Origin of the sequence: Microbispora sp. CA-102843 (assembly GCF_050936215.1) — a bacterium.
Taxonomy (GTDB): Bacteria; Actinomycetota; Actinomycetes; order Streptosporangiales; family Streptosporangiaceae; genus Microbispora.
Map to the genome: position 1 here is coordinate 3,041,100 of NZ_JBNJNF010000001.1, position 225,081 is coordinate 3,266,180.

At 71.5% G+C, this 225,081-nt stretch carries 203 protein-coding genes, 8 tRNA genes, 1 pseudogene and 1 riboswitch (2 of these 213 running past the window's edge); of the genes and pseudogenes, 127 read left to right on the plus strand and 85 right to left on the minus strand.

Features of this window, described 5'->3' with window-relative positions:
- The 4 genes from ACQEVJ_RS14310 to ACQEVJ_RS14325 all read right to left on the minus strand — a co-directional run.
- A protein-coding gene (locus tag ACQEVJ_RS14310; RefSeq protein ID WP_433101020.1) for a diol dehydratase small subunit crosses the window boundary here: on the minus strand, positions 1-61 show its beginning. It extends 314 nt beyond the left edge of the window; only the first 61 of its 375 coding nucleotides appear in the window; it begins with the start codon at positions 59-61; its stop codon lies beyond the left edge, outside the window.
- Between the two features lie 70 nt (positions 62-131).
- Positions 132-2,375: a propanediol/glycerol family dehydratase large subunit gene (locus tag ACQEVJ_RS14315; protein WP_433101022.1), complete on the minus strand. Its 2,244-nt coding sequence runs from the start codon at positions 2,373-2,375 to the stop codon at positions 132-134.
- The gene (locus tag ACQEVJ_RS14320; RefSeq protein WP_433101024.1) at positions 2,372-3,382 is read right to left on the minus strand and encodes an acetamidase/formamidase family protein; all 1,011 of its coding nucleotides are present in this window, start codon (positions 3,380-3,382) and stop codon (positions 2,372-2,374) included. Before ACQEVJ_RS14320 ends, ACQEVJ_RS14315 begins: the two co-directional genes overlap by 4 nt.
- Positions 3,383-3,400: 18 nt before the next feature.
- Positions 3,401-4,903 carry an APC family permease gene (locus tag ACQEVJ_RS14325; protein ID WP_433101026.1) on the minus strand — a complete coding sequence of 501 codons (1,503 nt, stop codon included), beginning with the start codon at positions 4,901-4,903 and terminating at the stop codon, positions 3,401-3,403.
- Between the two features lie 223 nt (positions 4,904-5,126).
- Between ACQEVJ_RS14325 and ACQEVJ_RS14330 the strand changes: the two genes are divergently transcribed.
- The 12 genes from ACQEVJ_RS14330 to ACQEVJ_RS14385 all read left to right on the plus strand — a co-directional run bounded on the left by ACQEVJ_RS14330 (position 5,127) and on the right by ACQEVJ_RS14385 (position 16,774).
- Entirely contained in the window at positions 5,127-6,395 is a 1,269-nt protein-coding gene (locus tag ACQEVJ_RS14330) for an aspartate aminotransferase family protein (protein ID WP_433101028.1), read from the plus strand.
- Positions 6,392-7,885 carry an aldehyde dehydrogenase family protein gene (locus tag ACQEVJ_RS14335; RefSeq protein ID WP_433101030.1) on the plus strand — a complete coding sequence of 498 codons (1,494 nt, stop codon included), beginning with the start codon at positions 6,392-6,394 and terminating at the stop codon, positions 7,883-7,885. Before ACQEVJ_RS14330 ends, ACQEVJ_RS14335 begins: the two co-directional genes overlap by 4 nt.
- A 1-nt stretch (position 7,886) precedes the next feature.
- Positions 7,887-8,501 carry a BMC domain-containing protein gene (locus ACQEVJ_RS14340; protein WP_433101032.1) on the plus strand — a complete coding sequence of 205 codons (615 nt, stop codon included), beginning with the start codon at positions 7,887-7,889 and terminating at the stop codon, positions 8,499-8,501.
- On the plus strand, positions 8,498-9,121 hold the full coding sequence (locus ACQEVJ_RS14345) for a hypothetical protein (protein ID WP_433101034.1): 624 nt from the start codon (positions 8,498-8,500) through the stop codon (positions 9,119-9,121). The genes ACQEVJ_RS14340 and ACQEVJ_RS14345 overlap by 4 nt, the downstream gene beginning before the upstream one ends.
- On the plus strand, positions 9,121-9,366 hold the full coding sequence (locus ACQEVJ_RS14350; protein WP_433101036.1) for a EutN/CcmL family microcompartment protein: 246 nt from the start codon (positions 9,121-9,123) through the stop codon (positions 9,364-9,366). Before ACQEVJ_RS14345 ends, ACQEVJ_RS14350 begins: the two co-directional genes overlap by 1 nt.
- A gap of 15 nt (positions 9,367-9,381) precedes the next feature.
- Positions 9,382-9,666 carry a BMC domain-containing protein gene (locus tag ACQEVJ_RS14355; RefSeq protein WP_079317476.1) on the plus strand — a complete coding sequence of 95 codons (285 nt, stop codon included), beginning with the start codon at positions 9,382-9,384 and terminating at the stop codon, positions 9,664-9,666.
- Positions 9,659-10,360 carry a hypothetical protein gene (locus ACQEVJ_RS14360; RefSeq protein ID WP_433101038.1) on the plus strand — a complete coding sequence of 234 codons (702 nt, stop codon included), beginning with the start codon at positions 9,659-9,661 and terminating at the stop codon, positions 10,358-10,360. The genes ACQEVJ_RS14355 and ACQEVJ_RS14360 overlap by 8 nt, the downstream gene beginning before the upstream one ends.
- A gap of 130 nt (positions 10,361-10,490) precedes the next feature.
- Positions 10,491-11,492, plus strand: a complete 1,002-nt coding sequence (locus ACQEVJ_RS14365) for a phosphotransferase enzyme family protein (RefSeq protein WP_433101040.1) — start codon at positions 10,491-10,493, stop codon at positions 11,490-11,492.
- Positions 11,493-11,501: 9 nt separating this feature from the next.
- A complete protein-coding gene (gene fabG / locus ACQEVJ_RS14370) occupies positions 11,502-12,266 on the plus strand; it encodes a 3-oxoacyl-ACP reductase FabG (RefSeq protein ID WP_433101042.1) in 765 nt (254 codons plus the stop codon).
- Positions 12,267-12,325: 59 nt separating this feature from the next.
- Positions 12,326-13,120 (plus strand): GntR family transcriptional regulator, encoded by a 795-nt coding sequence (locus ACQEVJ_RS14375; protein ID WP_139575261.1) that lies wholly within the window; start codon positions 12,326-12,328, stop codon positions 13,118-13,120.
- A complete protein-coding gene (locus ACQEVJ_RS14380) occupies positions 13,117-14,064 on the plus strand; it encodes a sugar phosphate isomerase/epimerase family protein (RefSeq protein WP_433101044.1) in 948 nt (315 codons plus the stop codon). Before ACQEVJ_RS14375 ends, ACQEVJ_RS14380 begins: the two co-directional genes overlap by 4 nt.
- Before the next feature lie 385 nt (positions 14,065-14,449).
- Positions 14,450-16,774, plus strand: coding sequence for a DUF4132 domain-containing protein (locus tag ACQEVJ_RS14385; RefSeq protein WP_433101046.1), 2,325 nt, complete (start codon positions 14,450-14,452; stop codon positions 16,772-16,774).
- Between the two features lies 1 nt (position 16,775).
- On the opposite strand, the gene ACQEVJ_RS14390 is transcribed toward ACQEVJ_RS14385, so the two are convergent.
- Positions 16,776-18,158 (minus strand): cytochrome P450, encoded by a 1,383-nt coding sequence (locus tag ACQEVJ_RS14390; protein WP_433101048.1) that lies wholly within the window; start codon positions 18,156-18,158, stop codon positions 16,776-16,778.
- Between the two features lie 70 nt (positions 18,159-18,228).
- Positions 18,229-18,387, minus strand: a complete 159-nt coding sequence (locus ACQEVJ_RS14395; protein WP_433101050.1) for a hypothetical protein — start codon at positions 18,385-18,387, stop codon at positions 18,229-18,231.
- A gap of 149 nt (positions 18,388-18,536) precedes the next feature.
- On the opposite strand from ACQEVJ_RS14395, the gene ligD reads away from it, so the two are divergent.
- Positions 18,537-19,724, plus strand: a complete 1,188-nt coding sequence (gene ligD, locus ACQEVJ_RS14400) for a non-homologous end-joining DNA ligase (protein WP_433101052.1) — start codon at positions 18,537-18,539, stop codon at positions 19,722-19,724.
- On the opposite strand, the gene ACQEVJ_RS14405 is transcribed toward ligD, so the two are convergent.
- From ACQEVJ_RS14405 to ACQEVJ_RS14415, 3 genes are all read right to left on the minus strand, one after another.
- Positions 19,700-22,252: a GMC oxidoreductase gene (locus tag ACQEVJ_RS14405; protein ID WP_433101054.1), complete on the minus strand. Its 2,553-nt coding sequence runs from the start codon at positions 22,250-22,252 to the stop codon at positions 19,700-19,702. The two genes, ligD and ACQEVJ_RS14405, sit on opposite strands and share 25 nt — an antisense overlap.
- 20 nt (positions 22,253-22,272) lie before the next feature.
- A complete protein-coding gene (locus tag ACQEVJ_RS14410; RefSeq protein ID WP_433101056.1) occupies positions 22,273-23,394 on the minus strand; it encodes an alpha/beta fold hydrolase in 1,122 nt (373 codons plus the stop codon).
- Between the two features lie 80 nt (positions 23,395-23,474).
- The gene (locus tag ACQEVJ_RS14415; RefSeq protein WP_433101058.1) at positions 23,475-26,402 is read right to left on the minus strand and encodes a helix-turn-helix transcriptional regulator; all 2,928 of its coding nucleotides are present in this window, start codon (positions 26,400-26,402) and stop codon (positions 23,475-23,477) included.
- Between the two features lie 228 nt (positions 26,403-26,630).
- On the opposite strand from ACQEVJ_RS14415, the gene ACQEVJ_RS14420 reads away from it, so the two are divergent.
- Both ACQEVJ_RS14420 and ACQEVJ_RS14425 read left to right on the plus strand, forming a co-directional pair.
- Positions 26,631-29,117: a molybdopterin oxidoreductase family protein gene (locus tag ACQEVJ_RS14420; RefSeq protein ID WP_433101060.1), complete on the plus strand. Its 2,487-nt coding sequence runs from the start codon at positions 26,631-26,633 to the stop codon at positions 29,115-29,117.
- A gap of 115 nt (positions 29,118-29,232) precedes the next feature.
- Complete coding sequence (locus ACQEVJ_RS14425) at positions 29,233-29,907, plus strand: hypothetical protein (protein WP_433101062.1); 675 nt, start codon at positions 29,233-29,235, stop codon at positions 29,905-29,907.
- A 362-nt stretch (positions 29,908-30,269) separates the two neighbouring features.
- Here the strand turns inward: ACQEVJ_RS14425 and ACQEVJ_RS14430 are convergent, their stop codons facing one another.
- The 3 genes from ACQEVJ_RS14430 to ACQEVJ_RS14440 all read right to left on the minus strand — a co-directional run bounded on the left by ACQEVJ_RS14430 (position 30,270) and on the right by ACQEVJ_RS14440 (position 30,898).
- Positions 30,270-30,416 carry a hypothetical protein gene (locus ACQEVJ_RS14430; RefSeq protein ID WP_433101064.1) on the minus strand — a complete coding sequence of 49 codons (147 nt, stop codon included), beginning with the start codon at positions 30,414-30,416 and terminating at the stop codon, positions 30,270-30,272.
- 310 nt (positions 30,417-30,726) lie between these two features.
- Positions 30,727-30,801 (minus strand) — tRNA-Val (locus ACQEVJ_RS14435).
- A 25-nt stretch (positions 30,802-30,826) separates the two neighbouring features.
- Positions 30,827-30,898: transfer RNA gene (locus tag ACQEVJ_RS14440), tRNA-Gly, on the minus strand.
- Positions 30,899-31,083: 185 nt separating this feature from the next.
- Between ACQEVJ_RS14440 and ACQEVJ_RS14445 the strand changes: the two genes are divergently transcribed.
- The 6 genes from ACQEVJ_RS14445 (at position 31,084) to ACQEVJ_RS14470 (ending at position 36,372) form a co-directional block, all read left to right on the plus strand.
- Positions 31,084-31,647 (plus strand): DJ-1/PfpI family protein, encoded by a 564-nt coding sequence (locus ACQEVJ_RS14445; RefSeq protein WP_433101066.1) that lies wholly within the window; start codon positions 31,084-31,086, stop codon positions 31,645-31,647.
- A gap of 65 nt (positions 31,648-31,712) precedes the next feature.
- The gene (locus ACQEVJ_RS14450) at positions 31,713-31,976 is read left to right on the plus strand and encodes a hypothetical protein (protein ID WP_433101068.1); all 264 of its coding nucleotides are present in this window, start codon (positions 31,713-31,715) and stop codon (positions 31,974-31,976) included.
- A 32-nt stretch (positions 31,977-32,008) separates the two neighbouring features.
- Complete coding sequence (locus ACQEVJ_RS14455) at positions 32,009-32,284, plus strand: hypothetical protein (RefSeq protein ID WP_079319166.1); 276 nt, start codon at positions 32,009-32,011, stop codon at positions 32,282-32,284.
- An 8-nt stretch (positions 32,285-32,292) separates the two neighbouring features.
- Positions 32,293-34,110: a glutamine--fructose-6-phosphate transaminase (isomerizing) gene (gene glmS, locus ACQEVJ_RS14460; protein WP_433101070.1), complete on the plus strand. Its 1,818-nt coding sequence runs from the start codon at positions 32,293-32,295 to the stop codon at positions 34,108-34,110.
- Between the two features lie 166 nt (positions 34,111-34,276).
- Complete coding sequence (locus ACQEVJ_RS14465; RefSeq protein WP_433101072.1) at positions 34,277-35,215, plus strand: Bug family tripartite tricarboxylate transporter substrate binding protein; 939 nt, start codon at positions 34,277-34,279, stop codon at positions 35,213-35,215.
- 101 nt (positions 35,216-35,316) lie between these two features.
- Complete coding sequence (locus ACQEVJ_RS14470; protein ID WP_433101074.1) at positions 35,317-36,372, plus strand: mechanosensitive ion channel family protein; 1,056 nt, start codon at positions 35,317-35,319, stop codon at positions 36,370-36,372.
- A 43-nt stretch (positions 36,373-36,415) separates the two neighbouring features.
- Here ACQEVJ_RS14470 and ACQEVJ_RS14475 read toward each other — a convergent pair whose 3' ends face one another.
- On the minus strand, positions 36,416-38,008 hold the full coding sequence (locus ACQEVJ_RS14475; protein ID WP_433101076.1) for a hypothetical protein: 1,593 nt from the start codon (positions 38,006-38,008) through the stop codon (positions 36,416-36,418).
- Positions 38,009-38,104: 96 nt separating this feature from the next.
- Here ACQEVJ_RS14475 and ACQEVJ_RS14480 point away from each other — a divergent pair, with 96 nt between their 5' ends.
- Positions 38,105-39,145 carry a P1 family peptidase gene (locus ACQEVJ_RS14480; protein WP_433101078.1) on the plus strand — a complete coding sequence of 347 codons (1,041 nt, stop codon included), beginning with the start codon at positions 38,105-38,107 and terminating at the stop codon, positions 39,143-39,145.
- Positions 39,146-39,158: 13 nt separating this feature from the next.
- Here the strand turns inward: ACQEVJ_RS14480 and ACQEVJ_RS14485 are convergent, their stop codons facing one another.
- Complete coding sequence (locus tag ACQEVJ_RS14485; RefSeq protein ID WP_433101080.1) at positions 39,159-40,394, minus strand: DUF5685 family protein; 1,236 nt, start codon at positions 40,392-40,394, stop codon at positions 39,159-39,161.
- 115 nt (positions 40,395-40,509) lie between these two features.
- Between ACQEVJ_RS14485 and ACQEVJ_RS14490 the strand changes: the two genes are divergently transcribed.
- Together ACQEVJ_RS14490 and ACQEVJ_RS14495 are read left to right on the plus strand one after the other, a co-directional pair.
- Positions 40,510-41,274: an enoyl-CoA hydratase/isomerase family protein gene (locus tag ACQEVJ_RS14490; RefSeq protein WP_433101082.1), complete on the plus strand. Its 765-nt coding sequence runs from the start codon at positions 40,510-40,512 to the stop codon at positions 41,272-41,274.
- A 44-nt stretch (positions 41,275-41,318) separates the two neighbouring features.
- Positions 41,319-41,909: an Rv1733c family protein gene (locus tag ACQEVJ_RS14495; RefSeq protein ID WP_433101084.1), complete on the plus strand. Its 591-nt coding sequence runs from the start codon at positions 41,319-41,321 to the stop codon at positions 41,907-41,909.
- Between the two features lie 17 nt (positions 41,910-41,926).
- Here ACQEVJ_RS14495 and glgC read toward each other — a convergent pair whose 3' ends face one another.
- Positions 41,927-43,300, minus strand: a complete 1,374-nt coding sequence (gene glgC / locus ACQEVJ_RS14500; protein WP_433101086.1) for a glucose-1-phosphate adenylyltransferase — start codon at positions 43,298-43,300, stop codon at positions 41,927-41,929.
- On the opposite strand from glgC, the gene glgA reads away from it, so the two are divergent.
- On the plus strand, positions 43,238-44,413 hold the full coding sequence (glgA, locus tag ACQEVJ_RS14505) for a glycogen synthase (protein WP_433101088.1): 1,176 nt from the start codon (positions 43,238-43,240) through the stop codon (positions 44,411-44,413). The two genes, glgC and glgA, sit on opposite strands and share 63 nt — an antisense overlap.
- A 5-nt stretch (positions 44,414-44,418) precedes the next feature.
- On the opposite strand, the gene ACQEVJ_RS14510 is transcribed toward glgA, so the two are convergent.
- Positions 44,419-45,462 (minus strand): alcohol dehydrogenase catalytic domain-containing protein, encoded by a 1,044-nt coding sequence (locus ACQEVJ_RS14510; RefSeq protein WP_433101090.1) that lies wholly within the window; start codon positions 45,460-45,462, stop codon positions 44,419-44,421.
- 58 nt (positions 45,463-45,520) lie between these two features.
- On the opposite strand from ACQEVJ_RS14510, the gene pgeF reads away from it, so the two are divergent.
- The gene (gene pgeF, locus ACQEVJ_RS14515) at positions 45,521-46,210 is read left to right on the plus strand and encodes a peptidoglycan editing factor PgeF (RefSeq protein ID WP_433112727.1); all 690 of its coding nucleotides are present in this window, start codon (positions 45,521-45,523) and stop codon (positions 46,208-46,210) included.
- Between the two features lie 44 nt (positions 46,211-46,254).
- Here the strand turns inward: pgeF and ACQEVJ_RS14520 are convergent, their stop codons facing one another.
- Positions 46,255-46,713 carry a MarR family winged helix-turn-helix transcriptional regulator gene (locus ACQEVJ_RS14520; protein ID WP_433101092.1) on the minus strand — a complete coding sequence of 153 codons (459 nt, stop codon included), beginning with the start codon at positions 46,711-46,713 and terminating at the stop codon, positions 46,255-46,257.
- A 50-nt stretch (positions 46,714-46,763) separates the two neighbouring features.
- On the opposite strand from ACQEVJ_RS14520, the gene ACQEVJ_RS14525 reads away from it, so the two are divergent.
- Positions 46,764-47,156, plus strand: coding sequence for a VOC family protein (locus tag ACQEVJ_RS14525; protein WP_433101094.1), 393 nt, complete (start codon positions 46,764-46,766; stop codon positions 47,154-47,156).
- Here ACQEVJ_RS14525 and ACQEVJ_RS14530 read toward each other — a convergent pair.
- Complete coding sequence (locus ACQEVJ_RS14530; RefSeq protein WP_433101096.1) at positions 47,150-48,058, minus strand: LLM class F420-dependent oxidoreductase; 909 nt, start codon at positions 48,056-48,058, stop codon at positions 47,150-47,152. The two genes, ACQEVJ_RS14525 and ACQEVJ_RS14530, sit on opposite strands and share 7 nt — an antisense overlap.
- A 364-nt stretch (positions 48,059-48,422) precedes the next feature.
- Between ACQEVJ_RS14530 and ACQEVJ_RS14535 the strand changes: the two genes are divergently transcribed.
- From ACQEVJ_RS14535 to ACQEVJ_RS14550, 4 genes are all read left to right on the plus strand, one after another.
- The gene (locus ACQEVJ_RS14535; protein WP_433101098.1) at positions 48,423-49,145 is read left to right on the plus strand and encodes a hypothetical protein; all 723 of its coding nucleotides are present in this window, start codon (positions 48,423-48,425) and stop codon (positions 49,143-49,145) included.
- Between the two features lie 186 nt (positions 49,146-49,331).
- Positions 49,332-50,294: a YihY/virulence factor BrkB family protein gene (locus ACQEVJ_RS14540; protein WP_433101100.1), complete on the plus strand. Its 963-nt coding sequence runs from the start codon at positions 49,332-49,334 to the stop codon at positions 50,292-50,294.
- Positions 50,291-51,064 (plus strand): phosphatase PAP2 family protein, encoded by a 774-nt coding sequence (locus tag ACQEVJ_RS14545; protein WP_433101102.1) that lies wholly within the window; start codon positions 50,291-50,293, stop codon positions 51,062-51,064. The genes ACQEVJ_RS14540 and ACQEVJ_RS14545 overlap by 4 nt, the downstream gene beginning before the upstream one ends.
- Positions 51,048-51,797: a phosphatase PAP2 family protein gene (locus ACQEVJ_RS14550; protein ID WP_433101104.1), complete on the plus strand. Its 750-nt coding sequence runs from the start codon at positions 51,048-51,050 to the stop codon at positions 51,795-51,797. Before ACQEVJ_RS14545 ends, ACQEVJ_RS14550 begins: the two co-directional genes overlap by 17 nt.
- Before the next feature lie 84 nt (positions 51,798-51,881).
- On the opposite strand, the gene ACQEVJ_RS14555 is transcribed toward ACQEVJ_RS14550, so the two are convergent.
- The 5 genes from ACQEVJ_RS14555 to ACQEVJ_RS14575 all read right to left on the minus strand — a co-directional run bounded on the left by ACQEVJ_RS14555 (position 51,882) and on the right by ACQEVJ_RS14575 (position 55,010).
- A complete protein-coding gene (locus ACQEVJ_RS14555; RefSeq protein WP_433101106.1) occupies positions 51,882-52,559 on the minus strand; it encodes a hypothetical protein in 678 nt (225 codons plus the stop codon).
- A gap of 184 nt (positions 52,560-52,743) precedes the next feature.
- Positions 52,744-53,937, minus strand: coding sequence for a serine hydrolase domain-containing protein (locus ACQEVJ_RS14560; protein ID WP_433101108.1), 1,194 nt, complete (start codon positions 53,935-53,937; stop codon positions 52,744-52,746).
- Positions 53,938-54,120: 183 nt separating this feature from the next.
- Positions 54,121-54,191 (minus strand) — tRNA-Cys (locus tag ACQEVJ_RS14565).
- Between the two features lie 30 nt (positions 54,192-54,221).
- Positions 54,222-54,293, minus strand: a tRNA-Gly gene (locus ACQEVJ_RS14570).
- Between the two features lie 54 nt (positions 54,294-54,347).
- Positions 54,348-55,010, minus strand: coding sequence for an ACT domain-containing protein (locus tag ACQEVJ_RS14575; RefSeq protein WP_433101110.1), 663 nt, complete (start codon positions 55,008-55,010; stop codon positions 54,348-54,350).
- A gap of 103 nt (positions 55,011-55,113) precedes the next feature.
- On the opposite strand from ACQEVJ_RS14575, the gene dusB reads away from it, so the two are divergent.
- From dusB to ACQEVJ_RS14600, 5 genes are all read left to right on the plus strand, one after another.
- Positions 55,114-56,226 (plus strand): tRNA dihydrouridine synthase DusB, encoded by a 1,113-nt coding sequence (gene dusB, locus ACQEVJ_RS14580; protein WP_433101112.1) that lies wholly within the window; start codon positions 55,114-55,116, stop codon positions 56,224-56,226.
- A gap of 55 nt (positions 56,227-56,281) precedes the next feature.
- A complete protein-coding gene (ccmA, locus tag ACQEVJ_RS14585; protein WP_433101114.1) occupies positions 56,282-56,908 on the plus strand; it encodes a heme ABC exporter ATP-binding protein CcmA in 627 nt (208 codons plus the stop codon).
- Positions 56,905-58,425 (plus strand): DUF6297 family protein, encoded by a 1,521-nt coding sequence (locus ACQEVJ_RS14590; protein ID WP_433101116.1) that lies wholly within the window; start codon positions 56,905-56,907, stop codon positions 58,423-58,425. The genes ccmA and ACQEVJ_RS14590 overlap by 4 nt, the downstream gene beginning before the upstream one ends.
- A gap of 164 nt (positions 58,426-58,589) precedes the next feature.
- Positions 58,590-59,075, plus strand: a complete 486-nt coding sequence (locus ACQEVJ_RS14595) for a TRAP transporter large permease subunit (protein WP_433101118.1) — start codon at positions 58,590-58,592, stop codon at positions 59,073-59,075.
- Positions 59,072-60,028, plus strand: coding sequence for a TAXI family TRAP transporter solute-binding subunit (locus ACQEVJ_RS14600; RefSeq protein ID WP_433101120.1), 957 nt, complete (start codon positions 59,072-59,074; stop codon positions 60,026-60,028). The genes ACQEVJ_RS14595 and ACQEVJ_RS14600 overlap by 4 nt, the downstream gene beginning before the upstream one ends.
- A 119-nt stretch (positions 60,029-60,147) precedes the next feature.
- Here ACQEVJ_RS14600 and ACQEVJ_RS14605 read toward each other — a convergent pair whose 3' ends face one another.
- Positions 60,148-62,637, minus strand: coding sequence for a DEAD/DEAH box helicase (locus ACQEVJ_RS14605; RefSeq protein WP_433112730.1), 2,490 nt, complete (start codon positions 62,635-62,637; stop codon positions 60,148-60,150).
- A gap of 137 nt (positions 62,638-62,774) precedes the next feature.
- Between ACQEVJ_RS14605 and ACQEVJ_RS14610 the strand changes: the two genes are divergently transcribed.
- On the plus strand, positions 62,775-63,923 hold the full coding sequence (locus ACQEVJ_RS14610; protein ID WP_433101122.1) for a sensor histidine kinase: 1,149 nt from the start codon (positions 62,775-62,777) through the stop codon (positions 63,921-63,923).
- Between the two features lie 10 nt (positions 63,924-63,933).
- Here ACQEVJ_RS14610 and ACQEVJ_RS14615 read toward each other — a convergent pair whose 3' ends face one another.
- The 3 genes from ACQEVJ_RS14615 to ACQEVJ_RS14625 all read right to left on the minus strand — a co-directional run bounded on the left by ACQEVJ_RS14615 (position 63,934) and on the right by ACQEVJ_RS14625 (position 66,588).
- Positions 63,934-64,614 (minus strand): rhomboid family intramembrane serine protease, encoded by a 681-nt coding sequence (locus ACQEVJ_RS14615; protein WP_433101124.1) that lies wholly within the window; start codon positions 64,612-64,614, stop codon positions 63,934-63,936.
- 106 nt (positions 64,615-64,720) lie between these two features.
- The gene (locus ACQEVJ_RS14620; RefSeq protein WP_433101126.1) at positions 64,721-65,665 is read right to left on the minus strand and encodes an NAD(P)/FAD-dependent oxidoreductase; all 945 of its coding nucleotides are present in this window, start codon (positions 65,663-65,665) and stop codon (positions 64,721-64,723) included.
- Positions 65,666-65,703: 38 nt separating this feature from the next.
- The gene (locus ACQEVJ_RS14625) at positions 65,704-66,588 is read right to left on the minus strand and encodes a methyltransferase domain-containing protein (protein ID WP_433101128.1); all 885 of its coding nucleotides are present in this window, start codon (positions 66,586-66,588) and stop codon (positions 65,704-65,706) included.
- Positions 66,589-66,635: 47 nt separating this feature from the next.
- On the opposite strand from ACQEVJ_RS14625, the gene ACQEVJ_RS14630 reads away from it, so the two are divergent.
- Positions 66,636-67,265 (plus strand): helix-turn-helix domain-containing protein, encoded by a 630-nt coding sequence (locus tag ACQEVJ_RS14630; RefSeq protein ID WP_433101130.1) that lies wholly within the window; start codon positions 66,636-66,638, stop codon positions 67,263-67,265.
- A 40-nt stretch (positions 67,266-67,305) separates the two neighbouring features.
- Here ACQEVJ_RS14630 and ACQEVJ_RS14635 read toward each other — a convergent pair whose 3' ends face one another.
- On the minus strand, positions 67,306-67,707 hold the full coding sequence (locus ACQEVJ_RS14635; RefSeq protein ID WP_433101132.1) for a nitroreductase family deazaflavin-dependent oxidoreductase: 402 nt from the start codon (positions 67,705-67,707) through the stop codon (positions 67,306-67,308).
- Positions 67,708-67,735: 28 nt separating this feature from the next.
- A complete protein-coding gene (locus ACQEVJ_RS14640) occupies positions 67,736-68,296 on the minus strand; it encodes a TetR/AcrR family transcriptional regulator (RefSeq protein ID WP_433101134.1) in 561 nt (186 codons plus the stop codon).
- Between the two features lie 105 nt (positions 68,297-68,401).
- Between ACQEVJ_RS14640 and ACQEVJ_RS14645 the strand changes: the two genes are divergently transcribed.
- Entirely contained in the window at positions 68,402-70,000 is a 1,599-nt protein-coding gene (locus ACQEVJ_RS14645) for an MDR family MFS transporter (protein WP_433101136.1), read from the plus strand.
- Positions 70,001-70,093: 93 nt separating this feature from the next.
- Here the strand turns inward: ACQEVJ_RS14645 and gndA are convergent, their stop codons facing one another.
- Both gndA and ACQEVJ_RS14655 read right to left on the minus strand, forming a co-directional pair.
- Positions 70,094-71,515, minus strand: coding sequence for an NADP-dependent phosphogluconate dehydrogenase (gndA, locus tag ACQEVJ_RS14650; RefSeq protein ID WP_433101138.1), 1,422 nt, complete (start codon positions 71,513-71,515; stop codon positions 70,094-70,096).
- 83 nt (positions 71,516-71,598) lie between these two features.
- Positions 71,599-72,864, minus strand: a complete 1,266-nt coding sequence (locus tag ACQEVJ_RS14655; RefSeq protein WP_433101140.1) for a TIGR03118 family protein — start codon at positions 72,862-72,864, stop codon at positions 71,599-71,601.
- A 290-nt stretch (positions 72,865-73,154) separates the two neighbouring features.
- On the opposite strand from ACQEVJ_RS14655, the gene ACQEVJ_RS14660 reads away from it, so the two are divergent.
- Positions 73,155-74,030 carry a hypothetical protein gene (locus ACQEVJ_RS14660; RefSeq protein WP_433101142.1) on the plus strand — a complete coding sequence of 292 codons (876 nt, stop codon included), beginning with the start codon at positions 73,155-73,157 and terminating at the stop codon, positions 74,028-74,030.
- 76 nt (positions 74,031-74,106) lie between these two features.
- Here the strand turns inward: ACQEVJ_RS14660 and ACQEVJ_RS14665 are convergent, their stop codons facing one another.
- The 4 genes from ACQEVJ_RS14665 to ACQEVJ_RS14680 all read right to left on the minus strand — a co-directional run bounded on the left by ACQEVJ_RS14665 (position 74,107) and on the right by ACQEVJ_RS14680 (position 79,024).
- The gene (locus ACQEVJ_RS14665; RefSeq protein ID WP_433101144.1) at positions 74,107-75,153 is read right to left on the minus strand and encodes a sulfotransferase family protein; all 1,047 of its coding nucleotides are present in this window, start codon (positions 75,151-75,153) and stop codon (positions 74,107-74,109) included.
- A 183-nt stretch (positions 75,154-75,336) separates the two neighbouring features.
- Entirely contained in the window at positions 75,337-75,834 is a 498-nt protein-coding gene (locus ACQEVJ_RS14670; RefSeq protein WP_433101146.1) for an ATP-binding protein, read from the minus strand.
- 287 nt (positions 75,835-76,121) lie between these two features.
- On the minus strand, positions 76,122-77,378 hold the full coding sequence (locus ACQEVJ_RS14675) for a hypothetical protein (RefSeq protein ID WP_433101148.1): 1,257 nt from the start codon (positions 77,376-77,378) through the stop codon (positions 76,122-76,124).
- A 152-nt stretch (positions 77,379-77,530) separates the two neighbouring features.
- On the minus strand, positions 77,531-79,024 hold the full coding sequence (locus ACQEVJ_RS14680) for an LLM class flavin-dependent oxidoreductase (RefSeq protein ID WP_433101150.1): 1,494 nt from the start codon (positions 79,022-79,024) through the stop codon (positions 77,531-77,533).
- 61 nt (positions 79,025-79,085) lie between these two features.
- On the opposite strand from ACQEVJ_RS14680, the gene ACQEVJ_RS14685 reads away from it, so the two are divergent.
- From ACQEVJ_RS14685 to ACQEVJ_RS14700, 4 genes are all read left to right on the plus strand, one after another.
- Positions 79,086-79,763, plus strand: coding sequence for a nucleotidyltransferase domain-containing protein (locus ACQEVJ_RS14685; RefSeq protein ID WP_433101152.1), 678 nt, complete (start codon positions 79,086-79,088; stop codon positions 79,761-79,763).
- Between the two features lie 22 nt (positions 79,764-79,785).
- Positions 79,786-80,544: a nucleotidyltransferase domain-containing protein gene (locus ACQEVJ_RS14690; protein ID WP_433101154.1), complete on the plus strand. Its 759-nt coding sequence runs from the start codon at positions 79,786-79,788 to the stop codon at positions 80,542-80,544.
- A 113-nt stretch (positions 80,545-80,657) separates the two neighbouring features.
- A complete protein-coding gene (locus ACQEVJ_RS14695; protein ID WP_433101156.1) occupies positions 80,658-80,891 on the plus strand; it encodes a hypothetical protein in 234 nt (77 codons plus the stop codon).
- A 122-nt stretch (positions 80,892-81,013) separates the two neighbouring features.
- Positions 81,014-81,577 carry a DUF488 domain-containing protein gene (locus ACQEVJ_RS14700; protein ID WP_433101158.1) on the plus strand — a complete coding sequence of 188 codons (564 nt, stop codon included), beginning with the start codon at positions 81,014-81,016 and terminating at the stop codon, positions 81,575-81,577.
- 113 nt (positions 81,578-81,690) lie between these two features.
- On the opposite strand, the gene ACQEVJ_RS14705 is transcribed toward ACQEVJ_RS14700, so the two are convergent.
- From ACQEVJ_RS14705 to ACQEVJ_RS14715, 3 genes are all read right to left on the minus strand, one after another.
- Positions 81,691-81,765 (minus strand) — tRNA-Val (locus ACQEVJ_RS14705).
- Between the two features lie 13 nt (positions 81,766-81,778).
- Positions 81,779-81,849: transfer RNA gene (locus ACQEVJ_RS14710), tRNA-Cys, on the minus strand.
- Between the two features lie 28 nt (positions 81,850-81,877).
- Positions 81,878-81,949, minus strand: a tRNA-Gly gene (locus ACQEVJ_RS14715).
- 149 nt (positions 81,950-82,098) lie between these two features.
- Here ACQEVJ_RS14715 and ACQEVJ_RS14720 point away from each other — a divergent pair.
- Both ACQEVJ_RS14720 and hutH read left to right on the plus strand, forming a co-directional pair.
- Entirely contained in the window at positions 82,099-82,869 is a 771-nt protein-coding gene (locus ACQEVJ_RS14720; RefSeq protein ID WP_433101160.1) for an ArsR/SmtB family transcription factor, read from the plus strand.
- Positions 82,870-82,930: 61 nt separating this feature from the next.
- Positions 82,931-84,478, plus strand: coding sequence for a histidine ammonia-lyase (gene hutH / locus ACQEVJ_RS14725; protein WP_433101162.1), 1,548 nt, complete (start codon positions 82,931-82,933; stop codon positions 84,476-84,478).
- Positions 84,479-84,508: 30 nt separating this feature from the next.
- Here hutH and ACQEVJ_RS14730 read toward each other — a convergent pair whose 3' ends face one another.
- Positions 84,509-85,729, minus strand: coding sequence for an NAD(P)-binding domain-containing protein (locus tag ACQEVJ_RS14730; RefSeq protein WP_433101164.1), 1,221 nt, complete (start codon positions 85,727-85,729; stop codon positions 84,509-84,511).
- Between the two features lie 114 nt (positions 85,730-85,843).
- On the opposite strand from ACQEVJ_RS14730, the gene ACQEVJ_RS14735 reads away from it, so the two are divergent.
- The 3 genes from ACQEVJ_RS14735 to ACQEVJ_RS14745 are packed head-to-tail and all read left to right on the plus strand — an operon-like array spanning position 85,844 to position 88,659.
- The gene (locus ACQEVJ_RS14735) at positions 85,844-86,731 is read left to right on the plus strand and encodes a LysR family transcriptional regulator (protein ID WP_433101166.1); all 888 of its coding nucleotides are present in this window, start codon (positions 85,844-85,846) and stop codon (positions 86,729-86,731) included.
- Between the two features lie 56 nt (positions 86,732-86,787).
- Entirely contained in the window at positions 86,788-87,813 is a 1,026-nt protein-coding gene (locus ACQEVJ_RS14740; RefSeq protein ID WP_433101168.1) for a chorismate-binding protein, read from the plus strand.
- Positions 87,814-87,828: 15 nt separating this feature from the next.
- Positions 87,829-88,659 (plus strand): aminotransferase class IV, encoded by an 831-nt coding sequence (locus ACQEVJ_RS14745; RefSeq protein WP_433101170.1) that lies wholly within the window; start codon positions 87,829-87,831, stop codon positions 88,657-88,659.
- A 20-nt stretch (positions 88,660-88,679) separates the two neighbouring features.
- Here the strand turns inward: ACQEVJ_RS14745 and ACQEVJ_RS14750 are convergent, their stop codons facing one another.
- Complete coding sequence (locus ACQEVJ_RS14750; RefSeq protein ID WP_433101172.1) at positions 88,680-90,059, minus strand: LVIVD repeat-containing protein; 1,380 nt, start codon at positions 90,057-90,059, stop codon at positions 88,680-88,682.
- An 83-nt stretch (positions 90,060-90,142) separates the two neighbouring features.
- On the opposite strand from ACQEVJ_RS14750, the gene ACQEVJ_RS14755 reads away from it, so the two are divergent.
- Entirely contained in the window at positions 90,143-90,751 is a 609-nt protein-coding gene (locus ACQEVJ_RS14755; protein ID WP_433101174.1) for a DUF305 domain-containing protein, read from the plus strand.
- 3 nt (positions 90,752-90,754) lie between these two features.
- Here the strand turns inward: ACQEVJ_RS14755 and ACQEVJ_RS14760 are convergent, their stop codons facing one another.
- On the minus strand, positions 90,755-91,171 hold the full coding sequence (locus tag ACQEVJ_RS14760) for an SsgA family sporulation/cell division regulator (protein WP_139575157.1): 417 nt from the start codon (positions 91,169-91,171) through the stop codon (positions 90,755-90,757).
- A 465-nt stretch (positions 91,172-91,636) separates the two neighbouring features.
- Here ACQEVJ_RS14760 and ACQEVJ_RS14765 point away from each other — a divergent pair.
- Positions 91,637-91,708: transfer RNA gene (locus ACQEVJ_RS14765), tRNA-Val, on the plus strand.
- 91 nt (positions 91,709-91,799) lie between these two features.
- Here the strand turns inward: ACQEVJ_RS14765 and ACQEVJ_RS14770 are convergent.
- Positions 91,800-92,834, minus strand: coding sequence for a tyrosine-type recombinase/integrase (locus ACQEVJ_RS14770; RefSeq protein WP_433101176.1), 1,035 nt, complete (start codon positions 92,832-92,834; stop codon positions 91,800-91,802).
- Between the two features lie 162 nt (positions 92,835-92,996).
- Between ACQEVJ_RS14770 and ACQEVJ_RS14775 the strand changes: the two genes are divergently transcribed.
- From ACQEVJ_RS14775 to ACQEVJ_RS14785, 3 genes are read left to right on the plus strand one after another with little or no spacing between them, the layout of a single operon-like run.
- Entirely contained in the window at positions 92,997-93,308 is a 312-nt protein-coding gene (locus ACQEVJ_RS14775) for a helix-turn-helix domain-containing protein (protein WP_433101178.1), read from the plus strand.
- Entirely contained in the window at positions 93,308-93,541 is a 234-nt protein-coding gene (locus ACQEVJ_RS14780) for a helix-turn-helix domain-containing protein (protein ID WP_433101180.1), read from the plus strand. Before ACQEVJ_RS14775 ends, ACQEVJ_RS14780 begins: the two co-directional genes overlap by 1 nt.
- Positions 93,451-94,086: a transposase gene (locus tag ACQEVJ_RS14785; RefSeq protein WP_433101182.1), complete on the plus strand. Its 636-nt coding sequence runs from the start codon at positions 93,451-93,453 to the stop codon at positions 94,084-94,086. The genes ACQEVJ_RS14780 and ACQEVJ_RS14785 overlap by 91 nt, the downstream gene beginning before the upstream one ends.
- A 33-nt stretch (positions 94,087-94,119) precedes the next feature.
- On the opposite strand, the gene ACQEVJ_RS14790 is transcribed toward ACQEVJ_RS14785, so the two are convergent.
- From ACQEVJ_RS14790 to ACQEVJ_RS14800, 3 genes are all read right to left on the minus strand, one after another.
- Entirely contained in the window at positions 94,120-97,452 is a 3,333-nt protein-coding gene (locus tag ACQEVJ_RS14790) for an NACHT domain-containing protein (RefSeq protein ID WP_433101184.1), read from the minus strand.
- A gap of 243 nt (positions 97,453-97,695) precedes the next feature.
- Entirely contained in the window at positions 97,696-98,049 is a 354-nt protein-coding gene (locus ACQEVJ_RS14795) for a hypothetical protein (RefSeq protein ID WP_433101186.1), read from the minus strand.
- 315 nt (positions 98,050-98,364) lie between these two features.
- Positions 98,365-98,976, minus strand: a complete 612-nt coding sequence (locus tag ACQEVJ_RS14800; RefSeq protein WP_433101188.1) for a hypothetical protein — start codon at positions 98,974-98,976, stop codon at positions 98,365-98,367.
- Between the two features lie 167 nt (positions 98,977-99,143).
- On the opposite strand from ACQEVJ_RS14800, the gene ACQEVJ_RS14805 reads away from it, so the two are divergent.
- Complete coding sequence (locus ACQEVJ_RS14805; protein WP_433101190.1) at positions 99,144-99,365, plus strand: type II toxin-antitoxin system HicB family antitoxin; 222 nt, start codon at positions 99,144-99,146, stop codon at positions 99,363-99,365.
- A 657-nt stretch (positions 99,366-100,022) separates the two neighbouring features.
- Here ACQEVJ_RS14805 and ACQEVJ_RS14810 read toward each other — a convergent pair.
- The 5 genes from ACQEVJ_RS14810 to ACQEVJ_RS14830 form a co-directional block, all read right to left on the minus strand.
- Complete coding sequence (locus ACQEVJ_RS14810) at positions 100,023-100,763, minus strand: isochorismatase family protein (RefSeq protein WP_433101192.1); 741 nt, start codon at positions 100,761-100,763, stop codon at positions 100,023-100,025.
- A gap of 67 nt (positions 100,764-100,830) precedes the next feature.
- Entirely contained in the window at positions 100,831-102,273 is a 1,443-nt protein-coding gene (locus ACQEVJ_RS14815; protein ID WP_433101194.1) for an MFS transporter, read from the minus strand.
- Entirely contained in the window at positions 102,270-102,455 is a 186-nt protein-coding gene (locus tag ACQEVJ_RS14820; protein ID WP_433101196.1) for a TetR/AcrR family transcriptional regulator, read from the minus strand. The genes ACQEVJ_RS14815 and ACQEVJ_RS14820 overlap by 4 nt, the downstream gene beginning before the upstream one ends.
- 81 nt (positions 102,456-102,536) lie before the next feature.
- Entirely contained in the window at positions 102,537-103,052 is a 516-nt protein-coding gene (locus ACQEVJ_RS14825) for an N-acetyltransferase family protein (protein ID WP_433112733.1), read from the minus strand.
- A gap of 82 nt (positions 103,053-103,134) precedes the next feature.
- Positions 103,135-103,521 (minus strand): winged helix-turn-helix transcriptional regulator, encoded by a 387-nt coding sequence (locus ACQEVJ_RS14830; protein WP_433101198.1) that lies wholly within the window; start codon positions 103,519-103,521, stop codon positions 103,135-103,137.
- A 102-nt stretch (positions 103,522-103,623) separates the two neighbouring features.
- On the opposite strand from ACQEVJ_RS14830, the gene ACQEVJ_RS14835 reads away from it, so the two are divergent.
- On the plus strand, positions 103,624-104,247 hold the full coding sequence (locus ACQEVJ_RS14835) for an NAD(P)-dependent oxidoreductase (protein ID WP_433101200.1): 624 nt from the start codon (positions 103,624-103,626) through the stop codon (positions 104,245-104,247).
- Between the two features lie 147 nt (positions 104,248-104,394).
- Here ACQEVJ_RS14835 and ACQEVJ_RS14840 read toward each other — a convergent pair whose 3' ends face one another.
- Complete coding sequence (locus ACQEVJ_RS14840) at positions 104,395-104,535, minus strand: hypothetical protein (RefSeq protein ID WP_433101202.1); 141 nt, start codon at positions 104,533-104,535, stop codon at positions 104,395-104,397.
- Positions 104,536-104,728: 193 nt separating this feature from the next.
- On the opposite strand from ACQEVJ_RS14840, the gene ACQEVJ_RS14845 reads away from it, so the two are divergent.
- From ACQEVJ_RS14845 to ACQEVJ_RS14870, 6 genes are all read left to right on the plus strand, one after another.
- Positions 104,729-105,460, plus strand: a complete 732-nt coding sequence (locus tag ACQEVJ_RS14845; protein ID WP_433101204.1) for a PIG-L deacetylase family protein — start codon at positions 104,729-104,731, stop codon at positions 105,458-105,460.
- A gap of 25 nt (positions 105,461-105,485) precedes the next feature.
- Positions 105,486-106,184: a 4-carboxy-4-hydroxy-2-oxoadipate aldolase/oxaloacetate decarboxylase gene (locus ACQEVJ_RS14850; RefSeq protein ID WP_433101206.1), complete on the plus strand. Its 699-nt coding sequence runs from the start codon at positions 105,486-105,488 to the stop codon at positions 106,182-106,184.
- Complete coding sequence (locus ACQEVJ_RS14855; protein WP_433101208.1) at positions 106,181-106,987, plus strand: DUF1932 domain-containing protein; 807 nt, start codon at positions 106,181-106,183, stop codon at positions 106,985-106,987. Before ACQEVJ_RS14850 ends, ACQEVJ_RS14855 begins: the two co-directional genes overlap by 4 nt.
- Complete coding sequence (locus tag ACQEVJ_RS14860; RefSeq protein WP_433101210.1) at positions 106,984-108,060, plus strand: 4-oxalomesaconate tautomerase; 1,077 nt, start codon at positions 106,984-106,986, stop codon at positions 108,058-108,060. Before ACQEVJ_RS14855 ends, ACQEVJ_RS14860 begins: the two co-directional genes overlap by 4 nt.
- A gap of 24 nt (positions 108,061-108,084) precedes the next feature.
- Positions 108,085-109,038, plus strand: a complete 954-nt coding sequence (locus ACQEVJ_RS14865; RefSeq protein ID WP_433101212.1) for a VOC family protein — start codon at positions 108,085-108,087, stop codon at positions 109,036-109,038.
- A 78-nt stretch (positions 109,039-109,116) separates the two neighbouring features.
- Complete coding sequence (locus ACQEVJ_RS14870; RefSeq protein WP_433101214.1) at positions 109,117-109,785, plus strand: GntR family transcriptional regulator; 669 nt, start codon at positions 109,117-109,119, stop codon at positions 109,783-109,785.
- Positions 109,786-109,828: 43 nt separating this feature from the next.
- On the opposite strand, the gene ACQEVJ_RS14875 is transcribed toward ACQEVJ_RS14870, so the two are convergent.
- Both ACQEVJ_RS14875 and ACQEVJ_RS14880 read right to left on the minus strand, forming a co-directional pair.
- Positions 109,829-110,449 (minus strand): TetR/AcrR family transcriptional regulator, encoded by a 621-nt coding sequence (locus tag ACQEVJ_RS14875; RefSeq protein ID WP_433101216.1) that lies wholly within the window; start codon positions 110,447-110,449, stop codon positions 109,829-109,831.
- Positions 110,450-110,492: 43 nt separating this feature from the next.
- Complete coding sequence (locus ACQEVJ_RS14880; protein ID WP_433101218.1) at positions 110,493-110,990, minus strand: DUF6653 family protein; 498 nt, start codon at positions 110,988-110,990, stop codon at positions 110,493-110,495.
- 368 nt (positions 110,991-111,358) lie between these two features.
- Between ACQEVJ_RS14880 and ACQEVJ_RS14885 the strand changes: the two genes are divergently transcribed.
- The 7 genes from ACQEVJ_RS14885 to ACQEVJ_RS14915 all read left to right on the plus strand — a co-directional run bounded on the left by ACQEVJ_RS14885 (position 111,359) and on the right by ACQEVJ_RS14915 (position 120,764).
- Positions 111,359-112,330, plus strand: coding sequence for an ABC transporter substrate-binding protein (locus ACQEVJ_RS14885; protein WP_433101220.1), 972 nt, complete (start codon positions 111,359-111,361; stop codon positions 112,328-112,330).
- Positions 112,327-113,151, plus strand: coding sequence for an ABC transporter permease (locus ACQEVJ_RS14890; protein WP_433101222.1), 825 nt, complete (start codon positions 112,327-112,329; stop codon positions 113,149-113,151). The genes ACQEVJ_RS14885 and ACQEVJ_RS14890 overlap by 4 nt, the downstream gene beginning before the upstream one ends.
- Entirely contained in the window at positions 113,148-113,939 is a 792-nt protein-coding gene (locus ACQEVJ_RS14895; protein WP_433101224.1) for an ABC transporter permease, read from the plus strand. Before ACQEVJ_RS14890 ends, ACQEVJ_RS14895 begins: the two co-directional genes overlap by 4 nt.
- A gap of 1 nt (position 113,940) precedes the next feature.
- The gene (locus ACQEVJ_RS14900) at positions 113,941-114,759 is read left to right on the plus strand and encodes an ABC transporter ATP-binding protein (protein WP_433101226.1); all 819 of its coding nucleotides are present in this window, start codon (positions 113,941-113,943) and stop codon (positions 114,757-114,759) included.
- Between the two features lie 99 nt (positions 114,760-114,858).
- Positions 114,859-117,120, plus strand: a complete 2,262-nt coding sequence (locus tag ACQEVJ_RS14905; RefSeq protein WP_433101228.1) for a catalase — start codon at positions 114,859-114,861, stop codon at positions 117,118-117,120.
- Positions 117,121-117,408: 288 nt separating this feature from the next.
- A complete protein-coding gene (locus ACQEVJ_RS14910) occupies positions 117,409-118,245 on the plus strand; it encodes a hypothetical protein (RefSeq protein WP_433101230.1) in 837 nt (278 codons plus the stop codon).
- Positions 118,203-120,764 (plus strand): glycosyl hydrolase family 95 catalytic domain-containing protein, encoded by a 2,562-nt coding sequence (locus ACQEVJ_RS14915; RefSeq protein WP_433101232.1) that lies wholly within the window; start codon positions 118,203-118,205, stop codon positions 120,762-120,764. The genes ACQEVJ_RS14910 and ACQEVJ_RS14915 overlap by 43 nt, the downstream gene beginning before the upstream one ends.
- Positions 120,765-120,883: 119 nt before the next feature.
- Here ACQEVJ_RS14915 and ACQEVJ_RS14920 read toward each other — a convergent pair whose 3' ends face one another.
- On the minus strand, positions 120,884-122,026 hold the full coding sequence (locus ACQEVJ_RS14920; protein WP_433101234.1) for an ROK family protein: 1,143 nt from the start codon (positions 122,024-122,026) through the stop codon (positions 120,884-120,886).
- A gap of 105 nt (positions 122,027-122,131) precedes the next feature.
- Here ACQEVJ_RS14920 and ACQEVJ_RS14925 point away from each other — a divergent pair, with 105 nt between their 5' ends.
- The 5 genes from ACQEVJ_RS14925 to ACQEVJ_RS14945 are packed head-to-tail and all read left to right on the plus strand — an operon-like array spanning position 122,132 to position 127,135.
- Positions 122,132-123,427, plus strand: a complete 1,296-nt coding sequence (locus tag ACQEVJ_RS14925; protein ID WP_433101236.1) for an ABC transporter substrate-binding protein — start codon at positions 122,132-122,134, stop codon at positions 123,425-123,427.
- A gap of 2 nt (positions 123,428-123,429) precedes the next feature.
- Positions 123,430-124,383, plus strand: a complete 954-nt coding sequence (locus ACQEVJ_RS14930) for a carbohydrate ABC transporter permease (protein ID WP_433101238.1) — start codon at positions 123,430-123,432, stop codon at positions 124,381-124,383.
- A complete protein-coding gene (locus tag ACQEVJ_RS14935) occupies positions 124,380-125,225 on the plus strand; it encodes a carbohydrate ABC transporter permease (protein ID WP_433101240.1) in 846 nt (281 codons plus the stop codon). Before ACQEVJ_RS14930 ends, ACQEVJ_RS14935 begins: the two co-directional genes overlap by 4 nt.
- A 24-nt stretch (positions 125,226-125,249) precedes the next feature.
- The gene (locus ACQEVJ_RS14940; RefSeq protein ID WP_433101242.1) at positions 125,250-126,251 is read left to right on the plus strand and encodes an SIS domain-containing protein; all 1,002 of its coding nucleotides are present in this window, start codon (positions 125,250-125,252) and stop codon (positions 126,249-126,251) included.
- Complete coding sequence (locus ACQEVJ_RS14945) at positions 126,248-127,135, plus strand: N-acetylglucosamine kinase (protein WP_433101244.1); 888 nt, start codon at positions 126,248-126,250, stop codon at positions 127,133-127,135. Before ACQEVJ_RS14940 ends, ACQEVJ_RS14945 begins: the two co-directional genes overlap by 4 nt.
- 64 nt (positions 127,136-127,199) lie before the next feature.
- Here ACQEVJ_RS14945 and ACQEVJ_RS14950 read toward each other — a convergent pair whose 3' ends face one another.
- From ACQEVJ_RS14950 to ACQEVJ_RS14970, 5 genes are all read right to left on the minus strand, one after another.
- Positions 127,200-128,474, minus strand: coding sequence for a cellulose-binding domain-containing protein (locus ACQEVJ_RS14950; RefSeq protein WP_433101246.1), 1,275 nt, complete (start codon positions 128,472-128,474; stop codon positions 127,200-127,202).
- Between the two features lie 232 nt (positions 128,475-128,706).
- Positions 128,707-129,861: a cellulose-binding domain-containing protein gene (locus ACQEVJ_RS14955; protein ID WP_433101248.1), complete on the minus strand. Its 1,155-nt coding sequence runs from the start codon at positions 129,859-129,861 to the stop codon at positions 128,707-128,709.
- Positions 129,862-130,300: 439 nt separating this feature from the next.
- Entirely contained in the window at positions 130,301-131,482 is a 1,182-nt protein-coding gene (locus ACQEVJ_RS14960) for a cytochrome P450 (RefSeq protein ID WP_433112736.1), read from the minus strand.
- 128 nt (positions 131,483-131,610) lie between these two features.
- Positions 131,611-132,699, minus strand: coding sequence for a M20 family metallopeptidase (locus tag ACQEVJ_RS14965; protein ID WP_433101250.1), 1,089 nt, complete (start codon positions 132,697-132,699; stop codon positions 131,611-131,613).
- Positions 132,700-132,718: 19 nt separating this feature from the next.
- Positions 132,719-133,741, minus strand: coding sequence for a LacI family DNA-binding transcriptional regulator (locus ACQEVJ_RS14970; RefSeq protein ID WP_433101252.1), 1,023 nt, complete (start codon positions 133,739-133,741; stop codon positions 132,719-132,721).
- A 206-nt stretch (positions 133,742-133,947) separates the two neighbouring features.
- Between ACQEVJ_RS14970 and ACQEVJ_RS14975 the strand changes: the two genes are divergently transcribed.
- The 9 genes from ACQEVJ_RS14975 to ACQEVJ_RS15015 all read left to right on the plus strand — a co-directional run bounded on the left by ACQEVJ_RS14975 (position 133,948) and on the right by ACQEVJ_RS15015 (position 142,776).
- Positions 133,948-134,928, plus strand: coding sequence for a substrate-binding domain-containing protein (locus ACQEVJ_RS14975; protein WP_433101254.1), 981 nt, complete (start codon positions 133,948-133,950; stop codon positions 134,926-134,928).
- A gap of 17 nt (positions 134,929-134,945) precedes the next feature.
- Positions 134,946-135,725: an ATP-binding cassette domain-containing protein gene (locus ACQEVJ_RS14980; RefSeq protein WP_433101256.1), complete on the plus strand. Its 780-nt coding sequence runs from the start codon at positions 134,946-134,948 to the stop codon at positions 135,723-135,725.
- On the plus strand, positions 135,722-136,747 hold the full coding sequence (locus tag ACQEVJ_RS14985) for an ABC transporter permease (protein WP_363640191.1): 1,026 nt from the start codon (positions 135,722-135,724) through the stop codon (positions 136,745-136,747). Before ACQEVJ_RS14980 ends, ACQEVJ_RS14985 begins: the two co-directional genes overlap by 4 nt.
- Complete coding sequence (locus ACQEVJ_RS14990; protein ID WP_433101258.1) at positions 136,744-137,814, plus strand: phosphotriesterase family protein; 1,071 nt, start codon at positions 136,744-136,746, stop codon at positions 137,812-137,814. Before ACQEVJ_RS14985 ends, ACQEVJ_RS14990 begins: the two co-directional genes overlap by 4 nt.
- 34 nt (positions 137,815-137,848) lie before the next feature.
- Positions 137,849-138,598 (plus strand): glutamine amidotransferase, encoded by a 750-nt coding sequence (locus ACQEVJ_RS14995; protein ID WP_433101260.1) that lies wholly within the window; start codon positions 137,849-137,851, stop codon positions 138,596-138,598.
- Between the two features lies 1 nt (position 138,599).
- On the plus strand, positions 138,600-139,541 hold the full coding sequence (locus ACQEVJ_RS15000; RefSeq protein WP_433101262.1) for a nucleoside hydrolase: 942 nt from the start codon (positions 138,600-138,602) through the stop codon (positions 139,539-139,541).
- Positions 139,542-139,582: 41 nt separating this feature from the next.
- Positions 139,583-140,536 (plus strand): ribokinase, encoded by a 954-nt coding sequence (locus ACQEVJ_RS15005; RefSeq protein ID WP_433101264.1) that lies wholly within the window; start codon positions 139,583-139,585, stop codon positions 140,534-140,536.
- A gap of 317 nt (positions 140,537-140,853) precedes the next feature.
- A complete protein-coding gene (locus tag ACQEVJ_RS15010) occupies positions 140,854-142,044 on the plus strand; it encodes a hypothetical protein (protein WP_433101266.1) in 1,191 nt (396 codons plus the stop codon).
- A gap of 249 nt (positions 142,045-142,293) precedes the next feature.
- Positions 142,294-142,776, plus strand: a complete 483-nt coding sequence (locus tag ACQEVJ_RS15015) for a hypothetical protein (RefSeq protein WP_433101268.1) — start codon at positions 142,294-142,296, stop codon at positions 142,774-142,776.
- Between the two features lie 118 nt (positions 142,777-142,894).
- Here ACQEVJ_RS15015 and ACQEVJ_RS15020 read toward each other — a convergent pair whose 3' ends face one another.
- Genes ACQEVJ_RS15020 through ACQEVJ_RS15035 form a run of 4 tightly spaced genes read right to left on the minus strand, consistent with a single transcriptional unit; the run spans position 142,895 to position 148,448 of the window.
- Positions 142,895-144,691, minus strand: coding sequence for an alpha-amylase family glycosyl hydrolase (locus tag ACQEVJ_RS15020; protein WP_433101270.1), 1,797 nt, complete (start codon positions 144,689-144,691; stop codon positions 142,895-142,897).
- A gap of 3 nt (positions 144,692-144,694) precedes the next feature.
- Positions 144,695-145,528, minus strand: coding sequence for a sugar ABC transporter permease (locus tag ACQEVJ_RS15025; protein WP_433101272.1), 834 nt, complete (start codon positions 145,526-145,528; stop codon positions 144,695-144,697).
- A complete protein-coding gene (locus ACQEVJ_RS15030; protein ID WP_433101274.1) occupies positions 145,528-147,171 on the minus strand; it encodes an ABC transporter permease subunit in 1,644 nt (547 codons plus the stop codon). The genes ACQEVJ_RS15025 and ACQEVJ_RS15030 overlap by 1 nt, the downstream gene beginning before the upstream one ends.
- Complete coding sequence (locus ACQEVJ_RS15035) at positions 147,168-148,448, minus strand: sugar ABC transporter substrate-binding protein (RefSeq protein ID WP_433101276.1); 1,281 nt, start codon at positions 148,446-148,448, stop codon at positions 147,168-147,170. The genes ACQEVJ_RS15030 and ACQEVJ_RS15035 overlap by 4 nt, the downstream gene beginning before the upstream one ends.
- A gap of 167 nt (positions 148,449-148,615) precedes the next feature.
- Here ACQEVJ_RS15035 and ACQEVJ_RS15040 point away from each other — a divergent pair, with 167 nt between their 5' ends.
- Both ACQEVJ_RS15040 and ACQEVJ_RS15045 read left to right on the plus strand, forming a co-directional pair.
- Complete coding sequence (locus ACQEVJ_RS15040; protein WP_433101278.1) at positions 148,616-149,632, plus strand: LacI family DNA-binding transcriptional regulator; 1,017 nt, start codon at positions 148,616-148,618, stop codon at positions 149,630-149,632.
- A 203-nt stretch (positions 149,633-149,835) separates the two neighbouring features.
- On the plus strand, positions 149,836-150,864 hold the full coding sequence (locus ACQEVJ_RS15045; protein ID WP_433101280.1) for a LacI family DNA-binding transcriptional regulator: 1,029 nt from the start codon (positions 149,836-149,838) through the stop codon (positions 150,862-150,864).
- A gap of 86 nt (positions 150,865-150,950) precedes the next feature.
- On the opposite strand, the gene ACQEVJ_RS15050 is transcribed toward ACQEVJ_RS15045, so the two are convergent.
- The 3 genes from ACQEVJ_RS15050 to ACQEVJ_RS15060 all read right to left on the minus strand — a co-directional run bounded on the left by ACQEVJ_RS15050 (position 150,951) and on the right by ACQEVJ_RS15060 (position 156,744).
- Positions 150,951-153,905, minus strand: coding sequence for a carbohydrate binding domain-containing protein (locus ACQEVJ_RS15050; protein ID WP_433101282.1), 2,955 nt, complete (start codon positions 153,903-153,905; stop codon positions 150,951-150,953).
- Between the two features lie 68 nt (positions 153,906-153,973).
- Positions 153,974-154,642 (minus strand): carbohydrate binding domain-containing protein, encoded by a 669-nt coding sequence (locus ACQEVJ_RS15055; RefSeq protein WP_433101284.1) that lies wholly within the window; start codon positions 154,640-154,642, stop codon positions 153,974-153,976.
- A gap of 68 nt (positions 154,643-154,710) precedes the next feature.
- Positions 154,711-156,744, minus strand: a complete 2,034-nt coding sequence (locus ACQEVJ_RS15060) for a carbohydrate binding domain-containing protein (protein WP_433101286.1) — start codon at positions 156,742-156,744, stop codon at positions 154,711-154,713.
- 637 nt (positions 156,745-157,381) lie between these two features.
- On the opposite strand from ACQEVJ_RS15060, the gene ACQEVJ_RS15065 reads away from it, so the two are divergent.
- The 9 genes from ACQEVJ_RS15065 (at position 157,382) to ACQEVJ_RS15105 (ending at position 166,817) form a co-directional block, all read left to right on the plus strand.
- On the plus strand, positions 157,382-158,680 hold the full coding sequence (locus tag ACQEVJ_RS15065; protein WP_433101288.1) for an extracellular solute-binding protein: 1,299 nt from the start codon (positions 157,382-157,384) through the stop codon (positions 158,678-158,680).
- 2 nt (positions 158,681-158,682) lie between these two features.
- Positions 158,683-159,693, plus strand: a complete 1,011-nt coding sequence (locus ACQEVJ_RS15070) for a carbohydrate ABC transporter permease (protein WP_433101290.1) — start codon at positions 158,683-158,685, stop codon at positions 159,691-159,693.
- Complete coding sequence (locus ACQEVJ_RS15075; RefSeq protein ID WP_433101292.1) at positions 159,690-160,586, plus strand: sugar ABC transporter permease; 897 nt, start codon at positions 159,690-159,692, stop codon at positions 160,584-160,586. The genes ACQEVJ_RS15070 and ACQEVJ_RS15075 overlap by 4 nt, the downstream gene beginning before the upstream one ends.
- A 17-nt stretch (positions 160,587-160,603) precedes the next feature.
- Positions 160,604-162,238, plus strand: a complete 1,635-nt coding sequence (locus ACQEVJ_RS15080; RefSeq protein ID WP_433101294.1) for a glycoside hydrolase family 13 protein — start codon at positions 160,604-160,606, stop codon at positions 162,236-162,238.
- Complete coding sequence (locus tag ACQEVJ_RS15085; protein ID WP_433101296.1) at positions 162,238-163,281, plus strand: LacI family DNA-binding transcriptional regulator; 1,044 nt, start codon at positions 162,238-162,240, stop codon at positions 163,279-163,281. Before ACQEVJ_RS15080 ends, ACQEVJ_RS15085 begins: the two co-directional genes overlap by 1 nt.
- 281 nt (positions 163,282-163,562) lie before the next feature.
- Positions 163,563-163,976: a YchJ family protein gene (locus ACQEVJ_RS15090; protein WP_433101298.1), complete on the plus strand. Its 414-nt coding sequence runs from the start codon at positions 163,563-163,565 to the stop codon at positions 163,974-163,976.
- Positions 163,977-164,307: 331 nt separating this feature from the next.
- A complete protein-coding gene (locus ACQEVJ_RS15095) occupies positions 164,308-164,637 on the plus strand; it encodes a hypothetical protein (protein ID WP_433101300.1) in 330 nt (109 codons plus the stop codon).
- 211 nt (positions 164,638-164,848) lie between these two features.
- Entirely contained in the window at positions 164,849-165,373 is a 525-nt protein-coding gene (locus ACQEVJ_RS15100; protein WP_433101302.1) for a hypothetical protein, read from the plus strand.
- 196 nt (positions 165,374-165,569) lie between these two features.
- Entirely contained in the window at positions 165,570-166,817 is a 1,248-nt protein-coding gene (locus ACQEVJ_RS15105) for an ROK family transcriptional regulator (RefSeq protein WP_433101304.1), read from the plus strand.
- A gap of 20 nt (positions 166,818-166,837) precedes the next feature.
- Here the strand turns inward: ACQEVJ_RS15105 and ACQEVJ_RS15110 are convergent, their stop codons facing one another.
- Entirely contained in the window at positions 166,838-167,524 is a 687-nt protein-coding gene (locus tag ACQEVJ_RS15110; RefSeq protein ID WP_433101306.1) for an STAS domain-containing protein, read from the minus strand.
- 107 nt (positions 167,525-167,631) lie between these two features.
- Between ACQEVJ_RS15110 and ACQEVJ_RS15115 the strand changes: the two genes are divergently transcribed.
- Both ACQEVJ_RS15115 and ACQEVJ_RS15120 read left to right on the plus strand, forming a co-directional pair.
- Positions 167,632-168,663, plus strand: a complete 1,032-nt coding sequence (locus ACQEVJ_RS15115) for a chemotaxis protein CheB (protein ID WP_433101308.1) — start codon at positions 167,632-167,634, stop codon at positions 168,661-168,663.
- Between the two features lie 9 nt (positions 168,664-168,672).
- On the plus strand, positions 168,673-170,520 hold the full coding sequence (locus tag ACQEVJ_RS15120; protein WP_433101310.1) for a CheR family methyltransferase: 1,848 nt from the start codon (positions 168,673-168,675) through the stop codon (positions 170,518-170,520).
- A gap of 24 nt (positions 170,521-170,544) precedes the next feature.
- Here ACQEVJ_RS15120 and ACQEVJ_RS15125 read toward each other — a convergent pair whose 3' ends face one another.
- The 3 genes from ACQEVJ_RS15125 to ACQEVJ_RS15135 form a co-directional block, all read right to left on the minus strand.
- Positions 170,545-171,108, minus strand: a complete 564-nt coding sequence (locus tag ACQEVJ_RS15125; RefSeq protein ID WP_433101312.1) for an SAM-dependent methyltransferase — start codon at positions 171,106-171,108, stop codon at positions 170,545-170,547.
- A gap of 143 nt (positions 171,109-171,251) precedes the next feature.
- On the minus strand, positions 171,252-172,124 hold the full coding sequence (locus ACQEVJ_RS15130) for a hypothetical protein (protein ID WP_433101314.1): 873 nt from the start codon (positions 172,122-172,124) through the stop codon (positions 171,252-171,254).
- A complete protein-coding gene (locus ACQEVJ_RS15135; protein ID WP_433112739.1) occupies positions 172,121-172,432 on the minus strand; it encodes a PadR family transcriptional regulator in 312 nt (103 codons plus the stop codon). The genes ACQEVJ_RS15130 and ACQEVJ_RS15135 overlap by 4 nt, the downstream gene beginning before the upstream one ends.
- A 133-nt stretch (positions 172,433-172,565) precedes the next feature.
- Here ACQEVJ_RS15135 and ACQEVJ_RS15140 point away from each other — a divergent pair, with 133 nt between their 5' ends.
- From ACQEVJ_RS15140 to ACQEVJ_RS15150, 3 genes are all read left to right on the plus strand, one after another.
- Positions 172,566-172,841, plus strand: a complete 276-nt coding sequence (locus ACQEVJ_RS15140; RefSeq protein ID WP_433101316.1) for a DUF6343 family protein — start codon at positions 172,566-172,568, stop codon at positions 172,839-172,841.
- 55 nt (positions 172,842-172,896) lie between these two features.
- Complete coding sequence (locus tag ACQEVJ_RS15145) at positions 172,897-173,772, plus strand: TIGR03619 family F420-dependent LLM class oxidoreductase (RefSeq protein WP_433101318.1); 876 nt, start codon at positions 172,897-172,899, stop codon at positions 173,770-173,772.
- A 104-nt stretch (positions 173,773-173,876) separates the two neighbouring features.
- On the plus strand, positions 173,877-174,350 hold the full coding sequence (locus ACQEVJ_RS15150; protein WP_285784709.1) for a nuclear transport factor 2 family protein: 474 nt from the start codon (positions 173,877-173,879) through the stop codon (positions 174,348-174,350).
- Here the strand turns inward: ACQEVJ_RS15150 and ACQEVJ_RS15155 are convergent.
- Complete coding sequence (locus ACQEVJ_RS15155) at positions 174,322-175,269, minus strand: IclR family transcriptional regulator (protein ID WP_433101320.1); 948 nt, start codon at positions 175,267-175,269, stop codon at positions 174,322-174,324. The genes ACQEVJ_RS15150 and ACQEVJ_RS15155 overlap by 29 nt on opposite strands.
- An 88-nt stretch (positions 175,270-175,357) precedes the next feature.
- Here ACQEVJ_RS15155 and ACQEVJ_RS15160 point away from each other — a divergent pair, with 88 nt between their 5' ends.
- The 5 genes from ACQEVJ_RS15160 to ACQEVJ_RS15180 all read left to right on the plus strand — a co-directional run bounded on the left by ACQEVJ_RS15160 (position 175,358) and on the right by ACQEVJ_RS15180 (position 179,310).
- Positions 175,358-176,527, plus strand: a complete 1,170-nt coding sequence (locus ACQEVJ_RS15160; RefSeq protein ID WP_433101322.1) for a hypothetical protein — start codon at positions 175,358-175,360, stop codon at positions 176,525-176,527.
- The gene (locus ACQEVJ_RS15165; RefSeq protein WP_433101324.1) at positions 176,527-177,303 is read left to right on the plus strand and encodes an SDR family oxidoreductase; all 777 of its coding nucleotides are present in this window, start codon (positions 176,527-176,529) and stop codon (positions 177,301-177,303) included. Before ACQEVJ_RS15160 ends, ACQEVJ_RS15165 begins: the two co-directional genes overlap by 1 nt.
- 31 nt (positions 177,304-177,334) lie before the next feature.
- A complete protein-coding gene (locus ACQEVJ_RS15170) occupies positions 177,335-178,489 on the plus strand; it encodes a sulfotransferase family protein (protein WP_433101326.1) in 1,155 nt (384 codons plus the stop codon).
- Positions 178,490-178,502: 13 nt separating this feature from the next.
- Positions 178,503-178,634, plus strand: a complete 132-nt coding sequence (locus ACQEVJ_RS15175) for a hypothetical protein (protein ID WP_433101328.1) — start codon at positions 178,503-178,505, stop codon at positions 178,632-178,634.
- A gap of 244 nt (positions 178,635-178,878) precedes the next feature.
- A complete protein-coding gene (locus tag ACQEVJ_RS15180) occupies positions 178,879-179,310 on the plus strand; it encodes a TetR/AcrR family transcriptional regulator C-terminal domain-containing protein (RefSeq protein WP_433112742.1) in 432 nt (143 codons plus the stop codon).
- Positions 179,311-179,332: 22 nt separating this feature from the next.
- Here ACQEVJ_RS15180 and ACQEVJ_RS15185 read toward each other — a convergent pair whose 3' ends face one another.
- Entirely contained in the window at positions 179,333-180,829 is a 1,497-nt protein-coding gene (locus ACQEVJ_RS15185) for a sugar ABC transporter ATP-binding protein (protein ID WP_433101330.1), read from the minus strand.
- A gap of 66 nt (positions 180,830-180,895) precedes the next feature.
- A complete protein-coding gene (locus ACQEVJ_RS15190) occupies positions 180,896-181,696 on the minus strand; it encodes a DeoR/GlpR family DNA-binding transcription regulator (protein WP_433101332.1) in 801 nt (266 codons plus the stop codon).
- A 341-nt stretch (positions 181,697-182,037) separates the two neighbouring features.
- Here ACQEVJ_RS15190 and ACQEVJ_RS15195 point away from each other — a divergent pair, with 341 nt between their 5' ends.
- From ACQEVJ_RS15195 to ACQEVJ_RS15225, 7 genes are all read left to right on the plus strand, one after another.
- Positions 182,038-184,587, plus strand: coding sequence for a PA14 domain-containing protein (locus tag ACQEVJ_RS15195; protein WP_433101334.1), 2,550 nt, complete (start codon positions 182,038-182,040; stop codon positions 184,585-184,587).
- A gap of 154 nt (positions 184,588-184,741) precedes the next feature.
- Positions 184,742-185,812 carry an ABC transporter substrate-binding protein gene (locus ACQEVJ_RS15200; RefSeq protein WP_433101336.1) on the plus strand — a complete coding sequence of 357 codons (1,071 nt, stop codon included), beginning with the start codon at positions 184,742-184,744 and terminating at the stop codon, positions 185,810-185,812.
- Between the two features lie 117 nt (positions 185,813-185,929).
- Positions 185,930-187,459: a sugar ABC transporter ATP-binding protein gene (locus tag ACQEVJ_RS15205; RefSeq protein WP_433101338.1), complete on the plus strand. Its 1,530-nt coding sequence runs from the start codon at positions 185,930-185,932 to the stop codon at positions 187,457-187,459.
- A complete protein-coding gene (locus ACQEVJ_RS15210) occupies positions 187,452-188,402 on the plus strand; it encodes an ABC transporter permease (protein ID WP_433101340.1) in 951 nt (316 codons plus the stop codon). The genes ACQEVJ_RS15205 and ACQEVJ_RS15210 overlap by 8 nt, the downstream gene beginning before the upstream one ends.
- The gene (locus ACQEVJ_RS15215; RefSeq protein WP_433101342.1) at positions 188,399-189,364 is read left to right on the plus strand and encodes an ABC transporter permease; all 966 of its coding nucleotides are present in this window, start codon (positions 188,399-188,401) and stop codon (positions 189,362-189,364) included. Before ACQEVJ_RS15210 ends, ACQEVJ_RS15215 begins: the two co-directional genes overlap by 4 nt.
- 51 nt (positions 189,365-189,415) lie before the next feature.
- Positions 189,416-190,657, plus strand: a complete 1,242-nt coding sequence (locus tag ACQEVJ_RS15220; RefSeq protein ID WP_433101345.1) for a cytochrome P450 — start codon at positions 189,416-189,418, stop codon at positions 190,655-190,657.
- Between the two features lie 31 nt (positions 190,658-190,688).
- Positions 190,689-191,342 (plus strand): TetR/AcrR family transcriptional regulator, encoded by a 654-nt coding sequence (locus tag ACQEVJ_RS15225; protein WP_433101347.1) that lies wholly within the window; start codon positions 190,689-190,691, stop codon positions 191,340-191,342.
- On the opposite strand, the gene sigJ is transcribed toward ACQEVJ_RS15225, so the two are convergent.
- Positions 191,331-192,254, minus strand: a complete 924-nt coding sequence (sigJ, locus tag ACQEVJ_RS15230; protein WP_433101349.1) for an RNA polymerase sigma factor SigJ — start codon at positions 192,252-192,254, stop codon at positions 191,331-191,333. The genes ACQEVJ_RS15225 and sigJ overlap by 12 nt on opposite strands.
- A gap of 105 nt (positions 192,255-192,359) precedes the next feature.
- Between sigJ and ACQEVJ_RS15235 the strand changes: the two genes are divergently transcribed.
- Positions 192,360-192,722 carry a hypothetical protein gene (locus ACQEVJ_RS15235; protein WP_433101351.1) on the plus strand — a complete coding sequence of 121 codons (363 nt, stop codon included), beginning with the start codon at positions 192,360-192,362 and terminating at the stop codon, positions 192,720-192,722.
- A 36-nt stretch (positions 192,723-192,758) separates the two neighbouring features.
- Here the strand turns inward: ACQEVJ_RS15235 and ACQEVJ_RS15240 are convergent, their stop codons facing one another.
- Positions 192,759-195,005 (minus strand): glycoside hydrolase family 3 C-terminal domain-containing protein, encoded by a 2,247-nt coding sequence (locus ACQEVJ_RS15240; RefSeq protein ID WP_433101353.1) that lies wholly within the window; start codon positions 195,003-195,005, stop codon positions 192,759-192,761.
- A gap of 191 nt (positions 195,006-195,196) precedes the next feature.
- Positions 195,197-197,554, minus strand: coding sequence for a glycoside hydrolase family 3 N-terminal domain-containing protein (locus tag ACQEVJ_RS15245; protein WP_433101355.1), 2,358 nt, complete (start codon positions 197,552-197,554; stop codon positions 195,197-195,199).
- A gap of 307 nt (positions 197,555-197,861) precedes the next feature.
- Here ACQEVJ_RS15245 and ACQEVJ_RS15250 point away from each other — a divergent pair, with 307 nt between their 5' ends.
- The 3 genes and pseudogenes from ACQEVJ_RS15250 (at position 197,862) to ACQEVJ_RS15260 (ending at position 201,795) form a co-directional block, all read left to right on the plus strand.
- On the plus strand, positions 197,862-198,905 hold the full coding sequence (locus ACQEVJ_RS15250) for a LacI family DNA-binding transcriptional regulator (protein ID WP_433101357.1): 1,044 nt from the start codon (positions 197,862-197,864) through the stop codon (positions 198,903-198,905).
- A gap of 848 nt (positions 198,906-199,753) precedes the next feature.
- Positions 199,754-200,291 (plus strand): annotated as a pseudogene (locus tag ACQEVJ_RS15255) (SGNH/GDSL hydrolase family protein); the annotation flags it as partial.
- Positions 200,292-200,535: 244 nt separating this feature from the next.
- On the plus strand, positions 200,536-201,795 hold the full coding sequence (locus ACQEVJ_RS15260) for an MFS transporter (RefSeq protein ID WP_433101359.1): 1,260 nt from the start codon (positions 200,536-200,538) through the stop codon (positions 201,793-201,795).
- Positions 201,796-201,804: 9 nt separating this feature from the next.
- Here ACQEVJ_RS15260 and ACQEVJ_RS15265 read toward each other — a convergent pair whose 3' ends face one another.
- Positions 201,805-202,440, minus strand: coding sequence for a class I SAM-dependent methyltransferase (locus tag ACQEVJ_RS15265; protein WP_433101361.1), 636 nt, complete (start codon positions 202,438-202,440; stop codon positions 201,805-201,807).
- Between the two features lie 218 nt (positions 202,441-202,658).
- Here ACQEVJ_RS15265 and ACQEVJ_RS15270 point away from each other — a divergent pair, with 218 nt between their 5' ends.
- The 5 genes from ACQEVJ_RS15270 to ACQEVJ_RS15290 all read left to right on the plus strand — a co-directional run bounded on the left by ACQEVJ_RS15270 (position 202,659) and on the right by ACQEVJ_RS15290 (position 208,912).
- Positions 202,659-203,369, plus strand: a complete 711-nt coding sequence (locus tag ACQEVJ_RS15270) for a peroxiredoxin (RefSeq protein WP_433101363.1) — start codon at positions 202,659-202,661, stop codon at positions 203,367-203,369.
- A 98-nt stretch (positions 203,370-203,467) separates the two neighbouring features.
- Positions 203,468-205,081, plus strand: a complete 1,614-nt coding sequence (locus ACQEVJ_RS15275) for a class I adenylate-forming enzyme family protein (RefSeq protein ID WP_433101365.1) — start codon at positions 203,468-203,470, stop codon at positions 205,079-205,081.
- 37 nt (positions 205,082-205,118) lie between these two features.
- Positions 205,119-206,483 carry a D-arabinono-1,4-lactone oxidase gene (locus ACQEVJ_RS15280; RefSeq protein WP_433101367.1) on the plus strand — a complete coding sequence of 455 codons (1,365 nt, stop codon included), beginning with the start codon at positions 205,119-205,121 and terminating at the stop codon, positions 206,481-206,483.
- Between the two features lie 57 nt (positions 206,484-206,540).
- Positions 206,541-208,316, plus strand: coding sequence for a glycoside hydrolase family 15 protein (locus ACQEVJ_RS15285; protein ID WP_433101369.1), 1,776 nt, complete (start codon positions 206,541-206,543; stop codon positions 208,314-208,316).
- Positions 208,317-208,441: 125 nt separating this feature from the next.
- Complete coding sequence (locus ACQEVJ_RS15290) at positions 208,442-208,912, plus strand: SPW repeat protein (protein WP_433101371.1); 471 nt, start codon at positions 208,442-208,444, stop codon at positions 208,910-208,912.
- 13 nt (positions 208,913-208,925) lie between these two features.
- On the opposite strand, the gene ACQEVJ_RS15295 is transcribed toward ACQEVJ_RS15290, so the two are convergent.
- The 5 genes from ACQEVJ_RS15295 to ACQEVJ_RS15315 are packed head-to-tail and all read right to left on the minus strand — an operon-like array spanning position 208,926 to position 214,487.
- Positions 208,926-210,548 (minus strand): amidohydrolase, encoded by a 1,623-nt coding sequence (locus ACQEVJ_RS15295; protein WP_433101373.1) that lies wholly within the window; start codon positions 210,546-210,548, stop codon positions 208,926-208,928.
- 14 nt (positions 210,549-210,562) lie between these two features.
- Complete coding sequence (locus ACQEVJ_RS15300; RefSeq protein WP_433101375.1) at positions 210,563-211,693, minus strand: extracellular solute-binding protein; 1,131 nt, start codon at positions 211,691-211,693, stop codon at positions 210,563-210,565.
- A gap of 6 nt (positions 211,694-211,699) precedes the next feature.
- Positions 211,700-212,494 (minus strand): ABC transporter permease, encoded by a 795-nt coding sequence (locus ACQEVJ_RS15305; protein ID WP_433101377.1) that lies wholly within the window; start codon positions 212,492-212,494, stop codon positions 211,700-211,702.
- Entirely contained in the window at positions 212,491-213,399 is a 909-nt protein-coding gene (locus tag ACQEVJ_RS15310) for an ABC transporter permease (protein WP_433101379.1), read from the minus strand. Before ACQEVJ_RS15310 ends, ACQEVJ_RS15305 begins: the two co-directional genes overlap by 4 nt.
- Positions 213,396-214,487 carry an ABC transporter ATP-binding protein gene (locus ACQEVJ_RS15315; protein ID WP_433101381.1) on the minus strand — a complete coding sequence of 364 codons (1,092 nt, stop codon included), beginning with the start codon at positions 214,485-214,487 and terminating at the stop codon, positions 213,396-213,398. The genes ACQEVJ_RS15310 and ACQEVJ_RS15315 overlap by 4 nt, the downstream gene beginning before the upstream one ends.
- Before the next feature lie 168 nt (positions 214,488-214,655).
- Here ACQEVJ_RS15315 and ACQEVJ_RS15320 point away from each other — a divergent pair, with 168 nt between their 5' ends.
- The gene (locus ACQEVJ_RS15320) at positions 214,656-215,336 is read left to right on the plus strand and encodes a TetR/AcrR family transcriptional regulator (protein WP_433101383.1); all 681 of its coding nucleotides are present in this window, start codon (positions 214,656-214,658) and stop codon (positions 215,334-215,336) included.
- A 9-nt stretch (positions 215,337-215,345) separates the two neighbouring features.
- On the opposite strand, the gene ACQEVJ_RS15325 is transcribed toward ACQEVJ_RS15320, so the two are convergent.
- Positions 215,346-216,260: a hypothetical protein gene (locus ACQEVJ_RS15325; protein ID WP_433101385.1), complete on the minus strand. Its 915-nt coding sequence runs from the start codon at positions 216,258-216,260 to the stop codon at positions 215,346-215,348.
- Between the two features lie 303 nt (positions 216,261-216,563).
- Between ACQEVJ_RS15325 and ACQEVJ_RS15330 the strand changes: the two genes are divergently transcribed.
- Both ACQEVJ_RS15330 and ACQEVJ_RS15335 read left to right on the plus strand, forming a co-directional pair.
- A complete protein-coding gene (locus ACQEVJ_RS15330) occupies positions 216,564-219,149 on the plus strand; it encodes an MXAN_6230/SCO0854 family RING domain-containing protein (protein ID WP_433101387.1) in 2,586 nt (861 codons plus the stop codon).
- Between the two features lie 334 nt (positions 219,150-219,483).
- Positions 219,484-220,206 (plus strand): GNAT family N-acetyltransferase, encoded by a 723-nt coding sequence (locus tag ACQEVJ_RS15335; protein WP_433101389.1) that lies wholly within the window; start codon positions 219,484-219,486, stop codon positions 220,204-220,206.
- 125 nt (positions 220,207-220,331) lie between these two features.
- On the opposite strand, the gene ACQEVJ_RS15340 is transcribed toward ACQEVJ_RS15335, so the two are convergent.
- Together ACQEVJ_RS15340 and ACQEVJ_RS15345 are read right to left on the minus strand one after the other, a co-directional pair.
- Complete coding sequence (locus tag ACQEVJ_RS15340; protein WP_433101391.1) at positions 220,332-220,619, minus strand: DUF6295 family protein; 288 nt, start codon at positions 220,617-220,619, stop codon at positions 220,332-220,334.
- 11 nt (positions 220,620-220,630) lie between these two features.
- Positions 220,631-221,374, minus strand: coding sequence for a dienelactone hydrolase family protein (locus ACQEVJ_RS15345; protein WP_433101393.1), 744 nt, complete (start codon positions 221,372-221,374; stop codon positions 220,631-220,633).
- A gap of 230 nt (positions 221,375-221,604) precedes the next feature.
- Here ACQEVJ_RS15345 and ACQEVJ_RS15350 point away from each other — a divergent pair, with 230 nt between their 5' ends.
- From ACQEVJ_RS15350 to ACQEVJ_RS15365, 4 genes are all read left to right on the plus strand, one after another.
- On the plus strand, positions 221,605-222,453 hold the full coding sequence (locus ACQEVJ_RS15350) for a fumarylacetoacetate hydrolase family protein (RefSeq protein ID WP_433101395.1): 849 nt from the start codon (positions 221,605-221,607) through the stop codon (positions 222,451-222,453).
- Between the two features lie 147 nt (positions 222,454-222,600).
- Complete coding sequence (locus ACQEVJ_RS15355) at positions 222,601-223,341, plus strand: SDR family NAD(P)-dependent oxidoreductase (protein WP_433101397.1); 741 nt, start codon at positions 222,601-222,603, stop codon at positions 223,339-223,341.
- Complete coding sequence (locus ACQEVJ_RS15360) at positions 223,338-224,252, plus strand: aldo/keto reductase (protein WP_433101399.1); 915 nt, start codon at positions 223,338-223,340, stop codon at positions 224,250-224,252. The genes ACQEVJ_RS15355 and ACQEVJ_RS15360 overlap by 4 nt, the downstream gene beginning before the upstream one ends.
- Before the next feature lie 304 nt (positions 224,253-224,556).
- A riboswitch (cyclic di-AMP (ydaO/yuaA leader) is annotated at positions 224,557-224,699 on the plus strand.
- A 167-nt stretch (positions 224,700-224,866) separates the two neighbouring features.
- A protein-coding gene (locus ACQEVJ_RS15365; protein WP_433101401.1) for a CHAP domain-containing protein crosses the window boundary here: on the plus strand, positions 224,867-225,081 show its 5' portion. It continues 568 nt past the right edge of the window; the window shows 215 of its 783 coding nt (coding positions 1-215); it begins with the start codon at positions 224,867-224,869; its stop codon lies off the right edge, out of view.

Here is a 225,081-nt window from a genome sequence, read left to right on the forward strand (position 1 = left end):
GCGTCACCGCCTCCACCGGCCGCCCGGAGTAGGAGCGGGTGAGCGGGTTCTCGCCGGTCATCGGCCGCCCCTTCCGCCGTGCCCGGCGACCGGCCGGCCCGTGCGGGCGCGGGCGACCGCGTGAGCGTACGTCAAAGAACCAGCTCCTCGGGCAGGGCGCCCGGGCGGCAGTGGGCGCGTTCGATGGCGACGAGCGAGACGACCTTCGTGTGATAGCGGGCCTCGATCGCCTCGTCCGTATAAGGGTTGCGGGCGGGCTCGGGGGCGCCGCCCTTGGCGTGGCGGCCCGCGTTCACACCCATCTGCCGGTAGTCGGCGGCCGACAGCACCGGGGCGATGCTGTACAGCTCCAGGTTGGCCAGCGGCGCGAGGTCGCGGCGGTGGATCAGCGCGGTGCCCTTGGCCTGCAGGCCGATGCCGATGCCCGAGCCCGCGAGCCGGGCCGCCGACAGGCCGATCATGCCGAGGTCGATGGTGTCGCGGAACCGGACGATCCGGGCCGTGCAACCCTCCTCCTCCAGCCCGGCGAGCAGTTCGCGCAGCACGTCCACGACGGGCAGCCCCGAGAGCGTGACCCAGATGTCGCGGCCGGTCGCGGGGGAGACGCCGATGACCACCTCGCGCGGGTCCCCGCCCTGCGCCGCCGGGCCCGCCGGGCGCAGCGCGTCGCGAGCGTGGGCGGCCTGCTCGCGGCGCAGGTCCTCGACCGAGCGTTGCTGCCGGATCGCGTCGATCTCCGCCTGCCGCTCGGGTGAGGGCTCGTATCCGGTGCCCGGGCCGGAGTAGTCGTTGGGGTCGGTGACCAGCGACAGCACGCGCATGTCCGGGGTGAGGATGGCCGCCGTCTGCAGGCAGTCGCCCGCCACGCGGACCTTGAGCATGTCGAGCAGCCGCCCGGCCTCCGGCTCGAACCCCGTCTCGTACAACGCCGTCACCACGTCGGCCATGGTCAGGCCGGTCTCCCGGATGGTGCGGGCGGCGTGGGTGACGGCCACCGGATCGCCGGGGGCGAGGTCCTTCGAGCCGGCCGCGTCCACGGCGGCGGCCACCTGCTCGTCGGTGAAGTCGGCCAGGCCGAACCACTCGTACACCGCGCGCACGGCCAGCGCGGCGCGCTCGCGCAGCGCGGCGATGTCGGCCGGGTCGGCGGTGCGCAGCCCGCCGTCCACCCCCCAGTCGCGCTGCATGGCCAGGTAGTCGTCGACGTCCTCGGCGTTCCAGTTGGACGGGCCGAACATGTTGTCGTAGCGCTGGATCGAGCCGAAGCCGCTGCAGATGAAGTCGGAGCCCGCCAGGAAGATGGGCAGCGTGCGGGAGGTCCTGCGCACGTCCGACTCCGACATCAGCGCGTCGTTGCCGGAGCAGGACTCCAGGTTCCTGGCCATCACCATGACGTTCTCGGCCATCAGCTCGCGCACGCCGCGCGGCACGGCGCCCGCGACGCTCGCGCCGTCGATGCCGCCGTTCTGCACGCCCTGCGCGCCCATCGCGCGGGCGAGCGACACGCAGCGCGACTCCAGGTAGAGCATCGACCGGCGCTCGGCCCCGCCCATCAGCACCTCGGCCCCGGCGCCGGACGAGACCCGCATCTTGATGCCCCGGGAGGCGTATGCGCTGGTCAGGAACGCCTTCGACCACGGCGTGTCGTCGCCGTCGGTGAAGACCTGCTCGGTGCCGTAGAGCGAGACCGTCTCGGCGTACGACACGAAGCCGCGCAGGCCGAGCTCCAGTTCGAGCGCCTCCTCGACCGAGCACTGCACGAGCACGCCCGGCGAGCCGACCGCCGCACCGATCGAGACGGCGACCGCGTTGGACGGCGCGTCGGCCAGCACGGGCACGGTCGTCTCCAGCTCGCGGAAGCCGAAGGCGGCGGCGGTCGCCGCGTCGGCCGCGAGCAGCAGCGGGTCGTCCAGCCGGTTGGTGACGTGGGCCTGGTTCGACGGGGTGCGCCGGGCCCGCAGCTTGGTCATGGCCATCACCAGCTCGGCGGGCCGCAGCAGCGCGAGCACCCGGGCCAGCTTGGCGGGGGTCGTCCCGGCGCACAGCCGTACGACCTCGGCGCGGGGCACGCCGGGATCGACCATCATGCGGGCCAGGGCGACGTCGGGTAGCGCCATCGCCTCGGGGGCCACCGCGAGGTCGAGGCCGTGCGCGGCGATGAACGCGTCGACGGAGTCGAAGTCCTCGGCCCGCACGCCGTCCATCTCCACGACCACACCGTCCTCGACCACCAGGCCGGGCTCGGGGTCGTACGGCGAGGCCAGCGCGACCAGGCCCAGGGACGGGTCCTCGACGGCGAACCCGTCGAGGTTCACCCGCTGGGCGTCCATGAACCGGACCCGCCCGACGGGCCGCTCCTCAAAGGGACCGGTCACAGCGCCGCCGCCATGGCCCGGAGCCGGGCGTGCGCCCCGCCCATGGGGGCGACGCCCTTCAGCACGGCCTTGGGCAGCTTGGCGGTCATCGTGTAGACCGTGTCGACGACGTTGGCGACCGGGGTGAGCGTCGCCTGCGAGACGAGCTGGTAGGCGTCGAGCGTGGAAAGGCCGGTCTCTGCGGCCAGCCACCTGGTCAGCTCCGCGTGGGCGATGCGGAACGCGTCCTCCAGCGGCCTGGCCGAGCCGGTGGTGATGATGAAGCCGTCGTTCTCCAGCCGGGGCCAGGGACAGGGCGTCCCCTTGATCAGGTCGACGATCACGACCGTGTCCATGGCCGCCTCGACCGCGACCCCGCAGGTCTCGCCCTCGCCCTGGCGCGCGTGGCCGTCGCCGAAGGAGAACAGCGCGCCCTCGACGTTGACGCCGAGATAGCAGGTGGTCCCGGCGCGCATCTCCGGGGTGTCCATGTTGCCGCCCCAGTCGCCCGGTGTGAGCGAGCTGCGCACCTCGCCCAGGGCGGGCGCCACGCCGACCGTGCCGTGCATCGGGTCGAGCGGCAGGTCCACCTCGTACGGCGAGTCCAGGGCGCTGTAGCGGACGAGGCGGGCCTGCCTGTCGATCTCGTAGATCCAGGTGCGCTCCGGCAGCGCCTCGTGCAGCAGCGCGGTGGTGCCGGTGCCGGTGAGCGCGCCGAAGAAGGGCACGGTCGTGCTGACGCCGCGCGCCTCCCTCGGCTCGATCGACACGAAATGGACGGCGAGCGTGTCCCCGGGCTCGGCCCCTTCGATGTAGAAGGGGCCCGTCTGGGGGTTGATGAACCGTGGGTCGCAGACCTCCGAGACCCGGTCGCTCGCCGACTTGACCCGGTCGGCGAAGCAGTCGCGGGTCCAGGTGGACAGGACCGTGCCCGGTTTGATCGACATCACGGGCGCGGCGCCGCCGAAGGTATAGGTCAGCCCCGCCGGGTCCGCGTCGGGATCGAGGTCGTACGACACCGTCATCATGTGCTCCTTACTCGCGCTTCAGTCGCGCTCGACCGTGTCCTCGAGGACGATCCGGCCGATGATCTCGTACTTCACCGGATTGCGGGTCTTGAGGTAGAGGGCGAAGCCGCCACCGATCACCGCGACGGCGAGCACGATGTAGGGGATCAGCTTGAAGAACAGGGTCTTGGACGCGTCGCCCGCCGCCGCCTCCTGGTTCTGGAACAGCAGGAAGACGACGTACAGCATGGCCAGGCCGCCGACCAGCGGGGCGAGCAGTGTGCGCCAGAAGCTCTTCGTCTCCGGGTGCTTCTTCCTGAAGTGGAAGTAGCCGATGACGGAGAACGAGCACATCGACTGCACGATGAGGATCGCCAGTGTGCCGAGCACGGCGAGCAGCGTGTAGATGTGGATGTAGGGGTCCATCCCGGCGAAGAAGAACGCCAGCACGATCACGACCGAGACGCCGGTCTGCACGAAGCCGGCGATGTGCGGCGAGCCGTGTTTGGGGTGGGTGGCGCCGATGGTCTTCGCGGTGCCGGGGAACAGGTTCTCCCGGCCGAGGGCGTAGAGGTAGCGCGAGGCGCAGTTGTGGAACGCCATCGAGCAGGCGAACGACCCGGTCAGGATCAGGATCTTGAACAGGTCGACGGCCCAGGTGCCGACCATCTCCCGGGTGGGGTTGAAGAAGATGCCGGCGAACTCCTTGGCGGCGATCTCCGGCGCCTTCACGCCGTTGGCCGCCACCACCATCCAGGACACGAACGTGTAGAACAGGCCGATGCCGACGACGGAGACGAGTGTGGCCCGGGGGACGATGCGCTTGGGGTCGCGCGACTCCTCGCCGTACATGGCGGTGGACTCGAATCCGACCCACGACCAGAAGCACATGAACAGGCCGAGGCCGACCGCGCCGGCCGTCAGGCCGTTGGTCGCGAACGCGTTGATCGGGTTGATGGAGGAGGCCATGAGCCCGTCGGGGCCGCCGCCGTGGAACAGCGTGACGAGCGCGGTCATGCCGAGCATGAAGATCTCGGTGATCAGGAAGACGCCGAGGACCTTGGCGGTCAGGTTGATGTCGAAGTACGTGAGGATCGCGTTGAGGGCCAGGCCGAGGAAGGCGAACCACAGCCAGTGGATGTCGACGCCCGCCATGGTCTTGAAGGTGTCGTTGGCCGAGTAGGCGAAGAACCCGATGATCGAGGCCTCGAACACGACGTACGCCATCGTCGCGAGCATCCCCGCGACCATTCCGGCGACCTGGCCGAGGCCGTGGGAGATGTAGCCGTAGAAGGCCCCGGCCGCGGTGATGTGCTTGGCCATCGCGGTATAGCCCACCGAGAAGATGGTCAGCACGATCGTCGCGAACAGGTAGCCCGCCGGCGCGCCGAGGCCGTTGCCGAAGCCGAGCGCGATGGGCACGTTGCCCGTCATGGCGGTGATGGGGGCGGCGGTGGCGACCGCCATGAAGATGACGCCGACCAATCCGACGGCGTTCTTGCGCAACCGGCTGACGCCCGGGGTCTCGGCGGATGTCGTCACCGCCTGTGTCTCAAAGGTGCTCAAAGCAGTGCCTCCGGGAGACCATGGTGGGGGTGGGGGAGATGTGTGACATGTCACACAAGGTGCGCAAATCGTGCCACCCGATGGTTTGTCCAGGCAAGACCTTTGGTGTTTCGTAGTCCTCACAACGAGAACCGTTGACGTATACGGCATGACCGGTGAACTATTTGGTCCTACCGATTCACGGACCGATGGGACCGGGATGCTGGACTACGGGCTGTTCACCTATGCGGACAAGGACGAGGTTCTCGAGAAGTCCTCGGCGTACTGGAACCCGGGGAAGACCCAGTTCTGGATCGACTCCGGTGTTCCGCTGGTCATCGACCGCAGAGAGGGCTACTTCCTCTACGACGTCTCCGGTAAGCGCCTGATCGACGTCCACCTCAACGGGGGCACCTACAACCTGGGGCACCGGAATCCGGAGGTCGTGGCCGCGCTGAAGCAGGCGATGGACCACTTCGACATCGGCAACCACCACTTCCCCTCGCTCGCCCGCACCGCGCTGGCCGAGGCGCTGATCACGACCGGGCCGGAGGGGCTGAGCAAGGTCATCTACGCGAGCGGCGGCGGCGAGGCCATCGACATCGCGCTCAAGACGGCCAGGCACGCCACGGGCAAGCGCAAGATCGTCTCCATCGTGAAGGCGTACCACGGCCACACCGGCCTCGCGGTCGGCACCGGCGACGAGCGCTTCTCCCGGCTGTTCCTCTCGGAGCGGCCGGAGGAGTTCGTCCACGTGCCGTTCAACGACCTGGCCGGTATGGAGGAGGCCCTGCGGGGCCGGGACGTGGCCGCCGTCATCATGGAGACGATCCCCGCGACGTACGGCTTCCCGCTGCCCGACCCCGGCTACCTGGAGAGCGTCAAGCGGCTCTGCGAGACGTACGACGCGCTCTACATCGCCGACGAGGTGCAGACGGGCCTGATGCGGACCGGCGAGCTGTGGGCCGTCACCAAGCACGGCATCAGGCCCGACATCCTCGTCACCGGCAAGGGCATCTCCGGCGGCCTCTACCCGATCGCGGCGGTGCTGGTCAGCGAGCGCTGCGCCGGCTGGCTGACCGAGGACGGCTTCGCCCACATGGCGACGTTCGGCGGCGGCGAGCTCGGCTGCTTCGCCGCCATGAAGACGCTGGAGATCTGCAACCGGCCCGAGACGCGCTCGATCGTCCACCACGCGTCCGACGTCATCGGCAGGGGATTGGCGCAGATCAGGGACGACAACCCGGGCTGGTTCACCGGCATCCGGCAGAACGGCCTGGTCTTCGGCCTGGAGTTCGACCACCCCGAGGGTGCCAAGTTCGTCATGCGGCAGCTCTACGCCAACGGCGTGTGGGCCATCTTCTCCACCCTCGACCCCCGGGTCCTGCAGTACAAGCCGGGCATCCTCATCGATCCCGTGCTCACCGAGGAGTTGCTCGACCGTACGGCCGTCGCGATCGCACGGGCCGCGAAGGAGGCTGGAAAGTGACGTCCGGGATGCTGGAGCGGGCACGCTGGGCCGCCCGGGCCTTCGCGCGGTACGACAAGGCGAGCGTGGACCGCGTCGTGGCGGCGGTGGCCAGGGCCGGCGCCGAGAACGCGACGCGGTACGCCGAGTGGGCCGTGCGCGAGACGGGCTTCGGCGTCGCCGAGCACAAGGCGCTGAAGAACGTGGCCTGCTCCACGGGCCTGGTCGAGGAGTACGCCGCCCACGACTACGTGTCCCCGCGCGCCGACGCGACCCAGAAGATCGTCTCGATCCCCCGGCCCGCCGGGGTGGTGTTCGCGCTCACCCCGTCGACCAACCCCGTCGCCACCGTCTACTTCAAGATCCTGCTGGCGCTGATGACCAGGAACGCCATCGTCATCAGCCCCCACCCGATGGCCAGGGAGTGCTGCGCCGACGCCGCGCGGACGCTCGCGGCGGCCGCGGTGGAGGCGGGCGCGCCGGACGGCGTGATCCAGGTCATCGAGGAGCCCAAGCTGCCGCTGATCGAGTCGATGCTGGCCGACCCCAGGGTCGACGTGATCGTCGCCACCGGCGGCACGCCGGTCGTCCGGGCCGCCTACCGCTCGGGCAACCCCGCGCTCGGCGTCGGCCCGGGCAACGTCCCGGTGTTCGTGGACCGCACCGCCGACCTGGAGCCGGCCGCGCGGCTGATCGTGGACAGCAAGGCGTTCGACAACTCGATCCTGTGCACCAACGAGTCGGTGCTCATCGTGGAGGACGCGGTCGCCGACCGGCTCGTCTCGCTGATGCGCGGCGCCCACCTGCTGTCGCCCGCCGACCGCGACCGGGTGCGCGAGGCCGTCTTCCCCGGCGGCCGGTTCGACACCCGGTTCGTCGGCAAGGACGCGACCTGGATCGCCCAGCAGGCCGGCGTGCCGGTGCCGCCCGGCACCCGCGTGCTGCTCGCGCCGATCGACCAGCCCATGCCGGAGGAGCCGCTGGCGCACGAGAAGCTGTGCCCGGTGCTCGCCCTGCTGCGCGTGCCGTCCGCGCGGGCCGGGATCGACGCGGCCAGGGCCGTGCTGCGCATCAGCGGCGCCGGCCACTCGGCCGCGATCCACAGCACCGACTCCCGCACGATCATGGAGTACGGCGCGGCCGTGCCGGTGCTGCGCGTCTCGGTCAACTCCGGCAACAGCCTGGGCGGCTCCGGCGTCCACACGAACCTGCCGATCTCCATGACGATCGGCACCGGCTACGTCGGCGGCTCGTCGGCGGGGGAGAACCTCCAGCCGGGCAACCTGGTGAACTGGACGAAGCTCGCCTACCACGTGGACGCGCCGTTCGGCGACTTCGCCGGGCTCGATCCGTGGTCGCCGCCCGACGGTCCGGTGCCGCGCTACCCCGAGCCGTCCAACGCGCGTACGGCTCCCGCCTCTCCGGCGGCCCCGGCTCCTCAGGCCGACGTGCTGCGCGAGGAGATCAGGCGGCTCATCCTCGAAGAGCTCGCGTCGCTGGTGAGGTCGTGACATGGCCGAGTTGCGCTCCTTCATCTTCATCGACCAGCTGCAGCCGCAGACCATGTGCTACCTCGGCACCTGGATGCGCGGCGCGCTGCCCCGGCTGAACCAGGCCGCGCAGATCATCGAGATCGCCCCCGGGCTCGACATCGAGCCGCTGACCGACGTGGCGCTCAAGCACGCCGACGTGAAGGCCGGCGTGCTGGTGGTCGAGCGGCAGTTCGGCTATCTGGAGTTCCACGGGCAGATCGGGGAGGTGCGGGCGGCCGCGGACGCCGTGCTCGACGCGCTCGGCGCGAGCGCCGCCGACGCGGTGCCGCCCCGCATCCTGGCCTCCGAGATTGTCTCCAGCCTGGACGGGCAGCACGCCTTCCTCATCAACCGCAACCGCGTCGGCTCGCTGGCCCTGCCGGGCGAGTCGCTGTTCGTCCTGGAATGCCAGCCCGCGTCGTACGCGATCCTCGCGGTGAACGAAGCCGAGAAGGCCGCCGAGGTCAAGGTCGTGGACTACCGCATGATGGGCGCGACGGGCCGGGTGTACCTGTCCGGCCGCGAGTCCGACGTGCGCCAGGCGGCCGACGCCGCACGCCAGGTGCTGGGCGACAGGGCGGGAGCCGAGCGATGACCGCTCTCCCGGCCGACGAGCTGCGGCTGCTGGTCCGCGAGGTGCTGCGCGACCTCCTTCCCACGATCTCCGCCGCGACCGGGCCGCCCGCGCCCCCGCCGATTGGGGCCGGGCCAGCCATGCCGGGGACACCCGGAAACGGCTCCGCGAGCGGCGGGCGGACCGGGCACGTGTCCATGGCCACCGCGCCGGCCGGACACGTGCCCGGTGTAACCGCCGAGACCCGCGCAACCCCCGAGACCCGTGTAACCGCCGAGACCCCCGGCGGAGCGCCCGCGGCCGAACCTGTTGTGATCGCGAGCGACGACGACCTCAACGCGTTCGCGCTGCGGGTCCTCGACCTCGCGGCGGATCCGGCCCGCGCCGCCGCCCTGCGGTCGGGACGGCTGCGGTTCCGCCTGGCCGCCCCCGCACCCGCACCCGCACCCGCACCCCAGCCCGTCCAGGAGGCCGTAGGGCAGGAGGTCGTGCGGCACGAGAAGGGGGCCGTCACCGAGCGGCACGTGGCGGCGGCCGCCGCCGCGGGCGCCCGGCTGGTCCTCGGCCGCCGCGCGGTGCTCACGCCGCTCGCCAGGGAGCGGGCCCGCGCCTGCGGGCTCGCCGTGGAGAGGGAGGACTGATGCTGCGCGGCACCGTCACGTCGAGCGTGTGGTCCAGCAAGCGGGTCGAGGGCATCCCGGCCGGCGCGTTCCTGGAGGTCGAACTCGACGGGGGAGCCCGGCTGATCGCCTTCGACGTGCTCGGCAGCGGCATCGGCGAGCGGGTCCTGATCGTGCAGGGCTCGGTGGCCGCCTCCTGGTTCCCCGCCCAGAAGTCCCCGCCGATCGACGCACTGATCATCGGCTCCATCGACGAAACCGTCTAACCGAAGGAGAGTCACATGGCCAACAACGCGATCGGCCTGATCGAGACCAAGGGCTACGTGGCGGCGCTCGCCGCCGCCGACGCCATGGTCAAGGCGGCCAACGTCACGATCGTCGGACGCGAGCAGGTCGGGTCAGGACTGGTGGCCGTCACGGTCATCGGCGACGTCGGCGCGGTCAAGGCCGCCACCGAGGCCGGGGCGGAGACCGCCTCGAACGTCGGCGAACTGGTCTCCGTGCACGTCATCCCGCGCCCGCACGCCGACCTCGCCCGCGCGTTCAACCTCTCGACCGGTGAGTAGCGCCGCCCCTGCCCCCCGTTCCCGCGCGCGTGCCGCCGCCAAGGCGGCTCCCGCGGAGCGGCGTACGGCGGAGCTGCGGGTCTACCTGCTGGTGGAGAACCTGCGGCGGCAGTTCACCGCGGCCATGGCCGCGCCCACCCGGGCCCGGGGCTACCCGCCGTACGAGGGGCAGCACGCCCTGATCGTGGAGGTCGCCCCCGGCCTCGCGATCGAGCGGGTCATCGACCTCGCCCTGCGCGCCGTGCCGTCCGTCGAGCCCGGCATCCTGTTCGTCGAGCGGCAGTTCGGCGTGCTGGAGGTGCACGGCTCCTCCCTTGAGGACGTACGGCGGGCCGGGCAGGCGATCCTCGACGGCATCGGCGCCTCGGCGGGCGACCAGCTGCGGCCCCGGATCCTCTACACGGACGTGATCGAGCAGATCACGGACCAGCACGCGGTGCTCATCAACCGCAACCGGCAGGCCTCGATGGTCCTGCCGGGGGAGACGCTGCTGGTCTGCGAGATGACCCCGGCGCTGTTCGCGACCGTGGCGGCCAACGAGGCCGAGACGGCGGCGCCGGACATCACGCTGGTGGACGTGCAGATGATCGGGTCGGCCGGCCGGCTCTACATCAGCGGCCGCTCCTCCTCGGTGCGTACGGCCAGGGACGCCATCGTCCGCGTCCTCGAGTCCGTCGAGGGCCGCGACCACTGACGGCAGCCGGGCTGTGTTCCCGGCGCGCCTCCGGCACGACCGGCGGGTGTGAGCGCCCCGAGGAGCGACGCGGGAAATGCAGCGGGGGAAGATCTGACGGACACTTCCACAGGACCCAATAGGAGAACGCATGCAGGTCCACGACCTGTCCGGCGGCGACGACGTCCTCGCCCGCATCGAGGGGGTCGCCCGCCGCGCCCTTCGACACTACGACGTTTCCCCTGACACCTCGGTAACGCTGCTCAACGTCTCGGAGAACGCGACCTTCACGGTCGGCGACGGCGGGCGCCGGGCGATCCTGCGGGTCCACCGGCTCGGCTACCACTCGCTGGAGGCCATCGCCAGCGAGCTCGCCTGGCTGGACGCGCTGCGCGACGAGGCCGAGATCGTCACGCCGCGCGTGCTGCCCGCCCGCGACGGATCGCGCGTCGTCACCATGCGGGAACCGGGCTCCGAGCCCCGCCACTGCGTGATGTTCGAGTTCCTTCCCGGCACCGAGCCCGCCGAGGAGCGGCTGGTGGAGGAGTTCGAACGGCTGGGCGCGCTGACCGCCCGCATGCACCGCCACGCCCGCGCCTGGGCGAGGCCGGCGTCCTTCACCCGCTTCCACTGGGACCTGGACGCCGCCTTCGGCCCGGAGGCGCGCTGGGGCAGGTGGCAGGACGGCGTCGGCGTGGACCGGGAGGCGCACGCCGTGCTCGCCCGGCTCGAGACCGAGCTGCGCCGCAGGCTGGAGCGGTTCGGCAAGGGCTCCGACCGGTACGGGCTCATCCACGCCGACCTGCGCCTGGCCAACCTCCTGGTGGACGGCCAGGCGGGGACCAGCGTCATCGACTTCGACGACTGCGGCCTCGGCTGGTACCTCTACGACCTCGGCGCCGCCGTCAGCTTCATCGAGCACCGGCCCGAGGTGCCGCACATGGCGGAGTCGTGGGTGCGCGGCTACCGGTCCGTGCTCGACCTCCCGAAGGAGGACGAGGCCGAGATCTGGACGTTCATCATGTTCCGCCGCCTGCTCCTCGTCGCGTGGATCGGCTCCCATTCGGCCGCCGACGTCGCCAGGGAACTCGGCGCCGGCTACACCCAGGGCAGCTGCGAGCTGGCCGAGCGCTATCTCAGCGGATCACTCTAAGGAGTCCATGTGTTCACCCCAGTGGCCGGGCGGTCGGTCGTCGTGACCGGCGGCAGCAAGGGCATCGGCAAGGGCATCGCGCGGGTCTTCGCCCGCGCCGGTGCGAACGTCCTCATCGCGGGCCGCGACGAGGAGGCGCTGAAGGCCGCCGCCGCCGAGATCGGCGCGTCGTACGTGGTCGCCGACGTGTCCAGGGCCGCGGACTGCGAGCGCATCGCCCAGACGGCGGCCGAACGGCACGGCGGCGTCGACGTGCTGTGCGCCAACGCCGGCATCTTCCCCGACAAGAAGCTCTCCGAGATGACCGAGGCCGACATCGACGAGGTCTTCGGCGTCAATCTCAAGGGCAACATGCTCTGCGTCCGCGCGTGCCTGCCGGCGCTGGAGGCGTCCGGCCACGGGCGGGTCATCCTCACCTCCTCCATCACCGGTCCCTTCACCGGCCTGCCGGGCTGGTCGCACTACGGCGCCAGCAAGGCGGGGCAGCTCGGGTTCATGCGCACCGCCGCGGTCGAGCTGGCGCCGAAGGGCATCACGGTCAACGCCGTCCTGCCCGGCAACATCCTGACGGAGGGACTGGCCGACCTGGGGGACGACTACCTGCGCGGGATGGAGGCCGCGATCCCGATGCGCCGCCTCGGCTCGGTCGAGGACATCGGCAACGCCTGCCTGTTCCTCGCCACCGACGAGGCGGCGTTCATCACCGGGCACTCGCTCGTCGTGGACGGCGGCCAGGTCCTGCCCGAATCGCAGGATGCGATGACCGGGTTGTGATTCAATGCCGATCCATGCTCTGTCATGGTTCGTCCATGTGAAACGGAAAAGGTGAGCAGGTGTCCCGCGACCTGGATGGCGAGAGCGCGGTCGAGGCGGTGCGGCGGGAGGTCCTCCGGCTCATCACGAGCGGCGAGCTCCGGCCGGGCCAGCGGCTCGGCTCGGAGCGCGAGCTGTCCACGCGGATGGGAGTCAGCCGTACGACGCTGCGCCAGGCGCTCGGGCTGCTGGAGCAGGCGGGCGCGGTGCGCCGGGTCCCCGGCAGGGGCGGCGGGACGTTCGTCAGCGGCGGCAAGGTGGAGCGCGACCTGTCGAGCGTGGTCGGCGTGCCGGCGCTGCTGCGCGAACAGGGCTTCACCGCGGGGTCGCGGGTGGTCAGGGCCACGATCGCGGGCGCCGACGAGGCGACCGCCGCGGCCCTGGGCATGCAGCCGGGCGACCTGGTGACCGAGATCGTCCGCATCAGGTTCGCCGACGGGGTGCCGCTCTCGCTGGAGCAGGCCCGGTTCCCCGCGCTGCGCTTCCCGGGACTGCTGGAGCAGCCTCTCGGCGGGTCGGTCTACGAGCTGCTCGCCGAACGGTACGGCGTGCGCCCGGCCGACGCGCTCGAACGCATCGAGGCGGTGGCCGCGGGGGAGGAGGAGGCGGCGGTGCTCGGCGTGGAGCCCGGCGTGCCGGTCCTGGCCATCACCCGCACGACCTCCGACGAGCAGGGCCGGGCCTTCGAGTTCTCCCAGGACGTCTTCCGGGGCGACCGCACCCGTGTCCTCGTCCACGTGAGCGGCGCCACCGGCGCCACGCACTCCGCCCGCGAGCAGGGCAGGCTCGTGCGCTTCCCGGAGGTGACGGGGTGACGGCGCACACGGCTCCCTGGGCGGTGCGGGTGGCGAGCGCTCCCGTCAACTTCGGCGTCTACCGCGCCGACAGCGCGCCGCTGGGGCCCGACGAGATGCTCGCGACGATGCGCGAGGCCGGGTACGACGGCACCGACTCCGGGCCGATCGGTTACCTGGGCGCGGCACAAACCCTTCCCGAGTGGCTCGCGGCGCACGGTCTCGGGCTCGCCGGCGGCTGGGTGGACCTGCGCTACGACGACCCGGACGGCTTCCGCGAGGACCTGGCCGCCCTCGACGCCGCCCTCGACGTGTTCACCGCCGTCCGCGACGCCGACCCTCGGTTCGCGCCGCGGCCGACGCTCGCCTGCCCGGACCGGCCCGAGCGGTTCGCCCGTCCCGGCATGCCGGCCGACCCCCGGCTCTCCCTGCCCGACGGCGACTGGCCCGCGTACGCCGGGCGGATCGGGCAGGCGGCGGCCCGCTGCCGCGAGCGGGGCCTGGAACCCGTCTTCCACCACCACCTGGGCACCGACGTGGAGACACCGGAGGAGATCGAGCGGCTGCTCGACCTGACCGACGTCTCGCTGTGCCTGGACACCGGGCACCTGTGGCTGGCCGGGGGCAACCCGGTGGCGGCGATCCGCGACTGGTCCTCGCGCATCCGCCAGGTGCACGTCAAGGACGCCTCCCGGGACGTCCTCGCCCGGATCCGCGCGGGCGGCGGCGACCTGTGGGACCTGGTCGCGGCGGGTGGCTTCCCGCCGCTCGGGCACGGCGACCTGGACCTGCCCGCCGTGCTGGCCGAGCTGCGGCGGTCGGGTTACGAGGGCTGGATCGTGATCGAGCAGGACGTCCCGGCCTTCCGCGCCTCGGACACCGAGGCCCTCGCGCGGGCCGTCGCCGACCAGCGAGCCAACCGCGCCGCCTTCGGCGAGGCGCTCCGCGCCGCCGGCCTCGCCTGATCCCACCTCGGCAGCCGCCCGCCACGGGGCCGCCTATTTGTCGTCCGCTTATTTGTCGTCCGTCACTGCTATGAATTACGCCATCTTCTGATCTTCACGGAAACGAGTCGTCCGATGGCGTCAGTGATGTTTCGCGATGAGACCGCGACAGGCCGCGCTCTGGCCGAGTTCTCCCTTCCGGACCTGCCCGACCGGATCACGGCCCGTGAGCTGGTGCGTCTGCGCGTCCGCGAGGAGGTGGCCCGCCACAACGCCTCTCCCGCGCCGTACTTCCGCGGTCTGGTCACGCCGACGGACGCCGAGGCGGAGCCCGCGACGAGCCGGCGTTCCTGCTCCCCGCCGACACCGAGATCACCGACCCGGCGATCACCAGGCAGGTCCGGCCATGAACCTCCACGGCACACCCCTGTCCTCGCGGGCGCGGTTCCTGCACGACCTGATGACGGGAGCCGCGAGGTATGACCAGCGGGCGCGGCACCCGCGCGATCTGTTTGCGGGCGTCGCCACCGCGCATGCCGCGTACACGCTCGACGCCTCGCAGCTCAGCGCGTACGAGCTGGGAGCGCTGCTCCCCGCGGTGTATCGCGTCGACGTGGAGAACGGTGATGCCGTTTCGGCACGGTGGGAGGTCGAAAAAGAGGTGAGGGAGCGTCAGCCGCTGTTCACGCCGGAGGCGTGCGCCGACCTGTTCGACGCCATGGCAGGGCGATGGGAGAACATTCGGCTCGGGGCAGGCGCGCTGGTCCGGTGTCCCGCGGGCGCGCCGCTCGACCGGCTGACCGATCCGGCCCGTGTCGTGGTGGAGCGCCTGCTCCAGGAGGATCGGCTCGACGAGCCCTTCTCGCTGCTGGCCGTCGCCGGGCTCGCCGGGCTGGACACCGAGGTGGCCGAGCGGCTCACCGCCGGGCGCGGGCCGCTGGCCGTGGCCGAGGTGGAGCTGCTGCTCGGCTGGGACGTGGCACGGCGGGCGCTGTTCGCCGAGTTCGTGCAGGAGATCTCGGAGACCCCGTCTTACCGGAACGTCCCGCCGCCGCTGCCCGACGCCAGGGAGCGGCTGAGCACTCTTCCGGGCTATGTCGCCTTCGTCCGCACCACCGTGGAGGCGGCCGCGGCCCGCGTCGCCGCGATCCATGCCGGGGAGCTGCCCTATCGGGCGGAGAAGGCGTTCGGCGTGGGAGAGAAGCAGACGATCGGCCGTGCCGTACGGATCGCGCTCCTCCGGGACGAGCCCTGGCTCCCCGAGCCGCTGGAACGGCTGGTGCGCGGCGTCGCGGTGGCGCCCACCAAGGCCAAGACCCTGCCCTCACAGGGGGTGCTGTTCGAGATCGCCCGCGCGGCCGAGGATCACCCGACCCCCGAGGCCGTCTCCGCTCTACGCGCCGCCAGGGACGCGACCCGGCACGCGGGGGTGCCCAAGCAGCTCGACCGCATGCTCAAACGCATCGAACCCGCGCTGGCCGACCGGGTGGAGGTCGCCTTCCAGCTGCCGGACGGGCGCGTACGGCGGACGCTGGGCGAGCACACCGCGGTCATCTCCATCGACGGCGAGGTCGAGCTGTCGTGGTGGCACGGCGACAGGAAGCTCAAGACGGTCCCGGCCGCGGTCAAACGGGAGCATCCCGACGAGGTCAAGCGGCTGCGCGAGCTGGCCAAGCAGGTCCGCGGGCAGCAGGCGACCCTGGTCAGGGCGCTGGAGGCCGGGTACGCCCACCAGGTCGCGCCGCCCTACCGGCGACTCGAGGGACATCCGGTCGCCGACCGGTTGATCTGGGACTTCGAGGTGTCGCCCGGGGTGTGGCGCAGCGAGCTCGGGCTGACCGTTCCGGACGTCCCCGTGCGGCTGTGGCATCCGGCCCGTGCCACGCCGGAGGAGGTGCGGGCCTGGCGCGAGATCGTGCAGGACAAGGAGCTGCGCCAGCCGTTCAAGCAGGCCTTCCGTGAGGTGTACCTGCTGACGCCCGCCGAGGAGGCGACCGGGGTCTACTCCAACCGGTTCGCCGGGCATGTGGTCGGCTACCACAAGCTCTACGCGCTGTTCAAGCAGCGTGGGTGGCAGGCCGGCTATCTCGGGCCGTGGGACGGCGGCTCCGGGGGTGAGGCCCGGCGGGTGCTGGCCGGGGGAGGCTGGCGGGCGACGTTCTTCCACGACTACCTCTGGCACGAGGACGGATACGCCACCACCGGCCAGGTCCGCTTCCAGCGGGCGGCCGAGGACGGCTGGCGCGAGGCGCCGCTGGGCGAGGTGCCACCGCTGGTGTTCAGCGAGGCGATGCGGGACGTGGACCTGTTCGTCGCGGTCGCGTCGATCGGGGCGGACCCCGAGTGGCTCGACCGGGGAGTGGACGGGCTGCGGGACTACTGGCAGTCCTATGGCTTCGGGGACCTGTCCGAGAACGCCCGGGTGCGTCGTGACGCGCTGGCCCGGTTGTTGCCGCGGCTGGCGATCGCCGATCGGTGTTCGCTGGCCGATCGTTTCCTGGTGGTGCGGGGTGAGCTGCGCACGTACAAGATCCATCTGGGGTCGGGCAACATCTTGATGGAGCCCAACGACGCCTATCTGTGCATCGTCCCGCGCGGGTCCGGCGACCGGGTCTTCCTGCCGTTCGAGGAGGACGGCGGCCTGTTGTCGGTCATCGTGTCCAAGGCGTTCCTGCTCGCCGCCGACACCGAGATCACCGACCCGACGATCACCAGGCAGATCCGGCCGTGACTCACTGCGCGCGGCGCAGCTTGCGCAGGAACGCGACGAGACCGGACCTCGGACGCCCGTCGCCGCCGTCCTCCACGGCCGGCGCCGACGGCTCGCCGTCGGACTCGGGCCGGGGCGTGGGGGCGAAGCTCGCGCTGACCTCGTAGTGCACGGGCAGGGCTCGCAGCGCGCGTACGAAGGGGGAGGGACGCCAGGGAAGCCGGTCGGCCGGAAGCGCCGGCTTCAGCGTCGAGAACCGGTCGAGCAGGCGGCGCACCGCGATCGTGGACATCTGGATGGCCAGCCGCTGGCTCGGGCACCGGTGCGGGCCCGCGCCCCACGCCAGGTGGGCGCGGGTGCTGCGGACGGTGTCGCGGGTGAGCGCGTCGGCGAACCGCGGGTCGGCGTGCGCGCCCGCGATGGACAGCATCACCGGGTCGCCGGCCGCGATCGTGAAACGGCCGAGCTTCACGTCCGTCCTGGCGTAGCGGAAGGTCAGGTTGGCCAGCGCCGGGTTGGTCAGGGCGACGCGGTTGACCGCCTCCTCGATCGCGCCGACCGACACGGTCTCCCTGAGCCGGGGATTGGTGAGCACCTCGACGATGACGTTGCAGATCAGGCTGCCGGTGAAGTCCAGGAAGCCGGACAGCATGAACAACTCGCGGGCCAGTTCCTCGTCGGTGAGGTCCGGCTTTTCCTCGATCATGTACGACGGCAGGTCGTCGCCGCGCCGCTGCCGTTTGACCGTCGCCAGTTCCAGGAGGGTGGCGTACAAGCGCTGGTACGCACCCGCGGAGTCGGGGCCGTCCAGCAGTCGCCACTGGTCCATCACCATCTCCTCGCCCCGCTCGATGGTGACGCCGAGCAGGTGGTTGGCGACGAGCAACGGGAACGGCCGCCCATACTGGGCGGCGAGGTCGGCCTGCCCGGTGGGCCCGCTTTCCGCCATCACGCCGATGAGGTCGTCGCAGTACCTCACCATGGCGCGTTCCAGCCGCTGCGCCTGCTCGCTCCCGGGATCCTGGAACGGCCGGAGCCCCGCGATCCAGGCGCCGCGCAGAACCCGGTGCCTCTCCCCGTCGTGGAAGCCCGAGTTGTCGGCCTGCAGGAGGGCGAGCAGCGGCCAGTCGGCGGGAACGCGCCCTTCCGCGTACGCCCGCCAGTGGTCCACGCGCTTGCTCCAGATGCCGCGCCCGTTCTGCATGACGTGCAGCACCTCGTCGTAACCGCACACGAACCAGACCGGCACACCGAGGAGTTCGACCGGGGCCACCGGGCCATACCTGGCACGCAGGCGCTCGTGGACGAGCGCGGGATCGGCTTCGTAGTCAGCGGTGAGCAGAGACTCCAGTGGTAACGAGATGAGCCCTTCCACGGCCGACGCGGACCATCTGTCGGAGATCAAGGGCCTGCGCCTGCCTTCCCTGCCGTATGTCGGCTATGGGCGGCGATCTTAGAGCGTCCGTCCGCGAATGTCAGCGCTTGACTCCGGAAGGGCATCGCACGATCTCGTCGTGGATCTCGGCCATGCGGGCGGCGTGCTCGACGGCGTACCTGTTCAGTCCGGAGAATCCGGCGATGTCGTCCGTGATCGTGCCGGCGAACAGGTGCGGCTGCTGGGTGAGCACTCCCACCGTTCGTACCGGGCCGCGATCTACGGCCCACACGAATCGTGGCAATCGGGACTTGCGAACCACGGGCGGTTCCTTGCGGCGCCTTGAGAGATCGCGCATCCGCCGCGCCCTGCCGGGGTGCCGTCGGGGGAGCGACGTAGTGTGGCGGCATGACGCTGGAGCTCGACGGCAGGATCGTGAAGATCACGAATCCGGACCGCGTTGTCTTCCCGCGGACCGGGCACACGAAGCTCGACCTGATCTCCTACTACCAGGTGGTCGCCGAGGGGGCGGTGCGCGGCGTGGCCGACCGGCCGGTGATACTCAAGCGCTTCGTGCACGGCGTCGACCGGGAGGCGTTCTTCCAGAAGCGCGCGCCCGCCAAGCGCCCCGAGTGGGTGGAGGTCGTCGAGCTGAGCTACCCCTCAGGCCGCACGGCGGAGGAGGTGGTGATCCGCGACCTCGCCTGCCTGCTGTGGACGGTGAACCTGGGGTGCGTCGACCTCAACCCCCATCCCGTACGGGCTCATGACCTCGACCATCCGGACGAGCTGCGGATCGACCTCGACCCCGTGCCCGGCGTCGGCTGGGAGCAGATCGTCCGGGTCGCCCTGGTCGCCAGGGACGTGCTGGAGGAGCACGGCCTGACCGCCTGGCCCAAGACGTCGGGCTCACGCGGGTTCCACGTCTACGCCGGCATCGAGCCGCGCTGGACCTTCCGCGAGGTGCGGCGGGCCGCCGAGGCCGTGGCCAGGGAGGTCGAGCGCAGGGAGCCGGACGTCGCCACCAGCCGGTGGTGGAAGGAGGAGCGGCAGGGCGTCTTCGTGGACTACAACCAGAACGCCCGCGACCACACCGTCGCCTCCGCCTACTCCGTGCGGCCGACCGGCCTCGTCTCGGCCCCGCTGGCGTGGGACGAGGTGCCGGGGTGCAGGCCGGAGGACTTCACGCTCGCGTCGATGCCCGACCGGTACGCCGAGGCGGGCGACCCGTGGGCCGGGATGGACGAGCGGGCGGGTTCCCTCGACGCCCTGCTGGAGCTGGCCGAGGCCCAGGGGCCGCGGCCGGACCGGCCCGCGGCGCCGCCGCGTGAGGGCCGGCGCGGGTCCGTCATGCCGCTCGTCGAGATCGCCAGGGCCGCCACGCGGGACGAGGCGATGGCCGGGCTCGAACGATGGAAGGTTCGCCACCCCGAGGTGACCCGCCTCCTGCGGCCGGCCGACGTCCTGGTCGACTCGATGCGCGGGCGCAGTTCGACCTGGACCAGGATCAGGGTCAACCTCCGGCACGTCCCCGAGCCCGACCGGCCCGCCCAGGAACCGCTGGAGGTCGACTACGACCCCTGGGCCGGACCGTAGACCTCCCACAGCTCGCCGAGGAAGAACCGGCAGAAGCGGGTCACGGCCGCCGCGCCGTCCGGCCCGGCCGTGCGGAACGTCGTGAGCATCCGCACGAGGTCGGACGGCAGGATGCGCAGCGTCCCCGTGGCGACCACGGCGGCGTCCTCGTCCCCGTCCTCCTCGACGTGCCCTTCAAGCAGGCGGGCGTGCAGGGTGGAGGTGTCCAGCCACAGGCGGGTCGGCGCGCCCGGCAGGATCTCCTTGCGCCCGGCCAGCGTAAGGGGGCGGTCGTCGGCGTCCCAGAAGTGCAGGCGGTAGCACATGCGCCGCTGCCCGGCCGTCTCCCCGGGGACGAACAGGTTGAACGAACCCCGGGCGATCGGCCGCCTGCCCCCGCACGGGTCGGCCTCGATCCAGCCCTCCGCCCTGGCCTCGTGCTCGGGCTCGGTGAGGAAACGGTCGATGTCGTCGATCGTGATCGTGAGGCGGAAGGAGAACGGGAACCCTCCGGCCGCACCCCCGCGACCCGCACGGCCGGGCGGACCCGGCATCAGGAGTCCCCGCATCTCCTCCACGAACCACAGCGAGGTCCGGCCCTCGAACACGCTCGCCTCGTCGGCAGGCCGGGCCGCGAAGGGACGGCCGCCGGGGACGGCCGGCACCTGCGAGCCGGCCTGCGGTTGCGGCGTTCCCATCGTCTCGGGGGCCACCGGTGCGGCGGTCGGCGCCGCGCCGACCCGCGCCGTCGTCCCCACCGGCACGGCCTCCACTCCCACGGCCTCCACTCCCACGGCCTCCACTCCCACGGCCTCCACTCCCACGGCCTGCACCCCCACGGCCTCGACCTCCATGGCCCTTACCGCGGGCGCGGCGACGGACGCGCGGGTCTCCAGGATCCGGGTGCTCATGCGGTCGGCGAGCGCGGCGATCGTCAGCGACGGATTGGCGCCGACCGGCCCAGGCAGGGCCGCGCCGTCCGCGACGTACAGCCCGGGGAAGCCGAAGACCTCTCCGTACGCGTCGCAGACCCCCTCGCCCGGATGGCGGCCCATCGGCGCGCCGCCCAGCGGATGCACGGTCATGACCCGCCTGCGCCACCACGGCGGGCTGTCGGCGTACTCCGCGCCGAGCACGTCGCCGATCCTGCGCATGATCGCGCGCAGCCGCTCGTAGTAGTCCTCGCTGGTCTCGGCCGTCCAGTCCACGTCGAGGCGGCCGTCGCGCAGGCGCAGCCTCCCGTCGGGGACGTCGCGGCCCATGCCGAGCAGCGGCAGCGAGGTGCCCGACAGCTCGCCCCGGCCGATCAGGTCGGCGAACTCCGCCGACAGGTTGGTGTCGTGGGTCAGGATGTTGCGCAGCCGCCGCAGCAGGAACCGGGCGATCCGGCCCGGCCGCATGTCCGCGCCCTCGACAAGGTAGTCGACGAACTCGGGATAGCCGCCGTCCTCGATGTAGGCGCCGCGCCCGTCCGCGCCGTCGTCGAGCCGGATCGCGCTGGTGATGACCGGTCCGCGGCTCGCCCGGATGGGCCGGGTCCTGCTCCGGTCGGTGGCCCGCAGCAGGAACGCCAGCATGTCCCCGTTGCCGCAGAAGCGGGTGCCGAGCGTCCCGCTCAGGCCGGGGAAGGCCGCCCGGTTCTTCAGCAGCAGGAATGACGTGCCGTAGGTGCCTGCGGCCAGGACGAGCCGGTCGCAGCTGATCGTGTGTGGCCCGGTCGATCGGGGCATCCCGTCGCCGTCCTCGCCCGCCTCGTCGCTGCGCGGCATGTGCTCGACGTACTGCACGTCGTAGCCGCCGCCCACGCGCGGCCTGATGCGCCGCACCTCGTGCAGCGTGCGCAGGTCGGCGCCGTGGTGCCGGGCGGCCGACAGGTAGGTGTGGTCGAGGCTGTTCTTCGCGCCGTCGTTGCAGCCGAGGTCGCACTCGCCGCACAACCGGCACGTACGGCGCGGCACGCCGTGCAGGTTGCCGTACGCAGGGCCGGCGACCGGCGTGCCCTGGCAGGGCTCCGCCCCGGGCGACGGCGCGAAGCTGACGGCCAGCGGCGGAAGCCGCCAGTCGAGTCCCAGCTCGGCCGCCGCGTCCCGCATCGCGAGCGTCTTCAGCGTGTCGTCGAAGCCGGGATGGCTCAGCGGGTAGGGCGAGATGCCGATCATGCGCTCGACCGCGTCGTAGTGCGGCTCGAGGTCGGCCCTGGTCACCGGCCACGACTCGTAGCCGCCGCCGGGCAGCTTCTGCTCGTGGACGAACCAGTCCTCGTCCTTGCGCAGCATGACGTTGGCGTAGATGAGCGAGCCGCCGCCGAGGCCGCTGGCGACCACAGAGTCGCAGTCGGAGAAGCTCCAGATGTCGAACATCCCGTACAGGCCCTCGGCCGGGTCCCAGAAGGCGCGGCCGAGCTGGGCCGGGCCGCGCGGGAATTCCCCCGGCGCGTACGCCCTGCCCCGCTCCAGCACCACCACCGACAGCCCCGCTTCGGCGAGGCGGTAGGCGGCGACCGCGCCGCCGAAACCCGAACCGACCACGACCGCGTCGACGTGTTCCATGAATGATCTCTCAGTTCGCTTCAGCGATCGCTGTGCCGCTTCAGGAAGTCGAGGATGTGCGGGAAGACGTCCCGATGCGCGTTTGCCCCGATCAGGGGGTCGATGTGCCCATATCCGGGCAGGATCCGCAGCTCGTGCCGCCCCGGCGCCGCCTTCGACAGGACACGGTGGCAGACGATGTTGGAGTCGGTGAAGACGTCGTTGTGGTCGCCCGTCATGAACAGGATCGGCGTTTCGACGTCGGCCGCGTCGGCCAGGTAGTCGTCCGGCAGCGCGGCGTGCCGCGGGTCGCCGGTGTCGTACTTCACCGCACGCCCGGCGGCCACCATCTTCCGCACGTGCCGGTAGTAGTGCAGGTCGCAGGCGCCGTTGAGGTCGGCGAGCCGCTCGTGGAGGTGCGTGCCCGGCGCCAGGTTCCGGTGGCGGTACATCGCGGGCCTGCCGCTGCCCCACATGAAGCTCTGCATGTGGCAGGCCGCCTCCCGGCACTCCGGATGGAGGAAGGAGAGGGCGCGGGCCAGCAGCCACCGCCGCGTCAGCGGGGGCGCGTCCCTGAACCGCGGGTCCAGGTAGGACAGGCCCGTGCCGTACTCCAGCAATGCGGGACCGAGGGCGAGCTTGAGGCGGGCCCAGGGGTGCACCCGGGGCGTCAGCGCGACGCTGTTGGCGACCAGGCTGGCGATCCCGCTCACGGCCCCGGAGAACAGGCTCATGTGGAAGGTCACCGACCCCAGGCAGTGGGCCACCACGTGGATCCGCCGCGCCCCCACGTGGCGGCGGATCTCGCGCAGTGCTGCCGGGTGGTCGTACTGGGCGATGTCGTCCAGCGTGTGCCTGCGGGTCTCCATGGTGTACGGAAACCTGTTGCTCATCCGGAAATCCAGCGTCCACACGTCGCCGAACCCGCTGTCGTGCAGGAACCGGACCAGGTTCGTGTGCTCCGGCATGATGAACATGTCGCTCGACGAGGTCAGTCCGTGCACGAGCAGCACGACGTCGTCCGGCGCCCCCTGCGCCGGCGTGTCGTCGCGGCGGAACCGGGTGAGCTGTAACCCCAGCTCGTCCTCGGTGGCGAACGGATGAACCGTGACCTCGGCGTCCCGCACGCCGTCAAGCGTGAACCGGGGTATGCGGTGTTCCATTCGATCGCCTTTCTGCCGGGGCTACCATCCCAGGACCACCCGTATCGGCGGCATCGTGGAAAACCCGTACTTGTCGGCGCTCACCGCTTGAGGGCGGTCGCCACGCCGACCCGGGAGGTGACCTCCAGCTTGGCGAAGATCCGCGACAGGTGCGTCTCCACCGTACGGACGCTGAGGAAGAGCCGCTCGGCGACCTGCTGGTTGGTCAGCCCCTCGGCGACCAGCAGCGCCACCTCCAGCTCGCGGGGCGACAGCCCGAACCTGGCCGCCTCCCCGCCCGTGGCCGTGCTCGCGCCGCCGCCCACCCGTACGCCGAGGCGGCGCAGCTCGCGCTCGGTGCGCGCCTTGAGCGCGCGGGCGCCGCACGCGTCGAAGACCTCGGCCGCGGCGCGCAGGTGCTCCCTGGCGCGGCTCCGGCCGCCCGGCGTGCCGAGACGCGCGAGCCCGGCGGTGAACAGCGCACGGCCCGCGTCGAGCCGCCGCTCGCCCGCGGCCAGCAGCCGGGCCGCCTCCTCCGCGGCCTCGGCCGCGGCGTGCGGGTCCCGGCGGCACAGCGCGTGCGCGCGGGCGAGCGCGGCGAAGCCGCAGTAGGCCGGCAGGCGCGGCTCCTCCAGCCGCAGGGCGAGCTCCGCCCACTGCGCCGCCCGCGCGGCCGCCTCCGCCTCGGTCTTCGTGTCGGTCTTCGCGTCGGCTGCCTGGGCGGCCTCCGCGTAGGCGAGCGTCTCGCACGCCTGGAGCAGCGTCCCCGGGTCCAGGCGCGGCGACTCGAACCGGTTGCACGCGTCCAGCACCGCCTCGATGCCGTCGGCGAACCGGCCCGCGTTGACCAGGGCCTGTCCCCGCGCGTAGCGGGCATTGGCCTCCCAGGTCTCGCCCGCCCCGACGCCGCACCGCACGGCCTCGTCGCCGGCGCGCAGGGCCGCCTCGTCGTCGCCGCTCCACGACTCGGCCAGGCAGACCTGGGTGAGCGCGAAGACGAGCTGCTGGCCGGAGTCGAGCAGCCGGGCGCCCTCGACGGACTCCTCCGTGGTGGCCCTGGCCTCCGCCAGGCGGCCCGTCGCCACCAGCGTCTTGGCCCGGCCCGCGAGCAGATTGGTCAGGATGTAGGTCTGCCCGGTCGACCGCGCGACGGCCGCCGCCCGGTCGAAGTGCCGCAGCGCCTCGCCGTACCGGCCGAGGTAGGACTCGGCCCAGCACAGCCAGGCGATGGCGTCCAGCCACTCGGACAGGTGATCGTCCGGCGCGTCGGCGAGCAGCTTGCCGGCGATCTCGGCGTAGCGCAGCGCGTCGTCCGTACGGCGGGCGGCCAGGGCGGGCATCGGGCGCAGGGCCGCCACCGCGACCGCCAGCCCGGGCTCCCAGTCGTCGGCGTTGTCGGGCATCAGGTCGAGCACGGCCTGGGCGGCCCGGAAGTCCACCCGCATCATGCTCTCGGCGACCAGGCGCATCCGCATCGGCACGGCGGCGGCCGCCCGCGGATTGGGCATGCGGCTCAGCTCGTCGAGCAACAGCGCCCTGGCCTCCTGCGGGCGGTCGAGCTGGCGCTCCATCAGCGCGCAGACGCGGGCCGCGCGGCCCCGGCGGGGGTGGTCGTCCTCGGGCAGCGTGCGCAGCAGCTCGCGGGCGGTGTCGCGGCCCTCGGCCAGCCTGCCGCTGATCCCCTGGGCCCAGCTCAGCTCCATCATCAGGGCGAGCCGGTCCTCCCGGGTCGCGGCGTCGTCCGGCATGAGCCGCAGCGCCGCCTGCAGCCAGTGCGCCGAGGTGGCCGGCGCGTGCGCGGTGACCGCGCGGGCCGCGGCCACCAGCACCTCCACGGCCCGCTGGTCGCCGAACGACCCGGAATGCTCGACGTGGTGGGCCTGCACGGTCGCCGGGGCGCCCAGCTCGGCCAGGTGGGCCGCGATCCTGGCGTGCGCGCCCAGGCGCCAGCCCGCCGCCGCAGACTCGTAGACGGCGCGCCGCACAAGGGGGTGGCGGAAGCGGAACCGCCCGCCCGCGCTGCGGACGATGTCGCGCTCGACCAGCTCGTCCAGCGCGGCCAGCGTGGCGGCCGGCGGAACCTCGCCGGCCACGGCGGCGATGGCCGGCTCGAACTCGTCGGCGGTGACCGCGGCGGCCTGGGCCACCAGCAGCGCGCCGGGGGACAGGTCGCCCAGCTCGACCTGGAGCGCGGCGAGCACGGTCGGCGGCAGCTCGGCCACGTCGGTGCCGCCCATCCGGGCCAGCGCCTCCAGGTAGAACGGGTTTCCGCCGCTGGCCTCGTACAGCGCCATGCCGCGTCCCCGGCTGACGTCGGGGCCGAGGAACTGCCGGACCTCGGCCGCGCTGAGGGGACCGACCACGACCTCGTGCCCGCGCGGACCGGCCGCCGCGGCCAGCCGCGCCACGCGCGGAGCGGCCTGGGCCGGGCGGAAGGACACGGCCATCAGCACCGGGCCGGCGGGCGGATGCCGCACGACGTGGTCGAGGAACTCGAGTGTGCCGTCGTCGGCCCAGTGGACGTCGTCGAGGACCAGCAGCAGGCCGGTGGGCCCGGCCAGCGCGCCCACCAGGTGCCGTACGGCCCGGTAGAGCCGGTATCGGGCGAGGCCGCTGCGGTCGTCGGCCAGCGCGGGCTCGTCACCGGCCGGGGCCGCGTCGGCGGCGAGCCCGGGGAAGACGCCGGACAGCAGGGCGGCCTGCCCGGACCCCACGGACCTGACGACATCCTCCCGGCGTGTGTCGAGATGGTCGTCGAGCGCGTCCACCAGCGCGCTGTAGGGGAGCATCTGCTCGTACTCGGCGGCGCGTCCCCACAGCGGGGTGAACCCGTCACCGCCGGCCATCGCCGCGAGCTCGCCGAGCAGCCGCGTCTTGCCCGCGCCCGGCTCGCCGGCCAGCGCGAGGAACTGGAACCCGTCGCGGCGGCTGGCCGCCATCGCGCCCCGCAGCGCGGTCAGCGCGTCCCGCCGTCCGACGAGTGGCACGGACGTGCCCGTGACGACCGAACCGGCCGTGCGTCCGTCCATTCGCACCCCACACGCGAACGCGCGGGCCGCCCCCGCCGGCCGCGCCGACAACACCCAGTAAATGCACTTTACAGATCACGAGACCCCTACAGGGGCGCGGCCCGGCATTAACACCGTATGGAAAGTATTCGAAAAGGAACCGGTCAGTTCGGGCGATTCTGGGATCAGGGGTGCATGGCACCGGGTACGGGACGCCTCGTTCACACGTCGTCACCGCGGAGGTGCCAGGTGCTGGACCGGATCGCCGATCCCAGGGGGCGGCGCACGCCGTTTGGACCTCCGGACGCGGTGGAACGGCTGGCCGCGGCCCTGCCGAGCCACATGCGCGACGCGCTTCCCCCGGTCATCCGCCTCGGCAGCCCCTGGCCGGTGCGTGTCGACGTGTTCCCGGAGGACGGCGTCGCCGAGCCGGACGTCGAACGCTGGGTTCCCGCCGTCTCCGCGGCGGGTTCCAACGGCGACGCCCTCGACCTGGCGGTGCGCGGCGGCCGGGTCGCGGGCGTGCGCGGCAGGGCGGGCGACCGCGTCAACCACGGCAGGCTCGACCCCCGGGAGTGGCACGCCTGGCAGCCGCGCGCGGGCCGGCTGACCCGCCCCCTGGTACGTGAGGCCGGGCGGCTGGTGGAGACGACGTGGGACGTCGCGATGGACCGCATCGTCGCGAGGTCGAGGGAACTGCTCGCCCGGCCCGGCGGCTGGGGCCGCCTCGCCTTCCACACGGGCACGCGGCTGTTCCTCGAGGAGCACTACACCCTCGCCGTCATCGGCAAGGCGGGGATCGGCACGCCACACATGGACGGCGACACCCGCTGGGGCGCGGCGGCGGCCGCGGCCGCGCTCGCGGCGAGCTTCGGCACCGACGGCCAGCCCGGCTCGTACACCGACGTGGACCACTGCGACGCGCTCGCGCTGTGGGGACACGACTGCGCCGCCACCCATCCCGTGCTGTGGGAGCGCATGCTCGACCGCAGGCTCGGTTCCAGGCCGCCCGCCATGATCGCGGTGGGCCCGGGGGAGACGGCGGCGGCCAGGGAGGCCGACGTCCACCTCGCCGTGCGTCCCGGCACCAACGTGGCCCTGCTGAACGGGCTGCTGCACGAGTTGATCGCGGGCGGCTGGTACGACGCGGCCTACGTCGCCGCGCACACCGTGGGGTTCGAACGGCTGTGGCGGGTCGTCGAGGCGTACCCCGCCAAGCGGGCGGCGGAGATCTGCGCGGTGCCGGTCGGGCAGATCGAGCAGGCCGCCGAGATCCTGGGCGCGGCCGAACGGCTGATGTCGACCGTGGGCCCGGCCTTCCTCGGCTCCAACCAGGCGACCGCCGCCGCCTGCCAGGTCAACAACGTCCACCTGCTGCGCGGCATGCTCGGCCGGCCGGGGGCCGGGCTGTTCCAGCTCGGCGGGCCCGGGAGCGACGCGCTGGAGGCGGGCTCGGCCGGAGACCTGCCCGGGCTGCGCAACTGGGCCGACACGGGGCACGTGCGCGAGCTGGCGGACCTGTGGAACGTCGACCCCGCCGTCATCCCGCACTGGGGGCCCGCCACACACGCGACCCAGATCCTCAGGTACGCCGAGGAGGGCTCGGTCGGGCTGCTGTGGATCACGGCGTCCGACCCGGCGGCCACGGTGCCCGGCCTCGACCGGATCCTCGCCAGGGAGGACCTGTTCGTCGTCGTCCAGGATCCCTACCTGACCGAGACCGCGCGGCTGGCCGACGTGGTGCTCCCGGCGGCGACCTGGGGCGAGAAGGCCGGCACCGTCACCGGCGCCGACCGCACGGTGCACTTGTGCGAGAAGGCGGTCGAGCCGCCGGGGGAGGCCAGGGCGGACCTCGACATCCTGCTCGACTACGCGCGGCGGATGGACCTGCGCGACCGGGCCGGCCGGCCGCTCGTGCACTGGACCGACGCGGAGTCGGCGTTCGAGGCCTGGAAGGCGTGTTCCAGAGGCCGTCCGTGCGACCACACCGGGATCACCTACGAGCGCCTGCGGACCGGCGGCGTCCAGTGGCCCTGCATGCCGTCCAGCTCCCACGGGGTCGAGAGGCTGTACGCGGGGGGGCGCTTCGCCACCCGGCCGGGGCACTGCCAGACGTTCGGGGCCGACCTCGCCACGGGAGCCGAGTACGGCGAGGAGCGCTACCACGCGGAAAACCCCGGGGGACGGGCCTTCCTCCACGCCGCCGACTTCGAGCCGTCTCCCGAGGTCGCCGACGACGAGCACCCCCTGGTCCTCACCACCCGCCCGGCGCCGTGCCGCTTTCCGGCCCGGCCGGCCCGTCTCGGCGGCGCCGCGCCCGAGCCGTTCCCGGCCGAGCCGCGCCTGGAGATCCATCCCGGCGACGCCGCGGCGCTCGGCCTCGAGGACGGCGACCTCGTCCGGGTCGAGTCGCCCCTCGGCGTGCTGGAGGCCGTCGCGCGCCTGTCGGGCGTACGCCCGGGAGCCGTGGTCCTGCTGCTCGACGGGCAGGGCGAGGCCGTGACGCGGGCGGCGGCGGAGCTGACGCTCACCGCGTGGGACCCGGTGTCCCGCCGGCCGCTGCGGACGGTGGCGGCGGTCCGGCTGGTGAAGGCCGGGCGGTGCGAGGACGCCGCCGTGGGAGAGGGCCTCTACTCGGCCGCCGCCACGCGCCTCGACCGTGGTGTGACCGCGCGGCCCGAGGTGACGGCCGCGGCCGGAGGAGGGGAGGCGCCGGAACGGTACGAGGAGGTCTGACGTCCGCGATCGCCGGAGACGAGGTGGGTCGGCCTACCGGAAGGAAGCGACGAAACATGGTCTCTGCACGCACACGCACCGCTTGGGGGGACGCCGCCCGCGGGTGGGACGATCGGTGAGCGAGCATCTGGCGCGCTATCTGGAGACGCTGTCCCGCACGCAGCACGAGCTGTCGTCCGGGTTCCGCGCGCTGCGGCACGGCCATCCCCGCGAGGCCGACCTGTGCGGCGTCTGCGAGCGCCTGGCCGCGCAGTGCCGCGACCACGCCGACCGACTGGAGTCCTTCCTGTGGCGGTACCGCTCCGGAGGCCCTCGCGATCCCCGTCCCGCGCAGTCGAGAGCGCCCGGGGCGGGGCCGCAGGGGCTGGAGGTGCCGCGCCTGGAGACCGGGGGGTTCGACGCCGCGAGTATCGACGGCGGGGGTTTCGACGCGGCGGGCCTGGAGACGGCGGACCTCCAGCGGGTGGTTCGCGGGGCCGTGGAACGGGAGCGGGCGGCCGCCGAGGGCGCGGACCCCGGGGCGGCGCGGCGTCCTCGCGTGACGCCGGGGCGTGGCGGAGGGGACGGCGGCGGCCTTGCGCTGCTGCGGGAGCTGCACGGGCTGTACCTCCTCGCCACCGAGTGCGACCTGTCGTGGAGCGTGGTCGCCCAGGCCGCCCGTGGGCTCAGGGACGACGACCTGCTCGGCCTCACCCGCCACTGCGCCCCAGAGACGGCCGTCCAGTTGCTCTGGCTGCGCACCCGGATGCGCCAGGCCGCGCCGCAGGTTCTCGTCGTCCCGTCCTGGTAGTTCGGGAAAATGGCGACAAAGTCCGCCATTAAGAGGAAATCTAGACAAGCGTCGTATGATTTCCGGTGAAATGGATTGTGGCCATGTGGAGATAATTGATAGAAGATTATCTCGGCGCTGGGAATCGGCAGGGATCGGCCGTGCCCATCGCGATACCGGTGCTCATGGCGGGGGCGTACCGGTGGTGGCGGGAATGCTTCGCCGGAAAAGGCGAGCGCCGTGCCGCGGTTTCTCGACGGCGCCGGCCGCATTCGGCGGCCGGCGCCGTCGCGGATCGACGCGACGCCGTGAGGACGGAGGCCGGCACAGGTCCGAGACCATCCGTCTCGCCGAGGCGCTCGCGCGGGTGCCGGCCGTGGACGTCAGGCGGGCGGGCTGAGGGATTCGAGAACGGCGCTCATGGTGGGGGCGAAGGTCGACCAATACTCCTTGCGCGCCTTCCAGGTGAAGTGGCAGAACGTCGCATCGGCTTCGACGGCGCGCTCCGGTTCGCGGTACGCGCGGGCCACATGTCCCTTGTTGACGAAGGCGTTGCAGCCCAGGAACGGCTGCCCGAGGCCTCCTTCATTTCGGCCTCCGGATAAAGGAACTGGGCCCTGTCCGGCGATGCCGGCCGCGTGGGCGGAATGAGGGCCGAGAGCGTTTCCCGGGTGGTGGCCGCGGCCCGTGAGGCGGGGAGCGGGCCGTCCTGGGCGGTGATGTGGTCGAGCGATCGCGAGGCGACCGGCTCCAAGACGATCCAGGGGGCGGACGCGCGGGCCCTGCGATCGGATGGGGAAAACGACGAAACCCCGGCCGTGGCCGGGGTTTCTCTGTGACTGGTGGACGATACTGGGATTGAACCAGTGACCTCTTCCGTGTCAGGGAAGCGCTCTCCCGCTGAGCTAATCGTCCATGCCCGGATGTCGTCCGGGCTCCGAGCGGAAGACGGGATTCGAACCCGCGACCCTCACCTTGGCAAGGTGATGCTCTACCACTGAGCCACTTCCGCAGCCATCGCTCGGGTTTTTCCCGGCGACGCGTGAACAACTCTAGCGGATCCCGGAGGGTGCCGGTGCCAACTGCCGCCGATCCCCAGCGCACGCGGGACCTGACCGAAGCGGGGTGAGACGTTGACCTGCGGGAGAGGCCGTGCGCAGGATGAGGCGGCAACCGTACGCACGAGGGGGTTACGCCATGGCGAAGGTGCTCATCATCACCGGTGACGCGGCCGAGGACCTGGAAGTGATGTACCCGTACCAGCGGCTTCTGGAGGAGGGCTACGAGGCGCGCATCGCGGCGCCGTCCGCCAAGAAGCTGCAGTTCGTGGTGCACGACTTCGTCGAGGGCTTCGACACCTACACCGAGAAGCCGGGCCACACCTGGGCGGCCGACGTCGCCTTCTCCGACGTGAATCCGGACGAGTACGTCGCGCTGGTGATCCCCGGCGGACGCGCCCCCGAGTACATCCGCGGCGACCGGGACGTCCAGGAGATCGTCCGCCACTTCGCGGACGCCGGAAAGCCGATCGCCGCGCTTTGCCACGGGCCGCTGGTGCTCGCGGCGGCCGGGGTGCTGAAGGGCCGGGAGAGCAGCGCGTATCCCGCCTGCGCCCCTGACGTCGAGAACGGCGGCGGCACGTGGGTCGACAGTGAGGCGCACGTCGATCAGAACCTCGTGACCGGGCGGGCCTGGCCGGACCATCCGGCCTGGATGCGCGAGTTCATGAAGGTGCTGCGCGCCGCCGCCCCGGCGACCTGACGCCGCGCCGACCCGCGGGGGCGGCGGTCCGCGAGGGGTGGGTCGAAGCACTGGAGTCGCCCGCCATGACCGAATCCGCCCCCTGTCTCACCGCGACGCCGGAGGCGTACGACGCCGTCGCCGTCCGCTACGCCGCGCTCGGCAGAAACGCGCTCGACCGCCTGCCGCTGGACCGCGCGGTGCTCGCCGCGTTCGCCGGGTTCCACCGCGTGTTCCGCCGCGTGCTCGCTCCGGGCGGCCACCTCCTGCGTGCGCGACAGACCGTACGGATGCCGTGCGGGGCGATCTGCGGACTGATCCTGCCCGAAAACGGGCAGGAAACTTGTTAGTCGGCATCCGCACTGCGTTAGGGTCCTGCTCTGTGTCCACGGCACGGCATCCCTTCGAGGATCTGATCGGCCATCTCACCCGGACCACCTCACTGGGGCCGGGTGAGGCGGCCCGCGTGGTGGCCGACGTTCTGACGTACTTCGGCGAGCCCGCGGAAGAGTACGTGCGGCGCCGCCACGGCGAACTCAAGTCGAGGGGGCTGACGAACGACCAGATCTTTCCCAGAATCTCCGCCGAGCTCGCGGGAAGACGTGTCGCGGCACCGGAGCTGACCCTGCGCCAGCTCCGGCGGATCGTTTACGGATAGGAGCGGTTATGTGCGGAATCGTCGCTTATGTCGGGCCTAAGGATGCGGCACCCATCCTGCTCGAAGGTCTCCAGCGACTGGAGTACCGGGGCTACGACTCGGCCGGCCTCGCCGTCGTGAACGCCAAGAGCCTCAAGACGCGCAAGGTCAAGGGCCGGGTCGCCGACCTGGCGGCGGAGGTACCCGCGAAGTTCAAGGGCACGAGCGGCATCGGCCACACCCGGTGGGCCACCCACGGCGCGCCCAGTGACGTGAACGCGCACCCGCACCTCGACCAGGAGCAGCGGATCGCCGTCGTGCACAACGGCATCATCGAGAACGCCGACGAGCTGCGCCGCCGCCTGGAGGGCGAGGGCGTGAAGTTCGAGAGCGAGACCGACAGCGAGGTGCTCTCGCACCTCATCGGGCGCATGGTCAAGGAGACCGACTCGCTGCGGGAGGCCGTCCTGCGGGCGCTGAAGAGCGTGGTCGGCACGTACGGCATCGCCGTCATCGACGCGCAGCGCCCCGGCGAGATCGTGGTGGCCCGCAACGGCAGCCCGATCGTGCTCGGCCTCGGCGAGAAGGAGATGTTCGCCGCCTCCGACGTCGCCGCGCTCATCCGCTACACGCGCCAGGTCGTCCACCTGGAGGACGGCGAGCTCGCGGTCATCAAGGCCGACGGGTTCAACACGTTCACCAGCGACGCCAGGGAGACGGCCAAGGAGCCGTTCACGGTCGACTGGGACGCCGGGCACTACGACAACGGCGGCTACGAGCACTACCTGCTCAAGGAGATCTCCGAGCAGCCCGACACCGTCGCCCGCACGCTGCGCGGCCGCATCGACGACCGGTTCCACATCGCCCACCTCGGCGGCCTCAACATGGACGCCCGCGAGACCCGCTCCTTCCGCCGCGTGAAGATCATCGGCTGTGGGTCCGCGTACTACTCGGGCCAGATGGGCGCGCAGCTCATCGAGGAGCTGGCCCGCATCCCCGCCGACGCCGAGCCCGCGTCGGAGTTCCGCTACCGCAGCCCCGTCGTCGAGCCCGACACGCTGTACGTGGCGATCAGCCAGTCGGGCGAGACGTACGACACGCTCGCCGCCGTGCAGGAGCTCAAGCGCAAGGGCGGCCGGGTGCTCGGCATCGTCAACACCGTCGGCAGCGCCATCGCGCGGGAGACCGACGGCGGCATCTACCTGCACGCCGGTCCCGAGGTCTCGGTGGCCTCCACCAAGGCGTTCACCTCCACGGCCGTGGCGTTCGCGCTGCTCGCCCTGCACCTCGGCCGCGTACGCGACCTGTCGCCGGCCGACGGCCGCAGGATCTGCGAGGGCCTGCGCCGGCTGCCCGAGCAGATCAAGGAGATCCTCACGCTGGAGGACCGGATCAGGGAGCTGGCGAAGAAGTACGCCGACTCGCCGGGCATGATGTTCGTCGGCCGGGTGCGCGGCTACCCGGTGGCCCGCGAGGGCGCCCAGAAGCTCAAGGAGATCTCCTACGTCCACGCCGAGGCGTACCCGGCGAGCGAGCTCAAGCACGGCCCGCTCGCGCTGATCAGCCCCGAGCTGCCGACGGTCGCGATCGTCCCCGACGACGAGCTGCTGGACAAGAACCTCACCACGCTGGGCGAGATCCGCGCCCGGCACGGGCGCATCCTCATGGTCGGCCACCGCACCTCCGAGGCGGCCGACGACTGCATCGTGGTGCCCAAGAACGAGGTCGAGCTCGACCCCATCCTGCTCTCGATCCCGCTGCAGCTGTTCGCCTACCACGCCGCCGTCGCCCTGGAGCGCGACGTCGACCGCCCGCGCAACCTCGCCAAGAGCGTGACGGTCGAGTAGGACCGGTTTCTCCCGTACGGCCCGCGCCCACCCGGCGCGGGCCGTACCGGCATGCGGGGGTGGGCCCCATCGATCACCGCAGCCGTAACGTCCGTTATGTGGTGACATGGTGTAGTTACTCATAGTCTGTGCGTGTAAGGGACTCTTCGGGTAGGAGGGTGCCGACATGCGACGCCGTACGGTCCTCGCGCTGGGGGTCCTGGCCCTCGCGGGCGCGTGCGGCGTCCAAACGCCGCCGCACCGTAGAGAGCTCTCCCTGGCCGTCCCGGGCCCGCCCGGCGGATGCGGGGACGGCGTCGCCGCCGGGTTCAAGGCGCTCGTCGAGGGGCGTGGCTGGGCCCGGGCCGTACGGATCAGGCGGGAGGCCGGCGACGGCGGGACGGCTCTGGACCGGCCGGGCGGGCCGCGGACCGACCTGGTGATCGCCGATCCCGCGCTGCTCGCCGCCTGCGCGCTGGCCCGCGACCCGCTCCTGGTCACCAGGGCCGTTCCGCTCGCGCGGCTGGCGGGGGAGTGGGAGGTGCTGGTGACCTCGCCCGACTCGGGTTACCGCACGTTCGACCAGTTCGCCGCCGCGCTGCTGCGCGACCCCAGGGGGCCCAGGGTGGCGGGCGGGGCCGACCGCGGTCCGGAGCACCTGCTGCTCGGCATGACCGCGCGGGGCCTGGGAGCCGACCCCCGCCTGCTCGACTACGTGGCGTTCGACAGCAGGGTGCAGGCCGTCGCCGCGGTCCTCGACGGGCGGCTCGCACTCGGATTCGGCAGCAGGCGCGAGATCGCCCCCCATGTGCGTGCCGGACGGCTGCGGCCGCTCGCCGTCTCCTCCGCCGAGCGGCTGCCCGGGGTGGACGCGCCGACGCTGTCGGAGTCGGGCGTACGGGTCGTGTACGCCGACTGGACGGGGCTGATCGCCCCGCGCGGCACACCCGAGCGGGACGCCCTGCTCGACCTCTGCCGGGCCGTCGCCGGCACTCCGGGGTGGCAGAGCCTGTGCGACCGCAACGACTGGACGCCGATGTGGCTCGACGGTGACGACTTCCGCCAATGGCTCGTCGGCGAGGCGCGCCGTACGGCCCTGCTGCTCAACGATCTCGGGCTCCGCTGAGAAACACAAAGCACTGTGTCTGCAGGCACAGGCGTCGGCTTCGAGGAAGCCTTCTGATTCATCCGGTTTTCGGCGCTCCTGTAAAGGGCAAAGGGAACGCCATGACGACGACAGGGGGCGCCGTCACAGCGGCAGCGTGGAACTGGGCGACTTTGGCGATCGCCGTGGCCGCCGCGATCGTCGCGGTGGAACTGGTCCGGCGGGTGCTGAAATCGCGCCTGATAGGGGAGCGGTGGGCGCTCGCCGGGCCGTTCGTGCGCCGATGCACCTGGCCGGGCTTCGCCTCGGCCGTGGTGGGCACCGTCAAGGCGGCCTACGACCCCGACATGCCCGGATCGGGCTCCCACGGCTTCCAGCGCGTGCTCGCGTTGCTGCTGATCGCCTGCGTGACCTGGCTGATGATCCAGGCGGCGTACGCGGTGACCGACGTCGTCCTCGACCGGCTCACCCGGGTCGAGGGCGAGCGCAACCGCCGAGCCCGGCGCATCCGCACCCAGATCGCGCTGGTGCGCCGGGTGTCGGCGGCGGTCGTCGTGGTGCTCGCGCTGGGGGCGATGCTGTTCACCTTCCCGCAGGTGCGGGCGCTGGGAGCGGGACTGCTCGCCTCCGCCGGGATCGCCGGCGTGGTGGGCGGCATCGCGGCCCAGTCCACGCTCGGCAACATGCTGGCAGGGCTGCAGCTCGCCTTCAGCGACGCGCTGCGGCTCGACGACGTGGTCGTGGTGGAGGACGAGTGGGGCCGCATCGAGGAGCTGACCCTCACCTACGTGGCGCTGCGGCTGTGGGACGAGCGGCGGCTCATCCTGCCGGTGTCCTACTTCACCACCAACCCGTTCGAGAACTGGACGCGCCACGAGAGCCGCATCCTCGGCAGCATGTACCTCCGGGTGGACTGGTCGATCCCGGTCGAGGAGGTGCGCACCGAGCTCTACGGGGCGCTGCGCGAGAACCCGCTGTGGGACCAGAAGGACTGGACGCTGCAGGTCACCGACATCACCCCGGAGGGGCTGGTCGAGCTGCGCGCCCTGATGAGCGCGGCCGACTCCGCGAGCGCCTTCGACCTGCGCTGCGACATCCGCGAGCACCTGGTCGGGTTCATCCGCGAGAAGTACCCCGAGAGCCTCCCGCGCCTGCGCGTCGACACCCCCGCGCGCTGAGCTTCTCATCCACCCTCTCGGACCGGGCCGTGAGCGACGGGTGTCAGGGGGCGTTGGACGGCCGCAGGAGCCTGCTCGCGCCGGCGATGAGCGCGGTGGCGAGGATCCAGCCCGCGGCGACCAGGCCGTTCGCCAGCCACTGGGTCCATCCGGCCGGCTCCCAGGCGCCCCGCTGCTCGAACACGCTCACCGGCACGAGCAGGTCGAGCGTGTAGACGAAGGCGTTGAAGTGGCGCGACTCGTCCAGCCCGATCTGATGTGGCGGCCACTGCGTGAAGATCGCCGTGCCCGTCGCGAGGAGCAGCGCGGCCCACAGGCCGGCGAGCCAGGGCCGGTAGCCGTAGCCGACGAGCCCGTCGAGCAGCCGGCCCCACAGCCGCCCGGGCAGCCGCAGCGTCCGCCGCCGCGCCCGCTGCCGGGCCAGCAGCACCCGGCGCGCGTCCGGCTCGTGCCCGATGCGCCGGCAGTAGGCGGCCAGCTGCTCGTACGGCTGGGGCCGGTAGCCTCCGGGGTCGCGCCGCAGCCAGGAGAGCCGGTCCGCCAGGGTCGCGGGCCCGCGGAGCGACTCGTACGTCAGCCCGTTGAGCCGCACCTCGCCCGGGTAGCTCTCCGGACGGTCGAACAGCACGCCGAAGCGGGAGTAGCCGAGGTTGACCTCGCCCTCGATCGACTCGGGCAGCAGGATGAGCTCGTCCGCCTGCATGTGGCTCAGGTGCAGCACCCGGCCCCGCGCCCGCAGCACCGCGCCGTGGAACGACAGGACCCCGCCGATCCGCGCACCGCGCAGCCGCACGGTCCCGTGGGCGGTGAAACCCGCACCGAGTTCGGCCGTGGCGGCCTGCAGGTGGTCGGCGTGCACGGCGGGGGTGCCGTCCGCGGTGACGACGGCGCCCTGGAGGTAGAGCCCGCTGGAGAAGCGGGCGCCGATCAGCCGCAGGCCGCCCGTGGCCCGCATGTCGCGTAAGAAGGCGCTGCCGTCCACGACGAGCCCGCCGGCCCACAGCGCGACCGACTCCCAGGTCCGCGGCTCCTCCGAGCCCTCCGGTCCGTTCCACCGGGGCGGCTCCAGGGACGACGCCCCGGGCGGCATGCCCCGGTTCGGCACCCCGCCGGGGGTGCCCACCCGCGTGCCGGAGAGCCGGAGCTGGCCGGTCACGTGGGCGTTGTCCAGGCGCACCCCCGCGTGGATGGCCGATCCGTCGAGGTCGAGGAGCCCGTCGACCGTGGCCCGGCTGGCCCGGAAGCGGAAGATGTCGCAGCGCCGCAGCCGTACGCCCCTGGTCCTGGCGTCGTTGAGCGAGACCGTTCCGGCGATGCGGCAGTCGAGCAGGTGGACCTTCGCCTCGATCGTGGCGTCGGACAGATTGAGGTCGCCGGCGATCCGGGCTCCGGCGAGCCGGACGCCCGGCACCCGGCCCGAACCGCCGGTGCTCCGGTCGAGCACCAGGGCGGCGATCACCTCGGCGCGGACCACCCGGGAGCGGCCCCACAAGCCTTTTGAGCCCCACGCGCCGCCGGAGGAGGAGTCCGTCTCGCGGCCATGGCGAAGGTCGACCCAGGCGCCGGTGGGATAGGCGTCCCACAGCCGTCGCTCGGCGGGGGTGAGCAGGCGGAAGGGGGGCCGCGATCTTCCCATGGGCCGACGATATCGTCGATCTTCGCAGGGGCCGGCGCTCCGGCGGACCGGCCCGCGGGTGCCCCCGCGAAGCGTGAGAGCGACAAGAGGAACGTCATGGACAACCATCTGAGCGGGCGCGTGCGGGCGCGCTCGCTGGGCGTCGTCGTCGGCGCGCTGCCGACCGGGCCGTTGAACGCGATCACCGATGTCGAGGGGGTCCTGGTCGGTCACACCACGATCGACGACGGCGCCGATCTCCACACCGGGGTCACCGCCGTCGTCCCCCGTCACCTGATCGCCGGGCGGCGGGGGCTGCCGGCGGCCGTCTACGCCGGAAACGGGTACGGCAAGCTGGTCGGCTCGACCCAGGTCGACGAACTCGGCGTGCTGGAGTCACCCGTCGTCCTGACCGCCACGTTGTCGGTGTTCCGAGCCGCCGACGCGCTGCTCACCCACCTGATGGACCGCCGCCCGGACGGCATTTCCTTCAACCCCCTGGTGGGCGAGACCAACGACGGCTTCCTGTCCGACATCCGGCGCCGCCCCATCACCGAACGGCACGTCCTCGACGCGCTGGAGGGAGCCTCCGGCGGGCTGCCCGGGGAGGGATGTGTGGGGGCGGGGACCGGGACGACGGCCCTGGGATACAAGGCCGGTATCGGCACCTCCTCCCGGCGGCAGGTGGTGGACGGGGCTCCGGTCACGGTCGGCGTGCTCGTCCAGGCCAACTTCGGCGGCGTGCTGACCGTCCGCGGTGTCCCGATGCCGGTCGGCGAACTCATCCCGGGCGCCGCTCATCACGAGCAGGCCGGTGGCTCCTGCATGATCGTGGTGGCCACCGACGCGCCGCTCGACGCACGTCAACTCGGCCGCCTCGCCCGCCGGGCGGTCTTCGCGATGGGCCGGGTGGGCGCGTCGTACTCCCACGGCAGCGGCGACTACGCCGTCGCCTTCACCACGGCGCCACCGCGGGTCCCGCCCATGCCCGACGAGGCGCTGAACCCGGTTTTCGCCGCGGTCATGGACTCGGTCGAGGAGGCGCTGCTCAACTCCCTGTTCACCGCGACGACCACCACCGGCTTCCGCGGCCGCACGAGCCATGCGGTCCCCTACGACCGGCTCCTGGGCACGGACGGCCGGACCACGCTTACGTGAACGCGGCCGGGCGTCAGGAACCGCAGTCGCAGCAGCAGCCGTCCCCGCAGCAGCAGCCGTCTCCCGAGCAGCAGTCGGAGCAGTCGGAGCACGCCGAGCAGCAGTCGCAGCAGCCCGAGCAGTCGGGGCAGTCGCAGCCGTCACAGAAGCAGCGGTCCATGCACCGCTCCTGCCGATACTCGCTCCACGGCGGACGGTAGAGACCGCAGGTCAGGAAGGTCGTCACCCCGGCCACCGCCGTCAGCGCTATCCCCCGGCGGCTGCCCGGCGGCTCCTCCGCCGGCGGCCCGCCGGGCGGTGCGTCGGACGGCGCCGGGGAGGTGTCCCCGGCCGACGTGCGGTGCGCCGCGCAGGCGGCGCCGTGGGCACGCGGCCCGAACGCCCGGTCGACGGCGCGGCGGGTCTCGCCGCACAGCAGCGCCTCGACCAGGTGCCGCTCCTCCAGGTCGAGGTCGCGTACGGCCAGGCGCAGCCCGTGCAGCGCCTCCTCGCACACGCGCCGGGCCTCGGCGGGCGAGGTGCCGGTCGCGTCCAGCGGGTTGTACGCCCCGCGGGCCCGGTCCTCGGCGAGGTCCTCGACCGCGTCGATCAGGTGCGCGATCCGGCCGAAGAAGCGGCCGGCCTCGCGCAGGTTCTCGGCGTTGCCCGGCCGGCCCGCGAGCGTGGCGGTGTGCGCGAAGGCCGCGGCGACGGCGGTCTCGGTGGGCTCGGTGACGTCGAGCAGCCCGCACCCGGGGGACGCCTCCAGCAGCGCCTGGCGGGCGGAGACCTCGGTCAGGACGGCGGTGTCGAAGCCGATCGACTCCGCGCCGCGCCGGGCGGCCGAGGCCCAGGCGGCTGCCGTGACGCGCATCGGGACGCCGGCGACGCGCCGGGCCGCGATCCCGTCGCCGTCGGACGCGTGGTCGCGGATCTTGCCCGCGGCGAGGGCCAGCGAGACCACGGCGGACAGGCGGGCGCCCCGGTCGTCCGACGGCACCACCTCCGCCGACCGGAAGCCGCGCAGCGCGCAGGGCCCGGCGGTCCGCCGGTTCGGCCCTGCCCCGGCCCGTGATTGGGCCGGTGATTGGGCCGGTGATTGGGCCTCGGTCAGGACGGACAGGATGAGGCCGTCGTAGTTGGTCGCCATGCGGGCCAGATGCCCGTGCCGGTCCCGCAGCGTGAGGCAGAGCCCGCACAGGTGCGCGCGCCAGGCCTCGTGGACGGACGGGCAGGAGTGGCGGGCACACGGCCGGAGGATCCCGAACACCCAGAGACTCCTTGGGGGGTCATGCGTACGGGATCATCCCGTTGCGCGGCGATTATGCCATCACGGGCCGGAGCCCTGCTGGAGCAGCCGGGCGGGCGACCTGGACAATCGAGGGATGGAAGTTACCGACGGGTTCGAACTGGCCCTCGATGAGCACGTCGCCACCCTCACCCTCAACCGCCCGGCCAAGCGCAACGCCGTGACGGCCGCCATGTGGCGGGCGCTGCCGGGCATCCTCGCGGATCTCGCCGCGGACCCGAAGGTACGTGTCCTCGTCCTTACCGGAGCCGGGGGAACTTTCTGTTCCGGTGCTGATATTTCGGAAATTCATGAGCTTGGCGATAACGAGGATGACACCGGTCTTACCGTTGTCGCGGAGCGCGCGCTCGTGACCTTTCCCAAACCCGTGATCGCGATGATCGAGGGATACTGCGTCGGCGGCGGATGCCAGCTCGCGCTCGCCTGCGATCTGCGCGTCGCGGCGGCCGGGGCCCGCTTCGGCGTCACCCCCGCCAAGCTCGGGATCGTCTACCCGCTCAGCTCCACGCGGCGGCTCGCCGAGATCGCCGGGCCCGCCACCGCGAAGCTCCTGCTCTTCTCGGCCGAGCTCATCACCGCAGATCACGCGTTGCGCACCGGTCTCATCGACGAGGTGTTCCCGCCGGAGGACCTGCGCGAGCGCGTGTACGGCCTGGCGGCCACGATGGCCGGCAGGTCCCGGCTGACGCTGGCGGCGGCCAAGCAGATCATCGACGGCCGCGCCGGGGAGGCCGAGGTGCGCGCCTGGCAGCGGGAGGCCAGGGAGAGCGGCGAAATGGCCGAAGGTGTCCGGGCATATCGGGAGGGGCGTTCCCCTGGATTCTCTTGGGATGCAAAATAGGCATAAACGGGACTCGCAGTGGTAATGACCCTGTGAGGTGTGAGATGTCGCAGAATCTATTCGCCAGGTTCGCCCGCTGGCTGGGACTCGATAGGAATCCGCTTCGGCGCCGGTGCGACCGGGTCGAAGCGGTGGTACGGCTTGCCGCAGTGCTGGGAGTCGTGGCCGCGGTCGTGTTCGGCGTGATGCTCGGCGTGCGCGAGTACGGCAACGGCCTGAAGACCGAGGCCCAGCAGGTGCACAGCCGGCATCAGGTCGTCGCCACGCTGTCGGGCGACGTGACGACGCCCCGGCTGTCGGTGGCCGGAGCGGCGGTCGGGCATGCCCAGGCCACCTGGGTGGCCCCCGACGGCACGGCGAGGGCCGGTGTCATCGAGGTCTCGCCCAGCAGGCACGCGGGGGAGACCGTGCGCATCTGGACCGACGACCAAGGCGTGATCACGCCCCGGCCGCAGGACAGGGAGACCACGGTGGTCGCCGCGCTGACCGTCGGCACGGGCGTCCCGCTGGCCGCCGCCGCGATCCTCGCGCTGCTGGTGACCTGCACCCGCCTGGTCAACCAGCGCAGGGCCCGCCGGGTGTGGGAGGCCCAGTGGACGGTGGTCGAGCCCATGTGGCGGATCAACGGCCGCTGAGCCGCGCACAAGCGGGCTCAGCGGTCGACGATCTCGTTCTTGCCGATCACGACCACGCCGCTGCGGGTCACCGCGAAACGCTGGCGGTCGTACTCCAGGTCGAAGCCGATCCGGGCGCCGTCGGGGATGATCACGTTCTTGTCGATGATGGCCTTACGGACGATCGCGCCTCTGCCGATCTTGACCGAGCCCATCAGCACCGAGTCCTCGACGTGCGAGTGGGAGTGCAGCACCACACCGGGGGACAGGATCGAGCGCAGCGCGGTGCCGCCCGACACGATGACCCCGGGCGACACGAGCGACTCCAGCGCATGCCCCACCCGGTCGCCCTCGTTGTGCACGAACTTGGCCGGCGGCAGCGGATCGTTGCCGGTGTAGATCGGCCACCGGTCGTTGTAGAGATTGAAGACCGGCTGCACCGAGATGAGGTCCATGTTGGCCTCGTAGTAGGCGTCGAGCGTCCCCACGTCGCGCCAGTAGCCGCGGTCGCGCTCGGTGGAGCCGGGCACCACGTTGTTCGCGAAGTCGTACACCTCGGCGCCGCCGCTCTTGACGAACATCGGGATGATGTTGCCGCCGAGGTCGTGCTTGCTGCTGGGGTCGAGGGCGTCCTCGCGCAGGGCCTCGATGAGGGCCTGGGTCTTGAAGACGTAGTTGCCCATCGAGGCGAAGATCTGGTCGGGCGCGTCGGGCAGGCCCACCGCGTCCTTCGGCTTCTCGCGGAACGCGACGATCCTGCGGCCCGAGGGGTCCGCCTCGATGACCCCGAACTGGTCGGCCAGTTCGAGGGGCTGGCGGATCGCGGCGACGGTCACGTCCGAGCCCGAGTCGATGTGCTGGTCGACCATCTGGCGGGGATCCATGCGGTAGATGTGGTCCGCGCCGAAGACGATCACGTGATCGGGCATCTCGTCGTAGATCAGGTTGAGGTTCTGGAACAGCGCGTCGGCCGACCCGGAGAACCAGCGCGGCCCGAGCCGCTGTTGCGCGGGCACCGGGGTCACGTAGTTGCCGAGCATCGACGACAGCCGCCATGTCCGGGAGATGTGCCGGTCCAGGCTGTGGTTCTTGTACTGCGTCAGCACCACGATCTGCCAGTAGTGCGCGTTCGCCAGATTCGACAGAACGAAGTCGATGAGCCGGTAGATACCGCCGAAGGGCACGGCGGGCTTGGCCCGGTCCGCGGTCAGCGGCATCAGCCGCTTGCCCTCTCCACCCGCTAGCACGATCGCCAGGACCTTCATAGGCAGGACCTTAACCCGCGAAATGGCTAACAAACACCAGGGACACCGGCAAACAGTGCGGATCAGGACTCTAAGCTCACTCGTATGCGTGTCGATCTGCTGAGCCGTGAGTATCCGCCCGAGGTGTACGGCGGGGCCGGAGTCCATGTCGAGTACCTCGCGCGGGAGCTTCGCCGGCTGGCCGACGTGCGGGTCCGCTGCTTCGGCGGCCCCCGGGAAGAGCCCGGCGTGCGGGCCTACCAGGCCCCTGGAGGACTGTCCGGCGCGAACGCCGCCCTGCAGGTGCTCGGCGTCGACCTCGAGATGGCGGCCGGCTGCGAGGGCGCCGACGTCGTGCACAGCCACACCTGGTATGCGAACTTCGCCGGCCACGTCGCCAAGATGCTGTACGGCGTGCCGCACGTGATGACCACGCACAGCCTGGAGCCGCTGCGCCCGTGGAAGGCCGAGCAGCTCGGCGGCGGCTACACGCTCTCGTCGTGGGCGGAGCGGACCGCGCTCCACGCGGCCGACGCGATCATCGCGGTGTCCGAGGGCATGCGGCGCGACGTGCTCACGGCCTACCCGGAGGTCCCCGCCGAGCGCGTACGGGTGATCCACAACGGCATCGACACCGAGGAGTACGCGCCCTCCCGGGGCACCGAGGCCCTGGTCAAGCACGGCATCGACCCGGCCGTGCCGTACGTCGTCTTCGTGGGGCGGATCACCCGGCAGAAGGGCCTGGTGCACCTGCTCCACGCGGCCCGGTCGTTCGACCCGGCGGCGCAGCTCGTGCTGTGCGCGGGCGCGCCCGACACGCCGGAGATCGCCGAGGAGGTCACGGCGCTCGTGCGGGAGCTGTCTGCCTCCCGCAAGGGCGTGGTGTGGATCTCCGAGATGCTGCCCAGGCCCGAGGTGATCCAGATCCTCACGCACGCCACCGTGTTCGTCTGCCCCTCGGTGTACGAGCCGATGGGCATCGTGAACCTGGAGGCGATGGCGTGCGAGACCGCCGTCGTGGCGACCGCGACCGGAGGCATCCCCGAGGTCGTGGCCGACGGCGAGACGGGCCTGCTCGTCCCGATCGACCAGGGCCGGGACGGCGAGCCGCACGACCCGGAGGCGTTCGCCGCGGCGCTGGCCGAGCGGGTGAACACGGTGCTCGGAGACCCGCGCCTCGCGGCCGCGATGGGTGAGGCCGGGCGCGTGCGCGCGATCGACCACTTCTCCTGGCGGCGGATCGCCGAGCGCACCCACGAGCTCTACGCGTCGCTCACCTGACCAGGTCATTGATCGGGGATGATCATCGTGACGCCCGGGTGCGCGCCCGGCCGGGTCAGCGCGTCCGGCGCGTCGTCCAGGCCGATGGTGCGGGTGACCAGCAGGTCGGGGCGGAGCACGCCCGCCGCGATCAGCTCCAGCATCGGGGGATAGGCGTGGGCGGCCATGCCGTGGCTGCCCGCGATCTCCAGCTCGTGCGCGATCACCCGGCCCATCGGCAGCGCGGTCTGCCCGGGCAGCAGGCCCACCTGCACGTGGCGGCCCCGCCTGCGCAGGCCGCCGATCGACGCGGCGCAGGTCGCGGCGCCGCCCAGCGCGTCGAGGGACACGTCGGCGCCGCCGCCCCCGGCCGCCGCCCTGACCCGTGCGGCCGACTCCTCGGGGGAGTCGCCCTCGCCGAGCAGGACGCACTCGGCCGCGCCGAACCGCCGGGCCAGGTCGAGCGCGCCGGGCGACACGTCCACCGCGACGACCCGCGCCCCCACGGCGGCGCCGATCATCACGGCCGACAGCCCGACCCCGCCGCAGCCGTGCACGGCGAGCCACTGGCCCGCCCGGACCCGCCCCTGCTCGACGACGGCACGGAACGCGGTGGCGAAGCGGCAGCCCAGGCTCGCCGCCGTGGCGAACGCCATGCCGTCCGGCAGCCGTACGAGGTTCACGTCGGCGTGGTCGATCGCCACCAGCCCGGCGAACGACCCCCAGTGGGTGAAGCCGGGCTGCGTCTGGCGCTCGCACACCTGCTGGTTGCCGCCCGCGCACTCGCGGCAGCTCCCGCAGGCGCAGATGAACGGCACCATCACCCGGTCGCCCGGCCGCCAGCGGGTCACCCCCGGGCCGGCCGAGTCCACCACACCCGCCAGCTCGTGGCCGGGCACGTGGGGCAGCGCCGTGATGTCCGCGTCGTGGCCCATCCATCCGTGCCAGTCGCTGCGGCACATCCCGGTCGCCTCGACCCTGATCACGACGCCGTCCTGCGGCGCCACCGGGTCCGCCACCTCGCGCACCTCGGCCCGCCCGCCGAACTCCTCGTACACAACCGCGCGCATGTCACGCTCCTTTCCCAGGCCGTACGCTAATCGGGTGATTGCGATCGACCGGGTACGGATGGCCTTCACCGACCGGCACGGCGGCGTGAGCGCCGAGCCGTACGGCACGCGCAACCTCGGCGGGGCGGTGGGGGACGACCCGGCTGCCGTCGCCGAGAACCGGGCGAAGACGGCCGCGGAGTTCGGGCTCGGCCAGGCGGTGTTCATGCGCCAGGTCCACGGGACCGACGTCGCCTACGCGGAGGGGCCGTTCGGGGACGAGCCGCCCGCGCTGGACGGGGTGTTCACCGACCGTCCGGGGCTCGGCCTCGCGGTCCTGGTCGCCGACTGCGCGCCCGTGCTGGTGGCCGACCCTGTGGCCGGCCTGGTCGGCGGCGCGCACTCGGGGCGGCCGGGCACGGAGGCGGGCGTGGTTCCCGCCCTGGTCGAGGCGATGGCCGCGCGGGGCGCACGGCCGGAGCGGATGGTGGCCGTGATCGGGCCGTCAGCCTGCGGGCTGTGCTACGAGGTGCCGGAAGACCTGCGCGAGCGCGTCGCCGCCCGGGTGCCCGAGACCTGGTCGCGCACCCGGCGGGGCACGCCCGCGCTCGACATCCGGGCCGGCATCGCGGCCCAGCTCGCCCGGGCAGGCGTGGCCGACGTCAGGCACGACGACCGCTGCACGATCGAGACGGCCGACCTCTACTCCTACCGTCGCGAGCAGCGCACCGGGCGCTTCGCCGGTTACGTCTGGCTCACCGGCGCCTGACACGCACCGCCTGAGACCGCTCCGCGATGGCCGCCGGAGGCGTCTCAGGCGCGGGCCCGCGGCTCCAGCCCGGCGTACGCCTTCCGGAGCAGCGCGTGCAGGGTCGCCCGCTCGTCCTCGTCCAGCGCGGCCAGCAGGTCGTCGCGCACCTCGCCAGCCTCGCGCAGGGCCGCCTCCAGCGTGGCCCGGCCCGCGGGGCTGACGGCGACCCGGTATCGCCGCCGGTCCGCGGGATCGCGGTCGCGCTCCACGAGGCCGAGCGGCACGAGCGTGTCCATCACCGCCACGAGGTCGCTGGGGTCGATGCCCAGCCGGTCGCCGAGCTCGCGCTGGGACGCCGGGCCGAAGTCGCGCAGCGCGGCCAGCACGGCCATGTCCCACAGGCCGATGCCGTGCCCGCGCAGCCGGTCGCCCATGCGGCGTCGCCCGGCGATGCCCACCTTCGACAGCAGGAACGCCGTGATATCGAGCAGAGAGGGGGGAAGTTGCGGCACCTCGCTCACGAGAGCAGGATAGGGCACAACCAATAGTTGGTACATACCAAGGGATTGTCATGGACGCTCTCTATCCCCGCGTGCTCGCCTCCCGGTTCGCCGAGTGCTTCCGCTTCTACGACGGCCTGCTCACCGCGGTGGCCGGCGCGCACCTCGTCAAGGGCGCCGAGACGGGGCCGTACGCCAACTGGGACCGCGATACGGAGGCGGTGCTGGCCCTGCTCGACCGCCGGATGCTGGCACGGGTGGTCGGCGTCGATCTCGACGGCGGCGGCGACGGGACGATGCTGGTCCTGACCGTGGACGACGTCAACCGGGCCGCGGCCGTGGGGGCCGCACACGGAGGGCGGGTCGTGGCGCCGCCGAGCGCCCGGCCCGAATGGGGGCCGACCTGCCGCACCGCCCACCTGCGCGACCCCGACGGCAACCTGCTGGAGCTCCAGTCCTACTGAGCGCCGTCGCGCCGCCCGCGCAGGTCGGCCAGGAGGCCGAGGGTCCGCGCCCGCTCGCGCTCGTCTCCGAAGGGGCTCACCACGAGTTCGGTCGCGCCCGCCTCGGCATAGGCCCGGACGGCGCGCTCGACCGCCGACTCGTCCCCGGCCACGACCGTCTCCTCCACCCCCGACCTGCCCTGGCGGTCCAGGATCGCCCGGTAGCTGGGCAGGTCGCCGACGGGTCCGAGGGACTCCGCGACCCGCCGCCGTACGCCCTCGGGGTCCGCGGTCACGCTCACGATCACACCGGCGACGACCCGTGGCCGCGGCCGTCCGGCGGCCGTGGCGGCGCGGGTGACCGACGGCGTCACGTGGTCGGCGATCGTCTCCGGGCCGGTCCAGACGGTCACCACGCCGTCGGCGAGTTCGCCGGCCATCCGCAGCATGACCGGCCCGAGGGCGGCCAGCAGGACCGGCGGCGGCTCGGCGCCGGGCACCTCGACCCGCCCCGCCGCCGTCAGCGTCTCCCCGTGGTAGTCGACCTGCTCGCCCCGCAGCAGCGGGACCAGCGCGGACAGGTATTCGCGGACGTGCCGGGCCGGTCGGTCGTACGACAGGCCGAAGTGCGTCTCGATGAGCGGCCCGTGGCTCGGCCCGATGCCGAGCGTGAAGCGGTTGCCGCTGGCCGCCTGGGTGGTGAGCGCCTGCCCGGCGAGCGCCAGCGGATGTCTCGGGTGAGTCTGGGTCACGGCCGTGCCGACGGCGATCCCGGGCACCTCGCGGGCGGCGAGCGCCGCGAGCTGGACGGCGTCCCACGACAGGAACTGGTTGAAGTAGGCGCTGTCGAGGCCGGCCTCGGCCGCCTCGCGTACCTGCCCGATCAGCTCGTCCAGGCTCAGGCCGATTCCTCCGGCGGCCACTCCGAGCCGCGGGAGCCCAGCGGGAGGGCGCCGTCCGCGACGACATCACACCACGCGAGGTCGTCGGGCTGCTCAGCGTCGCGGTGTGCCGCCCCGGCGCCCGGCCCGACGATGCGCTGACCACCGTCATCCTCGACGGACTCGGCACGCGGGCGGCCTCGCGCGGGGTCCGGACCTGACCGGCGGCGCGACCGGCGGCTGGGGCGGCGCCGGGCTTGCGGGCCGCTTACAGCGCTTGCGGAAAGCGCCCGTCAAGGGACGTGCAGGCGGGCGGGCCTATCACTGAGGTGCACGGACCCGGCGGCGACGGCCGGACGGGACCGCCGATCAGCACCCTCGTCCCGCAGCAGCACAGGAGATCGTCATGAAGCGCACCCTGCTCGGTCTGGCCACCGCCACGATCGCCGGTCTGGCCGTCACCGCCCCCGTCACGCTCATGGCCGGCCCGGCCTCCGCCGGCGGCGACTACGGCCCGAACACCTGCCAGGAGGGCTACGTCTGGCGCGAGGCCCGCACGGGCGACGTCGTCTGCGTGACATCCGCGACCCGCACGCAGACCCTCGCCGACAACGCCGCCAGGGCCTCCCGCTGGACCTCCGGCCCGTACGGCCCGCACACCTGCGTCACCGGATACGTCTGGCGCGAGGCGTTCACCGGCGACGACGTGTGCGTCACCCCCGCCGTCCGCGCGCAGGCCAAGCTCGACAACGGCAAGGCGGCCGACCGCAAGGTCTCGGCCAAGCTGTGGATCAGCCGCTACACCGTCCCGCCCGTGGACAACGGCGACGGCACCTCCACCAGCACCTCCGTCGACGACATTCCGCGCCTCAAGATCAACGGCGACCACTTCAACATCGGCCAGGTCAGGCTCTACATCCGGTACAACACCGGCAGGCTCTACTGGAGCGGCACGGTGAGTGCGAGCGCGCACAGCGGCTACGCGGGCGGCAGCTTCGGCAAGAAGACAGGCGTTTTCGACTGCGCCTCGCCCGGCAAGGCGGCCAACGCCTACGCGCAGGTCCAGGACGTCGTCTCCGGCCGCTGGTCGCCCCGCCTTCCCGTACGTGTCGGCTGCGCCGTCCTTTGACGGCCGCCGCCCAGGTCAAGGGATCTTCTGACAGGCCTGGCGTTCCAAGCATCGTGATCGGGGTAGTCGGTGGGCCTGCGGGGACCGCCGGAGGCCGGCCCGCGACCCGGCCCCCGGCGGATCCCACCCCCTGACGATGTGAGGACTGACATGGGAACCGCGACCCCGGTACCGGAGACCAGGAGCATGAGCGGCGACGAACTGTCGGCCGACGACGCCTACGCCGCCATACGACGGTACGGCGGCTGGCACCTCATCCGTGACGCGTACGTCCGGTTCAGGTACGGCGACGGCACGAGCAACGCCCGTGCCTTCGCATTCCAGACCTGTCTCGCGATCATCCCGGGAGCGATCGCCGTCGTGGGTCTGAGCGAGGTGCTGCACCAGGAACGATTCGGCCGCCTCCTTGAGCTCACCCTGCGGCAGCTGACTCCCGGCGCGGGCTCGCAGGTCATCCAGGAGACGCTCAGCCAGAGCCACCACGCCTCGGGTGCGGGGGAGAAGCTGGCCCTGTTGTTCGGTCTGCTGACCGCGCTGGTGTCGCTGACCACCGCCATGGGCCAGTTCGAACGCGCGGCCAACCGCATCTACGGCATCGAGCGCGACCGCCCCTTCGTCGCCAAGTACGGCAGGGCGCTGCTGATGGCCGTGACGGCCGGCCTCTTCATGAGCGTCGGCTTCGTCATCCTGGTCGGCGGCGCCGCGGTCGGCGAGGCCGCGGCTCACGTCTACGGCTGGAGCGACACGATCCAGCGGCTGTGGGGCTGGCTGCGCTGGCCGATCGGCTTCCTGCTCGCCGTCCTGTCGATCTCGGTGCTGTTCCGCTCCTCGCCCCGGCGCAAGCAGCCCGGCCACACCTGGCTCGCGGTCGGGGCCACGGTCGCCGTGCTGCTGTGGACGCTGTTCACCTGGCTGCTCGCGATCTACACCGCGAGCAGCAACACCTTCGGCGCGACGTACGGCCCGCTCACGGCGGTCATGGCGCTGCTGCTGTGGTCGTTCCTCAGCTCGATGGCGCTGTTCCTCGGCCTTTCCTTCTCGGCGCAGCTGGAGGCCTGCCGCGCGGGCCGCGGCGAGCCGGCCGAACCCGACCCCGGCCGGGCCCCGGTCCCGCCGCGGGGGCGGCAGCCGGTCGGGAGCGGCCGATGAGCTGGTGGCGCAGGCGGCTCGACCCCGAGCACGGACTGGGCCTGCGGCTGACGGTGGCGACGGCGGCGCTGGCGCTGATCGGGGTGCCGTTCACGGTGCTGCTGGTCTTCGTCAAGACCTCCTTCGGCCCGCTCACCGAGGTCGACGAGGGCGCGGCGTGGGACCTGCACGCCTACGCGATCGGCAACCCGGGATTCGCCCGGCTGATGCAACTGATCAGCGACGTCTTCGCGCCGCTGACCTGGCGGATCGCGGTCGGCGCCGCGGTCGCCTGGCTGGTCTGGCGCCGCGCCTATCACCTGGCCCTGTGGGCGGCCACCACGCTCACGGTCGGCGGCCTGCTCGGCCTCGCCCTGAAGGTCATCGTCGCGCGGGCCCGGCCCAGCCTGCCGGACCCCGTCGCCATCGCCCCCGGCGCGTCGTTCCCCTCGGGACACACGGTCAACGCCACGCTCGGGGCCGGGATCCTGCTGCTGCTCGTCCTGCCCCTCGTACGGGGGCGCGGGCGGGCGCTCGCCTGGACGCTCGCCGTGCTGATCCCGCTGGCGGTCGGCTTCAGCCGGATCGCGCTCGGCGTGCACTGGTTCAGCGACGTGGTGGGCGGACTGGTGTTCGGCGTGGCCGTGGTGGCCGCCACGGCCGCCGCCTTCGAGACCTGGCGCCGTCATGACGTGGGCCGCCGGCCCGCCCAGCCGTTACGCGAGGGCGTCGGGCCCGAGACGAAGAGGGAGATATCCCCCCAAGGAGGACGAATTGGCCACCGATCGTAAACGTGGTACGGCCCGGAGCAACCGGTCGTCATCCGTGGCCGCGGAGACGGCGCGGCGGGTCCTGCTCCCGCTCGCGCTCATGGCCCTGGTGACCCTCGGGCTCGGCCTGCTGCTCACGAAGGTCCTGGAGCACTCGACGCTCGTCGCGCAGGACGAGGCGGTCAGCCGCGAGATCGCCCAGGAGCGCACGCCGTTCTGGAACGAGGTGACCCACTACGCCTCGATGCTGTCCGACACCCCCGTGATCATCGTGGTCACGACGATCATGGCGGTTCTCTTCCGGGTCGTCTACCGGCGCTGGCGGGAGTCGGTCTTCCTGGTGGCCGTCGTCTGCGCCCAGTCGGCGATCTTCCTGCTGGCGACCGTGTTCGCGCAGCGGCCCCGCCCGCACGTGCCGCACCTCGACCCCGCGCCGCCGACGTCCAGCTATCCGTCGGGGCACACCAGCGCCGCCGTGGCGTTCTACTGCGGCACCGCGCTCGTGCTGACCCTGCACACGCACCGCCACACGATCCTGAACGCGCTGTGGTGGCTGCTCGGCGCCGGCGCGGCCCTGGCGGTCGGCCTGGCCAGGCTCTACCGGGGCATGCACCACCTGACGGACGTGAGCTGGGGCTACGTGCTCGGGATCTTCTGCGTGGTCGTGCTCGCCCAGGCCCTGCTGTTGCGGCCGATCGCGGCGTCGCGGCGCGCCGAGTCGAGGCGGGCGGTACGCGGGGCCGCGCTGACCTGACCGGCTCACACGGCCAGACGGCCACCGGCTCACGGCCACCGGCTCACGGCCACCGGCTCAGAGGCGAGCCGGTGGCCGGGGTGGTCAGGCCGACTTGCCGGTGAGGCGGCAGGCGTCCACCCAGCGTGCCGGATCGACCGCGACAGGGGCGGGCTCGGCGGCGGGCCGCAGCAGGCCCCAGCAGTCGTCGATCGTGTCGGCCAGCAGATCGCGCAGCAGCGGATCAGGGTCGGGCACGCACGCCTGGGCGATGCCCCGGACCGCGAGCTGCACCGTGTTCGGCGCGGCGTACCTGCGGAAGCCCTTGGGCGAGACCCGCACGCCGCGGCCGAAGGTGTAGGCCCAGCGGGTGGCGTCCGGCACCTGGGCCAGCGCCTGCCTGCTGCGCTCGTCCAGGTCACCGGCGGGGCGGCCCTCCAGCTCGGCGAGCACGTGCTCGGCCGACAGGATCGAGACCGCCATCGCGAGCTGGCGCTCGTGCGCGACGACCGGCAGCGCGGCCCTGGCCGAGCACAGGGCGATCCGCGCGTCGAGGCGCGGATCGTCGCCGGTCAGGCCGATCACCGACGGGATCAGCTCGGCCAGGTGAGGCCGGGCGGCGTCGGAGGTGTGGTCGTTGACGAGGCGGGCGAGCCCGGCGAGCAGTGGGTGCGTGCACGACGGGTGGTCGCTCCACCGCTCACCTGCGAGGTAGGACGCGAACTCCATGAAGCAGGCGCCCTTGCTGGGATTGCGATGCTTGCCACGAGAGAGCATGGGCATCGCTGGAGGCATCTGACCGTGCACGACATACTCCACGCTGAATCGCCTGTTGTGTCCCTTTCAGTGTGCGCCCGCTATGGGACGTTGAGAAGAACTCTTACCCCGACTTGTCCCTCGTATGGCCGAACGCACCAGTGGCGTCCCCGGGGCCGTCACCGGGTGTGCGGCGCGGGCGTGGCGCGGATCAGGAGCAGAGCGCGGTGTCGACGGCCTTCTCGACGTGGCCGAGGGTTTCGAGGCTCTCGGGCAGCCGGGTGACCGCGACGGCGGCGGCCCGCCCGTCCTCGGTGACGGCGTTTCCGGTGTGGTAACCGAAGATGTCGCCGCCGTGGCCCCAGGCCAGGCCGCCGCAGCTCAGCGGGGTGCTGACGAGGCCGAGGCCGTATCGCGCGCCCTTACCGAGGCCGTCCGCCTTCACGGTGGTCCGCATCTGCTTCAACTGCTCGGGTTCGAGCAGCTCGCCGTCGACGACCGCTCTGAAGAAGCGGTTGAGGTCGCTCGGCGTGGAGATCATCCCTCCGGCGGACCACGCCTGCGACGGGTCCCAGACGGTGACGTCGGTGAACGGCTTGCTCGGGTCGTCGCGGTGGTAGCCCTTGGGGTGCGGCGTGCGGACGCCCTGGTCGCCGGCGTTGGGGAAGTAGGTGTGGCGCAGGCCGATCCGCCTGACGATCCGGTTGGTGATCTCCTCGATCAGCGGCCGGCGGGTGACCCTCTCGATCAGCAGCCCGGCGACCAGGTAGTTGGTGTTGCTGTACTCCCACTTGGCGCCGGGCGTGAAGTGCGCCTTGTCCTTCAGGGCCAGGTCCAGCAGCTCCCGGGGCTGCATGTACATGTGCCGGTAGGAGAGCGGGCCCTCGGCGAGGAAGGAGGTGTAGTCGGGCAGGCCGGTGGTGTGCTGGAGCAACCGGCGCACGGTGATGCGGCGGCCGTCGCCGCCCCTGCCGCGGACGAGCTTCGGCAGGTAGGTCTCGATCGGCTCGTCGAGCTTCACCTTTCCTTCGCCGACGAGCTGCAGCACGACGACGGCGGTGAAGGTCTTGGTGTTGCTGCCGATGCGGACGTAGCCGTCCACCGGCACCTTCGCCCTGGTGCGCAGGTCCGCGACCCCGGCGGTGTAATCGCGCACGCGCCCGTCGCGGCCGCGTACGGAGGCCAGGGCTGCGGGGAACTTGTCCGCTCGGACAAGGGTGTCCAGCGACTTCTGCACGGCATCGGCCCTGCCTGCGGCATGCACGGGTTGCGCGCCTTTCTGGGCGAGCACGGTCTCGGCGTGCGCCGCGCCCTGGGTGGCGGCGAGGCCGCCCGCCAGGGCGAGCACGGCCGGCAGGTGGATCCACCGGCGGGAACGGGTGCGGTCGCTCGTGTGATCGGTCATGGCGACGATCCTGCTGGGGGACGCCGTGCCGCATCGAGAGTGCAGGCATGCCTGTCCGTGGTGGTGCCAGGCCCACCATGAACCGGCACCCGAGCACCCTCGATCAGGAGCCCGCCGGTTCCCGGCGTCGGACGCGTCGACTCGACGCGCGCGCCGGTATCCGGAACCGGATCGGGAAAACAGAGGTGGAGACGGGATTTGAACCCGTGTACGCGGCTTTGCAGGCCGCTGCCTCGCCTCTCGGCCACTCCACCAGAGCGAGGCCCATATTCGCGACCTCTCGGAGCGGAAGACGGGATTCGAACCCGCGACCCTCACCTTGGCAAGGTGATGCTCTACCACTGAGCCACTTCCGCGTCCGCCTTGCGGCGACGTGGCTACTGTACCGGGTTTTCGGCTGCGGTGTGTACTCAGAACGGCCGGGCGCTCGGCCTGCGGAACGCGCGGTCGGCTCCCCGCTCGATCGTGGGGAGGGTCAGGAAGATCTCCAGGATCCGCGTGAGCCGGTGCACCTCGTTGCGGTGGAAGCCCGGCCCCTCCGACCTGGCCAGCATCAGCGACAGCGCCAGCGGCGGCAGCGGCGCGACGATCACGTGCAGGCCGGACGGCAGCGTGGCGGCCGTCGGCCGGGGCGGTGTGTCATCGGGGAACGGAATGTCCTCGGGCGCCCGCCAGCTCGCGTACACGGTGACGCGCGGGTCCTTCTCGGTCGCCGCCGCGGCCCAGTCGGCGCTGAACAGCACCGGCATGGAGTCGATCAGCGTGCCGAGCGCGCGGTCGCCCGCCGTGGTGAGGAACTTCAGGATCTCCAGCTCCGGATAGGTGCCGGGGGCCTCCCTGGTGCCCCAGATGCCCTCGATCCTGACCCCGTCCATTTCTTTCAGAGCCCGTACGAGGTCCTCCCGGGGGGCGGCGTCGGGCCAGTAGACGGTGAAGTCGTCGAGGGCGCGGCCGTCGCCCCGGTCGAGCACCGTCACCTGCGTGATGTCGGCGCCCGCGGATCCGAGGACCCCGGTCACCTGGCTCAGCGAGCCCGGACGATCCGGCAAGGCGATTCTCAGCCGCAGCAGCATGACGACCTCCCCCACCGTCGGTCCAGGTCAGATTAACCGGGGCAAAAGCCTCACGTCCATGATCTTGTACGGCTCACAGCCGGCAGCGGGGGAGAATGAACGGGTGAAAGTCGGCGCGCTCGAGGTCTGGCCCCCGGTGGTGCTCGCCCCCATGGCGGGCATCACGAACATCGGTTTCCGCACGCTGTGCCGGGAGCAGGGCGGCGGCCTGTTCGTGTCCGAGATGATCACCTCGCGGGCGCTGGTCGAGCGGGTGCCGCTGACGTTCCAGATGATCCGGTTCGGCGCGGACGAGTCCCCTCGCAGCATCCAGTTGTACGGGGTCGATCCGGCCGTGATCGGCAAGGCCGCACGGATGATCGCCGAGGAGGACCTGGCCGACCACATCGACCTGAACTTCGGCTGCCCGGTGCCCAAGGTCACCCGCAGGGGCGGCGGGTCGGCCCTGCCGTACAAGCGCAACCTGCTGCGTGCCATCCTGCGCGAGGCGGTGGCCGGAGCCGGGCCGCTGCCGGTCACGATGAAGATGCGCATGGGCATCGACGAGGACCATCTGACCTACGTCGAGGCGGGCCGCATCGCCGTGGAGGAGGGCCTCGCCGCCGTCGCCCTGCACGCCCGTACGGCCCGCCAGCACTACGGCGGCACCGCGCACTGGGACGCGATCAAGCGACTGAAGGACGCGGTGCCGGAGATCCCGGTGCTCGGCAACGGCGACATCTGGAGCGCCGACGACGCGCTGCGCATGGTCGCGGAGACCGGCTGCGACGGGGTGGTGATCGGGCGGGGCTGCCTGGGGCGGCCGTGGCTGTTCCGCGACCTCGACCTGGCCTTCCGGGGCTCGGCCGAGCGCGTCCGGCCCCGCCTGGGGGAGGTCGGCGCGATGATGCTGCGCCACGCCGAGCTGCTGTGCGAGGTCATCGGCAGCGAGGCGCACGGGCTGGCCGACTTCCGCAAGCACGTCGGCTGGTATCTCAAGGGCTTCGTCGTCGGAGCCGAGACCCGCCGCGCCCTCACCTCGGTCACCCGGCTGCCGGAGATGGCCGAGCGGGTGGCCGAGCTCGACGCGGACCAGCCGTGGCCGGAAGAGGCCGACGGCCCGCGCGGCAAGAGCGGCGAGAGGTCCAAGGTGTCGCTGCCGCACGGCTGGCTCGACGACCCCGACGACATGACGATCCCCGGCGCCGGGGCCGAGGACCCCACCTCCGGCGGCTGAGCGTGTTCACGGCGCTCGCTGCGCCGGCCTGGCGGCGGCTGCGTAGGCTCGGGGCATGGCGAACGCGATCATCACGGCCCGCGGGGTCGGGCTGGACCTGGGCGGCGTGCCCGTGCTGCGCGGCGTCGATCTCACCGCTGCTCCGGGCGAGATCGTCGCCGTCATGGGGGAGAACGGCGTCGGGAAGTCGACGCTGCTGCGATGCCTGGCCGGCCTGCACCCCTCGCCGCGCGGCGAGATCGACGTCCTCGGCGGGCCGCCGGCGGACCTGCCGGACTTCTGGCGGCAGGTCGTGCAGGCCGGCGACGAGCCCGCCTGGTATCCGGGCCTGAGCGTCCGCGAACACCTGGAGTTGATGCGGGCCGTCCAGCAGGACGCCCGCCTGACGGTCGACGAGGCGCTGGAGACGTTCGAGCTGAGCGCCCGGGCCGATCTCGCTCCGTTGTCGCTGTCCACCGGCCAGCGGCAGCGGCTGTCGCTGGCCATGGCGCTGCTCCGGCCGAGCCGCCTGCTCCTGCTCGACGAGCCGGAGCGCGGCCTGGACGCCGGGTTCAGGCAGCGCCTCGCGGGAATCCTGCGCGGCTACGCCGCCGAGGGCGGCACGGTCGTGATGGCCACCCACGACGCGCGGCTGGCGCAGGATACGGGAGCCCGTGTGATCACGCTGCGGGCGGCGTCGTGATCCCGGCGGCCACGCGGACGCACCCCGCCCTCGCCTACCTCCGTGCCCGCCGTGGGCGGCCGGCGACCTGGTCGGACCGTTACACCAGCGTTTTCGGCCTGCTCGTCGTCGCCGCGGTGCTCGGCCGCCCGGTGGCCGAGGCGCTCGCCGGGCTGGCCCATCACGCCGATCCCGCGCGGCTCGGCCCTGGGCTCGCACTGGTCGGGGCGGCCTACGCGGGCTTCCTCGCCCTGGCGCGGGCGCTCGGACCCGTCGTGCTGCCCGCCGCCGACGCCTCGTGGCTGGTGACGTCGCCGCTGCCCCGCCGGGCCGTGCTCGGCCGTACGGCGCTGCTCCTGCTGTCGGCGGCGGTGCTCGCCGGGGCGGCGCTCGGGCTGATCGCGCTCTCGGTGTTCGGAGCCCCCGATCAGTTCGGGGTGCGTCTCGCGGCGGCGCTGGCGCTGGGCGTCGCGGCGGGCGTGGGCGGCATGGCCACGGCGGTGCTCGGCCAGCAGTCCCCGGCGTCGGACGCCCGGCTGCAGTTGGTGATCGCCGGGGCTCTTTCCGTGGCGGTGCTCGCGGCCGTGCTCGGCGCGGGCCCCGGCCGCCGGATCCTCGCCGCCGTCGCCGAGGCGCCCGCGTCCCTGGGCGCGGCGGTCGCGGGCGTCGCCTCCGTCGTGGCCGCCTTCCTCGTACGGCAGGCCTGGACGGCGCTCGCCCACATCCCCGCCCGCCGGATCCTGGCCTCCTCGACCCGGACGGCACGGGTGACCTCGGCGGCGACCACGCTGGATCCTGGGATGCTCACCTGGGTCGCGGAGGACGCCCACTGGCGCGGCCGTGCGCTGCGTTCCCGCCCCTGGCCCCGCCTCGTGTCGCGGCTCGGCCCGGCGCCCGCGCTGGCCTGGCAGGAGTGGCTGCGGGTGGGCAGGCGACCGGGTCGCCTGGCGGCGCTGCTCGGCGCGGCGGCCCTGCCCGCCGTCTGCGTGAACGCCACCGGAGGCGGGTCCGCGCCGGCCGCCGGGATGCTGCTGTGCGGGGCGCTCACCGCCGCCGCGACGTGCACGGGAGGGGTACGGCGCGATGGCGGCGATCCGGCCCTGGCCCGGATGCTGGCCGTGGACGGCAGGGCCGTGATGGCCGCCCGGGCGGTGCTGCCCGCGCTGCTGGCCGCCTCCTGGTCGGCGCTCGCCCTGGCGGTGCTCCAGGTCGCGGGCATGCTGCCGTCGGGGGCCTGGTGGGCGCTCGGGCCGGCCGCGGCGCCCGCGCTCGCCGCGGGCGCGCTGCGGATGGCCCGGCGGCGGCCCGTCGACCACTCCATGCCGGTCATCGACACCCCGGGCGGCGCGGTGCCGACCGGGCCGCTCATCTGGGCGGCGACCGGCGTGGACCTCGCGCTGCTCGGGTCCCTGCCCGCGATCGCCGCGCTGGCCTCGCGGCCCGCCTCGGTGGCGCCGTACGTCGCGGCGCAGGCCGTCGCCGGGGCCGCGGTGCTCGCCGCCTACGTCCTCCGGTCCGCCCGGAGGGTCCGCGACTGACCGGCGAGACGAGGCCGGGTGAGAACGGGACTACGCTCCGTGACCGGACTGTGATCCGGATCGTGACTACAAAAAGTCAAGTTCGGCGTACCTTGCGGTCAAGGGCTTGCCGCACCGCAGGGGAGACGCGTGACCGAGACCCGGCACGAGACGTCGGCGCCGCCGTGATCATCGGTCCCGCGTTGCTGAACCTCGGCGTCACCCCGGCCGAGGCGTACATGTTCATCTTCTATTACGCCGTGTTGTCCGAGGTGAGCCCGCCGACGGCGCTGTCGGCCTTCGCCGCCTCGGCGATCACGGGCGGCAACGCGCACCGCACGATGTGGGCCACCTGGAAGTACACGCTCCCGGCGTTCCTCGTGCCGTTCGCGTTCGTGCTCACGCCGTCCGGCGCGGCCCTGCTGGCCCAGGGACCGATCGGCGAGGTCCTGCTCGCCGCGGCGGTGTCCGCGCTGGCCGTGGCCGTCCTCGCAGCGGCCACCGGCGGCTGGATCGCCGGCCCCGCCGGCCCGGTCGAGCGGGGCCTGTGCGCGGTGGCCGCGGTCCTGCTGCTCGTCCTGTCGCCCTGGCCCGTGCTGGCCGGGCTGGGCGTAGCGGCCCTGGCGCTGGCCGTCCATCTTGTACGCAGACAGAGGGAGGCGCGTCCGTGAGGTTCAGGCTCGTGACGGCGCTGGCCGTCACCACGGCGCTGCTGGCCGCCGGTTGCGGGGGCGATCGGTCGACCGCGGGGGGAGGCGGTGGGACCCGCCTGTCGATCGCCACCGGTAACACCACCGGCGTCTACTACATGCTGGGCGGCGGGCTCGCCGAGCTGATCGACAAGCACCTGCCGGGCCACCGGGCCACCGCCGAGGCCACCGGCGCCTCGGTGGAGAACATCCAGCGGGTGGTCAGGGGACAGTCGGACATCGCCTTCACGCTCGCGGACACGGCCGCAGACGCGGTCAAGGGCGCCGGCGCCTTCATCGCCCCGCAGCCGATCCGCGCGCTCGCCCGGCTGTACGACAACTACACCCACGTGATCGCGCGGACCGACGCCGGGATCACGTCCGTCGCCGGCCTGCGCGGCAAGCGGGTGTCCACGGGCTCGCCGAACTCGGGAACGGAGGTGATCGCGCTGCGGCTGCTCGCCGCCGCCGGGCTCGACCCGGACAAGGACGTCAGGCGTCAGGCGCTGTCGCTGCCCGAGACCGTGCAGGGGCTCAAGGACGGCACCCTCGACGCGCTGGTGTGGTCGGGCGGGTTGCCCACCTCGGGCATCACCGACCTGGTGACGAGCATGCGCGACGAGGTGACCTTCGTGCCGCTGAGTGACGTGCTGCCCGCCGTGCGCGCCGCCCACGGCCCCGTCTACACCGAGGGCGTGATCCCCAAGGCGGCGTACGGCACGCCGTCCGACGTGCCGACCATCGTCGTGCCGAACCTCCTCGTGGTGAACGCGGCGATGGACGCCGCGCTGGCGGAGAGCCTGACCCGGCTGCTGTTCGAGCACAGGGCCGACCTGGAGAAGGTGCACGCGTCGGCCAAGGAGATCACCCTGGCCGACGCGCCGAAGACCGACCCCGTGCCGCTCCACGAGGGCGCGAAGAAGTTCTACGGCTGACCCGGTCCCCGCCTGCGGCGGGCAGGTCTGGGACGTTAGCGGTGTCCGGGCTCGCGCGCCCCGCGATTGTGCGCCGGCCGCCGTCTGGGGACGTCCCACGCGACATACATTCCGGGGCGTCAGAGGCGGGTGAGGCCGGTGACGTGGAGGATGGCGTGGCCCTCCTCGTCGGAGGCGGCCAGGTCCACCTCGGCACTGACGCCCCAGTCGTGGTTGCCCGCCGGGTCGTCGATGATCTGACGCACCCGCCACAGCTCCTTCTCCTCCTCGATGAGCAGGAGGGCCGGGCCGCGGGCGGCCGGGCCGGTGAGGATCTCGTCGTGCTCCTCGTAGTAGGCGTCCAGGCCCGCGCCCCAGTCGACGTCCGGGTAGAGCTCGACCAGCTCCTCCTCCCGGTCCAGCGCGGCGAGCTCCACCATGCGGAACATCGCGTTGCGGACCAGCACCCGGAAGGCGCGGGCGTTGGCGGTGACCGGGCGGGTCCTGGTCTCCAGCTCCTGCCCGGCGGCCAGCGCCTCGGCGGGGTTGGCCAGCTTCTCCCACTCGTCGATCAGGCTGGAGTCGACCTGGCGCACCAGCTCGCCGAGCCATTCGATGAGGTCCACCAGGTCGTCGGTCTTCAGGTGCTCGGGCACCGTCTTCGACAGCGTCCGATAGGCGTCGGCCAGGTAGCGCAGCACCGTGCCCTCCGAGCGGGCCAGCTCGTAGAACTGGATGTACTCGGTGAAGGTCATGGCCCGCTCGTACATGTCGCGCACGATCGACTTGGGGCTGACGACGTGGTCGCCGACCCACGGGTGCCCGCGCCGGTAGGTCTCGTACGCGCCGAAGAGCAGGTCGGCCAGCGGCATCGGGTGGGTGATCTCGGCGAGGCGCTCCATGCGCTCCTCGTACTCGATGCCGTCGGCCTTCATCTGGGCGACCGCCTCGGCCCTGGCCTTGTTGAGCTGGGCGTGCAGGATCTGGCGGGGGTCGTCCAGCGTCGACTCGACGATCGAGACCATGTCCAGCGCGTACGTCGGGGAGCCGCGGTCGAGCAGCTCGAAGGACGCCAGCGCGAAGGTCGACAGCGCCTGGTTGAGCGCGAAGTCCTCCTGCAGGTCCACCGTGAGCCGGGCCATCCGGCCGTGCTCGTCGGGCTCGGCGAGCTTCTCCACGATGCCGCCGGCCAGCAGCGAGCGGTAGATCGCGATGGCGTGGCTGATGTGGCGGCGCTGCGCCTTGCGATCCTCGTGGTTGTCGGTGAGCAGCCGCTTCATCGCCTGGAAGCAGTCGCCGGGCCGGTTGATGATCGACAGCAGCATGGCGTTGCTGACCTTGAACCGGGAGGTCAGCGGCTCGGGCTCGGCCGTCTGAAGCTTCTCGAACGTCTCCTCGCTCCAGCCGACGAACCCCTCCGGAGGCTTCTTGCGCGCGTAGCCGCGGCGCCGCTTGGGGTCGTCGCCGATCTTCGCCAGCGCCCGCTCGTTCTCGATCACGTGGTCGGGCGCCTGGCAGACGACGTACCCGACCGTGTCGAAGCCGGCCCGGCCGGCCCGCCCGGCGATCTGGTGGAACTCCCGTGCCCGCAGGCGCCGCACCTTGGTGCCGTCGAACTTCGACAGCGCGGTGAACAGCACGGTGCGGATGGGGACGTTGACCCCCACGCCGAGCGTGTCGGTGCCGCAGATGACCTTCAGCAGGCCCGCCTGGGCCAGCCGCTCCACCAGGCGGCGGTACTTCGGCAGCATGCCGGCGTGGTGCACGCCGATGCCGTGCCGTACGAGCCGGGACAGGGCCCGGCCGAAGCGGGTGGTGAAGCGGAAGTTGCCGATGAGGGTGGCGATCGCCTCCTTCTCGGCTTTGGTGCACATGTTGATGCTCATGAGCGCCTGGGCGCGCTCCATCGCCGCGGCCTGCGTGAAGTGCACGACGTACACCGGGGCCTGCTGGGTGGACAGCAGCTCCTCCAGCGTCTCGTGCAGGGGAGTGGTCCGGTAGGAGTAGATCAGCGGCACCGGGCGCTCGGCGTGCTTGACCACGCTGGTGGTGCGGCCGGTGCGGCGGGTGAGGTCGGTCTGGAAGCGCTCGACGTCGCCGAGCGTGGCCGACATCAGCACGAACTGCGCCTGCGGCAGCTCCAGCAGCGGCACCTGCCAGGCCCAGCCGCGGTCGGGCTCGGCGTAGAAGTGGAACTCGTCCATGATCACGGTGCCGACGTCGGCGTCCGCGCCGTCGCGCAGCGCGATCTGGGCGAGGATCTCGGCCGTGCAGCAGATGACGGGCGCGTCGGCGTTCACGGTGGCGTCGCCGGTCATCATGCCGACGTTCTCGGTGCCGAACAGCGCGCACAGATCGAAGAACTTCTCCGACACCAGCGCCTTGATCGGCGCGGTGTAGAAGCTGATCTCGTCCCGGGCCAGCGCCGCGAAGTGCGCCCCGGCGGCGATCAAGCTCTTGCCCGAGCCCGTGGGCGTGGCCACGATCACGTTGTTGCCGGAGACGACCTCGATCAGCGCCTCCTCCTGCGCGGGATAAAGCGTGAGCCCGCGATCGGCGTTCCACGACACGAACGTGTCGAACAGCGCGTCGGGTTCGGAGCCGGACGGAAGACGGCGGAGGAGGCTCATGCTTTCGCTCACGCTCTTATCCTGCCCAAGACGCATGACTGTTTCGACCGGCCCGACGTACGGCAAGGTGTGGCACAGCTACGTCAAAGGGGTGTGGCGCTGCACGAAGCCGCAGGTCAAACCCACAAACTAGCGGTATGGGGGAGAAGTGGGCCGGGCTCACGGCGCGCCGGGAGGCGGCGGCCGACGTGGTGCTCGCCGTCGCCGTCCTGGCCTTCACGGTCCCGGCGGTGCTGTTCGGCCGCTCCTTCCCGGCCCTGCCGTTCCTCGCCGTGCCGTGGTGGGCGCAGATAGCCGCGGCGGGCGCGGCGGCCGCGTCCATGCTGGCGCGGCGCAGTACGGCCTGGCCGATGATCCCGGCCACCGTCGCCTGCGCCGTGCTCACCGGCCAGACCATGCCGCTGATGCTGGGGGCGTACTCGATGACGGCGCAGAACACGGTGCGCCGGTGGCCGTGGGTGTCCGTCGTCCTGACGGGGGTCTACGCGCTGGCCGACTGGGCGAGCCCCTACACCGACCGGCTGCCCGTCGCCGTGGCGGTGCGGGCGATCACACTGATCTTCCTGCCCGCGCTGGTGGGCACCTGGGTGTGGCGTTACCGCTCGATGATCCGGGAGCTGCGGGCGGGCGTGCGGGCGAGGGAGGAGCGCGCCGCCGCCCAGGAACGCCGCCGCATCGCGGGCGAGCTGCACGACACGGTGACGCACGCGGTCACCGTGATGGTCCTCAACGCCGGTCTCATCCAGGACGCCGACGAGCTCGACGAGATCCGCAAGCTGGCCAGGAACATCGAGGACAAGGGCGTGCGGGCGCTGACTGAGCTGCGCGAGCTGCTCACGGCGCTGCGGCGCAAGGACCTGCCGCCCTCGGCGGAGAGCGTCGAGGGGATACCGCGCCTGGTCGAGGAGAGCAGGGCCACCGGCCTGCGTGTCGCCCTGCACTACGACGTGCCGGAGGAGACGCTGTCGCGGCAGACCGGCCACGCCTGCTACCGGGTCGTCCAGGAGGGCCTCAACAACGTGCGCAAGCACGCGCCGGGAGCCGACGTGCAGGTGGTCTGCGAGGCCCACGGCGACGTGCTGAACGTGTCGGTGGTCAACAGCGGCAAGAGCCGGGCCGTGCCGGTCCGGGTGCCAGCCGACGCGGGGGGCGGCTATGGGCTGCCCGGCCTGCGCGAGCGCGTCGGCCTGGTGGGCGGGCGGCTCACGTACGGCCCGACCGCCGAGGGCGGGTTCGCGCTCACCGCCAGCATCCCCTTCCACCCGCCCGACCAGCCCGAGACCTGACCCGTACGCGTCAGAGGCCGAGGTCTTCGATCTCCTTGAGCAGGGCGGACCGGGAGTCGCCGGGCGCCGTTCCGCCGGAGGCGTTCCCCCCGGCGTCCTTCTCGACGATCTTGACCCGGCGGTCGCGGAACAGGTAGCCGCCGAGGATGCCGCCCGCGAAGCCGAAGACGTGGGCCTGCCAGCCGATGCCCTCGGCCGGCAGCAGCCCGGCGAACTGGTAGGCGAAGCACAGGCCCATGACCAGGCCGATGACGATGTCGATCAGGTGCCGGTCGAAGGCTCCGCGTACGAGCACGTACCCGAAGTAGCCGAACACCAGCCCGCTCGCGCCCGCGCCGACCGTGGAGGAGTCGGCGGTGAACCACGAGCCGAGCCCGCTGGCGACGGCGATCAGCCCGGTCACGCCGAGGAAGCGCCGTACGCCCCGGTAGGCCGCGAGGAACCCGAAGATGAACAGCGGCCCGGAGTTGCCCTCGATGTGCGCCCAGCTCCAATGGAGGAGCGGCGCGGAGACGATCCCGGGCAGCCGCTCGACGTTCCAGGGCCTGATTCCATAGCTGTAGCTGAGCGAGTAGTCCGAGGCCCAGTTGGCCACCTGAACGACCCAGATCAACGCCAGGAAGCCGACCATGACCCAGAAGGCCTTCCTGGCCTCGGCGATCATGATCTCGGCGGTACGGCCGTCGCTCACGGAACCTCCCCCGTCACTGAGGATCACGCGGGAAAGATACCGCCGACGGCCGCATGAGTCACTGGCCGGCGGTGTCAGGAGACCGGCACTTCCCGAGCCGGGGGGATCACCGCGCGGTCCGCGCCTTGACGGCGGCGGCGGCGTCCTCGGCCACGAGATCCGCGTTGACGGAGGCGGCGGCCATGACCCCGGCCCCCGTCGCCGCCGCGACCATCGCCGCGAGGTCGCTGGAGTTCCCCGCGGCCCACACCCCGGGGATCTCGGTGCGTCCCATCGGGTCGGTGGCGATGAACGCTCCGGCCGGGTGCTCGGTGAGGGCGCCGCCGAGCTGCTCGTACAGGTCCGATCGCGCGACGAACCGGGGCGCCACCGTCACCGCGTCGACACCGAACTCGCGCCCGTCGTCGAGGACGACGGCCCGCAGGACACCGTCGTCCACGCGCAGCCCGGCGACGCCGCCGCTCACGACCGGGACGTCCAGGGCGGCCAGCTGGGCCTCCGCGTCGCCGCCCGGGTCGGGCATGCGGTGGGTGAAGAGCGTGACGTGCTCGCTGAGCTGGCGGAACAGCAGGGCCTGGTGGACGCCGAGGGGGCTCGTGCCGAGCACCCCGATGCGCTGCCCGCGGACCTCCCACCCGTGGCAGTAGGGGCAGTGCAGCACGCTCTTGCCCCACAGCTCCCGCACTCCGGGGATGTCGGGGAGCTCGTCGACCAGCCCCGTCGCGAGCAGCAGCCGCCGGGCCCGCACCGTCTCGCCGCCGGCGAGATCCACCTCGAACCCGCCGTCATGACGACGGGCGGCGACGGCGCGGTCGTGGCGGATGCGCGCCCCGTAGTGCTCCGCCTCCCGCCGCCCGGCGGCGAGGAGTTCGAGCGGTGGGATCCCGTCTCGCGCGAGGACGTTGTGCGCGCCGTCGGCGGGCGCGTTGCGCGGCTCGCCGGCGTCCACGACGAGCACCGATCGCAGGGAGCGCGCCAGCGCGACGGCCGCGCTCAGGCCCGCCGCACCGCCGCCGACGATCGCGACGTCGTACGTCATATTCGTGGTCACTGGGCTGACTCCTTCGTCGTGTTCCGGTGGGATCGGGTTCAGGGGCGGCGGGCCGCCCAGACGGTCCGGCTGCCGCGCACCGTCAGATCGCGGCGGTTGAGGACGGCACCGGGGTGGTCGCCGGCCAGCAGGTGATCGAGAGCGTCGAGGTCGTCGTCGGCGAGGTGGCCGTCGAGGGCGGAGCGGAACCGGCTGAGCACGGTGTGCGCGTAGCGCGCGGCGTCCGGCGGCGCCGGGCTCATCTCGACGGTGAGGGTGCGCTGCTCCGCCATCTCGAAACCGGCCCGCTCCAGGTGGGGCCGCCAGTCGGGGTACGCGTTCCAGCCCGTCCGCGCCGCCGCCGCGTGGCAGCGCGCCTCCAGGCCGGGACGGCCCACGCCGATGTCGTCCGGCAGGAAACGCGGCAGCCCGTCCATCTCGACGACCGCCAGCAGGCCGCCGGGGGTCAGCGCCGCGTGGATGTCGCGCAGCACCCGGTCCGGGGCGGCGACGTGGTGGAGTGAGGAGGCCGCCCACACCACGTCGACGGCGCCGATCGGGGGCCAGCCGGCGTCCAGGTCGGCCTGTACGGCACGCAACCGGTCGTCCAGCCCCTGCGCGTGCGCCGCGGCGCGGAGGCGGTCGAGCATCACCGGCGACTGGTCGATCGCGACGATCTCGGCCGTAGTGAAGCGCCGTGCCAGTGCCAGGGCGCCGGTGCCGGTGCCCGCGCCCATGTCGGCGATCCTCCGGGTCGTCTCGGGAGCATGCCGCCGGACACAGCCGGTCAGCTCGTCCAGGTGCGGGCCGAGCACCCGCGCGTCCAGGTCCAGCATGTCCGCGAGCCCCTGCTCGTCGTGGTGACTGTGCTCGTCCTGGTGACTGTGCTCGTCCTGGTGCGTGTGCTCGTCCTGGTGCGGGTGATGGTGGGGAGCGTGGGTCATGACCTCACGCTAGGCGCTCCATGCGCCTACGGCATACACTCTTGCCTATGGAGCAAGAACTCGACCTGGACCGGGTGGTCCGGCAGCGGATCCGCGGCCTGCGGCTCGCGCGCGGCTGGTCCCTGGACGCCCTCGCGGCCCGCTGCCACCTCAGCCCGTCGAATCTGAGCCGCATCGAGACCGGGCACCGCAGGATCGCCCTCGACCAGCTGGTGCCGATCGCCCGGGCGCTCGACACGACGCTCGACCAGCTCGTGGAGTCCGCCGACGACGAGGACGTGGTGATCAGGCCGGAGCCCTCGCACGCGCGCGGCATGACCACCTGGCTCCTGTCGCGCGAGCGCTCCCTCCACGGCGTGACCGTGGCGAAGCTGCGCATCACCCCCGACCGGCCGGCCGCCGCCGAGCGCCTGAAGGTGCACCCCGGCCGCGAGTGGTTCACCGTGCTGTCCGGCACCGCCCGCCTCCAGCTGGGCGAGCGCACCATCCTGGTGCGAGCGGGGGACGCCGCCGAGTTCTCGACCATGACCCCGCACAGCATCGACGCCCACGAGGGACCGGTGGAGATCCTGAGCATCTTCGACCACGACGGGGAGCGCGTTCACCTGCACGTGGAGGACGACGCGCCGCCGTCCGCGGCGGACGGCGGCGCGGGCCGGGCAGCGGGCGGTTCCTGACCGCCGGTGCCCGGCATGCCTTCGTGCGGCGCGCGTTGTTTTACGCGCGCTCGATGACGACGATCGGGATCTCCCGGTCGGTCTTCGTGGCGTACTCGTCGTACGCGGGCCAGGTGGCGGCCATCGTCCGCCACATGTCCGGTCGTTCCCCGGCGGCCGCCGTACGGGCGCGCGCCTTGAATCTGTCCCCCCTGATCTGGAACTCCACCTCGGGGTCGGCCTGGAGGTTGCGGTACCACAGCGGGTGCTCGTCGGCCCCGCCCTTGGAGGCGACCACCAGGTAGGCGTCCCCGTACGGCTGGTAGATCAGCGGGGTGCTGCGGGGCTGTCCCGACTTGCGGCCCTTGGTGGTGAGGATGGCCACCGTGGTGCCCTGCCAGTCGTGGCCTTCCTCGCCGTCGGTCTCGATGTAGCGCCTGACGTGTTCCTGTCCAAACAGCATGGTCGATCACCTTCCCATCAGAGGAGGATCAACCGCCTGAGCCGTCGGCCAATTCCAGGGCGACCTGCAGTCCCGCCGCGGTCCGCTCCTCCTCTGTCGCCGACTCGTCCCGGATGAAGAACCAGGCGGCGTGCATCGCGAACAGCGCCATCGAGCGCCTGAGCCTGATCGGCAGCGGGTCGTCCGGCTCGCACAGCGCCTGCATCAGCTCGCCCATGCGCTCGCGCATCAGGTCGACCTTGGCGTGCCCCTGCAGCGCCGTCTTGTTGCGGTCCATGAACTGCATGATCTCGTGGTGGCGTCCGTGGGTCATCTGGGCGGAGTAGCGGCGTATCAGCTCCCGGCGGGTCTCCGTGCTGCGGGGGTGCCCGTTGGCCCACGCGATCAGCTCGTCCAGCGCCTTGACGCGGTCCTCGATCAGGCTGGCGACGATGTCTTCTTTGGTGCGGAAGTGGTAGTAGAGTGCCGCCTTGGTCACGCCGAGGGCCTCGGCTATCTCCCGGAGCGATGTCGCCTCGTACCCCTGCTCGGTGAAGAGCCTGATCGCGACCTCCTGGATGCGGCTGCGCGTGTCGGTATGAGCACCCATTCCTGACTGTTCCTAATTAACTTGACGGCCGGCAAGTAAGGACAATACCGTGCCTCCGGCACTAGCCTGTCGGCAAGTAAGTAAATTCCTTCAAAGGGGGCACCCATGACGACGGAGACCGCGGCCGCGCCCGGCCGGTCCCGGGAAGTGATGATCGTCTTACCCGGTCTGATGCTGGCGATGATGCTGGCGATGCTGGACAACATGATCGTCGGCACCGCGATGCCGAGGATCGTCGGGGAGCTTCAGGGCCTGGACTACTTCACCTGGGTCACCACCGCGTACGTGCTGGGCACCACGGTCTCGACGCCGATCTGGGGCAAGCTCGGCGACCTCTACGGCCGCAAGAACGTCTTCCTGAGCTCGATCGGCATCTTCCTGGTCGGCTCCGCGCTGTGCGGCATGGCCGGCTCGTCGCTGTTCGGCGGTACCGGCGACGGCATGATCGAGCTGATCGCCTTCCGCGCGCTGCAGGGCCTCGGCGCCGGCGGGCTCATCGTCGGCGTGATGTCGATCATCGGCGACCTGGTCCCGCCCCGTGAGCGTGGTCAGTACCAGGGCATCATGGCGGCGATCATGTCGCTCGCCATGATCGCGGGACCTCTGGTCGGCGGTTTCATCACCGACAACCTGAACTGGCGCTGGGCCTTCTACGTGAACCTCCCGCTCGGCGGCGTGGCGCTGATCTGGCTGATCCTCAAGCTGCACCTGCCCAGGCACCGCACCGAGCACCGCATCGACTGGCTCGGTGCGGCCGTCCTCACCGTGGCGATCACCGCGGTCGTGCTGATCACCTCGTGGGGCGGTCAGGCGCACGGATACCCGTGGGGCTCCTGGCAGATCCTGGGGCTGGCCGCCCTGGCGGTCGTCGCGCTGGCCGTGTTCGTCCCCATCGAGCGGCGGGCGGCCGAGCCGATCCTGCCGCTGCACGTGTTCGCCAACCGGAACTTCACGCTGATCAACGTGCTCGGCTTCCTGCTCGGCTTCGCGATGTTCGGCGCGATCACCTTCCTGCCGATGTTCCAGCAGATCGTGCAGGGGGCCACGGCCACCAACTCCGGGCTGCTCCTGCTCCCGATGATGGCCTCGTCCATGGTCGTGTCGCTGTTCGTCGGCAGGGCGATCACCAAGACCGGCAGGTACAAGAGCTTCCCGGTGATCGGCGGCGTGATCATGGCCATCGGCGTGTGGCTGCTGTCGACGCAGGACGTCCACACCCCGTCCTGGCGGACCGGCGTCTACATCGCCGTCCTCGGCCTCGGCATGGGCTTCCTGATGCAGACGACGATGCTGATCGCGCAGAACAGCGTCGAGCAGAAGGACATCGGCGTGGCCAGCAGCGCCTCGACGTTCTTCCGCTCCATCGGCGGTTCGTTCGGCATCTCGCTGTTCGGCGCCATCTTCAACAACCGGCTCGCCGACGAGATCGCGGCCAAGTTCGGCGCGCAGGCTTCCGCCCTGGCAGGCGCCGGGGGCGGCCAGATCGACCCGAAGATGCTCGAGCAGATGCCGCCGCCGGTCAAGGCGGGGTTCCTGGAGGCGCTCGCCAACGCGATCGGCTCGGTCTTCCTGTGGTCGGTCGTGTTCGCCGCGATCGTTCCGGTGATCGCCGCCTTCATCAAGCACGTCCCGCTGCGCAGCGGCGCTCCCGGCGCCGCCGACGGCGAGAAGGCGGAGCCGATGGCCGCCGCCGCCTTCGAATGACCTGATTCAGAGCTGATACGGCTGACCTGATTCAGAGCCGGTACGGCGCACGCCCCCGCGCGGGCGTGCGCCGTACCGGCGTTTCCGGGGTGGTTAGGCGGGCCGCTCGGCCCGGTCACCCGACCAGTCCGTGTGGAAGGAGCCCTCCCGGTCGACCCGTCGGTAGGTGTGGGCGCCGAAGAAGTCGCGCAGCCCCTGCAGCAGCGCCGCCGGCAGTCGGTCGCGGCGCAGCCCGTCGTAGTAGGCGAGCGCCGAGGAGAAGCCCGGCGTGGGCACCCCGATCGTCGCCGCCGTCGCCACGACCCGCCGCCACGACTCCTGGGCCTCCTCCAGGACCTGGGCGAACGTCGGGTCCACCAGCAGCGTCGGCAGGTTCGGGTCCGCGTCGTACGCCGCCCGGATCCGGTCGAGGAAGCGCGCCCTGATGATGCAGCCGCCGCGCCAGATCGTGGCCATCTCGCCCAGGTTCAGGTTCCAGCCGTACTCCGCGCTCGCGGCGGCCATCTGGTCGAACCCCTGGGCGTACGCGACCACCTTGGAGGCGTACAGCGCCCGCCGCACGTCCTCGACGAGGCCGGAGTCACCGGCCGTGCCGGAGGGACCGGCGAGCGAGCGGGCGGCGGCCCGCTGCTCCGGGTGGCCCGACAGCGCCCGGGCGAACACCGCCTCGGCGATGCCGGTGACCGGAACGCCGAGGTCGAGGGCGCTCTGCACGGTCCAGCGGCCGGTGCCCTTCTGCTCGGCCTGGTCCTGCACGACGTCCACGAACGGCTTGCCCGTGGCGGGGTCGACGTGGCCAAGCACCTCGGCGGTGATCTCGATGAGGTACGACTCCAGGTCGCCCCGGTTCCACTCGCGGAAGACGTCGGACAGTTCCTTCGGGTTCAGTCCGAGGGCCTGCCGGAGCAGGTCGTACGACTCCGCGATGAGCTGCATGTCGGCGTACTCGATGCCGTTGTGCACCATCTTGACGAAGTGGCCGGCGCCGTCGGGGCCCACGTGCACGCAGCACGGCACCCCGTCGACCTTCGCCGCGATGTCCTCGAGCAGGGGGCCGAGCGTCTCGTACGCCTCGGGGTCGCCGCCGGGCATGATGCTCGGGCCGTTGAGCGCTCCCTCCTCGCCGCCCGAGATGCCGGTGCCGACGAAGTGGATGCCCCGCTCGCGCAGCGCGGCCTCCCGGCGGCGGGTGTCCATGTAGTGGGCGTTGCCGCCGTCGATGATCATGTCGCCCGGCTCCATGACGGCGGCGAGCTCCTCGATCACGGCGTCGGTTGGCGCCCCGGCCTTGACCATGATGATCGCCCTGCGCGGCCGTTCGAGGGAGGCCACGAACTCCTCGATCGTGCCCGCGGGCAGGAACGCGCCCTCGTCGCGGTGCTCCTCCATGAACCGGGTTGTACGGCTCTCCGTGCGGTTGTGCACCGCGACCACGTGACCGTGGTGGGCGAAGTTCCGGGCGAGGTTGCGACCCATGGTCGCCAGGCCCGTCACTCCGATGTCTGCCTTGTCCATGTCTAAAGTCATACCGCCTTCAGGGATGGGCGACCGGCCTCGGGTGGTCATGTCCCGCGGCCGGTCGCGATGAGCTGCGCCGATCAGTAACCGTAGCGGCCGGACGGGTGGGAGGCGGGGTGAGAGTGCGACGGCGCCGGCCTGACCGAGGTCGTGGGTGACGGCGTGGATGTGGGGGTCGGAGTGGTCGTAGTGGGCGTGGCGGCGCCCGCGGCCGTGGCCGGGCGGATCAGGCCGAGCAGGCCGTGCCGCGCGCCGGAGATGCCGGCCGAGAACCACACCGCGTCGGTGCCGCCGTTGCCGGCCGTGCCGGGTTCGAGGTCCCACAGCCCCTCGACGGCGATCGCCCTGCCGTCCGCCCCGCGCAGCGGGCCGAGGTAGCGGCCGGTCCTCGGGTTGTATGCGTTGATCCATCCGTCGCCGAAGTTGCCGACCAGCAGCGCACCCGCGTACGCGCCGAACCCGCCGGGGGCGAGTGTCATCGCCCAGGGCGCGTTCAGCGGGCCGCGGGAGGCGAGGCGCCGCACGAAGCGGCCGCTCGCGGTGAACTGGCTGACGAACCCGTTGCCCCGGCCCGCCACCGGCCTGCCGGTCTCGGGATCCCGCTTGGCGTACGCGACGAGGACCGAGGTTCCGGCGATCTCGACGTTGAAGGGGGAGTAGTGCGCGGGCAGGAACGGGTCGCGGAACTGGCGGCGCGACAGCCGCACCCGCCGGAAGTCGTCGTCGAAGACGTGGACGGCGCCGTGGGAGAAGGACGGCGCGAGCAGGAACGTGCCCCGGTCGGTGTTCATCAGCGCCAGGCCCTTGTAGTCGGCGCCGCGGGTGAACGCGGCGATGACCCCGTTGCCCGGATCGGCCTTGGCGCTCCAGGCGGTGATGGCGCCGCTCGGGCTGGAGAAGATGAACGAGGCGGGCGCGGCGCCGGCCTTTCCCTTGATCGTGAAGGCGTCGCCCGTGTACGCCACCTGGCCGGTCGGGGTGCCGCCGGGGATCGCCACCGTGGTGGGGGCCTTCCTGGCGGTTCCCGCGCCTCCGGTGTAGACGGTCGCCGTTCCGGTCCCCGCGTTGGACACCCAGAGGGTGGCGCCCATCGCGAGGCCCCAGGGGTTGACCAGTTCGGGGTCGGTGAGGGCCGCCCTGCCCGCCACGTCGGAGACCAGGTCGACCTCGGCGAACCGGGCGGGTGTGCGCGCCGTGTTCGCGGACCGGTTCGCGGCCGGGTGGACCTGGTGGCCGGTGCCCAGCCAGCGGGAAGCGTGGGGGGACGAAGCGGGGTGGGCCGGTGCCGCGCCGGCCAGCGCCAGCGCGAGCGGCGCGGCGCAGAGCGTGACGATACGTGCCCGCATGGGGCCTCCTGAGAGTGGTCGGACGTGTGTCGGCATGCCCTTACGCCCGGAGATACGCCATCGTGCCGTTCCGGGTTCACCCGACTTTTCCGCAGGTAGGGGGCGCGAGCAGTAGCACGTCTGCCCTATCCTGACAAAACCCGCAAAGCAAGCGGGTTTTGTATAGACATGGCCGTCCTATGGCGAGGACACTTGGCCTCCCGCCGGGCCGCTGGTAAGTCACTACAGCCAAGAGGGGTCGGCGTGAGCCGGGTCCCGCCCACCGTCGTCGCTCACTACGGAGAAGAGACGTGTTCGCACCGAAGCCGGAACGGTCAGTCGTCGCGGTTCCTCCGCCCGGAGACGGGCCCGGATTCTGGGCGGGCGCGCCCAGTGCCGTGAGCCGGGACGGATGGATCTACCTGGCCTACCGGCTGCGCCGGCCGCTCGGTGATGGGCGCGGGTACGCCGTGGAGATCGCCCGCTCGGCCGACGGCGAGCGGTTCGAGAGGATCCTCACGATCACCAAGGAGGACATGAAGACCGAGTCGCTGGAGCGCCCGACGCTCGTGGTGACGCCGGAGGGCGGATGGCGCCTGTATCTGAGCTGCGCCACCTACGGCACCAAGCACTGGCGGGTCGAGATGATCGAGGCCGCCGGGCCGGCGGAGTTCGACCCCGCCGACGCGCGGGTGGTGCTGCCCGGCGACCTCAAGACCGGCGTCAAGGACCCGGTGATCCTCCATCACGGCGGCGTGTGGCACCTGTGGGCGTCCTGCCACCCCCTGGAGGACCCCGACGAGGCCGACCAGATGGTGACCGACTACGCCACCAGCGCCGACGGCGTCGAGTGGACCTGGCAGGGGACCGCGCTCGACCGGCGGCCGGGCGAGTGGGACTCGCGCGGCGTGCGGGTGAGCGCGGTCACGTTCAGCGGCGGGACCGTCATCGCGTACTACGACGGCCGCGCGTCGGCGGAGGAGAACTACGAGGAGCGCACGGGCGTGGCCATCGGCCCCGACCCGTCCACGCTCACCGCCACCGGAACCGCCCCCGTCGCCCAGTCGGAGCACGGCGGGGGCGGGCTGCGGTACCTGTCGATCGTGCCCGTGGCGGGGGGTCATCGCCTGTACTACGAGCTGACCCGCGCCGACGGGGGCCACGAGCTGCGCACCGAGCTGCGCTGACCGCCTCCCGGGCGGTTTCGGCGGCCAGGGTGGACATGCGCGGTGGACACGCGCGGCGGCAGAGCCGAGCGGGGGGTCACGCCCCGATGGGATCGCCTCCCTGCGGGCCGTCCACGTCCGGCGGCCCGGCGGCCGGGTCGGAGGCGCTCCTAGCGCGGCCGTTGCGGGCCTGCCGCTGGCCGGACGGCCGGGCTCCGACCAGGCCGCCCGACCGCTCCCGGGGGCGCAGCCAGTCGCCGAAGTCCTCGCCGAAGGAGTCGCGGCCGAGCAGGTCGCGCAGCAGCGCGATGTCGGCGGCGAAGTAGGCGAGCAGCTCCTGGCGCTGCTCCCAGGTGAGCGGCCGCCGGGGCTGCCCGTCGCGCTGCAGCACCCGCTCCAGCGGCGCGGTGAGCCGCTGGCCCAGCACCGGATCGCCGAGCCGGGCGAGCCGGGCCAGGAGGCGGTGCCTGCGGCTGTGCCGCGGATGGGCCGTGACGTTCTCCCTGGGCACCTCGCCGATCAGTCCCTGCTCCACCCCGAGGAACGCGCAGATGCGGTCGAGCGTGGTGGCGGGGCGGTCGACCAGGTCCCGGTAGCGGAAGACCAGCACCTGCTCGCGGGGGAACAGCGTGAACAGGTGCGCGAGCTGCTCGCCGTAGCGGCCGAGGCCGACGTAGTGCCAGAACGGCGACCAGCCGTCGGCGATCCGCCGCTTCTCGGCCGCGCACGCCTCGATGACGTCGCCGATCGGCTCCAGGCCGGCCGACCACAGGTGGGTCCAGTTCGAGTGCGCGCGCTCCACGGGGTCGCGCAGCGAGACGATGAGTCTCGCGTACGGGATCGCCTCCCGGATCCGCCGCTGGGCCGCGCGGTCGTACAGGTAGAAGGGGGTGGACTCGCCGCGTAACGCCCCCGGCGGCGCCTCCGCGAACAGCGCCTCGTAGTCGGCGCGCCGCCACACGTGCTCGCGGTAGGTCTGCGCGTCCCCGGGCCCGCCCTTCGCCGGGGGCGGGCCGTCGGTGAGGAAGAACTTCGGCTCCTTGACGGGAGACATGAACAGCCGGGGATGGCGGGCCAGCGCCGCGTGCAGGGCCGTGGTGCCGGCCTTCGGCACCCCGATGACCAGGAAGTCGGGCAGGGCCATGGGAGTCCTCCTACTTTCCCGATTGATTAAGTTGGTTTTGCCCCTTCCTTGCCTAAAAAATCACCCGACGTCGGTGTAGTACCACCGAAACGCACGCCGATGCCGTATCTCGGCCCGTATCTGGGCGCCACGGCTCCTCGCGGGCGGCGCCCGGCAGGGCCGCCCGCGACCGGGAGGACCGGGTCAGCCGGAGGTCGCGCCGGCCGCGCCGCGTGCCGCGGCCGCCGGCCGCACCCACGCGGCCGGGCGGGGGAGCGCGGCGGGGTGCCGGTCGCCGTCGGACCAGACCTCGAACCACACCTCGTTGCGGCCGCCCTCGCGGACCAGCCCCCACCGGTCGGCCAGCATGTCCAGCAGCGGCAGGCCGCGTCCGCCCTGGCTCGACCCGTTGGGGAGCGGATGACCGGCGCACGGCGGTCCGGCCGAGCCGTCGTCCTCCACGCAGACCCGTACGCGGTCGGGCAGGCACGAGACGGTGACGGTGAAGGTGCCGCCGTCTCCGGAGCGGGAGTGGACGACCGCGTTCGTCGCGATCTCGCTGGTCAGCAGCACGCAGTCGTCGTGCCGGGGATGGCCGCGCCCGAGCGCGGCCGACACGAGCCTGCGCGCCCGCCCCACCTGGTCCCGCCCGCCCGCAAGCCGGGCCACGCGGTTCCCCGCGCCGTCCCCCGAGATCTCCATGAGCCCCTCCCAACGCGTGACGGTGTGGCCGCCACAGGAGAGGACGTCCGCCCCCGCGCCCGCGATGTCACGGGAAAGTAGGAGTCTCCTTGCCCCGCTATGTCGGGAAAGCGACCCGGGAAACCCCCGCTGGGTGCGTGGGCACGTGCGGGGTGGCGTGGAAGGGGAGAGGGGGGCGTGGGATGCGGAGGCGGAAAGGCGCCCCTGGAGCAACGCGACGGGGCGGTGGGACCGGTCCGTCCGGTCCCACCGCCCCGTTTCCGTCGGGAGCCGGGCAGGGCTCCCCGTCAGGAGCCGTGCGCGGCCGCTCCCGAGGCGGAGCCGTTCACGACGAGCACGCGCTCGCGCTCGGGCACCTCGATGGCAGGGAACGTGCCGGTGTCGACGATCCCGTGCTCCCGGTACGCCGCCTCGATCAGCGCGTACGCCTGGGGTTCGAGCTTCCACAGCGCCCGCCACTCCTTCGCCACGAGGAGCGGGATGCCCACCTCCTGGGCGATGTCGGCGGCCCGGGGGACGTACTTGCGTGCGATCTGCTGGTCCCAGTACTGCCGGGCGGTGCGGAGCTGGGCCGCGCGCTGGGCGGTGTCGACGACGGGCGGCGCAGGCTCGGCCGGGACGTCATCCTCCTCGTCGTCGATCAGCTCGGCGATGGCCGCGGCGGGCAGCGCCGGGGGAGCGGGCTGCTCGGGCTCGGGCGCCCAGGGGATCGGCGGGGTGAGGTCGATCAGCGCGGAGGTGTTGTAGAGCGCGCCGATCTGGGACAGCAGGGCCTCCTGCCGCTTCTCGTCCACGGCCAGGCCGGTGTACTCCACCGCCTGGTCCATCGCCTTGTCGAGTCTGGCCATCGCGGCGCGCAGCTTGCGGCCGGACGCCCCGGCCTCGCGCAGCGCGCGGACCCGCTTGGCGGCCAGCGCCACCCTGGTCAGCCTGCGGTGGGCGTCCACCTCGCTCGCCGTACGGTCGCTCGCCTCGGCCAGGCCGATCCGGACCAGCACGCGCTCGGGGGTGAGCCGCCAGTTGATGCGGCCCCGGCCGGTGATGCGGACCCGTTCGATGGCCATGCCGCGCTCCCACAGCCAGGCGGCCACGAGCGGGGCGGCGAGACGGAAGACGGCCTCGGCGACGCTGCGGGCGTCCATGCTCGACAGGACGGCCGACAGGGACGTGAGGATCCACACGGCGATGCCGTCGATGCCGGCCGAGTAGTTCTCCCGCATGTTGCGGCGCGCCCGCACGGCGCTGGTGATGACGGCGACCTCGATGAAGGCGAACAGCAGGAGCCGCAGCGGCCCGTCGAACCCGAGGACGTCGCCGGAGAAGCGCCACATGCCCTGGGCGGAGACACCCGTGGCGATGCTGGCGGCGACGATGGTGAGGATGTCCTCGGTGGGCCGGCCCGCCGCCCAGCGGCGGAACAGGCGGATCAGGGCGCGCAGGGCGAAGAAGGCCAGGACCAGCAAGACCAGGGCGATGACGCTGATGGTGATCGTTCCGGCCGTATGGGCCGACGCGAAGGCGGTTATTTGGTCAATGGGGGGCATCAGTCACGGTCTCTCGACGTCCGATGGTTTTCCTCGAGATCATCCCAGAACCGCGTCGTCCTGGGGTGCCAAACAGGCGTCCCCGTGAGCAGTCCGTGTCACCGCCGTCACAAAGCTCGTCGGCTCATGGGAGTCCGCCGGGGCGGAAGGCGTCAGATGTCCAGATTGAGGCGGGCGATGGGCTCCACGAGCTCCTCCTCCTCGTAGCGCAGGTGTGACAGCAGCACGTCCGACAGCAGGTCCACCTGGTCGCGCACGCCGTCGAGCCGGTCCGGGTCCTCGATCATCGCGACGAGGGCGGCGTCCAGCTCCGTCAGCACCCCGGCGATGACCTCGTGCTCCTGCTCCAGCCGGGCCACGACCGGCGCCAGCGACTCCTGCGCCGCCGCCAGCATCGGGAACATGTGCTCGTCCTCGATCGTGTGGTGGGTGGTCAGCAGGCGGCAGTACGACGCGCAGAACGTGCCGAGCGTCCAGTAGTTCTGCCGCATGGTGAGCTCGTTGATCATCGAGCGGAGCGCGGCGGCGTCGGAGCGGCCCGCGGCGACCTGCTCCAGGGCGTCCCTGATCTGGGTCAGCTCCCCGCGCAGGTGGTCGTGGATGAGCACGAGCCGCCGGCCGTTCGCCTGCTGCCGCGGGTGGAGCGCGGCGATGTCCCGCTTGGGCAGCCGCGGCCGGGTGGCCTCGTCGAGCACCGCCCCCGCCGGTGTCGCCCTCGCGATCTCGATCGGGCCCTCGGCGTCCGGCCGCGGCCCCCGGGCGCGCTCCCGCGCCACGGCCTCGCGCACGGCGGGGGCGACCTCCTCGGCGAAGACCTTGAGGTCCCTGTCGTCGTCCACCGCGAGGACGAACACGCTCGTGCCGTGGCGGAGCGCGAGTTCGGAGAGTTGCTCGGCCCACACGGCCGGCGGCCCGTCCAGGAACCCCTCCCCGGCGACGCCGGAGAACCGGCCCTCGATGTTGTAGACGCGGCGGATCTCGGCGGGGTCGCGCCCGGCCCGCTCGGCCGCGGCGTCCAGGATCTCGCTCATCGCGCCCAGCTCGCCGGGCGCGGCGTAGCCGGACGAGGGCACCCACCCGTCGCCGAGCCGCCCGGTCAGCTCCAGCATGCGCCGCTTGTACGCGCCGAGCCACAGCCCGATCGGATGCGGGGGGAACGGCCCCGGCCGCGCGCCCTCCAGCCGGTAGTGCCTGCCGTCGAGCCGCACGTCCTCGTCACTGGGAGTCCACAGCGCGCGGAGGACCGCGACGGCCTCCTCCAGGGCGTCCACGGCCTCGCGCGGGCTGTGGCGCGGGCCTCCCATGGCCGCGATGCCGTCCCAGAACGCCCCGGAGCCGAGGCCCAGCTCGACCCGGCCCCCGCTCAGGATGTCGAGGGACGCGGCGGCCCTGGCGAGCACCGCCGGCGGCCGCAGCGGCAGGTTCACCACGTCGGGGAACAGCCGCACCCGCTCGGTGCGCCCCGCGAGCGTGGACAGCAGCGTCCAGGTGTCCAGGAACGCCGGCAGGTACGGATGGTCCTGGATGCCGATGATGTCGAGCCCGATCTCGTCGGCGAGCACGGCCTGCCGGACGATCCGGTGGTGTCCCGCCGCGTCGGGCGTGAGAAACGCCCCGAACCACAGCTCATGTCCGAAGTCGGCCATTAAATCGCTACCTTTCCGCGTCCCGGACCGGGAGCCTACCTGTGTGACAAGATCCGGCGAGATGACCCTGACGGCCCCCGGCGGCACCGTCCTGTCGGTCGTCATCGGCTCGCGCGCGTACGGGCTGGAGACCGAGGAGTCGGACGTCGACAGGCGGGGCGTGTTCGTGACGCCCACCCCGATGTTCTGGCGGCTCGACAAGCCGCCGGATCACGTGGAGGGGCCGCTGCCCGAGCAGTTCTCGTGGGAGGTCGAGCGGTTCTGCGTGCTCGCGCTGGAGGGCAATCCGGCCGCGCTGGAGTGCCTGTGGTCGCCGCTGGTGGAGCTGGTCACCCCGGTGGGCGAGCGGTTGCTGGCGCTGCGCCGCGTGTTCCTGTCCGGGAAGGCGGAGCGGGCGTTCGCGGGATCGGCCGCCCGGCAGTTCCGCCGTCTCGGACCGGAGGACCCGCCCCGCCCGGGAGGCGACGCGAAGCGATGGAAGATGGCGATGCACATGATCCGGCTGCTGCTGGGCGCCGCCCATCTGGCCCGGCACGGGGAGCCGCTGGTCGAGGTGGGCGCCCACCGCGACCGGCTGCTCGCCGTACGGCGGGGGGAGACGCCCTGGCCCGAGGTGCTGGAGTGGCGCGGGCGGCTGCTCGCCGAGCTGGACGATCGGGCCGGGAGCGCGCTGCCGGAACGACCGGACCGGGCGGCCGCCGAGGAGTTCCTGATCGACGTGCGGAGGTCGGCTCTATGACCGTGATGGGAGGGGAGGCGCCGTGACCGTCGTCCTGCCGCCCTGGCTGCCCGAGGTGGCCGCGGGTGAGCGGCACCCGCTCGCGTTCGCCACCGTGAGCGGCGCGCACCTGTACGGGTTTCCCTCGGTGGACTCCGACGTGGACCTGCGGGGCGTGCACGTGCTGCCGGCCGAGGAGGTCGTCGGCCTGCGCACGGGCGAGGAGACCGTGACCCGCTCGTGGACGCGCGAGGGCGTGGAGGTCGACCTCGTGACCCACGACCTCGCCAAGTTCTGCCGGCTGCTGCTCGGCCGCAACGGCTACGTGCTGGAGCAGCTCCTGTCGCCGCTGGTCGTGACCACCTCACCGCTGCACGAGGAGATGCGCGCCCTCGCGCGGGGCTGCCTGACCCGGCACCACGCCCACCACTACCTCGGTTTCGCGCGCACCCAGCGGCGGCTGTTCGACCGTACGGGGGAGCTGAAGCCTCTGCTCTACGCGTTCCGGGTGCTGCTGACGGGCATCCACCTCATGCGCACGGGTGAGCTCGTCGCCGACCTCACCCTGCTCCTCGGCGGCGGGCCGCCGTACCTGCCCGGCCTGGTGGAGGCCAAGCGGGCGGCCGAGCACGGCGGACTGCCGGACGGCGGGCCCGGCGGAGAACTGCTCGTGGCCGACCTCGACGCGCTCACCGCCCGCCTGGAGGACGCCCGGGACGCCTCCGCGCTGCCGGACGCCCCGTCGGCCCACGACGCCCTGCACGACCTTGTCGTACGGGCCCGTCTCGCCGGGCGCTCATAGGGGGAATGAACGGTGAAACAGGACGGGGACACGCGAACAACGCGGGGTGCCGCACCGCACGCGGGGGCCATCGCGGATAATGGGCCAAGCCGCCATCATCCCAGGAGAACGCTTTGACCACTAAGTTCGGCAAAGACAACCTCGACCTGGCCGCGAGCGCGGAGGCACTGGCCGACAGCGCGCCCACCGGATCGCTGCGCCACGCGGCCGCCAAGTCGGTCGCGATCACCTTCGCCACGACCCGTGACGCCGCTCAGGCACGCAGCACCCTGAGCGGAATCTCGCCCGCAGACGTACGGCAGGCCGCGCTGGAGCTCTTCGACGAGCTCTCCGCCCGCGCCGACTGACCGCGCGCCTTTCAGGAACCGGCCGTCCGGCGTGCCCCGGGCGGCCGTCCGTCGCCGTGCCTTCCGGCGTGGCCCCTGCGAACGGCCCCGCTCGCGGCACGGTCCTCATGGGGGAGCGTGAAATGAGCGGGCCGGCGCCGGCGGGTGAGGCTCCCGATGCCCGCGTCACGCTGCTGACGTTCGGGCATGGCACCGCGCCGCGCGGGCACCTGATCCCGCTGCTGCACGGTGCCGGCGTGCGGGAGGTGGTCGACGTCCGGACCGCTCCCGGCAGCAGGCGCAACCCCGACGCCGGCCGCGCGGCGCTGGAGAGCTGGCTGCCCGAGGCGGGAATCGGCTATCGATGGGACAGGTGCCTGGGCGGGTTCCGCAGGGCGGCTCCCGACTCGCCCGACGTCTTCTGGGAGAACGCCTCGTTCCGGGGATACGCCGGCTACTCCCGGCATCCCGACTTCCTGGCGGCCATGGACGGGCTGCTCGCGCAGGCGCGCGCCGCCCGGACCGCCGTGATGTGCGCGGAGGCCGTGTGGTGGCGCTGCCACCGGCGGATCATCGCCGATTTCGCCGTCCTCGTGCGGGGCGCGCGCGTGCTGCACCTGTCGCAGGAAGGACGGCTCACCGAACACGCGCCGACCTCCGGCGCCCGCCTGCGCGACGACGGGCTCCTCGTGTACGACCGGGTGTGAACTCGTCTACGAGCGGCCGTGAAGCAGGCTCCACGGGATTGGACGCCCTCGGCGGCCGGACAGGCGAAAGGCCAGACCCGTGATCTCGGGTCCGGCCTTCGGGTGGTGCTGTGTGGTGGGCGATACTGGGATTGAACCAGTGACCTCTTCCGTGTCAGGGAAGCGCTCTCCCGCTGAGCTAATCGCCCTTGGAAAACCAAGAGGTGGAGACGGGATTTGAACCCGTGTACGCGGCTTTGCAGGCCGCTGCCTCGCCTCTCGGCCACTCCACCGTGTCAAGCTGCACAGTGTCAAGCTCCGAGCGGAAGACGGGATTCGAACCCGCGACCCTCACCTTGGCAAGGTGATGCTCTACCACTGAGCCACTTCCGCGTCCCCGGCTCTGTCCGGCCGGGCTCACGGGAAGACTTTATCCAATCTCTCGCCGACTCCCCAAATCAACGGCGTTCTCCCTGCTCACACCGCGAGTTCCGGCCGATGCTTCCAGCTCCGTCGAACTGTCGGCGCGCTAGCGTCGAAGCATGTCCGTGACATATGACCGCACACACGCCGCCGTCCCCGGCGCCGCCGGGGACGCTCAGGAGCCCGGGACGGCCGAGGTCGCGGGGGACGCCGACATCGCCCCCGTCGCGGCCCTGATCGCGGACGGCGCCCGCGCCGCCATGCTCACCGCGCTGCTCGACGGCAGGGCCCTGGCGGCGGGGGAGCTGGCCAGGATCGCGGGCGTGAGCGCCCCCACCGCGAGCTCCCATCTGGCCCGGCTCCTCGACGGGGGCCTGGTGACCGTGGTCAAACAGGGGCGGCATCGCTACTACCGCCTCGCCGGCCCCGACGTCGCCCGCACCCTGGAGGTGCTGGCCCGGATCAGCGGGCGCGTCGCCGTACGGTCCCTGCGGCAGTCGCGGCAGGCCCGGCTGCTGCGGGACGCTCGCAGCTGCTACGACCACCTGGCCGGCCGGGTGGGGGTCGAACTGTACGACGCGCTGGTGCGCGAGGGACGTCTGGTCGAGGCCGACGGCGGTTGCCTGCTGACCGCGGACGGCGCGGACGCGCTCGCGGAGCTCGACGTGGACGTGGAGCAGGTGCGCCGCGCCCGCCGCAGGTTCGCCCCCGACTGCCTCGACTGGCTGGAGCGCCGCCCGCACCTGGGCGGGGCGCTCGGCGCCGCGGTCCTGGACCGGCTCCTGGCGCGGGAGTGGCTGGTGCGCGGCACGGTGCCCCGCGCCCTGCGGCTGACCGGCCCGGGACGGGAGGGACTGGAGAGGACCTTTGGATGTAAGGACCTAACCTGAGATACGCTGGTTACTCGCCGCGCGCGCACGCGCGAGCAGCACGACGTGAAAGAGTGGGACGATGCACGACAACGAGGTCGTGGCCGTCGGCCCGGGACCGCTCGCCTTCGGCGATGTGGTCCGGGTCGCCAGGTACGGCGCACAGGTCCGCCTGACGGACGACGCGATCGCCGAGATGGCCGCCTCCCGAGGGAGGGTCGAGGAGCTCGCGGAGGCCGACACCCCGGCCTACGGCGTCTCCACCGGGTTCGGCGCCCTCGCCACCCGGCACATCGACCCCTCGCTGCGCGCCCAGCTCCAGCGCAGCCTCATCCGCTCGCACGCGGCCGGCTCCGGCCCCGAGGTGGAGACCGAGGTCGTGCGGGCCATGATGCTGCTGCGCCTGCGCACGCTCGCCACCGGGCACACCGGTGTGCGCCCGGCCACGGCCCGGGTGCTGGAGTCTCTGCTGAACGCCCGGCTCACCCCGGTCGTCCACGAGTACGGCAGCCTCGGCTGCTCGGGAGACCTCGCCCCGCTCTCCCACGTCGCCCTGACGATCATGGGTGAGGGCGTCGTACGGGACGCCGAGGGAAGCCTGCGGCCCGCCGCGGAGGCGCTCAAGGAACACGGCGTCGAGCCCGTCGAGCTGGCCGCCAAGGAGGGGCTCGCGCTCGTCAACGGCACCGACGGCATGCTCGGCATGCTGGTGCTCGCGCTGCACGACCTGTCCCGGCTCCTCACCACCGCCGACATCGGCGCCGCGATGAGCGTCGAGGCGCTGCTCGGCACCGACTACGTGTTCGCGGCCGACCTGCAGGCGCTGCGTCCCCATCCCGGCCAGGCCCTGGCGGCGACCAACATGCGGACGCTGCTCGCCGGCTCGGGCGTGATGGCCTCCCACCGCGACGGCTCCTGCACCCGCGTCCAGGACGCCTACTCCCTGCGCTGCGCCCCCCAGGTCGCCGGCGCCGCCAGGGACACCCTCGCCCACGCGTCCGCCGTCGCCGCCCGCGAGATCGCCAGCGCCATCGACAACCCCGTCGTGCTCACCGACGGGCGGGTGGAGTCCAACGGCAACTTCCACGGCGCCCCGGTGGCGTACGTCCTGGACTTCCTGGCCATCGCGGTGGCCGACCTCGCCTCGATCGCCGAACGGCGCACCGACCGCATGCTGGACGTGGCGCGCAGCCACGGCCTCCCGGCGTTCCTCGCCGACGACCCCGGGGTGGACTCCGGGCACATGATCGCGCAGTACACCCAGGCGGCGATCGTGTCCGAGCTCAAGCGGCTGGCGGTGCCGGCGAGCGTGGACTCGATCCCGAGCTCCGCGATGCAGGAGGACCACGTCTCGATGGGCTGGTCGGCGGGCCGCAAGCTGCGCCGCGCCGTCGACGGGCTCACCCGCGTGCTCGCGATCGAGCTGCTGACCGCCGCCCGGGCGCTCGACCTGCGCAGGCCGCACGCGCCCGCGCCGGGGACGGGCGCGGTCGTCGCGGCGCTGCGCGAGCCGGTGCCGGGCCCGGGACCGGACCGCTTCCTCGCGCCGGAGATCGAGGCGGTCGTCCGGCTCGTCGAGAGCGGCGCCGTGGTCGCCGCCGCCGAGTCCGCCGTCGGCCCGCTTTCCTGAGACCCCGGCCCGAGACCCCGGCCTGAGATCTCAGAGAGCGGCGACCACCTCGACCTCGATCACCAGGCCGGGCCGGAACAGCCGTTCGACCTCCACGGTCGTGCTGGCGGGCGGCTCGCCGGTGAGGAAACGGCTGCGGACTGCGGCGTACTCGTGCAGCCGGTCCATGTCGGTCAGGAACGTCCTGATGTGCAGGACCCGGTCGAGCGAGGAGCCCTGGTCGGCCAGGATCCGCTCCAGGTTCTCCATAACGATCTCGGACTGCAGGGTCATGTCGCCCTCGCCGGCGACCTTCCCGTCCTCGTCCAGCGCCACCTGCCCGGACAGGAACAGCAGGTCGCCGAAGCGTACGGCGTGGGAGTAGTACCCGTTTGTCGCCGGGACGGAGGGCGGGTTGACCGCCCGCACCTCCTTCGGCGCGGGGGTCTGCGCCGCGTGGGACGCCGCGAACGGGACGACGGCGGTGAGGTCGTGCCCCGCCAGCCCCGCCGCGACCGCCCCCGCGAGCAGGTCGCGGGCGGCGGCGGTCACCGTCTGGTGCCTCCCCGGCCCCTCCGTGGCGAGCCGCAGGTCCTTGGCGGCCAGGCCGAGGGCGTACCGCGTCTCGAACGGCCCCGACTCGACCACCGGCCGCAGCCGCTCCGCGAGACCGGCCAGGGGTGTCTCCCCGAGGGCGTCCAGGAGGGCGGTGCGGCCGACCCCGAGATCGTCCGCGTAGGCCAGCGTCTCGGCCAGCCCCACCTGGGCGGTCACCAGCGCGCTCATCACGGCGAGCTTGGCCGCGGCGCCCGATCCCGGCCCGCCCGCCTCGTGGACCGTCCCGAAGACCCGCAGAACGTCCGACACCCGGTCGAGGTCCTCTCGGCGGCCCCCGGCGAGCACGACCAGCGTGCCCTCGGCGGCCGGGCCCACGCTGCCGAGCACGGGCGCGTCGACCAGGCCCACGCTCTCGGGGAGCAGGCCGCGCAGCCGCCGCAGCGCGTCGGGGCCGATCGTGGACATCTCCACCAGCACCGACCCCGGCCGCAGCCCCGGCAGCGCCGCCCGCGCCACCTCGGACACCGCCTCCGGATCGCTCAGCATGGTGATCACGACGTCTGCTCCGGCGACGGCCGCGGCGGGGGAGGGGGCCGCCTCCGCGCCCGGCACGCCCCGTGTCGTACGGTTCCACACGGTCACCTTGTGACCGGCGGCGACGAGGCGGCCGGCCATCGGGACGCCCATGCGCCCCAAACCAAGAAAAGCAATCATGTCCTGGACGTTAGGGGAGGAAGAAGTCATTCCACCAGCGACTAGATCGCATGGCACCCATTCCCCTCCCTCATGGATTCCTCTCTCTCACCGGATCTCCCTCACGGATGGAGCATGTTCGACACCGACGCGCTTGTGCTGCTCGACGTCGTGGCCCGTACGGGGTCGTTCACGGCCGCCGCGGTGCAGCTCAACTACACCCAGTCAGCCGTGTCCCGGCGCATCGCGTCCCTGGAGGCCCAGGCGGGCGGGCCGCTGTTCGCGCGGCTGCCCCGGGGGGTACGGCTGACGCCCGCGGGCCGGACGCTGCACCGCTACGCCCGCGAGGTGCTGGAGCGGCTCGGCCGGGCGGGTGAGGAGCTCTCCGCCATCCACCAGGGCACCGGTGGGCGGCTGCGGGTCGGCGCGTTCGCCACGGCCAACGCCGTGCTGGTCCCCGCCGCCCTGCGCGAGCTGCGGGCGTCCCGCCCGGAGGTGGCGGTGAGCATGGTAGAGGGCCTGAGCACCGGGCTCATGGACGGGCTCGGCCGCGCGGAGATCGACATCGCGGTGGTGAGCGACTACCCCTCCGGGCTGGGGGCGGGTCCCGAGGTCGAGGTCACCCGTCTGCTGGAGGACGAGCTGCTCGTCGCCCTCCCCGCCGACCACCCGCTGGCCGGGGGCGAGAAGGTGGACCTGCGCGACCTGCGCGACGAGAGCTGGATCGAGGGAGCCCCTCCCGGCACCGTGACCATGCTCGGCGCCGCCTGCGCCCGGGCCGGCTTCGCGCCCAGGGTCGACCTGCGGATCGGGGAGTGGACCGGCAAACTCGGCTACGTGGCCGCCGGGCTCGGGGTGACGCTGGTGCCCGCCATGGCCGCGCCCGCCGTACGCGGGGACGTGGCGCTGCGGTCGCTCGGCGAGTTCGCGCCGCGCCGCACCGTGTACGCCGCCCTGCCGCGCACGGCCCCGCTCCCGGCCGCCCGCGCGCTGCTCGGCCTGCTGGCTCGCCGGGTCGTCTGATTCACGGCTTCGGCAGGGGGAACCACGGGACGGCCCAGGGGCGGGAGAATGGACACGTGTACGACGCCTTCGCCCACATCGGGGGGCACCTGGCCACCGGCCTGCGGGAGGTGACCACCGACCTGGCCGCCCTCGACGGCTCAGGCTGGTGGGCGGTGGTCGTGTCGTACGAGGGGAAGGTCGTCTGCGCGCGCTTCGACAAGGTGCGGCCCGCTCCGCTGCCCCCGCCGCGCGGCCCCTGGCGGGGACCCGCCCGCGACGCCTGGGCCACGTCCCTCGACCGGGAGCGGTACGAGCGGGGCGTCCAGCGGATCAGGGACTACATCGAGCGGGGGGAGGTCTACCAGGCCAACCTCTGCCGGGTCCTGTCCGCGCCGCTGCGCTCGCCGGACGCGGACCCCCTCGCCCTCGCAGTACGGCTGGCCGAGGGCAACCCCGCGCCGTACGCGGCCGTCGTGGGCGTGCCGGGGCTGACGGTCGTGTCGGCCTCGCCGGAGCTGTACCTGTCCAGGAGCGGCGAGGTGATCGAGTCCCGGCCGATCAAGGGCACCGGCGTGACGGCGGACGACCTCCTCGACAAGGACTACGCCGAGAACCTGATGATCGTCGACCTGGTTCGCAACGACCTCGGTCGCGTGGCGGCGGTAGGCTCTGTGACCGTGCCCTCGCTGTTCGCGGTCGAGGAGCACCCCGGGCTCGTGCACCTGGTGTCCACGGTGCGGGCGCGGCTCGCCGACGGCGTCGGCTGGCCGGAGCTGTTCGCCGCCACCTTCCCTCCGGGTTCGGTGACCGGGGCGCCGAAGTCGTCGGCGCTGCGGATCATCAACGAGCTCGAACCGGAGCCCCGCGGGCCGTACTGTGGGGCCGTGGGCTGGGTCGACGCCGACCGGCGCGAGGGGGCGCTGGCGGTCGGCATCCGCACCTTCTGGATCGAGCACGACACGATCCGGTTCGGTACGGGAGCGGGCATCACCTGGGGGTCCGACCCCCGGCGGGAATGGCACGAGACCGAGCTCAAGGCCGCCCGGCTCATCGGCCTCGCTTCCGGAGGACGGGCCGGGGACGGGCAGCGACATCGGTAACGAACGGAGCAGGAGATGTCTGTACCCATCTGGGTGAACGGGGAGCTGTACGAGCCCGACAAGGCCGTGGTCTCGGTGTACGACCACGGGCTGATGGTCGGCGACGGCGTGTTCGAGACGGTCAAGGCGGTGAACGGGGAGTCCTTCGCACTGACCCGCCACCTCGACCGGCTGGCGCTGTCGGCCAAGCGGATGGACCTGCCCGAGCCCGACCTCGCCGCCGTCGCCGACGGCGTGCGCCGCTGCCTGGCGGCCGCGCCGAAGTGGCCGCTGGCGCGCATCAGGATCACCTACACCAGCGGCCCCGGGCCGCTCGGCTCCGACCGGGGGGCGGCCGGCACGAACGCGATCGTCATCGTGGGCGAGCAGGCGCCGTTCCCCGCCACCGCCGACGTCGTCGTGGTGCCCTGGCCCCGCAACGAGCGCGGCGCGCTGGCGGGCGTCAAGAGCACCTCCTACGGCGACAACGCCAAGGCCCTGGCGTACGCCAAGGAGCGCGGCGGCGCCGAGGCGATCTTCGAGAACCTCGCCGGGAGCCTGTGCGAGGGCACCGGGAGCAACATCTTCATCGTCACCGGCGGGCGCCTGGTCACCCCGACGCTCGCCTCCGGCTGCCTGGCCGGGGTCACCCGCGCGCTCACCCTCGATTGGTGCGGCGGCGAGGAGGCCGATGTGCCGATCTCGGCGCTGTACGAGGCCGAGGAGGCCTTCCTCACCTCCACGACCCGCGACATCCAGCCGATCAGGGCCGTGGACGGGAAGGTGCTGCCGCAGGCGCCCGGGCCGGTCACGCTGGAGGCCATGAAGGTCTTCGCCGAGCGTTCGGCGGCCGACCTCGACCCGTGATCGCCCTGGTCTTGTGATCGTCAGTAGGAGCGCTGGCTCTGGGCGTTGAGCTCCTCCAGGCGTACGGCCTTGGCGGGATCGGTCCGGGGGTCGTCGACGCGCAGCACGTCGAGCCCCTTGGTGATGTCGCTGGAGTAGATGTAGCCGTTGTAGTAGTAGGCCGACCAGGAGCCGCCGAGATGGAGATCCGGCGGCAGCGGCCCGCGCTCGAAGTAGGCGATCTCCTGGGGGTGGGCGGAGTCGGTGAAGTCCCAGACCGAGACTCCGCCCATGTACCACCCCTGCACCATCACGTCGCGGCCGGGGACGGGCACCAGCGCGCCGTTGTGGGCCACGCAGTTCTCCTCGGCGTCCTGGGTCCGGGGGATCTTGAAGTAGCCCTGCTTGACGAGCCTGCGCTCCGGCGTGAGCGCGTAGATCGCGTCCGCGCCCTTGGTCGCACTGACCGAGGGCAGGCAGGTGGCGGCCATCCCGCCGCCCAACTCGTCGCTGAAGACGACCTTGGTGCCCTCGTTGTTGAACGTGGCCGAGTGCCAGATGGAGAAGTTCTTCTCGTCGCGCACGGTCTGCAGCAGTTCGGGGCGTACCGGGTCGGAGATGTCCAGCAGGACGCCGTCGCCGAAGCAGGCGCCCGCGGCCAGGTGCTTCTCCGGGTAGACGGTGATGTCGTGGCAGCCGCCCGTCTCCTCCTCGCCCGCCGGCCTGCCCGCGAACAGTTCGGGCTTGGCCACGACCCGCGCCTTCCCGGGGTCGCCGACGGGGACCTCCACGATCGAGATGTTCTGGTGGGGCGGCCGGCAGTTCGTCGTGTCCGGCTCCGGGCCGGGGGAGGAGACGTACAGGTAGATCGTGCCGGCGTCCTTGCCCGGCACGATCGCGTGCGTGTGGGAGCCGCACTCCGTGCGTACGGACTTCAGGTAGCGCGGGTGGGTCTTGTCGGAGATGTCGAAGACGCGGATGCCCTCCCACGCTCCCGCGGCCGCCGGGTCCCCGGCGTCGCTCGCGCAGGTGTCGTCCGTGCGGGGTTCGTCCACCGACAGGAACAGCAGGTCGCCGGAGACCGAGATGTCGTTCTGCCCGCCGGGGCACTCGACCCGGGCGACGGCCTTGGGATGCTCGGGGTCGCCGATGTCGTGCACCGTGAAGCCCCGGTAGTTGCCCACGAACGCGTAGCGGCCCTGGAAGGCCATGTCGGTGCCCCAGTCGTCCGCGCCGTCGAACGGCGCCGCCAGGGGGACGTTGGCGACCAGCTTCATGTTGGGGCTGTGCCTGATCTCGTCCTGGGCGGGGATGCCGGTCGGGGCGGCCGTCGCGGAGGGCGCGGGCTCGCCGGAGGCGCAGGCCGGGGCCAGGAGGAGAGCGGACGCCACCAGCGCGGCCTTCAGCCTCGGTCTGCTCACGTCGCCCCCATGTCCGCGGATCATCGCCCACTATGGAAGCTATGTCGAGCCCGCGGCCGGTGCGGACCGGATTGGTAACGGTTGTGCTGGCAGTTGCGCCGTCGCTGGCCGCCTGCTCGCCCGAAGTCGCTCCTCCGGCGCGCGCCGACGCCCCGGTGATCGTCCCCGGCGCCCCCGGGCAGTCCGCTTCCGCGCCCGCCCGCCCACGGGCGGCGGAGGGGCCGGTGGCGGCGGACGTGCGGTTCGCCGAGGCGATGATCCCGCATCACCGGCAGGCGCTGGAGATGGCCGGGATGGCCGCGGCGCGTACCGGCGACCCGCTGGTGACGGCGGTGGCGGACCGCGTGGTGGACGGGCAGCGCCCGGAGATCGCCGTGATGGAGTCGTGGCTGCGGGGGCTGGGCCGCACCCCGCCGCCCGCGCACGACCACGGCACGAGTGATCAAGGGGCAGGCGGCTACGGCATGGCGAGCGAGGAGGAGCTCACCCGCCTGCGTACGGCGCGGGGGCGCGCCTTCGACACGCTGTTCCTCACGCTGATGATCCGGCACCACGAGGGCGCGGTGAGCATGGCGGCGCAGGAACTGCGCCGGGGACGGGACCGGGCCATGCGGACGATGGCCCAGGACGTCGTCTCCGGCCAGCAGATCGAGATCGCGCGCATGCGCGGGATCCAGCGGAGGCTGAGCTAGTCCCTAGGAGCTCCAGAGCATGTTGGTGAGCTCCTCGTCCAGGTCCATGAAGTCGGTCTCACGGCCGGCTGAGACGAGCTCGTAGGTCCGATGCAGGAACTCGGTGAGGGGAGCCAGGGGCACCTCGAACAGGGCCTGGCCGAAGGGCGAGGTGAGACTGATGTTGAGCGTCCGCTCGCCGTCAGACCGGGCCGGCCACACCTGGACGTCCCCGTCTCCGACGCGCCGCACGATGCCCACGGTCAACAGCTCGCGGGCGAAGATCCACTCGACCGGCTCGTCATTCCCCACGTGGAAGGCCATCCGGATCGCGTACGGATCCTCGGCCGTGTAGCTCAGACCGGCGAGCAGGGGGACGGTTGTACGGTCGGGGACCACAAGCCGAAGGCCTAGCTCGGCAGAGACGGTGGTGCTGTTCATCGTCAGCCAAACCTTTTCGTCGTCGGGTCCCCTGTCAGGGGCTTTCACTGCGTCTTCACTGTGCGGTCGGGCCTCGCCGGGCGCTCGTGCTACGAGACGAACGAAGAGACCCGTAGGAAAGATTCCGCCTCCAGGCCATTCTGTAACGCACATCACAGCTTGACATTCGGTCATCTACCAGCTCAAACATCACCAACAGGCTTGTCCTTACCTCTGCTTTGCGTGTCGGCGGGGCCGCGCCGGCGATGCCATTGCGGGCGAATGATCTCAGGTCGTGCGTATAGGTCGAGCATGGAGCATCACGATGCTATGACACCACACCCCCACGCCGGGGACGGTCTGGCGAACCTTTCGAAGGTGTTGACGAAGGCGGGACGATCGAGCCGACCGGGCCGTGCTTTCGCCATCACCCCCTCGGGTGCGGTATGGTTTTCCCCGTCGGCGCCGCAAGGCGCAGACGATCCCGGGCGATTAGCTCAGCGGGAGAGCGCTTCGTTCACACCGAAGAGGTCACTGGTTCGATCCCAGTATCGCCCACACGATCAAGGCCCGTCGGAGGCACGTCTCCGACGGGTCTTTTCGCTGTTCAAAGCTTTGGCACTAGCTCGGGTCCTCCTCTCGGCCGAGATCAGCGGCGCTGACTGCGTCGGGCCCCTGGGGCCGATCGGGAGCGGGAGTCAGCGAAGACCGCTCGAGCCCTGCCGTAGCGGTCGCGTGAGGAGTGCGTGTAACGGTTGAGCGTCGTGGACATCTGCTCATGCCCGAGGAGTCGCGCCACGTCGTTCACGGGGACGCCGTCGGAGACGAGCCACGTGGCGTAGCAGTGCCGCAGGTCGTGGAATCGCAGCCCTTCGGCGGCGTGCTTGGCGACGTGCGCCACGGCCTCCCGGTGGGTCGGGAACTCCTGGCGGTGCTCCAGGCCCTCCTTGTCCTGCCAGACGCCGAGAAAGGCACCCGGCCCGGCCTCCACCACCTTGCCCAGCAGCCCGGCCCGGACGAGGGACGGACGCCAGTCCCGAGACCGGAAGAGCGTCCGGCGGAGAGGACCGCCCGCCGCGTTGGTGAACACCTCTCCGACCGGTCCGGCCGGGTAACGCTCGCGGTGCGCGGCGAGCAGCTCAACCACGAAAGGCGGAAGGGGCACCTCCCGCCGTCCGGCCTTGGACTTGGGATAGGGCTTGTGCGTCACCGTGCCCGCCACCTCGACGGCCACCCGCTCCACCCGTACGGTTCCGGCGTCGAGGTCGACGGCGTCCCAGCGCAGGCCCACGCATTCACCCCAGCGGAGGCCGGTGCCGGCGGCGAGGCCGACGAGCGCCCGGTAGCGACCGGGGACGTGGGGGAGCAGCACGGCCAGGTCCTCGCGGCTGATGATCCGGTCGTCGCCCGCCTTGCGCCGCCGCTTGGGCAGCCGTACGCCCTCGCACGGGTTGGCACCGACGATCCGGTCACGTACGGCCGACTTGAGCACGGTCGACAGCAGCCGGTGGCACTCGGCCACGGTCGCGGGGGCGAGGCGCTTGCTCAAGTCGCTGACCCACGTCTGCACTGCGCTGTGGTCGATGCGCCCGAGGGGGACGTCCCGCCAACGCGGCAGCACGTGCGTCCGCATGATCGAGTCGTCACGGGCCACGGTGGTGATCTCATGGTTGCGCGACAGCATCCACTTGGTCGCGTACGGCCCGAACTTGGTCTTCCCCGCATGGGGGTCGACGTAGGTGCCAGGTGGGTCGACGGCGTACGAGGTGATCAGTCAGCGCTACGGAACTTAAATGGGTCTTGTCGGTGAGCTGACGAGGGCTGATCTGGTCTGTATGACCAGGGTGTGCGGTATGCCCAAGGCGGCGGCTTCACCCCCCAGGAGCAGCAACGCCGCGAGGAGATACGGCTGCAAGCAGCCGAGATGTTCGCACAGGGGGTCACGAACTCGGCAGTAGCCCAGACATTGCGGGTCACCCAGCGGTCGGTGGAGCGGTGGCGGCGCGCCTGGCGCGAGGGCGGCACGGCGGCGCTGGCCTCAGCAGGCCCGCACGCGCTGCCCCGCCCCGGCTCAGCCCGGCGCAGTTCGCCCGGCTGGAGGCCGAACTGGAACGCGGTCCGCTGGCACACGGGTTCGCCGACCAGCACTGGACGCTGATGCGAATCAAAACGCTGATCGGCCGCATGTTCCACATCGGCTACACCGTCCAGGGGGTGTGGTACCTGCTGCGGCGTAACGGCTGGTCGTGCCAGCGCCCCGCCCGGCGGGCGATCGAGCGGGACAAGGCCGCGATCGAGGTGTGGAAGAAGGAGGTCTGGCCACAGCTGGAAGATCCGCGGCGGCCGACGGCGCCTGGATCTGCTTCGAAGACGAAGCCGGTCAAGGGCTGAGGCCGCCTCGCGCACGAACGTGGGGCCGGCGCGGGCACACCCCGGTGGTACATGTCCCCGGGCGCGGAAGCGGACGGGTGAACATCGCCGCCCTGGTCTGCTACAAACCCGGCGAACGCTCCCGGCTGATCTACCGCCTGCACGTCTATCGCGGCCGCAAGGGCGAGCCCAAGACCTTCGGCTGGATGGACTACCGGGATCTGATCCTGTCCGCTCACGCCCAGCTCGGCGCCCCGATCGTGCTGATCTGGGACAACCTGAACCTGCACCTGGTGCCCGGGATGAAGACCTTCGCCGCCGAGCACGCCGACTGGCTCACCATCGTCCAGTTCCCCGCCTACGCCCCCGACCTCAACCCCACCGAGGGCATCTGGTCCCTGCTCAAACGCGGCGCCTTGGCCAACCTCGCCGCCGCCGACCTACCCCAGCTCGTCCGCGTCATCAAGCGCGCCCTGAAGAAGATCCAGTACCGGCCCCACCTCATCGACGGCTGCCTTCCACCGACCGGCCTGGCGATAACGACAGGAGCCGACATCACGAATTAAAGATCAGTACGTACTGGCATGCACCACAAATACCTAGATCCCCGTGCCCACACGAATGACCTTCGTCGCGCTATCTAGTAAATCCAGGTTTCGAACTGACTGGGTCTGGCCAAGCGTGATTTGGAGCGCCGCTCCGGCAAGAGGAGAAAGATCGATGTTGGGCGCCAAGTCGCGCATCTCGAGATACTTAAGATTTGGACAGCCTCTGAGAGGTGAGATGTCAGTGATTTGTTGAGATGATGCGAGAGAAAGGCTCTCAAGATTCGGTAGTTCCGTCAATGGTGATAAGTCGTCTACTGACACATCCGTCAGTCTGAGTTGCGTGATATTTGAGTTGTATCCTAGGCCATTAAAGCTGCTGCATTCGTCTATGTGTAGCTCCTCTATCGGCAATCTTGACAAGATCTGAAGATCTTTACGTGAAGGGTTGCATACACCCAGGAGAGTAAGTGGGGCGGATATCTCTGCGAGGGTTTTGAAGATTTCACCAGCGTTGCATGGGCCAAAGAGTACAAGATGTTGCAGTTGGCGCATTCGAGAAAATGTAAGCGGGTTTATTTCCTGCTCGTAGATGCCCAGTGACAGGCGTGTTAGCTTGTCCTGTCGAGATAGCGGCTCGTGCCATAGGTCATCATGCTCGTGTGGGACTTCGAGGCCAAGCCCTCTCAATCGAGGGAGCCGGTCGAGGAATGTTATGTCGCCATGCTCAACGTTCCATAGCCAGAGATTCTGCAAACGCCGTAGATTCTCAAGTGGGCTCAGGTCCATGTGTCGCGGTTCGCTCAGATTAATCCAAATCCGACGAAGGGTGGGAAGATGTCCGATTGGACTCAAATCATCTATATCTAGATTCGATACGTCGATAGATTGTAGGCGGGAGAGATGCTCTGCAAAACTTATGTCCCGGATATTCTCGTCGGTGTGTATAAGTAGGTGTGTCAAGCTGGTCAGATATCGAACACCGGGTAATAGTCGATCCTTGTCGATCGATACATACGTATTCAATGATGCTCTTCCTAGCACTTCACGTGCGTACGTCTCCACATCGAAGTACGGCCATCCGGCGACAAGATGATCCTGCACCTCTGGGCGAGGATCGCGAGCGTAAGCTGTTAGCTTCTCTAGAGCGGCGGCCCCATTTATTAGCCAAGTCGTCCGTACGGTCATGCTGGCTTGGCGGGGGGTAAGGTTGGATAGGCTATCGGGTAGGCGGTGTAGAATCTCTTCTCCTACCACTGCCAACATTCTCGCCTCATCCTCATTTTTAGGTGGTAAGACTGCCGCTAGACATGTCTCGATTCGTTCCCTTAATTCCATTGGAATTTCATGAATCGTTTCGAGGCAGGCGGCGACTAACAATTGGAGCTTTCGCGAATGCCGCTCGCCCGAGTCTGCTCGATCTAGCAACCCTTTGAGTAACTCTCGTCGCAGTCGGCCGGTAGCGTGGCCGGCCGCCATCACAATTACCTCCCTCCACTGGTCCAGGTGGGCTCGATCGACCGCTGCCTCCATGTCCTCATCTTGCACGAGCTGCTCAGCCGCCAGATATTCCTGAACAGTTCGATGTGCGAAATCGATTCGACCCGGTACCGGTTCCCGCAATGCGCCGCTCCGCCGTACCAGGTATTCCAGGACCGTCTCTGCCGAGTATGGCATGCGGACCATGGAGGACAGTCTCTGCTCGATACGTCTCAATGCAGTGACGCGAGATAGCTCCGAGCGACCCATCGAAACTAGGCGCCATGCTAGATCACGTAATATCCAGATTTTCTGTTCTGGATCTAGCGTCACATCGTCTTGAATTCCCCGCTCAGCATCGCGCCTCTCCAGTAGCAACGCAAGTACCGCTTCGTACAGACCCATACGGTTACGGGGCAACTGAGTTCGACGGTCAAGATTGAGCGCGCATAGCATCGCTGCAAGTAAGGGTGTCGATGCCAGTGCCCTCAAGTGCCCACTACTCTCGAGACGCGCCAGCAGGGCTCCCTCGTATTTGGGTAGTTCTTCCGGCGTACAAGGCAAGCTGGGGCAGTCACGCATCGCTATATGCCACTGCCGAACCAACTCGCGGAGATCCTGGGCGGTCATGGGCTCAAGCATGGCCGCAGTAAAGCCTTCGTCGGCTAGCCACTTTGAGTCGGCCGCCGCTGGCCTTGAGGTCACAATGACCTTCATTTCAGGGTATGCCGCGAGAAGCCGAGTTAGCCATTGGCGTACTGTCTGTCGATGCCGTACCACCAACTCGTCTACCCCATCAACGAGCAGTAGCCCGCGGCCTGACTCAAGCACCCGCTCTACCCAACCGAGCGGCATGCGCCCTGTTACCTCCTGGGCCATATCCTTCAAAAAATCGGAAGGTGAAGGGAGCCGGCCATCGGAGTGACTGCGGAGTTTGATTATGATCGGCACGGACCCATTCCACTCTGCCAGGTCGCCCACGAAGCCTTTACGTGCGGCGGTCACCGCCAGCCAGCGAAGCAAAGTACTTTTCCCCGACCCGGCATCACCGCGCAGGAGCATGAGACGTGATCGGCTGAGTGCCGAATCGATGCGCAGGATTCCCGGTTCGAGCGCTATCGTGTTTGTAAGAGAGGCAATCGCTAGGCGCTCCGCCACCGTCCGCGTCTTTTTCTCCTCGGAGCTAACGCTAAGACTGATGTAGGCGACACTCAGAGAAGTGCGGGGCCTGAAATTCTCTACCCGCACGCCGAATAACTCCACCTCGTCCATCGTCCGGCTTACGAAGCTGAGATATTGGCGCTCGAAAGCATCATCGTTGTGGCTGCCCTCGGGGGCGTCCAGAGTGCGCATTGGCAACCTTGCCAGTAGCCGCTCCATACCCTCGGCTAGTCCAGAGAGCCTGGCCAAGGTCTCGGTAGCTGCCCGAGGTAGGTACTGCGGAAGTTCCCGCATCATTCCAACTAAACAGTCCACACATTCTGCCAGTAACACCTTATATAGATGGTGTTCGGCGTCGCTGAGTTTAGCTGCGGGTAGGGCGGCCATGATTTGCTCGGTTACTCGGGCCGCGTCAGCGTCCGCCCTGAATAGTGCGGGATCAGATAAGTCTGCTGCCTCCAGGGTGGCTACAACTTCATGTAGGACAGCGGCGCGGTCATTGTCGGTAAGCCCTCGGTACTCCTGTTCCAGCAGGACGCTCAAGCGTGCCTCCACAGCGAGTGCCACGCCTTCAATTTGGTTTTCGAACTTGCGAACAGCAAGGCGATCGCGATAGCTGCTTTTGATCAGGTCCTTAAGATCCGCCTGGCGATCCCTTGCAGACGATCGGGCGAGGAACCACTCACGTACCGCCTTCGTTGCCACGGCCCTGCCTGCTGCACTTGCTGCAGCTTCCACGATCGCCACCAGTTGCCCTCCGTCTGCTCTACCGAAGCATCATCATCTCCCCACAGAGGGGGCAATGCTGGCTCTCCGCTCACATCTGTTCCTCGGCTTCCTCACGAGAACGAGGAGTCGATGGGATACCTGATTGCGAGGGGCGAGCTGAACTAGCGAAAACGGCGTATGCCGTCACAGCTCACCAGCCTGTATCTACCGGCCGGGCAGGATGAGGAGCCGTCGACGAGGGGGCCTGCCCTCCCCTTGCAATCAGATGGTCGCGGTGAACCAGGCGGTCCCTTCCGGTAGCTCCTCTTCCTTCAGGCTGAGGCGGAACGCTGGTCCGGGTTGCAGTGGTGTCCATCCGCTGTCCAGGGCGGTACGGATTGCGGAGGCCACAAGTGCCGGCCGCACTGTCGTCGACCGGCCGAGGAGCCAGCTGCGCGGGTGGACGCACGGCAGAGAGACCACGAGAACGCTGCCCTGCTGCTCATAATGCTCCACGGCGAACGTTAAGGGCGTCCAGCCGTTCCCCTGGCAGTAAGTCGGCCTCTTGCGTACGGTCCAGCGATACAAGGTCTCGCCGACTGCGATGCGCCGTGACCCCTTCTTCACCAGTGACATCTCTCTCCGTCTCAATCGCCTGATCCACAGTGTCTGAGGTCAGCGAAAAGTCAGCAAGGTCGATGACACGAGGCGATCCTCAAGGTGAGCGAGCGATACAGCAGGCCCACGTAACGGAACTCATCGGCACCCGTTGATCTGGCTCTGCACGCTCTACCCGCGTTCACACCGAAGAGGTCACTGGTTCGATCCCAGTATCGCCCACCACGTTCGTGCAGATCAGGAGGCCGGGCCGCTACTCAGCGGACCGGCCTTTTGCTTCGCCTGAGTGACTACCGTTCCGGTGGCCCGCCGTTCCATGGATCGGTTGCGCCGTCAGTCCAGCCAGTGGAACCAGACGTCGAAGATCGAGTAGTGCGGTCCGTCGCCGAGGTTGGTATCGATCTTCAGGTGGGGCAAGGCCGGCCGGCTCAGGAGACGAGGGCCGACGAGCGTGATGCGGTGTCGATCCAGGACCTGGGAGATCTGTTCACAGCCCCTCTCCGATCCGGGGATCGGTGTTTCGGTGACGGTATCCAGCGATGGCATGGAGTGGTGCCCGTGACCGTCGGGGTGATGGGAGCGCTCGGCGGGAGACAGGATGCATGCGATCGGAGCGAGGCGGCACAACGCCACTGACAATCCTTCGACCGTCGTGCAGCCGTCCGGCCGGACGCGGCGGGCGGATCCGTCTCGCCGGGTCAGGAGGACGTCGACGAATGACGCGTAGCCGGAGCCGTAGTGTCCGAACTCCGCGTGCTCGACGACCAGCTCGGGGACTCGATTGAGATCGGCGACCACCCGGCGCAGGTAGCCCTCCACGGCCTCGGCCCCACCCGTCCAGGCGCTCTCGCGGCTTACCGGCTCGTCCCGGGCGGCGCGGATCTGCGCGTCGCGATCGAGGAGGAGGGCCTCGATGTCCGCATCCACGTGATCGTCCTTGCCCATGCCGACAGTCTGCCCGACGACGTGAGCCGACCCATGCGGCGGACATTCGGAATGCCCAGGCAACGGCGGTGGGTTTCTTTCGTGTCGCTGGAGCACCTGGGAGATCGCGATGGGTGGCTTGTTTCTACCGGCGGGTCCGGCGAAGCACGCTGGCGTACGCTAACGGCATGAGCCGGACCGTCTCCTTGACCGCGACCGTCACCCCCGACGAAGAGGGTTGGTACGTCGCGCGCTGTGTCCAGGTTGAGGTGGCCAGTCAGGGCCGGACGGTTGACGAGGCCCTGGCCAGCCTCCGCGACGCCCTGGAGCTCTACTTCGAGGACGAGCCCCTTCCCCAGACCCCGCAGCAGCCGATCGTGGCGCCGATCGAGATCCGTCGCTCGGCCTGAGCCCGCGCCAGTTTCCGGTCTGCTCCGGCACTGACGTCGTGCGCGCGCTGGAGAAGTGCGGCTTGGAGGTCGTGGCCACCAGGGGCAGCCATTGCAAGCTGCGCCAGCTCGCAGAAGACGAGACTCGTACAGCGATCGTGCCAGCTCAGAGGCCATCCGCCACCACGCGGGTGGCCTCTCCTGATCTTCCGGACGACTGCGGCTTCGCCGAGCAAACGTGCCGATCTTGAGGGCGGCCAGCGGGCTGCCCATGTCGGCACATCGCTGATCTACGCTCGGGTCTGTGTGTCTCTGGTTCGACGCGTACGTGTGGGTTGCGGACCATCGGCCACCGATCCTCGATCGGTTCATCTCCACGTACGTTGATGTCGATGACCCCGGTGATGAGCGGCTCGCCGCGTTCCGGCGGGTCTACCTTTCGGGCGTGGCGAGCGATGCCGATCTGTGCGCGATCGATGAGTTGAGGCCCGGGAGCGGCGGCGGGTTCTCGCTGTATCAGCCTCCACCGAAGCCGGGGCGGTTCACAGGCCAGTCAGGCCGCCCGCACGTCTCTCGACCAGCTTCGGGTTGCGATTCGAGGGAAGACAGACGTCGGCGTCGACAAGTGCGAGGCCTTCGCGCCGCCGGCGCTCCAGCGGTTTCGAGTCCGTGCTGCTCTCACTCCAGCGCTGCCACGACCTCGGCGGTGGTGCTGACAGTAGCGATGCGCGGGAAGATGTAGTCGAACGCGAACTCATGGGCGTGTGCGTCGAGTGCGGTGGCCGCGTCCTCGGGCAGAATCACCGCGAAGCCGAACTCGTCGGCGAAACGCGCGGTCTGCTCGACGCCGAAGTTCGTGGCGATCCCAGTGATGATCAGGGTGTCGATGGCCTGCCTACGCAATGCCTCCTCCAGCCCGGTGTTGTGAAACGCGCCCCAGGTGTGCTTCACGATCTCCAGGTCGCCGGCTATCCCTTCCACCAGCTCGCTGCCCGGTGGCTGCTCCGCAACGCCTGGCCGCTCGGCCCGCACGGCGACAACGAGACCTCCCGCCTTTCGCACTGCGTCGGCCAGAGCGAGGGAGCGGGCGACCACGGCGGATCCGGCGTGTGGTGCCGTGGGCTGCTCGACGATGCGCGTCATCAGATCGATAAGAAGCAATGCGGTGCGGCGAGGATCCAGTTTCTCCATGATCGGCAGGGTAGCTATCCAAACTCGTGTGGCGGGTACGCAGGGCCTCGACGTGTCCAACGCCGCGGTCACCGCGGAGGTCGGCCTGTCGCCCAACGGCAAAGGCGGCTGGACACCGTCCTGCGCGTGGAACTGCCCGGCAATCTCTTGCACGAGCCTCTCGAACGTCCCGCCGTAGAGGACCACGTCGTCGGGCAGCGCCGGGAACGTCTCCTGGGCCTCTTCCACCTCGTAGCGGTCCGGCGCCCTGCCGCCAGCGCGGTGAAGGCCCGTTCTTGCAAGGCAGCTCAGCCCCTCAGCGGCCGACACCAGGGTTGCCGTCGCTCTGCGGTTCGGCCGTTGCCAGGCGAGACGCTTGCCGGAGCGTAAGCGCGGCGACGACGGTGACGCCCATCGCCGCGGCGCCCAGCCAGGACGCCGCCGTGTATCCGCTCTCGTTGGGGAACGCCGAGCCGGCCGGAGTGCCGGTGGCCAGGGTCACGCCGCCCAGGGCGCTGCCGATCGAGAAGCCGACGCTGCGGACGACCTGGTTGAAGCTCATAGCGCTGGAGGTCTCCTGCGCCGGGGTGACGGCGAGGATCGCGGCCGGCATCGCCGCCGAGAAGACACCGACACCCAGGCCCAGCACGCCCATCACCGCGAACGCCAGCCACAACTGGCCGCGGGCCAGGGCGAACAGCACCAGCGCCGTCAGCACTGCCGCGCCACCGGCGGCCAGGACAGCCGCCGGTGCGAGCCGCGCGCGCAGCGGCCGCACCAGCTTGCCGCCGATGAACCCCAGAGCAGAGAACGGCACCAGCACCAGGCCCGCGACGAAGACGCCGACGCCGAACCCGTAACCGGCCGACACAGGCGTCTGCACGTAGCGGGTCACCAGGGTCAGCAGCAGGTACATGCCGATGCCGCCGAGCAGCATGACCACGTCGGCCCCCGCCACCGCGGGATTCCGCAGCAGAGCGAGATCCACCAGCGGGGCGGCGCACCGGCGTTCACGGCGCACCCAGGCACCGAGCAGCACGGCCGCGGCGGCCACGAGCGCCACGGCACGCTCTGGACGATGGATCCACACTGCCGTCTGGCTGATCGCCAGGAGCAGGGCCAGGAGACCGGTGCCCAGCAGCACCGCGCCCGGAATGTCGACCGTAGACGAGCGACGGGCCGGCGGCGGGGGGACCGACCACCAGGCGGCGGCCAGCGCGACCGTGGTGATCAGCAGGCCGAGCCCGTACGCCGCACGCAGCCCCGCCACGTCGGTCAGCAGCCCCGCCAGCGGGTAGCCGATGCCGATGCCGATGGTGGAGGCCACCGACAGCAACGCGATCGCCGGGCCGGAGCGTGCCGCCGGCAGGTGGTCGCGGGCGACGCCCATCATGAGCGCCGTCAGCCCCAGCCCCGCACCCTGAGCCACCCGCCCGGCCAGCAGCCAGCCGAACGGCAGCGGCACCACCGTCAGCAGACTGCCCGTCACCACGACCGCAAGCGTGGCCAGGATGACCTGGCGGCGGCGGGGGCCTGTGCCCAGGCGGCCCAGGACCGGCGTGGCGATCGCGCCGACCAGCAGCGGGGCGGTGAGCGTCCACTGCGCGGCGGCCAGCGACACGCCGAACTCGCCCGCCACCGGGGTGATCAGTGGTGCCCCGAGGCTGCCGACGACCGCGACGACGAGCGCGATGAAGACCAGCGCCGGCACCAGCATGCGCCCGGTGGTGGCGACCGTCGAAGTGCCGGCGGCGGTCATCGGTTCGCCTCGGTGGACTTGGTGCCGAACAGCCGAAAGACGTAGGCGTGCGCAATGCCCGCCTTGCGGGCGATCACCTCGGCGCACACCCCATGCAGACCGTGCTCGGCGAAGTCCGCCACGGCGATATCCAGCACCTGCTCCCGGCGGTCCGCACCCGCCGGCCGCTTGCCCTGCGCCACGCTCACCTCCTGGGTATTGGCAAGTAAGTCACCTGTACCTTGATGCAAGACCGGGAGGCGATCAACGGGGCTCAAGGCAGGTCAGTGGCGATTGCCGGCTGCGCCTCTCAGGATCTTCACCAGCACCTGTTTCCGGCCCACACCGTCACGCAGCAGGTCGCCGGGCTCTCCGGTGTCCTTGAAGCCGTGGCGTTCGTACAGGGCGATGGCCCGGCCGTTGTCCGGCATCACGGACAATCGCAACGCCCCGGCCGCCCGATCCGACACGGCCCACCGCTCGACCTCTGTGATCAACCGGCCCCCCACCCCCTTGCCTCGAACCGAGGGACTCACCCAGAAGGAGATCAACTCCGCCTCGTCGGCCGTCTCGGCCGGAACGCCGCTGACCATTCCGACCGGGCGGTCGTCGATCACGGCGATGACGTTGTGGGAGCCCGGAATCGCCAGGCGTGCCCGCCAGCGTTCTTCGCGGTCGCCTTCTCCCTGCCACTCCGACAACGTCGAGCCGAACGCATGGGGCGCTTCGGCAAGCGCGGCGAGCCGCAGCCCGCGCCAGATCGGCCAGTCGTCTTCGCTCAGGACACGTAGTTCGATCATCACCAGACAGTGCCCTCCAGGCGACCACGGCGCCAACCGGATTACCACGCTGCGGCTACATGAGGGGATGAGGTTGCCCGTGTCAGCCGGCGCGGTCGAGGCGGGCGGCGTTGTCGTACGACTCGCGGGCGTCGAGCAGTTCGTCCCAATGCTCCGTCGCCCAGGCGCAGGCGACCGCCAACGGTTCGAGCAGGCTGCGGCCGAGTGGGGTCAGTTCGTACTCGACATGCGGGGTGGCCACGGCATAGACGGTGCGCTTGACCAGACCGTCCCGTTCGAGGGACCGCAGCGACTGGGTGAGGACCTTGGGAGTGACGCGGTTCAGCGGCACGCGTAGCTCGGAGAACCGGCGCGGCCCGTGCTCGAGGCAGCGGATGATGAGCGGCGCCCATTTGTCACCGAACCGGATCGGATTGAGCGAGGACGGACACAGCTCGTCGAACAGGTCGGCGGGCAGGGGTTCCCTCATGGCCTCACGATAGCCGGTATCCCGGCGGTAACCGCGGCCTCGGATAGCGTCCGGGCATCGGCCGGGCACACGGGCTCCGGCCCAGGTGAGAGGTGGTTCGCCATGAACATCGTGGTCTTCGGAGCGGGTGGCCGGGCTGGGCGGCAGGCGGTCGCGGAGGCCCGTCGGCGCGGCCACCAGGTCACCGCCGTGGTGCGCGACCCCGCGGGCCACGGCGACCTGGGCGACGTGCGGGTGGTGGAGGGCGACGTCACGGACCCGGTGAGCATCGAGCACGCGGCCGCCGGGCATGACGCCGCCATCAGTGCCGCCGCGGATTTGTCCGTGTCTCCGCACGACTTCTTCACCGCGTCGGCCCGCGCCCTGTCCACCGGCCTGGCGAAGGCGGGCGTACCCCGCCTGGTGGTGGTCGGTCTCGCATCGATCATGCCCGGGGCGTCCGGTGTGCCCCTGATGGACGAGCCCGGCTACCCCAACGAGTACCGCGCCTTCTACCTCGGCCACGCCGCAGGCCTTGACGAGCTTCGAACCTGCGACCTGGACTGGGCGTACGTGGCCCCCGCAGGCGACTTCGACCACGGCGGCACGCGCACCGGCCGGTACCTGCTCGCCGATCACGGCGACATGGCCAGCCGCATCACGTACGCGGACTTCGCGATCGCGTTGCTCGACGAGGTCGAGGCGCCCCGCCACCACCGCGCCGCCATCAGCATCCGCGAGGCGTGATCCCCGAGGTCCACGACAATCCGAACCCCTGCGCCGCCGAACGGCTGCGCCGTCAGTCCAGCCAGTGGAACCAGACGTCGAAGGTCGAGTAGTGCGGTCCGTCGCCGAGACTGGTATCGATCTTCAGGTGGGGCACGGCCGGCCGGCTCAGGAGACGAGGGCCGACTCGGCCCCACCCGTCCGGGCGCTCTCACGGCTTACCAGCTCGTCCCGGGCGGCGCGGATCTGCGCGTCGCGATCGAGGAGGAGGGCCTCGATGTCCGCATCCACGTGATCGTCCTTGCCCATGCCGACAGTCAGCCCGGCGACGTGAGCCGACCGAGCGGCGGAACGTCCGGGCGGTGACATTGCCCCTTCTTGGTTGTGGGGGAGGAGAAGGAGGAGATATTGTCAACAATATCGTAGCTAATCAGGTTGGCGAACTCGTCGATACTCCCTTGCCGGTGACGTTGCGCCGCCGTTGGAACGTAAGGAGGAAGGGATGCCGACCAAGGGCCCGTTGCTTGTGGTGACCGCGCACCCGGGGGACTTCGTCTGGCGCGCCGGCGGGGCGATCGCACTGGCCACCAAGAGCGGCCGGCGGGCGGTGATCGCCTGCCTGAGCTTCGGCGAGAGGGGCGAGTCGGCGAGCTTGTGGCGTCGGGGGGCCGGCCTGGATGAGGTCAAGGCGGTCCGCCGTGAGGAGGGCGAGAAGGCGGCGGGCGCTCTGGGGGCGGAGGCGGTGTTCTTCGACGCCGGCGACTATCCGCTGACCGAGACGCCGGAGCTCGTCCAGTCGCTGATCGACCTGTACCGCACGCTGCAGCCGTCGGTGGTGCTGACGCACCCGCCGAAGGATCCGTACAACGTGGATCATCCGGTGGCGGGGGAGATCGCCAGGAAGGCGCGCATCCTCGCCCAGGCGGCGGGGGTTCCCGGTGAGGGCGAGGTGATCGGCGCCCCTCCGGTGTTCTGCTTCGAGCCCCACCAGCCCGAGGTGTGCGACTTCCGGCCCGACGTGCTGCTGGACGTCACGCCCGTCTGGGAGCAGAAGCTGGCGGCGATGCGGAGCCTGGGCGCGCAGGGCCATCTGGTGGAGTACTACACCGACCTGGGGCGCCGCCGCGGGGTGCAGGCCAAGCGCAACAGCGGGCCGAACCTCGGCCTGCCCGTGGACGCGTACGCCGAGGCCTACCAGCGGGTCTATCCGCAGGTGACCACCGAGCTGGACTGAGTCCGTACAAGCCCCAGGAGGCGCCATGCATTATGTCGTACGGAACGTGCCGCGCCCCGACCCCGGCGTCGTACAGGGACTGCGCGAGGCCGGGGTGGCCACGGTGCACGAGGCCGCGGGTCGGACGGGGCTGATCGACCCGGCGGTGTGCGCGCGGCAGGACGGCGCGGTGATCGCCGGGAGCGCTGTGACGGTCTCCAGCCATCCAGGTGACAACCTGATGATCCACGCGGCGGTGGAGATGTGCGAGGAGGGCGACGTCCTGGTGGTGACGACCACCTCCCCTTCCACCGACGGGATGTTCGGCGAGTTGCTGGCGACCTCTCTGATGGCGCGCGGGGTCGCCGGCCTGGTGATCGACGCGGGCGTGCGCGACATCGCCGAACTGCGGGCGATGGGGTTCCCGGTCTGGTCGAGGGCCGTCTCGGCGCAGGGCACGGTGAAGGCGAGCCCGGGTTCGGTCAACGTCCCGGTCGTCTGCGGCGGCCAGGTCGTACGGCCCGGCGACGTGGTGGTCGCCGACGACGACGGGGTGGTGTGCGTTCCTCGCGGGACGGCGCCGCGGGTGCTGGACAGGGCGCGGGCCAGGATCGCCGCGGAGGAGGACAAGCGCGAGGCCCTGCGGTCGGGCGAGCTCGGGGTCGACATGTACGGGCTGCGCGAGCTGCTGTCCCGCCTGGGCGTGCGGTACGTCGACGATCTCCCGGAGGAGGTGCAGGAATGAGGCCGCATGTGGCCTTCCTCGGGCTGGGTGAGGCGGGATACGCCATCGCCTCGCAGTTGTGCGAGAACGCACACGTCACCGGCTTCGACCCCGCGTGGCCGACGGTGCCGCCGGGCCGCCCGGTGAGGTTCACGGTGACGGGCGGCGCGGCCGAGGCGGTGGCCGGCGCTCAGCTCGTGATCGGGCTGACCGCCGCGGCCGACGCGCCCGCCGCGCTGAGGTCCGCACTCGGGCACACCGCACCCGGCGCCGTCTACCTCGACCTGGCCACCGGCAGCCCCGAGCTGAAGCGTGAGATGGCGGCCGCCGCCACCGCACACCGGGTGACGTTCGCCGACGGCGTGTTGATGGCCCCGGTGCTCCGGCTCGGGATGCGGACCCCGATCCTGGTGTCCGGTCCCGGGGCGGCGCGAGCGGCCGGGCTGCTCGCGGGGTGCGGGATGGACGTCACCTGTCTCGGCGGCACGGTCGGGGAGGCGGCGGCGCGCAAGCTGCTGCGCAGCGTCGTCGTCAAGGGCCTGACGGCGCTCATGGTCGAGTCGCTGCGCACGGCGCGGGCCCACGGCCTGGAGCAGTGGTGTTACGACCACCTCGTGGAGACGCTGACCGAACTCGACGGCGACGTGATCCGCAGGCTGCTCGACGGCACCGTACGGCACAGCGTGCGCAGGGTGGCCGAGATGGAGGCCGCCGCCGAGATGGTCGAGGCGTCGGGAGAGACGGCGGCGATGACCCTGGCGACCGCGCAGGTCCTGAAGTCGGTCCCCGGCCGGGGCGTGCCTCTCCCCGAGGAGACGCCGTGAACGACGAGGACGGGATCAGGTGCATGCTGATGCGCGGCGGCACCTCCAAGGGGGCCTTTTTCCTCGCCGAGGACCTGCCCGCCGACCCGGCCCGGCGCGACGACCTCCTGCTGCGGCTCATGGGCTCCCCGGACGTCCGCCAAATCGACGGGCTCGGCGGCGGCCACCCGCTCACCAGCAAGGTGGCCGTCGTGTCACGCTCGGCCGATCCCCGTGCCGACGTCGACTACCTGTTCCTGCAGGTGCAGGTGACCGAGGCCCTGGTCTCCGCGCGGCAGACCTGCGGCAACATCCTGGCCGGCGTCGCGCCGTTCGCCGTCGAGCGCGGGCTGGTCCCCGCCCGGGGCGACACCACGCGGGTGCGCGTCCGCATCGTCAACGGCGGCGGGGTGGCCACCGCCCATGTCGACACCCCTGACGGCCGGGTGAACTACGCGGGCGGCACGTTCATCTCCGGCGCGCCGTTCCCGGCCGCGCCGGTGAACCTCTACTTCGAAGACACCCAGGGCTCCACGTGCGGGAGCCTGCTGCCCACCGGCTCGGTGCGTGACGAGATCGCCGGTGTGGAGGTCACCTGCGTCGACAACGGGATGCCCGTGGTGCTGGTCGCGGCCGAGGCTCTCGGGGTCACCGGGTATGAGTCCCCCGCCGGCCTGGAGGGCGACGACGCGCTCAGGACCACGCTCGAACGGATCCGCCTGGACGCGGGGGAGCTGATGGGCCTGGGCGACGTCCGCACCGCCACGGTGCCGAAGATGACGCTGGTGGCCGCGCCCCGGGACGGCGGCACGATCTGCACGCGCACCTTCATCCCGCACCGCGTCCACACCTCCATCGGCGTGCTCGGCGCGGTCTCGGTGGCCACCGCGGTGCTTCTCGAAGGCTCCGTGGCCGCCGAGGTCGCCGCGCCCGCCGTGCCGGGGGACGGTCTGCGCATCGAGCACCCCACCGGCTACTTCGACGCCTCCGTCGAGGTCGACCGCACCGGCCCGGACCTGCGGGTGCGCCGCTCGGGCGTGGTGCGCACCGCACGCAAGCTCTTCGACGGCCTGGCCTGGCCGCGCCGGGCATGACCCCCCACTTGTGAGGAGAACCAGATGCAGCCCGAGCCCTTCCGCGACATCGCCCATGTGGGATCCGTGGAGCTCTTCACGCCCGTGCCGGAGCGGACCCGCGACTTCTTCGTGGATCTGATGGCGATGAAGGAGGTCCACCGGCAGGGCGACTCCATCTACGTGCACGCCTGGGACGACTACGAGTCGTACACCGTGAAGATCACCGGCCGTGACCGGGCCGGGGTCGGCCGCACGTTCCTGCGGGCCGCGAGCCCGCAGGCGCTGCGTCGCCGCGTCGAGGCGATCGAGGCCGCCGGCCTCGGCTCCGGATGGAGCGAGGACGAGTTCGGGCTCGGGCCCGTCTTCCTGTTCGCCGACCCCGACGGGCACGACATGGGGGTGTACTACGAGACGGAGCGGTACGTCGCCCCCGACGAGCACCGGCCGTCGCTGAAGAACCAGGCGTCGCGGTTCCCCGGGAGGGGGGCGAACATCCGGCGCCTCGACCACGTGAACTACCTCGCCGCGGACGTGGCGGCGGCCGGCGAGTTCATGACCGGGGTCCTGGGAGCCCGGCCGACCGAGCGGATCGTCAACGACGACGGCTCGCCCGCCGCCGTCTGGTTCTCGGTCTGCAACAAGTCCTACGACCTCGTCTACACCTCCGACTGGCTGGGGGCACGGGGGCGGCTGCACCACGCGGCGTTCGCGACCGACACCAGAGAGGACATCCTCCGGGCGGCCGACGTGTTCCTGGAGGCCGGGATCCACATCGAGACCGGCCCGCACAAGCACGCGATCCAGCAGACGTTCTTCCTCTACGTGTGGGAGCCCGGCGGCAACCGCATCGAGTTGTGCAACGCCGGCGCACGGCTGATCCTGGCCCCCGATTGGGAGGTCGTCACCTGGACCCAGGCGGAGCGCGCCAAGGGGCAGGCGTGGGGCCTGAAGACGATCGAGACGTTCCACACGCACGGGACTCCCGTGATCGAGTGAGGCACCGGCGGTCACGGTTTGGTCACCTAGAATGTCGACAAGTCGCCGCGCCTGCGGCATCGAGGCGGAAGGAAGATCATGGGAGAGGCCGACGCCCAGGATCTGGTGGCGAGAATCCGTCGCTCGGTGCTGGACGGGCACTTCGCTCCGGGGCAGCGGCTCATCGAGTCCGAGCTGTGCGAGATGTACCAGGCCAGCCGCTCGGCCGTACGGCAGGCGTTGCGCGAACTCGTCGGCGACGGACTGATCGAGGTGCAGCGCAACAAGGGGGCGCGGGTCCGCGCGATCTCCACAGAGGAGGCGGTGGAGATCACGGAGGCGCGGATGGTGCTGGAGGGCCTGCTGGCGGCGAAGGCGGCCGAGCACGTGACGCCCGAACAGGCCGACAGGCTCCTCCAGATCAGGCGGGCGATGCGCGAGAAGGTCGAGGCACACGATCCGCTGGCCTACTCGGAGCTGAACGCGGCCCTGCACGCGCTCATCCAGGAGATCGCCGGGCAGGAGACGGTCCGCGCCATCCTCGTGCGGCTGCAGGGCCAGCTGGTCCGCCACCAGTTCCGTCTCGCCCTCCAGCCCGGCCGCTCCAGCGTCTCCCTGGTGCAACACGAGAAGATCGTCGACGCCATCGTCGCGCGCGACCCCGCGGCCGCGGAGGCCGCCATGCGCGATCACCTGCGCGATGTCATCGTGCAGATCTCGCGGACGAGGGCGCCCGGCGCCGGCGTGCCGGCGCTCACGAGAGTCTGACTCCGCACACCTGTCAGGCGCACACCTGTCAGGCGCACACCTGTCAGGACTGTCCGGCCGTGAGTCCCGCGGCGACGATGTCGATCAGCAGGTCGAGGATCCTGGGAAGCAGGGCCGGGTCGCCGAGCCGGTCGGCGAACATCGGCACCAGCAGCACGCACTGCAGGACGCCCACGATGACCGCGGGCTCGGCCGCGACAAGGTCTCCCTGCTCGGCGCGTGCCGTGATGTAGGCGCTCAAGGCGGTGGCGGGGTTGTCCTCCGACGAGATGGCGGCGAGCCGGTCCGGGCTCAGCTTCCGGGCCACGGCCTGCATCTCCTCCGGGTGGGTCATCAGCCGCCGCCACAGCGGGTTGGCCGACAGCTCGTCCAAGGTGGCGTGCAGAAAGCGGCGCAGTCCTTCACGCGTGTCGCCGGTGCTCAGCAGGGCCTCATCGACGACCCGCCGTTTGACCTCGCCCGATTGGCGCAGCATCAGCTCCAGATACAGCGCCTCCTTGGAGTCGAAGAACACGTAGAAGCTGCTCTTGGCCACCCCGGCCGGGGCCATCAACTCCTCCAGCGAGGTCTTGCGCAGTCCCTGGCTGGTGAACAACTTCTCCCCGGTCTCCAGCAACAGCCGGGTGATGCGGGCCTTCTCCTCAGCGGTGAACGCGGGAGGCATCGGCGACGACCTTTCTTCTGCCGAACGTTTCGTTCATATGGTTTCAGACCTCGCCCATGGCAGCGGCACGGCGCAGGCCCTCTTCGTAGATGGCGACGAAGCGGTCGATCTGCCACAGCTGGGAGATGAAGATCAGTGCCCAGCCGAAGACGGACGGCCAGGCTTCGACGCGCACCAGTCCGTACACCATGACCGCCGCACCGACGGCAGCCATGGCGATCAGCCACCGGAGCGCCGGCCGGTGCGCCTCGGCCGCCAGCGAGCGGTCGGCGGCGTACATCTTCTCGCCGTAGATGCCCTTCTCCGCCCAGCTGCGCGGCTCGTAGACCGGCCTGAACGCGTGCGGGTTGATCCACATCCAGAGCGCGCCCGCCGCGATCGGGACCAGCGCCCACCAGCCGAGCGTCTCGCGGAAGTAGATCGGCAGCAGGATCGGCGCCAGACCGGCCATCCGGGTCCACACGCTCCAGGCATTGGCGTGCCGCTTCCAGGAGTCGTCGGTGAGACCGAACGTCGCCGCCGCGGCCTGGGTGAGCTTCATGGGTGCTCCTTCGAGGGGAGGTGGCCGAGCACTTCTCGGCTCTGTGTCTATAAAACCAAATCAGCAGAATGTTTTCAAGCGCGGACTCTGTGACGGGGCGACTCTGCAGACATCATTGGCGTAGCACTTGGCGAAGAAATCGTTGACAATCCCGTACATGATTTATAGCGTCACAGGCACAGAGCAGGCCCTGTGATCGGGGAGGACGGCCGGACCGGGCCGTCCGCTCACAACGGCCTTTCGCAGGCAGGACCAGCAGCGCTTCACGCGCCCGTCGATGGTGGAGGACGCGCCGACCCGACGGGCCCCGTCCGGCCAGGGCGGGCGCCGACCTCTTCCCCCTATCCCCGCGTACCGGGAGCAGCTTCATGATCAAATTACGTGCAGCTCTGGCTGTCGCCTCAGTCCTCGTTCTGGCGGCGTGCGGGGGAGGGCAGGCCGGCTCTCCGGGCTCGTCCGGCGGCTCGGCCACCGGCGGCCTCACCGACCTGAAGGTGAGCGTCATCCCGATCGTCGACGTGGCGCCGGTCTATCTGGGGCAGCAGCGGGGCTTCTTCGCCGAGCAGGGACTCAAGCTGGAGCTGGTGCAGGCCCAGGGCGGCGCCGCGATCGTCCCGGCCGTGGTGAGCGGCCAGGTGGAGTTCGGGTTCAGCAACCTCACCTCGCTGATCATCGCCAGGTCCAAGGGACTGCCCCTCAAGGTCGTCGCGGCGGGCGCGGGATCGACCGGCGAGCAGGGCGAGGACTTCGGCGGCGTCGTCGTCAAGGGGGACAGCCCGATGAAGTCGGCCGCCGACCTGCCGGGCAGGCGCGTCGCGGTCAACACGCTGAACAACATCAACGACACCACGGTCAGGGCCTCGATCAGGGCCGTCGGCGGTGATCCCAAGGGCGTGGACTTCGTCGAGTTGGCGTTCCCCGACATGCTCGCCGCCCTCGACAAGGGAAACGTCGACGCGGCGCAGGTCGTGGAGCCGTTCCTGTCCACCGCGCTGAAGAACGGCGACCGCCTGATCGCGTCGAACTACGTCGACACCGCCCCCGGCCTGACCATCGCCGGCTACTTCACCTCCCAGCAGACCGCGGCCGCCAAGCCCGACCTCGTCAAGCGCTTCGCCGCGGCCATGCAGAAGTCCCTGCAGTACGCCACGGACAACCCGGACGCGGTGCGCGAGGTCCTGCCGACGTACACGAAGATCGACCAGGCGCTGATCGGCTCGCTCAGGCTTCCCAAGTACCCCACGGCGATCGACCCCGCGTCGGTGGAGACGCTGACGAAGCTCGCTCTCCAGGACGGGCTCATCCAGACGGCTCCCGACATCAAGGAACTGCTGCCGTGACGGCGGCGGTGACGGCGGGAACGCCGCGGAGAGGCGGGCGCCGTCACCGCCTGCTGCCCGCCTGGCTCCTCGGTCTGATCGGACTGGCCGGCCTCGTGGGGGTGGTGGAGCTCGTGCCCAGGGCCGGGCTGGTCGACGAGCGCTACCTCCCGCCGTTCAGCGCGATGATCTCCGCGCTGGCGGAGCAGGCGGGGACAGGGGAGTTCTGGCAGGCGCTGCTGGAGACGCTGCGCGGCTGGGCGATCGGCCTGTCGATCGCCCTGGCCGCCGGAGTGGTGGCGGGCATCGGCATCGGCATGGTCCCGCTGGTGCGGGCGGCGACCAACTCGACGGTCGAGTTCCTGCGCCCGATCCCCTCGGTGGCGTTGATCCCTCTGGCCGTGCTCCTGTTCGGCACCGACATGCGCTCGACGCTCCTCCTGGTCGTCTACGCCGCGTTCTGGCAGGTGCTGGTGCAGGTCCTGTACGGCGTGCGGGACGTGGACCCCGTCGCCCGGCAGACCGCCCGCTCCTACCGGTTCCGCCCGGCGACCCAGGTGCTGAGGGTGGTCTGGCCGACCGCGCTGCCGTACGTCATGACGGGGTTCCGGCTGGGCGCGGCGGTCGCGCTGATCCTGGAGATCACCGGTGAGCTGATCATCGGCTCGCCGGGGCTGGGCAGGCAGATCGCGGTGGCGCAGAGCTCGGGTGCCGTGGCGGCGATGTACGCCCTCGTCATCGTGGTCGGCCTGATCGGCGTGGCGGTGAACGCGATCGCGCGCGCCGCCGAACGCCGGACGCTGCGCTGGCATCCCTCGGTCCGCACGGAGGTGACCGGATGAGGGGTGGCCTGACGAAGGCGCTGCGGAAGGCCGCCCTGGTCCTCGCCCTGCCGGCGCTGCTGGTGACCGCCTGGTGGGCGGCGACCGCGGGCAGCACGAACTTCTTCTGGCCACCTCTGGCCGACATCGCGGGCGTCTTCGGCGAGACCTGGTTCACCGGCAGGTTCACCGGCGACGTGCTGCCCAGCCTGGCGCGGCTGCTCGCGGGCTACCTCGCCGCGCTGACGCTGGGAGTGACGCTGGGCGTCGCGATCGGGTCGTCCCGGACGCTGCGTGCCCTGGTCGAGCCGGTGCTGGAGTTCTTCCGGGCGATCCCCGCGCCGGTGCTGGTGCCGATCCTGATGCTGTTCGCCGGCATCGGCAACGGGATGAAGGTGCTGGTCATCGTCTCCGGATGCGTCTGGCCCGTGCTGCTGAACACCGTGGAGGGCGTGCGGGGGCTCGACGAGGTGCTGCGCGACACGGCGCGCTGCTACCGGCTGGGCTCCCGGTCGCGGCTCGTCCACCTCGTCCTGCGGGGTGCGAGCCCCCAGATCGCCGCCGGAGCGCGGCAGGCGCTGTCCATCGGGATCATCCTGATGGTCATCAGCGAGATGTTCGCCGCCGGCAACGGCGTCGGCTTCACCATCATCCAGTTCCAGCGCAGCTTCGCCATCCCGCAGATGTGGACCGGGATCATCCTGCTCGGGCTGATCGGCATCGCCCTCTCCCTGGTCTTCCGGGTCGTGGAGCGCCGGGCGCTGGGCTGGTACACCGGCCTTCGCGAGTCGCACCGGACAGAGAGTTGACATGACCACCACATCCGTAGGGGCGGCCCGCCCGGCCATGCTGGACGTACGCGGCCTGAAGAAGGTGTACGAAGGCCGCGGCCGCAGCGTGGAGGCGGTCCGCGACCTGACCTTCGGCGTCGCGTCGGGCGAGCTCGTCTGCATCGTCGGCCCGTCGGGCGCAGGCAAGACCACCCTGCTGAGGTGCGTCGCCGGTCTGCTGGAGGCGTCCGGAGGCGAGGTGGTGCTCGACGGCGAGACGGTGACCGGCCCTCCCCGGGGGATGGCCGTGGTGTTCCAGGAGTACGGCCGCAGCCTGTTCCCCTGGATGACCGTGTGGCAGAACGTCGAGCTCCCGCTGAAGGAGAAGAAGGTCCCGAGGGCCGAACGGCGGCGGCTCGCCGAGGAGTCGCTGGAGGCCGTCGGCCTCGCCGACGTCGCCAAGGCCCATCCGTGGCAGCTGTCGGGCGGCATGCAGCAGCGCGTGGCCATCGCCCGCGCGATCGCCTACGAACCCCAGATCCTGCTCATGGACGAGCCCTTCGCCGCCGTCGACGCGCAGACCCGCGCCGACCTGGAGGACCTTGTCCGCTCCCTGTGGCGGCGCCTCGGGATCACCGTGCTGTTCGTCACACACGACATCGACGAGTCCGTCTACCTCGGGCAGCGGGTGATCGTGCTGTCCGGTTCGCCGACGGTCGTGCTGGAGGAGGTCGCCGTCGACCTGCCCGGCGAGCGCGACCAGCTCACCACCCGGTCCCTGCCCCGCTTCGCCGAGCTCCGGTCTCACGTCTACGAGCTCGTCCAGCGGGCCAAACGCGGCCACCGTCCGGGCTCCTGAATCGGCGGCATTCGGCGGCGCGGGGCGATGTTTCGGCCTTCTACCTGCGGGTACTCCGGGCGCGGACCTGTCAGAACGCTCCACGGAGGAACTCGCCGAATGGATGCCAGCAAGCCTGCCAAGGCCGTCAAGGACGTCGTGGAGAACGCCGCCGAGAAGGTGACCGACCTCCTGACGCCGGACGTTCCCGGCTCGCCGGGCAGTGCCCCGGCGACCGTCGAGGAGCCGACGACGCCGCGCGACCCGCTGCCGCCGAAGAAGGAACAGGGCGCTCCCGCGACCGTCACGCCGACCGGGGCGGAGACCGGCGCGCCCGCCGCGTCGAGGGGTCAGCAGGGCGCCTACCTCACCACCGCGCAGGGGGCGCGGCTGCGCGACACCGACCACTCGCTGAAGGCGGGCGAGCGCGGTCCGACCCTGCTGCAGGATCACCACCTGCGCGAGAAGATCACGCACTTCGACCACGAGCGCATTCCCGAGCGCGTCGTCCACGCCCGGGGCGCCGGCGCCCACGGCGTGTTCGAGGCGTACGGCACCGCCTCGGCGGTGACCAGGGCCGGTTTCCTCAAGAAGGGGAAGAAGACCGACGTCTTCGTGCGGTTCTCCACCGTCCTCGGTTCGCGCGGGTCGGCCGACACGGTCCGCGACACCCGCGGCTTCGCGACGAAGTTCTACACCGACGAGGGCACCTTCGACCTCGTCGCCAACAACATCCCGGTGTTCTTCATCCAGGACGGCATCAAGTTCCCCGACGTCATCCACGCGGGCAAGCCGCACCCGGACAGGGAGATCCCCCAGGCGCAGAGCGCCCACGACACGTTCTGGGACTTCGTCTCCCTGCACACCGAGGCGCAGCACCACACCATGTGGAACATGTCCGACCGGGGGATCCCGCGCTCCTTCCGGATGATGGAGGGCTTCGGCATCCACACCTTCCGGCTGGTCGACGACGCCGGGGAGACGGTGCTGGTCAAGTTCCACTGGAAGCCCAAGCTCGGCGTGCACTCCCTGACCTGGGAGGAGGCGCAGATGCTCAGCGGGATGGACCCGGACTTCCACCGCCGCGACCTGTACGACGCGATCGAGGCCGGCGCCTATCCGGAGTGGGAACTCGGCATCCAGGTGTTTCCCGACACCCCGGACCAGGCCTTCGAGGGCATCGACCTGCTCGACCCGACCAAGATCGTGCCCGAGGAGCTCGCGCCGGTGCAGCCCGTCGGGAAGATGACGCTCGACCGGACGCCCACGAACTTCTTCGCCGAGGTCGAGCAGGTCGCCTTCCACCCCGGTCATCTGCCGCCGGGCATCGACGTCACCAACGACCCGCTGCTGCAGACGCGGCTGTTCTCCTACATCGACACGCAGATCACGCGGCTGGGCGGCCCGAACTTCGCGCAGATCCCGGTCAACCGGCCGCACTGCCCGGTCAACGACATGTTCCGGGACGGCTTCCACCAGCACGCCGACCACGCCGGGGTCGCGCCGTACCGGCCGAACTCGCTGGACGGCGGCAACCCGTTCGTCGCCGGTGATGCCGAGAACGCGTTCGTCGACACACCGGTCGAGGTCGCCGAGGCGAGGAAGGTCCGCGCCAGCCCCGTGTCCTTCGACGACCACTTCAGCCAGGTCCGCCTGTTCTGGCGGAGCATGTCGCCGGTGGAGAAGGAGCACATCATCCGCGCCTACACCTTCGAGCTGGGCAAGTGCTACGAGCAGGCGATCAAGGAGCGTCAGCTGCAGTGCCTGGCGAACATCGACCCGGTCCTCTGCCGGGAGGTCGCCACCGGGCTGGGCCTTCCCGCGCCGGAGCCGACCCTGCCGCTCGCCGACCCGACGCCCAGCCCCGCGCTCTCGCAGGTGGGCAAGGAGTGGCCGGCCGAGGGCCGCATGGTCGGCATCGTCGTGGACGACGGCGCCGACCTCGACGGCGTAAGCGACCTGCGCAAGGTCGTGTTCGCCGCCGGCATGGTGCCGCTGCTGATCGCTCCGCACGGCGGCATGCTGGGCGACATGCCCGTGCAGCGGACCTTCGCCACCGCCCGGTCGATCGAGTTCGACGCGCTGCTGCTGGCGGCCGCGCCCGCACCGGCGCCCGACGCCGTGCCCGCGCGCGACGCCAAGGCGGGCGCCGGAGGATCCGCCGCGGTCGATCCGCGGGTGACGCTGATGATCGAGGAGTGCTGGCGGCACGCCAAGGTGATCGGCGCCTGGGGCGAGGGCGCGAAGCTGCTCGCACAGGCCGGAGTCTCCGGCACACCGGGTGTGGTCTCCGGTGACTCCGCCACGGAGGTCTTCACCGCTGTGCAGCGGCTGATGGCGGCCCATCGCGTCTGGGAACGCTTCCCCGCCTCGGTCGGCTGACGCTCCGCACCTGAGCTCCGCCACTCCGCGGCGAGGCTCTTTCCGGCCCCGGCCCCGGCCCCGGTCCCGCCTGGCCGTGCGCCACCAGGGCCTCCTCCCTCGATCAGGGTCGAGGGAGGAGGCGGGTGTGCGGTGCCGGGACCGGGGCCGAGACCTTCACCTGTGAGGCCGGGCACGTGCCTCGTGCTCGTCGTTACACAAGTGACTCTTGCAGTCAAACGATTGATCGACAATCATGCTGCGCATGACGCTAACTAGTCAAACGTTTGACTGTAAGGAGGGTGCCCAATGGGCAAGGCGTTGACCACGATGGCGGTCGCGGTCGCCGTGACGACGGCCGTGGCGGTCACCCCTCCTGCCTGGGGTGCCGCATCGGCGGCTTCGACCACGGCGCAGGCGGCGACGGCGGCCCAGCCGGCCGCTTCAGCGTGGCGAGACGGCGCGTTCCAGGTGGACACCGCCGCCGTGGTGTCGCGCTCCGACCTGGTGCTCGAGGGCCCGGCCTGGCGCGACTACCAGAGCATGCCCCTGGGCAACGGCCACCTCGGTGCGGCGGTGTGGTCGCAGGACGGCTTCACCGCGCAGCTCAACCGCAACGACACGTTCCCGGACCTGAAGTCGGCCGGCCGGCTCGTCGTACCCGGGCTCTTCGAACTCGCCGGCGCGCCCAACTACCGGGGGCGGCTGAACCTGGCCGACGCCGTGCTGGAGCAGAGCGGGAGGGGCATGACGGCGCGCACCTTCGTCCGCGCCGACCGCGACCAGCTCGTGCTGGAGGTCACCGGCGCCAAGCCCGGGAAGGAGCAGACCGCCGACCTCAACCTCTGGGACGGCCGCAACCCCACCACCTACGCCGAGGGCGGGATCGGCGCGCTGGCGGAGACCTTCACCGATTCCGCGTCCGGCAAGACGACCGGAGCCGTGGCCGCCGTCACCGCGGACGCTCGCGACGTGAGGGCGGCGGTGGTCGACGCGAACACGGTCCGGCTGACCTTCAAGCCCCGCGCAAACGGCAGTTATCGCATCGTCGTGGGGGCCCCGCGTACACCGGCGGTGACGTCGGCAAGGCCGGCCGCCAGGCGGTGGAGGGCGCGACCCAGGACCGGGTCGACGCGGCACACCTGAGCTGGTGGCACGGCTTCTGGAAGCAGGCCGCGCCGATGAAGATCACATCCCCGGACGGCACCGGCGAATACTTCGAGGCTCTCCGCGCCCAGCAGCTCTACACGACGGCTGCCACACAGCGGGGCGACCTGCCGACGGGCCAGGCGGGCGCCGCCAACATGCTCTACCCCTGGCAGGACACCCCGGTCTCGCCCTCGACCTGGTTCCATTTCAACCTGCGTCAGCAGGTCAACGCCAACTACGGGGCCGGGACCGCCGGCTTCAACGCGCCGTACCTCAACCTCTACACCTCGCATCTGACGCAGATGAAGGCGTGGACCGAGAGCCACTGGCCGGGCGCCGACGGCGTGTGCGTGCCCGAGCTGCTGCGTTTCGACGGCACACCGGACGGGTGCGTCAGCGGCGTCGCGCCCACGTGGACGAACAAGATCCTCACCGGCGGCCTCGAAGTGGCGCACGACCTGTGGCGCCAGTATCGGTTCACGGGCGACGCCTCCGTCCTGGACCAGGGTTACCCGCTGATGAGCGAGGTCGCGAAGTTCTACCTCTCCCTGCTCAAGGAAGGTGGCGACGGGCTCCTGCACCTCGAACACGCCAACTCCTTCGAGACCCAGTGGGACGCCACGGACCCCATGCCCGACCTCGTGGGCATGAAGGTCATGTTCCCGGTCATCGCCGGCCTCGCCGACGCCCGGGGTGACGGCGGCCTGGCCGGCCGGCTGCGCGCGGCGGTGAAGAAGCTGCCCGAGCTGCCCACCACCACGCGCGACGGCAAGAAGGTCTACGCCTGGTCCGCCACGAACGAGCCGGCGAAGAACACCCAGAACACGGACATGGAGCCGCTCAGCCCCTGGGGGCTGGTGGGCCAGGACTCCACGATCATGCAGGACACCTTCGCCGAACGCGTCTTCCCGCTCACGCGGGAGTGGGACGAGTCGCCGGTCTGGGCCGCCGACCTCGGCCGCGCCGCCGACATGAAACGGCTGCTCGTCCAGGGCACCGCGGACCTGCAGAAGTTCCCGAACGGCTTCTCCGGGCACGGCCGCAACGACGACCCCGCGTCGATCCACAACATGTACAGCTCGTGGAACGCCGTGGTGGCCAACGCCCTGCAGGACGCGCTCGTCCAGGCCGGTGACGGGACGGTGCGGATCGCGACCGCGCTGCCGGACGACTGGACCGTCGACGGTACGGTCGTGATCGCCGGCGGCCACCGGGTCAGCACCCAGGTGAGCCGGGGCACCCCGACCCTGGTCGGCATCCAGGCCGGCTCGGCGGACACGCTCACGATCGCGAACCCCTGGCCCGGCACGCCGGTGCGGTTCGTCGAGGACGGCAGGTCCGGGGGCAGGCTCGTTGTAGCTCCCACTCGCGACGCCGTCATCTCGGCGCGCGTCGAGGCCGGGAAGTCGTACGTGCTGGAGCGGGTCGACCGCCCGCACGGGTCCTTCCACTTCCAGCAGGTCGAGGGCCGGCAGTCGAGCGCGGTCAAGCACCTCGGCACCCAGACGCTCGGCGTCCCGCGGACCACGCCGCAGATCCAGAGCGGCAACGTGTCCGTCGTCGCGCCCGAGAAGCTCCACCCCCTCGTGGCCGCGCGGGAGGGCGTCTCGGCGTACGTCGACCGCAGCGACCAGATCACGTCGCTCCCGCCCGCGCTCGCCGGATCGACCCTGGTCAGGGGAGCCAACGGCGACGCGTCCCGGAACGCCCCGGCCGACTATCTGACGCTCGACCTGGCCAAGCCCGCGCCGGTGTACGTAGCCTTCGACGGGCGGGGCGAGGGCACGTGGTGGCCGTCATGGCTCCAGGAGCAGGGCTTCACGCGAACCGGCATGACCGTCGGCAAGCGCGAGTTCCTGCGCAGGACCGAGATCGTCGACGGCGGCCGGCTGCGGGTCTCCGGCGGCGGAGCGACCCTCTCGCGTGACGGGGCGGACTGGGGCGACCAGGTCATCGAGGTGAAGGTCCGCCAGATCCAGGTAGGCGCCAGCGTGATGTTCAGGGCCCCGGACCGCAGCAACGGCTACGTGTGGAACATCGGGGGTCCGCTCGGGAGCGCGGGCGGCCTCGGGCAGCTGCGCATGAGCACGGTGGTCAACGGCCGCTCCACGCTGATCGGCTCGGTCATCCCGATCGAGCCCGCGGCCGGGAACGAGTACACGCTGCGGATCGAGGCGATCGGCGACCACCTGCGCACCTTCATCGACGGCAAGCTGGTCGACGACCGGACCGACGGCACCTTCGCGCGCGGACGGGTCGGCTTCAACCTCGGCGGCAGCGACGTCGGCGAGTACGACAGCGTCAAGGTCAGCTCGCCTCAGGGCGCCGTGCTCTTCGACGACGACTTCTCGGGCGACCTGTCGAAGTGGGAGATCCCCGCTGACCGCCAGGACGTGCCGCTCGTCGTCTTCGAGAAGCGGATGGCGGCGGGTCGCGTGGTCCTGGGGCCCAATTCGGGCATCTCGGGCCGGGGTGACTCCAGTTACCTGACCTTCGTCGGCGAACCCGGCAAGTAGCCCGGTAAGCAGCCGGCACTCGCGGCCGGCCGGTCCCACGACCGGCCGGCCGCGTCCACGTTCGGACGCACGCGGTGCCGGGGCCGGTCCGGCCCTGCTCGGTCCGCGAGGACGGGATGTCACGCGTGGATCAGGCGGTGCAGGGCCTGCTCGCGGGCGAGCACGGCGGCGCCCTCGACGGTGGCCGTCGCTCCCAGACCGCTCCGGCGGATCTCGACGGGGATGGACAGGGTGCTGAGGGTCTCCTGGACGCCCTGCACGAGGAGCGGGTTGGAGCCCACCCCGCCGCCGAGGACCACCAGGCCGGGATCCAGCAGGGCGACGACCGCCACGACCAGCCGCCCGACCTGCGTGGCGTGCTCGGTCACGGCGCGCTGCGCCGGCGGGCAGCCCTCGCCGGCCCGCTGGAACAGCTCCTCGGCGCTCGTGGGCGGGGCTCCCTCCGACGCCGGCCACGCGGCCGCCGTACGCAGCAACAGATGCTCGGCTCCGAGGAAGCGTTCCAGGCCCTCGGGGACGGGCTCCTGTCCGGCGTCCCAGGGGAAGGGCAGATGGGCGACCTCACCGGCCCAGCCGGACGCCCCGCGCAGCAGCCGTCCGCCGATCACCAGCGCCGCTCCTATCCGGACACCCGCCTGCACGTACGCGAACTGCGCGGCGTCCTGCGCCACGCCGAGGTTCCCCTCGGCGACGGCCGCGCAGTTGACGTTGTTCTCCAGGAGCAGCGGGGCCGGGGGGAGGGACAGCGCCTTGAGCATGTCGTGCACCTCGGGCGACTGCGAGGCGGCGGCGGGGTCCCTGTCGGTCACGACGGTCGGGAGCGCGATCACGATCTGCCGCAGCGGCCCGCTGTCGCCGAGCCGCGGCAGCGTCTCGCGCAGGAGCGCGCCCGCGGCGTCGGCGCTGGCCGTCAGGTCCGCCGTGCCGGACCGGGACGCCGGGGACGTGACGTCGCGGCTGACGCCCAGCAGCCGCTCGCCGCTCAGCGCGTGCGCGTGGATGCGCGTGCGGGTGACGCCGACGTCGACGCCCAGCACGTGACCGGCCCCCTCGCCGATGCGCCACAGCAGCGCCGACCGGCCGGTGTGTCCCTGGACGGAGCCGTCCTCCCGCACGAGGCCGAGCTCCTCGAGCTCGGACATCGCCGTGGAGACCGTGGGCTTGGACAGGCCCAGTGCCTGGCTGATCTGGGGCCGGGTGGCCCGGCCGCGCCGGGTGAGCTCCGCCAGCACCGCCCGTGCACTCGCGCTCAGTGATGTCATCCGGATCCCCGCAGCTCCCGCTTCCACTTGATCCTTTCGTACCTGCCCTTGACATATCCTAGCCCACTTCGTTAGGTAAATGACCTAACTAACTGGAGGCTGGTTATGCACTCGATCTCACGCCGGAGGCTCCTGAGCCTGCCGCTGGTCCTCGGCGCGGCCGCGGTCCTGCCCGGTTGCGCCGTGTCCGGACCTTCCCGCGGCAGTGGTGGCTCCTCGGGCCCCGTCACGCTGAACGCCCTGTTCATGAAGCAGGCCAGCTACAGCGAAGAGGACACCCGCGGGATGCTCGCGGCGTTCCAGAAGGCCCATCCGGACATCACGGTCCAGCCGACCTTCGTCGCGTACGAGGCCCTGCACGACAAGATCGTCATCTCGGCGCCGGCAGGCACGTACGACGTCGTGCTGATCGACTGCATCTGGCCGGCTGAGCTGGCCAGCAAGAACATGCTGCTCGACGTCACCGACCGCTACGAGCAGGCCTGGCTGGACGACATCCTGCCCGGCACGCTCGGCTCCATCACATACAAGGACCGCAAGTACGGGATGCCGTGGATCCCCGGCGGGAAGCTCTTCTTCTACAACACCCGGATGCTGAAGGACGCCGGCGTCGACGAGTCGGCCATGTCCACCTGGGACGGCGTGCTCGAAGCCGCCAGGACGTTGAAGGCCAAGAAGGTCGTCGAGCACCCGCTGGTGTGGAGCTGGGCGCACGCCGAGGCGATGATCTGCGACTACGCGCAGCTCCTCGGCGCGTTCGGCGGCCGTTTCCTCGACGACGCGGGCAAGGCGGCCTTCCACCAGGGCGGCGGGCTGCAGGCGCTGGAGTGGATGAAGCGCACGCTCGACGAAGGGCTCAGCGCGCCCTCGTCGACGAAGCTCCTGGAGGACGACGTCAAGAAGGTCGTCGTCCAGGGCGACGCGGCGATCGCGCTCAACTGGGACTACATGTACAGCGAGTCCAACGACCCGAAGCAGTCGAAGATCGTCGGAGAGCTGAAGCCCGCGGTCAGCCCCAAGGGGCCGGGCGGTCAGTGGCCGTCGGTCGACGGGTCGATGGGCCTGTCGGTCACCGCGACCTCCAAGCACCCCGACGCCGCGTGGCAGCTCGTCGCCTTCCTGTGCGGGAAGGAGAACCAGCTCCAGTACGTCGAGAGGTCGCTGCCGGTGTGGGACAGCGCCTACGAGGACCCGAAGCTCACGGGTGGGGCGCAGGCGCCGCTGGTGGCGGCCGACAAGGCCCAGTACGGCTCGCTGATCGAGCGCCCCCAGGTCGTGCAGTACAACGCGGTGAGCCAGGAGATCCAGGCCGGGCTGCAGTCCTGCCTGGTCGGCGGCACACCCGCGGCCCAGGCGCTCTCCGACGCCGCGGCCAAGGTCGACCGCATCATCGGAGGCTGACCGTGTCCCTGACAGCGCGACGCCCCACAGGTGCGCCGCCGACGGCGGCCGGGGCGCGGCCGCGCAGGGGGAAGGTCGAACGGCAGTGGCCGCTCGCCCTGGCGCTGCTGGCCCCGGCGATGATCGTCGTGTTCGGCGTCGTCCTGTATCCCATGGGCCGCACGCTGGTGCTCAGCCTCGTCGACGCCACCTCGGCACTGCAGACCGAGTTCTCGTTCTCGGGGCTGTCGAACTACACGGCGCTGCTGTCCAACTCGGAGTTCTGGGCCACAGTGTGGCGCACCGCGGTGTTCACCGTCTTCTCCACGGCGGTGGAACTCGTGGTCGGCCTGCTGCTCGCGCAGTTCCTCAACCAGCGCATCCGCGGGCAGTGGTTCTTCCGCAGCCTCGTGGTCCTGGCCTGGGCGCTGCCCACCATCGTCAGCGCCAACATGTGGCGGTGGATCCTCCACCCCGAGTACGGCGCGCTCAACGGCCTCCTCATGCACCTCGGCCTGCTCGACTCCTACAAGGACTGGATCGGCGGCCCGACGCAGGCGCTCTTCGTGGTCGCACTGGTCGACGCCTGGAAGACCACGCCCCTGGTGGCGATCCTGCTGCTCGCCTCGATGCAGACCATCGGCGACGACGTCTACGAGGCGGCGGCCATGGACGGCGCCGGGGCGGTGCGCCGGTTCCTGTCCATCACGATCCCGATGCTCAAACCGGCGATCGCGGTGGTCCTGGTGCTGCGCACCATCGAGGCGTTCAAGGTCTTCGACATCATCTACATCATGACCAGGGGCGGCCCCGACTCCGGGACCACCACGATCGCCTTCTACACCTATCTGCAGGCGTTCTCCAACCAGGAGTTCAGCCTCGGCTCCGCGGCCGCCTACCTCACCGTGGTGTTCATCTTCGTGCTGTCGCTCGTGTACCTGCGCGTGCTCCGTACCGATTCGGGGGGAACGGCGTGAGACCCTCTCGCTTCTACCGCCCCGCGATGTACCTGTGCGGCGCGCTGCTGGCCGTCGTCGTCCTCGGGCCGTTCGCCCTGCTGCTGCTCGCCAGCGTGTCCCCGCAGGCCGGCCTGCTCGGCAAGCCGCCCGACCTGTGGCCGGACTCGCCCACACTGGACCGCTACGCGGCGATCTTCACGCAGGCGGCGGGCGGGGTCGCGGGCGACTTCCGCGTGGCCCTGGTCAACTCGCTGGTCGTCGCCGGATGCAGCGTCGCGGTGAGCCTGGTGACCGGCGTGCTCGGCGCCTACGCGTTCGCGCGGCTGCGGTTTCCCGGGCGCAGGCTGGTGCTGTTCGTCTTCATGCTGACGTACATGATGCCGCCGCTGGCCCTCGTGGTGCCCATGTACATGACCGGCGCCACGCTCGGCCTGCTCGACACGCGGACCTCGCTCGTCGTGGTCTACTGCTCCTTCACCACGCCCTTCGTCCTGTGGCTGCTGTCCGGCTACTTCCGCGCCCTGCCGGCCGAACTCGAGGAGGCCGCCCGCATCGACGGGTGCGGCCGGGTCGGCGCGCTGGTGCGGGTGGTGCTCCCGGTGGCGCGTCCGGGCCTCATCTCCGCGGGGCTCCTGGCGTTCCTCATGGCGTGGGACGAGTTCTTCTACGCGCTCATCTTCACCTCGTCCCCGGCGTCGAAGACGGTTCCCGTGGCGCTGGCCGAGTTCACCGGCCGCTACAGCCTCGACTTCGGCCTGATGGCCGCGGGCGGCCTGCTCGCCGCCGTGCCGCCGGTGCTCATCGCGCTGATCTTCCAGAAGCACATCACCCGCGGGCTGGCCGCGGGTGCTGTCAAGTAACCCTCGGTTTTGAGAGAAGGTTCGATGTCCCACGACATCTCCATGTCCGAAGCGCTCGACCGGCAGCCCGAGGCGCTGGCCTCCGCGGTGCGCACCCTGCGCGAGCAGCTCACGGGCTCCTGGCCCGCGCCGCGCCGCCCGCTGTTCGTGGCCATGGGCGCCAGCCACGCCGCGCTCGCGGCCTGCGTGCACCAGCTGCGCGCGTACGGCATCTGGGCGAGCAGGGCCGGATACGGGGAGATCCCGGCGTCCATCCCGGCCGCCGACGTCGACCTGGTGGCGGGGGTGTCCCAGTCGGGACGCAGCGCGGAGACGATCGACGGCCTGCGGGAGGTGGAGGCGGAGCGGCGGCTGGCCGTGGTCAACATTGCGCAATCCCCGCTGGCCGAACTGGCGGGCACCGTGCTGAGCTGCGGGTCGGTGCCCGATTCCAAGGTGTCCACCTCCGGTTTCACCGTCACGCTCGCCGCCCTCGGGATGCTGGCCGACACGTGGGCGCTCGGCGCGCCGGCCGACTCCTGGGAGTCGCTGGCGGACCACCTGGACGAGACCGCCAGGCGGGCCGAGGACACCGTCGACGTCCTCGTGGAGGGTGTCGCGGACAGCGTCGCGGTCGACGTCGTCGGAGCCGGGGCGTCACTGACCGCCGCCGAGGAGGGCGCGCTGATGCTGCGGGAGGCCTGCCGGCTTCCCGCCACCGCGTACGAGACCCGGCAGTATCTCCACGGGCCGATGGAGTCGGCCGGCCGGACCGCGCACCTCGTCATCGGGGACGAGCGCGAGGCGGCGCTGGCCCTGCAACTGGCCGAGGCCGGCCACCGGGTTCTCTACGTCGGCCCGTGCGCCGCGTCGGTCCCGCAGGTGGAGGTCCCGCGGCTCGCTCCGATGGCCCGCGCGATCCTCGAGAACGGCGTCCTCCAGCGGCTCGTCGCCAAGGTGGCCGCCGCGCGGAACGTTCCGGTGGGCGAGTTCGTGTTCTCGATGGACGACACGAAGGTGGACGCCCTCACCGCGGAGACCGCATGAGTCGCGTCGCCGTCGGCGTCGACGTGGGCGGGACGAAGACCCACTGGCGTGCGGCCGGGGAGGAGGGCCTCGTCGCGGACCGCGTCGTGCCCAGCGACCTGGGGTCGGACATGGGCGACCTGGCCGAATGGCTGGTGTCGGACCTGCGCGAGTGGGGGGTGCCGTACGACGCCCTGGGCGTGGGCGCGCACGGATGCGACAGCGCGTCCCTGTGCCGGAGGCTGCGGGATCTGCTGAGCGCGAGGCTCGCGGTCCCGGTGCGGGTGGTCAACGACGCCCACCTCCTGCCGCACGCGGCCGGCGTCCCGGGGGCGATCGGCGTGATCGCCGGCACGGGGTCGGTCGCCGCGGGGACGGGCCCCGGCGGCGAGCCCCTCCTCGCCGGGGGCTGGGGATGGGCCCTCGGTGACGAGGGATCGGCCGCCGGGCTCGTACGCGAGGCCGTGCGCGCCACCTGCCTGCGGTACGACGCCGGCCTCCCACCGGACGAGCTGGCGCGGGGCCTGCTCGCGGCCTTCCACGTGGACGAGGTGCCGGGGCTGTCGCACGCGCTGACCCGATCGCCCAGTGCGGAGGAGTGGGGCCGTCACGCTCCCGTCGTGTTCCGGGCGGCGTGGCAGGGATCGGGCGTCGCGCTGCAGGTCGTCGAGGAGGGGGGACGGGCGCTGGCGAAGCTGGTCGAGACGCTGATCTCCCGTGGGGCGTCGGCCACGGCGGTGGTCGCGGCGGGTGGGGTGCTCACGACGCAACCCCGGCTGTTCACCGCCCTGGCCGACGCGCTGGGGAAGAGCCACCCGGACCTCCCCGTCATGCTGCTCGACGCCGACCCGGTGGACGGCGCGGTGCGGCTGGCTCGGGAGCTCCTCGCCACTCCGCCGGCCTGACGGCCCGCGGGCGGGAGCGGCGTGTCCGGCCGCTCCCGCCCCGAACCTCGGCTCATGGACGGCGTCAGTAGCCGTACCGGCTCTTGAGGTGGCGCCACCAGTCGCGCAGCATCCACTTGTCGAACTCGGTGATCTGGGTCGCGGAGCCGGCGTTCATGATGAAGCAGCACACGCCGGTCGGCGTCCAGTCGTAGAAGTCGTCGAGCCCGAATCCGTGGCCTATCTCGTGCAGGAGGATGTGGATGTTCTCACTGTCGAGCGCCCCCACGTAATACTCGCTGCCGATCCGCTGGCCCCAGTCGCCGCCTGCGCCGCCGGTCATGCCCGCGGTGAGCCACAGGGACATGTCGTAGTGGTGCGCCGCGCCGCCCGGGCAGCCGGAGTAGTCGCCGTTCTGGTGGAAGAACCGGCCGCAGGGCGGGCTGCACTGCGGCGCGCCCTCGTTGATGTTCCCCACGTAGACGTCGACCGAGTTGTCGGTCCACTGCAGCTGGTTCCGGTCCCGTACGGCCCAGCCGACGACCTTGACGTTCACGTCCGGGTACGGCCAGCCGTTCCAGCCTTCGAGCTGGTCGATCCACTTGTTGAACGAGCGGGCCAGGCTGGCCTGGATGCGGTCGCGCAGGGAGGCCGACACGGTGGCGGAGGAGTCCCACCGGACGCAGTAGTTGATGCTCCCGCGGCCCGCCATGATCTGGTCCCAGATGTAGTTCTTGAACCCGTACAGGTCGGTGTACGTCGTCTCCTCGTGCCGCCACACCTCGTTGAGCGGGGTGACGAGGTTGGCCGGCGGGTTCCAGGTGGTGCCGCCCGGGCTCGGCGTGGGCGACGGGCTGGGAGAGCGGGTCGGCGTGCGGGACGGGGACGGCGAGGGGGTGCGGCTCGGCGTCGGGGACGGGCTGGGCGTGCTGCTGGGGGTGGGGGACTGCGCGACGCCGGTGCAGGCCGCGCCGTTGAGGGTGAACGCCGACGGCTTCGGGTTCGTCCCCGACCACGTGCCGTTGAAGCCGAGGCTCACGGACGAGCCCTTGGCCAGGGCGGCGTTCCAGTCCATGCTCTTGGCCGTCACGTTCTGCCCGCTCTGCGACCAGGTCGCCGACCAGCCGTCGGTCACCTTCTGCCCGGTGCTCGGGAAGGTGAAGCCGAGCGTCCACCCGTTGACCGGGTCGCCCAGGTTCTGGATGGTGACGGAGGCGGTGAAGCCGCCCGCCCAGTCGTTGGTGCTGTACGTCACCGTGCAGGCGACGGCGGCCCCGGCGGGGGTCGCCGTTCCGAACGCCAGCGTGGCGCCCATGACGAGGACGGACACCATCCCCAGGAAGAGCCGAGTCGGTCGCATCACCATGTCCTTTTTGGCCGAGGAGAAAGGGGCACGCAACAATAGGCATCGCACGGGTTTCCTGGAAAGGACGCGACCACAGAAGCCGGGGAAACGCGAAACCCGTGATGTATATTTCATTTTCCACAGGGACCGGATTTTGTTTCGGCCTCCCGAAAGGAAACGGGGCGGGTGCCGATATCCGGACGGCGACGGGGCGGCGCGCCGCCGGCCGCGCCGCCCGCGCCGGTCGTCAGGAGAGGAAACCTCCGTACGGACCGTTGAGAATGGCGTTCTTCTGCGCCTGGCTGAAGTGACAGTTCGGGTAGTCGTAAAGGGACGCCGACATGCACGTTCCGTCGGTGGACGTGGCGTCGGGAAGGCCGAACGCGTGACCCAGCTCGTGCACCATGCCGCCGTACCACCGGTTCATCGCGCCGTTGAGGCCGGCCGCGCCGTCGGCGTCGTGACCGCTGAGGATCACCCAGCCGTTGCCGCCGCCGCCACCCGCGCCGTCGCCTTCGGCGCTGACCTCGCCGACGTTGATCCATCGGCTGTCGGGCGCGCCGAGGCCGAACTTGCGGCGCAGTTCCTCCTGCATGTTGCACACCGCCCACCAGTACTTGTCACCGCACTTCGGGGTGTTCTCGTACCAGCTGCGCTGCTGGTCGCCGTTGACGACCTCGACGACCGTGCTGTTCAGCGTGAACGTCTTGCCCAGCTCCTGCTTGAAGAAGCGCTGCGCCTCCTGCACGACCTTGGCCATGCCGTCCGGGTAGCGCTGGTCGTACGCCACGTCGGAGGGCTTGAGCCAGAAGACCCGCACCGTCCGAGCCGGGGGAGTGGCCGGCGAGGGCGACGCCGAGGGCGACGGCGACCGGGACGGTGACGCGGACGGCGACGGCGACGGCGACCTGGACGGCGACGCGGACGGTGACGCGGACGGTGACGGTGACTTGGACGGGCTCACACTGGGGGAGGCGGTCGTCCCGCCGGTGCAGGCGACGCCGTTGAGCGTGAACCCGGCCGGCACCGGGTTGGCGGCGTTGTTCCAGGTGCCGTTGAACCCGAACGAGGTGCTCGCGCCCGTCGCCAGGGAGCCGTTGTAGCTCACGTTGGCGGCGGTCACGGCGCTGCCGCTCTGCGTCACGTTCGCGTTCCACGCCTGCGCGACGGTCTGCCCCGCGCCGAAGGTCCAGCGCAGGGTCCAGCCCGAGACCGGATCACCGAGGTTCGTGATCGCGACGTTGGCGCTGAAGCCGCCGCCCCACTGCGAACCGACGGTGTAGGTGACCTGGCAGGCGGCCGAGGCGGCGTGTGCCGCGACCGTGGTCCCTACGGCGGCGCCGGCCAGGCAGGCGGCCGTGGCCAGGGAAGTCAGGACTGCGCGTAATCGCCGTTGATGCATCTGATGCCTCCATCGCGGACGCCGTGGTTCACGAATTCGCGGTTCGGCCACGCCCGCCCGCCGTCGGCGCTTCGCAGGCCGGAGGGGAGTCCGGCCGCCTTCAGGCGATACGCACTCGCGCGACGGCGAGGAGATCACGATGAATGCGTTCTCACGCGCCGGGCCACAAAGTTGTGAACGTTAACAACCGCGTACGGTGACGAAAGCGATCCCGCCCTGTCAATAGGCCGCCCTGGAATTCTCTGAGCACGTGGGAAAACGCGCCCCGTGGTGGAAAGTTTCAGAGCGAGGCGTCGAGAACCGATTGCTCGAGCGGTTTGGCGCATTCACGCGCGAGGCGGGCGCTTGACCGCCGTCTCAAGGCATGGTGAGCAGCCGCCCGCCGTTCAGCGGGAGAAGTGCCGGACGGCGGACGGGTGCTTGGCGGTGAGCGGGACCCCTACCAGGTGATCGGCATCGTGGTCAGGCCGTGTACGACGGTGAGGGTGCGGAACAGGGGTTCGCCCGCCGGTCGCAGATTGGGGAACCGGCGCAGCAGGGCGGGGAACGCGATTCGCATCTCCATGCGGGCCAGGGGAGCACCGAGACAGTGATGGACGCCGTGCCCGAACGCGACGTGGCCGATGGCATCCCGGCGGATGTCCAGGTCGTCCGGGTTCGGGAAGAGCCCCGGGTCGCGGTTGGCGGCGGGAAGGGAGCAGATGACGGTCTCGCCGGGGCCGAGGGTCCGATCGCCCAGCCGGACCTCGGTCGTAGTGATCTTGACTGTTCCGGAATGGACGATGCTCAGCCACCGCAGCAGTTCCTCGACGGCGGCGTCCACACGGTGCGGCTCGTCGCGCAGCAGCGTGAGCTGGCCGGGGTGCCGCAGCAGGGCGAGTGTGCCCAAAGACAGCATGTTGGCCGTGGTCTCGTGCCCGGCGAGCAGCAGCAGGCTGCCGATGCCGGCGAGTTCGGTGTCGCTCAACTCGTCGCCGTGCTCGCGTACGAGCATCCCGAGCAGGTCCTCACCGGGATCGTTCCGGACCGTCTTGATCAGGCCCGCGATGTACGCCCGGGCCTCCGACGCCGCGGCCGCGCGTTCGTCCGGAGCCAGGGACACGTCCAGGATCCGCTTGGACGTCCCCTGGAAGCCGGCCCGGTCGGCGTACGGCACGCCCAGCAGTTCGCAGATCACCAGGGAGGGAACCGGGAGGGCGAAGTCCGTCACCAGATCGGCGGGCGGTCCGCCGCGCTCCATGGCGTCCAGATGGTCGTCGACGATCTGCTGGACTCTGGGCTCCAGGCGGCGCATCCTGCGGACGGTGAACTGGGCCGTGAGCATCCGGCGCAGCCGGGTGTGCTCGGGCGGGTCGGAGCCGAGCAGGTTGCCGGCGCGCATCTCGGCGGCCTCCTCCGCGCTGGGCGGCGGCGCGCCGGGCGGCCGGAGCGGAGGCACGAGGGCGTTGCTGTACAGCTCGGGATGGCTCAGCACCGTACGGACATCCTCGAACCTGGTGACCAGCCAGGCGTCGGTGCCGAACACGGTGCGGATCCGGGCGACCCCCTCGTCGTTCCGCAGTGCGGAGAGCTCTGGGGCGGGATGGAATCCGTCCCGTCGCAGGTGCAGGGGCGGGGACATGTCGCGCACGCGACCTCCTCGGGTCACCGGCAGTTTGATGATCGCCTTGCCACATTCCGACGATAACTGCCCGGTGTCCGCCGTGGACGGTCGTGACGCGACTGTGTCGCCTGGGGCCTGTCACATGATCAGGCGAATCGCCCGAGGGCGGCGGTGTAGATCTCGACGGCCTCCTCGATCCGATGGACCAGGCAGTACTCGTCGGTGACGTGCGCCTGCTCGGGCTCACCCGGGCCGCAGATGACCGTCGGCACCCCGCCACAGGCGGCGGCGAGGATCGACGCGTCGGTGAAGTAGCTGGCCGCCGGGCGGTCGCCGGGGGCGCCCGCCCCCGCCTCGACCAGTGCCCGTACGAAGGGCTCGTCCGGGTCGGTCCAGATCGCGGGCAGGTCCACGAGCACGCCGAGGGCCGCCTCGTCACCGAGCGCGGCCTGCAGCCGCTCGCGGAGCCGTCCGTGGTCCTGGCCGGCGACGGTGCGCAGGTCGATGGTCGCGGCGGCCAGGTCGGGCACCGAGTTCACGTTGATCCCGCCGTGCACCGTCCCCACGTTCACCGTGGGCGGGCCGAGCCAGGGGTGGTCCGGCACCCCGGTGTCGAACCTCTCGACGGCGCCGATCACGCGGGCGAGCTTGTAGATCGCGTTGTCGCCCAGGTGCGGCATCGAGCCGTGCGCGGTCGTGCCCCGCGTGGTGGCCTCCAGCCAGAGCGCGCCCTTGTGCCCGAGCAGCACCCGGTTGGCGGTCGGCTCGGCCACCAGCAGGGCGCGCGACCTGCCCACCAGGTCCGCGGCGACCATGCCGGCCGCGCCCTCGCAGCCGGTCTCCTCGCCCACGGTGAAGACCATCTCCAGTGCGGCCTTCGGCCCGGTGCGGCGCACATGCCGCTCGGCGGCGACCACCAGCGCGGCGACGCCGGCCTTCATGTCGCTCGAACCGCGCCCGTACAGGCGGTCGCCGTCGATCTCCGCGCCGTGCGGCGCGTGCCGCCACGGCTGCCCGCCCAGCGGCACCGTGTCGAGGTGCCCGGTCAGCGTCACCGGTTCGCCCGTACCCCAGCGGGCGACCAGCCCGGTGCGGCCGGGCGCGTGCTCGTGCGTCCGCACCGCGAAACCGGCGTCCGACAACCGTCTCGCGAGCGGGCCGGCCACCGCGGCCTCGCCCCCGCCCACCGAGTCGATCCTGATCAGCTCGCGTGTCAGCTCGACCGCCTCGTTCACGCGGACTCCCTTCCCTCTCTTACTCCGCTGTGCCGGCCGCCGTCGCCACCGGCCGGCTGGTCTGCCGTACGACGAGCCTCGGAGCGATGGCGATGCGCTGCGCGGGCCGGGGGTCGCCTGCCTTGACCTGGCCGAGCAGGCGCACGGCCTCCGCCGCCATCTCCTCCACCGGCTGGCGCACGGTGCTGAGCGGCGGATCGCACATCGTCGCGTGCCCCACGTCGTCGAACCCCACCACGACGACGTCCTCGGGGACGCGCGCCCCGCCGAACCGCAGCGAGCGCACCAGGCCCACGGCGATCTCGTCGTTGGCGCAGACGACCGCGTCCGGCAGCGGGCCGGCGTCGAGCAGCACGCGCCCGGCCTCGACGCCCCATTCGAGGGTGAACTCGCCCAGCAGCGGCGGCAGGACCTCCACGCCGGCCCGCGCGGCGGTGCGTTCGAACCCGCTGAGCCGCGACCGGGCGGAGGAGCTCACCAGCCGGCTGCCCGCGAAGACCACGGAACGGGCCCCGCCCGCGATCACGTGCTCGACCGCCAGGGTGACCCCGGCCTCGTCGTCCACGCCCACCCAGTCGGCCCCGCCGCCCTCGATGTAGCGGTCGACCTGCACCAGCGGCACCCGGCGGGCCGCGTCCAGCACCGCCGGGACGCTGGCCTCGATGTCGCACGGGCTGATGATCAGCCCGTCCACGCGCCGGGCCAGCAGGGTCTCCAGCCTCAGGGCCTCGACCTGCGGGCTGTACTGGGACGCGCACAGCAGCAGGTCGGTGCCGGAGTTCTGCAGCTCGCGCTCCACGGCCTCGACGATCGTGGTGAAGAACGGGTTGCCGATGCCGGGGACGACCATGCCGATGGTGCCGGTGGTCTGGTCGCGCAGCGCCTTGGCCACCGCGTTCGGCTGGTAACCGAGTTCGGCGGCGGCGCGCGCCACCCGCTCGGCGACCTCGGGCGTGACCTTGCGCCGCCCCGAGAGGGCACGGGAGGCCGAGGCCACGGAGACGCCGGCCGCTCGTGCCACGTCGTGAATCGTCACGCCCATCGTGTAATCGATTTCCCTTGATCTTTACCAACGATCGACCTTGCCGACCGTTGCGATGCCAGGATCACACGGAACGATAGAGGTTCTGTGAGGAAACTGCACCTTGACGGTGCTTTTTTGGTCCCACTAGCATGCCCGAAACTCGGGTAATCGATTACCCGAACGATCTCACTCCTTCCCGACGGCCCCCCGAAAGGCTCACTCTCATGGCGCGATCCACGAGACTCATCCGCCTGACAGCGGCGACGACGATCCTGGCCACCGGCCTGCTGGCGGCGGCCTGTGGAAGCTCGGACGACTCCGGCTCCTCCGGAGGCTCCGGCGGAGACCGGCCGCGGGTCGGGCTCGTCCAGATCAACCAGCAGGCGATCTTCTTCAACGAGATGAACGCCGGCGCCCAGCAGGCGGCGAAGGAGGCGAACGTCGACCTCACGGTCTTCAACGCCAACGACGACCCGGCCAAGCAGAACGAGGCCATCGACAACTTCGTCCAGCAGCAGTTCGACGCGGTCATCGTGGTCGCCATCGACGTCGAGGGCATCAAGCCCGCCGTGAAGATCGCTAAGGACGCCGGGCTGAAGGTCGTCGCCGTGGACGCGATCGTCGACTCGCCCGCCGTGGACACCCAGGTGGGCGTGGACAACGCGGCGGCGGCCCAGCAGGCGGGCGACTTCGTCAACAAGTGGGCCCAGGCGCAGGGCCTGACCGCGCCGAAGATCGGCGTGGTGGGCGCACTCAACTCCTTCATCCAGAACATCCGCAAGGACGACTTCAACAAGACCGTCGAAGGCGCGGGCGCCAAGATCGTGCAGACGGTCGACGGGCAGAACAAGCAGGAGGCCGCGATGACGGCCGCGGAGAACCTGCTCACCTCCCGCTCCGACATGAACATCGTGTACGCCACCGGAGAGCCGGCCCTGCTCGGCACGGTCGCCGCGGTGAAGTCGCAGAACGCGGGCGACCGGGTCAAGGTCTTCGGCTGGGACCTGACCAAGGAGGCCATCGGCGGCATCGACGCCGGCTTCGTCGCCGGTGTGGTCCAGCAGGACCCGAAGACCGAGGGCTACGAGGCCGTCAAGGAGGCCAAGGCCCTGGTCGGCGGCGCCCAGGCCAAGAAGAAGATCGACGTGCCCGTGACGATCGTGACCAAGGACAACGTCGACCCGTACCGCGCCACGTTCAAGTGAGCGGCGAAGGGACTCGCATGACGGACCAAGAGACGGGTCGCGTTGACCGGGTGGTCATGCGCGACATCCGCAAGCGCTACGGAATGGTCGACGCGCTGCGCGGCCCGACGCTGCGCGTCGGCCCTGGAGAGGTGGTGGGGCTCGTCGGCGACAACGCGGCCGGCAAGTCCACCCTCATGAAGGTGCTGGCCGGCGCCGTCGTGCCGGACTCCGGCGAGATCGTCTTCGACGGCCGGCCGGTCTCCTTCGCCAGCCCGAAGGACGCCCGCGAGCTGGGCATCGAGATGGTCTACCAGGACCTCGCGCTCTGCGACGACATCGACGTGGCGGGGAACCTGTTCCTCGGCAGAGAGCCGCGCAAGGCCGGCGGGATGATGCTCGACCTGCGCAAGATGCACGCGGACGCCCGGCGCCACCTGGACGCGCTGAACATCCGGATCCCGCTGACGGACATCCCCGTCGGAGGGCTGTCCGGCGGCCAGCGGCAGGCGGTCGCCATCGCCCGGGCGGTGACCTTCGGGCCCAAGCTGCTCATCCTCGACGAGCCGACGGCGGCGCTCGCCGTCGCCGAGGTCGAGACCGTCCTCGAACTGATCAAGACGGTCTCGGCCAAGGGCGTCTCGGTGATCCTCATCACGCACCGCCTGCAGGACCTCTTCCGGGTCTGCGACCGGCTGTGCGTCATGTACGAAGGCACGCTCAGGGCCGACCTGGACGCCAAGAACACGAGCCTCGAACGGCTCGTGTCCGAGATCGTCGCCCACGACGAGGGAGACAAGGAGGGGAGGCGACGGTGACCCCCACCAAGACCGGAACCAGCCACGGGACCAGCCAGCGGGTCGTCACCACCAGGTCGGCACGGGCCAACGCCCACATCGGCCGGCACGCGCAGACGATCGCGATCGCGGTCGTGCTGGTGGTCCTACTGATCTTCTTCGCGTTCTCCGCCGACCGGTTCGCCACGACGGGCAACATACTCAACCTGTTGCGGCAGATCGCCCCCACGCTGGTCGTCGCGACCGCGATGACCTTCGTGATCAGCACGTCCGGCATCGACCTGTCGGTCGGCTCCACGGTCGCGTTGTCCGGGTCGCTGCTCGCGATCGTGCTGCAGCACGGGTGGAACCCCACCCTCGCCCTGGTCGCGATCCTCGCGCTCGGCGCGCTGCTCGGGTTCGTGAACGGATGGTTCTCCTCCTACCAGAACATCCCGCCGTTCATCGTCACGCTCGCGATGTTGTCGATCATGCGGGGTACGGCGCTGCGCGCCACCGAGGGCTACTCGACCCCCATCGACGGAGACCTCTGGATCGTCCAGATCGGCCAGGGCCGCATCGCCGGGGTGCCCGTCCCGGCCATCCTCGCCGTGGTCGTCGCGCTCGTCGGCTGGTTCGTCCTCACCCGGACGCCGTTCGGCCGCTATGTCATCGGCCTCGGCTCCAACGGCGAGTCGCTGCGCCGCACCGGTGTGAACACGCGGAAGATCGGGCTGACCGTCTACGTGCTCACCGGCCTGGCGGCGGCGATCGCGGGCGTGCTGATCGCCACCCGCCTCAGCTCCGGCTCGTCCAACGCCGGCACCGGCTTCGAGCTGGAGGTCATCACCGCCGTCGTGCTCGGCGGCACCAGCCTCTTCGGCGGCCGGGCGAGCATGCTCGGCACGATCCTCGGCGCGCTCACGCTCGGCGTGATCGCCAACGGCCTGGTGCTGCTGCACGTCTCGCCGTTCTACGTGCAGATCGTCCAGGGCGCCATCCTGCTGCTGGCCATCTTCGCCAACAGCAAGGTGTGGGCGAAGTTCGGGGCGATACGGAAATGACCTCCGCAGCCCGGCCTCCGGCCGTGACGACGGTGCTCGGCCCGGTGTCCCCCGACGACCTCGGGATCACCCTCTGCCACGAGCACCTGCGCAACGACGGCGCCCGCGCCTGGCACCCCGCGCCCGAGGGCGACGCCGAGGGCGAGCTGGTCGCCCGCGACCCCGTGCGGATCGAGTTCCTCGGCAGGCTCAGGCACGACCCCTACCTCTCCCGCGACAACGTGTCGCTGGACGACACGCAGACCGCGATCGAGGAGGTGCGCAGGTTCGCCGAGCGCGGCGGGCGCACGCTGCTGGAGGTGACCCCCGAGGGGATCGGGCGGGCGCCCGCCGAGCTGGTCGCGATCGCCCGCGCCACCGGGCTGAACGTGGTCATGGGCTGCGGGTTCTACCTGGAGAAGACCCACCCCGCCCGGGTCCGCTCGATGACCTCGGCGGACGTCGCCGACGAGATCGAGCGCGACCTGACCGAAGGCGTCGACGGGGGCGTGGACGGCGTTCGCGCAGGCGTGATCGGCGAGATCGGCGTCTCGCCGGACTTCACCGCCGAGGAGGAGAAGGTGCTGCGCGGCGCGGCCCGGGCGCAGGCCCGCACCGGCGTGCCGCTCTCGGTCCACCTCCCCGGCTGGGTGCGGCACGGCCACCGCGTGCTCGACGTCGTGGCCGAGGAGGGCGGCCTGCTCGGCGCCACCGTGCTGTCGCACCTGAACCCCAGCGGGGCGGACCGCGACTACCAGGTGTCCCTGGCCCTGCGCGGCGCCTACCTCGGCTACGACATGTGCGGCATGGACTACCTCTATCCGGGCGAGGGTCAGTCGCCGTGCGACGAGGAGAACGCCGCCGCCGTGGCGTGGCTGGTCCGCGCCGGGCTCGGGCACCGGGTCCTGCTCTCCCAGGACGTGTTCCTGAAGACCATGCTCGTCCGCTATGGCGGGACCGGCTACGCCCACATCCTCACCCACTTCGTCCCGCGCCTGCACCGGCACGGGCTTACCGCCGACGACACCAGTCGGCTGCTCGCGGACAACCCGCGCGAGCTCTTCCTCGCCGCCGCGCGCGGCCACTGATCATCACACCCCTGAAGAGAAGGAGACGATTTCCATGACCCGCGTGCTGGTCGCCGGCGAATCGTGGGTGAGCGTGTCGACCCACTACAAGGGCTTCGACGCGTTCACCTCGACCACCTACCACACCGGAATCGATCCGCTGCGGGACGTCCTGGTCGCCGACGGCATCGAGGTCGACCACCTGCCCGCGCACGACGTGCCCGCGTTGTTCCCCGGCACGCCCGAGGCGCTGGCCGCCTACGACGTGATCGTGCTCTCCGACATCGGGGCCAACAGCATCCTGCTGCACCCGGCCACCTGGCTGGCCAGCGAGAAGACCGTCAACCGGATCGACCTGCTGGCCGACTGGGTGGAGCAGGGCGGCGGCCTCGCCATGGCCGGCGGCTACCTGAGCTTCCAGGGCTTCGAGGCGAAGGCGGCCTTCGCCGGCACGGCGGTCGAACGGGTGCTCCCCGCCCGGATCTCCCGCTACGACGACCGCGTCGAGACCCCGCAGGGCGTGCCCGGTGTGCTCGCCGACGACGCGCACCCCATCGTGGCCGGACTTCCCGCCCAGTGGCCCGACCTGCTCGGTTACAACCGGTTCGCGCTGCCCGAGGACGCGACGCTGCTCGCGACCGTCGCCGGCGACCCCCTGCTCGCCGTACGGCAGGCCGGGGCCGGGCGCACGCTCGCCTGGGCCTCCGACATCGCGCCGCACTGGTGCCCCGACGAGTTCGTCTCCTGGGACGGCTACCGCACCCTGTTCACGCGGGCGGTCCGCTGGCTCGCGAAGGAGATCTGACATGCCGATCCCGGTGATCCTCGACTGCGACCCCGGGCACGACGACGCCATGGCCATCCTGCTCGCGGTGGCCAGCCCGGCGATCGACCTGCGCGCGGTCACGACGGTCGCGGGGAACCAGACGGTGGAGAAGACCGCGCTCAACGCGCGGCGGATGCTGAGCCTCGCCGGCGTCACCGGCGTGCCGGTCGCCGCCGGCTGCGACCGCCCGCTGACGGCGCCGCTGGAGATCGGCGACTACGTGCACGGGGAGAGCGGCCTGGACGGCCCGGCGTTCGGGGAGCCGAGCGTCCCGCTCGACCCCCGGCACGGTGTGGACCTCATCCACGACACGCTGGCGGCCGCCGCCGAGCCGGTGACCGTGGTGGCCATCGGCCCGCTGACGAACATCGCCACGCTGCTGCGCCGTCATCCGAAGGACCGGGAGCGGATCAGGGAAGTCGTGATCATGGGCGGCTCGACCGATCGCGGCAACCACACGCCGTACGCGGAGTTCAACGTGTACGCCGATCCGGAGGCGGCGGCGGAGGTGCTCGGCAGCGGCGTGCCGACGACGTGGGTCGGGCTCAACGTCAGCCACCAGGCGCTGGTGACCGCCGACGTGCTCGCCAGGATCGAGGCGCTCGGCACCCCGCTCGCCCGCGTCTGCGTGGAACTGCTCACGTTCTTCGGGTCCACCTACCACGAGACCTGGGGGTTCCCCGCTCCGCCGCTGCACGACCCCATCACGGTGGCGTACCTGATCGATCCCTCGGTCCTGACGTACGAGCGGGTGGGCCTGCGGATCGAGCTGGACGGCCCGCACACTCGGGGGGCGACCGTGGCCGACCTGCACCGTCGCATGGACTGGGAGCCCAACGCGAACGTCGGGATCGGGCTGGACCGCGACCGGTTCTGGGATCTCATGATCGGCGCGATCGAGACGCTCGGCCGGGCCTCCTGAGCGTCGCCGTAGCACTGACAGCCTGAAACAGGAGGAACGTCATGGAACCGCAAGGTGTCGTCGTCGTCGGGAGCATCTCCGCGGATGTCACCGCCTTCACCCGCCGCCTCCCGCGCCGGGGAGAGACCGTTCTCGGCGACGACGTCACCTTGGTCCTCGGCGGGAAGGGCGCGAACCAGGCGGTCGCCGCCGCCCGTGCGGGAGCGCCCACCTGGCTGGTCGGCTGCGTCGGCACGGATCCGTTCGGCGAGATCGTCTCGTCGGCGCTGCGCTCCCACGGCGTGGCGTTGACGGAGGTCCGCACCGTCGGCGACCGTACGGGCGTCGCGCACATCAGGGTGGACGCGTCGGGCGAGAACGACATCGTGATGACTCCTCTCGCCAACGCGGACCTCAGCGCCGCGATGGTGGACGAGAGCATCCGGGCCGTGCGCGACAAGGCGAGCGTGCTTCTCCTCCAGCTCGAGATCCCCGCCGAGGTCGCCTGTCACGCGGCCGAGGCGGGTGCGCGGGCCGGCCTGACCGTGGTGCTCGATCCCGCGCCCGCGCAGCCGCTGCCCGACCGGGTCTGGCCGCACGTCGCCGTCGTCACCCCCAACGAGAGCGAGGCCGGCGCGCTGACCGGGGTGGAGGTCGTCGACGTCGCGTCCGCGGAGCGGGCCGCGGCCTGGTTCCTCGACCGCGGCGTGCGGCACGCGCTCATCACGCTCGGCTCGGCCGGCGCCCTGTCGGTGACCCCCGAGCGGACACGGCACTTCCCTGCCTACCCCGTCACCCCCGTGGACACCACCGCCGCGGGCGACGCCTTCACCGGCTCCCTGGGCGCGGCCCTCGCGGCCGGGCTCGACACCGCCACGGCCATCCGCCGGGGGATGGCCGCCGGAGCCCTGGCGACCACGCTGCCCGGCGCCAGCCCCTCGCTGCCCGACCGGAAGGCGGTGGACGAACTGGTCGCCCTGCACGCCGTCACAGAACCGGACGATCGAGGCAGGTGAACGTCCCGGTCGCTCCGCCGACGTCATCTCCACCGGCGTCATCTCCAACACTGAGCCGCCGTTCTGCGGGGGTAAGCCCGGGGCGGCTGGCGTCGGCGGCGGAGAAGGGGGTCGTGCGAGAGCGCGCAGAGCAGTCGTGCAAGAGCGCGCAAAGCAGCCGTGCAAGAGCAGGCAAAGCCGCCTTCGGGCCGCCCCCGGCGGGCGTTAGCGTCTCGCCGACCCGTCGCGCCGCGCCGCTCCCCGCACGCGTGCGCGGCCGGTCGTCGTGACCGTACGGGGGCCGGCCGGGAACAGCCCGCCGCGACGAAGGGGCAGTCGTGAGACGAGCGCGTGGAACCGGTGCCGTGACCATGGTGCTGGCGATCATCGGAGGGTGCGCCCTCGCCGGTTGTGCGGCGCGGCTGCCCGCACCGCGCGCCGAGCCACCGGAGGCCGTGCCGTCGCGGGTCGCGAGCGCCCAGGCGTCCGTCCCGCCGTCGCCGCCCGCGTCTCTGGAGGCGAGGGGCAGGGATCAGGTCGACATCTACGCGGCCGACCGGCCGGGGATGCTCAGCCCCGTCGTCAGGGGTTTCCGCTCCCTCGTCTACGTGCCCAACAGCGAGAGCGGCACCGTCGACGTCATCGACCCGGAGACCTACCGGATCGTGCGGCACTTCACGGTCGGGGCGCTGCCCCAGCACGTGGTGCCGTCCTGGGACCTCAAGACGCTGTGGGTGAACAACAACCGGGGCAACTCCCTGACCCCCATCGACCCCCGCACCGGCAAGCCCGGCCGCCCGGTGCCCGTGGAGGACCCGTACAACCTGTACTTCTCGCCGGACGGCAAGTACGCGCTGGTCATGGCGGAGCGGAACAACCAGCTCGACCTGCGCGACCCGCACAGCATGAAGCTGCTGCGCTCGCTGTCGCTGCCCTGCCGGGGCATCAACCACGGCGACTTCACCGCCGACGGCTCGGTGTTCCTCGCGAGCTGCGAGTTCAGCGGCGACCTGGTCGTGCTCGACTGGAGTACGCCGAGCGTGATCCGGCACATCCACCTGGGCCACATGAGCATGCCGCAGGACGTGAAGCTGTCGCCCGACGGCACCGTCTTCTACGTCGCCGACATGGAACGGCACGGGGTGTGGCTGGTGGACGCGGCGACGTACAAGGTCATGCGGTTCCTGCCGACCGGCCGGGGCGCGCACGGCCTCTACGTCAGCCGCGACTCGCGCCGTCTGTACGTGTCCAACCGGGGCGAGGGATCGGTGTCGGTCGTGTCGTTCAGGAAGCGGAAGGTGGTGGACGTCTGGCGGATCCCCGGCGGCGGCTCGCCCGACATGGGCGGCGTGTCGGCCGACGGCACGAAGCTGTGGCTCAGCGGCCGCTACAACGGGGTCGTCTACGTCTTCGACACCCGGGACGGCAGAGTCCTCCGCACCATCCGCGTCGGCGAGGGCCCGCACGGGCTGTGCGTGTATCCGCAACCGGGCCGCTACTCACTCGGCCACACCGGCATCTTCCGCTGATCCGCACGTCCGGGGTGACGCCTCACCGGCCTCGCGGACGGAGTGAAACATTCAGCGGCCATGGCGGGATTTCGACCGGTTCGCCGTCGTCTCTGTCCTGGTCGTGGCGGAGCGGCGTTCCCAAGGTCCCCGGGGCGCGGTGTTTAACGCCCGGCCGGATCGAGGCTCGCGATCGCGGCGCTGGATCGGCTCGTGAATGCGGCAATACCCTCCGGGCACTCGGCACTCCTGCAACGGATGAGGTGTGAATTGACCGCACGCTCGCGAGGACGTCGCCTGACGACGTCGATCGCCATCGCCATCGCCTCGATGGCCGCCGCGCTCCTGCCGCTCAGCCCCGCGCACGCGGCGTACGGCTCGGACCAGCCGGTCTACCTGCAGTTGTTGAGCAACGACGGCAACGGGACCCAGCTGGCCCTCCTGGAGGGCACGGTGGCGTTCGACGACGGGAACACGAAGTACCGCTACTCGCTGCGCCTGTGCTGGCAGCACGCCTACCCCGCGCCCTCCTTCCTGATCAACGTCAACGGTACGAGCACGGCCTCGCCGACCTGGACCGGCTCGACGTCGGTTTCCGGGTGCCAGCAGGCACACCTGTACAGCGCCGAGGTGAACTTCGGCAGCACGGTCCGCAACGTTCGCTTCGACGTGACCGGTGGGTGGTTCGGCACCAACGGCCAGTACATGACGCGCACCAAGAGCACCGCCACCTACGACAACCCCTACAACTGAGCGCGGCACTCCGCCCCGGCAGCGGGCGGCGCGAGCGGCTGAACGGCGAGGTCTCCGGCAGGCGGTTCCACGAAGGACCGCCGATGCCGGAGACCCCGTCCGATCCGCGGCCTGTCCGTTACCCCAGCCGCCACACGCGGAAGGCGGGGCCGTCGGCGGGCAGGACGACCGTGCCGTCCGGGCCGGGGGCGATCCCGGCCCCTCCGTACAACGGCGTTCCTGCCACCCCGAGCGGCAGCCGTACGGGCTCGTGGGCCGCGCGGGCGGCGAGCACGAGCAGCCGTTCCCCCGCCCGTTCCCGGACGAAGGCCAGCACGTCGGCAGAGGCGTGCAGCCAGCGCAGCCCGCCGTGCCGTAGGGCGGGTTCGTCCCGGCGCAGCGCCGCGAGCCCGCGGTAGGCGTCCAGGGTCGCGGTCCGCCACCGATCCGGCCGGTCCCAGGGCATGGGACGGCGGCCGTCCTCGCCCCAGGCGCCCTCCAGCCCGAGCTCGTCCCCGGCGAGCACCATCGGGGCGCCCGGCAGGGTGAACATCAGGCCGGCGGCGATCTCCACGAGCGCCTCGTCGCCTCCGCACACCGTGCGGATGCGGGCCGTGTCGTGCGAGCTGAGGATCGACCACGAGTGGACGAGGGAGCGCCAGGACGTCCGGGCGGCGAAGGCGCGCATCGTCCGCACGATCAGGTCCGCCCCGAGCCGCGGGATGGGCGCGGGCACGCCGAGGAACGGCAGGCGGACGTCCGGCCCGCGCAGCCAGGACCACACCGGCCGGGTGAAACCGGCGTAGTTCATCGTGCCGTGCCAGCCGTCGCCGTCCAGGTCGCCCGACGCGTCGTGAGCGTGCTCGGCGACGAGCAGCGCCTCCGGGTTCTCCTCCGCCGCGGCCTGCCTGATCAGGGCCGCGACCTCCCGGGTGAGGTCGGTCTCCCGCAGGCGCCCGGTCATGTTGGCGACGTCGATCCGCCACCCGTCCAGCCCGAAGCGCAGCCACCTGCGGACGACGGAGTCGGCGTCGCCGGCCATCACGCGGCGCAGGCGCTCGCCGGTCCAGTTCAGCTTCGGCAGGGAGGCCACGCCCATCCACGCCTCGTAGCCGAGGGCGTCGTCGCCGAAGTGGAACATCTCCCGCTCCGCGGCGTCCTTGTCCCGCGCCGCCGCGACGAACCACGGGTGGGTGGAGCCGCAGTGGTTGGTCGTGAGGTCGCCGAGGATCCGGATGCCGCGCCGGTGCGCCTCGTCGACGAGCGTCCGATAGGCGGCGTCGCCGCCCAGCAGCGGATCGACCTCGGTGAACGAGGACGCGTTGTAGCGGTGGTTGGACGGCGCGGGGAAGACCGGCGTCAGATAGAGGGTGTTCATCCCGAGGCCGGTGACGTGGTCGAGCCGCGCCGTCACGCCGTCCAGGTCGCCGCCGAAGAGCTGGACGCTCGTGGACGGGCCCGTGCCGGTGACCGGGTCCTCCCACCCCGCGGGCACCGCCCACGCCGGGTAGGTCCGGTCCGTCCCGGAACGGGCGAAGCGGTCGGGGAAGATCTCGTACACCATCGAGTCGGCCGCCCAGACCGGCGGAGGCGCGTACGAGAGCAGGCGGAAGTCGGCGGAGTCGGGAACGTCGTGGTGGCGCAGACCGGCGGCGTTGAGCCAGCGGTAGCCGCCGTCGCCGGTCAGCAGGAAGCGGTAGCGGGTCACCGGGTTGTGGACAGTCACGTCGGCCCGCCACCAGATCTCGTCCGGTGTCTCCCGGTCGACCACCGCCTCGGTGTAGTGCGCCTCGCCGTCCGGCGTCGACCGGACGTGCACCCCCGTCCGGTTGTCCTTCGGGGTGCGGAGGAACACGGTCACGGTCTCGCCGGGCTCCGGCGTGAGCGTGCTGACGTGGTCGGCTGAGCCGTCGTGGTGGAATCCCCGATCGAGCAACTGTCATCCCTTCACTGCGCCCGCGGTGAGCCCGTGGACGATGTAACGCTGGAGGAACTGGAAGACGGCGACCGTCGGTATCGCGGTGAGCAGGGTGCCGACGGCGAACATGCCGAAGTTGGCGTTGCGCTGGTCGGCGAGCAGTCCGAACAGCCCGACGGCCAGGGTGCGCGCGTCGTCCCCGGTCAGGAAGACGCTCGCGATGAGGAACTCGTTGATGGTGGCGATGAAGACCAGCAGGCCGCTGATCGCCAGCACCGGGGCCGCCAGGGGCAGCACCACCCGGCGGAACGCCTGGGTGTGGCTGCACCCGTCGATGAGCATGGCGTCGTCAAGCTCCTTCGGGATCGAGTCGAAGAAGCCCTTGATGAGCCACGTGTTCACCCCGACCTGCCCGCCGATGTAGAGCAGGACGACGCCCCAGACGCTGTCGAGCCCGAACTCCGGCCAGTTGTCGCTGATCGCGCTGAAGATCACATACAGCGGCACGATGGCCAGGAACTGCGGGAACGCCTGGATGACGAGGAGGCTCACCAGCCCCACCCGCCGGCCCGCGAAGCGGAACCTGCTGAAGGCGTACGCCGCCAGCGCGGAGACCGCGACGGACAGGGCGGCGGTCAGTCCGGAGACGACCACCGAGTTGCGGTACCACGTCCAGAAGGGCGTGGTGGTGAACAGCTTCACGGCGTTGCCGAACCCCGCCCCGCGCGGGACGAGAGTGGCCGAGTTCAGCGTCCCGATCGGGTCGAGCGCCGCCGAGACCACGAACACGATGGGCAGCACGGCGAACGCCGTGACGGCGATCGCGGTGGCGTGCCGCGCGGCCAGACCGCGCATCAGCTCACCTCCTTGAAGGCTCGGGTGCGCCGGAACCCGGCGATCGAGATCACGGCGACGATCAGGTAGACGTAGATGGAGATCGCGGAGGCCAGGCCGTACTGCGCGCCCTGCTGGCCGAAGGCGAGCCGGAACGTGTAGGTGATGAGCAGGTCGGTAGCCCCGACCGTCGGGTTGTCCGACGGGAACGGGCCCCCGGCGGTCACCAGGAACACGCCGTTGAAGTTGTTGAAGTTGAACGCGAAGGACGACACCAGCAGCGGCGCGAGGGCGAGGAGCAGCAGCGGCAGGGTGATCTTGCGGAACCGCTGCCAGGCGCTCGCCCCGTCCACCTGCGCCGCCTCCAGGTATTCGGCCGGGATCGTCTGCAGCGCGCCGGTGGCCACCAGGAACATGTACGGGAAGCCCAGCCACAGCTGCACGAGCAGCACCGACGCCCGCGCGGTGAGCGGCGTGCCGAGCCAGTCCACGTCGAGGCCGAGCAGCCGGTTGACCAGGCCGAAGTCGGTGTTGAACATGTCCCGCCAGACCAGCAGCATCGCGAAGGCCGGCATGGCGTAGGGCAGCACGATCAGGGTCCGGTAGATCCTGACCCCGCGCATCCGGGGATGGTGCAGCACGAGGGCCGCGGCCACGCCGAGCGCGGCGGTCAGCCCGACCACCGCGACCGCGTAGAAGAGGTTCCAGGCGAACACGCCGAGGAAGTGCGTGTTGATCTTCGGGTTGGTCAGCGCGGCGGTGAGGTTGGACCAGCCGACGCCGATCTTCCAGCCCTGCGGCAGCGCGGTGCCGTCCGGGGCGGTGAACCTGCCGTGCTCGTCGTCGGCCCGCCAGATCCGATTCCCGCCCTTCACGCAGTCGCAGCCCGCGTCGTAGGCGAGCGTCGCCCTGCCCTCGTAGGCCCGGGTCAGGCCCTGGGCGCGGACCGCCCCGCCGTCCACCGGCACGGCGAGGGAGGCGACCTCCTCGCCCCGGGCGGCGGCCTGGGCCGGGGTCAGCACCGTGTAGCCATCCGCCGCCGTGACGCGCCCTCCGGGCCCGAAGGTCGCGCCGCCGATCTCGCGCAGCCCGTCCCCGGTCCCGGCGTACGCCCTGTGCCTGGCCGGGTCGGCCAGCAGGAAGACGAGCGCGCCGTCCTTCTCCGCCACCGTCAGCCGATACTCGGCCGATCCGGCCTCCCGGCGTACGGACGACGCCTCGATGGCGGCGATCGCCTCCTGCTTGGTGCCGAGGTGTCCGTCGCCGATGTTGGTCAGCGCCAGCGACATCGTGTACAGGACCGGGAACACCTGGAACGCGAGCAGCAGCAGCGTCGTGGGCAGCAGATACTTGGCGGGAAGCCGGCGCGGCGACAGGTAGACGTACAGGGCCGCCGCGGTGACCACCGCGACGATCCCGACGCCGAACCAGTTCCCGGCGGAGACCAGCGGCGCGGCGGCCCACAGCGCCACGCCGAGGATCAGGCCGAGGGCCAGCACCCGGCCCAGCGTCGCGGCCGTGGAGGCGGGCCCGGCTCCGCGCCCGGAGGCCGGGTGTCGTCCGGCTCCGGGCCTGGCGCCTCCGCCCCCGGAGGCGGCGCCGCCGGAGCCGGGGGTGGAGCCGCGCCGGCCGGGCCGGAGCCCCGAGCCGTGCGTCACGGTCATCCCGCCTGCCCGAGCTGCTCGGCGATGGCCTTGCCCGCCGCCTTGACCGCCGGCTCGACCGGCTCGCCCTTGACGACGGAGTGGATCAGCGCGTTGAACGGCTGCCACACCGCCACCATCTGCGGAATCGCGGGCAGCGGGACGCCGTCCTTGGCCGCGGCCTCGAACTTGGCGACGTCGGGGTCCTTCGCGGAGGCGTACTCCAGCGCGGTCTTGAGCGCGGGCATGCGCGGCTCGGTGTCGAACAGCGCCTTGGCGACGTCGTCGGAGGCGAGCGTGTTGGTGACGAACTCCTGCGCCAGCGCCTTGTTCCTGCCCTTGCTGGCCACGAAGAAGGCCTGCACGCCCACGAAGCTGCGGGCGGGTTCGCCGCCCTTGAACGGCGGCACCGGAGTGACGTCGTACTTCACCCCGGCCGTACGGACGTCGGCGAGCCGCCAGGGCCCGGACACCATGAACGCGGTCTTGCCCTCGGCGAACATGGCGGCCGAGTTGTCGGAGGTGAACGAGCGCTTCAGCGCGCCCGCGCCCTTCTCGCCGAGCGCGGCGATCTTCTCGAACGCGGCGACCGAGGCCGGCGTGCCGACGCCGAGGTCGGCGGGGTCGGGGTCGCCGTTGGACTTGGTCCCGAACAGGTAGCCGCCGCCGGAGGTGTAGAGCGGATACATGTGGTAGGTGTCGCCCGACTGCCCGTTCTGCTGGCTGACCGGGTAGCCCACGATCTCCTTGACCTTGCCCGCCTCCTTCAGCTTGCGCCCGGTGGCGACGAGCTCGTCGAACGTCTTGGGGGCCTCGGGGGCGAGGTCGGTGTTCCGGTAGAGCGCCAGGTTCTCCACGGCGTACGGCACGCCGTAGACCTGGCCGTCGTAGGTCACGGCCCTGCGGGCGACGTCCACGTAGCCGGACAGCTGGTCCTCGGTCATCTGGATCGGCTCGATGAGCCCGTTCTGGACCAGGTTGCCGATCCAGTCGTGCGCGCCGACGAGGACGTCGGGGCCCTTGCCCGCCTGCGAGGCGGTGACGAAGGTCTGCTGCTGGTTCTGTGCGACCACGACCACCTCGGCCTTGATCCCGTTCTCCTTGGCGAACGCCTCGGCGAACGGCTTGAGGGTTTCCGACCGCTTCTGGTCGGCCCAGATGGTCAGCGTGGCCGACGACGACGCGGCCTGCCCGGCCGGCGCCGCGTCCGCCTTGCCAGGTGTCTTTTCGGACGCGGTTCCGCCACCGCAGGCCGTCAGCGTGAGGCAGGCGGCCAGCGCGACAAATGATCTGCGCACAGGATCGCTCCAGGTGAGAGGGGCCGTAGGCCCGGAAGAAAGGGGGTAACCGCGCGGGTGGCCCGAAGTTAACAGCGGGTTTCCGCACCTGGAAGACGTTGCAGAAAATTGCTGTTTTGTTTCAAGATGCCTTGCGGCGTTCCAGCGACTGATCGGAAACAGCGACGATGGCAGCACGGCTCGACGAGATCGCCAGGCAGGCGGGAGTGAGCAAGGCGACGGTCTCGCGGGTGCTCAACGAGCGCCCGGGGGTCAGTGTGCGAGCCCGCACGGCCGTCCTGGCCGCGATCGAGGCGCTCGGCTACGAGCGGCCGAGCACCATGCGCCCGCGCAGCTTCGGGCTCGTCGGGCTCATCGTTCCCGAGCTGCAAAACCCGATCTTCCCCCTATACGCCGAGGTCATCGAGACCAACCTCGCCAGGCACGGGTTCACGGCCATGCTCGGCACCATGACGCCGGAGGGCTCGGGGGAGGACGAGTACGTCGGCATGCTGCTCGACCGCAAGGTCTCCGGCATCGTCTTCGTCTCGGGCCTACACGCCGACACCCGCGTCGACCGGTCCCGTTACGACGACCTGGCCCGGCAGCGGGTGCCGTTCGTGCTGGTCAACGGGCAGGTGCCCGGTATCGGCGCGCCGTCCCTGTCGTCCGACGACGCCATGGCCGCGCGGCTCGCCGTACAGCACCTGGTGGGGCTGGGGCACCGCCGCATCGGGTTCCTGAGCGGGCCCGAGCGCTACTCCACGGTGCAGTGGCGGCTGGCGGGCTTCCGCCTCGCCGTGCGGCGGCTCGCCGGGCCCGGCGCCGGCGACCTGGTCGAGCTGGCCTCCTTCGACGTCGCGGGCGGCCAGTCCGCCGCGGACCGCCTGTTAGGAAGGGGCGCGACGGCGTTGGTGTGCGGCAGCGACCTGATGGCCCTCGGCGCGATCCGGGCGGCCCGCCGCCGAGGCCTGCGCGTCCCGGAGGACGTCTCGGTCGTGGGAGCCGACGACTCGCTGCTGATGTCGTTCACCGACCCCGCCCTCACGACGGTGCGCCAGCCGGTGCTCGCCATCGGCGCGGCCGCCGCGCGGGCGCTGGCCGACCAGGTGAAGGGGCGCGGCAACGGCGGTGGCGAGCAGATCTTCGACCCCGAGCTGGTCATCCGCGATTCGACCGGCCCGTGTCCCCCGGGCCTGCGGTAGGGAGGATGGGGCCCTTGCGACGACGGTGCCGACGTCCGTGCGGATCGCCCGGTTCCGGCCCCTCGCCGCTTGCAGCGTGCTGAAAGAGCTGTAAGCGCTTCGCTACGCTAGGGGCGACCTACGGCGTGCCCCGGCCGCCCCCGCGTGCCCGGTGTGCCGGCATGAGACCGGGTGCAGGGGCGAGGAAAGGTAAGTTGACCATCATGACCATGCGCCTCGCCGACATAGCCGTCCAAGCGGGCGTGAGTGAGGCGACCGTGAGCCGGGTGCTGAACGGGAAGCCGGGAGTGGCGCCGGGGACGCGGCAGGCCGTGCTCACCGCCCTCGACGTCCTGGGCTACGAGCGTCCGCCCAAGCTGCGGCAGCAGCACACCGGGCTCATCGGTCTGATCCTTCCCGAGCTGAACAATCCGATCTTCCCTGCGTTCGCCCAGGTGATCGAGAACGCGTTGGTCCTGTCCGGCTACACCGCCGTGCTGTGCACGCAGACGCCCGGAGGCATCGCCGAGGACGACTACACCGATCTGCTGCTCGAACGCGGGGTCTCGGGCATCATCTTCGTCAGCGGCCTGCACGCCGACTCGCGCTCCGACCGCTCCCGCTATCTGCGGCTGATCGAGCTCGGCCTCCCCATGGTGCTGATCAACGGCTACCGGCCCGACATCGACGCCCACTTCATCTCCAACGACGACGCCGCCGCGCTCGACATGGCCGTCAGCCACCTGGCGTCCCTGGGGCACCGGCGCATCGGTCTCGCCGTCGGGCAGGAGCGGTTCGTGCCCACCATCCGCAAAACGAACGGCTTCCGCCGCGCGATGGCCGAGTACACGGGCGTCGCCGACACGACCGAGCTGGTCCTCAACACGCTCTACACGGTGGAGGGCGGCCAGTCGGCCGCGCAGCAGCTCCTCGACCGGGGTTGCACGGCGATCTGCTGTGGCAGCGACATCATGGCCATCGGGGCGATCCGGGGCATCCGCCAGGCCGGGCTGCGCGTGCCGGAGGACGTGTCCGTCGTCGGGTTCGACGACTCCCCGATGACGGCCTACCTCGACCCGCCGCTGACCACGATCCGTCAGCCGGTCCGCGAGATGGGGCTGGCCGCCGTAGCGAGCCTGCTGGATGAGATCCGCGGGCTGCCGGCGCCGCGCACCGAGCTGCTCCACCGGCCGGAACTCGTCGTCCGCCGCTCCACCGCGCCGGTGCCAGCGAACCTGCCCGCCGCCGGTTAGCCGCGAAGGCCGGCGGTGCAGACCCGCCGGCCCCGCGACGACGATCGGGGCGGAGAGCGCGCTCCCCGCCCCGACCTCGGGGAGCGCTACTTCAGGTACGGACCGTCAGAGCCGATCTTGCCCGGAGCCGGGTTGCCCGACTGGTCGAACACGTAGGCGCGCAGGTCGCCCTTGCTGTTCAGGCTGATCGACAGGGTTCCGTTGGTGACGGTCTTGGTGTCCCCGGTGACGGCGTCCACGTACGTCCCGTTGGGGACGCCGGTGAAGGTGGCGCCCGAGGAGACGGTCACCAGGACGAAGCTGTCCACCGAACCGCTGGTGTAGCGGCGCTTGTAGGCGATCTGCCCGCTCACGCCCTCGGTGGAGTACTGCCCCATCTGCAGCGCCGGGATCGCCCGGCGGATCTGGTTGAGCCGCTGCAGGTGCTTGACCAGCGGCTGGCTCAGTGTGGTCGCCACGGCGCCGGACGCACCGGATACCACCCCGTAGTCACCGGCGGTGACGCTGCCCTCGATCTTGTCGCCGTAGTAGGCGCGGCCGGTGGTGGCGAGCGGGCAGGTGGGGCCGCAGTCGATCTGCTTGCCCTTCTGGAACTCGATCTCCGATCCGTAGTAGAGGGTGGGGATGCCGCGGAAGGTCCACATCAGGCTCATGTTCTCCGCCCACGCGTCGGTGCCGCCGCTGTAGCGGTAGCCCGACTTGTTGGGTCCGTAGTCATGGGAGTCGACGTAGACGGCGTTGTAGGTGGCGTCGTTGACGCTGTCGTCGGAGTCCTTGCCGTTGTAGAAGGCGTTCTGCGCGTCGGAGAAGTTCATGTGCATGCGCATGTCGATGATGTTCATGCCGGAGAACTTCGTGTGGTCGGGCGCGTGGTAAGCGTTCCCGTTGAGGAGGGCGTTCGTGCTGGTCGGCTGGTTGCCGGTGCCGAGCTGCTCCTCGTAGGTGTACTGCTCGATCGCGGCCTTCTCGTCGTCGGCGTTGTAGTCCTTGCGTTCCTTCCAGGTGTAGAACTGCGCGGAGTGGTTGACCGAGCCGCGGTTCCACTTGTCGTTCACGAACGCGGCGACCTCGCCGAAGACGTAGAAGTCCTTGGCCTTGTCCTCGCCGAACCGCTCCCTGACGCGGTCGTAGATCGCCGGCAGGAAGCGGCGGTTCCAGGTGACCCGGGGGATGTGGATGGCGGTGTCGATGCGGAAGCCGTCCACGCCCATGTCGATGAACCGGTTGTAGGCGTCGATGAGGTACTTCTGCACCTCGGCGTTCTCGGTGTTGAAGTCGGCCAGGTCCTCGTGCAGCCAGCAGCTGCGCGAGTCCTCGCCCTCCCAGTTGCCGATCCAGCACTGGTGGTAGTACTTCGCCGGGAACATCCCGGAGGTGGGGCTCGGCCACTGGCAGTTGTAGATGGTGTATCCCTCGGGGCTGCGGGAGCCGGTCGGCTGCCCCCAGTTGCGGCAGGTGTTGCCCGCCGGCTCCTCGGTGGACCACAGGTCGCCGTTGTAGGGCCGCCCCTTGGCCATCTGGTTCTGCGCGGCGGTCATGCCGGGGTCGTCGCCCTGGTGCTCATCCATCGGGTCGTACTCCCGGCCCGCCTCCTTGGCGCTGTACATCCACTTCCACTGCTCGTCGCGCACGCCGTACACCGGGGGGACGAACAGTCCCTTGGCGCCCCAGCGCGAGCTGTGGTTGTAGACGACGTCCTGGTAGATCTTCAGGCCCTTGGCGTGCGCCTTGTTGATCAGGTCCTGATAGGTGTAGCCGGGCGTCTCCAGCCGGGTGTCCACCCGGTAGAAGTCCCAGCCGTGGTAGCCGTGGTAGTCGTAGTCGGACCGGTTGAGAACGACCGGGGTGATCCAGATCGCGGAGAAGCCGAGGGCCTTGATGTAGTCCAGCTTCTCGATGAGGCCCTTGAAGTCGCCGCGGAACATCGGGTCGTTGCCGGCCGCGTTGCCGGAGCGGATGTTCTGGCTTCCGCCCCTGTCGTTGGAGGCGTCGCCGTCGTAGAACCGCGCCGTCATCACGAAGTAGATGGAGTCCTTGCGCGGGTCGCCGCCGAGCGGGGTGCCCTGGGTGACCGGTGGCGGTCCGTCGCCCGTCTTGACCGAGACGGTATCGGTGTAGGCCGATTTGTTGCCCGCGGCGTCCAGCGCCCGCACCTTATAGGTGTAGGTCGTCTTCGCGTCCAGCCCGGACTCCTTGTAGGACGTGCCGGAGGCGGAGCGGACGACGGGGGTCTCCTCGCCCTTGGCTCGGCTGATCTCGTAACCGGTGACACCGACGTTGTCGGTCGACGCCGTCCAGGTGAGCGTGACGGTCGTGCCGGTCGCGGTCGCGGCCAGGCCCGTGGGCACGCTGGGCGCGGTCGTGTCCGGCGGCTCGGCCGTGCACGGCTCCGGCGCGTTCGCGCGTACGACGCCGTCCTTGACCGTGGTGGTCCCGGTGCCGACGGTGTAGTTGTTGCCGCCGTTGTTGTCCCAGGTGCCGGAGCCGTTGTTGAAGGTGACCTGGAAGCTGGTCGCGTTGCCGAGGTCGACGGTCTTCTTCTTCCAGCCGGTGCAGGCGGTGTCCATGGCGACGCCGGGGACCGAGGTCCAGGTGCCGTTGATGCCGTAGTGGATGTCGGCCGGGTTCCAGCCCGTGTAGTAGTAGACGGTCGCACTATTGGTGGTGGTGCCCTCGCAGGGGTTGGCCGCGTTGGCGGTGACCACGCCGTCCTTGACGGTGGTGGTGCCGGTGCCGGCGGTGTAGTTGTTGCCGCCGTTGTTGTCCCAGGTGCCGGAGCCGTTGTTGAAGGTGACCTGGAAGCTGGTCGCGTTGCCGAGGTCGACGGTCTTCTTCTTCCAGCCGGTGCAGGCGGTGTCCATGGCGACGCCGGGGACCGAGGTCCAGGTGCCGTTGATGCCGTAGTGGATGTTGGCCGGGTTCCAGCCTGTCTTGTAGAACACGGTGGCGCTGTTGGCCGCACGGGCCGCGGTCACCGTCATCAGGCTCGACAACGCGACGATCGCCGTCGCCGCGGCAAGGTGAACGCGTCTTCGGTTCATTGCGGTCCTTCTGGTGGGGGGTGGGACCGCGTCCCGGCTCGGGCGGGGCCGGGACGCGCCGACGTCGTCTAGCTGCCGCAGGGGTTGGCCGCGTTGGCGGTGACCACGCCGTTCTTCACGGTGCTGGTGCCGGTGCCGACGGTGTAGTTGTTGCCGCCGTTGTTGTCCCAGGTGCCGGAGCCGTTGTTGAAGGTGACCTGGAAGCTGGTCGCGTTGCCGAGGTCGACGGTCTTCTTCTTCCAGCCGGTGCAGGCGGTGTCCATGGCGACGCCGGGGACCGAGGTCCAGGTGCCGTTGATGCCGTAGTGGATGTCGGCCGGGTTCCAGCCCGTGTAGTAGTAGACGGTCGCACTATTGGTGGTGGTGCCCTCGCAGGGGTTGGCCGCGTTGGCGGTGACCACGCCGTCCTTGACGGTGGTGGTGCCGGTGCCGGCGGTGTAGTTGTTGCCGCCGTTGTTGTCCCAGGTGCCGGAGCCGTTGTTGAAGGTGACCTGGAAGCTGGTCGCGTTGCCGAGGTCGACGGTCTTCTTCTTCCAGCCGGTGCAGGCGGTGTCCATGGCGACGCCGGGGACCGAGGTCCAGGTGCCGTTGATGCCGTAGTGGATGTTGGCCGGGTTCCAGCCTGTCTTGTAGAACACGGTGGCGCTGTTGGCCGCACGGGCCGCGGTCACCGTCATCAGGCTCGACAACGCGACGATCGCCGTCGCCGCGGCAAGGTGAACGCGTCTTCGGTTCATTGCGGTCCTTCTGGTGGGGGGTGGGACCGCGTCCCGGCTCGGGCGGGGCCGGGACGCGCCGACGTCGTCTAGCTGCCGCAGGGGTTGGCCGCGTTGGCGGTGACCACGCCGTTCTTCACGGTGCTGGTGCCGGTGCCGACGGTGTAGTTGTTGCCGCCGTTGTTGTCCCAGGTGCCGGAGCCGTTGTTGAAGGTGACCTGGAAGCTGGTCGCGTTGCCGAGGTCGACGGTCTTCTTCTTCCAGCCGGTGCAGGCGGTGTCCATGGCGACGCCGGGGACCGAGGTCCAGGTGCCGTTGATGCCGTAGTGGATGTCGGCCGGGTTCCAGCCCGTGTAGTAGTAGACGGTCGCACTATTGGTGGTGGTGCCCTCGCAGGGGTTGGCCGCGTTGGCGGTGACCACGCCGTCCTTGACGGTGGTGGTGCCGGTGCCGGCGGTGTAGTTGTTGCCGCCGTTGTTGTCCCAGGTGCCGGAGCCGTTGTTGAAGGTGACCTGGAAGCTGGTCGCGTTGCCGAGGTCGACGGTCTTCTTCTTCCAGCCGGTGCAGGCGGTGTCCATGGCGACGCCGGGGACGGTGGTCCAGGTGCCGTTGATCCCGTAGTGGATGTCGGCGGTGCTCCAGCTCGTCTTGTAGAAGACGGTGGCGGTGTTGTCGCCGGTCGGGGTCACCGTGGGCGAGGCCGTGGGCTGGGAACCGACGCGGATGGCGACGGCGCTCTTGGCCGGGACGGTGACCGTCGCCGTTCCGCCCGAGTTCACCGTCACCGAGCCGCTGCCCGCGACGTTCGGGTACGTCCCGGCGGGCAGGCCGGTGGTGAAGGTGCGGGTGACGCTGCTGTTCTCGTTGTTGATCGCCACCCAGCCCTTGTCGCCGCGGCTGAAGGCGATCAGGTTGCCGCCGTTGTCGGTCCAGTTGCCGACGGAGGTGCCGGCGACGGTGTTGTAGAAGCCGACCATGCCGGTCATCTCGCGGTCGAAGCAGGTCCACTGGCCGTTGGAGCAGTTGGTGTCGGTGACGAACCCGCCGTTGGCCGACGGCGGGCCGCCGTCCTTGTCGCTCCAGGTGAAGGAGGAGTAGACGTTGGGCTTGCCGTACGGCCAGGCCAGCATGAAGACGTTGGCGAGCTTGTAGGTGGCGCCGTACTTGTAGTTGAGCGTCGCGTCGCCGGCGGAGGCGTCCTTACGTTCGGTGTCGTGGTTGTCGACGAACACCATGGCCTTGTCGCTGCCCACCGACAGGCCCCAGCTCTGGCCGAAGCTCTGCAGATACTTGATCTGGCCGGTGAACTGCTCCTTGAGCTTTCGGCCGTAGACGAACTCGTCCACGTCGCCGACGCCGGTGTACTGGCTCGGCTGAACCGCCTCGCCCTGGCCGTAGATGACCTCCTGGTGGATGTACGGCGAGCCCTTGAGCTTGGACTTGATCGCGGCGAGGTCGTCGGGGCTGATGTGCTTGGCGGCGTCGATGCGGAAGCCGTCGACGCCCAGGTCGGTCAGCTTGTTCATGTACGCGGCGATCTGGCCCCGCACGTAGTCGGAGCCGGTGTTGAGGTCGGACAGGCCGACGAGCTCGCAGTTCTGCACCCGCCAGGCGTTGTTGCCGTAGTCGGCGTCGTTGATCCCGCAGGTGGGGGAGTGGAAGTCCCAGGAGGAGTAGAGCCCGGGGTAGTTGTACTTGCTGAAGCTGTAGCCGCCGTAGCTGGTGGCCCCCTGCCCGGTCATGTGGTTGATGACCGTGTCCGCCTGCACCTTCACGCCCGCGGCGTGGCAGGTGTCGACCATGTTCTTGAACGCGGCCTCGTCACCGAATTTGCTGGTCAGGACGTAGCGGGCGGGCTGGTAGACGTCCCACCAGACCGAGCCGCCCTTGGACATGGAGTCGTTGGGCGGGGACACCTGCACCGAGCCGTACCCGGCCGGGCCCAGGACGTCGGTGCACTCCTTGGCCACCGACTTCCAGTTCCAGTGCCACAGGTTGACGGTCACTCCGGGGCCGGACGCGGCGTTGGCGGCGGTCTCGGTGAGCACGGGCAGCGCCACGGCGGTGCCGGCCGCGGCGGTCGCGGTTAACGCGCCCGCAACGATTGCTTTGTACAGTCTCATAGAGGGGGTCTCCAGAACTCAGGACGGGATCCCGTTGAGTGCGGGCCGGGTGGGGCAAACACCCGGCCCGCTTCCATGCGTGCGGCCTGCGACAGGCGAACGGGTTCTTGAGGATGACGGCACGAGCTGCCGTGACGCTGCGGCGGCGTCCTCATTCCGCGCCACTGCGGCGGATTCCATGAAGAACGGCACACGCGAAGGCGAACCGACGACTCGGCCCGGACATCGCGGGGCGCGGGGGCGGCGGGCGCGGGCGGCGGGGCGGCGCCCTCGGGCCGGTGGGGGATGGACACACCGTAGGGGCCTCCGTGTTCAGGTTTCCTAGGTGTTGCCTGGAAGTTACTCAGCGGCCATACGGATTGCAATACCTTGCAGCAAATTACAGAACATGCGTCGGTGTTGGTGTGAGCCGCACTCACTAGTGTCCGGTTTGTCGGAATCTTTCCTCGCGTATATTGCGGTGCGTGAGTGATATATCACTACCCGTCTATTCATAACGAAACAGCAGTCGATCATTGCAAGCTCTTTCAAAACTTCTTGCAGCCGCGTAACGTCACGCTCACCCCCCAAACGACGCCGGCGAGCGTGTCTCGCCGACGCGTTCCAATCCCCTGAGCGTCCCCATGAGGAGATAGACATGCGGCGAGCCATTTCGGCCGTGACAGTCGTCGCGGCCCTCGCGCTGGCGGCCTCCGCCTGCGGCAGCGGCAGTGACAGCGGCACGTCGGCGGCGAACGAGAAGTCCGCCGCCCCCGCGGACCCGACCCAGATAAGCGGCGAGATCACCTGGTGGGACACCACACGGCCGGACAGCGAGGGGCCGACCTTCCAGAAGCTCATCAAGGAGTTCGAGGCCAAGTACCCCAAGATCAAGGTCAAGTACGTCAACGTGCCGTCCGACCAGGCGCAGGGCCAGTTCCAGACGGCCGCGCAGGCGGGGACCGGCGCCCCGGACATCATCCGCTCGGAGGTCGCCTGGACCTCGCAGTTCGCCTCCCTCGGCTACCTGCAGCCGCTCGACGGCACCCGCGCCGTCGACAACGAGAGCGACTACCTGGCCGGGCCGCTGAGCAGCACCAAGTACGAGGGCAAGACGTACGCGGTGCCCCAGGTGACCGACACCCTCGCGCTGCTCTACAACAAGAAGCTGCTGAAGAAGGCGGGCTACGAGGAGGCGCCCAAGACCTTCGACGAGCTCAAGAAGGTCGCCCTCGACGTCAAGGCGAAGACCGGGGTGAACGGCCTGACCCTGAACGTGGACTCCTACTTCCTGCTTCCGTTCATCTACGGCGAGGGCGGCGACCTCCTCGACGTACAGACCAAGAAGATCGTCGTCAACTCGCCGGCGAACGCGAAGGCGCTGGGCGAGGTGGCCGACCTGATCACCTCGGGGGCCGCGCCCAAGCCCGCCCTCCAGGACAGCTACGCCAACGCGATGACCGCCCTGAAGGACGGCAAGACCGCGATGATCTACAACGGTCCCTGGGCGCTGTCCGAGGTCTACCAGGGCAAGGAGTTCCAGGACAAGAGCAACCTCGGCATCGCGCCCGTCCCCGCGGGCTCGGTCAAGGCCGGGGCGCCCACCGGCGGGTGGAACTACGCCGTCTATGCGGGATCCAAGAACCTCGACGCCTCCTACGAGTTCCTGCGCTTCATGAGCTCGGCGAGCTCCCTTGCCACCGTCTCCAGTGAGCTGGGCCTCCTCCCGGCCCGCGCGTCCAGCTTCGACGACCCGAAGGTCAAGGAGAACCAGGACGTGGCGATCTTCAAGCCGATCCTGGACACCGCGGTCGCCCGTCCGTGGATCCCCGAAGGCGGCCAGCTCTTCCAGCCGCTGCTCGAGGGCTACCAGGCGCTGCTGGACGGCACCAAGCCGGAGGACGCGCTCAAGCAGGTCGACGAGAAGTACCACGGCATCATGAAGGACTGGAGCTGAGCGTGGCGACCACGACTGGACGTGCCTCCCGCACGGCCAGGGACGGGGCCGCGGGAGCCGAGGGCTCCCGCGGCCACCGCGGACGCCGGCCCGGACCGGTGCGGCGTCTGCTGTCCCAGCACTGGTACGCGTGGGCGATGACCGCTCCGGTGGTGATCGTCGTCGGCGTGCTGGTCGGCTGGCCGCTGGTCCGCGGCGTCTACCTGTCCCTGACCGACGCCACCGAGGCCACCGTGGGCCGCACCATCGGTGTCAACGTCATCCCCGCGAGATACGAGTTCGTCGGACTCGAGAACTACGTCGACATCCTCACGAGCAGCCTGTTCTGGGGGAGGCTGGCGTGGACCGTGCTGTGGACGGTCGCCTGCGTCGGCCTCCACTACGGGATCGGCCTCGGCCTGGCGATGATGCTGCACCGCCGGCTGCGGTTCCGCTCGGTCTACCGGGTGCTGCTGATCCTGCCCTGGGCCATTCCCGGGTTCGTGGCCGCCTTCATCTGGCGCTATCTGTTCAACAGCGACTACGGCGTGATCAACGCGATGCTGAAGGCCGCCGGGCTCGGCGCGGTCGGCTGGCTGGACGACCCGACGACGGCGAAGATCGCGGTCATCGCGGTGAACGTCTGGGTCGGCGTGCCCTTCATGATGGTGGCCCTGCTCGGCGGTCTCCAGTCCATCCCGGCCGAGCTGTACGAGGCGGCCGAGGTGGACGGGGCCACCCCCTGGCAGCGGTTCCGTCACGTCACGCTGCCGGGCCTGCGCTCGGTCTCGAGCACGGTCGTGCTGCTCGGCACGATCTGGACGTTCAACATGTTCCCGGTGATCTTCCTGATCACCCGGGGCGGACCCGGCACCTCCACGGAGATCCTGGTCACCTACGCCTTCAGGGAGGCGTTCACCGGAGTCCGCAACTACTCCGGCTCGGCGGCCTGGGGCGTGATCATCCTGCTCCTGCTCGTCGTCATGGCCGTCGTCTACCGCAGAGCGCTGCGAAAGCAGGGGGAGGTCTGGTGAGCACCGTCACCTCAAGCACCGTCACCTCAAGCACCGGCACCTCGAGCACCGGGTCGTACGGCCGGCACAAGCGGAGCCCGGCCGCGTCGATCCTCCTGCACGGGACGCTCCTGCTGGCCACCGCCATCTCGCTGTTCCCCGTGGTCTGGCTGGTGCTCACGTCGCTCAAGCCGCGGGACGGGTGGTTGTCGTCCGAGCTGGAGATCTTCAATCAGCCGTCGCTGACGAACTACGCGCGGGTGCTCGGCGACACCGAGTTTCCCGTCTGGCTGCTCAACTCCGTCCTCGCGGCGGGGCTGACCATGCTCCTGGGCGTGTTCGTCGCCGCGACCACCGGTTACGCGATCAGCAGGTTCCGCTTCCCGGGCCACAGGGGCGTCATGTGGCTGCTGCTGGTCACCCAGATGTTCCCCGTGGCGATCCTGATCGTGCCGCTGTACAACCTCATGGCCGGCCTCGGGCTGTTGAATCAGATTCCCGGGCTCGTCGCGGCCTACCTGACCGTGGCCGTGCCGTTCTGCGCGTGGATGATGAAGAGCTACTTCGACACCATCCCCAGGGAGATCGACCAGGCGGGCCTGGTGGACGGGCTGACGCCGTTCGGCACGTTCTGGCGAGTGGTGCTGCCGCTGGCCAGGCCCAGCCTCGCGGTGACCGCCTTCTACTGCTTCATGACCGCGTGGGGCGAGGTGGCGTACGCCACCGTCTTCATGTCGCAGGAGGAGAAGCGCACCCTCGGCGTCGGGCTCCAGCAGTTCGTCGGCCAGCACTGGTCGGACTGGGGGCTGCTCACCGCCTCGGCCGTGCTCATCGCGATTCCCGCCGCGGTCGTCTTCCTGCTCGTCCAGCGTCATCTGGTGGCCGGGCTCACCAGCGGCGCCACAAAGATGTGACACCCGCCATCAGCGACATGACCATTTCCTACAAGGATCGGGGAAGCACAGTGACCGAACTCGCCGTCCGCCCGCCGGCGGTCGCCACTCGGTGGTGGCGGGACGCGGTGATCTATCAGGTGTACGTCCGCAGCTTCGCCGACGGCAACGGCGACGGGATCGGCGACCTGCCCGGCATCCGCGGCCGCCTGCCCTACCTGGCCGATCTCGGCGTGGACGCCCTCTGGCTGACGCCGTTCTATCCCTCGCCGATGGCCGACTTCGGGTACGACGTGGCCGACTATCGCGACGTCGATCCGATCTTCGGTTCGCTGGCGGACGCCCAGGCGTTGATCGCGGACGCCCACCGGGTGGGCCTGCGGGTGATCGTGGACGTGGTGCCCAACCACACCTCCGACCGGCACCCCTGGTTCGAGGCGGCGCTGCGGGCCGGGCCGGGCAGCCCGGAGCGGGAGCGTTACATCTTCCGCGAGGGTAAGGGCGCGGCCGGTGAGCTGCCGCCCAACGACTGGGAGTCGATCTTCGGCGGGCCGGCCTGGACCCGGGTCGAGGACGGCCAGTGGTACCTGCACCTGTTCGCGCCCGAGCAGCCGGACCTCAACTGGGAGCACCCGGAGGTGCACGAGGAGTTCGCCGACGTGCTGCGGTTCTGGCTCGACCTCGGCGTGGACGGCTTCCGGATCGACGTGGCGCACGGCATGGTCAAGGCTCCCGGTCTTCCGGACGTCGGCCGGCCCGGTCAGGCACGGATGATCGGGATGGAGGTGGTCCCGTTCTTCGACCAGGACGGGGTGCACGAGATCCACCGGGCCTGGCGCCGCATCCTCGACTCCTACGAGGGCGAGCGGATCGGCGTGGCCGAGGCGTGGGCGCCCTCGCCCGAGCGGCTGGCCAACTACGTCCGCCCCGACGAGCTGCACCAGGCGTTCAACTTCCACTTCCTGACCGCCCCCTGGGACGCCGAGGCGTTCCGGGAGGTCATCGACGAGTCGGTGCGCACGTCGGCGCTGGTGGGCGCGCCCCCGACCTGGGTGCTGTCCAATCACGACGTCAAGCGGCACGTCACCCGCTACGGCGGCGGCGATCTCGGGGGCCGCCGCGCCCGCGCGGCGGCGTTGCTCACCTTGGCGCTGCCCGGCTCGGCGTACGTCTACCAGGGCGAGGAGCTGGGGCTGCCGGAGGTGCTGGACCTGCCCGAGCAGTACCTGCAGGACCCGCAGCGGCTGCGCGACCCCGACAGCGGGCGGGACGGCTGCCGGGTGCCGCTGCCCTGGACGCAGGCCAAGCCGTTCGGCTTCGCGTCGCCGGGTGCCGAGAGCGCCTGGCTGCCGATACCGGAATCCTGGGGGCGGCTCAGCGTGGCGGCGCAGCGCGACGACCCGGAGTCGATGCTCAACCTCTACCGCCGGGCGCTGCGCCTGCGCCGCGAGCTTCCCGGCCTCGGCGACGGCCCCCTCGTGTGGCTCGACTCGCCGGAGGGGAGCCTCGCCTTCTCCCGCGGCGAGGGCTTCGTCTGCGCGGTCAACCTCCGCGACCGGCCGGTGGAGCTGACGGCGGAGGGCGAACTCCTGCTGGCGAGCGCCCCCGTCCTGGTGAGCGACGGAAGGGTCGTCCTGGCTCCGGACTCCGCCGCGTGGTGGCGGGAAAGCTGATGTCGTCGAGCCCCCTTGCGATCGGAATCCCCCGGCTGACGGACATCGCCGCGCAGGCAGGCGTCAGCGAGGCGACCGTCAGCCGGGTGCTGAACGGCAGGCCGGGTGTGTCGAAGGCCACCCGGCAGGCCGTGCTGGCCGCTCTCGACCTCATGGGGTACGAGCGGCCGCAGCGGCTGCGGCAGCGCAGCAACGGCCTGATCGGGCTGATCACCCCGGAGCTGGACAACCCGATCTTCCCGGCCTTCGCGCAGGCCATCGAGAAGGCGCTCACCCAGTACGGCTACACGCCCGTCCTGTGCACGCAGATGCCGGGCGGGGCTCCGGAGGACGAGTTCACCGAACTGCTGCTCGACCGCGGGGTGAGCGGGATGGTCTTCGTCTCCGGGTTGCACGCGGACACGACGGCACGCTCGGACCGGTACTCCCAGCTCATCTCCCAGGAAGTGCCGATCGTGCTGATGAACGGGCACGCGGCCGACGTGGAGGCGCCCTTCGTCTCCACCGACGACCGGCTGGCGGCGAGGCTGGCCGTACAGCATCTGGTCGATCTCGGGCATGAACGCATCGGGCTGGCGGTCGGCCCGGCGCGGTTCGTCCCGGTGATCCGGAAGATCGAGGGATACCGGCAGGCGCTGGCCGAACTGCTCGGCCTGACGGACACCGGCGATCTGATCTCCCACTCCCTGTTCTCCGTGGAGGGCGGGCAGGCGGCCGCGGCCCATCTGCTGGATCGGGGCTGCACCGGCATCGTCTGCGCCAGCGACCTGATGGCGATCGGCGCCATCCGGGCCTGCCGGGAACGCGGTCTGTCCGTCCCGGGGGACGTCTCGGTCGTCGGATACGACGACTCCCCGTTGATCGCGTACACGGACCCGCCGCTCACCACGGTGCGCCAGCCCGTCCAGGCGATGGCCGCCGCCGCCGTCGACACCCTGCTCGAAGTGATCGGGGGCGCCCCCTCACGGCACCACGAGCTGGTCTTCCGGCCGGAGCTGATCGTGCGCGGTTCGACGGGCTCGGGTCCCAAGGTCCGCCGCTAGCGGCGGACCTGTCACGACGTACTAGGAGAAGCCGAGAGTGCACCACGCGGGTCCGCTGACCGTTCCGCGCCTGCTGGCGGAGCGCGCGGAGATCGAGCCCGACAGGACCGCGGTCGTCGTGGACGGCCAGGGCGCGCTCGCCTTCGGCGAGTGTCATCCACGCCTTCCCGATAGGTACGAATGCCGCGCAGATGATGCTGATGGACGCGCTCACCGCGCACCCGGCCGCTCTGGCGCTCGGCCGTCGAGTGGCCGGTGGCCGGGAGCGATAGCCTCGCGGGGTGAGCCGTACCTCCCGTTCCCGCCGCACGTCACGTGCGGGCGAGCCCTGTCCCTGCGGTCTGCCGGCCGTCTACGGCGAGTGCTGCGGCCGGTTCCACGCGGGACAGGCCGCGCCGACGGCCGAGGCGCTGATGCGCTCGCGCTTCTCCGCGTTCGCCGTGGAGGACGAGGCGTACCTGCTGCGGACCTGGCATCCCTCCACCCGTCCGGCGCGGGTCGAGTTCGAGCAGGGCATGCGGTGGACCGGGCTGGAGATCGAGGCGGTCACCGGCGGGAGCCCGATCCACGCCGACGGCACCGTCACCTTCCGTGCCCGGTACGCCTATCGGGGGCAGCCCGGCGAGATGCGTGAGCAGAGCCGCTTCGTCCGCCACGAAGGCGCCTGGGTCTATCTCGACGCCGTCGGCGAATGAGCCCCGCGAAGACCGGCCCAGGCCCAGGATGCGCCATAAATGTTTGTCATTCCAGATTTATGCCGATAGTGGCATTTGAGGGCATGAACGTGTGATGCCCGGTCGGAAGGCATAGTGACAAAAAATGCGTCATCATCCATGCCGCGCTTGGCATGGGTGAGGCTGAGGCCATGGCGCGGGGTATGAGGTCAACGTTGCTTATGTCCGCGACGAAAGCCCATTGCCGCATGGCCTTGGTAGGTAGGTGCGTTCCACGATGTCTCGCCGCTGCACGTCCAGCTCCCGACCGTTTCGGGCTCTGACGGCCCGTCGCCTGACGCTGGCCGCTCTCGTGGCCGCGATCGCGTGGAGCGCCGGGGTCCAGGAGGCGAGCGCGAGCGTGCGGTCCCTGGGGCGTGCTCCGATGAGGGCCACCGGGCACGGCGGCGGCGGGGGCCAGGTGGCGGCGGGCGGCATGGCCACGGCCAAGCAGTTCAAGTCGGGCAACGGCAAGTTCAACCAGAATCTCAACGGCGTGTTCGCTCCGACCTTCATGATGGGCCAGCAGCAGACCGGCATCACGAACGGCGGGCGCATCAGCACCCAGGGCGCCTTCTGCGGTCCAGGCCCGAGGAAGTGCAGGATCTGGCAGAACATGCCCATCAACGCCAACGGCTGGTGATCGCGGTCGAATACACATGGGCCGTGGATTCCACGAATTTGGGGGTCGCGCTGACTGATATGGCAATGATGCCGTAAGGCTCCGCGCGCGCCGGGCGCGGGAAATCAGCGGGTTACTAGCCTGAAAAGGCCTGGGCGAAAAGGGCCGCCCGGAGCATTGCGGCGACTGGCGGGAGCGCGCGATGAAGTGTCGGTGGTACGACGGGGCGGCCATGAGGAAGATCGGTCTTGGTCTTCTCGCCTGTGCGTCGGTCGCGGCGGCGCTGGCCGTCGCGGGCCCTGCCGCCGGGGCCACGCGCACCCACGGGCGGGAGACGCCACGGCACCAGGAGGAGCCCGGGCTCCGGCCCGCGCGGCCCGCGAGGGACGCCGCCCAGCCTGGGCTCACCGCATCGAGTCCCACGACCAACCGCGGTACGCAGCAGATCACCATCAACGTCGCGAACGGCGGGACCGGCATCCAGAACGCGATGTGCAGGGGCAACCGGGCGTGTGACATCGCGCAGGCGCTCGGCACGCCCTACGGGGGCCCTTCGCCCGTGCCGGCCCCGGCCCCGCAGGCGCCGCCCAAGGCGAGAGCGGCGGCTCGTGCGGAGGCGGCGCCCCGGCACCCGGCCGCCTCTCCCGGCTGGCGGGGGACCGGCCTTCAGGCGGCGCGGAACCGCGGGCGTGCGGTTCCGCGGCCGGCGCCCGCGCCTCGCCCGGTGCCGCCCGTCTCCGGACCGCGCCACCGGTAGCGGTCCGTCCGCCCGCCTTTGGACCGCGCCACCGATAGCGGTCCCTCCGCCCGGCGAGCGGGCGCGCCCCTGAACGCGGGGCTCGCCGCGGGCGGCTCCGTTGGTAATCTCAAGATGAGGAGGGGGCCACGGCCCTGTCCTCTCGTCCACGGCCCGCCAACGAGGAATTCCTCCGAGTCGTCAGGATTTGCGCACCATGTCGAAAGCCGGTCGGTCCCAAGAGGAGATGCGCCGGCGCAACCTCGGCGATCTGCTGCGGCACGTGCACCTGGCCGGCGCGCTCTCCCGTTCCGAGCTGGCCGACCTGATGGGCCTGAATCGCAGCACCATCATGGGGCTGACCGCCGAGCTGTCCGCGGCGGGCCTGGTCAGCGAGGAGTTGCCCGGGGACACCGGAAGGGCGGGCCGGCCGTCCCTGGTGGTCCGCCCGGAGCGCGACCGCGCGCACGTGCTGGCCTTCGACGTCCGCGTCGACCGCCTGGTCGCGGCCCGGGTGGGACTGGGCGGTGAGATCCTCGACCGCCGCGAGGCGGTCAGGCCCCGGGCGGGCGCGGACCTGGAGGACGTCGTCGGCGTGCTCGCGGGCTTCGGCCGCGAGCTGCGGCGCGGCGCCCGGCCGGGCTCCGTGTGCGTGGGGATCGGCGCGGCCTACTGCGGCATGATCCGGCCCGACGACGGCACGGTGCGGTACGGGCCCTACGTGGGGTGGGTGGACCAGGCGTTCGGCGTCGAGCTCGGCTCCCGCCTGGGGCTGCCGGTGCTCGTCGGCAACGAGGCGCACCTGGGCGCGCTGGCCGAACGCGACCGCGGCGTGGGCCGCGGCTTCGACAACCTGATCTACCTGCACGGCGACGTCGGTGTGGGCGGCGGGATCATCGTCGGCGGCAAGCTGCTCGGCGGCGACGGCGGCTACGGGTGCGAGCTGGGGCACATGATGGTGAACCCGTACGACGGGCGGCCCTGCATGTGCGGCTCGCGCGGCTGCCTGGAGGCCGAGGTCGGCGAGCACGCCCTGATCGACGCCGCGGGCCGTTCGGGCGAGCTGAGCGGCCGCGAGGGCGTACGCGCCGTGGTGGAGGCCGCCGGGCGCGGGGACGCGGCGGCAGAGGAGGCGCTGCATCGGATCGGCGACTGGCTGGGCATCGGCGTGGCGAACCTGATCAACCTCTTCAATCCCGGCATGGTGATCTTCGGAGGGATGCTGCGGGACGTGTACCCGGGCTCGGCGGCTCAGGTCGGCCGCAGGGTGGAGGCGAACGCCATGGTGATCTCCCGCGAGCAGGTGCGGCTGCGGGTGTCGGCGCTCGGCGACGACGTCACGCTGGTCGGCGCCGCGGAGCTGGCCTTCTCCAGGCTCCTGGCCAGCCCTCTGGAGGTGCTCGCGGAGATGCGGCGCCGCACGGCACACCGGGCGGCGCCCCGGAGGCGCGCACTGGCGCTCTGAGGGGCGCCGCGCCGAACGGCTCAGCGGCGGGCGAACGTCTCGGCCTGGCGGCGGAAGCCGTCCGCCTTGGCCCGGTGGGAGTCACCGTCGCAGGACAGGCCGGAACACGGCCGCTCAGCGAGCGCGGTGTGGAGGGCCGCGAGACGCTCCTGGGCGTCCGCCAGGCCGGTGCAGATCGACTCCGTCCTCTCGCGCATGGTCGCCATGCGCGTCCTGGCCTGCTCACGCAGCAGCCGCGAGTGCTCCAGCAGCGCCTCACGGCCGCCCGGGCCGGGCGCGCGGCGTGCCGTCTCCCCGGAGCGTACCGACGCCGCCGTGCGCCGGACCGGCCCTTCGCGCCGGCCGGGCAGGAGCACGAGCCGCCGCTCCAGGGGCGCCATGGGGGCGGCGCGTACGACGGTCGGGCGTCCCGGCCGTCCCTCGGGCCACAGGAAAGCGAGCAGGCGGCCCAGGGGCCGGCTCGCCCAGACGATGAGACCTCCCGAGGCCGAGGCGGCGGCGGTGTGCACGCGCTCGAGCGTGCGCACCCCGGCGAGGTCGCAGAACCTCAGGCGGACCGCGTCGAGCACCAGGTGCACACAGCCGTCCGCGAGCAGCGGCGCGACGGCCTCTTCGAGCTTCCCGCAGCTGAAGAGATCCATCTCTCCGCCGACGCTCACCACGGCGGAGTCCGATTCACGCTGTGTCACCTTCACCCACAGTTCCATGGGTGACCTCCTTACCCCGCCTGAGACGGGGAGACGGGCGACGGGCGATCGAATTTCTTTTCCGCGCGATCCGCATGACTCCCGTACTTCAAGGATATGGGGCGTTTGTGGGCGTGCTCGTCCAGCGCGATGTCGTGGTCATCGCCGCGTCCGCGGGAGGCATCGAGGCCCTGCGGACGCTGCTCGGCAACCTCCCGGCGGGTCTGCGGGCCTCCGTGCTCGTCGTCCTCCACATCTCGCCGCGGGCGGGCAGCGCCCTGCCGGGCATCCTCGACCGCGCGGGGCCGCTGAAGTCGGCCGGGGCACAGGACGGCGAGCCGTTGCTGCACGGGCGCGTCTACGTGGCTCCTCCCGATCTCCATCTGCTGGTGGACGGCGAGACCGTCCGGCTGTCCCGGGGGCCCAGGCACAACGGCCACCGCCCGGCCGCCGATCCACTGTTCCTCAGCGCGGCGGCCTTCGCGGGGCCGCGGACCCTCGCCGTCATCCTGAGCGGCACCCTCGACGACGGGGCGCGGGGATGCGCGGAGGTGGAGCGCCGCGGCGGGCTGGTGGCCGTGCAGGACCCCGAGGAGAGCTCGTTCGACGGCATGCCGCGCGCGGCCATCGCCGCGACGAGCCATCCGATGGTGTCCTCCGTACGGGACATCGCGCAATGGATCGTGCGGGAGTGCGACGCGACCGCGTCTCCTCCACTGGGAACAACCGGCGTGGATCGAAAGCTCCGGCACGAGCTGGATGCCTTCTTCTCGGTAGGTGTGCCGGATCCGCCCCCCGGCCGGTTCAGCGCTCTAACCTGCCCCGACTGCAACGGGCCGCTGTATGAGGTGGCCTCGCCCCCGAACGGGCACTACCAGTGCATGGTGGGTCACGCCTGGTCGATGGAGAGCATGGTCGACGGGCAGTCGGAGGTCGTCGAGCGGGCCTTCTGGGTGGCGATCCTGCGGATCGAGGAGCGGCTGCGGCTCCTGACGCGGATGCTGGCCGACGCCGAGGGGCGCGGGCAGGCCCTGGTGGCACGCCGCCTGCGGCAGCAGACGGAGCGTGACCGGGACGCCCTGGAGACCCTGCGCCACCTGCAGAGTCAGATCGGCCGCGAGGCACCGGCCCCGCTCACCCACGGCGACGAGCGGCGATAGCGTGGACCCATGGTCACCAGCGAGGAACGGGAGTTCGACGACCTCCTGCTGATGCTCAAGGAGACCCGGGGGTTCGACTTCACCGGGTACAAGCGCAGCACGCTGCAGCGCAGGGTCGCGCGGCGGCTGGAGGCGCTCAAGCTCGAGACGACGGGGGAGTACCGCGACTACCTGGAGCTGGAGCCCGGCGAGTTCGCGATCCTCTTCGACAGCCTGCTCATCAACGTCACCGGGTTCTTCAGGGACCCGCAGGCCTGGCAGGTCTTCCGCGCGAGGGCCGTCCCCGCGGTCCTCGCGGCCAAGGCCGGCGGCCGGGCGATCCGGGCCTGGAGCGCGGGGTGCGCCACCGGTGAGGAGGCCTGCAGCCTCGCCATCACCCTGGCGGAGGAGCTGGGGCTGGACGAGTTCCGGGAGCGGGTCAAGATCTACGGCACCGACCTGGACGAGAAGGCCCTGCACGTGGCCCGTACGGCGGTCTACGACGAGCGCAAGCTCGCCGACATGCCGCCCGAGCTGCGGGACAAGTACTTCGAGCAGGTGGACACGGGGTTCGCGTTCCGCCGCGACCTGCGCCGCCAGCTCATCTTCGGCCGCAACGACCTCACCAGGGACGCCCCGATCTCCGGGGTCGACCTGCTGCTCGCACGCAACACGCTGATGTACTTCAACGCCGAGACGCAGCTCAACATCGTCCGCAAGTTCCACTTCGCCCTCGCCGACCCCGGCTACCTCTTCCTGGGCAAGGCGGAGATGCTGCTCGACCACGGCGACAAGTTCGAGCCGGTGGACCTGCGCGTGCGCCTGTTCAGGAAGATCCCCCAGCCCGCGAGCGGGGCGCGCATCGGCTGGAACTCGCCGCCGGCGCACGCGGAGAAGAGCACGCGCCTTCCGCGTCTGCAGAGCGCGGCGCTCGCCTCCGGCCCGGTCGCCCAGATCACGCTCGACGCGTCGGGCAGGCTCGCCCTGCTCAACACCCGCGCCGAGGTCCTGTTCGGCCTGCGGCCCCGCGACGTGGGCAGCCCGTTCCAGGATCTCGAGGTGTCCTACCGGCCCGTCGAGCTGAGGTCGCTGATCGAGCAGGCCGAGCTGGACCTGCGCACGGTCGAGCTGCACGACGTCGCCTGGCGGCGCCCCGGCACGCAGGAGCCGAGCATCTTCGACGTCGCCGTCGTCCCGCTCATGGACAGGACCGGCGGGCTCGTCGGTGTCACGGTCAACTTCCACGACGTCACCCGTTATCGGCGGCTCCGCGACGAGCTCGAACACGCCAACAAGGAGCTCGAGCACGCGTACGAGGAACTGCAGTCGCTGAACGAGGAGCTGGAGACCACCAACGAGGAGCTCCAGTCCACGAACGAGGAGCTGGAGACCACCAACGAGGAGCTCCAGTCGACCAACGAGGAACTGGAGACGATGAACGAGGAGCTCCAGTCGAGCAACGACGAGCTCCAGCAGATCAACGAGACGCTCAACGCCCGGACGCTGGAGCTCGACCGGGCCAACCAGTTCGTCGCCTCCGTGGTGCGCTCGCTCGGCGACGTGGTCGTCGTCGTCGACCGGGACCTGCGGGTGCTGCTGTGGAGCCCGGCGGCGGAGGAGCTGTGGGGGCTGCGCGCCGACGAGGCACACGGCTGTGCCCTGCCCTCGCTCGACATCGGCCTGCCCCTCGACCCGCTGCTCCCCGTGATGCGGCTCGTGCTGGACGGCGAGCCGGCCGCGGCCGGTCAGGGAGACCCCGCGAGCGTCGAGGCCGTCAACCGCCGGGGCCGTCCCGTCCGGCTCGCGGTCACGCTGGCGCCGCTCCACGAGGACGACGCGTCCGTCCAGGGCCTGATCCTGGTCATGAGCGGGGAGTGAGGTCTCCCGGCACCCGCGGAGGCCTCAGGTGACGCGCCCGACTCCACCCAGGATGTCGCCTCCCGGCATGCCGTTCCATTCGACCTCCACGGTCTTGGGGCGCCACCGGTGCAGCGGCACGACACCCGGCTCCAGCACGTCGAGGCCGTCGAGGAGGCTCCGGACCTGGGCCGCGGTGCGGGGCACGATGCCGCCCGCGGTGGTCGCGGTGTAGACGTCCCGGCCCCGCCTGACCGCGTCCTCGTCCAGCTCGCCCTGGGTGATGTGGGAGACCACCAGATGGCTGCCCGGGACGAGCGGCTCGCGGAACGCGCCGACGAGCTGCGCCGCCTCCGCGTCGTCGGTCACGAAGTGGAGGACGGCCAGCATGATCAACGCGACCGGCCGGGTGAAGTCGAGGTGGGCGAGGACGCCGGGGTGGCCGAGGATCGACTCCGGTTCGCGCATGTCGCCGTCAATCACGATGGACCGGGGGTTGTCGGGGTCGGCCGCGAAGTTGTCCTTGCCACCCAGGTAGTAGTCGTACATCCGGGCCACGCTCGGCGTGCCGGGGTCCACCACCCACGCGGGAGCCTGCTCCTCGTGCACGCTCTGCCCTCCACTGCTCGGGTCCGGTCCGCAGCATGGACGACGACCATCCTAGGGACACATGTGCCGGTTTTGACCGTCTGATCCGACAATCGGCAATGCCGGATGTCCCCGCGGTGTCCGGTCACGGCCTTCGGGCCGGATCAGACCTTCTCCCTGGTCCGCCTGGCCACGACGAACGACGAGATCACGAGCACGGTGAGCAGGCCCCAGTACGCGAGGCCCTTCCTGCCGTGCGTGGAGAGGTTCTCGCCCAGGTAGGTCAGGCCGGGGATCAGGTAGACCGCGGCCGCGAGCGCCCATCTGGCGTCCCTGACCGAGACGGTGGCCCAGAGCACGGCCGCGAGCGCCAGCACCTCGACGCCCGCCCGGGCGAGCATCCAGGGCAGCGTCTCCGGGTAGGACAGGCCGAGCAGGAACTGCAGCCCCCAGCAGAACGCGGGAACGAGCAGCCACGACCACGATCGGGCGGGAAGGCCCTTCCCCGGTCGCACCGCGAGTACGGCCAGGCCGGCGACGATCACCCAGAAGGGCGCCATGCTCGACACCTCGACGTACGCGGGGCCGAAGCCGGCCATTTTGAACGCGTCGCCGTGGAAGACCAGGAAGCGGCTGGACTCGAGCGCCGCGATCAGCGACAGGGCGAGTGCCGCCCGCGCCCATCCGCGGATGATCGCCACCATCAGCGCGAGCGCGCCGAGGGTCCAGACCGGCCGGACGAGATGCGGCAGCATCTCGATCTTCATGGCGAACGTGGTCGTCGCGACGGCGAGCACGCCCAACTGCAGCCCGTCCGCCCACCAGGGCACGCCCCTGGCCCTGGCGTTCCGTGCATGGGCGGCGAAACCGCAGGCGATGAGAGCGAGCACCTCCCGGAGCGGCGGACGGCGCGTATGAGGGCCGGACGCCGCCATCAGGGTGCCGATGAGTTCCTCGCCGTGCCACTCTCGATAGACCTTCGGGTAGACCCGGAGCAGACGGCGGTAGCGCCGTTCGAGCGCGTGCTCGGCGCTCATGCGCTCACCACCCCGATCTGCGCCGTGACGACCCTGGCGGCCTGCTGGAGCCGCACGGCCTCCTCGCGGACCGCGGCGACGCCGTCGTCGGTGATCCGGTAATACCGTCTCGACCGGCCGTCGACGACCTCTTCCCCGTCGACCGCCACCAGGCCCGCCTCCACGAGCCGGTCGAGCGCCCCGTACAGGGTGCCGACGGCGATCTTCACCCGTCCGGCCGACTGCTCACCTGCGCGTTTGATGATTCCGTAGCCGTGAAGAGGGGCCTGTAAGAGCGCGGCGAGGATGAAGTACGTCGCTTCCGTCATCTTGGTCACGGGAGGACCATATATCGAGCGCCGATATATGGTCCAGCGCTTCCGGTGGGACCGCTCAAGGACCTGACGATGTCCGGCGCGAGCCCGAGTGGGTAGGGCTCGATGGTGGAGGGAGGCGATTGGAATGGGGAAGCGACGCGCCGGGCGGACCGCCTCTCCGCCCCGATCCCCGTCGCCGCGCGACCGGTTCTGGTCGGTGTTCTCCCCGACGTCCGAACCGCCGCGCAGCGCCCTCGGCCTGCGGATGGTGCTGGCCGCCTTCGGGCTGGTCGTCTGCGGCTTCATCGCCATCACGGGGTATGCGGCGGGGCTGGTCGTGCCGGCCGTCGTCGCGACCGTGCTCGCGATCGTCGCCGCGGCCGACTTCGTCGTGCTGGTCCGCCGCCGCGCCGGGCGGTGAGGAAAGGCCGTGCGGGGCATTCAAAAATAGAACGCGTTCTCGTACGCTCCGGGGTATGCGTTTCACCTACGCCGAGGCGATGACCGACCCGTCGTACTACCTGCCGCTCGCCCGGGCCGCGGAGGCGGCGGGATACACGAGCATGAGCGTGGCCGACTCCCTGGTCTACCCCCAGGAGTCCGACGCGAGGTATCCGTACACGGCGGACGGGGGCCGGGAGTTCCTGGAGGACAAGAGCTTCATCGAGACGTTCGTGCTGATCGCCGCCATGGGGGCGGTGACCTCGACGATCAGGTTCACGCCGTTCGTCCTCAAGCTCACGGTGCGTCCTCCGGTGCTGGTGGCCAAGCAGGCCGCCTCGGTCGCCTGGCTCACCGGCGGCCGTCTCGGCCTCGGCGTCGGGCTCAGCCCCTGGCCGGAGGACTACGCCGTGACGGGCGTGCCGTGGGCGCGGCGAGGCAGGCGGATGGACGAGGCGGTCGAGATCGTCCGAGGCCTGACGCGCGGCGGCTACTTCGAATACCACGGCGAGTTCTACGACCTGCCGCCGGCCAAGATGTCCCCGGTGCCGGCCGAGCCGATCCCGATCCTGGTCGGCGGGCACAGCGAGGGGGCGCTGCGCCGTGCCGCCAGGCTCGGGGACGGCTGGATGCACGGCGGGGGAGACCCCGCCGAACTGGACGCGCTGCTCGCCAGGCTCGCCGCGCTGCGCGTCGAGGAGGGCACCGCCGACCGGCCCTTCGAGATCCACGTGATCTCCCCAGACGCCTACAGCGTGGACGGCGTGAAGCGGCTGGCCGACAAGGGCGTCACCGACGTGATCGTCGGCTTCCGCAGGCCGTACGTGAAGGGGCCGGACACCGAGCCGCTGAGCCGGAAGATCGAGCATCTGGAGCGCTTCGCCGAGGCGGTGATCGCCAAGGTCGATTAGCGGTCGGGCCGCCGCCGTGGGGGCGGCCTCCGTGTGGGGAGACGGCCAGGCGTGGGTAGAACGTGTTATTGCAAGCTGCCGCGTGCTCGCGCATGCTGGGGCGCATGGATCTGATCGCGCTGGAGGAGATCCGCCAGACCAAGTACCGCTACCTGCGCTGCCTCGACCTCAAGCGCTGGGACGACTTCGCCGACACCCTCACCGGCGACGCCGTGGCGGCCTACGACAATCCGGTGGCCGGCGACCCGCTGCGGTTCGACGGGCGCGAGGCCATCGTCGGCTACATGCGCGCCAGCCTGGGGCCGGGGGTGATCACGACGCACCTCGCCGGCCACCCCGAGATCGAGATCGACGGCGACGACGCCAGGGGCACCTGGTGCCTCGACGACACCGTGCTCATTCCGCGCCACCGCCTGATGATCCGCGGATCCGCCTACTACGAGGACACCTACCGGCGCTGCTCCGACGGGCGCTGGCGGATCAGCGGCACCGGCTACCGCCGCACGTACGAGTACACGGTGTCCCTCGACGACCTGCCCAGTCTGCGGTTCACCGCGAACCGCTGGGCCGCGTCCTGACCCTCCCGGAGCCGGGCCGCGCCGCCGTTCTGTCCGGGACCGTGCCGCCGAGGTCCCCGGTGACGGCGTCGGCCGCGGCCACCAGCGCGGCGCCGCGCCGGGCGATCTCGGCGCCGGTGACGGCGGCGCCGACGTGCAGGGTGAGAACGAGTTCCTGCTCGCCGCCGGGGCCGTAGGCGGGCGCGGCGACGAGGTTGACGGGATGCTTCTTGCGCGGGGCGAGGCCCGCGCCGAGGTAGACACGCTCGCCCAGGCTCGACACCATCTCGCCGACCAGGGCGCGCACCTCCCGCGGCAGCTCGTAGGCCGCCACCCCGGCCATCAGGGAGTGCAGCCGCATGCCTGCCGGGGTGAGGCTCTCCACGAGATATCCCGCCGTCCGGCACTGCTCGACGACCGTGCGCAGGTGCTCGCGGTCCATGCGCACCGGCAGTGTCGGCTCCCTGGCCAGCCAGCGCTCCAGCTCCCGGTCGGGTCCCCACAGCACGTACATCAGCCCGACGGGCGGCGCGAACGGGTAGCGTTCGCCCACCCTGACCGGCGGAGCGCCGGGCGGGACGACCGCGTCGAGCACCATGATCTCGTCGCCGACGACGGCCGACGCGGTGCACGCGGCGTGATACCGCTCGGCCAGCGGCTCCAGGTGCCGCCGCGCCACGTCGCCGGCCAGGAAACCGCGCCGCGCCGCCCGCCCCGCCGCGACCAGCGCGGGACCGAGGCCGTACGTCAGGGTCGCGGGGTCGCGCACGAGATAGCCGGCGGCGACCAGCTCGGTGAGGATGCCCAGGCACGTGGGCTTGCTGATGCCCAGCTCGCGGGCGAGCGCGGACAGGCCGAGCCCGCGACCGCCCGCCGCGACCAGATGGTCGAGCACGGCGACCACCCGCCGGGCGGGCGGAGAGCGCCGCGCCACAGCCATTGACCACTCCTAGAACGAGTTCTACTCTCGCGATGGGAAAAGGCTACCGCTTCGGTACATATTTGTACCGCCTATCCGAGGGAGTCCGATGGCCACGGAACCGTTCGCCCGGGCGATCGCCGAGGCCGAGGAGATCATCCGCTCGGCGCCGCATCTGCGGTCCGAGCAGGACCTGGCCGAGGGCCTCGACTACCTGGCGGGCGGCATCAAGGCGGCGTTGCACATGACGTGGGCCTACGACCGCGACTTCCCCTTCTTCGCCGCCTCCACCGGCCCGTACGCCAAGCTCGGCCTGGACAACCCCGACACGCTCTACTTCCACGCCTACATCCGGGACGACGCCGAATACGTGGTCACGGGCCGCCGCGGCACCACGGCGGACCTGAGCTTCCAGGTGCTCAACGGCGACTACTCGCCCGCGCGGTCGCCCGACAGCCTCACCGCCTTCGACGACCGCGACATCGAGATCGCCCCGGACGGGTCGTACGAGCTGCGCTTCGGCCCGCCCGGAACGGGGGCCCGCTTCGCGCTGGGAACCGGCGCGGCGATGCTGATCGTGCGCGAGGTCTTCTCCGACTGGGACGCCGAGCGGCCCGGGGAGATCCGCATCCACCGCGCCGACACGCTCGGGTCGGCGCCCCCGCCCCCGGACGTGGACAAGATCTCCAGGCGCTACGAGGTGGCCGCGAAGATGCTGCTGGGGCGGCTGCGGACGTTCCTCGCGTTCCCGGAGTGGCACTACCTCACGCTGCCGGTCAACACGATGACCGAGCCGCGGCCCACGCCGGGCGGCCTCGCGACGCAGTATTCGTCCGTCGGCCACTACGACCTCGACGACGACCAGGTCATGGTCGTCACCGTGCCCGCGGCGGGCCGTGACGTCGCGCCCTACCAGGGATTCCAGCTCGGCAGCATGTGGTACGTCTCGCTGGACTACGTCAACCACCAGACCAGCCTCACCGCCGACCAAGCCCGCCACGACCCCGACGGGAAGATCCGCTACGTGATCGGCGAGCGCGACCCCGGGCTGGCCAACTGGCTCGAACGCACCGGGCACCGCCGCGGCTACCTGCAGATCCGCTGGCAGCGGCTCACCCGCCCCCTCGGACCCGATGACGGTCCCGAGGTGGAGGTGATGCGGTTCGAGGACCTGCCGTCCAAGCTGCCCTATCACGACCGGCAGCGGGTGAGCGCCGGGGAGTGGGCGGCCCGGATCGCCGCCCGGCAGACCGCCGTCGCCCGAAGGATGCTGGGCTGATGCCGCTGAAGGACCGGGTCGTCGTGATCTCGGGGGTCGGGCCCGGGTTGGGGCGCGCCCTGGCGCTGCGGTGCGCGGCGGCCGGGGCCGACGTGGTGCTGGCCGCCCGCGGCGAGGAGCGGCTGGCCGCGGTGGCGGAGGAGGTCGCGCGGCTCGGCCGGCGCGCGGTGCCGGTGCCGGCCGACGTCACCGACGAGGCGTCGCGGCGGCGGCTGGTCGCGTCGGCGCTGGAGACCTGCGGCCGGGTCGACGGCCTGATCAACAACGCCTTCGCGATGCCGCCGATGACGGACCTCGTCGACGTGGACCTCGATGCGGTGCGCGCCGCCTTCGAGACCAACGTGCTCGCCGCGTTGCGGCTCACCCAGCTCTTCGCGCCGGCGCTCGCCGATCACGCGGGCTCGGTCGTGATGGTCAACTCGGCGGTGCTGCGGCACTCGCGGCGCACCTTCGGGGTGTACAAGATGGCCAAGGCGAGCCTGCTCGCCCTCGCCCAGAGCCTGGCGACCGAGCTCGGGCCGCGCGGCGTGCGGGTCAACAGCGTGGCGCCCGGCTACATCTGGGCGGACAACCTGAAGCGCTACTTCGAGGCCCTGGCCCGGCGGCGGGGCGTCCCCGTGCGGCAGGTGTACGACGAGACCGCCGCCGGGCTCGACCTGCGCAGGCTGCCCGAGCCCGACGAGATCGCCGACGCCGCGGTGTTCCTGCTGTCCCCGCTCGCGCGGGCGATCACCGGCCAGTGTCTCGACGTCAACTGCGGCGAATGGCACCACTGAGCAGTTTCTATCAGCCCGCGGAGGCGACCGGATGAGCACGGGAAACGACGGCGTCGGCACGATCGAGGACCTGCACGCCTGGGCGAGCGGTGTTACCGGGCTGACCGGCTTCGGGGACGACCCCTACCTCGACGGGCTCGGCGTGCTGCTCGAGTCGTACGCCAGGGACGCGGCGCTCACTCCGCAGGGTGCCCGGGCGGCCCGCGCGATGCTGCGCGGCGCGCTGACCGCCCGGCTGCGGTGCGAGGAGGCGCGGCGGCGGCACCCGGAGCACGCGGCCGTGCCGGTCGAGCGGCCGATCTTCGTCACCGGCCTGCCGCGCACCGGCACCACCGCCCTGCACCGGCTGCTGACCGCCGACCCCGCAAACCAGGGGCTGGAACTGTGGCTGACCGACTCGCCCCGGCCGAGGCCGCCGCGCGAGACCTGGGCGGGCGACCCGGAGTATCGGGCCGCCCAGGCCGCGTACGAGCGGCACCACGTGCGCCATCCGGAGTTCATGGGCGTGCACTACATGTCGGCGGACATGGTCGAGGAGTGCTGGCGGCTGCTCCAGCAGTCGATGCGGTCGGTCTCCTTCGAGTGCCTGGCCCACCTGCCGGCGTACTCGGCCTGGCTGGCGGCGCAGGACTGGACGCCCGCCTACCGGCGGCATCGGCGGATCCTCCAGCTCATCGGGCTGGGCGACCCCGGCCGGCGGTGGGTGCTGAAGAACCCCAGCCACCTGTTCGCCCTGGACGCGATCATGGAGGTCCACCCCGGCGCGCTGGTCGTCCAGACCCACCGCGACCCGGTCACCGCCATGGCGTCGATGTGCAGCCTCGCCGCGCAGGCGACCGCCGGATGGTCGGAGGCGTTCACCGGCGCGGTGATCGGGCGGGACCAGCTCGAGCTGTGGAGCCGGGGCCTCGACCGCTTCCGCGCCGCCCGCGCCAGGCACGACCCGGCGCGGTTCTTCGACGTGCACTACGACGAGTTCGTCCGCGACCCGCTCGGCACGGTCGAGGCCGTCTACGCCCACTTCGGGCTGCCGTTCGGCGACGCCGCCCGTACGGCCATGGCCCGCCTGCACGAGGAGAGCCGCTCGGGGGAGGCCCGGCCGGAGCATCGCTACGAGCTGTCCGGCTTCGGGCTGACCCCCGAGGAGGTCGAGGCGCGCTTCTCCGGCGTCGGGTCGTCCAGGTGACGCCGGGCACGGTGTGCAGGACGTACTGACCCTGGTCGGCCTCGGCTCGACCGGCCGGGGCGGGCAGGTCAGGGCCGGCGGCGCCCTGCCCGCGAACGGATGGCGGCGGTGGCGGAACGAGCTGCCCTGGACACCGCTCAGGTAGACACCGCCGCCGTCGGCCAGCACCTGCATGGTGTTCGAGGTGCGATTGCGCAGGATCCTGACGCCCTGCCCCGGCCCGACGACGATCCCGCAGTGCGGCACGTCCGTGACCTCGTTGTGAGCGATCACGCAGCCACGCGCGCCGGAGACGGCGATCCCCGGCGAGCCGCTGTGGTCAAGCCCGACGCGACGCACCAGGTTGTCCTCGATCGCGATGTCGCGCCCGCCGGACACCACGACTCCTCCTGGGCACCGCGCTCACCCCGTCCGAGGTGATCGCGGTCGTCGGGCTGGTCGGCCGCTTCGTGGACGCCGAGGCCCTGCTGCTGGCCGAGACGCGGCGCGAGGAGCGCCGCAGCGGCGTGTCCGAGGAGGAGTGGTGGGGAATGCGCGACTCCCTGTACGCGCACCTCGGCCGCTACCCCGCACTCGCCCACCTGTGGACGGAAGGCGGCTGGGACCACCCGGAAGACTCCTTCGAGTTCGGGCTGCGCCGCCTCCTCGACGGCATCGAAGCATTGATCCGCGAGCGTGACGAAACTCGTGACGAAAAGCCAGCTGACGAGAACTGCCCGGAGTGCGGCGCCGCGCTCGACCCCGCGCCCTCGGGCCGTCCACGCGTCTACTGCTCACGGGCCTGCCGGCAGCGCGCCTACAGAAGGCGCAGGCATCCCTGAGCGAACACTCCAGAAGCGGGGGTCAGCTCGCGGCGAGCGCTCCCATGATGCGGTCCTCGCTGACCTCGGGCCCCGCCAGCTCGCCGACGACAGCGCCGTCGCGCAGGACCACCACGCTGTCGCAGTTCTCCACCAGCTCCGACACGTCGGAGGAGATCAGCAGGATCGCCAGCCCGTCCACCGCCAGGTCGTCGAGGAGCGACCGCATGGCCAGCTTGGTCGCGATGTCGACGCCCCGGCTGGGCTCGTCGAGCAGGAGCACCTTCGGATGCATCGCCAGCCAGCGGGCCAGCAGCACCTTCTGCTGGTTGCCGCCGGACAGCTCCCCGGCCGCCTGCCGGGGCGAGACGGCCTGGATGCCCAGCCGCCGCATGAACGTGGCGACGATCCGGTCCAGGTGCGCGTCGGAGACGATCCCCGCGCGGGACAGGCGGGGGAGCGCGGCCAGCGCGATGTTGTCGCGGACCGACAGGGTCGGCACGATGCCCTCCACCCGGCGGTTCTCCGGCACGAGCCCGACACCGGCGCGGATCGCGCTCCTGATCGACCACTTGCCCGCAGGCGCGCCCGCGATCGTCACCTGGCCGGCGTCCACGCGCAGCGCGCCCGCGATCGCCTTCGCGGTCTCGCTGCGCCCCGCGCCCCGCAGGCCGCCGAGGCCGACCACCTCTCCCGTACGCAGGGCGAGGGAGACGTCGCGGAGCACGTGGCGGCGGGTCAGCCCCCGGGCTTCGAGCAGGGGCTCGTCGGCGGGCGGGCCGGCCGGCTCGCCGGTGACGGCGGCGTCCGCCCCGTCGGCGTGGAAGGGCCGGCCGAGCAGGAGCGAGACCAGCCTGCGGCGGTCGAGGCCGGCGAGCGGTCCCGTGTGCACCACGCGGCCTTCGCGCAGCACGGTCACCCGGTCGCAGATCTCGTAGAGCTCGTCGAGCCGGTGGGTGACGTAGAGCACCGCCCGGCCCTCGTCGCGGAGCCGGGAGATCGCGCCGAACAGGACGTCCAGCTCGTCGCGCTCCAGCGCGGAGGCGGGCTCGTCCATGACGACCAGCCGCGCGTCCGCGGACGCGGCCCTGGCCAGGGCGACCAGCTGACGCGCGCCGTCGCCGAGCGAGTCGAGCGGACGGCGCGGGTCGGCGCGCAGGCCGTAGGAGGACAGCAGCTCGGCGGCCCGCGCGTGCATGGCCGCGAAGTCGATCAGGCCGAAGCGCCCGCGCGGCTCCCGGCCGAGGAACAGGTTGGCGGCGATGCTCATCGTGGGGACGAGCCCGGCCTCCTGGTGGATCGTGGCGATCCCGAGCCGGGCGGCCTCGGCGGGGGAGGAGAGGGAGATCTCTTCACCGAGGTGGCGCAACCGGCCGGCGTCCGGCCTGCACACCCCTGAGAGGACCTTGACCAGGGTGGATTTGCCCGCGCCGTTGCCGCCGACGAGCGCGTGGACCTCCCCGGCCCGCAGGGCCAGGGTGACGTGGTCGAGCGCGGGCGCGCCTTGAAAGCTCTTGCAAATACCTGCGGCCTGCAGCACAGTTGCCTCCGCCTCGAATGGTGAGCCCGACAGGAAACAAACCCGTAACGAGGCCGTCACATTCGATCAAATCTGAGCAACGTGCAGGCGGACGCCCTTGCCGCTCAGCTCGTCGAGCACGTCGCGCGGGGCGGCGTCGTCGGTGACCAGATGGTCGATCTGCTCGGCGGACACGGTCTGCACCATGGCGTCGATGCCGATCTTGGTGTGGTCGGCCAGCACGACGACCTCCTCCGCGGCGGTGGCCAGGGCCTGGTCGACGCAGGCGACCTGCATGTTCGGGGTCGACAGGCCGCGGTCGGCGGTGAGCCCGTTGCCGGAGATGAAGGCCCGGCGCACGCGCAGCCCGGCGAGGGACCGCTCGGCCGCGCTGCCGACGAGGGCGAGGATCGGCCCGCGCAGCGTGCCGCCCGTCAGCATCACCTCGATGCGCGGGGAGTTGGCGAGCGCCTGGGCGACGAGTAGCGAGTTGGTGACCACGGCGAGCTCGGTGTGCCTGCTCAGCCTGCGGGCGAACTCCTGGGTGGTGGTCCCGGGGCCGATGACGATCGCGTCCCCGTCCTCGACCAGCGACGCGGCCAGATCCGCGATGGCGCACTTCTCCGCGGAGGAGAGCGTCACCTTCTGGACGTAGCTGGCCTCCCTGTTCAGGTCGCCGGGGAGGGTGGCGCCGCCGTGGTGCCGGTTGAGCAGGCCCTCCGACTCCAGCGCGCGCAGGTCGCGGCGCACGGTGACCTCCGACGACTGCACCGCATGGGCGAGCTCGCGCAGCGAGACGGCGCCGTTGGCCCGCACCAACTCCAGGATCCGCTGGCGGCGCTCGGCCGCGAACACGGGCCGGCGCCCGTCGCTGTCCGTGTCGACCACGCCCCCACCCTCCGCTGTGACCGGTTCCGATCATAGTCGACCAGCCAAAGCGCGGCATCGCTGACCGGAAATGAACGAATCTGATCCGATCTCTTGACCGGATGCCGCTCCCGATGCTTATTTGAGGGCAATAACCGACTCGATCCTGTCCGAATCTGATCGGTCCCGTTCGGAAGGTGCGTTCCCCGCGTGCCCCGACGTCCGCGGCTCCGATCTCGACCCTCCCCCCACGTCATGGCAGGTGGTCGCCGGCGTGCCGTGCGGAGCGCACCGCCGCGCCGGGCCGGACGCGGCCACGCCGTACGGCGTCCGCCCGACCCTGCCCGCAGGAAAGGATCCCTGTGAGAAAGCCCATCCTCTTACTGCTGGCCGTCGTTCTCGGCGCCGTCTGGCAGGTCGCGGGGCAGATCCCCGCGACCGCCGCCGGCGCCGAGCGGCACGGCCTGCGCGGCGACTACTACCTGTCCTCGGCAGCAGGGAAGTTCGACTTCGCCCAGCTCAAGGCCACCGTGATCGACCCTGATCTCGAGCTGCCCGACCTCAACCCGGTCTTCACCTCGCTGACCGGGCGGGAGGACGACGTCACCGTGCGGTGGACGGGCCGCATCCAGCCCGCGTACTCCGAGGCGTACACCTTCTCGATCATCGGGGACAACGGCTTCCGGCTCTGGGTGAACAACACGCTCGTCATCGACCACTGGGTGGACGACTGGGACAAGGAGCAGACCGGCGCCCCGATCACCCTGCAGGCCGGCCAGAAGTACGACATCAAGGTCGAGTATTTCGAGCACTTCGGCGGCGCCAACCTCCACCTGCGCTGGCAGAGCGCCAGCCAGCCCAAGCAGGCCGTGCCGGCGGAGGCGTTCTACCTGCCCGAGGGCTTCGACCCGCCGGGGCCGGACAGCGCCGCCGTCGACGCGGCGGGCGACACCGCCACCCTCGACTTCGGCGACACCGCGCTCGCGGCGCTTCCCGCCGGCGCCGCCGAGCACTTCGGCGTGACGGTGGCCGGCACGAAGTGGGCGGTCGAGTCGGCCGCCCTCGACGGGACCTCGAAGATCAAGCTGAAGCTCGGCTCCCCCATCCCCCGTCTCGCCGCCGACATCCGGGCCTCCTACGACGGCAAGGGCGGCCTCGCCAAGACGGACGGCACCGCGATCGAGGCGTTCACGTGGGTCCCGGTGTCCAACGGTTCCACGTACGTGCTGAAGACCCGCTGGTCCGGCGACGTGGACGCGAACAACCCGCTGCCCGAGTACCCCCGCCCGCAGCTCGTCCGCGACCGCTGGCAGAACCTCAACGGCACCTGGCAGTTCGCCGCCGCGAAGGAGGGTGAGGCGCCGCCCTTCGGCCGCGACCTCGGCGAGCGGATCGTCGTGCCCTACCCGGTGGAGTCGAGCCTGTCCGGCATCGGCCGCCACGAGGACCGCATGTGGTACCGCCGCACCTTCGAGGTGCCGGCCTCCTGGAAGAAGGACCGCCTCCTGCTCCACCTCGACGCCGTCGACTACGAGTCCGTCGTCTACGTCAACGGCAAGCAGGTCGGCACGCACAAGGGCGGCTACGACAGGATCACCGTGGACGTCACCGACGCCCTCACCCGCAAGGGTCCGCAGGAGCTGGTCGTCGGCGTGACCGACCCCACCGACAAGGGCCGCCAGCCCATCGGCAAGCAGCGCCTGAACCCCGGCAGCATCTGGTACACGCCGGCCTCCGGGATCTGGCAGACGGTCTGGCTGGAGCCCGTCGACAAGACCCACATCGAGGCCGTGGACACGATCCCCGAGGTGCTCGGCCAGTCCCTGCGGGTGAAGGTCAGGGCGAACGGCGACGCCACCGCCGTCGTCACCGCCCGCGCCGGCAAGCGCGTCATCGGCAAGGTCTCCGGCCCGGCCGGCACCGAGCTGGCCGTGCCGATCCCCAGCCCCCACCTCTGGTCGCCCGACGACCCGTACCTGTACGACCTGACCGTCGAGCTCAAGGGCGGCGACAAGGTGGAGAGCTACTTCGGCATGCGCTCCATCTCGCTCGGCCGGGTGAACGGCACGACCCGGGTCCTGCTCAACGGCAAGCCGGTCTTCCAGTTCGGCCCGCTCGACCAGGGCTACTGGCCGGACGGCATCTACACCGCACCGACCGACGAGGCGCTGCGGTACGACCTGGAGCAGACCAAGGCGCTCGGCTTCAACATGGTGCGCAAGCACATGAAGGTGGAGCCGGACCGCTGGTACGCCTACGCCGACAAGCTCGGCCTGCTCGTCTGGCAGGACATGCCGTCGATGTTCGGCGCGGCGAGCGCGGCCGACAAGACGCAGTTCGAAAACGAGCTGAAGGAGATCGTCGACGAGCACCGCAGCAGCCCGTCGATCGTGATGTGGGTGCCGTTCAACGAGAGCTGGGGCCAGTACGACATCTCCAGGATCGCCGACTACGTGGAGAGCCTGGACCCCTCCCGGCTCGTGGACAACATGAGCGGCATCAACTGCTGCGGCGCCCAGGACGGCGGCAACGGCGACGTGATGGACTACCACATCTACCCCGGACCCGGCAGCCCCGGTAAGCCCGGCTTCTTCCGGGCGTCGGTGCTCGGCGAGTACGGCGGGCTCGCCCTGCCGGTGATCGGCCACACCTGGACCGGCGGCGGCTGGGGCTACGCGGTCGAGTCCGACTCCGAGTCGCTGACCAAGCGCTTCCTGGAGATGGACGACGCCCTGCGCAAGCTGCACGCCTGCAACGGGCTGAGCGCGGCCGTCTACACCCAGACGACCGACGTGGAGACCGAGATCAACGGCCTGATGACCTATGACAGGGCCGTGACGAAGCCGGACGTCAAGCGGCTCCACGACGCCAACACGGCGCTCACCGGAGAGATCCTCCCGGCCTGTGCCTGATTGAGGCCTCCCACGGCCATGCCTGACCGCCGGCCGCACGCGGCCCGGACGTGACGTCCGGGCCGCCACCCCCGGCACACCCCCGGCACCACCCACGGCGGCGCCGCCCTCAGGCGGGCCGGCCCGCCGTCACCCCCCGACCGGAAGGACAATCATGAAGCCTTACCCCCGCACGGCCGCGCTCGCCCTCGCCGTGCTGCTCGGCGCGGCCGGCTGCGCCAAGTCGGAGACCCAGGCCACGGCGGGCCCCAGCGAGGCGGCGTCCGCGCAGCAGCAGGTGGTGCAGACCCCGGCGGGCTCGGCCGGCCCGACCTGCACGCTTGACCAGTTCGGCGGCACGAAGTTCGACCTGAAGACCGCCACGGTCGGCTTCTCCCAGTCGGAGAAGGAGGCCAACCCGTTCCGCATCGCGGAGACCAAGTCCATCAAGGACGAGGCGGCCAAGCTCGGCATCGCCGACCTCAAGGTCACCAACGCGCAGTCGCAGTTCTCCAAGCAGATCACCGACGTGCAGCAGCTCATCGCCCAGGGCGTGAAGCTGCTCGTCATCGCGCCGCTGAACTCCGACGGCTGGGAGCCGGTGCTCCAGCAGGCCGCCGCCAAGAAGATCCCCATCATCACGGTCGACCGCAAGATCAACTCCAACCCCTGCAGCGACTACCTGACGTTCATCGGCTCGGACTTCTACGAGCAGGGCAAGCGGGCCGCGGACCAGATGGTCGACGCGCTCGGCGGCAAGGGCAAGGTGGCGATCCTGCTCGGCGCGCCGGGCAACAACGTCACCACCGAGCGCACCAACGGCTTCAAGGACCGGATCAAGGAGAAGGCGCCCGACATCCAGATCTCCTTCGAGCAGACCGGCGAGTTCGCCAGGGAGAAGGGCCAGCAGGTCACCGAGCAGCTCATCCAGTCCAACCCCGACATCAACGGCATCTACGCCGAGAACGACGAGATGGCGCTGGGCGCGGTGACCGCGCTGAAGGGCGCGGGCAAGGAGCCGGGCGCCATAAAGATCGTTTCGGTCGACGGCACCCGCAGCGCCGTCCAGGCCATCGCCGACGGCTGGCTGCACGCGGTCGTCGAGTCCAACCCCAGGTTCGGGCCGCTCGCCTTCGAGACCGCGCAGAAGTTCCTGGACGGCCAGCCGATCCCGGACAAGGTCATCATCTCCGACCGCGAATACGACGGCTCCAACGCCGAGGCGTCCCTCGGCGAGGCCTACTGACCCGCCGAAGCCCGTCACGGACGCCCGCGCAGGTCCGCGTGCGTCCCGGGCCTCCGCGCGCACGCGCGCGGAGGCCCGCGTGAGGAAGGGAACTCATTGAGCCAGTCCGCTGCACCGGTGCTCGAGGCCAGGCAGATCAGCAAGCGCTTTCCCGGCGTGGTGGCCCTCGACGGCGTGTCCCTCGCCCTCCTCCCCGGCGAGGTGCACGCCCTCGTGGGCGAGAACGGCGCGGGCAAGTCCACGCTGATCAAGGTCTTCACCGGCGTTCACCGCCCCGACGGCGGTGAGCTGATCTACAACGGTTCGCCGGTGGCCTTCGGGACGCCGCTCGACGCGCAGCGCGCCGGGATCTCGACCATCTACCAGGAGGTCAACCTCGTCCCGATGATGAGCGTGGCCCGCAACCTGATGCTGGGGCGCGAGCCGCGCGGCCGTCTGGGCGTCATCGACACCGCCAGGATGTACGGCGAGGCGGAGCGGATCCTCGCCGGATACGGCGTCGTCACCGATGTGCGCCGCCCGCTGCGCACCCTCGGAATGGGCGCCCAGCAGATGGTCGCCCTGGCCAGGGCCGTGGCGATCGACGCCCGCGTGGTCATCATGGACGAGCCCACCTCGTCCCTGGAGCCGCGCGAGGTCGAGACGCTGTTCTCGGTGATCAGGCAGCTCAGGGACGACGGCATCGCCGTCGTCTACGTCAGCCATCGCCTCGACGAGCTGTACGAGGTGTGCGACCGGGTGACCGTGCTGCGTGACGGGCGGGTCGCGCACACGGGCCCGCTCGCCGAGCTCGAACGGCTGAAGCTCATCGCTCTGATGCTGGGCCGCGACCTCGACGAGGTCAGGACCGGCGGCCTGACCAGGTTCTCCCGCGACCGCCGCCATTCCCGGGAGCGGGAGGGCGCCCAGCCCGCCGTACGGGCCGAGGGGCTGACCCGGCGGCAGGTGCTGCGCGGGGTGGACGTCTCGGTGTGGCCGGGGGAGGTCGTCGGCCTCGGCGGGCTGCTGGGAGCGGGCCGCAGCGAGACGGCCAAGGGCATCGTCGGCGCGCTCCCGCTGGACGCCGGCCGGGTGCTCGTGGCAGGCCTGTCCCTGCGCACCGGCTCGACCACGGCGGCGATCAGGGCCGGGGTCAGCCTGCTGCCCGAGGACCGCAAGGCCGAGGGCATCATCCCGGCGCTGTCGGTCAGGGAGAACATCGCGCTCGCCGCCCTGCCGTCGCTGTCGCGGGCCGGAGTCGTCTCCGACGCCAGGATCGACAAGGTCGTCGAGGTCTTCATGCGCCGGCTCAGGATCAAGGCGGCCTCGCCGCACCAGCCGGTGCAGGAGCTGTCCGGCGGCAACCAGCAGAAGGTGCTGCTCGCGCGGTGGCTCGCCATCCGGCCGAAGATCCTGCTGCTGGACGAGCCCACCCGCGGCATCGACGTGGGCGCCAAGGCCGAGGTGCAGGCCCTCGTGGACGAGCTGGCCGAGGAGGGCCTGGGCGTGTTACTGATCTCGTCTGACCTGGAGGAGCTGGTGGAGGGCGCCGACCGGATCCTGGTGCTGCGCGAGGGCGCCGTCGTCGGCGAGCTGTCCGGCGACGACGTCACGGAGGACAAGATCATGGCGTCCATCGCCGAACGAGGAGCGGAGTCCGATGGCTGAAGCGGTCGCACCGCCCGGGCGGCGGGTGCTCGCCTGGGCCCAGGAGTACGGCGTCTACGCCGCGGTCGGCGTCCTCCTGCTGTTCAATGTGCTGTTCACCCCTCACTTCCTCGACGTGGCGAACTTCCGCACCCAGCTCGTGCAGGTCGCCCCGATCGTGATCGTGTCGCTCGGCATGGCGCTGGTCATCGGCACCCAGGGCATCGACCTGTCGGTCGGCTCGGTCATGTCGCTGGCCGCCGCGCTCGTCGCGCTCTACCTCGGGTACGGCGCCTGGCCCGCGCTGCTGGTCGCCCTCGTCGGCGGGGCCGTGGCCGGCACGGCGGGCGGCGCGCTGGTCGCCTACGTGGGCGTGCAGCCGATCGTGGCCACGCTCGCGCTGCTGGTCGGCGTCCGGGGCCTGGCCAACGTGCTCGTGCCGCAGCTCGTCGAGTTCCGCAACCCCGACCTGATCGCGCTCGGCAGCAGCTCGCTGTCCGGCGTGCCGGTCATCGTCGTCATCGCGGCCGTGCTGACGCTGCTGATGACGTTCCTGGTCCGCAGGACGACGTTCGGCAGGCAGGTGGTCGCGATCGGCGGCAACCGCGCCGCGAGCGAGCTGTCCGGGCTGCCCGTCCGCCGGGTGCTGCTGCTGGTCTACGTGATCTCCGGGGTGCTGGCCGCGCTGGCCGGGGTGCTCGCGACGGCGCGGCTGCAGGCGAGCGATCCGACCTCGCTCGGCCTGTTCATCGAGCTGTCGGCCATCACGGCGGTGGTGGTGGGCGGCACGCCGCTGAGCGGCGGGCGGATCCGGGTGCTCAGCACGGTCATGGGCGCGCTGCTCATGCAGCTGCTGTCGGCCACCCTCATCAAGCACAACCTGCCGCAGTCGTGGACGCAGATCGTGCAGGCGGTCATCATCCTGGCCGCCGTTTACGCCACCAGGGAGCGAGGAACCCGATGACCGGATCGCCCGGACGCGAGCAGGTGAGCCGCGTCCTCCAGCAGCACGGGGCGCTGATGGTGCTGGCGGCGCTGGTGATCGTCGGCAGCGTCGCCTTCGACTCCTTCGCCACCGCGGGCAACGCCGCCAGCGTCCTCGTCTCCTCCTCGTTCACCGCGATCATCGCCGTCGGCATGACCTTCGTGATCATCAGTGGCGGCATCGACCTGTCGGTGGGGTCGCTGTTCGTGTTCGGCGGGGTCCTCGCGGCGTACGGCTCGCAGTATGGGCTGTTCGTCGCGCTGGCGCTGCCGCTCGCCGCGTGCGGGCTGGTGGGGCTGCTCCAGGGGCTGCTCATCGCCAGGACGGGGATGGCGCCGTTCATCGTCACCCTGGCCGGGATGCTGGGCGTGCGCGGGCTGATGCTGGCGATCTCCAACGAGGGCGCCACCACCTACCTGGTGAAGGACTCCGCGTTCGCGCGGCTCGGGCAGGGCGGCGTGCTCGGCCTGACCTGGCCGGTCTACATCACGGCGCTCCTGGCCGTGGCCGCCATGGTCCTGCTCCAGCGGACGGCCTTCGGCCAGAACGTCTACGCGGTCGGCGGCAACGAGCAGGGGGCCGCGCTGATGGGCGTGCCGGTGGCGCGGACGAAGGTCTACGTCTACCTGATGTCGGGCCTGCTCGCGGGTCTCGCCGGGGTGCTGAACGCGGCCCGGCTCTCCTCCGGCGTCACGATCCTCGGCATCGGCCTGGAACTCGACGTGATCGCCGCGGTGGTGATCGGCGGCACGCTGCTGACCGGGGGAGCGGGCGGCATCACCGGCACCATCGCCGGCGTGCTGCTGCTCGGGGTGATCCAGAGCCTCATCAACCAGGTGGGCAACCTGACGTCGGCCTTCCAGCAGGTGGTCAGCGGCCTGTTCCTCGCCTTGGTCGTGGTGGCCCAGCGGCTGCTCGGCAGAGCCCAACGGCTCGGCTGACCGGCATCCCTCGATTTGAGTCACTTGACTGAGTTAAGCCGGGTGACTTGGATGAGGGTGCCGCCGGGCCACAGGAGGTCAGCCTTGAGCGAGGTCGTCCACGACTATCCCTTCCGTAACCCCAGCGGGCTGGAACCGCCTCCGCAGTGGGCCGAGCTGCGTGACGGCTGTCCCGTCGCGCCGATCCGCCTGGCCAGCGGCGATCAGGCCCTGCTGCTGACCCGCTACGAGGACGTCAGGCAGGTGCTGTCGGACCCGCGCTTCACCCGCGAGCTCAGCGCCGGCGACGCCGCCCGGGTGACGGCCAACGAGTCCGGCGGCGTGTTCGGCGCCGGGATGGCGTCGGCCTCGGTCGGCGCGGGCGAGGCGCACCAGCAGTGGCGGAGGCTGGTGGGCAGGTCGTTCACCGCGAAGCGGGTCGCGGCCATGCGCCCGCGCATCGAGGAGATGGCCGAGGGGCTGGTCGACGCGATGGTGGCCGGGGGCGCACCGGCCGATCTGGTGAGCGCGCTCGGCTTCCCGCTGCCCGTCTGGGTGATCTGCGACCTGCTGGGCGTGCCGGACGCCGACCGCGACCGGTTCGCCTACTGGTCCGACACCATGCTCAGCATGACCCGCTACGAGCAGGCGGAGATCGACGCCGCACAGGCCGAGTTCGCCGCCTACTTCGCGAGTCACATCCGCGCCAAGCGCGAGCAGCCGGGCGACGACCTGCTCAGCGAACTGATCGCGGTGGTGGACGCCGCCGACGGGCGGCTGACCGAGATGCTGCTGACGGCCACGGGACAGGGCCTGCTGGTCGCGGGACACGAGACCACCGCGAACATGATCGGCAAGATGGTCGCGATGCTGCTGGCCGACCGCTCGCGCTGGCAGGCCCTGCTCGGCGACGCCTCCCTGGTGCGCGGCGCGGTGGAGGAGGCCCTGCGCTTCGACGCCAATCCCGGATTCGGCATGCCCCGCTATCTGTCGGAGGAGGTCGAGGTGGCCGGGCGGCGGCTCCCGGCGGGGACCACCGTCGTGTGCAGCCTTGCCGCCGCCAACCGGGACGAGCGGGCCTTCGAGCACGCGGAGGCGATGGACCTGAGCCGCTCGCCCAACGCGCATCTCGCCTTCGGCGTCGGCCCGCACTCGTGCCTGGGCCAGGCGCTGGCGCGCACCGAGTTGCAGGCCGTGCTGACCGTGCTGCTGCGCCGCCTGCCGGGGCTGGAGCTGGCCGTACCCGCCGCGGACCTCGCGCCGCGCGAAGGCCTCATCGTCGGCGGCCTCCAGCGAGTCCCCGTCCGATGGTGAGCCGTCCGGCAGTGAGCTGGAGGACGGTCTGATGCCCGGCAGGACCTCCGCCCGGCCGGAGCGCGGCCGGGAAACCCGGGAGCTCATCCTGGCGGCGGCCGAGCGGCTGTTCGCCGAGCACGGCATCGCCGCCGTCTCCAACCGGCAGATCAGCGAGGCCGCCGGGCAGGGCAACAACTTCGCCGTCGGCTACCACTTCGGCACGAAGACCGACCTGGTGCGCGAGATCGTGCGGCGTCACACCGCCGCGATGGAACGGCGCCGCCTGGAGATGCTCGCCGCCATCGACGGCTCCGCCGACGTGCGGGCATGGGCGGCCTGCCTGGTGCGGCCGGTCACCGGCCACCTCGCCGGACTGCCGGTTCCCACGTGGTACGCCCGTTTCATCGCCCAGGCCGACGCCGATCCCGTCCTGCGCCGGATGGTCGTCGAGGAGGCCGGCGCCACCGCCTCGATGCGCGCCAATCTCGACGGCCTGACCCGGCTCGTGCCGCAACTGCCCGAGCCCGTACGCCGTGAGCGCGCGGACATGAGCCGCCTGCTCATCGTGCACATGCTGGCCGAACGCGAACGCGCGGTGCACGAAGGTGGCGACCCCGTCCGCGCCACCTGGCACGACGCGGCGACCGGCCTGACCGACGCGATCGTCGGCATCTGGCTGGCCCCCGCCACCTCACCCCTGTGACGGCTCGTTCCACGACTGAGGGCCGGTCCACGGCCGCAGCTTCTCCGGATTGCGTACCGCCCAGATCCGGGTGACGCGGCCGTCGGCGACATCGAACGAGGCTACGGTCATGACGACGCCGGCATGCCGGGCCACCAGGCCCGGCACCCCGCTGACCGACCGCTCCAGGAGTTCGAGCCCCGGAGCCTTGTCGGCGATCGCGACCATGTACTGGGCGATGCGCGCGCTGCCTTCGATCGGGTGCAGGACGGTGCCGACCATGCCGCCGCCGTCGGCGGTCATCACGGCGGCCGGGTCGAGGAGGTCGACGAGGGCCGCGATGTCCTTCGTCTCCCATGCCTGTTTGACCTGCCGCACCACGTCGGCCTGCCCGGCCGCCGTCACCGGAGCGCGCGCGACGCCCACCCGCCGCCGGGCGGAGGCCGCCAGCTGCTTGCAGGCCGCAGGGGTCCGGCCGAGGACTCCGGCGATCTCGGCGAAGGGGTAACGGAAGACGTCGTGCAGGACGAACGCCACCCGCTCGGCGGGCGTCATCGACTCCAGGACGACGAGGAAGGCCATGCTCACCGATTCGTCCAGGACCATCTGGTCGGCGGGGTCGGTGCCATGGCCGTGGTCCCGCTCGGCGCGGTCGGGCAGCGGCTCGGGCAGCCACGCGCCGACATAGCGTTCACGCCGGGCCCGCGCCGAGCCGAGCACGTCCAGGCAGATGCGGCCGGTCACCGTCGTCAGCCAGGCGCCAGGGGACACGATCTCCTTCTGCCGGCTTCGTGGCAGCGCGTACCAGCGCGCGTAGGCCTCCTGTACGGCGTCCTCGGCCTCGGCCAGTGAGCCGAGCAACCGGTAGGCGACGTTGATCAGTTGGCGCCGCTCACCGGCTATCTCATCGGTGCTCGTCCCAGCCGCCCCCATGCTCCCGGCCGCCTCCTGACCTTACCTTTCGCAGGCCCGCGTCGTCGGGCTGGTGAGACCTTATCGATCTACTGCCCCCGGGGGGCGGAACAGGGGGACCCTGACATGGCCACCCAGGCGACGGCACAGCGCGGTTTCTCGTTTCTGCGGATCGCGATCGCCCTGCAGACCCTGACCATCTTCATTCAAGCGGTCTCCGCCGGACTGCTGCTGACCTCGTCCTACGGAGAGACGCTGCACAGTGCCGGAGCCCGCGTGATGTACGGGGCGTCGATGCTGTACGTGCTCGCGGCGGTGCTGGCGTGGAAGCCGGGCGGAGGCTCGCCCCGGCCCGTCTGGCACGCGTCCGGCTTCCTTGTCCTCGCCTCCGTCCAGGTCGTGCTCGGCATCGCGCACGTACCGTCGGTCCATCTCCCCCTGGGCGTGCTGATGTTCGGGCTGAGCGTGCTGGCGCTGGCGCGGCGCTGAATGCCCGCGACCACGGCAAGATCCGCCGGATAGGCCCTAAGCCGCCGCGCCGTCCGACCCGCCCAGCTCCACCAGTTCCCGCAGGGTCGCGTGGGGGATGTCGATGCCGGCGAAGGTCAGGAACCGTCCCATCGGCATCGACGAGGCCATCCGCAGCCCGTTCGCGTCGTCCTCCTCGGGCCGCTCGCTCTTCCCGCCGGTGAGGACCCGCAGGAGAGCGGGCCCGGCGAGCGGGTGGGAGAGCCACTCGCCGAGCGTCGAGTCGAGCGACACCACGGGGACGGCGGCGTCGCCGCCGAGGCGGATCGTCGTCTCGGCCACGACGGACGAGGCGTTCTCGCCGATCTGGATCGTGTAGTCGCCCGGTGCGACGACCCACCGGCCGAGCGGGACGTCGTAGTACGCGAACGCCCGCCGGTCGAGACGAAGGGTGACCGTGCGCGACTCGCCGGGGGCGAGGGAGACCTTGGTGAAGGCCCGCAGCTCCCGGGCGGGCCGCCGCACGGGACCCGCGGACGTGGCCACGTAGACCTGCACCACGTGCTTGCCCGCCCGCTCGCCGGTGTTGGTCACCGTCACGGTGACGGTCGCCGTGTCGTCGCCCGTACGGACGACCTTGAGGCGGCCGATCGCGAACGTCGTGTAGCTCAGGCCGTGGCCGAACGGGTAGCGCACCGGCAGCTCGACCGTCTCGTAGTAGCGGTAGCCGACCATGACGCCCTCGCCGTAGCGCACGTGCCCGGCCTCGCCCGGGAAGTTGAGGTAGCTCGGTGTGTCCTTCAGCCGGACCGGGATGCTCTCGGCGAGACGCCCGGAGGGGTTCACGACGCCGAAGAGGAGGTCGGCGACGGCGGAGCCGCCCGCCTGGCCGAGCAGCCAGCCCTCCAGGACGGCGTCCACGTCGTCGTGCCAGCCCTCCATCGAGACGACGCCGCCGTTGGACAGGACGACCACCGTACGGCGGGCCGCGGCGGCGACGGCGCGGATCAGCGCGACCTGGGCGGCGGGCAGGTCGATCGTCTCCCGGTCGAACCCCTCGGACTCCTCCAGCTCGCCCAGACCGGCGAAGACGACCGCGACGTCGGCGGACGCCGCGGCCTCGGTCGCCGCCTCGCGAAGCTCTCGCGCGTCGCCCGACCCGTCCAGCGAGAACCCCTGGGCGTAGGCGACGTCCGGGGTGAAGGCGCGGATCGCGTCGAGCGCCGCGTCGACCCGGGTGGCGTTGACGTGCGAGCTGCCGCCGCCCTGGAACCTGGGCCTGGCCGCGAACTCGCCGATCACGGCGATGCGGGCTCCCGCCGAGAGGGGGAGCGTGCCGTCCTCGTTCTTGAGCAGCACGGCGCATTCGGCGGCGAGCTCGCGGGCGAGCGCGTGGTGGGCGTCGGCGTCGAACGCGCCGGACACGCCGCTGTGGCGTTCGGTGAGGGCGGCGACGCGGCGCACGCTCGCGTTCACCACGGCCTCGTCGAGGTCGCCCGCGCGGACGGCGTCCACGATGCGCCGGTCGCTCGCGCCGCCGGTCCCCGGCATCTCCAGGTCCAGCCCGGCGGCCAGCGCGGCGACGCGGTCCTGCACCGCGCCCCAGTCGGAGACGACGACGCCGTTGAAGCCCCACTCGCGGCGCAGGACGTCGGTGAGCAGCCACCGGTTCTGCGAGGCGTGGACGCCGTTGACGCGGTTGTAGGAGCACATCACGGTGGCGGGCCTGGCCTGGGTGACCACCCGCTCGAACGCGGGGAAGTAGATCTCGCGCAGCGTGCGCTCGTCCACGTCGGCGCTGACCCGCATGCGCTCGGTCTCCTGGTTGTTGGCGGCGAAGTGCTTGACCGACGCGCCGGGTCCCTCGGCCTGCAGCGCGGAGACGTGCGCCGCCGCCAGGACGCCCGAGAGCAGGGGGTCTTCCGAGTAGTACTCGAAGTTGCGCCCGCACAGCGGCGAGCGCTTGATGTTCACGCCGGGGCCGAGCACGACCGCCACGCCGAGGGCCCGGCCCTCCCGGCCGACGGCGGCGCCGATCCGGGCGGCCACTTCGGGGTCCCAGCTCGACCCGACCGCGACCGCGGGCGGGAAGCAGGTGGCGGGCATGCTCTCGTTCAGCCCGAGGTGGTCGGTGCCCCCGGCCTCGCGCCGCACGCCGTGCGGCCCGTCGCACAGCGTGATGGAGGGAATCCCGGCCTCCTCCAGCGGTTTGGTCGTCCAGAAGTCCCGGCCCGACAGCAGTGCGGCCTTCTGCTCCAGGGTGAGCGCGTTCAGTGCGAGCGCGTCGAGGTCGGTCCGGGCCATCGGGGAGGCTCCTTTCACGGGGGAGGGTTCACAACGTTTTCTGCCCCGGAAGGGAGCAGCGGCAGACAGGATCGGCGGGGCAGGGGATCGGCGGGGCGGAGTCGTCCCCCGGCCGGGGGACGCGGCGGTCAGCCGAGCACGTCGCCGAGCACGGCGGGCGGCCGGGCCGCCCGCCGTACGCGTGCTCACGGTCAGGAGGCCGGTTCCGGCACCCGCGCGTGTGTGGTGAGCCGCCTGGCCCGGCCGAGCACGACGGTGTCGCCGGTCAGCAGGATCTCGGTGCGCAGCGGGCGGTCGGCGGCGGACGGGCCGGCGGTGAGCACGATGACACCCGGTTCGACGATCCTGCGCAGATCGGGATCGGTGTAGGAGAAGGCGTCGGCCGGCACGTCGAAGACCACCTCGCGGGTCTGTCCTGGCGCGAGCGGCACCCGGGCGAAGCCGACGAGTTGCGCGACGGGCCGGGCCACCTGCGCCACCGGGTCGGAGGCGTACAGCTGCACGACCTCCTCCACCGGCCGGTCGCCGGTGTTGGTGAGGGTCACCCGCGCCTCGACCGTGCCGTCGGTGGGGCACCGCTCAGCCGAGGTCGTCATCGCGTCGTAGGTGACGGTCGTGTACGACAGGCCGTGGCCGAGGGGGAACGCCGGGGTGGGGTCGGACACGGAGATGCCGTCGCTCCGCAGCCCCAGGGGCGGTTGCAGGTAGGTGGAGGGGGTGACGAAGGGGGAGCCGGGGATCTGGACGGGCAGGCGGCCGGAGGGCTCGACCCGGCCGCTGAGGACCCCCGCGATCGCCGTGCCTCCCTCCACGCCGGGCAGGAACGCCTGGAGCGCGGCGGCGGCCCGGCCGGCGTGGCCGCCGATCGCGTACGGGCGGCCGGACACGACGACCAGGACGGCCGGTGTGCCGGTGGCCAGGACCGCCTCGACCAGGTCTCCCTGGACTCCGGGCAGGGCGAGGTGGGCGGCGTCGCAGCCCTCGCCGGAGGTGCCGTTGCCGAACAGCCCGGCCCGGTCGCCGACGAACAGCAGCACGAGGTCGGACCGCTCGGCCAGGTCGGCGGCCTCGGCGATGCCCGAGGTGTCGTCGCCGGAAACGTCGGCGCCCCGGGCGTACCGCAGGTCGGCGGCGGGGAACTCGGCCCGCAGGCAGTCGAGGACGGGGGCGACGGGCAGGCCCATGCCGTGGTCGGGGAAGCGGTCGAGCACGTGGTTGGGGAAGGCGTAGCAGCCGAGCAGGGTTCGCGGGTCGTCGGCGCACGGGCCGATGACGGCGATGCGGGCGGTCGTCCCGGAGGCCAGCGGCAGCACGCCGGCGGGGTTGCTCAGCAGCACCACCGAGCGTTCGGCCACGGTGCGGGCCAGGTCACGGTTGCGGGGGCTGTCCAGGTCGACCTCGCCGGCGCCCTCGGGCACGAGGGGGCCGCCGTCGAGCAGGCCGAGTTCGATCTTCTGCCGGAGCACCCGGCGGACCGCCTCGTCGACCAGGGCCTCCTCCACGTGGCCGGCTCGCACCTGCTCGGCCAGGCGGGTGCCGTAGCCGACCGTCTCGGGCAGTTCCACGTCGATGCCCGCGCGCAGCGCGACCGCGCCGGCGTGCGCCTCGTCGGCGGCGACGTGGTGCATCATGGCCAGGAACGGCACCGCCCAGTAGTCGGCCACGACCGTGCCGTCGAATCCCCACTGGTCGCGCAGCGCCCCGCGCAGCAGGCCGGCGTTGGCCGCGACAGGAACGCCGTCGATGTCGGTGTAGGAGTTCATGACCGAGCGGGCGCCGCCCTCGCGGATGGCCGTCTCGAACGGCGGGAGGATGACGTCGGCCATCTCGCGGGGGCCGATGCTGACCGGGGCGTGGTTGCGGCCCGCGCGGGAGGCGGCGTATCCGGCGAAGTGCTTGAGCGTCGCGATGACCCCGGCGTTCTCCAGGCCGCGTACGTAGGCCGCGCCGATCTGGCCGACGAGGTAGGGATCCTCGCCGAGCGTCTCCTCGACCCGGCCCCAGCGGTAGTCGCGCACCACGTCGAGGACCGGCGACAGGCCCTGGTGGACGCCGACCGCCCGCAGGTCGTCGCCGATGGCGCGGGCCATGTGCTCCACCAGGGCGGGGTCGAAGGTCGCGGCCCAGGCCAGCGGGGTGGGGTAGGCGGTCGCGCCGTAGGTGGCGAACCCCGTCAGGCACTCCTCGTGCGCGATGGCGGGGATGCCTAACCGGTTGGCCGCGATCACCTGCTCCTGCAGCTTCCGCAGCCCGGCCGCCCCCTCCGCCGGGCTCACCGGTGCCGTGCCGTACACCCGGGTGAGGTGGCCGACCCCGTCGCGCATCCGGTCGGCGAGGTCCGCGCCATCCTTCATGAACAGGTCCTGCAACGGCGCCACGTTGCCGCCCGCCGCCTCCGAGCCGGCGGGCGAGATGTCGACCCAGACCGATCCGAGCTGGGCGGCCTTCTCCTCCAGCGTCATCTCGGCCAGCAGCGCCTCCACGCGCTCGTCGAGAGGCCGGTCGCCGTCCCGCCAGGGCGCGAGCCCCGGCGCGTCTACGAATGTCATGACATCCCTTGCTTGTCGATCCATCGCGTGGGGCTCGGCCCCGGAAGACGCCGTACGGGGTTCAGGTGGCGATCGGCCCGGCCGTACCCGCGCTGCGGCGGCGGTAGACGGCGGTACGCGAGCAACCGCATCGAGCGCCCCCTGCTCATCCGAACTGTCCTTTGGACTGTGGTCCGAAAGTTTCCAAATCAGGACCGATAGTTTATGTGGACTCTAGGTCGCTGCGCTGGAGCTAGTCAAGGAAGCGGCGGTGAGATATCCGAAACATTCGGGTGAGTGTCCGAAAGTTGGGCGCTAAACTGCGGCCATGACGACGACCAGGGAGCCGACACCCCCGGAGCGCACGCCATCCCGGCCGCTGACCATCGCCCAGATCGCCGAGCTGGCGGGGGTGTCCCCCGCGACCGTCTCCAAGGTCGTCAACGGCAGGTCCGAGGTGGCTCCGGAGACCCGCGCCCTGGTCGAGGACCTGATCCGCGAGCACGGGTACCGCCGGCAGAAGAAGCGCCCCACCGCGGCCCCTCTCATCGAACTGCTCTTCCACGAGCTGGAGGGCGGGTACGCGATGGAGGTCATCAAGGGGGTCGAGCAGGTGGCGCGCGAGCACGACCTGGCGGTGGTCGTCTCCGAGCTGCAGGGCCGCCACCCTCCCGCCAGGGGCTGGGTCGAGGGGGTGATCGGCCGCCGTCCCCACGGCGTGATCGTGGTCTTCTCCGGCCTCACCCACGCGCAGCACGAGCAGCTCAGGACCCGGGACATTCCCGTGGTGCTGGTCGATCCCACCGGCGATCCCGGGCACGAGCTGCCCTCGGTGGGCGCGGGCAACTGGAGCGGCGGTCTGTCGGCCGCGCGCCACCTGCTGGAGCTGGGGCACCGGCGCATCGCCCTCATCACCGGTCCCGCCCACGCCCTGTCCAGCCGCGCGCGACTCGACGGGTTCCGCGCCGCGATGGACACCGCGGGCGTGCCGACGGACCCGGCGCTCGTCCGGCAGGGCGACTTCGGCGCGAAGGACGGCCTGGCGCACGCCCGCTCCCTGCTCGCGCTGCCCCGGCCCCCGACCGCCGTGTTCGCCTTCAACGACGCGCAGGCCATGGGCGTGTACCAGGCCGCCCACGAGATGGGGCTGCGCATCCCCGACGAGCTGAGCGTGGTCGGCTTCGACGACCTGCCGATGGCGCAGTGGCTCATCCCCGCGCTGACCACGGTCCGCCAGCCGCTGACCGAGATGGCCGCCGCCGCCACGACCATGGTGGTCGCCCTCGCCCGCGGGGAGAGCCCGCCGCAGAACCGCCTCGAACTCACCACCAGCCTCGTCGTGCGCGGCAGCACCGCCCCGCTCGTGGCCTGACGTCCTCGTGGCCTGAAGTTTCGGAACGCCGATAGAAATTTCGGCGCAGGCCCTCTTCGCGGCACCGCGTCGCCCAGGGCCGGTGCGGCGGCCGCGTCCGCCGTCCGGCGAGGGCGGGGCGGGATGCGCCTCGAGTGCGCCGCGGGTGTGTGTCGTTCCCGCTGAAAGTTTCACCCGCGGTGTCCCGCGAAGCCCCGTGCCGTCACGACTCGCGAGACAACCGGGTGTCCTGGGCGTGACATGCGGGACTTGCGGTGGTCGCGTGATCGGCGGGATCCGCGTGAACACCCCGCCAGTAGGAGCCCGTTGACCGGTCTCCCTCCCGGGCGGGCGTTCCGGCAGAAATATTCGGTGGTTCTCCGAAATATTTCTGCTGCGGTTCATGCCCATCAGGGCGGTCCCGAAGGGGAGACCTGTGAGCGTATGAATCATGTCGCGCTTGTCCGGGCCGGGTACGCCGTCCGGCGCCGCACCGGGAGCAGGGGACGGCCGGCCGTCCTTGACCGGAGCGGCGGCCGGGGGAGGGACGGCGGCGGGTCACCACGGCGTGGGAGGGCCGTCGCCATGGCGGCCGTCGCGGTCGCGGCCGCCACGGCGATGAGCACGGCGCTGGTCTCCGCCTCGCCGGCGCTCGGTGCCATGCGTGCGACGGACGACCCCGCCGCCGCGTCGATCGCGTCCGGCCAATCGGCATCACCTCGCACCCGGGCTCGCGGACCACCTCCTACCTGCTGTCCGGCGACCACGCCGACGCCGCGGACCTGTCCGGCGCGACCTCCGTCGACCACTGGTACTTCCTCAGCGGCCTTGAGGTGTGGGCCAAACCCTCGGTCGCCGCGGTCGCGGTGGTGGGCGACTCGCTCACCGACGGCCGGGGCTCGACCACCAACGGCAACAACCGCTGGCCCGACCGGTTGCTCGACCGCCTGCAGGCCCAGCACGCCACCTCCGGCGTGGCGGTGGTCAACCAGGCGGCCGGCGGCAACCGGGTGCTCAACGACGGCCTGGGCCCCAACGTTCTGGCCCGGCTGGACCGCGACGTGCTCGCCCACAGCGGCGTGACCTGGCAGATCCTGTTCGAAGGCGTCAACGACATCGGCACCGCCGAGGCGAGCCAGGCCGCCCAAAAGCAGGTGACCGACGACCTCGTCGACGCCTACGACCAGATCATCACCCTGGGCGCACGCACGCGGCATCCGCGTCTACGGCGCCACGCTGACGCCGTTCGGCGGCAACGCCTCCTACGACGACCCGCAGGGCTACCGGGAGGCGGCCCGGCAGGCGGTCAACCAGTGGATCCGCACCAGCCGCCGCTTCGACGCCGTGATCGACTTCGACCGCGCCGCCCGCGACCCGGCCAACCCCCGCCAACTCCTCGCGGCCTACGACGTGGGCGACCACCTGCACCTGAACCCGGCCGGCTACCAGGCCCTCGCCGACGCCGTACCCGCCCACCTGTTCCGCCAGGAACCGCTGCCCCCCGGCTTCGGCTTCAACTGACGCGACGCGCGCACCGCGGCCGGGCCCCGGCAAGCAGCTGATCCTTTCCGGGGCTCCGGTCACGGCCGCCGCACGCGATCAGGGTAAAGTACCCCAAATGTTATATATGCCCAGATCAGCGAGGTAGAGGGTGGCGGGGGTACAGGCAGTTCTGAAGCGTGTCGCCCTCGACACCCGGCCCCTGAGCATTCCCGCGTACCGGCGGCTGCTGGTGGGGCAGGGCGTCTCGTTCATCGGCTTCCAGCTCACGTCGGTGGCCGTGAGCGGGCAGGTGTACAGCATCACGGGGTCGTCCCTGTGGGTGGGCCTGCTCGGGCCGGTGAGCCTCGTCCCGCTGGTCGTCTTCGGCCTGTGGGGCGGCGCGGTCGCCGACGCGATGGACCGCCGCCGGCTCCTGCTGGCCGGCTCGGTGGTGGCCTGGCTGTCCACCGTCGCCCTGCTGCTGCACGCCTGGTCGGGGCTCGGCAGCGTCTATCTCATCCTCGCCGTCATCGCCCTGCAGTCGATCGGCTTCGCCGTCACCTCGGCGACGCGCGGCGCGATCATCCCCCGCATCGTGCCCACCGAGCGGGTCCCCGCGGCCAACACCCTCAACTTCCTCGTCAGCAGCATCGGCACGGTGATCGGGCCGCTGCTGGCCGGGGTGGTGCTCGCCAAGGGCGGGTACGCCACCGCGTACCTCATCGACGCCGTCCTGTTCGGCGCCGGCTTCTACGCGGCCGTACGACTGCCGGCGCTGGCGCCCGTCGGCGAGATCTCCCGGCCGGGCCTGCGCTCGGTGGTCGACGGGCTCACGTACGTGGTGAGCAGGCCCGTCGTGCTCATGTCGTTCGTGGTGGACATCATCGCGATGGCGTTCGCGATGCCGAGGGCGCTGTTCCCGGAGCTGGCGGCCGAGCGCTTCGGCGGGTCGGCCGTGGCGTTCGGCTGGCTGTCGGCGAGCATCGCCATCGGCGCGGTCGTGGCCGGCGTCTTCTCCGGCTGGGTCGGCCGCGTACGCCGCCAGGGGGTGGCGCTCACGCTCGTGATCGCCCTGTGGGGCGTCACGGTGGCCGCCGCGGCGCTGGCGCAGCCGTTGTGGCTGGTCGTGGCGCTGCTGGCGATCGGCGGCGCGACCGACCTCGCCTCCGCCGTGTGGCGGCAGACGATCCTGCAGACCTACGCGCCCGACGAGATGCGCGGACGCCTGCAGGGGGTGTTCATGGTCGTCGTCGCGGGCGGGCCCCGCCTGGGCGACCTGCGGGCGGGCGCCACCGCGGACGCCTTCGGGCTCGTGCCCTCCTGGGCGGGCGGCGGCCTGGTATGCGCCCTGCTGGTCCTGGTGACCGGTTTCGGCGTGTCCGCCTTCCGCCGGTACGACGCCCTGGCGAGCCGCCCGGACAGCCGCTGAATCCGGATCTCAGGGCCGGGCCTCGCCGCGTACGCAGAAGGAGATGGGGCTGCGGACGCGGTCGGGGAAGACGAAGCGCTCCAGCGACTCGACGGTGAAGCCGGCCGCCTCGACGGCCGCCACGCTGTCGCGGCCCGTGTGGCAGCCGCCGGTCAGGCAGGGCCACACGGTCGCGTCCAGCAGGTCCTGCGCCCTGGACCAGCCCGGGAGGCCGGCGCGGACGTGTTCGAGGAAGCGCAGCCGTCCGCCTGGGGCCAGCACACGGCGTATCTCCCGCAGCCCGGCGGCGGGATCGGGCAGCGAGCACAGCACGAACGACACCACCGCCGCGTCGAACTCGCCGTCGGCGGCCGGGAGCCGGTCGGCCAGGCCGCCGACGACCTCGATCCGCGCCCGCGTCCCACGGGCCGCGTGGCGGGCGACCGCCCGCAGCCGCGGTTCGGGCTCGACGGCCAGCACACCGGTGACGGACGGCGGATAGTGGGCGAAGTTCAGCCCGTTGCCTGCGCCGACCTCGATCACCCGGCCCGACAGCCCCGCCACCAGCGCCTCGCGCTGCCCGGTCATCCCGTGCCGGTCGAGGACCTGGCTGAACCACGTGTAGAAGCGGGCGAACAGCGGATGGCTGACCCCGGTCGTCGGCATGGCGTCCCCCTTCCCGTCCCTCGTTCATTCCCCGCGCGGTGAGCGGAGCGGCATTACCGAATCGGGGCGAAACGGTCGTGGTCGCCACCGGCCTTCGCGGGTACGGGCCCGGTGGACGACGCGCTGGACGACGCGGTGAGCGGTGGCGCCTCGGCATCCGCGACGGCACTCGCGGGCCGGCCCCACTCCGGGCGGCGTGACGCGGAAAGGAAGCGACCATGACCTCTGCCGTGAACTCTGCCGTGAACTCTGCCGTGAACCCCGCGGCGACCTCCGTGGTGGAGCCCGCCACCCGGCTGCCGCTCATCGGCGACAGGGCACCGGACTTCGAGGCCGAGAGCACCCACGGGCCGGTCCGGCTCGCCGACTACGCCGGGCGGTGGCTGGTGCTGTTCAGCCACCCGGCCGACTTCACCCCGGTGTGCACCACCGAGTTCGTCGCGTTCGCCGAGCTGGCGGAGGAGTTCGCCGCCCGGAACGTCGCCCTGCTCGGCAACTCGGTCGACTCCGTGCACAGCCACCTGGCCTGGACGCGGGCGATCGAGGACAGGCTCGGCGTGAAGATCCCCTTCCCGATCATCGCCGACCTCGACACGCGGGTGTCCCGTGCGTACGGCATGCTCCACCCGAACGCGTCGGCGACGGCGGCGGTCCGCGCGGTGTTCGTGATCGACCCGGAGTCGGCCGTCCGCGCGATCCTCTACTACCCGATGAACGCGGGGCGGATGGTCCCCGAGATCCTCAGGCTCGTGGACGCGCTGCAGACGGCCGACCGCGACGGCGTCTCCTGCCCGGCCAACTGGCGGCCGGGCGACGACGTGCTGCTGGGCGCGCCGAAGACCCAGGCCGAGGTGGAGGCCAGACTGGCCGACGAGCGGCTCAAGCTCGTCGACTGGTATCTCGCCAGCCTCCCGGGCCGCGGCGCCTGACCGCAGGCGTCCTACGGCCGGGTTTCCGGTCAGCGGGAGCGGGGCGCCGCGCGTGCCGCAGGTCCGGTTAGCGTGCGGGCCGTGGCAGGAACAGTGGCATGACCACCCGCGAGGAGGCGCTGGCCCGGCTCACCGCCCCGGGCGCTCCCTTCGAGGTGCGCGTCGAGGACGTGCTCGGCGAGCCGACGGAGGTCTTCGCGCACCGGCAGCGCTCGCTCGGCGAGATCCTCCGCGCGTCGCTCCGCTTCGGCGACCGCGAGTATCTGGTGACCGGGGAGGGCCGGCTGACCTTCGCCGAGCACCACGAGGCGGTGTGCGCGCTGGCCGCGGCCCTGCGCGACGAGTACGGCGTGCGCAAGGGCGACCGCGTCGCCGTCTGCGCCGCGAACCGGCCGGAGTGGATCATCGCCTTCTGGGCGGCGGTCTCACTCGGCGCCGTCGCCGTCGGGATGAACTCCATGTGGGCCGCCCCGGAGGTGGCCCACGGCCTCGGGCTCACCGAGCCCGCCGTCCTCGTCGCCGACGGACCGCGCCGGGCGCTCGCCGGCGAGCCCGGCATCCCGGTGCTGTCGATCGAGGACGACCTGCCGGTGCTCGTCCGGCGGCACCGGGGCGCGGCGCAGCCCGAAGAGGCCGTCGACGAGGACGATCCGGCGGTCATCCTCTTCACCAGCGGGACCACGGGACGGCCGAAGGGCGCCACCCACTCCCACCGCAACGTGATCGCCGCCGTCTGGTTCCACCTGCTGAACGACGCGGTCGCCGCGGAGACGGGGCGGCCTCAGACGGACCGGCGCTTCCTGCTGGTGACCCCGCTCTTCCACATCGCGGCCCTGCACAACCTCGCCGTCGTCCGCCTGGCCGCCGGCGACACCGCGGTGCTACACCTGGGCCGCTTCGACATCGCCCGTGTGCTGCGGCTCATCGAGAAGGAGCGGGTGACGAACTGGGGCGCCGTGCCGACGATGCTCTCCCGTCTGGTCGAGCACGACCTCTCGCCGTACGACCTGTCCTCGCTGCGCACGGTCTCGGTGAACAGCGCGCCCTCGTCCCCGGCGCTCAGACGGCGGCTGCGGGAGGTGCTGCCGCAGGCCGGCGCCGCGCTGGGCACGACCTACGGCCTCACCGAGTCGTCCACCGCGGCGACGCTCGCGTCCCCCGCCGAATTGCTGGCCGACCCCGGCACGGTGGGCGGGCCGGTGCCCACGATGCGGGTGGAGGTGCGCGGGCCCGGCGGCGAGCGGGTGCCCGACGGCGTCGAGGGGGAGATCTGCCTGCGCGGCGCGCAGATGATGCTGGGCTACTGGCGCGACCCGGAGGCGACGCGGGCGGCGAGTGCCCCCCACGGGTGGTTCCGCACGGGCGACCTCGGCCGGATCGTGGACGGCAGACTGCGGATGTCGAGCCGCCGGTCCGACCTGATCCTGCGGGGCGGGGAGAACGTCTACCCGGCCGAGGTCGAGGACCGGATCGGCGCGCATCCGGCCGTGCGCGAGTGCGTCGTGCTGGGGGTGCCGCACCACGACCTCGGCCAGGAGGTCGCCGCCGTGGTCGTGGTGAAGCCGGGCGCGGAGGTGACCGAGCGCGAGCTGCGGGAGCACGCGGCCGCCGGTCTCGCCCGATACAAGGTGCCGTCGCGCTGGACCATCAGGACCGAGCCGCTGCCCCGCAACGCCACCGGGAAGGTGAGCCGCACGCAGGTGACGATCTGACCGGCACGTGAGCGCCCTGTTCCGGTAGAAAGCCTCTGTGACTCATTTGGTGACAAACTGGGCGGGCAACATCACCTTCCGGGCCGCGGCGGTCGAGCGGCCCTCCTCCGTGGAGGAGGTGCGCGCCCTGGTGGCGCGGAGCGAGAAGGCCCGCGTGCTGGGCAGCGGCCACTCCTTCAACCACGTCGCCGACTCCCCGGGCGCGCTGATCTCGCTCGACGCGCTGCCGCCGGAGATCGAGATCGACGGCGGGTCGTCCACGGTGCGGGTCGCCGCGAGCGTCCGGTACGGCGAGCTGGGCCGCCGCCTGCACGACAAGGGCTACGCCCTGCCCAACCTCGCCTCCCTGCCGCACATCTCGGTCGCGGGCTCCTGCGCGACCGGCACCCACGGCTCGGGCGACGCCAACGGAGGTCTCGCCACGTCCGTACGCGCGATCGAGATGGTGAGCGCGGACGGCGACCTCGTCACGCTGAGCCGCGACGCGGACGGCGACCGGTTCGCCGGCGCCGTCGTCGCGCTGGGAGCCCTCGGCGCCGTCGTCGCCATGACGCTCGACGTCGTGCCGTCGTTCGACGTCCGTCAGCGCGTGTACGAGGGCCTGCCGGCCGAGGTGCTGGACGACCAGTTCGACGCCGTCATGTCCGCCGCGTACAGCGTCAGCCTGTTCACCGACTGGCGGACCTCCAGGATCAACCAGGTCTGGGTGAAGGAGCGGCTCGGCGCGGCCTCCGCGGACCCCGCCGAGGCGGCGGCCGTGAGCGGGCTCGCGGGGGACGCGGCCGCGGGCGGCCTGGAGGGCGCCACGGCCGCCGGAGGGCTCTACGGCGCCGAGGCGGGCGGCGGCTTCTTCGGGGCGGCGCAGGCGGACGGCCCGAGGCATCCCGTGCCGGGCATGTCCGCGGTGCACTGCACGGCCCAGATGGGCGTCCCCGGCCCCTGGTTCGAGCGCCTGCCGCACTTCCGGCCCGACTTCACCCCCAGCAGCGGCGAGGAGCTCCAGGCGGAGTACATGGTGCCCCGGCGTCACGCCGCCGCGGCGTTCCACGCCCTCGACGGGATCCGCGACCGCATCGCCCCGGTCCTGCAGATCTCCGAGATCCGCACGATCGCCGCGGACGACCTGTGGCTGAGCCCGAGCCAGGGCCGTGACACCGTGGCGTTCCACTTCACCTGGATCAAGGACACCGCCGCCGTGACGCCCGTGCTCACCGCGATCGAGGAGTGCCTGGCGCCGTTCGGCGCGCGGCCCCACTGGGGGAAGCTCTTCACCCTTCCCGCGGACGTCCTGCGCTCCCGCTACGAGCGCCTGGACGACTTCGCGGCGCTGGCGCGGCACCACGACCCGCGCGGCGTCTTCGCCAACGAGTTCGTGGAGCGGTACGTTCTCGGCCGCGTTTAGTCGCCGGGTTTGTCCCCTGATGACCGGGTAAGTCCCCGGGGATCACGGGGGAGGACGATGCGCATCGAGGACTACGCGCTCATCGGCGACATGCACACCGCCGCCCTGGTCGGCCGCGACGGCTCGGTGGATTGGCTGTGCCTGCCGCGGTTCGACTCCGGAGCCTGCTTCGCGGCGCTCCTGGGCGACCGCGCGGCGGGGCGCTGGCTGCTGGCCCCGGCGGGCGGGGGGCCGTGCACCGGGCGCCGCTACCGCGACGGCACGCTGGTCCTCGAGACGACCTGGGACACGCCCGGCGGGTGCGTGCGGGTCCTCGACTTCATGCCGCCGCGCGGAGAGGCGCCCGACCTCGTGCGGATCGTGGAGGGCGTGCGGGGCCGGGTGGAGATGCGCACAGAACTGCTGCTGCGCTTCGAATACGGCGCCGTGATCCCCTGGGTGCGGCACCGTGAGGGAGAGGTGGCCGTCGTCGCCGGTCCCAACGCCGCCTGGCTCCAGTCGCCCGTCGAGCTCGCCCACGACTCCCGCCTCCGCGGGACGACCGCGTCCTTCGCCGTCGCGGCGGGAGACCGGGTGCCGTTCGTGCTCACCTGGCAGCAGTCGTGGCAGGGCCGGCCGCGGCGGCTGGAGGCGGCCGAAGAGTTGGCCGCCACCGACCGGCTGTGGAAACAGTGGCTCGGCCGGTGCCGCTACCAGGGAAGGTACGGCGAGGCCGTGCGCAGCAGCCTCCTCGCGCTCAAGGCCCTCACGTACGCCCCCACCGGCGGCATCGTCGCGGCGCCCACGACCTCGCTGCCCGAGCAGATCGGCGGCTCGCGCAACTGGGACTACCGCTACAGCTGGCTGCGGGACGCGTCGTTCACTCTCCAGGCGCTGATGGGCGCGGGGTACGCGGACGAGGCGACGGCCTGGCGCGACTGGCTGCTGCGGGCCGTCGCCGGGGATCCCGCCGACCTGCAGATCATGTACACGGTCGACGGCAGCAGGCACATGCCCGAGTGGACGGTCGACTGGCTGCGGGGATACGAGGGGTCGCGGCCGGTGCGGATCGGCAACGCCGCCTCGCGGCAGTTCCAGCTCGACGTGTACGGCGAGGTGATCGACTGCCTCTACCAGGCGAAGGAGGCGGGCCTGAGGCCGGACGAGGAGGCGTGGGATCTGCAGCGCGCGCTCATGGAGTATCTGGAGGGGGCGTGGCGGGAGCCCGACAACGGGCTGTGGGAGGTGCGCGGCCCGCGCCGCGACTTCGTCCACTCCAAGATCTTCGCCTGGGTGGCGGCGGACCGCATGGTCCGCTCGGTCGAGAAGCAGGGCCAGGACGGCCCCGCCCGCCGCTGGCGCGCCCTGCGCGAGGAGATCCACCGGGACGTGTGCGCGCGCGGCTACGACGCCGACCGCAACACCTTCACCCAGTTCTACGGGTCGAAGGGCCTCGACGCCGCGCTGCTGCTCATTCCCCGGCTCGGTTTCCTGCCCCTGGACGACCCTCGCGTGGCGGGCACCGTCGACGCCGTGTGCCGCGAACTGACGGAGGACGGCCTCGTCCTGCGCTACCGGCCCGAGGCCGACGACGTGGACGAACTGCCGGGCGGGGAGGGCGTCTTCATCGCCTGCTCCTTCTGGCTCGCCCACGCGCTCGCCCTGCTCGGCCGCCGCGACCGGTCGCGGCGGCTGTTTGAGCGCCTCCTGTCCCTGCGCAACGACGTCGGCCTGCTGTCGGAGGAGTACGACGTCCGCAAGGGACGTCAGTCCGGCAACTTCCCCCAGGCATACAGCCACGTCTCCATCGTGAACGCGGCCCAGGCCCTGGCCGCGCCGGGAACATCTGGCTGACAGATGTCGTCCATCTGTTTCCCGCGCATCTCGCGACCTCCCCTCCGCCACCTGCAGCGTTAGATGATGCAACCGAGGGGCCCGGGTCTTCGGCCCGGCCCGCCTGGGAGAAGAGGTGACGCGACATGGTGCGACCAGGTCTGGCACGCCGCCCGGACGCGACGGAGCTGCGCCAGACGTACGACCGCGCGGGATCGACCGCTCCCGCCCAGGTCATGGACGGAGTGACGTTCCTCGCCGGGCTCTACCTCGCCATCTCGTCGTGGATCGTGGGCTTCACCGGTTTCGGCGGTCTGACGATCAACAATCTGATCGTCGGGCTGACGGTCGTGGCGCTCGCGACGAGCTGCGCGTCCGCCTTCGGCCGCACGTACGGCCTGAGCTGGGTGACGCCGGTGCTCGGCGTCTGGACGATCATCGCGCCGTGGGTGATCAGCGGCCAGCCGGCGACCGCCGCGACCATCTGGGACAACGTGGTCACCGGGGCGATCATCTTCGTGTTCGGCCTCGGCGCGCTGGCGTTCGCCGCGAACTACCGGCACCACGAGCACGGCGGCAGGCGGCGGGGGGTCGGCGCGCCGGGCGGCGAGTGGTAGCCCGCGGTCCGGGTCAGGCGGCGTACACCTGTCGTCCCGCGACGTACGTGAGCGCCGCGCGGGCCGCCGCGATCTCCTCGACGGGCGCCGCGAACGGGTCGCGGTCCAGGACGACCAGATCGGCGAGCATGCCCGGGGCGATGGTCCCGGTCTCGTCGAGGTGGTTCACCCGGGCCGAGCCCGCGGTGTAGGCGGTCAGCGCGGTCGCCAGGTCGAGCGCCTGACCCGGGAGGAAGGCCGCGGTGCCGCTCTCCCTGGCCCGGTTGACCGCGACGTGGATGCCCCAGATCGGGTCTGGGCTGCTCACCGGCCAGTCGCTGCCCATGGCGAGCGGTGCGCCGGCCCGGTGCAGGGCCCCGAACGGGTACTGCCACGCCGCCCGTTCCTCGCCCAGGTAGGGAATGGTCAGCTCGTCCATCTGCGGCTCGTGGCAGGCCCAGAACGGCTGCATGTTGGCGGTGACGCCCTCTTCGGCGAATCGGGGGACGTCCTGCGGCCGGACGACCTGGATGTGGGCGACGTGATGGCGGTTGCCCGAGGGGCCGTTGCCGGTGCGCGCGGCGGCGACCGCGTCGAGCGCGGCGGTGACCGCCCGGTCGCCGATGGCGTGGAAGTGGACCTGGAAGCCCTCGGCGTCCAGCATCGTCACGTATCGGGGGAGCTCGGCGTAGTCCACGAAGCCGAGCCCGCGGTTGCCCGTGACGCAGCCGCACCCGTCGAGGTACGGCTCGTGCATGGCGGCCGTGAAGTTCTCCGCCACGCCGTCCAGCATGATCTTGACGCTCGCGGCGGCGAACCCGCCCTCGGCGGTCCGGCGGCCGATCAGGTCGGGGATCTGCTCGGCGCCGCGGTCACGGTCCCACCACAGCGCGCCCCGGACCCGGGCCGTGAGCCGCCCGGACCTGGCCACGTCGAGGTAGACGGAGGTGGCGTCGCGGTGCCCGGCGTACTCGCCGAGGATCGCGTCCTGCCACGCCGTGATGCCCAGCGAGTGCAGGTGCGCCTGGGCGACCAGCAGGGCCTCGACGTAGTCGTCGTGCCCGGTCTCCGGAAGGTAAGGCTCGACCAGCGCCATCGCGCCCTCGTGCAGGGTGCCGGTCGGCTCGCCGGCCGCGTCGCGCTCGATGCGCCCGCTGGCCGGGTCGGGGGTGTCGCGGGTGATCCCGGCCGCGCGCAGCGCCGCCGAGTTCACCCACGCGCTGTGGTGGTCGCGGTTCGGCAGGAACACCGGGCGGCCGGGCACGATCGCGTCGAGGTCCTCCTTCACCGGGGTCCCGCCGGGGAAGGCGTCCATCGACCAGCCGCCGCCGGTGATCCACTCGTCGTCCGGGCGGGCGGCGGCGTAGGCGGCGACGGCGTCCAGGTAGCCCCGGCGGTCGTCGATCCCGGACAGGTCGCAGCGCAGCCGTTCCAGGCCGCCCATCACCGGGTGCGCGTGCGCGTCCTGGAAGCCGGGCGCGAGCAGCCGGCCCGCCAGGTCCACCACCTCGGTCCCGGGCCCGCGCAGGTCGCGTACGTCGTGGTCGTCGCCGACGGCGACGACACGGCCGTCCCGCACGGCCACCGCCCGCGCCCTCGGCGCGGCGGGATCGGCGGTGAAGACGTGGCCGTTCACGAACAGAAGGTCCGCGTGCATCGTCTGTCGTCCTTTCAGCTCTTGAAGTCCGTCCAGACCTTGTCGTAAAGGTCCAGGGCCGTCTGGGAGCAGGGCGGCACGGGCTGGGCGAGCGCGGCCTTGTCGGCGGGCGGATTGATCGCGGGATCCTTCGCGAGATCCTTGTCCATGTACGCGTCCGAGCCGGTGACGGCGTTGGCGTAGCCGACGAAGTTGGTCGCCTCCGCGGCGTTCTTCGGGTCGAGCATCCAGTTGATGAAGATCTTGGCGTTGTCGACGTTGCGCGCCCCCGTGGGGACGGCGAAGTTGTCCTGCCAGAGCGGCAGGCCCTCGGACGGGTAGACGTAGGTGACGCCCTTGTTCTTCATCGAGGCCCGGTGGAAGGCGCCGTTCCACATCATGGACAGCGTGGTCTCGCCCGAGGTCATCCGGTCGATCTGGCCGTCGGAGCTGATGACCTTCAGCTTGGGCTTGAGCCCGGCCAGCAGGGTCTGCACCTTCTGGTAGTCGGCGGTCTGCTCGCTGCACGGCTTCGAGCCGACGGCGCGCAGCGCGGCTGCGATCACCTCGTTGGAGTCGTTGAGGATCGAGATGTTCCCGTTCGCGCCCGCGGGCGGGTTGAAGAACTCCGCCCAGCTCGTGACCTTTCCGCCGACCTTGCCCTCGTCGATCGCGATGCCGGTGGTGCCGTGCATGTAGGGAGCGGTGAATTTGCGCCCCTGGTCGAAGTACACGTCGTTGAACTCGGGCTGGATGTTCTTGCCGTTGGGGAAGGTGTCGGTGTCGATCTCCTGCAGCAGGCCGAGCTGGACCATCTGCTGCACCATGTAGTCGCTCGGCACGATCACGTCGTATCCGGTGCCGCCGGCCTGCAGCTTGGCCAGCAGCCCCTCGTTGGACTCGAAGGTGTCCAGGTGCACCTTGATCCCGGTCTCGGACTCGAAGCGCTTGAGCAGGTCGGGGGAGATGTAGTCGGTCCAGTTGTAGAGGTTCAGCTCGCCGCTCCCCTTGGCGGGGAACGCCGCCGAGCCCCCGGCCGAGGAGCCGGAGCCCGAGCCGGAGCCGGAGCCGGAGGCGCCGGTCGAGCCGCCGCCGCAGGCGGCGAGCGCGAGCACACCCGCCCCGAGAAGGGCGGTGAGGGGGAGGAGCCGGTGCTTGGAAACCATGGGCGGTCAGCCTCTCTTGCGGCCGATGAGATACGAGGCCGCGAGAACGAGCAGGGAGACGAGGAGGATCAGGGTGGACAGCGCGTTGACGGCCGGGGTGATGCCGACGCGGAGCATGCCGTAGATGTAGATCGGGAGCGTGGTGGTGCCCGGTCCGGCGACGAAGAAGGTGATCAGGAAGTCGTCGAGGGAGACGATGAAGGCCATCAGCGCCCCGGCGACGATGCCGGGGGCCAGCAGCGGGAGGGTGACCCGGCGGAACACCCGCCAGGGCGAGGCCCCGAGGTCGGCGGCCGCCTCGAACACCCGCTGGTCCATGTCGGCCAGCCGGGCCCGGATCGGCAGCAGCGCGAACGGCACGCAGAACGCGATGTGGGCGAGGGTCACGGTCGTCATGCCCAGCGGCACGTCGAGGAAGGCGAACATCGCCAGCGTCGCGACCGCGAGCACGATCTCCGGTAGCACCAGCGGCGCGCCGGCGACCAGCATCACCGCCCCCCGCGCCGTACGGCGCAGCGCGGCCAGGCCGAGGGCGATGCCGATGGCCAGCACGACCGAGCACACCGTGGCGACGGCCGCGACCTGGAGCGAGGTCAGCGTGGCGTTCCTGATGTCGGCGTTGGCCACCACGTCGCCGAACCAGTGGAGGCTGAAGCCCTCCCAGATCGTGGCGATCCTGCCGGTGTTGAACGCGTACGCCACGACGACGAGCAGGGGGAGGTAGAGGAAGGCGAGCAGCAGGATCGAGACGGTGGCGAAGGCGGGGAAGCGCCGCAGGTCGACGCGCCGGGTGCGGTTCACATCAGACTCACCTTCTGGTCGCCGCGGCGACCCGCCAGCGCGAACCCCATGAGGGTCAGCAGGGTGAGGACCAGCAGGGCGACCGCCACGGCCGAGCCGAGCGGCCAGTTGCGGGAGGCGCCGAACTGCTGCTCGATGAGGTTGCCGATCATCAGCGACTTGCCGCCGCCGAGCAACTGCGGCTGGAGGAACGCGCCGAGCGACGGGATGAAGACCAGCACCACCCCCGCGACGAGCCCGGGCCGCACGGCCGGGTAGACGACGCGCCGCAGGACGGTCAGCCGCCGGGCGCCGAGGTCGTAGGCCGCCTCGGCCAGGCGGAAGTCGAACTTCTCCGCGCTGGAGTAGACCGGCAGGATCATGAACGGCAGCGACACGTAGACCAGCCCGACGGCGGTCGCGAACGGCGTGTAGAGCAGCCCGATCGGCGTGCCGAGCAGGTCGCTGACCGGCCCGTTGTCGTTGAGGATCAGCACCCAGGCGTACGTCCGCACGAGCGTGTTGGTCCAGAACGGGATCGTCACGGCGAAGACGAGCAGCGCCCGGGTGCGCGGCGACCTGGTGGCCATCCACACCGCCATCGGGAAGGCGAGGACGGCGCAGCAGACGGTCGTGAGCGCGGCGAGCCAGATCGACTGCCAGAACACGCCGATGTAGCGGGGGTCGAAGCTCTTCGAGCCGTCGAGCTGCGTGTCGAACAGCAGCCGGACGTAGGAGTCGACGGAGAACGGCCCGGCGACGCCGACGCCGAACATGCCGCGCGACATGAACGAGTAGGCGACCACGACGACCAGCGGGGCGCCGACCAGGGCCAGCAGGAAGAGCGTGCCCGGCAGCACCGAGGACCGGGCGCCCTGACCGGCGGGCCGGTGCCGCCTGACGGTGCCGGGAGCGAGCGGTGTCACGGGGCCACCGCCCAGCCGCGGCCCGGCAGCACGTCGAGGCCGACCCGTTCGCCGGGTTCGGGGAACGCGGCGCCCACCGGCAGCCGCACCACCACCTGCTCGCCGCCGGCGAGTTCCGCGCCGACGCGGACGTCGCTGCCGACGTAGACAGACTCGCGTACGACGCCGTGCAGCGGGGCGTCCTCGCCTCCGATCACCAGGTGTTCGGGGCGCAGGGCGATCGTCACCTCGCCTCCACCGCCCGCGCCGCTCGTCCCACCCGCGCCGCTCACCCGGTCGGCGGGGAGCACGTCCCCGCCCTTGAGCCGGAAGCCGGCGCCGGTGCGTTCGGCGGTCAGGAAGCTGGTCTCGCCGATGAAGTCGGCGACGAACCTGTTGGCCGGCCGCTCGTAGACCTCCTGCGGCGTGCCGATCTGCGCGACGGTGCCCTCCTGGAACACCGCGAGCCGGTCGCCGAGCGAGATGGCCTCCTCCTGGTCGTGGGTGACGAAGACGAAGGTCACCCCCGTCGTCTGCTGGATCCGTTTCAGCTCCGTCTGCATGCCGCGGCGCAGCTTGAGGTCGAGCGCGGCGAGCGGCTCGTCGAGCAGCAGCACCTCGGGCCGCTTGGCGAGCGCCCGGGCGAGGGCGACGCGCTGCTGCTGGCCGCCGGACAGCTGGGCGGGCCTGCGCCTGCCGTGCTCCGGCAGGCGTACCAGTTCCAGCGCCTCGGCCACGAGCGGGGCCGCCTGCTTGCGGCTCATCCCCTCCATCTCCAGGCCGAAGGAGACGTTCTCGGCCACGGTGAGGTGGGGGAACAGCGCGTAGCTCTGGAAGACGGTGTTGACCCGGCGCTTGTACGGCGGAAGCACGTCCAGCCGATCGGAGCCGAGCCACACCTCGCCCTCGTCCGGGTATTCAAGACCGGCGATCGTACGCAGGAGCGTGGTCTTGCCGCATCCCGAGGGGCCCAGCAGGACGAAGAACTCCGCGGGCTCGATCTCCAGGGAGACGTCGTCGAGCGCCGTGACGATCCCGCCCTCCGGCGCCGGGAAGCGGCGCGTGACTCCCTTGATCCGAAGCCCGTCATGAGACGCCGCTGAAGTCATGGGCGACCTCCGAAAGAGCAGCTGAGCGGCCTCGGCAGAGAGCGGGCCGCGAATGGGGTGGGGAAAGAGAAGCATGACGTAAACAGCGTTGTCAACGGTGATGACAACGCTTCTTGTGTTGTGAAGAATGTGTCGCGACGATCACGTCTCACTGAGGAGAATGTGCTCATGCCCCCACGCCGTACGACCTCCGTCGCGCTCTCCCAGGAGCGGATCGTCACCGCCTGTCTCGAACTCGTCGAAAGCGGCGGCCCGGGCGCCCTGACCTTCCGCAACATCGGCCGGCACCTCGGCGTGGACGCGACGGCGGTCTACCGGCACTTCCGGGACAAGGACGACCTCGTGCGGGCGCTGGCCGACCGGCTGTACGAGGAGGCGCTGGCCGGGTTCGCCCCCGGGGAGAACTGGCTGGACACGCTGCGGGACGCGGCCATGCGCGTCTACCGGGCCTTCGCCGGCCACCCCCAGGCCGCGGTGCTGGCGGCCAGCCGGTCGACCCGGCGCCAGGCCGAGATAAACGCCATCGAGGTGCTGCTCGACGCGCTGCGCCAGGGGGGCTTCGAACCGCCGGAGGCCGCGCGGTACGAGCGCGCTCTCGGCGACCACGTCCTGGCCTGGGCGGCCTTCGAGGCGTCGTTCGTGATGCTCCCGTCGGAGGTGCGCGAGGGCGACGCCGGGGCGCCGCTGGTCTACGCGGCGCAGAGCCGGGACCGCTATCCGCGGCTCGCCGAGTGCGCCCCCTACCTGCCGCCCGTCACGGTCCCCCAGTTCGAGACCGCGCTGGAGATCTTCCTCGTCGGCCTGCGCACGCTCGCGCCGGCCGAGCCCGCCTCCGCCGGCCGGCCCTGAGCCGGCGCGTCACGGCGGCCCGGTGGGGGCGGCCTCGCGGCGAGTGGCCGGGCGTACGGCGAAGACGGCGACGACGAGTGCCGCCGCGACGAGCAGGTGCCAGCGGATCAGCATGCTCGCCTTCAGCTGGAACTCCCGCCACAGCGTGACGGCGTCCGCCGAGATCGCGACCGGGACGTAGGCCTCTAACGCCGCGAGGACGAGGAGCGCCCCGGTCGCCAGGGCGACACGGCGCCGTGGCCGGTCCACCATGACATGGCCGGCCGTCGCGGCCAGGACGACGAGCACGACCAGCAGGCCGTCCGCGTCGGCCTTGCAGCCCCAGAGCCCGGGGAACTCCCAGACAGAACGCGGTTCGGGGAGCGCGAACCAGCCGGAGAAGCCACCGGCGTCCCTGTGCAGGAGAAGGGAGAGCCGGAGCGGCTCCCAGGCCGCCGCGCCGACGGCCGCCCCCCAGAGGACGAGCTCCTTTCCCGCCGCGTGGCGGGGTGCCCGTGGCGCGGCGAGCAGCAGGAGAAACGCCGCCCCGTAACAGGCGAACGACGGCCAGGGTGACTCCGCGAGGGACAGCCGGACGGCGAACGGACCGGCGCCGGGCGCGCGGACGGCGACCAGCAGCCGGAACGCGAGGACGGCGGACACCGCGCACGCGGCCAGGGGCGCGGTCCAGCGGGAGGAGCACAGGAGGAGCCCGGCCATGATCACCGGGAGCAGCAGCTCGGCCCATATCAGGAGTGTCGAGGCCGTGCCCCGGGACAGGAGGAACGGAACGTGAGCGGATCGCCCCCAGCAGATCATGCCGTCCATGTCCACCGGGCCGAGCGTGAAGGACCTCAGCACGACGGGCCCGGAGGCGGCCAGGACGATCCCGACACGCAGCAGTCCCGCTCGGCGGGCCGCCGGGGCCTGCGTTCCTCCCCGCACCGTTGCTCCCTCCATCGATCGGCCGTAGATCGACTCGCCGACCGTAGCGCGGCCGCCGTCGCAGTGCCGTTGTCGCAGTCCCGTGGCTGCAGCCGTACCCGTACGGCATGACAGCGGCGACGCGGCAGGCCCGGGGAAAAGGGGACGACACAAGATCGGGTGGCGGGCTAGGGTGGCTCGGCAAGGGGCGGCTCCTTGACGTGCTTCCTTCTCGATCTTCTAAATCGCTTTAGTGCGTCCACTCTCCGCCCCCTCTCACTTTCTCGGTGCCTGTCCGATCGCTCGCACACAGGGAGGACGCCCGTGGACCGGCTGGCGGAGCTGCTGCTGCGGCAGCGGCTGGTCGCCCCCGACCTTCTCGTCCCCGCCGTCGAGCGGGAAGCCGCCGTCCCGGGCCCCGAGGACTCCGGGCGTTCGTCACGCTCGTCCCGCCGGGGCGAGCCCCTCGCCACCGTCGCCGACGGGGTGGTCGCGCTGGAGGCGGACCTGCTCCAGCTCGGGCACGTGCTGAGCGCGCCGCTGCGTGCCCGGCTGGCCGAGCTGGACACCGGGGAGCTGGGGCAGGCGGGCCGCGCGCTCGTCTCCGCCCTGTCGGCCCAGCTGGGCGGGCACGTCGTGCACACGCCGCTGTTCCGTCGCTTCCCGGAGTCGGTCCCCGCCGACACCGTGGAGTTGTTCGTCCGCAGGGTGTTCACGGTGCTGCTCCAGCGGCCGGAACAGCCGTGCGTGTTGTGCGGGAAGGTCGCCGCCGTCCACCCGGTGTCCCCGTGCGCGCACCTCGTCTGCCGCGCGTGCTGGGACGGCGCGGACTACAGCGCCTGCCCGATCTGCCATCGCCGGATCGACCCCGGCGATCCCTTCCTGCGCCCGGCCGACGACGTCCACGCCCCGGCCGTCGGATGGAACGGCCGGGTGCCGGAGACGCTGACACTGCTCGGGCTGTGTGACGACCCCGCCGCCCGGGCCCGCGACCTGCTGGGCTCGCTGCTGTCCCGGCAGGCGGCGCCGCGCGCGGAGGACAGGGCGGTCGTCGCCGACATCGTCGATCGCTTCTGGCCCGAGTCGGCCGGCTGGCTCCCCGAGCGGATCCCGGCCCGCGAGACCCGCGCCGTCGTCCTGGCCACGGCCGTACGGCACGGCGACCTGGGCCTGCTCGCGCGGCACGCCGACACGGCGACCGACGTGCTGCGGCTGCTCCACGCCCTCATGGGCGGCGACCCCGGATTGCGCGCCCGCCTCCCGCGCCGCACGAGCCTGCCCCGGCGGGTGCGCCGCGCGCTCCTCGCAGTGCTGGAGCGGCAGGCGCTGCCGTACGTGATCGAGGACCTGCACCGCTATCCGGCGCAGTGGCGGCACATGGCGGAGGTGCTGCACCCGCACGAGTTCCACCGGCGTCACACGGACGCGGCCCTGGCGTTCGCGGTGCTTCGCGGCACCCCGCTGCCGAAAGGCACGCCGATGGCGGACGTCCTGCTGGAGCGCGCGGCGGCCCACGGGGACCTGCTGTCGTTCGACGGCGTACGGCTGCGCGCCCGCACCTTCGCGGGGCGGTTCGAGGCCGCGCTGCGAACCGATCCCCGGGAGGCCCTCGCCCTGCTCGCGCGCCGGCCGGGAGAGCTGCTGCGGCGCACCGCCGATCTCGCCCGCCGCCTGCCCGCCGCCGTTCTCGCCGACGCCCTGCGCGCCGCCGCGCCGCACGTCTCCCCGGCCGTGCTGATCGCCACCCTGGGCCAGTTGCGCACGCCGCCGGGCGGGACCCGCATGTTCCTCCCGCGCGGGGGAGCGGCGCGGATCTGGGCCGAGCCCGACGACCGGCGGGAGCTTCCCCCGGACACCGTGAAGGCCCTGACCGGCGTGCTGACCGGCGAGATGCTGCGCCGGGCCGCCGCGCTGCCGCCCGTCGAGACCGCGCTGCTGGACGAGGAGCTGACCGACCTGCTCGCACCGGAGGCCGAGCGCTCCGCCTCTGCCTCGCTGGTACGGCTGCCGCGCGGCAGCGTCCGGCCGCTCCCGGGTGGTGCGCGGATCCGGCTGTTCCTGCACTGGGCGGAGCCGGCGGATCGCGTGGTCGACCTGGACCTGTCGGTGGCGGTGTTCGACGCGCGGTGGGAGTTCGTCGGGCTGTGCGACTACACGAACCTGCGGCTGGGCGGGACCGCCGTCCACTCCGGGGATCTGACCTCCGCGCCCGAGCCGCTGGGCGCCTCGGAGTTCGTGGACCTGGACGTGGCCGCGCTGCGCGCGACCGGCGGCCGATACGTGCTGCCCATCGTGTTCAGCTACAACGACGTGCCGTTCGACGAACTGGTCCGCGGTTTCGCCGGATTCATGGACGATCCGGACGGCCTGTTCGACCCGCTCGCCGTACGGCAGCGCTTCGACCTGACCGGCCCGGCCAAGATCCTCGTTCCGCTCGTCGCCGATCTGTGGTCGCGCACGATGCGCTGGGTGGACCTCAACGTGTCCGCGTTCGGCGGGATTCACGACGTGTACGAATACGAGGAGCAACTCGCCCGTCTGGGAGCGGCCGCCGAGGACGCCTACGGTCTCGGCGAGCGCGTCACCCTGTGGGAGGTCGCCTGCTGGCACGCGGCCGCCCGCGCCCGCGAGGTCGTCGTACGGCACCGCGACGGCGCCGTGAGCAGGCACACGCGTCGGCCCGATGAGGACGTCGCCGTCTTCGCGTCCCGCCTCGGCGTACGCCGGGCGGCTGGCCCCGCGCCGGAGACCGGCACGGCCCCCGGCCTCGCCGTCGTCGTCGAGGACGACGTCACGGTGGGCGAGGGAGCCCAGGTCTACGCGTTGCATCCCGGTCGTCTCGACCCGTCGGCGGTCCGGCTGCTCGACGCCTGCGACCTCGTCGGCATGCTCGCCCCCGCGACGCGCTGACCCCGCCGGAGATAACGGCTTGCGCGCTCAGGAACCCGCGTGGGAAAGTGAGCGCGCTTCACACACGTATGCGGCAAAGGAACGAAGCCTATGTTCTCGGCGTCCCACAGCGGCCGCCGTCGGCGCTGACCGGTGCGCCTTCCGCGTCATCGGTTCACTGCCTTCACCGTCTCACGGCGGCCCCACGTGACGGTGCCCTGCGCACCTTCTCCATCCCCGTCCGGGATGGCTTTCCCGCGCGTTCACCCCTCCGCTTCGAGCGGCGGGCGAACCGCTTCACCTTGTCATTCGTGAGGTCGATATCACCGTGGGCATCGATGTCCAGAATTTCGCCGTGGCCAACCTTCGCCGCCGTCCCGAAGTCGTCGAGATCGGGGGCTTCGTCCTAGGCGTGGATCCCGGCACCACCAGCCCGTACGTCAACTACGCGACACCCCTGCCCGGCGCCCGGCCGGACGCGCGGGACGTCGCGGCGCTGATCGGGGCGTTCCGCGAGCGCGGGCTCAAGCCTCGTCTCGAGTTCGCGCCGGACGCCGCGCCCGTCGTGGAGCCCGCTCTTCGCGAGGCGGGGTTCACCGTCGAGGCGGTGCACGACTACCTCGTCTGCACCCCGGCCACGCTGACGAGGCCGCGGGCCACGCTGCCGGTGGAGACGCCGTCGACGGACGAGGACTACGCGGCGATCGACGCCGCCCTTTCCGAGGCGTTCGGCGGCGAGTTCCCCTCGTCGCCGGAGGGCGCGGCCCGGCTGCGCCGTACGGAGGAGAGCGGCGGCGCGGTCCGGTTCGTCCGGGCGCCCGGCGGCGGCTGCGCCGGAGCGGCCATGTGCTCCGCTCCGGCCGTGGAGACGTCGGAGCTCGCCGGGGTGGGCACCCGCCCCGGCTTCCGCGGGCGGGGCATCGCCGCCGCGGTCACCGCCACGCTCGCCGAGGCGATGTTCGCCAGGGGAGCACGGTCGGTGTGGCTGGAGTACGGGGGCGAGGGATCGCGCCGGGTCTACGAACGCGTGGGCTTCCGGCCGGGGGGCACCCGCCTGTACATGTCGCTCGAAGTCTGACCCGCGCCGACCGCCGGCCGTCCACGGCCCCTGCCCGCTCCCCCCCGGCGGGCGCCGCGCGGCCGGCGGACGGGGCAGGATCAGACGGGGCAGGATCAGACGGGGCAGGATCAGGCAGGGCAGGATCAGGCGGGGGCGGATCGGCGGGCGGCCGACGCGAGCCCGGGCGGCGCCGCGGCCAGGGCCTTGTGGATGGCCTCCACCAGGGCGAGCGCCGCCTCCTCGGTGAGCTCGATCGCGACCCGGGCCGACGGGCCCTCGGCCGGATTGGTGAGGTCGATGTTCACCGTGTGCTCCTGGCACGCGTGGTAGGGGTGGTCGACGTAGACCATGCCGTCGGTGACCGTGAACCAGCCCGACGCCCCCTTGGCGGCGCCGTCGATCCGGATCTTCTCGGTGAGATAGGTGCACATCCCTGTTCTCCTCAGGCGGCGAGGTGGCGGCCGAAGAAACCGAAGACCTTCTTCCAGCCCTCCACCGCGGCGGCGGGCCGGTACGCGGGGCGGTCCACGGAGAAGAACCCGTGGCCGGCGTCGGGGAAGACGTGGAACTCGTGTTCCTTGCCGAGTTTGTCCAGCTTCGCGGAGAGCACTTCCACCTCGTCAGGCGAGGGGAACCTGTCGTCCGCGCCGAAGAGCCCGAGCAGCGGGCAGGACAGATCGGCGGCCCGGGAGATCAGCGGTTCGGCCTTGAGCTGGGATCCGGCGGGCGGCGCGGTGACCACGAAGGCCCCGTAGCAGTCGACGGCCGCGTCGATCTGGAGCGAGCAGGCGGCCAGGAACGTCTGCCGGCCACCGGAGCAGTAGCCGATGACGCCGATCTTGCCGTTGGCGTGCTCCAGGCCCTTGAGGTAGGCCGCGGCGCCGGCGACGTCGCCGACGAGCTGCTCGTCCGGGACGCCCCCCTTGGCCCGGACCGCGGCGGCCTGGTCGTCCGGGCTGACGCCGGCGCCCTCCCGGGAGTACAGGTTGGGGCAGATCGCCGCGTAGCCGTGCGCGGCGAACCTGCGGACGATCTCCTTGGTGGCCTCGTCGTAGCCGGGCAGGTGGTGGATCACCACGACCCCGCCGTGGGGGCGGGAGTCGAGCGGCCGGGCCGCGTACGCTTCGAGGCCGGCGCCTTCGTGCCCGGTCACGGCGACCGTGCCGGCCCACATCGCGTCCGTCATTGACAGTCCTTTCCCCTCTGGTCACAGCGCTGCCCGTGAGATGGCGGCGCCCGGGAACCAACCCTAGTAGTTAGCTTGGCTAACTAAGCCAACTGCCTAACAATGATCCGATGAATGCGGCGTTGATGCCCGTCGTCGCCACGCCAGAACGGTCCGGTCTTTACGTGGACCGGACGATTGTGGCAGGCTCGGCAGGCCGATACATCGGGTGTATTTCGGAAGAGGCGATCGTGAAACTGCTGAGAGTGGGACCGGCGGGCGAGGAGCGGCCCTGCGTGCTCGCGCCCGACGGCCGGGTGCTCGACCTGTCGTCGCTGACGACCGACATCGACGGCGCGTTCCTCTCGGGAGGAGGCGTCGAGCGGGTGCGGTCGGCCCTCGCCGAGGGCCGGCTGCCCGAGGCCGGGCCGTACGAGCGGGTGGGCGCGCCGGTCGCCAGGCCCGGAAAGATCATTTGTATCGGGCTCAACTATTCCGACCACGCGGAGGAGACCGGAGCGGCGATCCCCGCCGAGCCGGTGGTGTTCATGAAGGCGTCCAACACGCTCGTCGGCCCCGACGACGAGGTGCTGGTGCCTCGGCGCAGCGTCAAGACCGACTACGAGGTCGAGCTGGCGGTGATCCTCGGCCGTACGGCCCGATACCTGGAATCCCCTGAGGCGGCGGCCGAGGTGATCGCCGGGTATGCGATCGCCAACGACGTGTCGGAGCGGGAGTTCCAGAACGAGCGCGGCGGCCAGTGGGACAAGGGCAAGTCGTGCGAGACGTTCAACCCGCTCGGTCCCTGGCTGGTGACGGCGGACGAGGCCGGCGACCCGCAGGCGCTCGGCCTGCGGCTGTGGGTCAACGGCGAGCTCCGCCAGAACGGGAACACCAAGAACCAGATCTTCGGCGTGCACCACGTGATCTGGTACCTCAGCCAGTTCATGGTGCTGGAGCCGGGCGACGTGGTGAACACCGGCACTCCGGCGGGCGTGGCGCTCGGCCGTGGCCCGGAGGCGTACCTGCGGGAGGGCGACGTGGTGGAGCTGGAGATCGACGGCCTCGGCCGCCAGCGCCAGCGGATGGGACAGGCATGAGCGAGCGAATCGGTAGGCACAGTGTCTTTCGCTCATGCGACCCCGAGCCGCAAGGCGAGGGGGTGGCATGAGCGAGCGGAGCGAGCGAATCGGTGGGCACAGTGTCTTTCGCTCATGCGACCCCGAGCCGCAAGGCGAGGGGGTGGCATGAGCCGGGGAGAGTTCGACGGCCTGGTGGCGATCGTCACCGGCGGTGCTTCGGGCATCGGTGAGGCGGTCGCCGAGGAACTGACCGCGCGGGGCGCGCGGGTCGCCGTCCTGGACCTGAAGGACACCGAGTTCGTCTGCGACGTCACCGACGACGCCTCCGTACGGCGGGCGGTGTCGGCCGTGGCGGAGCGGTACGGCCGGATCGACGTGCTGGTGAACAACGCCGGCATCGGCGCGCAGGGCACGGTGGCCGACAACGACGACGCGGAATGGCTGCGCGTGTTCGACCTCAACGTGGTGGGGATCGCCCGGGTGACCCGGGCGGCGCTGCCCCACCTGCGCGAGTCCCCGCACGCCGCGATCGTCAACACCTGCTCGGTCGCCGCGACGGCCGGGTTGCCGCAGCGGGCGCTGTATTCGGCGTCCAAGGGGGCGGTGCTGGCGCTGACCCGGGCGATGGCGGCCGACCACATCCGCGAGGGGATCCGGGTCAACTGCGTCAACCCCGGCACCGTGGACACCCCCTGGGTAGGCCGGCTGCTGGACGCCGCTCCCGACCCCGAAGCCGAGCGCGCCGCGCTGTGCGCCCGCCAGCCGCACGGCCGCCTGGTGACGGCGCAGGAGGTCGCCCATGCCGTCGCGTACCTGGCCAGCCCGAGGGCGGGGTCCACGGCCGGGGTCGAGCTGGCCGTGGACGGCGGAATGGCCGGCCTGCGGCTGAGGCCGGTGTCGCCGTGAGGATCCCACTCGGGCCGTACGGGCTGGGCACCGCGCCGCTGGCCGGGCTGTTCGCGCCGGTCAGCGAGGAAGAGGCCGAGCGGGCGCTGGCCGCCGCGTGGGAGGCGGGGATCCGCTACTTCGACACCGCGCCGCACTACGGGACCGGGCTGGCGGAAGAACGCCTCGGACGCTTCCTGCGCGGCCTGCCGGGGGACGCCGCCGGGGAGGCGGTCGTCTCCACGAAGGTGGGCCGCGTGCTGGTGCCCGGCCAGGGCGAGGAGGAGGGGTTCCCCGGCCGCACCGGCTACGTGCGGGTGCGGGACTACAGCCGCGACGGCGTGCTGCGTTCGCTGGACGACAGCCTGACGCGGACCGGGCTCGACCGGTTCGACCTGGTGTTCATCCACGACCCGGACGACCACTGGGAGCAGGCCGCCGGGGAGGCGTACCCGGCGCTGGCCGAGCTGCGCGACCAGGGGGTGGTCGGCGCGATCGGCGCCGGGATGAACCAGGCCGAGATGCTGACTCGCTTCGTCCGCGAGACCGACCTCGACGCCGTCCTGGTCGCGGGACGCTACACGCTGCTCGACCGCTCCGCCGCGCGGGAGTTGCTGCCCGAATGCGAACGGCGCGGCGTCGCCGTCGTCGCAGGCGGGGTGTTCAACAGCGGAGTCCTCACCGGCGGCACCACCTACGACTACGACGCCGCCCCGCCCGCCGTGCTGGAGCGGGCGCGTGAGCTGGGCCGGATCTGCGCGTCCTACGGCGTGCCGCTGCCCTCCGCGGCCCTGCGGTTCCCGCACCGGCATCCGGCCGTCACCACGGTCCTGATCGGCGCGCGCAGCGCGGAGGAGGTCCGGGAGGACCTCGACCTCGCCGCCACGCCCGTGCCCGGAGAGCTGTGGAAGGAACTGGACCCTGCTGATTGACCCCGCCGCCTGATCGCGCCTGGCGGGCGAACTGCCGCCCGCCAGGCGCTGTCGGCGTGTTCGGGGGGACGGCCGCCCGGGTGTGTGGCCTCCGACCCCGCCCGCCGGGCGGACGGGGCGGGCGCGAGTGCCGTACGGCTGTGTGGCGCATGTCACCGCGGGCGGCCCGCGACCGTGAGGACCTGCGGAAGCACGGAACGGTGGCGGCCAGAATCATGCCGTTTGCCGGTTTTGGCCGTGTCTTACTTGTTATCTATTAAGCTTCCCGTGTATCTCGCCGGTGAGCGGTCCTCAACCCGAGGACGACCGGCGACCGCCGAATCCCGGAAGTCATCGATCCCGGGAACCGGGGACCCACGTCTCTTGGGGTGAATCCGGACCATCCGGTAGGGCTACTCCTGGCCCGAACCCGTCAGCTAACCCGGTAGGCGGCCAAGGAGAGGAGAGCGCGTGGAGTGTCGGCTCCACCTGCCCACCCGGTCCGCGTCGCATCGCCGGACCACATGCCAGCCCTGGAACGTCTCCAGGCTTCCGGGGTGATGGCGCGCCCGTGACGGGCTGCCACATCTCCCGTTTCTGATTCCGCCCCGCCGCGGCAGTGTCCTCGGACGGCCATGCCGTCATGCCGTCACGCCCCGCGGGCCGGTTCGTCATGTCTCGAAGCGCGCCATGAGGAGCCTCCGATTTCCACCGATCCGATAGCTCGACAGCTGCTCGACGCCGTCCGCCCGGAACTGGGCTACCGCGAACGAGCCGGGAAACACACGAAGTTCGGCGCGTGGTACGCCGACAACGTCGCCAAGGACCCCGACTTCAAGACCGCCCCCTG

What these genes read in the sequence shown, in the direction of transcription:
- ACQEVJ_RS14320 (WP_433101024.1), bottom strand. Translation starts at nt 3,382, where the DNA reads ATGATGACGGTGTCGTACGACCTCGATCCCGACGCGGACCCGGCGGGG.
- ACQEVJ_RS14330 (WP_433101028.1), top strand. Translation starts at nt 5,127, where the DNA reads ATGCTGGACTACGGGCTGTTCACCTATGCGGACAAGGACGAGGTTCTC.
- ACQEVJ_RS14340 (WP_433101032.1), top strand. Translation starts at nt 7,887, where the DNA reads ATGGCCGAGTTGCGCTCCTTCATCTTCATCGACCAGCTGCAGCCGCAG.
- ACQEVJ_RS14345 (WP_433101034.1), top strand. Translation starts at nt 8,498, where the DNA reads ATGACCGCTCTCCCGGCCGACGAGCTGCGGCTGCTGGTCCGCGAGGTG.
- ACQEVJ_RS14350 (WP_433101036.1), top strand. Translation starts at nt 9,121, where the DNA reads ATGCTGCGCGGCACCGTCACGTCGAGCGTGTGGTCCAGCAAGCGGGTC.
- ACQEVJ_RS14355 (WP_079317476.1), top strand. Translation starts at nt 9,382, where the DNA reads ATGGCCAACAACGCGATCGGCCTGATCGAGACCAAGGGCTACGTGGCG.
- ACQEVJ_RS14365 (WP_433101040.1), top strand. Translation starts at nt 10,491, where the DNA reads ATGCAGGTCCACGACCTGTCCGGCGGCGACGACGTCCTCGCCCGCATC.
- ACQEVJ_RS14385 (WP_433101046.1), top strand. Translation starts at nt 14,450, where the DNA reads ATGAACCTCCACGGCACACCCCTGTCCTCGCGGGCGCGGTTCCTGCAC.
- ligD (WP_433101052.1), top strand. Translation starts at nt 18,537, where the DNA reads ATGACGCTGGAGCTCGACGGCAGGATCGTGAAGATCACGAATCCGGAC.
- ACQEVJ_RS14405 (WP_433101054.1), bottom strand. Translation starts at nt 22,252, where the DNA reads ATGGAACACGTCGACGCGGTCGTGGTCGGTTCGGGTTTCGGCGGCGCG.
- ACQEVJ_RS14410 (WP_433101056.1), bottom strand. Translation starts at nt 23,394, where the DNA reads ATGGAACACCGCATACCCCGGTTCACGCTTGACGGCGTGCGGGACGCC.
- ACQEVJ_RS14415 (WP_433101058.1), bottom strand. Translation starts at nt 26,402, where the DNA reads ATGGACGGACGCACGGCCGGTTCGGTCGTCACGGGCACGTCCGTGCCA.
- ACQEVJ_RS14445 (WP_433101066.1), top strand. Translation starts at nt 31,084, where the DNA reads ATGGCGAAGGTGCTCATCATCACCGGTGACGCGGCCGAGGACCTGGAA.
- ACQEVJ_RS14450 (WP_433101068.1), top strand. Translation starts at nt 31,713, where the DNA reads ATGACCGAATCCGCCCCCTGTCTCACCGCGACGCCGGAGGCGTACGAC.
- glmS (WP_433101070.1), top strand. Translation starts at nt 32,293, where the DNA reads ATGTGCGGAATCGTCGCTTATGTCGGGCCTAAGGATGCGGCACCCATC.
- ACQEVJ_RS14465 (WP_433101072.1), top strand. Translation starts at nt 34,277, where the DNA reads ATGCGACGCCGTACGGTCCTCGCGCTGGGGGTCCTGGCCCTCGCGGGC.
- ACQEVJ_RS14470 (WP_433101074.1), top strand. Translation starts at nt 35,317, where the DNA reads ATGACGACGACAGGGGGCGCCGTCACAGCGGCAGCGTGGAACTGGGCG.
- ACQEVJ_RS14475 (WP_433101076.1), bottom strand. Translation starts at nt 38,008, where the DNA reads ATGGGAAGATCGCGGCCCCCCTTCCGCCTGCTCACCCCCGCCGAGCGA.
- ACQEVJ_RS14480 (WP_433101078.1), top strand. Translation starts at nt 38,105, where the DNA reads ATGGACAACCATCTGAGCGGGCGCGTGCGGGCGCGCTCGCTGGGCGTC.
- ACQEVJ_RS14490 (WP_433101082.1), top strand. Translation starts at nt 40,510, where the DNA reads ATGGAAGTTACCGACGGGTTCGAACTGGCCCTCGATGAGCACGTCGCC.
- ACQEVJ_RS14495 (WP_433101084.1), top strand. Translation starts at nt 41,319, where the DNA reads ATGTCGCAGAATCTATTCGCCAGGTTCGCCCGCTGGCTGGGACTCGAT.
- glgA (WP_433101088.1), top strand. Translation starts at nt 43,238, where the DNA reads ATGCGTGTCGATCTGCTGAGCCGTGAGTATCCGCCCGAGGTGTACGGC.
- glgC (WP_433101086.1), bottom strand. Translation starts at nt 43,300, where the DNA reads ATGGACTCCGGCCCCGCCGTACACCTCGGGCGGATACTCACGGCTCAG.
- ACQEVJ_RS14510 (WP_433101090.1), bottom strand. Translation starts at nt 45,462, where the DNA reads ATGCGCGCGGTTGTGTACGAGGAGTTCGGCGGGCGGGCCGAGGTGCGC.
- pgeF (WP_433112727.1), top strand. Translation starts at nt 45,521, where the DNA reads ATGGCCTTCACCGACCGGCACGGCGGCGTGAGCGCCGAGCCGTACGGC.
- ACQEVJ_RS14525 (WP_433101094.1), top strand. Translation starts at nt 46,764, where the DNA reads ATGGACGCTCTCTATCCCCGCGTGCTCGCCTCCCGGTTCGCCGAGTGC.
- ACQEVJ_RS14535 (WP_433101098.1), top strand. Translation starts at nt 48,423, where the DNA reads ATGAAGCGCACCCTGCTCGGTCTGGCCACCGCCACGATCGCCGGTCTG.
- ACQEVJ_RS14540 (WP_433101100.1), top strand. Translation starts at nt 49,332, where the DNA reads ATGAGCGGCGACGAACTGTCGGCCGACGACGCCTACGCCGCCATACGA.
- ACQEVJ_RS14545 (WP_433101102.1), top strand. Translation starts at nt 50,291, where the DNA reads ATGAGCTGGTGGCGCAGGCGGCTCGACCCCGAGCACGGACTGGGCCTG.
- ACQEVJ_RS14555 (WP_433101106.1), bottom strand. Translation starts at nt 52,559, where the DNA reads ATGCCCATGCTCTCTCGTGGCAAGCATCGCAATCCCAGCAAGGGCGCC.
- ACQEVJ_RS14560 (WP_433101108.1), bottom strand. Translation starts at nt 53,937, where the DNA reads ATGACCGATCACACGAGCGACCGCACCCGTTCCCGCCGGTGGATCCAC.
- ACQEVJ_RS14575 (WP_433101110.1), bottom strand. Translation starts at nt 55,010, where the DNA reads ATGCTGCTGCGGCTGAGAATCGCCTTGCCGGATCGTCCGGGCTCGCTG.
- ccmA (WP_433101114.1), top strand. Translation starts at nt 56,282, where the DNA reads ATGGCGAACGCGATCATCACGGCCCGCGGGGTCGGGCTGGACCTGGGC.
- ACQEVJ_RS14605 (WP_433112730.1), bottom strand. Translation starts at nt 62,637, where the DNA reads ATGAGCCTCCTCCGCCGTCTTCCGTCCGGCTCCGAACCCGACGCGCTG.
- ACQEVJ_RS14610 (WP_433101122.1), top strand. Translation starts at nt 62,775, where the DNA reads ATGGGGGAGAAGTGGGCCGGGCTCACGGCGCGCCGGGAGGCGGCGGCC.
- ACQEVJ_RS14625 (WP_433101128.1), bottom strand. Translation starts at nt 66,588, where the DNA reads ATGACCCACGCTCCCCACCATCACCCGCACCAGGACGAGCACACGCAC.
- ACQEVJ_RS14630 (WP_433101130.1), top strand. Translation starts at nt 66,636, where the DNA reads ATGGAGCAAGAACTCGACCTGGACCGGGTGGTCCGGCAGCGGATCCGC.
- ACQEVJ_RS14635 (WP_433101132.1), bottom strand. Translation starts at nt 67,707, where the DNA reads ATGCTGTTTGGACAGGAACACGTCAGGCGCTACATCGAGACCGACGGC.
- ACQEVJ_RS14640 (WP_433101134.1), bottom strand. Translation starts at nt 68,296, where the DNA reads ATGGGTGCTCATACCGACACGCGCAGCCGCATCCAGGAGGTCGCGATC.
- ACQEVJ_RS14645 (WP_433101136.1), top strand. Translation starts at nt 68,402, where the DNA reads ATGACGACGGAGACCGCGGCCGCGCCCGGCCGGTCCCGGGAAGTGATG.
- gndA (WP_433101138.1), bottom strand. Translation starts at nt 71,515, where the DNA reads ATGGACAAGGCAGACATCGGAGTGACGGGCCTGGCGACCATGGGTCGC.
- ACQEVJ_RS14655 (WP_433101140.1), bottom strand. Translation starts at nt 72,864, where the DNA reads ATGCGGGCACGTATCGTCACGCTCTGCGCCGCGCCGCTCGCGCTGGCG.
- ACQEVJ_RS14665 (WP_433101144.1), bottom strand. Translation starts at nt 75,153, where the DNA reads ATGGCCCTGCCCGACTTCCTGGTCATCGGGGTGCCGAAGGCCGGCACC.
- ACQEVJ_RS14670 (WP_433101146.1), bottom strand. Translation starts at nt 75,834, where the DNA reads ATGGAGATCTCGGGGGACGGCGCGGGGAACCGCGTGGCCCGGCTTGCG.
- ACQEVJ_RS14675 (WP_433101148.1), bottom strand. Translation starts at nt 77,378, where the DNA reads ATGCCCCCCATTGACCAAATAACCGCCTTCGCGTCGGCCCATACGGCC.
- ACQEVJ_RS14680 (WP_433101150.1), bottom strand. Translation starts at nt 79,024, where the DNA reads ATGGCCGACTTCGGACATGAGCTGTGGTTCGGGGCGTTTCTCACGCCC.
- ACQEVJ_RS14685 (WP_433101152.1), top strand. Translation starts at nt 79,086, where the DNA reads ATGACCCTGACGGCCCCCGGCGGCACCGTCCTGTCGGTCGTCATCGGC.
- ACQEVJ_RS14700 (WP_433101158.1), top strand. Translation starts at nt 81,014, where the DNA reads ATGAGCGGGCCGGCGCCGGCGGGTGAGGCTCCCGATGCCCGCGTCACG.
- ACQEVJ_RS14720 (WP_433101160.1), top strand. Translation starts at nt 82,099, where the DNA reads ATGTCCGTGACATATGACCGCACACACGCCGCCGTCCCCGGCGCCGCC.
- hutH (WP_433101162.1), top strand. Translation starts at nt 82,931, where the DNA reads ATGCACGACAACGAGGTCGTGGCCGTCGGCCCGGGACCGCTCGCCTTC.
- ACQEVJ_RS14730 (WP_433101164.1), bottom strand. Translation starts at nt 85,729, where the DNA reads ATGATTGCTTTTCTTGGTTTGGGGCGCATGGGCGTCCCGATGGCCGGC.
- ACQEVJ_RS14735 (WP_433101166.1), top strand. Translation starts at nt 85,844, where the DNA reads ATGTTCGACACCGACGCGCTTGTGCTGCTCGACGTCGTGGCCCGTACG.
- ACQEVJ_RS14745 (WP_433101170.1), top strand. Translation starts at nt 87,829, where the DNA reads ATGTCTGTACCCATCTGGGTGAACGGGGAGCTGTACGAGCCCGACAAG.
- ACQEVJ_RS14760 (WP_139575157.1), bottom strand. Translation starts at nt 91,171, where the DNA reads ATGAACAGCACCACCGTCTCTGCCGAGCTAGGCCTTCGGCTTGTGGTC.
- ACQEVJ_RS14770 (WP_433101176.1), bottom strand. Translation starts at nt 92,834, where the DNA reads ATGCTGTCGCGCAACCATGAGATCACCACCGTGGCCCGTGACGACTCG.
- ACQEVJ_RS14780 (WP_433101180.1), top strand. Translation starts at nt 93,308, where the DNA reads ATGCGAATCAAAACGCTGATCGGCCGCATGTTCCACATCGGCTACACC.
- ACQEVJ_RS14795 (WP_433101186.1), bottom strand. Translation starts at nt 98,049, where the DNA reads ATGTCACTGGTGAAGAAGGGGTCACGGCGCATCGCAGTCGGCGAGACC.
- ACQEVJ_RS14800 (WP_433101188.1), bottom strand. Translation starts at nt 98,976, where the DNA reads ATGGGCAAGGACGATCACGTGGATGCGGACATCGAGGCCCTCCTCCTC.
- ACQEVJ_RS14805 (WP_433101190.1), top strand. Translation starts at nt 99,144, where the DNA reads ATGAGCCGGACCGTCTCCTTGACCGCGACCGTCACCCCCGACGAAGAG.
- ACQEVJ_RS14815 (WP_433101194.1), bottom strand. Translation starts at nt 102,273, where the DNA reads ATGACCGCCGCCGGCACTTCGACGGTCGCCACCACCGGGCGCATGCTG.
- ACQEVJ_RS14825 (WP_433112733.1), bottom strand. Translation starts at nt 103,052, where the DNA reads ATGATCGAACTACGTGTCCTGAGCGAAGACGACTGGCCGATCTGGCGC.
- ACQEVJ_RS14830 (WP_433101198.1), bottom strand. Translation starts at nt 103,521, where the DNA reads ATGAGGGAACCCCTGCCCGCCGACCTGTTCGACGAGCTGTGTCCGTCC.
- ACQEVJ_RS14835 (WP_433101200.1), top strand. Translation starts at nt 103,624, where the DNA reads ATGAACATCGTGGTCTTCGGAGCGGGTGGCCGGGCTGGGCGGCAGGCG.
- ACQEVJ_RS14840 (WP_433101202.1), bottom strand. Translation starts at nt 104,535, where the DNA reads ATGGGCAAGGACGATCACGTGGATGCGGACATCGAGGCCCTCCTCCTC.
- ACQEVJ_RS14845 (WP_433101204.1), top strand. Translation starts at nt 104,729, where the DNA reads ATGCCGACCAAGGGCCCGTTGCTTGTGGTGACCGCGCACCCGGGGGAC.
- ACQEVJ_RS14850 (WP_433101206.1), top strand. Translation starts at nt 105,486, where the DNA reads ATGCATTATGTCGTACGGAACGTGCCGCGCCCCGACCCCGGCGTCGTA.
- ACQEVJ_RS14855 (WP_433101208.1), top strand. Translation starts at nt 106,181, where the DNA reads ATGAGGCCGCATGTGGCCTTCCTCGGGCTGGGTGAGGCGGGATACGCC.
- ACQEVJ_RS14865 (WP_433101212.1), top strand. Translation starts at nt 108,085, where the DNA reads ATGCAGCCCGAGCCCTTCCGCGACATCGCCCATGTGGGATCCGTGGAG.
- ACQEVJ_RS14870 (WP_433101214.1), top strand. Translation starts at nt 109,117, where the DNA reads ATGGGAGAGGCCGACGCCCAGGATCTGGTGGCGAGAATCCGTCGCTCG.
- ACQEVJ_RS14875 (WP_433101216.1), bottom strand. Translation starts at nt 110,449, where the DNA reads ATGCCTCCCGCGTTCACCGCTGAGGAGAAGGCCCGCATCACCCGGCTG.
- ACQEVJ_RS14880 (WP_433101218.1), bottom strand. Translation starts at nt 110,990, where the DNA reads ATGAAGCTCACCCAGGCCGCGGCGGCGACGTTCGGTCTCACCGACGAC.
- ACQEVJ_RS14885 (WP_433101220.1), top strand. Translation starts at nt 111,359, where the DNA reads ATGATCAAATTACGTGCAGCTCTGGCTGTCGCCTCAGTCCTCGTTCTG.
- ACQEVJ_RS14895 (WP_433101224.1), top strand. Translation starts at nt 113,148, where the DNA reads ATGAGGGGTGGCCTGACGAAGGCGCTGCGGAAGGCCGCCCTGGTCCTC.
- ACQEVJ_RS14900 (WP_433101226.1), top strand. Translation starts at nt 113,941, where the DNA reads ATGACCACCACATCCGTAGGGGCGGCCCGCCCGGCCATGCTGGACGTA.
- ACQEVJ_RS14905 (WP_433101228.1), top strand. Translation starts at nt 114,859, where the DNA reads ATGGATGCCAGCAAGCCTGCCAAGGCCGTCAAGGACGTCGTGGAGAAC.
- ACQEVJ_RS14910 (WP_433101230.1), top strand. Translation starts at nt 117,409, where the DNA reads ATGGGCAAGGCGTTGACCACGATGGCGGTCGCGGTCGCCGTGACGACG.
- ACQEVJ_RS14920 (WP_433101234.1), bottom strand. Translation starts at nt 122,026, where the DNA reads ATGACATCACTGAGCGCGAGTGCACGGGCGGTGCTGGCGGAGCTCACC.
- ACQEVJ_RS14925 (WP_433101236.1), top strand. Translation starts at nt 122,132, where the DNA reads ATGCACTCGATCTCACGCCGGAGGCTCCTGAGCCTGCCGCTGGTCCTC.
- ACQEVJ_RS14940 (WP_433101242.1), top strand. Translation starts at nt 125,250, where the DNA reads ATGTCCCACGACATCTCCATGTCCGAAGCGCTCGACCGGCAGCCCGAG.
- ACQEVJ_RS14945 (WP_433101244.1), top strand. Translation starts at nt 126,248, where the DNA reads ATGAGTCGCGTCGCCGTCGGCGTCGACGTGGGCGGGACGAAGACCCAC.
- ACQEVJ_RS14950 (WP_433101246.1), bottom strand. Translation starts at nt 128,474, where the DNA reads ATGCGACCGACTCGGCTCTTCCTGGGGATGGTGTCCGTCCTCGTCATG.
- ACQEVJ_RS14955 (WP_433101248.1), bottom strand. Translation starts at nt 129,861, where the DNA reads ATGCATCAACGGCGATTACGCGCAGTCCTGACTTCCCTGGCCACGGCC.
- ACQEVJ_RS14960 (WP_433112736.1), bottom strand. Translation starts at nt 131,482, where the DNA reads ATGTCCCCGCCCCTGCACCTGCGACGGGACGGATTCCATCCCGCCCCA.
- ACQEVJ_RS14970 (WP_433101252.1), bottom strand. Translation starts at nt 133,741, where the DNA reads ATGGGCGTGACGATTCACGACGTGGCACGAGCGGCCGGCGTCTCCGTG.
- ACQEVJ_RS14975 (WP_433101254.1), top strand. Translation starts at nt 133,948, where the DNA reads ATGGCGCGATCCACGAGACTCATCCGCCTGACAGCGGCGACGACGATC.
- ACQEVJ_RS14980 (WP_433101256.1), top strand. Translation starts at nt 134,946, where the DNA reads ATGACGGACCAAGAGACGGGTCGCGTTGACCGGGTGGTCATGCGCGAC.
- ACQEVJ_RS14990 (WP_433101258.1), top strand. Translation starts at nt 136,744, where the DNA reads ATGACCTCCGCAGCCCGGCCTCCGGCCGTGACGACGGTGCTCGGCCCG.
- ACQEVJ_RS14995 (WP_433101260.1), top strand. Translation starts at nt 137,849, where the DNA reads ATGACCCGCGTGCTGGTCGCCGGCGAATCGTGGGTGAGCGTGTCGACC.
- ACQEVJ_RS15000 (WP_433101262.1), top strand. Translation starts at nt 138,600, where the DNA reads ATGCCGATCCCGGTGATCCTCGACTGCGACCCCGGGCACGACGACGCC.
- ACQEVJ_RS15005 (WP_433101264.1), top strand. Translation starts at nt 139,583, where the DNA reads ATGGAACCGCAAGGTGTCGTCGTCGTCGGGAGCATCTCCGCGGATGTC.
- ACQEVJ_RS15025 (WP_433101272.1), bottom strand. Translation starts at nt 145,528, where the DNA reads ATGCGCGGTCTGGCCGCGCGGCACGCCACCGCGATCGCCGTCACGGCG.
- ACQEVJ_RS15030 (WP_433101274.1), bottom strand. Translation starts at nt 147,171, where the DNA reads ATGACCGTGACGCACGGCTCGGGGCTCCGGCCCGGCCGGCGCGGCTCC.
- ACQEVJ_RS15040 (WP_433101278.1), top strand. Translation starts at nt 148,616, where the DNA reads ATGGCAGCACGGCTCGACGAGATCGCCAGGCAGGCGGGAGTGAGCAAG.
- ACQEVJ_RS15045 (WP_433101280.1), top strand. Translation starts at nt 149,836, where the DNA reads ATGACCATGCGCCTCGCCGACATAGCCGTCCAAGCGGGCGTGAGTGAG.
- ACQEVJ_RS15050 (WP_433101282.1), bottom strand. Translation starts at nt 153,905, where the DNA reads ATGAACCGAAGACGCGTTCACCTTGCCGCGGCGACGGCGATCGTCGCG.
- ACQEVJ_RS15055 (WP_433101284.1), bottom strand. Translation starts at nt 154,642, where the DNA reads ATGAACCGAAGACGCGTTCACCTTGCCGCGGCGACGGCGATCGTCGCG.
- ACQEVJ_RS15060 (WP_433101286.1), bottom strand. Translation starts at nt 156,744, where the DNA reads ATGAGACTGTACAAAGCAATCGTTGCGGGCGCGTTAACCGCGACCGCC.
- ACQEVJ_RS15065 (WP_433101288.1), top strand. Translation starts at nt 157,382, where the DNA reads ATGCGGCGAGCCATTTCGGCCGTGACAGTCGTCGCGGCCCTCGCGCTG.
- ACQEVJ_RS15080 (WP_433101294.1), top strand. Translation starts at nt 160,604, where the DNA reads ATGACCATTTCCTACAAGGATCGGGGAAGCACAGTGACCGAACTCGCC.
- ACQEVJ_RS15085 (WP_433101296.1), top strand. Translation starts at nt 162,238, where the DNA reads ATGTCGTCGAGCCCCCTTGCGATCGGAATCCCCCGGCTGACGGACATC.
- ACQEVJ_RS15100 (WP_433101302.1), top strand. Translation starts at nt 164,849, where the DNA reads ATGAGGAAGATCGGTCTTGGTCTTCTCGCCTGTGCGTCGGTCGCGGCG.
- ACQEVJ_RS15105 (WP_433101304.1), top strand. Translation starts at nt 165,570, where the DNA reads ATGTCGAAAGCCGGTCGGTCCCAAGAGGAGATGCGCCGGCGCAACCTC.
- ACQEVJ_RS15110 (WP_433101306.1), bottom strand. Translation starts at nt 167,524, where the DNA reads ATGGAACTGTGGGTGAAGGTGACACAGCGTGAATCGGACTCCGCCGTG.
- ACQEVJ_RS15120 (WP_433101310.1), top strand. Translation starts at nt 168,673, where the DNA reads ATGGTCACCAGCGAGGAACGGGAGTTCGACGACCTCCTGCTGATGCTC.
- ACQEVJ_RS15130 (WP_433101314.1), bottom strand. Translation starts at nt 172,124, where the DNA reads ATGAGCGCCGAGCACGCGCTCGAACGGCGCTACCGCCGTCTGCTCCGG.
- ACQEVJ_RS15135 (WP_433112739.1), bottom strand. Translation starts at nt 172,432, where the DNA reads ATGACGGAAGCGACGTACTTCATCCTCGCCGCGCTCTTACAGGCCCCT.
- ACQEVJ_RS15140 (WP_433101316.1), top strand. Translation starts at nt 172,566, where the DNA reads ATGGGGAAGCGACGCGCCGGGCGGACCGCCTCTCCGCCCCGATCCCCG.
- ACQEVJ_RS15145 (WP_433101318.1), top strand. Translation starts at nt 172,897, where the DNA reads ATGCGTTTCACCTACGCCGAGGCGATGACCGACCCGTCGTACTACCTG.
- ACQEVJ_RS15150 (WP_285784709.1), top strand. Translation starts at nt 173,877, where the DNA reads ATGGATCTGATCGCGCTGGAGGAGATCCGCCAGACCAAGTACCGCTAC.
- ACQEVJ_RS15155 (WP_433101320.1), bottom strand. Translation starts at nt 175,269, where the DNA reads ATGGCTGTGGCGCGGCGCTCTCCGCCCGCCCGGCGGGTGGTCGCCGTG.
- ACQEVJ_RS15160 (WP_433101322.1), top strand. Translation starts at nt 175,358, where the DNA reads ATGGCCACGGAACCGTTCGCCCGGGCGATCGCCGAGGCCGAGGAGATC.
- ACQEVJ_RS15165 (WP_433101324.1), top strand. Translation starts at nt 176,527, where the DNA reads ATGCCGCTGAAGGACCGGGTCGTCGTGATCTCGGGGGTCGGGCCCGGG.
- ACQEVJ_RS15170 (WP_433101326.1), top strand. Translation starts at nt 177,335, where the DNA reads ATGAGCACGGGAAACGACGGCGTCGGCACGATCGAGGACCTGCACGCC.
- ACQEVJ_RS15200 (WP_433101336.1), top strand. Translation starts at nt 184,742, where the DNA reads ATGAAGCCTTACCCCCGCACGGCCGCGCTCGCCCTCGCCGTGCTGCTC.
- ACQEVJ_RS15210 (WP_433101340.1), top strand. Translation starts at nt 187,452, where the DNA reads ATGGCTGAAGCGGTCGCACCGCCCGGGCGGCGGGTGCTCGCCTGGGCC.
- ACQEVJ_RS15215 (WP_433101342.1), top strand. Translation starts at nt 188,399, where the DNA reads ATGACCGGATCGCCCGGACGCGAGCAGGTGAGCCGCGTCCTCCAGCAG.
- ACQEVJ_RS15220 (WP_433101345.1), top strand. Translation starts at nt 189,416, where the DNA reads ATGAGGGTGCCGCCGGGCCACAGGAGGTCAGCCTTGAGCGAGGTCGTC.
- ACQEVJ_RS15225 (WP_433101347.1), top strand. Translation starts at nt 190,689, where the DNA reads ATGCCCGGCAGGACCTCCGCCCGGCCGGAGCGCGGCCGGGAAACCCGG.
- sigJ (WP_433101349.1), bottom strand. Translation starts at nt 192,254, where the DNA reads ATGGGGGCGGCTGGGACGAGCACCGATGAGATAGCCGGTGAGCGGCGC.
- ACQEVJ_RS15235 (WP_433101351.1), top strand. Translation starts at nt 192,360, where the DNA reads ATGGCCACCCAGGCGACGGCACAGCGCGGTTTCTCGTTTCTGCGGATC.
- ACQEVJ_RS15240 (WP_433101353.1), bottom strand. Translation starts at nt 195,005, where the DNA reads ATGGCCCGGACCGACCTCGACGCGCTCGCACTGAACGCGCTCACCCTG.
- ACQEVJ_RS15245 (WP_433101355.1), bottom strand. Translation starts at nt 197,554, where the DNA reads ATGACATTCGTAGACGCGCCGGGGCTCGCGCCCTGGCGGGACGGCGAC.
- ACQEVJ_RS15250 (WP_433101357.1), top strand. Translation starts at nt 197,862, where the DNA reads ATGACGACGACCAGGGAGCCGACACCCCCGGAGCGCACGCCATCCCGG.
- ACQEVJ_RS15265 (WP_433101361.1), bottom strand. Translation starts at nt 202,440, where the DNA reads ATGCCGACGACCGGGGTCAGCCATCCGCTGTTCGCCCGCTTCTACACG.
- ACQEVJ_RS15270 (WP_433101363.1), top strand. Translation starts at nt 202,659, where the DNA reads ATGACCTCTGCCGTGAACTCTGCCGTGAACTCTGCCGTGAACCCCGCG.
- ACQEVJ_RS15275 (WP_433101365.1), top strand. Translation starts at nt 203,468, where the DNA reads ATGACCACCCGCGAGGAGGCGCTGGCCCGGCTCACCGCCCCGGGCGCT.
- ACQEVJ_RS15285 (WP_433101369.1), top strand. Translation starts at nt 206,541, where the DNA reads ATGCGCATCGAGGACTACGCGCTCATCGGCGACATGCACACCGCCGCC.
- ACQEVJ_RS15290 (WP_433101371.1), top strand. Translation starts at nt 208,442, where the DNA reads ATGGTGCGACCAGGTCTGGCACGCCGCCCGGACGCGACGGAGCTGCGC.
- ACQEVJ_RS15295 (WP_433101373.1), bottom strand. Translation starts at nt 210,548, where the DNA reads ATGCACGCGGACCTTCTGTTCGTGAACGGCCACGTCTTCACCGCCGAT.
- ACQEVJ_RS15300 (WP_433101375.1), bottom strand. Translation starts at nt 211,693, where the DNA reads ATGGTTTCCAAGCACCGGCTCCTCCCCCTCACCGCCCTTCTCGGGGCG.
- ACQEVJ_RS15315 (WP_433101381.1), bottom strand. Translation starts at nt 214,487, where the DNA reads ATGACTTCAGCGGCGTCTCATGACGGGCTTCGGATCAAGGGAGTCACG.
- ACQEVJ_RS15320 (WP_433101383.1), top strand. Translation starts at nt 214,656, where the DNA reads ATGCCCCCACGCCGTACGACCTCCGTCGCGCTCTCCCAGGAGCGGATC.
- ACQEVJ_RS15340 (WP_433101391.1), bottom strand. Translation starts at nt 220,619, where the DNA reads ATGTGCACCTATCTCACCGAGAAGATCCGGATCGACGGCGCCGCCAAG.
- ACQEVJ_RS15345 (WP_433101393.1), bottom strand. Translation starts at nt 221,374, where the DNA reads ATGACGGACGCGATGTGGGCCGGCACGGTCGCCGTGACCGGGCACGAA.
- ACQEVJ_RS15355 (WP_433101397.1), top strand. Translation starts at nt 222,601, where the DNA reads ATGAGCCGGGGAGAGTTCGACGGCCTGGTGGCGATCGTCACCGGCGGT.